Origin of the sequence: Yersinia sp. IP36721, assembly GCF_003634395.1 — a bacterium.
Taxonomy (GTDB): domain Bacteria; phylum Pseudomonadota; class Gammaproteobacteria; order Enterobacterales; family Enterobacteriaceae; genus Yersinia; species Yersinia entomophaga.
Window position 1 is genome coordinate 57,672 of sequence record NZ_QCZL01000001.1, and the last position, 230,686, is coordinate 288,357.

A 230,686-nucleotide genomic window follows, 5' to 3' on the forward strand; every position below is an offset into this window, starting at 1 on the left:
TGATGAGAAACAGGGTGAGGTGGTTTCTATCGGCAAAATCGCCGATATCTACGCACACGTGGGCATCACTCACAAAGTCAAAGCTACCGGTATTGATGCTTTGTTCGACGCTACTTTGGAAGAAATGAAGAAAGCGGGCGATAACACCATCGTCTTTACCAACTTCGTGGATTTCGACTCTTCTTACGGCCACCGCCGCGATGTGGCAGGTTATGCCGCCGCGCTGGAACTGTTCGATCGCCGCTTGCCAGAATTGCTGGAATTGGTGAAAGATGACGACATTATCATCTTCACCGCTGACCACGGTTGCGATCCAACCTGGCCGGGTACCGATCACACCCGTGAGCACATTCCAGTGCTGGTTTACGGTCCCAAAGTGAAACCGGGTTCTCTCGGTCATCGCGATACTTTCGCTGACATCGGTCAGACCGTCGCGAAATATTTTGATTTGTCACCGATGGATTACGGCAAACCAATGTTTTGATTATCTGCGTCGGACCGTTTATGGCGGTCGACCGGTGATTTTATTTAATATTTTTGATTTATAAGGAAAATAATTATGGCTACGCCACATATCAATGCTGAAATGGGTGATTTTGCTGACGTTGTCCTGATGCCAGGGGACCCGCTGCGAGCAAAATTCATCGCAGAAACCTTCCTGCAAGACGTGCGTCAGGTTAACAATGTGCGTGGCATGCTGGGGTTCACCGGTACTTATAAAGGCCGCAAAATCTCGGTAATGGGTCACGGTATGGGTATTCCATCCTGCTCAATCTACGCGAAAGAACTGATCACCGATTTCGGCGTGAAAAAAATCATTCGCGTGGGTTCATGTGGCGCAGTTCGTAACGATGTAAAACTGCGTGACGTTGTGATTGGTATGGGTGCCTGCACCGATTCCAAAGTTAACCGTCTGCGTTTTAAAGATCACGATTATGCGGCTATCGCTGATTTCGATATGGTGCGTAACGCTGTTGACGCCGCTAAAGCCAAAGGCGTTCCAGCACGCGTCGGTAATATTTTCTCCGCTGATTTATTCTATACGCCAGACCCACAAATGTTTGATGTAATGGAAAAATACGGCATTTTGGGCGTGGAAATGGAAGCTGCCGGTATCTACGGCGTAGCGGCAGAATTTGGTGCTAAAGCGCTGACTATCTGTACCGTTTCTGACCATATCCGTACCGGTGAACAAACTACCGCAGAAGAACGCCAAACGACCTTCAACGACATGATTGAAATCGCGTTGGAATCTGTTCTGCTGGGCGATAAAGAGTAATAGCCCGGGCTACAATTTCTTCTGAGCCGCACACTCCGCTGCGGCTCTTTTTTTATCAATACTTTCTGTTTCTCTGTTTCTTTCTATATGCGTCAACAGGTTCCAGATATCACCCCTGAACATTGGCTACAAGCGCAGCGTTTGGTTGAGATATTTTGGCTTCGAGTGGCTGATCATTCAGCTATCTGTTTGGAATTCAGTGCGATAGCATTGCCAAATGCAGGAAAAGTTGGCTCACTCACGCCACGTATCCAACGCATGGCCTGAACCTACTTTTTGACCTGCGATTCCTCGGTTCTTTCCGTAGATTTGCTGGCAGTTGAATCCGCATTGGATGATTCCCCTGATTCGCTGTCTTCTTCTACCGGCGTATTGGCAGTGAGCAGATAAGGCGATTGCTGCCAGCGGCTACGGCGATGCTGCAATAAGGTTCTGGCCAGAATAATACCGACCGCCAGCGCGACCAGAATCATTAAACGCAGTAAGTTGGTGGTGTTATCCACCTGCTTGGATTCGGTTGCCAGTACGTGGGTATCCAACGTCATGCGCAAAAAGCCGCTAGGCCCGTTCTTGCCGGGAATCATCTCCACAATCTGATGATTGAAATAACTGCCGGGGCGTTTGCCGTCCAGCGCCAACCGGTCACGCACTTTGACTTTTTCGCCAGAATCCGCGACCAAAGTGCCGTCAATCAAATACACACTGGCATCCAGTATGCGACTCGCCTGCGTCAACTGTTTCAGGACTTCATCGACCTTCTGGCTATCCACGTCGTCATTGTTGCTATCCATAATCGGAGACAGGCTAAAAGCCACCTGTTTCGCCAGCGTTTTCGCCAGCTCTTCCACCTGTTCGGAGCGTGCCAACTGGTGGCTGAGGCTGAAATAGGATGCGCCCTGCATAAGCAGTACAAGCAAAGCTAGACAAATCAGTACGATAGCAGTGCGATGCAGTCGAAATTTTAATTTAGCCCGGGCCATGCAGGTTCCTTACGCGTTTTGATGACTTTATGTTGCCAGAAGCAAGGACGATAGGATAGCTTGATGCATCGTTTTTACCCTTCATCTTTCTCGCTGCTGCGGTGTTGGCTGCTTTTGCTCACCCCGGTCGCTTAGTGGGCTAAGCTCCTGAGGATTCGCTCAGTCGCTGCTTGGCCGCAACGAGAAATTATTGGGCTTATATCGCAGCTTTGCTGTGATGTGAGGCTATTGGGTATATATTGCCGATTCTGGGTTTCTACAGGAGCTTTTCATGTCAAATAGTCTGACCTATTGCGATCTCCCCGCGGAGATTTATCAGTGGCCCGGTTTGCCGCTTTCTTTGAGTGGTGACGAGGTTATGCCGCTGGATTATCGTGCGGGCCATACGGGTTGGCTGTTGTACGGCAGAAAGCTGGATAAACAACGTATTACCGATTTTCAACGCCGTTTGGGCGCGGCGATGGTGATTGTCTCCGCTTGGTGCGTCGATGACTATCAGGTGATTCGTCTGGCTGGTAGCCTGACACCGCGGATTAAAACGCTGGCGGACGAAAGCGGGCTCGATGTGGCTCCGCTAGGCGCAATTCCTCATTTGCGTACGCCGGGTTTATTGGTTATGGATATGGATTCCACGGCTATTCAGATCGAATGTATTGATGAAATAGCCAAATTAGCCGGCGTGGGCGACGAAGTGGCCGCTGTAACCGAGCGGGCAATGCAAGGGGAACTCGATTTCTCTGCCAGCCTGCGTCAGCGGGTAGGTACGCTGAAAGGAGCCGATGCCAATATTCTGAAACAGGTACGCGATACTTTGCCGCTGATGCCGGGGTTGGTCACGCTCGTGAAGAAATTACAGGCGCTGAACTGGCATGTGGCTATCGCTTCTGGCGGGTTCACTTATTATGCGGAATATCTGCGGGATAAGCTGCATCTGGACGCGGTAGCCGCCAATGAGCTGGAAATCCGTGACGGCAAACTGACCGGTCAGGTGCTGGGCCCGATTGTCGATGCGCAATACAAAGCCGACACACTGATTAAACTGGCGGAAAAACTGTCTATTCCGATTCAGCAAACCATTGCCATCGGCGACGGTGCCAACGATCTGAAAATGATGCAGGCAGCCGGTTTGGGGTTGGCGTTCCATGCTAAGCCTAAGGTTTATGCTAAAGCGAAAGTGGCGATTCGGCACGGTGATTTGATGAGCGTGCTGTGTATTTTAAGCGGCAGTCTGAAGCACGAAGAACGCTAATTCCCTACGTTTCTGGCGTGCTCGCTCAGTTTGCCGTCACGCCAGTAAACCGTAGGAAAATAGGCGGTTACAACGCTAAAACCTATTGAATTTTAAATTTATTGTTAGATCGTAATACAGAGGAAAAGACGTGGCTAAAGCACCAAAACGCGCATTTGTTTGTAATGAGTGCGGCGCAGATTATCCGCGCTGGCAGGGGCAGTGCAGTGCCTGTAACGCCTGGAATACCATTACCGAAGTGCGTCTGGCTGCGGCAACGCCTTCTTCGCGTAACGATCGCCTCGGTGGCTATGCGGGCGAGGCGGGTATCAGTCGGGTACAAAAGCTGTCAGATATCAGTCTGGAAGCGCTGCCGCGTTTCACCACCGGCTTCCTTGAGTTCGATCGGGTGTTAGGCGGCGGCGTGGTACCCGGCAGTGCCATTCTGATTGGTGGCAACCCCGGCGCGGGGAAAAGTACCCTGCTGTTACAGGTATTGTGCAAGCTATCTGAAGGCATGAAAACCCTGTATGTCACCGGTGAGGAATCGCTACAGCAGGTGGCGATGCGAGCGCATCGACTCGGTTTGCCCACCGGTAATCTGAATATGTTATCGGAAACTAGCATCGAGCAGATTTGCCTGATTGCAGAGCAAGAACAGCCTAAGCTGATGGTGATCGACTCCATTCAGGTGATGCATATGGCCGATATTCAGTCCTCTCCCGGCAGCGTGGCGCAGGTGCGTGAAACCGCCGCTTATCTAACACGTTTTGCTAAAACACGCGGCGTAGCGATAGTGATGGTTGGTCACGTGACTAAAGACGGCTCGCTGGCCGGTCCGAAAGTGTTGGAACACTGTATCGACTGTTCAGTGATGTTGGATGGCGACGGCGATTCCCGCTTCCGTACTCTTCGCAGCCATAAAAACCGCTTTGGTGCGGTGAATGAGTTGGGCGTTTTTGCCATGACGGAACAAGGGCTACGTGAAGTCAGTAATCCATCGGCAATTTTCCTCAGCCGGGGTGATGAAGTCACTGCCGGTAGCTCGGTGATGGTGGTGTGGGAAGGGACACGTCCGCTGTTGGTTGAGATTCAGGCGCTGGTGGATCATTCGATGATGTCGAATCCGCGGCGAGTAGCAGTAGGATTGGAACAGAATCGACTGGCTATCTTGCTGGCGGTTTTACACCGTCACGGCGGCCTGCAAATGTCGGATCAGGATGTTTTCGTTAACGTGGTCGGTGGGGTAAAAGTTACGGAAACCAGCGCCGATTTGGCGTTATTAATGTCATTGGTATCCAGCTTGCGGGATCGGCCCTTACCGCAGGATTTAGTGGTATTTGGCGAAGTCGGGCTGGCCGGTGAGATTCGCCCGGTGCCCAGTGGCCAGGAGCGAATTTCCGAGGCGGCGAAGCACGGTTTTAAGCGAGCCATAGTGCCGCACGCCAACATGCCGAAGAAGCCTCTGCCGAATATGCAGGTATTTGGCGTGAAAAAACTGGCCGACGCGCTGGCGGTTCTAGAGGATCTTTAAGCTGCATTTAGTCGTGTTGTTTGAGCAGCATACTGTGTTATTTTTGTTTAGCGTGCTAAACAGGAGGCAGTATGCTGCAGTTCGATTATTTAAAAACGGCAATCAAACAGAAAGGCTGCACGTTACAGCAAGTGGCCGAAGCCAGTGGCATGACCAAAGGATATTTAAGCCAGCTACTTAACGATAAAATCAAAAGCCCCAGTGCGCAAAAACTTGAAGCCCTGCATCGTTTTCTTGGGTTGGAATTCCCTCGCCGCGAGAAAAAGGTCGGCGTAGTGTTTGGTAAATTTTACCCGCTGCATACCGGCCACATCTATTTGATCCAACGAGCCTGTAGCCAGGTAGATGAATTACATATCATTCTGTGCCACGACGAACCTCGGGATCGGGAACTGTTCGAGAACAGCTCCATGTCACAACAGCCAACGGTTAGTGACCGTTTGCGCTGGCTGCTGCAAACGTTCAAATATCAAAAAAATATCCGCATTCACTCATTTGATGAGCACGGCATCGAACCCTATCCGCACGGGTGGGATGTCTGGAGCCGCGGCGTAAAGGCCTTTATGGCAGAAAAAGGCATAGTGCCAAGCTTTATCTATTCCAGCGAAAGTCAGGATGCGCCGCGCTATCGCGAACAGTTTGGTATCGAAACCATCCTGATCGATCCGCAGCGTTCATTTATGAAGATTAGCGGCCGTCAGATCCGCCGTGATCCTTTCCGTTACTGGGATTATATTCCTACCGAAGTCAAACCCTTCTTTGTCCGTACGGTGGCGATCCTCGGCGGGGAGTCCAGTGGAAAATCGACGCTGGTGAATAAATTAGCCAATATATTCAATACCACCAGCGCCTGGGAGTACGGGCGGGATTACGTATTTTCCCATTTGGGTGGCGATGAGATGGCGTTGCAATACTCAGATTACGACAAAATAGCCTTGGGGCAGGCGCAGTACGTGGATTTCGCGGTGAAATACGCCAATAAGGTTGCATTTATCGATACGGACTTCGTCACGACTCAGGCATTTTGTAAGAAATACGAAGGGCGGGAGCATCCTTTCGTGCAGGCATTGATCGATGAGTATCGCTTCGATCTGGTGATTCTGTTGGAGAATAATACTCCGTGGGTGGCCGACGGTTTACGCAGTCTGGGGAGTACTTCCGATCGGAAATCCTTCCAAAGCCTGCTGGAAGATATGCTGAGAGCCAATAACGTTGAATATGTTCACGTGGAATCGGCAGACTACGACGAGCGCTTCCTGCGCTGCGTTGAATTGGTTCAGCAATTGCTGGCCGCCGATCCACTGCGATTATCCCGCTCACCGATCAGCGAGCGGAACAGTCTGCAGAATGATAATTAATAAGCGATAACCAGCTTGCCCTGCATGCGTCCAGTCAGTACTTTTTGGTGCGCCGCGTGCAGGGTGTCAGTCGTCAGGCCGTGTAAAGTATCACTCAGCGTGCCGCGCAGTTCTCCTGCGTCGACATATTGAGCGACCTGTTTCAATATTTCTCCCTGTTGCGCCATATCCGGCGTGTTGAACATGCTGCGGGTAAACATCAATTCCCAGTGCAGAGCGGCACTTTTCAGTTTCAACGCGCTTTGATCGAGGGGATGAGTATTTTCCACGATGGTGCAAATGTGGCCCATCGGTGCGATGAGGTCGCCGATCGTCGCCCAGTGACCGTCGGTGTCATTCAGGCAGAAAATATAATCCACCTTATCGATCCCATTACTGGCCAGTTCTCCTTTTAGATCGCGATAATCGACGGTGAGATCTGCGCCGCGATCCAGACACCAGCTTGCAGAGACTGGGTTCGAGGCTGTGGCGATCACGTTAACCTGACTACGCAGCGCCGCCAGTGAGATGGCTATCGATCCCACGCCGCCGGCACCGCCAATGATCAACAGGGTTTTCCCCGCTGGCGCTTCCTGAATTTTTAGATGCTCAAATAGCCCTTCCCAGGCGGTCAATGCGGTCAACGGCATGGCAGCGGCTTCTGCCCAGTTCAGGCGATTCGGTTTACGCGCCACGATGCGGGCATCGACCAATTGATGCGTGGCGTTGCTGCCAGGACGCGTCAGATCACCGGCATACCAGACTTCATCTCCAACGCTAAAACCCTGTGTCGAGCTACCTACGCCAATGACTACGCCGCTGGCATCCCAGCCGAGCACTCGCGGCTGCTGTAAGCCATTTTTTTGTAGACCGGCGTGGACTTTGGTATCCACCGGATTAACCGATGCGGCTTTCACTTCCACTAAGAGATCGAAAGCACTGGGCGTTGGCTGATCCCACGGGATCTGAATGAAATCGGCGGGTTTCTGCGGATTAACTGCAATAGCGTAATGAGACATAGCCTAGCTCCTTTTTAGGTAGACCTTGAGTTTAGATCCGATTGACTAGAGTGATAAGATGGACAATCAATAACGCAGTGTTCGTCTATGGTGAACAATTATGTTTAAGCAGCTACAGGATATGGCGCTGTTTGCGCGAGTGGCCGAATGCGGCAGTTTTACCAAGGCGGCGGCCATCGCCGGTTTACCTAAATCCAGCGTCAGTCAGCGGATTAGCCTGTTGGAACACCGGTTGGGTATCCGGTTGCTGAATAGAACCACGCGTCAGATCAGCCTGACGTTCGCCGGTGAACGCTATTTGGTTCACTGTCAGGAAATGCTACAGGCGGCGGAGCGAGCCGATTTAACCCTACAGCGCTTGCTGGATAATCCCAGCGGCCGACTGCGAGTTTCCAGTCCGGCAGGGCTGGCCGCCACTTTGCTGGCGCGGATTGCCACGGATTTTCAACGACAATATCCCGATGTTTCTCTCGAGGTATTGGTCTCCGACGTTAAAGTGGATTTGGTGGAAGAAGGCTTCGATGTGGCGTTGCGCACTGGAAAACCGCAGGATTCTTCATTGATTGGACGCCGCTTGGGCTATGCGCCCCGCAATTTACTGGCTTCTCCTGATTATCTGACTCAATTTCCGCCGATTTTACATCCGCGTCAGTTGGAGGAACATCGTTGGATTACCCACCGCGCTTGGCCAGAACTGGTATTAAATCATCAGGATGAATATTTCCGTTGGCAGTTACCTAAGCTACACGTCACCGATAATTTGCTCTACGCCATTGAGTGCACACTATCGGCGGGTGGAATTACCTTGCTGCCCGCTTTTCTTAGTCGCGAAAAGGTCGCGCAGGGAAAATTAGTGGAAGTGTTGCCTGAATGGCTGGCCGAAGGGAATGAACTGTATTTGGTTTATCCCAGCCGGAAATTAAATTCACCGGCATTGAGCTGTTTTATTGATGTGGTTATGGGGCATCCGGTATTTACCCATTATGCCCAAGGATTAACGTAATATTTTTGGTGCGTTGGCTAAGTGAGAGCATTACTTTGCGGCAGAAGTGGGAAGCGCAACAATATCGTTAAAATCGGTCCCAAACCAATAGACGCCATAATCGCTCCAGTGTGGGCCTTCAATAAAATCCATCAGCGAAACCTGTTCGGTGTGAAAAACCTGACCGGCCTGATTTTCAATTTTAATGTAGCCGCTGTAATGAGAGCCGTCGCCGGGCGAGCCAATAGAGGGAATCAATTGGGTAATCTTATAAAAGCGCATAACGTATTGATGATTGGGACTCCATTCTTCCCTGACCAGAGTGCCTTGTTGCCACCAAAAATAGACTGCTCCACCCAGAATAAACAAAAATAGCGTCCATCGGATTTTGCGGATTCTTATTAATTTTTTCAGTGCTTCAGAGATTGAATATAATTTCATTTGCTATCCATGCGTCAGGCTAAAAAAATACTGCCCACCAAGGTGAGCAGTATTTAGCAGTGAATGACGAATTACTTGGTCATTTTCTTGTACTTAATACGGTGCGGTTCTAAGGCATCAGCGCCCAGCGTCCGCTTTTTCCACTCTTCGTATTCAGTAAAGTTACCTTCGAAGAATTCTACTTTCCCTTCATCCTGATAATCGATGATATGGGTAGCAATACGGTCGAGGAACCAACGGTCATGGGAAATAACCATCGCACAGCCCGGGAATTCCAGTAAGGCGTTTTCCAGTGCGCGCAGGGTTTCAATATCCAGGTCGTTGGTGGGTTCATCGAGCAGCAACATATTGCCGCCAACCTGCAACAATTTTGCCAGATGGATACGACCACGCTCACCGCCGGACAGCTCGCCGATGCGTTTGCCCTGATCGACACCTTTGAAGTTAAAGCGACCAACGTAGGCGCGGCTTGGCAATTCAAAGTTACCGATCTTCATGATGTCCTGACCGCCGGAAACTTCTTCCCACACGGTTTTGCTGTTATCCATGCTGTCGCGGAACTGATCGACAGAGGCTAACTGCACGGTTTCACCCAAGGTTATGGTGCCGGAATCAGGCTGTTCCTGACCGGACAACATACGGAACAACGTAGATTTACCCGCGCCGTTCGGCCCGATAATACCGACGATGGCGCCTTTCGGCAGTGCAAAGGTCAGATCGTCAATCAGCAGGCGGTCGCCATAGGATTTGCTCAGGTTCTGAACTTCCAGCACTTTGTCGCCTAAACGTGGACCAGGTGGAATGAACAACTCGCTGGTTTCGTTACGTTTTTGGTATTCAACGCTGTTAAGTTCTTCAAAGCGAGCCAAACGTGCCTTGCCTTTAGCCTGACGGCCTTTCGGATTCTGACGAACCCATTCCAGCTCTTTCTCGATAGATTTACGACGAGCGGCTTCGGAAGAGGCTTCCTGCGCCAGACGAGCGTCTTTCTGCTCCAGCCATGAGGAGTAGTTGCCTTCCCACGGAATACCTTCGCCGCGGTCAAGTTCGAGAATCCAGCCAGCCACGTTATCCAAGAAGTAACGGTCATGGGTAATCGCCACAACGGTGCCTTCATAGTCGTGCAGGAAGCGCTCCAGCCAAGCCACGGATTCGGCATCCAGGTGGTTGGTTGGTTCGTCCAGCAGCAGCATGTCCGGTTTTTCCAGCAGCAGGCGGCAGATCGCCACGCGACGACGCTCACCACCGGACAGATTGGCAATTTTGGCATCCCAAGGCGGCAGACGCAGCGCATCGGCAGCGCGTTCCAACTGATTATCCAGATTATGGCCATCGTGAGACTGGATAATCGCTTCCAGCTCGCCTTGCTCTTTCGCCAGCTTATCGAAGTCGGCGTCTGGATCGGCATACAGCGCGTAGACTTCGTCCAAACGAGTCAGCGCGCGTTTAACTTCGCTAACGGATTCTTCTACCGCTTCGCGTACCGTTTGTTCCAGATTCAGTTGAGGTTCCTGCGGCAGGTAACCGATTTTCAGGCCTGGTTGAGCGCGCGCTTCGCCTTCGATGTCGGTATCTACACCGGCCATAATGCGCAACAGGGTAGATTTACCGGAACCGTTCAGACCCAATACGCCGATTTTGGCGCCGGGGAAGAAGCTCAGGGAGATGTTTTTCAAAATATGACGCTTCGGCGGAACCACTTTGCCAACGCGATGCATGGTATAGACGTATTGAGCCACGTTGCTCTAGCCTCTCTATATCAGTTTTTATTAGGATGTCTGGTGCGGAGTGTAGCCCGTTTCGATAACGGATCCCATACATCCTTGAAGATAACGGAGTATAACCTTTTTGCGGGAGCGGCGGGCTGACCGCCCCCACAGAATGGGCTTATTCAGGTATCAGGGCGCGGTGACGACCATTGCCACGCGACGGTTTTCGGCTCGGCCTTTGGCCGTGCGGTTATCGGCAACCGGATTTAGCTTACCAAGCCCGCGAACTTCGATATTGGCTTTCGGCATACCGATGGAAGTCAGGGTATTTGCGACGGCGCTGGCGCGGCCATAAGACAGTTGGTTATTGTAACTATCTTCACCCATTGAATCGGTGTGTCCGTCCAGACGAATATGGCTGATACCAACGTCCATCAAGGCGTGGCCGATTTTCTCTACGGTTTGCTCTCCCTGAGCATTCAGTTTCCCAACGTTGCTGCTAAATAGCACCTTATCTGACAGGCCAAATTCCCAACCGTTGTCCGTTAGTTTGAATCCCTGTTCCTGTAGAGCCGCTATTTGCTCCGCTGTCAGACCCTGAGGCTTATTCTGACAACCCGCTAGCAGCAATAACCCCAACGCCATCAAGCCAATCCACAGGCTACTCCTCAACTTTTGCATTGTAAGACCTTATTCTTTTACGCTGTGTATGTCAGGCTTTGGGGCAGAATCACCCGGCCGCCTCCATGATAATTGTTCTTCGCCAAATACATGGCCTCATCCGCACGCTGTAACAGTTCTACTGGCGTTTGCGCGTGTTCCGGATAGAACGCAATACCAATACTGATTGATGTTGTGATATCCGTGCCGTCAGGCAGTGTAATTGGGTGAGCCATACAATGAATGATATTGTCCGCGATCGATAATACATCATAGCTATTGCCGATTGACGTCAGTAGCACGGCAAATTCGTCACCGCCCAGACGAGCAACAAAATCAGTTTCACGTAATTGCGAACGGATACGTTCAGCCATGGTGATGAGTACGACGTCACCGGCGGCATGGCCATAATTATCATTAATCTCTTTGAAACTATCGGCATCGAGGAACATCAATGCCACCATATCCTTATCAGCGCATTCATTGAGCGTGCGGTTCAGGCTGACTTCAAAAAAGGCGCGATTGGCAAGCCCGGTCAGGCTGTCATGAGTCGCTCTATGGGTCAGGAAATCATTTTCCTGCGTTAAATGTGCCTGCCAGACTTCCAGCTCTTCCAGCAGCCCATTGAAATCGTTACTTAACTCATTAAGTTCTTTGATATGAGCCGATGGAACTCTTTGGCCAAAGCTACGATGCAGGCTCACATCGTGCGCCACTTCGGTTATACGGTTCAGCGAGCCGACAATTCTGCGGAGCATTCGGCGAGAAAGGAACAGGGCGACTAGCGTGCTGGCAATGATACCGGCTAGCATGGCAATCACCCCGCGCAACAGGAAACTGAGCAGGCTGCCGCCGTGGCCGACAATAATAATGGTACCTATGCGTTCACCGCTGTGCATGATAGGCAGTTCTACCGGGCCACTCAGTGCCCAATGGGCAACGCTTTGCTCCAGCTGGTGGAACGGGCCGTGGGCGGGTAGCGACCAACTGGCTATTAGCTTGCCATTGGCATCAACTATTTTAGCTTCGGCCACTTCTTCGCTGGCTGCAATCAACGCCAACGATTCATTGGCGGCAATATTATCGCCGAAAACTACGGCGGCTTCGGTGGTATAGCTAATTGAGCGGGCGATCAAATGCAGGTTGTGGTCGGCGTAAACACGCAGGGAAAAAATGGCAACCAGAGTAATAAAGATACCAGCCATCCCCACGGCAACCAGAGCCACGGTTAAATGTATGCGTTGAAGTATTTTCCCTAAGCTAGGTAATTTTACACGACGTTTATTTATTCTTTTAATCAGTCTCATAAACCATCAGCCTTCTTACGGGCGAGTTGCAGTACGCTCGGATGAACACGAACTCCTGTACGTGCTAACGCATCCATATTAACCTTAAAAGATGCCTGGTTATCTTCCACTAACAGACAAAAGGCGCTGCCGGTGGCGCATTCAGAATAATCCTCACTGATTGTCAGTATCGGATGACCTTGAGTGCGATTAATTAACTCCAACCGCTGCTCTGCAGTGGCACTTCCCAAATAAATAGCATCGCATTGGCTTGAAATAGCCGGGCTGGCAAACGGGAATCGCTCGACTTTAATTGGATGTTGCGTTGCCATTAACGCCGGGTTAAACAGGCCTTCTGCATAGTTGGTCGGGGCGACAACACATAACCTAATGACCTGCGGAGTCACCGGCCAGCGGGCATAGCTGATAATCCCCAAAACCATTTTGGTTGCGGCATCTGTCCGCGCCTGTATCACGTTCGCATTGGCAGGTTCTTCCGCCGATCTGGCACCGGTAGAAAATACGAACGTAAATACAATCAATAGATACTGACAAATACGCCCAAAATGCCAGGGAGGCATAACGTATTGATCATTCTTACTGACGCCGTTGATTGCGCAAGTCGAGGTGGTCATTTTTGCGCTTCCTGTGGATCGGCCCCGGAAATATAAACAGGCAACATAGTCAGTGAGAAAAAGTCATTTTATTATCGGCGCTTAGATTTACCGTTTTTATTCTCTCTGATTGTATTACAAGATCACATTGTTGCAATGCTCGTCATGGTATCGGCAGGGCAGGGAATTTTCTTAAATATTTTCATTTCAGGGAAAAACCGCCCGGTTTTAACACCGGGCGGAGAAAGAAAGCGGGAAATGGTCAAACAGACTTTATGGAAGGTTTAAAACGCTGGATAACCCATTTCTCTATTTCAACAATAATGAAGATGGCAAGACCCACCAGTAATGTCAGGCCCCAGTAATAGGCTGGCAGAGGTTCGGTTCCAAAGGCTGTGTTCATAAACGGCAGATAGATAATTGCCAGTTGCAGCAAGATTAGAACGCCGGAAACCAGCCACAGACCTTTGTTAACGAACAACTCTTTGTTCAGCGGGAAGCGATCCGCCACGCGGCAGTTAAACATGTAAATCCACTGCGCGGTAACCAGCGTTTGCATGAGCACTGTACGGATAAATTCGGTGCTGTAACCTCGAGGTTCCAGATAAGCTTCCAGAATAAAGGCACTGATAGCAATCAAAGTACCGACAAAGGCGATACGCCAGATAGCGTGGCCGTCCAGTACATGGCGCGAAGGATCTCGCGGATTGCGGTTCATGATGCCTCTTTCTGCCGGTTCAAATGCCAGACCGAAAGAAAGCGTAGTAGAGGTCGCCATATTCATCCACAGAATTTGCAGCGGCGTTAACGGAATGACCGCCCCGGCAAGAATGGCAAAGATGATTAGCAGCCCCTGCGCCAGGTTGGTTGGCAGGATAAACAGGATGGTTTTCTTCAGGTTATCGTAAACCCGACGCCCTTCTTCTACCGCACTGGCGATGGTGGCGAAGTTATCATCAGAGAGCACCATATCGGCAGCTTCTTTAGTCACTTCGGTTCCTTTGATCCCCATCGCGATACCCACATCCGCCTGTTTCAGCGCCGGTGCATCGTTGACGCCATCGCCGGTCATGCCAACGATTTCACCTTTGGTTTGCAACGCTTTTACCAGACGCAGCTTATGCTCCGGGCTGGTTCGGGCGAAGATATCGTAACGAACCGCGGCTTCGGCCAGTTCCTCATCGTCCATATGTTCCAGCTGACTGCCGGTAATGGAATCCGTGCCGTTGCCTATTCCCAGCATCGCGCCAATTGCCATGGCGGTTTCCTGATGGTCGCCGGTGATCATTTTCACGCGAATACCGGCCTGCTGGCAGGTGGCTATCGCATCAATGGCTTCAGGGCGCGGCGGATCCATCATGCCGGCAATACCGACAAACACCATACCCTGTTGAATATCGGCATGATCCAGGTTGCTAATGCCCTCGTCAGTAGGTCGGAACGCCGCAGCCACCATACGCAAGCCCTGCTTGGCGTAGCGAGCCATTTCAGCTTCCCAGTAATCGCGGCGGAACGGAGCGACGCCGTTTGCCGTCAGTTCCTGCTGGCAGAAGGTAAATAGTACGTCCGGCGCGCCGGTCAGGAAGATGCTGTTTTCCGACTGAATCTGATGGCTGGTGGCCATATATTTATAAGCGGAATCAAAAGGAATTTTACCGAGTTGATTAACCTGACCCAGCTCAATGCCGGATTTCGCCGCCAGTACTTTTAGCGCCCCTTCGGTTGGGCCGCCGGTAATCACCCAATGACCCTGATCGTTTTTCTGGATCTGGCTGTCATTACATAAATTCACCGCAGTGATGAATGTTTTCAGCGTTGGGTTTGCAGCTAAATCGGCCTGCTGGTCGCTGCCTTCCTGATAAATATTGCCTACGGGCTCATAGCTTTCACCTTCAACGCGATAGCAATGGTCGGCCAAAATTACCGCTTTCACGGTCATTTCGTTCATTGTCAGGGTGCCGGTTTTATCGGAACACACCACCGTCATTGCACCCAAAGTTTCTACCGTTGGCAGCTTACGGATAATCGCCCGTTTACGCGCCATGGACTGAACGCCCAGCGACAAAATAATTGAGATAATCGCCGGTAAGCCTTCCGGAACCGAGGCCACGGCCAGACTGATCAGCGCCAGCAACAGTTCATCAACCGGCAGGTCGCGTAGGATAAAGGCAAAAACAAACAGTACGGCCATCATCACCAGAATCAGGATGAAGATAGCTTTACCGAGGCGATCCATTTGCTGCAGTAGCGGAGTTCGGGTCGATTCAACGGTAGACATCATCTGGTTGATATGACCCAGCTCGGTGTCACCACCGGTGGCAATAACCACGCCTTTGGCCGTACCGGCGCTAATGGTGGTACCGGAAAACAGCAGATTTTTACGATCGCCAATAACGGATTCGCTTTCTATGACTCCGGTTTGTTTTTCCACCACCGTCGATTCGCCAGTAAGAATAGCTTCTTCGATCTGTAGGTTGTGGCCCTCCAGCAAACGCAGGTCAGCAGGAATTTTGTCACCGGGTTTCAGGGTAACGATATCGCCCGGCACCAGATCTTTTGCATCAATGGTTTGCGTAATGCCATCGCGAATAACCACGGCTTTACTGGAAAGCATGTTCTGAATGCTTTTCAGGGATTTCTCGGCCTTATTTTCCTGAACAAAACCGATCAGGGCGTTAATGACCGCGACGCATAAGATGATTATGGTATCGACGGAATGCCCCATCAGTCCTTTAACCAAGGCTGCGGCGAGCAGGATATAAATCAGAACATCATTAAAATGGGCAAGGAATTGGAGGAGGGGATGCTTGCGTTTCTTTTCTGGCAAGGCATTAGGCCCGTGCTTTTTTAGGCGTTTTGCTGCCTCCTGCTGGCTCAGACCTTCTGTAGTGGTATTGAGCTGCTCTAAGCTCTCATCCGTCGTGAGCTGATACCAGGTTTTGCCCGATGGGGGCGGCGAGGCTGACTTTTGGTTTGGTGTGTTATGCATTGAAGGAACCTTCTCCAAAGAATTAATAAATCTAAAATTAGCCGTCCTTGTGTCCTTTATTTACCGGAAAATAATGCCGGTTTAACGTCAAGCCAAAATACCTTTTGCCTTACGCTGTGAACACCTATAAGTTAATTATTTGATTTTTAAATAAAAATTAAATGCTAATGGGTTGAACAGAAACAGTGAAACAGCATAGTTATAGTGAGGAAGGATAGTAGATAATTATCAGTTTACTGCCTTGATCTGAGATAATAAAAATTAAGTAACAGAATGTTCCTATAGGCGCAGAACCTGAGTTTAGGCGCGATTTTTGCTACTGATATCTCTACAGTTACTTGCGTTATCGCTAAAAAATTTAACACCCAATCTCTCAGCTTCATTGGTAATTTATTTCGTTCAGCGGATAAGATGAATATGAATAGCCACTATTATAAAAAGGTTATTATTCCGTTCGTATTCCTAATTATGTGCTTATCTTCATTAAGCAAAACGTGGATTCTTCATAATAAGAATATCTGCAAAAGTGGGTAAAGACGCTGGAACATAGTGGCATATCGAGCGAAACTCTCAGCCAGCCTGAATTTGAAGCTCTGAACTAATTATGACTATGCTAATCAGAAGATCCGGTGAATATGACGTACAGCCAACAACCAGTGAGGAAACAGTAAGTATGGATAAGTGGCGATACCTGGCGATTGGCGTGTGTCTGGTGACAGCATCAGGAGCGGCGTCAGCAGATTCTCTTGATGCCCAACGGCAGCGCTATCAACAAGTTAAACAGGCGTGGGATAGCAACCAGATGGCAACGGTGGAACAGCTGTTACCAACGCTGCGCGATTATCCTTTGTATCCCTATCTGGAATATCGTCAGTTGACGCAAGATCTCGGCCAGGTCAGCGCGGCACAGATCAGTGATTTCCTTAACCGTAATCCAACGCTGCCGCCAGCGCGTTCGTTATCCTCGCGTTTTGTTAACGAGCTGGCGAACCGTGAAGATTGGCGTGGGTTATTGAGCTTTAGCCCACAGCCACCGAAGCCGGTAGCGGCTCGTTGTAATTATTACTATGCCAAATGGGCGACCGGCGAGCAGCAGGTCGCCTGGGACGGCGCCAGCGAAATCTGGTTGAACGGCCAGTCTTTACCGGGTAGCTGCGACAAGCTGTTTACGGTTTGGCAGCAGGCAGGGCACCAAACACCGCTGGCAACGCTGGCGCGGATGCGTTTGGCGCTCAAGGAAGGGAATGCCAGTCTGGTCAACTTCTTGCTGAAACAATTACCGAGTGATTATCAAACCATGGGGACGGCGCTGGCGAAGTTGCAAAGCGATCCGGCCAGCGTGGAAAGCTTTGCCCGCACCGTAGGACCGACAGATTTTACCCGTTCTGCCACCATTATTGCTTTTACTCGCTTAGCGCGTCAGGACGTGGAAAACGCCCGCGCCATGATTCCCACGCTGACACGACTACAGAAGATGAGCGAGAAAGATAAACTGGAGCTGGAAGAGGCGGTTGCCTGGCGTTTGATGGGCAATGATGCCACTTACGAGCAGGCGAAATGGCGTGATGAAGTCACGTTGCGCAGCCACGCCACGCCGTTGCTTGAACGCCGTATTCGCATGGCGTTAGGCACCGGTGACCGTAAAGGGTTACAGGCATGGCTGGAGCGTTTACCTGCGGATGCAAAAGATAAAGACGAGTGGCGCTACTGGCGTGCAACCTTGCTGATTGAGCAGGGAAATAAAGCCGAAGGCGAGGCGATACTGCGTGAGTTGACCAAAGCTCGCGGTTTCTACCCAATGGTGGCGGCACAAAAGCTGAATATACCTTATCCAATCATGGTTGAAGTGGCGACCAAACCCGATACCTCATTGGCGGACAGCCCGGAAATTGCTCGGGTTCGCGAACTGATGTACTGGAATATGGATAATCTGGCACGTAACGAATGGAGCTATCTGGTCGCCAGCCGTAGTAAACCGCAGCAGGAAGCTCTGGCGCGCTATGCCTTTAACCAAAAGTGGGCCGATCTGAGCGTACAGGCGACGATAGTGGCGAAACTTTGGGATCATCTGGAAGAGCGCTTCCCTCTGGCCTGGCCGCAAGAATTCCGTCGGGCAACGGAAGGCAAAGGCATTACTCCAAGTTATGCGATGGCTATTGCCCGACAGGAAAGTGCATGGAACCCGAAAGCGCAGTCTCCTGTGGGAGCCGCAGGTTTAATGCAGGTGATGCCACGTACCGCAGATCATACGGTAAAACTGAATAATATCAGCGGCTATGTGAACAGCAGCCAATTGCTCGATCCGGTCACAAATATCGAAATTGGCACCAGCTATCTGGAAGAGGTCTATCAGCAGTTTGGCCGCAACCGGATTCTCGCCAGCGCGGCGTATAACGCCGGGCCATCGCGAGTGAATACCTGGCTTGGAAATAGCGCGGGGCAGATCGATGCCGTTGCTTTCATTGAAAGTATTCCTTTCTCTGAAACGCGCGGCTATGTCAAAAACGTCTTGGCTTACGACGCTTTCTATCGTCACTTTATGCACCGTCCGGCAAAGGTGCTGAGTGATGCGGAGTGGCAGAGGCGTTATTGATTTTTGCCAGTTTATGCTATGCTGCTGTACTAGTTAAATAGTATGGCAGCATACCATGACCGAAAATGTCGTAATCGATCCCGCTCTTTCCGCTGAAGATAACCAGAACTGGTTAAGCTTTATTGCGCTGCTGCAACAGGCCGTTGCGCAAGATCTTCACCAACCGTTGTTGCAACTGATGCTGACGCCCGATGAGCGTGCGGCTTTGGGGACGCGCGTGCGTATTATTCAGGAGTTAATGCGTGGTGAATTGAGTCAGCGGGAACTGAAGAACCAACTCGGCGCCGGTATTGCTACCATTACCCGAGGTTCTAATAGCCTGAAAGCCTCGCCACCGCAGCTGAAAAGCTGGTTGGAAGCGCAATTACTCAATAACGAATCGTCGTCGCAATCCTGAAACGATTGAAACGTCAGGTAAAGATTGAGCCTTTGCCTGACGCTCTATTGCCTAATCAGCTTTCCAGATAGACCGAGTTATGGAAAGGAACTAAAGCAAGTACTAACGCTTGATGGTAAACGCTGGTGCGTGACAGTTTACCATCGGTAAAGACTCCAATCGCACCACCCTGACGTTTCACTTCCGCATTACCTGTCAAAAGTGCCATTTCGTCGCCTAGTTCACGACCTTGATTAATTCCTTGTAATATAATTTGCGGTAGCATCAAACTGGCTGAGCGGGATTCTCCCCGCTGCTGCAAGTGTTCAACGACTATCCAGGCAAAGGTCATATTATCTTCGATACCGGCTTCGACCCCGACCCAAAAATCTGCTTCCGGCTTTATCTGACGTGCTGCGGCGACCCGCTGGCGTGCTCCGGTGCGGGTTTCGTCACTGCCAATTGGCTGGAGGGATACGCCGCTATCGACGTTGATACCTTCGATATGGCAGGTGTCTGCGCCAAAAACATCGTTGAAGGCGAGAGTGATAGCCCTGATCTTTGCAGGGTTGGTAGTTGCGGCAACAACATGGTACATAATGAGCTTAAGTATCCTTTAGCTAATTTTACGCAGTATAACGGAAATCAGACATGTTACAGGTATATCTCGTTCGTCATGGCGAAACCGAATGGAACGCGGCCCGCCGTATTCAAGGGCAATCAGACAGCCCGCTGACCGCAATCGGTGAACATCAGGCTCGTCTGGTCGCACGTCGGGTGAGCAGTGAAGGTATCACCCACGTCATCACCAGCGATTTGGGACGTACGCGACGCACGGCAGAAATCATTGCCGATGCCTGTGGCTGTGACGTTATTGTTGAGCCGCGTCTGCGTGAATTGAATATGGGCGTGTTGGAGGAGCGTGGCATCGACGGCTTAAACGCGCAGGAAGAACGGTGGCGCAAGCAGATGGTCGATGGTACTCCTGATGGGCGTATTCCTCAGGGGGAATCCATGGCTGAACTGGCGGCCCGTATGCGTGGGGCTTTGGAAAGCTGCCTTGAGCTACCTCCGGGCAGCAAACCGTTGTTGGTTAGCCACGGTATCGCGTTAGGTTGCCTGCTCAGCACTATTTTGGGGTTGCCGCCCCATGCTGAGCGCCGCTTGCGTTTGCGCAACTGTTCGCTATCCCGCGTGGATTATCAGCAAAGTCCGTGGTTGGCATCAGGTTGGATAGTTGAGACCGCGGGCGATATCACGCATCTGGATATGCCCGCGTTGGACGAATTACAGCGTTAACGTCGGATAGGAATCAGATATTCGCAGTGTAACACCTTCGGAGGCTGGTCTTGTGGCCGGCCCTGAGGGAAGAAACGTTCGATATCATAGCCTTTGCGGCGAGTCATCTCCGACAGCGGCAGGCAGGTACCATACAGTGTCAGAATAAAGTCCTGTAGCCCTTCCGCCGGCCCTTCATAGATAAACTTAACGTATTCACCGCCCTGCAAAATAACCGGCTGGCCTTCAGTTACGTTGGCTGGAGTATGTTGAGGCTCAATGGCCGTGGTGTAGAATATCTCCTGCTCATCATCTTTTTCCTGATTTGGCCGGGAATGATGCAAGCCGTACAGTACCGGCGGCAGCTTATCCGCACCGCCAAGATATTGATGCCAGAAATGAGAGCGCAACTCGGTTCGGAACGTGGAAATTTGTTCCAGCGTGCATGAATAGCTTTGGGTTAAACCAACCAAATGCTGTTCTGGCAAGGTAATAAACTCGGCCTGAGGCAGGGTATAAGACCCCAACCGAATAGGCGGGCAGATGCCTAAGGAATGCCAGTCTTCCGCTCGACGATAGAGCGCAGGCGTTTGCGCAAACTGTTTTTTGAATGCGCGAGTAAAGGTTTGCTGGGAGTCGAAACGGTATTGCAGTGCAATATCCAGAATGGGCCGACTGGTTAGACGCAGCGCAACCGCAGCTTTAGATAGTCTTCTTGCTCGGATATAGGCACCAATAGCGTTACCGGTGACGTCTTTAAACATCCGTTGCAAATGCCATTTAGAGTAGCCTGCCTTGGCGGCGACATTGTCCAGTGATAAAGGCTGGTCTAAATGACTTTCTAGCCAGCTAAGCAGATCACGAATGATACTGGCTTGATCCATAGATCTTCCTCATAAAGCGGCCTGGATTAAAGTAATAGCTTGAGAGCTGAAAATTAGCTCCGCCGCATAGTAGCAATTTTTTTTGTCTCAGACTGCTTAAGATTTTTATTAGCAACTGTGCTAAATAATGTTGTTAAGCTGGCGAAAGCTTATTTCCAATGAATATCTTATTATCAGTACAAAAATTTAACTTTGCGTAATCTATCGGGTGTAATGGAGTAAGTGTATGAAAAAAAATTGGATATTGCTTTGCGGACTACTTTCTTTTGGCGCCATGAGCGTGCATGCGGAAGAGGTTGGCTCGGTGGATACGGTATTTAAGCTGTTTGGCCCTGACCATAAAATCGTCATTGAAGCCTTCGATGATCCTGATGTTAAAAATGTAACTTGTTATATCAGCCGTGCAAAAACCGGTGGAATCAAGGGCGGATTAGGGCTGGCAGAGGATACTGCCGATGCGGCTATCTCCTGTCAGCAGGTCGGACCGATTGAGTTATCAGAGAAAATCAAGAAAGGAAAATCTAAAGGGGAGGTGGTCTTCCAGAAACGCACTTCGCTTATTTTCAAAAAGCTTCAGGTCGTTCGTTTCTACGATGCAAATCGTAACGCTCTGGTGTATCTGACTTATTCTGACAAAGTCGTTGATGGTTCACCGAAGAATGCTATCAGCGCCGTGCCGATTATTCCTTGGACGCACGCCAACCCATAACGAAGAATTATAAGCAAAAAAAAGCCAGCACTTCAGCGCTGGCTTTTTTATAAAGTTGATAACCGGTTGATTACTCTTCCAGATCGCCACAGAAACGATAACCTTCGCCATGGATAGTAGCGATGATTTCTGGCGTATCCGGAGTGGATTCGAAATGTTTACGAATCCGGCGGATGGTAACGTCAACCGTACGGTCATGAGGTTTCAGCTCGCGGCCGGTCATTTTCTTCAGCAATTCGCCACGGGATTGAATTTTCCCTGGGTTTTCGCAGAAGTGCAGCATGGCGCGGAATTCACTGCGTGGCAGTTTATAGTGTTCGCCAGCAGGGCTGATCAGTGAGCGGCTATTGATGTCCAGCTCCCAACCGTTAAATTTATAGCTTTCAACCAGACGACGCTCTTCGCCCACGCTACCCAGATTCATGGTGCGTGACAGCAAGTTACGTGCACGAATAGTTAATTCGCGCGGATTGAAAGGCTTGGTGATGTAGTCATCAGCACCGATTTCCAGACCGAGAATCTTATCCACTTCATTATCGCGGCCAGTCAGGAACATCAGCGCAACGCTTGCCTGTTCACGAAGTTCCCGAGCCAACAATAAACCATTCTTGCCTGGCAGATTGATGTCCATGATAACCAGGTTGATATCATTCTCAGACAGAATGTGATGCATTTCAGCGCCATCATTGGCTTCATGAACTACGTAGCCTTCCGCCTCGAAAATGCTCTTCAGGGTGTTACGAGTGACTATCTCGTCTTCTACGATCAGAATGTGCGGGGTCTGCATGTTTGCTACCTAAAATTGCCAACAAAATAGAAATAGGAAGTACAGAAGTCTTTGTTACATAGGAATTTTTATTGACTTGTAACTCGTCATCCTATTTATCACATGACTAAAGTACGTAAACGCGTTCTTGATGCACTTTCCATCAACGTCAACAACATCGCTAGCTTGGTCGGGGTGTTACTCCCTACAGCCCCAAAGGTGACAAAAGCGGCGCATATCCTAACCCTATTAACAGCAACATAACAGTGTGAGCCGAATCTACCACCCAACAAAACTACGCTTTGTTGACATATATCAAATTCAATTGTAGCACGTTAACACTTTTGTGAAAAACACTTACAAGAATACCAGCTTAAGTGATAGTTGGTTAAAATAACTGATCGTTTCAGTGTATTTAATATTAAAAAAATCGGTTTATGTATAGGTGAATAATTTAATTTGTAATGCATTGATTTTTATTGTTTAAAATCAACATATTCTGAGTATCAGCCGTCAGTCATGATTTTCAACGTTGGGCCTCTCTTTCACTCAATAGATAAGATAAATTACCGTAAATGTTATATAAATGTAAACAACCCGTCCGTTATATTTACATCAGCAGCGTTGCGGTGAAAAACAGCTTATTCACGTCCTATGCTTCCCAGGGAGGTCACCCGTAGCCAAACGTCCTTATTGCCTCGCTTTTTCCCCCTTTGGCTCTATAGGAACGAAAGAAGGAACGAAACACGCTTTCTCATTATTTGACGAAATGTCACCGTCGGCTCGCACAGAAAACAGAAAAAATGCTGCTGTACATACTAGGGATAAAATTCGCCTGCCTGGCTATATATTCCTTAATTTGTGATTTTATCGGTTTTTACTGCTTTTAATTTCTTTTTTATAGAATTTAAATTCTTTGATACCGATGCTTAATTCCGCGAGCCAGTTAACAAAAAAGTTTGACTTGGGTCGACTATTGCTTTAACCAATAGAGGGACAGCTTCAATTATGAAATGAGACAGACAGAAAACATGCGATTCATCAGCCTGACTACAACGATTATTACCACCACCGAAACCACAGGTTACGGGGCGGGCTGACGCGTACAGGAAACACAGAAAAAAGCCCGCATCTAAACAGTGCGGGCTTTTTTTTCGGCATAAATTCAGGAGAGAATCAGAAATGCGAGTGCTGAAATTTGGCGGGACCTCAGTTGCAAATGCGGAAAGATTTTTGCGCGTTGCCGATATTATCGAAAACAATGCGCGTCAGGGACAGGTCGCGACCGTACTGTCTGCGCCAGCTAAAATCACCAATCATTTGGTTGCGATGATTGATAAGACCGTGGCGGGGCAGGACATCTCTCCTACCATGAGCGATGCCGAAGCTATCTTTGCCGATCTGTTACGCGGCCTGTCAGAAGCGCAACCGGGTTTTGCCTATGATCGTTTAAAGGCTCTGGTTTCCCATGAATTTGCGCAACTGAAACAAGTGCTGCACGGAATTTCCCTGTTGGGGCAATGTCCGGACAGCATTAATGCGGCGATTATCTGCCGTGGCGAGAAGCTATCCATCGCGATGATGGAAGCGGTATTTCAGGCCAAAGGTTACCCGGTGACGGTAATCAACCCGGTTGAGAAACTGTTGGCGCAGGGCCACTATCTGGAATCTACCGTTGATATTGCCGAATCTACTCGGCGCATCGCCGCCAGTGCGATTCCAAACGACCATATCATCCTGATGGCCGGTTTCACCGCCGGTAACGATAAAGGGGAACTGGTGGTTTTGGGGCGTAACGGCTCTGATTATTCCGCCGCGGTTCTGGCCGCCTGTTTACGCGCAGACTGTTGCGAGATATGGACTGACGTCGACGGTGTGTACACTTGCGATCCGCGCACCGTGCCCGACGCCAGATTGCTCAAGTCGATGTCTTACCAAGAGGCGATGGAACTGTCCTATTTTGGCGCCAAAGTTCTCCACCCCCGCACCATCGCTCCGATTGCCCAGTTCCAGATTCCCTGTCTGATAAAAAATACCTCTAACCCGCAAGCTCCCGGCACTTTAATCGGTGGCGATAACAGCGATGACGCTTATCCGGTGAAAGGTATTACTAACCTGAATAATATGGCGATGATTAACGTCTCAGGGCCAGGAATGAAAGGCATGGTCGGCATGGCAGCGCGGGTCTTTGCCGTGATGTCACGCAGCGGAATTTCCGTGGTGTTAATCACTCAATCCTCTTCTGAATACAGCATCAGTTTCTGCGTACCTCAGGGCGAGCTGGCGCGTGCTCGCAGGGCGCTGGAGGAGGAGTTTTACCTCGAATTAAAAGATGGTGTACTCGACCCGCTGGACGTTATGGAGCGGCTGGCGATTATCTCCGTTGTCGGCGATGGTATGCGTACTTTGCGCGGTATTTCAGCGCGCTTCTTCTCCGCGCTGGCGCGAGCCAATATCAATATTATCGCTATTGCACAAGGTTCTTCCGAACGATCCATTTCCGTGGTGGTGAATAATGATTCTGTGACCACCGGCGTGCGGGTTTGCCACCAAATGCTGTTTAATACCGATCAGGTTATTGAAGTGTTTGTGATTGGCGCAGGCGGCGTCGGCAGTGCGTTGATCGAGCAGATCCACCGTCAGCAGCCTTGGCTGAAGCAAAAGCATATTGATTTACGCGTCTGCGGGATTGCCAATTCTAAAGCGTTGCTGACCAATGTCCACGGCATTGATTTGGCGAACTGGCAGGAGCAACTGGGCGCGGCTCAGGAGCCTTTCAACCTGAGCCGTTTGATTCGTCTGGTTAAGGAGTATCATTTGCTGAATCCGGTTATTGTGGACTGTACTTCCAGTCAGGCCGTGGCCGATCAGTATGCCGATTTCTTGTCCGATGGTTTCCACATCGTGACGCCGAATAAGAAAGCCAACACCTCATCGATGAATTATTACCGCCAGCTCCGTGCTGCTGCGGCTAAATCCAGCCGTAAATTCCTGTACGACACCAATGTGGGCGCAGGCCTGCCGGTTATCGAGAATCTGCAAAACCTATTGAACGCCGGTGATGAGCTGGTGCATTTCTCCGGCATCCTTTCCGGTTCGCTGTCCTTTATCTTCGGTAAACTGGATGAAGGCATGTCGTTATCAGAAGCTACGCTGCAAGCCAAAGCTTTAGGTTATACCGAGCCCGATCCGCGCGATGATCTCTCCGGGATGGATGTTGCTCGTAAGCTATTGATTTTGGCTCGAGAAGCGGGTTACAAATTAGAACTGGCTGACATTGAAGTTGAATCCGTATTGCCACCATCTTTCGATGCCAGCGGCAATGTGGAAAGCTTCCTGAAACACCTGCCATCGCTAGACGCAGAGTTCGCTCGTCGGGTCGCTGATGCAACCGCGCAGGGCAAAGTGTTGCGCTATGTCGGCGTGATTGAAGACGGCCGCTGTCAGGTTCGTATGGATGCGGTCGATGACAACGATCCGTTGTATAAAGTCAAAAATGGTGAGAATGCGCTAGCCTTCTACACTCGTTACTACCAGCCAATTCCTTTGGTCTTACGTGGTTACGGTGCGGGTAACGATGTTACCGCAGCTGGAGTATTTGCCGATTTGTTACGCACATTATCCTGGAAGCTGGGAGTTTAATTATGGTTAAGGTCTATGCTCCGGCATCGATTGGCAATGTTAGCGTCGGTTTTGACGTGCTGGGTGCGGCGGTTTCACCCGTGGATGGCTCCTTGCTCGGCGATTGCGTTAGCGTAACGGCAGCAGACAGTTTCAGTTTGCAGAATGAAGGGCGCTTCGTCAGTAAGCTGCCTGTCGATCCAAAAGAGAATATCGTTTATCAGTGCTGGCAGCGTTTTTGTCAGGAAATAGGCAAGGAGATCCCGGTCTCAATGCGGTTGGAAAAAAATATGCCGATAGGTTCCGGCTTGGGCTCCAGCGCCTGTTCGGTCGTCGCCGGTTTAATGGCGATGAACGAATTTTGCGGCCAGCCACTGGATAAGGTCACTCTGCTTGGTCTGATGGGCGAGCTGGAAGGGCGGGTGTCCGGCAGCGTGCATTTCGATAACGTAGCGCCTTGCTATCTGGGGGGGCTACAGCTGATTTTGGAGCAAGCGGATTGCATTAGTCAGTCGGTGCCCGGCTTTGACGATTGGCTGTGGGTGATGGCTTATCCGGGAATTAAAGTTTCTACCGCTGAAGCGCGGGCGATTTTGCCTGCACAATATCGTCGGCAGGATTGCATCAGCCACGGGCGTAATCTGGCCGGTTTTATCCACGCCAGCCACACGCAGCAGCCTCTGTTAGCCGCTAAACTGATGAAAGATGTCATTGCGGAACCTTATCGTACGCAACTGCTGCCGGGCTTTGCCGCAGCGCGTCAGGCCGCACAGGATATTGGTGCACTGGCCTGCGGAATTTCCGGTTCCGGCCCAACCCTGTTTGCGGTGTGCAACGAAAGCGCCACCGCGCAACGCATGGCGGATTGGCTGCAAAAAAACTACCTGCAAAACGACGAAGGTTTTGTTCATATTTGCCGTCTGGATACCGCAGGCGCACGACTATTGGGATAACGCATGAAACTCTACAACCTTAAAGATCATAATGAGCAGGTCAGCTTTGCGCAGGCCATCAAGCAAGGCTTGGGTAAGAATCAGGGGCTGTTTTTTCCGCTGGAATTGCCAGAGTTTGAACTGACCGAAATTGATAACTTGCTAGATCAGGATTTTGTGACTCGCAGCAGCCGCATTTTATCCGCTTTTATCGGCGACGAAATAGCTCCTGAAACCCTGACCAAACGCGTTAAAGCCGCTTTTGAATTCCCGGCGCCAGTGGCTCCGGTCGAAAACGATGTCTCGATTCTGGAGCTTTTCCACGGCCCAACTTTGGCATTCAAAGACTTCGGCGCGCGCTTTATGGCGCAGATGCTGGCAGAAGTAGCCGGTGAGCAGCCCGTTACCATTTTGACCGCCACGTCTGGCGACACCGGTGCAGCGGTAGCTCATGCATTCTACGGTTTGAAAAACGTGCGAGTGGTGATTCTGTACCCGCGCGGTAAAATTAGCCCGTTGCAGGAAAAACTGTTCTGCACCTTGGGTGGCAACATTCATACCGTTGCTATCGAGGGTGATTTCGATGCCTGTCAGGCGCTGGTAAAACAGTCCTTTGATGACGAAGAGTTAAAACAAGAACTGCACCTTAACTCTGCTAACTCAATTAATATCAGCCGCTTGCTGGCTCAAATCTGTTACTACTTCGAGGCCGTGGCGCAGCTGCCGCAGGAAGCGCGTAACCAATTGGTGATTTCGGTACCGAGCGGTAACTTCGGCGATTTGACCGCAGGTCTGCTGGCGAAGTCTTTGGGGTTGCCGGTGAAACGCTTTATCGCCGCGACTAACGCTAATGACACTGTACCGCGCTTCCTGGTTAACGGTCAGTGGCAGCCTAAGGCTACCGTAGCAACTTTATCCAACGCGATGGACGTCAGCCAGCCGAATAACTGGCCGCGAGTAGAAGAGCTGTTCCGCCGTAAGATTTGGCAGTTGAAAGAACTGGGTCATGCAGCCATTAGCGATGAAGTGACCAAAGAAACCATGCGGGAACTGGCTGAAATGGGCTATATCTCTGAACCTCACGCCGCCATTGCTTACCGCGCGTTGCGCGATCAGCTGCAAGACGGCGAGTTCGGCCTGTTCCTCGGGACAGCGCATCCGGCGAAGTTTAAAGAGAGCGTAGAAGCGATTCTGGCGCAGGAATTACCGTTGCCGAAAGAGTTGGCTGTCAGAGCATCAATGCCATTGTTATCTCGTGATTTACCGGCAGATTACGATCAACTGCGCGCGTTCCTGATGGCATTACCGAAATAAGCTAGCGCGTTTTGCAAAATACAGCGAACTAACTAAAGCAGGAAAGGGCCGATTGGCCCTTTTCTATATGACTTTTATATATAAATAGTACATCAATCAGCTTAGTGCTGCTCGGGTCGTTTAAAGACCAGCTCGTTTTTCGCCGAGAGTCCCGAATCGAACTGATAGCCTTCCAGATTGAAATCCACCAATTGCTCGGTTTTACTCAACCGGTTCTGAATGATAAAGCGGCTCATCAACCCGCGGGCTTTTTTGGCGTAGAAACTGATAATTTTGTATTTACCGTTTTTCTCATCCAGGAATACCGGTTTGATGAGCGTACCGTTCAGTTTAGCCGGCTTTATTGCTTTAAAGTATTCATCCGAAGCCAGGTTAATCAGTACGTTATCGCCTTGCTGTTCCATCGCCTGATTCAGTTTCTCGGTCAGGGTATTCCCCCAAAAGGCGTATAAGTCCTTACCCTGTGAGTTAGCCAGTTTGGTGCCCATTTCCAGACGGTATGGCTGCATAAGATCCAACGGACGCAACAGGCCGTATAACCCGGAAAGCATACGCAAGTGCTTCTGAGCAAAGGCAAAATCTTCTTCGCTGAAATCCTGCGCCTGCATACCGGTGTAAACATCGCCTTTAAACGCTAGAATCGCCTGACGGGCATTTGCCGGCGTGAATTTCGGCTGCCATTCGCTAAAACGGGCGGCATTTAATCCAGCCAATTTATCGCTGATTTTCATCAGGCTGGCAATCTGGGGCGGAGTCAGTTCACGGCAAATCTCAATCAGAGCCTGAGACTGATCCAACAACTCGGGCTGAGTGTAGGTTTGGGTAGCCAATGGGCTTTGAAAATCGAGAGTTTTAGCCGGAGAGATAATAATAAGCATGACGACATCCTGTTTATCCAGATTGGCACACTGTAGCAAAAAGCGAGCGGTAACCAAACGAAGAATGGTCAATTGCTAAGATAGGAAGCATCGCATGGCTAAATCGTCTCAGCATCATGATAATGAACCAAGTTGTTATTAATCCACGGGGTTCAACGCCTTTTCGCAGGCGAAAACGGTTGCTCGGAGAAGTCGGCGCGACCGGTGTTTTTTTAAACAGTTGAACTGCCTTGCACCGGGGCTTCTGCGTGTTATTATCAAGAAAAGGCTGGGTTGCAGAATGCCAAAAGTTCATGCACAAACGATGAGAAACGACAACATGACCGATAAACTTACTTCCCTACGTCAATTGACTACCGTTGTAGCTGACACCGGGGACATTGCGGCGATGAAACTGTATCAGCCGCAAGATGCCACGACTAACCCCTCTCTGATCCTAAACGCGGCTCAAATTCCTGAATACCGTAAATTGATTGACGACGCTATCGCCTGGGCTCGCGAGCAAAGCAGTGATAAAGCGCAGCAAGTCATCGATGCGGGTGACAAGCTGGCCGTTAACATCGGTCTGGAAATTCTGAAGCTGATCCCAGGCCGTATTTCTACCGAAGTTGATGCGCGTCTGTCTTACGACACCGTTGCCAGCGTAGCAAAAGCCAAACGCCTGATTAAAATGTACGGTGATGCGGGCATCAGCAAAGACCGTATCCTGATCAAGCTGGCTTCTACCTGGCAGGGCATCCGCGCCGCCGAGCAGTTAGAGAAAGAAGGCATCAACTGTAACCTGACTCTGCTGTTCTCCTTCGCTCAGGCGCGTGCTTGTGCTGAAGCGGGCGTATATCTGATTTCTCCGTTTGTTGGTCGTATTCTGGACTGGTACAAAGCGAACGGCGACAAGAAAGAGTTCGCACCAAACGAAGATCCGGGCGTGATTTCCGTTAAAGAAATCTACCAGTATTACAAAAAACACGGCTACAAAACCGTGGTGATGGGCGCAAGCTTCCGTAATATTGGTGAAATCATCGAACTGGCTGGCTGTGACCGTCTGACCATCGCTCCAACTCTGCTGAAAGAGTTGGCGGAAAGCGAAGGCCCACTGGAGCGTAAACTGTCTTACACCGGCAACATTGCCGCTGCGCCAGCGCCGCTGACTGAGGCTGAGTTCTACTGGGAACACAACCAAGACCCAATGGCCGTTGAGAAACTGACTGACGGTATCCGCAAGTTTGCTGTCGATCAGGGCAAACTTGAGAAGATGATTGCCGATCTGCTGTAATTTTATACCGGCAGGCAACATTGAACGAAAAAGGTGGCGTAAGCCGCCTTTTTTACGTCTGAAGCTCGCCTATTTCTGCTCTGTGACGGAACAAAACTATACTTGATTCTGTGAGTTGAGAGGGTTGAGGTAATAGCGTCGCGTAGTATCATCCCGCCCACAGAGAAAGATTTTTTCATTGAGGTCGTTGTATGCATACATTGCGTGTAGGTTTAGTGTCCATTTCCGATCGGGCATCCAATGGGATTTATCAGGATAAAGGCCTGCCAGCGTTGGAAGACTGGTTAAAAAGTGCCTTAACGAGTGAATTTACCCTCGAAACCCGTTTAATCCCCGATGAGCAAACGCTGATAGAGCAAACCCTGTGTGAGCTGGTGGATGAAATGGGCTGCCATTTGGTGTTGACCACCGGCGGAACGGGCCCGGCGCGTCGCGATGTGACGCCGGATGCGACTCTGGCCATCGCCGATCGTCAAATGCCCGGTTTCGGCGAGCAAATGCGCCAAATCAGTCTACACTTTGTTCCCACAGCGATTTTATCCCGCCAGGTTGGCGTGATTCGCAAACAGGCGCTGATACTGAATTTGCCCGGCCAGCCTAAGGCGATAAAAGAAACGCTGGAAGGAGTAAAAGACGCGGAAGGCAACGTGTTGGTTCATGGGATTTTTGCCAGTGTCCCATATTGCATTCAATTGTTGGATGGCCCGTACATTGAAACCAACAGTCAGGTGGTAGCAGCATTCCGTCCTAAAAGTGCCTTACGTGATACAAAAATCTAAATTCATATAGTTTCTGACATAAGATACCATTCTAAGCATGTGAGGATTTTTGTACGGTATAGTAATTTTTACTTTACAAAGAGTTGTAATATTTTTAACTCAATACTCTGGCTTATCACGGTGTCTTATGGATCAACAGCACAATCGCCGATTGAATCGGCAAGATTATAAAACTCTGACGTTAGCCGCTTTGGGCGGAGCTTTAGAGTTTTATGACTTCATTATCTACGTATTTTTTGCCGCGATTATCGGTGAACTCTTCTTCCCTCCCGATATGCCTGAGTGGCTACGTCAGGTGCAGACCTTTGGTATTTTCGCCGCCGGTTATCTGGCGCGACCATTGGGCGGCATTATCATGGCGCACTTCGGCGATTTGGTTGGTCGTAAGAAGATGTTTAGCCTGAGTATTCTGTTAATGGCTTTGCCGACGCTGGCCATTGGTCTGCTACCAACTTATGCCACTATCGGTATTGCCGCACCGTTGTTACTGCTGCTGATGCGCGTATTGCAAGGCGCGGCTATCGGTGGAGAAGTTCCGGGCGCCTGGGTATTTGTGGCCGAGCATGTACCGCGTAAACGCGTTGGTTTTGCCTGCGGCACCTTAACCGCCGGGTTGACGGCGGGCATTCTGCTAGGCTCTCTGGTGGCTGCGGGGATGAAAACCACCATAAGCACCGAGGCAATGATGAACGGCGGCTGGCGTATTCCATTCTTCCTCGGCGGTATTTTCGGCCTGTTCGCTATGTATCTTCGCCGCTGGTTACAGGAAACGCCGATCTTTAAAGAGATGCAGGCGCAGAAAGCGCTGGCAGAGGGTTTGCCCTTGAAATCGGTCGTGGTTAACCATAAAAAAGAAATCGTGGTTTCGATGCTGCTGACCTGGGTGCTGTCCGCTGGAATCGTGGTGGTTATCCTGTTGACGCCAACCTATCTGGAAAAACAGTACGGCGTGATGTCGGCGCTGGCGATGCAGGCGAATAGCGTGGCGATTGTGGCGCTGGTCTGCGGCTGCATACTCTCTGGGCTGGCCATTGATCGCTTTGGCGCGAGTAAAACCTTTATCGTCGGCAGCGTGTTACTGGCGGTAGCGACTTGGTCGTTTTATCAGGCTGATTTAACCGATCCTGTCAAGCTGTTCACTCATTATACCTTTGCTGGATTTAGCGTGGGGATTGTCGGTGCGGTACCTTATGTGATGGTCCGGGCTTTTCCGGCAGAAATCCGGTTTACTGGAATTTCATTTTCCTACAATGTGGCATACGCCATTTTTGGCGGGTTGACACCTATTTTGGTCACGTTATTGATGAAAGTTACGCCTATGGCACCTGCCTATTATATGTTGCTGTTATCAGTGGTCGGGTTCCTGTTGGGGATATATTTACGTAATGATATTAATAGTGATCTGAATGTACAGTTGTCAAAGAGGGTTCTGGCTGAGTAGATAACCGCCAATTAGATGATTATTCTAAATAAATAGCCCATACATCATGGGCTATTTTTAACTCGTATAATTTAAAATTCGTGCTTGAAATTAAAACCAACTTTTTGCTTAACACGAGCTGAGGGTTGCGAAATAACTTCAGAAAATAATGTTCTAGCGCCTTGTTGTTGTAAATATCTTGCCAGCGCTCTAACCGCTGCGGTCCCCGCTCCTCTGACTGTACCGTCGCGATCGGGAAATAGGACATAATCTGGTAGTGTTGCTGATGCAACCAGTTCAACTTCATCTTTGCTGTTAAAACGGTCGGCAAGAACAACCGCGATAATTTTTCCCTGTAGTTTGACTACCACATAGATTTCACCGGGGCGTTGAAGCCTTAATCTACGATGGATAATACCTGTAACGATATGCCCAGCATGGAGGAGTCTACTGAGGGCGCTGTTATTTTCATTTGCGCCGGAATCCGCGCCGAAATCCGCGTTGGAATCTGCACTGGAATCCGCACTGGAACCTTTGATATCTTGTTCGATATGCGTTCCTTGGTACTGCATCCCCCATTGCGCGATAGTTTCACTCAGCTTTTTACGCATGGCTCGAGCATTCTTAACTTCACTATCTGAAAGCTTTTCTTCTTCTTCCGGTGTTAGCGTTGGGATTATCTCTATTTCGAATTCAGTATCATTTTGCACAACGGGCTCACCCTGCGAAATTATTATTGGAGGCGTATCTCTATAGACAAATGTCTCTAGTAATAGCTCGTAAATACCTAAGGGTAATAGCTCTATCTGAGAGGGCGACTCATCAGAAGAAGAAGAGAAACTATAATTTAAGTAATTGAGTTGAGCATAGTCAAATGCTGTTTTAATATGATCAAGCGTATTTTCTGTGTTTTTCTCAGCTATTTTTTCTTTTATAGACTGAACTAATCGATTCCCTGTCTCTTTATTTTCTACTGTAACACCTATATTTCCTGTCCGGATGATGGAATCTAGGATTCTGCCAAAAAATGCGGCATTCCAAGTTTCGGGACTATGACCGAATAATAAGGTGAAGTCAGTCATAATATCCAGCGTCCATTCAATACAGTGAGGTCTTATTTGACGTGTTTGACGAGAATTAAGTAGAGAGTAAAGAGACACTCTACAGGCTTTTGCTACAGCAGGAAGACTCAGTGCCTGACCATGTTGATTGGTGTCGATATAAGTTAATGTCATATAATGATCAAAAATTTCTTGTATTTGTAACGCTGGTGTTCTTGACGGCTTTTTCTTCAGTGGACTACTGCTTCCAGCAATATGTAAAGTTTTACCTTGTGTATTACTGCTAAAATATTTATCTGCACGGAATACAATACCATCCAATTGTTGACATGTATCTTGCATTAGATAGTTATAGATATTTAAAAAAGGAGTAAAGGCGCATAGTATTTTACTGGTTTGTGCCACATCTCTTTTTTCCAAATACTTATCGCCTGTATCTGCGGTGAGTATAGATTTTGCGAGAACTAAAGGATTATCTTTATTGTGGTTGGTTATGATTATTTCTGTATCTGTATCTGTATCTGTATCTGTAAATGATGAAGCATCATTATCCCAACCAAAAGAAATAATGGGAGAAATATCTACTAGATTACTCTCCAACATTTGCATGTATTGAAGTTGTATTGTGTCTTTTTTTATTTGTATAATAAAAGCTAAGTTATCGATATTGTTGTAGTGATCAAAATAAAACTTATTTTTCATTTTTCGATCAGAAAACATAACGCCCCTGTTACTTATGCTAATATTCGGGCCACCAGAAATTTTGATGCTATACTTATCGCCTCCATTCGTACCTTTACTATCAAACTCTAGTAGAACCTGTTTGTTTTGTAAGCGTTCATCAGTCCAGTATTGACCAAATGCTTTAGTGATGTTTATTTTATAGTTATTTATAACAACACATCGTTGATCACAATTAATACCTTCTTTTTCTGATGCTTTAATGCTAGTGATGACATTGCTCATTTCCAGCGCTTGTAAATCGCTGTCATTGACGCTCTCTGTTAACCCGAAAAAAGGAGGATTGTAATTATCATTCTTATATACAGTTGCGAGCATACCAGGCGGAATGCTGATGGATTTTATTCTATCATTAGGAATAGGTAATTCTTTTTGTCCAGATTCAATAATGATTTCTGGATCGCTATATAAATCTATTTTCTGATGTGATGCTAAACAAGTACTTTCACCTTGAAAATCATCCTCTGTATAAAAACAGATTGCAGGTTCTACCTGATATGAGCCTATTTTATTATATAATTCTAATGCTATTAACTCAGGTAGATTAATATCATGTTTCACTCTTGTTTTTGTACCAGAGAAATTAATGCCACTATAAAGGGTGAGCACCATACCTGGTGGGATAGAAATTGATGCTATCTCATTATCAAAGCCATCATTATAAATAGAGCCTGATTCCCTTTCTGCGGAGCAAAATGATTCCCCTTCAAATTTGTCGAGTTCATAAAAACAGACTTTTGTTTCGTCTGAATAGGATGGTTGCGATATTATTAATATGATGCTTGCTAATAGTCTTGTAACTATACGCATAGGCTCTCCCTTTGATGTTATTGATTTTTATGTTTCATATCATCGACAGGGTTTCAATACTATATGATGCGTATTTTCTTTGCTTTATCTATTTTTATTTCTCTATTTTATTATTTAGCAGTGCTAATTTGAGATTTATGTAATTTAGATTTAAATATAAAAAAGTAAAAATAAAAAAACTCCGAATATAAACATTCAGAGTTTTTGGGATATGAATTTTCAAGCAAACTGTAATTAAACTATCGGTTGCTTAGGCAAAGTCTAGCGTGGTTCGCCAATCGGTAACACTGTGCGACCATATTGTTCGTTCAATACTTCAGCCATTGCCAGATAAATCGCGCTGGCACCGCAGATGATGCCTTCAAAACCAGCGAACACCAGCAGCGAGTGATTACCGGTAAAGTTACCGATAGCCAACAGGGCAAACAGCAGTGTCAGGCTGGCAAACACGAATTGAAGCGCGCGGTTGGCTGGCAAGGTGCCGAAGAACATAAACAGGGTAAAGATGCCCCAGATCCCGAGGTAAACGCCAAGGAACTGTGCGTCAGTGGCTTCTGCCATACCCATTTTAGGAAGCATCAGCAAGCCGACCAGACTCAGCCAGAATGCGCCGTAAGAAGTAAATGCAGTCGCGGCAAAGGTATTCCCTTTTTTATATTCCAGCAGACCAGCCAGAATTTGTGCCAAACCGCCGTAAAAAATCCCCATGCTCAGGATAACGGAAGTCAGGGGGAAGAAGCCCGCGTTGTGCAGGTTGAGCAAGACGGTGGTCATCCCAAAGCCCATCAGGCCTAGCGGGCCAGGATTCGCCAACTTGTTGGTGTTCATAAGTCCTCTGCAATAACAGATTGCTAAAAAAATGGATAAATATCCGAATAAGTATAAATCGCCTGAATGAGTAAAAAGTCGTCTATTCCCTCAGTGCGCGCGGCATCATAATGATCTGTTCGACCGGAAACAATGATCTTGAGTGCGATAAAAAGTAATTTTTTTTCATCTCCCCCCTTGATGATGGTTTTCATGGCCCCATCTTATTCCCAACCGCAGTGACTAATCGTGGTTAGCGGAAAATTGTCAGTAAATATTTGGCAGTTGAAAATTAGAAATCCGCCCATATATAGATTAGTAACTTGACCGATTATGACTTTTTTCGTGGAGGCGTTTTAGATGGGTAAAATTATTGGTATCGACTTGGGTACTACCAACTCTTGTGTAGCAATTATGGATGGTACAAAAGCACGCGTGCTGGAAAACAGCGAAGGCGACCGCACAACGCCTTCTATCATCGCGTATACCCAAGATGGTGAAACTCTGGTTGGTCAACCTGCTAAGCGTCAGGCTGTTACTAACCCACAGAACACCCTGTTTGCAATCAAGCGTTTGATTGGTCGTCGTTTCCAGGACGAAGAAGCACAGCGTGATAAAGACATCATGCCGTACAAAATCGTTGCTGCTGATAACGGCGATGCATGGCTGGAAGTGAAAGGCCAGAAAATTGCACCACCGCAGATCTCTGCTGAAGTGCTGAAAAAAATGAAGAAAACGGCTGAAGATTATCTGGGCGAGCCAGTAACTGAAGCGGTTATTACTGTACCTGCATACTTCAACGATGCTCAGCGCCAGGCAACTAAAGATGCTGGCCGTATCGCGGGTCTGGAAGTGAAACGTATCATCAACGAACCAACCGCAGCGGCACTGGCCTACGGTCTGGATAAAGAAGTTGGCAACCGTACTATCGCGGTTTACGACTTGGGTGGTGGTACTTTCGATATCTCCATCATCGAAATTGATGAAGTTGACGGCGAAAAAACCTTCGAAGTTCTGGCAACCAACGGTGATACCCACCTGGGTGGTGAAGACTTTGATAGCCGCCTGATCAACTACCTGGTTGAAGAATTCAAGAAAGACCAAGGTATGGATCTGCGTACCGATCCGTTGGCGATGCAACGTCTGAAAGAAGCAGCAGAAAAAGCGAAAATTGAACTGTCTTCTGCACAACAGACTGATGTTAACTTGCCATACATCACCGCTGATGGCAGTGGTCCAAAACACATGAACATCAAAGTGACTCGTGCAAAACTGGAGTCACTGGTAGAAGACTTGGTTAACCGTTCTATGGAACCGCTGAAAGTGGCTCTGAAAGACGCAGGTCTGTCTGTATCTGACATTCAGGACGTTATCCTGGTCGGTGGTCAGACTCGTATGCCAATGGTTCAGAAGAAAGTTGCTGACTTCTTCGGTAAAGAACCACGTAAAGACGTGAACCCGGATGAAGCCGTTGCTATCGGTGCAGCAGTTCAGGGCGGCGTTCTGTCTGGTGAAGTAAAAGATGTGTTGCTGTTGGACGTTACTCCATTGTCTCTGGGTATCGAAACAATGGGTGGTGTGATGACTCCGCTTATCACTAAAAACACCACCATCCCTACTAAGCACAGCCAGGTGTTCTCTACTGCAGAAGACAATCAGTCTGCGGTAACCATCCATGTGCTGCAGGGTGAGCGTAAACGTGCGCAGGACAACAAGTCTCTGGGGCAGTTTAACCTGGATGGCATTCAGGCCGCGCCTCGCGGTATGGCACAAATCGAAGTTACCTTCGATATCGATGCCGACGGTATCTTGCATGTGTCTGCGAAAGACAAAAATACCGGTCGCGAGCAGAAGATCACCATTAAGGCATCTTCAGGTCTGAACGAGGAAGAAATCCAAAAAATGGTACGCGATGCGGAAGCTAACGCTGAAGCAGACCGTAAGTTTGAAGAGCTGGTTCAGACTCGCAACCAGGCTGACCACCTGATTCATGGCACTCGTAAACAGTTGGAAGAAGCTGGCGACAAACTGCCAGCAGAAGACAAAACTGCCATTGAAGATGCACTGAAAGCGCTGGAAGCAGCGGTTAAAGGCGAAGACAAAGCGGAAATCGAAGCGAAAACTCAGGCACTGGTCCAGGTTTCTGGCAAGTTGCTGGAAATGGCACAGCAGCAGCAGGCGGCAGCCGGCGAAGCGGGCGATGCCAGCGCGAAGAAAGAAGACGACGTTGTTGACGCCGAATTCGAAGAAGTAAAAGACAAAAAATAATAGCCCTTAAGCGGGCACAGCAGTGGTAAGAGATACTGTTGCTGGAAACCAGCACGGGCGTCGAGGAAACTCTACGCCCGTGCACGCATGTTAAGGGTAGGAAAAACAGAATGGCGAAGAGAGACTATTACGAGATTTTAGGCGTCCCCAAGACGGCGGATGAGCGTGAAATCAAAAAGGCCTATAAGCGCCTGGCGATGAAATTCCATCCGGATCGTAATCAGGAACAGGACGCCGAAGGTAAATTCAAAGAAGTTAAAGAAGCCTACGAAATCCTGACCGATGCGCAAAAGCGCGCTGCTTACGATCAATATGGCCATGCGGCTTTTGAACAGGGCGGTATGGGCGGCGGCGGCGGATTTGGCGGCGGCGCTGATTTTAGCGATATCTTTGGCGATGTATTTGGTGACATTTTTGGCGGCGGTCGTCGTCAGCAGCGCGCCAGTCGTGGTTCCGACCTGCGTTACAATATGGATTTGACGTTAGAAGAAGCGGTTCGTGGTGTAACCAAAGAAATCCGCATTCCAACGTTAGACGAGTGTGATGTTTGCCACGGCAGCGGAGCAAAACCAGGCAGTTCTCCGATCACTTGTCCGACTTGCCATGGTGCAGGTCAGGTACAGATGCGTCAAGGCTTCTTCACCGTGCAACAGGCGTGTCCTCATTGCCACGGCCGGGGCCAAATTATCAAAGATCCGTGCAACAAATGTCATGGTCATGGCCGCGTTGAAAAATCCAAAACCCTTTCGGTTAAGATCCCGGCGGGTGTGGATACCGGCGACCGTATCCGTTTAGCGGGCGAAGGTGAAGCTGGTGAACACGGCGCACCATCAGGCGATTTGTACGTTCAGGTTCAGGTGAAAGCTCACCCGATCTTCGAGCGTGAAGGCAATAATCTGTATTGCGAAGTGCCAATTAACTTTGCAATGGCAGCGCTGGGCGGTGAAATTGAAGTACCGACGCTGGATGGCCGGGTTAAACTGAAGGTTCCTGCGGAAACGCAAACCGGTAAATTATTCCGTATGCGCGGTAAAGGCGTTAAATCAGTTCGCGGGGGCAGCCAGGGTGACTTGCTGTGCCGTGTAGTCGTTGAAACGCCGGTAAGTTTGAGCGAGAAACAGAAACAGTTACTGCGTGAACTAGAAGAAAGTTTCGGTGGTGCAGCGGGCGAGAAAAACAGCCCACGCTCTAAAAGCTTCCTCGACGGTGTGAAAAAATTCTTTGATGATTTGACCCGTTAATCATAGAACCTATGATTAGGTAGTGGAAACTAAATCCCTGGTATATACCGGGGATTTTTTTCGCCAATACTTGCAGCTGCAACGTGATGTTAATCATTAATTGCTCGGTTTATCCGAGTGGTTAATGCAATAAAAACGACTATTTTCGAGTTAATAATTAGCCTAGAATTTGTAAATTATTTGCCAATCTCTTTGGTTGGTTTCTCTGTCCGATGTAGGGAGTATTCATTGTGACAAATATTATTCGCCAATTCTTACGACTAGAAGCGGCCGGGGGCATGATTTTGATCGTGGCCGCGGTGGTTGCTTTACTGATGGCTAACAGCCCACTACAGGGTATTTATCAAACGTTCTTAGACATTCCGGTCGCGGTAAAAATTGCGTCATTGGATATCAGTAAACCGCTATTGCTGTGGATTAATGATGGTTTAATGGCCATCTTCTTTTTGGTCGTTGGGCTGGAAGTTAAGCGCGAACTGATGGAAGGTTCTTTGGCTGGCCGTGATAAAGCGGTATTTCCGGCTATCGCGGCATTAGGCGGGATGTTGGCTCCGGCGTTGATTTATCTGTTATTTAACGGTGCAGATGAAGTTACCCGTCAGGGGTGGGCTATTCCAGCGGCAACGGATATTGCCTTTGCGCTCGGTGTGATGGCGCTATTGGGTAACCGCGTTCCAACCAGTTTGAAAGTGTTTTTACTGGCGCTGGCGATTATTGACGATCTGGGCGTCATTATTATCATCGCATTTTTTTATACTCAGGATGTTTCTCTGGCCGCATTGGGCGCGGCAGCCGCAGCGATTGCGCTCTTGGCTTATATGAACTGGCGCGGAGTCGGGAAAACCTCGGTTTATCTACTTGTCGGCCTGATTCTGTGGGTGAGTATTCTGAAATCCGGAGTTCATGCGACGCTGGCCGGTGTGATTGTCGGCTTTATGATTCCGTTGCATACCAAAGATAAGTCTTCACCTTCCGAATCTTTAGAGCACGGGCTGCATCCGTGGGTGGCTTATCTGATTTTACCGCTGTTTGCTTTCGCTAACGCGGGCGTATCTCTTGAAGGCGTTTCGCTTGCGGGACTGACGTCGTTGCTACCTTTGGGGATTGCCAGCGGGCTGTTTATTGGTAAGCCGTTGGGGATTTTCCTCTTCAGTTGGGTCGCGGTGAAGGTTGGCATCGCCAAACTGCCGGAATCCATTAATTTTAAACAGATTTTTGCAGTGTCAGTGCTGTGCGGTATCGGTTTTACTATGTCTATCTTCATTGCTTCACTGGCGTTCGAAGGTGGAAGCGAAGCTTTGAGCACTTACTCTCGCTTAGGTATATTGCTGGGTTCTACAGCCGCAGCGATTGTGGGATACACACTGCTACGCTTGGTTTTACCGAACAAAACGCCGGCCGTTACCGCAAAATAATTGTCGTAAATCATTAGAAGGAATAGGCCGAACTGCCGATGTAGTGCTCTTTTACAACGTCGGCAGTTTTGCTTGATGGGTTCCCGAGATCGCATTATGTTTTGATCTCAGAACAAAGGAAGTTGATCGCTCGGGAAATTGATCACCCTATCGGGCGATACGTTAAGGAGATCACTGCATGCGAATGTCACATATCAATTTTAACCACCTCTACTATTTTTGGCAGGTGTGTAAGGAAGGCTCGGTAGTTGGAGCGGCGGAAGCATTGTTTCTCACGCCACAGACCATTACTGGTCAGATTAAAGCCTTGGAAGAACGCTTGGGCGGGAAACTATTTAAACGCCAAGGGCGCGGGCTGGTACCTTCAGAGTTAGGCCAGTTGGTTTTTCGTTACGCCGATAAAATGTTCATGCTTAGCCATGAAATGCTGGATATCGTTAATTACCGTAAAGAATCTAACCTGCTGTTTGACGTCGGCGTGGCCGATGCGTTATCCAAACGATTGGTTAGCCGAGTATTAGAAACCGCCGTGGTGGATAACGAGCAGATACATTTACGCTGCTTCGAATCTACCCACGAAATGTTGTTAGAGCAGTTAAGTCAGCACAAGCTGGATATGATCTTGTCTGACTGTCCGGTAGATTCCAGCCAACAAGAAGGGCTGTTTTCCGTTAAGCTGGGCGAGTGCAGCGTGAGTTTTTATTGCCGTCAGCCAATACCGGAAGCGCCTTTTCCTGCGTGTTTGCAGGAGCGTCGTTTGTTAATCCCAGGTCGCCGTTCTATGCTTGGGCGCAAGTTACTGAACTGGATAAACAGCAAAGGAATTCAGGTTGAGATTCTGGGCGAGTTTGATGATGCCGCATTGATGAAGGCGTTTGGGGTCTATCACAATGCAATTTTTGTCGCGCCATCTATGTATGCCGATGATATCTTTTCAAATGAACAGGTTGTGGAAATCGGGCGTTTAGATAATGTGCATGAAGAATATTACGTTATCTTTGCAGAACGAATGATTCAGCATCCTGCGGTACAGCGTGTGTGTAATAAAGATTTCACGTCATTATTTAACAGTTGAAAGCTCAGTGGTTAAAGTTTAATCGCTGGGCATTTAATAGCCGAAAGTTTGACTGTTGATGATTTAACCGCTGAAAGTCGGTTTGATAGATAAGAACGTAGTCAGCAAAGAGGATGCTCTATCAGATTATCGGGTAGGATAAACTGGTAGGGCGACCTAAGATTTGAATCTGTGACCAAATTGCAGATATAAAAAAACCGGCCTAGGCCGGTCTTTTTACAAGCAGTCAACTTAATGCATTACTGCATTGCGTTGATTTGCGCTGTCAGGTTTGACTTATGACGCGCTGCTTTGTTTTTGTGGATCAGACCTTTACAGGACTGACGATCCACAATTGGTTGCATTTCATTAAATGCTTTTTGCGCCGCGTCTTTATCGCCAGCTGCAATTGCCGCATATACCTTCTTAATGAAGGTACGCACCATTGAGCGACGGCTAGCGTTATGCTTGCGGCGTTTCTCAGACTGTACGGCGCGTTTCTTAGCTGATTTGATATTAGCCAAGGTCCAACTCCCAAATATATTCTATTGAGGACAATTCAAAGGCCGAGGAATATGCCCTTTTTGCCTTCGTTTGTCAATGGATTTGTGCAAATAAGCGCCGTTTGTACGGGCGGCACTTGCTACGTTGTGATGGAGCGGGATTTTACCAGCTTCGAGCGGTGGAATACAGTCTTTCGAAAGAAAATTCCACCGGCCTCACCTATTAAGCCTTCGGCGATGGTTTTTGCAAAAGTCTTAACGGGGGGTCTGTATCCAACTGCTCGCGCATTCTACAGGATAAACTGGCGTAAAAGTGTTTTAACTGCGTATTATCGGTAAATTGCTATGACTATTGGAGTAAAGGTGCCAATCGCGGGTTAACCTTAACCGCTGTACAAGGTATAATCCGGCGATTTCCACTGTTTTGAGCCAGCTATGGAGCTAATTCGCGGTATACATAATATCCGGGCACGCCACCATGGTTGCGTGCTAACTATCGGTAATTTCGACGGTGTCCATCGTGGGCATCTGGCATTACTGGAGCAACTCAAGCGCGAAGGTCAGCGCTTAGGGCTACCGGTAATGGTGATGATATTTGAGCCGCAGCCTTTGGAACTATTCGCAGCGGAAAAAGCACCGGCCCGGTTAACGCGTTTACGTGATAAAGCCAAATATTTGGCACAGGCCGGCGTTGACTACTTATTGTGCGTTAAATTTGAACCGCGTTTTGCTGCCAATATGGCCCAGACCTTTGTGGCTCAGTTACTGGTAGAAAAGCTCGGCGTTAAGTTTCTGGCGGTTGGGGATGATTTTCGCTTTGGCGCTGGGCGTCAGGGGGATTTCCGACTGTTGCAGCAGGCTGGTGCCGAGTACGGTTTCGATGTTATCAGCACCGACAGTTTCTGTGACGGTGGCTTACGCATTAGCAGCACGGCGATTCGTCAGGCGCTGCATGATGACGATTTGTCACTGGCAGAAACGTTGCTTGGGCACCCTTACAGCATTTCTGGACGGGTTGTTCATGGTGATGAGCTGGGGCGAACCATTGGTTTTCCTACGGCGAATTTACCGTTAAAACGTTTAGTCGCTCCGGTCAAAGGAGTGTACGCGGTTGAAGTGTATGGCTTGGATCCAGAGCCGTTACCCGGCGTTGCCAATATCGGCACGCGGCCGACCGTTGCCGGCATTCGCCAGCAGCTGGAGGTTCATCTGCTTGATGTAACTATGGATCTTTATGGGCGCCACATTGATGTGGTGCTGCGCGCAAAATTGCGTGATGAACAGCGGTTTGCTTCCCTCGATGCTTTGAAGCAGCAAATCGCCAATGATGTGGTGACGGCCCGAAATTTCTTCGGGCTAAAGACACCGGTTTAATATTTCTAGCCGAAAACGGAACCGAGAATCTAATGAGTGACTACAAGAATACCCTGAACTTGCCGGAAACAGGGTTCCCGATGCGCGGCGATCTGGCAAAACGCGAACCTGAGATGCTGAAACGTTGGTATGAGCAGGATTTGTACGGGAAAATTCGTGCGGCCAAGAAAGGTAAAAAGTCCTTTATTTTGCACGATGGCCCTCCGTACGCGAACGGCAATATTCATATTGGTCACTCGGTTAATAAAATTCTCAAAGACATTATTATTAAATCGAAAGGTATGGCCGGCTTTGACTCGCCTTATATTCCAGGCTGGGACTGCCACGGTCTGCCTATCGAATTGAAAGTTGAGCAACTGATTGGTAAACCGGGTGAAAAAGTCACCGCGGCCGAGTTCCGTGCGGCCTGTCGTAAGTACGCGACAGAGCAGGTAGAAGGCCAGAAAAAGGACTTTATCCGTCTGGGCGTGTTGGGTGACTGGGATCATCCTTACCTGACGATGGACTTCAAAACTGAAGCCAACATCATTCGCGCACTGGGTAAAATCATCGATAACGGCCATCTGCACAAAGGTGCTAAGCCGGTGCACTGGTGTACCGACTGTGGTTCATCTTTGGCCGAAGCGGAAGTGGAATATTACGATAAGACTTCTCCGTCTATCGACGTGCGCTTTAACGCCGCTGATGCAGCCACCGTTGCCGCGAAATTTGGCGTTTCTGACGTTACCGGCCCGATTTCTCTGGTGATCTGGACAACCACGCCGTGGACTCTGCCAGCTAACCGCGCGATTTCACTGAATCCAGAATTTGTGTATCAGCTGGTGAAAGTGGGCGACGAGAATTTGATTCTGGCTGCCGATCTGGTGGAAAGCGTGATGAAACGCGCCGGAATCATCGAGTGGACTGTGTTGGGCAACTGCCAGGGCGCGGATCTCGAGCTGCTGCGTTTCCGTCATCCGTTCCTGGATTTCGACGTGCCGGCAATTTTGGGCGATCACGTGACTCTGGATGCCGGTACCGGTGCGGTTCATACCGCTCCTGGCCACGGCCCAGACGACTTTGTAATCGGTCAGAAATACGGTTTGGAAGTGGCGAATCCGGTAGGGCCAAACGGCTGCTACCTCACCGGCACTTACCCAATGCTGGACGGCGTATTTGTTTTCAAAGCTAACGATATGATCGTTGAGCTACTGCGTGAGAAAGGCGCTTTGCTGCACGTAGAGAAAATGTCTCACAGCTATCCGTGCTGCTGGCGTCACAAAACGCCGATTATCTTCCGCGCGACGCCACAATGGTTCATCAGCATGGATCAGAAAGGTCTGCGTAAGCAGTCGTTGGAAGAAATCAAAGACGTGCAGTGGATTCCAGATTGGGGTCAAGCGCGTATTGAGACCATGGTTGCCAACCGTCCTGACTGGTGTATTTCCCGTCAGCGCACCTGGGGCGTGCCGATGTCTCTGTTTGTACACAAAGAAACTGAAGCCCTACATCCGCGCAGCACTGAGCTGATGGAAGAAGTGGCGAAGCGTGTAGAGCAGGATGGCATTCAGGCGTGGTGGGATCTGGATCCCGCGGAAATTCTGGGTGCGGACGCCGACGATTACATGAAAGTACCAGACACGCTGGACGTTTGGTTTGACTCAGGTTCAACCCATTCTTCAGTGGTTGACGTGCGTCCTGAATTTAACGGCTATGCTCCGGATATGTATCTGGAAGGTTCTGACCAGCATCGCGGCTGGTTTATGTCATCACTGATGATTGCAACTGCAATCAAAGGCAAAGCGCCTTACCGCCAGGTGCTGACTCACGGTTTCACCGTTGATGGCCAGGGACGCAAAATGTCCAAATCCATCGGTAATACCGTCAGCCCACAGGATGTGATGAACAAATTGGGTGGCGACATCCTGCGTCTGTGGGTGGCTTCGACGGATTACACCGGCGAAATCGCCGTGTCAGATGAAATTCTGAAGCGCTCTGCCGATTCTTATCGTCGTATCCGTAACACCGCGCGCTTCCTACTGGCTAACCTGAACGGTTTCGATCCGGTTCAGCACATGGTTCAGCCGGAAGATATGGTGGTACTGGATCGCTGGGCGGTAGGTCGCGCGCAGGCGGCGCAGGCTGGCATCATCGAAGCTTACGAAAATTATGATTTCCATCTGGTTGTCCAGCGTCTGATGCAGTTCTGTTCGGTCGAAATGGGCTCGTTCTATCTGGATATCATTAAAGACCGTCAGTACACGGCGAAAGGCGACAGCGTTGCCCGCCGTAGCTGCCAAAGCGCGTTGTTCCACATCGCCGAAGCGCTGGTGCGCTGGATGGCGCCGATCATGTCCTTTACTGCCGACGAGATCTGGAACCAACTGCCGGGCGAGCGTCCAGAGTATGTCTTCACTGAAGAATGGTATCAGGGGCTGTTTGGCCTGACCGGCACTGAAAGCATGAACGACAGCTTCTGGGACGAACTGCTGAAAGTCCGTGGCGAAGTGAATAAGGTTCTGGAACAGGCTCGTAGCGATAAGCGCATCGGTGGCTCTCTGGAAGCGGATGTGACTCTGTTTGCCGAACCTGAACTGGCGGCGCGTCTGAACAGCCTGCAAGATGAACTGCGTTTTGTATTGCTGACTTCCGGCGCTCACGTAGCGGATTACGCTGCAGCAGGGGATGATGCACAGCAAAGTGAACTCATCAGCGGCCTGAAAATCACCTTCAAGAAAGCCGATGGCGAGAAATGCCCGCGTTGCTGGCACTACACGCAGGATATCGGTCTGGTAGCGGAACACGCAGATTTATGTGGTCGCTGTGTTACTAACGTGGCCGGTGACGGCGAAGAGCGTAAGTTTGCCTAATGAGTAAGCCGATTTGTTCGACCGGATTGCGCTGGCTGTGGCTGGCGGTATTGGTGGTGGCATTGGATTTGGGGAGCAAGCAGTGGGTGATGACTCACCTTGCGTTGGGAGAGTCGATCCCTCTGATCCCTTTCTTTAATATGACCTATGCACAAAATCCGGGGGCGGCGTTTAGCTTCCTGGCGGATAAAGATGGCTGGCAGCGCTGGTTCTTTGCGCTGATCGCCGTCGGTATATCGGTGACGCTGGCGGTACTGATGTACCGCTCCAGCGGCAAACAACGTCTGATAAACTGTGCTTATGCGCTGATTATCGGCGGTGCCTTAGGCAATTTATTTGATCGTATGGTACATGGCGTCGTTATCGATTTTATTCATTTCTACGTTAATGACTGGCATTTTCCGATCTTCAATCTGGCCGACACGGCTATTTGTATCGGTGCAGCGCTAGTGGTATTTGAAGGGTTTTTAAGCCCTTCAGAAAAAGCCGCACCAAAGAAAGGTGAGTAATATGTCAGACCGGGTACAGGATAACAGTGCCGTTTTGGTGCATTTTACGCTGAAACTGGAAGATGGCTCTACGGCTGAATCCACGCGCACACACGGTAAGCCTGCGCTATTTCGCTTAGGCGATGGCAGCTTATCCGATCAGTTGGAAGAAGAGCTGCTTGGCCTACAGATTGGTGACAAGCATGCCTTTACTTTGCCACCGGAAGCGGCGTTCGGTCTGGAAAACCCGGATCTGATTCAATACTTTAGTCGACGTGATTTTGCTCAAACCGGCTTGCCGGATGCGGGCACTATCATGCTGTTTACCACCCGAGACGGCAGTGAAATGCCGGGCGTGGTGCGTGAAGTGGCTGAAGAATCCGTCACCGTTGATTTCAATCATCCGTTGGCCGGTCAATCTATCAGCTTTGATATAGAAGTGCTGGAGATTGATCCTCAACAGGAGGAATCTCATGCAAATACTGCTGGCTAATCCACGAGGCTTTTGCGCCGGAGTCGATAGAGCTATCAGCATTGTAGAACGCGCGTTGGAGATGTACGGCGCGCCGATCTATGTTCGTCATGAAGTGGTGCATAATCGCTACGTGGTGGATAGCCTGCGCCAGCGCGGAGCCATCTTTATCGAGGAAATATCGGAAGTGCCAGATGGCTCTATTCTGATATTTTCTGCCCATGGCGTTTCCCAGGCCGTTCGGGCAGAAGCCCGCTCGCGCCAGTTGACGATGCTGTTTGATGCGACCTGTCCGTTAGTGACCAAGGTTCATATGGAAGTGGCTCGTGCCAGCCGTAAGGGCAAAGAGGCGATTCTGATTGGACATGCGGGCCACCCGGAAGTGGAAGGCACCATGGGGCAATACAGTAACCCGGAAGGGGGAATGTATCTGGTGGAATCGCCAGCGGACGTGTGGACGCTGAAAGTAAAAAACGAAGATAATCTGTGCTTTATGACGCAAACCACTTTGTCGGTTGATGATACGTCTGAAGTGATAGATGCGCTGCATAAACGCTTCCCTAAGATTATCGGTCCGCGTAAAGATGATATTTGCTACGCTACCACTAACCGACAGGAAGCGGTGCGCAATCTGGCGGATAAAGCGGACGTGGTTTTGGTCGTCGGCTCGAAAAACTCGTCTAACTCGAACCGTTTAGCCGAACTGGCACAACGGATGGGCAAAGCGGCTTATCTCATTGGCTCTGCTGATGATATACAAGAAATTTGGCTGAACAATGTTTCCTGCATCGGTGTGACTGCTGGAGCCTCAGCGCCGGATATTCTGGTACGGCAAGTCATTGCTCGCCTGCAAGATCTGGGGGCGGGTCACTCGATTGAACTGAGTGGCAGGGAAGAGAATATTGTTTTCGAAGTGCCAAAAGAGCTTAGGGTTAACGTAAAGCAGGTCGACTAAGTTAGCCGAATATAAAAAAGCAGCCTTGGGGCTGCTTTTTTTATGGCAAAAGAAAACCCAAGGTAACGGTTTGGATACAGTAATGTTAAATGAGTTTCTTCTGGCTACTCCTTGATAATGCATGAATATGCGTAAAGATGCAGCGCTGAAAATTTGCCCGTTTTCGGTTTGTTATGCAGAAATTGAGAGAATTCCATCTGATTATCCGATGCGCCGGCGCTTTTTACCTGCAATAGATGAGTAATTAAGTGCTTTCACTGATAAAAATGAGCGGATATCATTTTTTTCTAATACAGCTTAAATAGTCTGGCAGACTCAGTGGCAGACCGCTAATCTGAACCCTGATCAGGGCTGATATAAAACAACAAGAGGATTTATGACTGATTCAGCAATTCGTGTCGCTATTGTCGGTGCCGGTGGCCGTATGGGGCGACAATTGATTCAGGCCGTGCATCAAATTCCTGGAGTAACTCTGGGTGCTGCGCTGGAGCGCAAAGGTTCGTCACTGGTAGGCACTGATGCCGGCGAACTGGCCGGTATAGGGTTGCTAAATATCAAGGTGGCAGATGATGTTGCCGAAGCAATAAACAGCTTTGATATCCTTGTGGACTTTACTCGTCCAGAAGGCTCGTTGGCGCATTTGGCTCTGTGCCGCCAGCACGGAAAAGGTATGGTTATTGGTACGACTGGCTTTGATGAAGCTGGCAAAGCTGCGATTAGCGCCGCGGCGGCAGATATTGCGATTGTTTTTGCGGCCAATTTTAGCGTAGGCGTCAATCTGGTCCTTAAGCTGTTAGAGAAGGCCGCTAAAGTCATGGGTGACTACGCCGATATCGAAATTATTGAAGCTCACCACCGCCATAAAGTCGATGCGCCTTCGGGCACTGCGTTGGCGATGGGAGAAGCGATTGCGGAAACGTTAGGGCGCGATTTAAAAGACTGCGCCGTTTATAGTCGCGAAGGTTATACCGGCGAGCGTAAGGAAGGGACTATCGGTTTTGCTACCGTCCGTGCGGGGGATATTGTGGGTGAGCATACTGCGATGTTTGCAGATATTGGCGAACGGGTTGAGATCACCCATAAAGCGACCAGTCGTATGACTTTTGCTAATGGAGCAATTAAATCCGCAATCTGGCTATCAACTCAGGATAAAGGATTGTTTGATATGCGAGATGTCTTGGGTTTAAACGATTTATAATATGTAATGTACCGCTGTGATGTGGTTATTCCTATCATAACTATCTGATAGTAGAGCGATATTTTTATCGCTCTTTTTTATTTTGTTATTTTAAGTGTTAAGTGGTTATTTTATTATTAGATGGCTGTTTTTGTGTTTTTTAATGTGTTTTTCAGCGTTTTATTGAAATTTTACGACTCCTATCATTGCCAATTTGCCTTTTCTCTCTCCGAATACGTTAAAATTCACTCTATCACCCTCGCAACCGTTTACTATGTTAACTTAGTTTGTATTTTTGCCGCCATAAACCCACTATTTTGGCGAGATGGGCAAAAAACAAAGAAAAAATGGTACTTTGGCTAGACAAGAGCCTAGCTCATCATTAAAATGCGCCCAATTTGCCAAAAATTAGCTTTGAGGGCGGTTTTTGCATTGATTTAGATCGTTAATTCTGAATTAATATGCAGATAATGTGACTGTTTATTCCTTGGAGGGTGTTTTGATTAAGTCAGCGCTATTGGTTCTCGAAGACGGAACCCAATTTCACGGTCGGGCCATCGGGGCAGAAGGTTCGGCAGTGGGGGAAGTGGTCTTCAATACGTCGATGACCGGTTATCAAGAAATCCTCACTGATCCTTCCTATTCCCGCCAGATCGTTACTCTTACTTATCCCCATATCGGCAATGTCGGCACCAACGCCGCCGATGAAGAATCCTCCGCAGTACACGCCCAAGGTCTTGTTATCCGCGACCTGCCACTGATTGCCAGCAACTACCGTAATGAAGAAGGCTTATCCGAATATCTCAAACGCCACAACATCGTTGCGATTGCAGATATCGATACCCGTAAGCTGACTCGTTTACTGCGTGAGAAAGGCGCTCAGAACGGTTGCATCATCGCTGGCGACCTGACGGATGCGGCTGTGGCACTGGAAAAAGCTAAAGCTTTCCCCGGTCTGAAAGGGATGGATTTAGCAAAAGAGGTCACGACCAAAGAAGCTTACACCTGGCTGCAGGGGAGCTGGACGCTGGAAGGCGAACTACCGGCGGCGAAAAAAGCTGAAGAATTACCTTTCCATGTAGTGGCTTACGATTATGGCGTAAAGCGTAATATTCTGCGTATGCTGGTGGATCGTGGCTGCCGTCTGACGGTTGTTCCAGCACAGACTCCGGCGGAAGACGTGCTGAAGCTGAATCCAGACGGGATCTTCCTGTCCAACGGCCCGGGCGATCCGGAACCCTGCGACTACGCCATTACCGCGATTAAACGTTTTCTCGAAACCGATATTCCAGTCTTTGGAATCTGTTTAGGTCACCAACTGCTGGCACTGGCCAGCGGCGCAAAAACGGTAAAAATGAAGTTTGGCCACCACGGCGGCAACCATCCGGTGAAAGATTTGGATGGCAACTGCGTGATGATTACCGCACAAAACCACGGCTTCGCGGTGGATGAAACCTCATTACCTGCCACTTTACGTACAACCCACACTTCGTTATTCGATGGTTCTCTGCAAGGTATCCATCGTACTGATAAAGCAGCGTTCAGCTTCCAGGGGCACCCTGAAGCGAGCCCGGGGCCACATGATGCCGCTCCGCTGTTTGACCACTTTATCGAACTGATTGAAGCCTACCGCGCATCATCATCAGCAAGCACTAATAGCAAGTAATCAGGAGCTAAGACCATGCCAAAACGTACAGATATAAAAAGCATCCTGATTCTCGGCGCTGGCCCGATTGTTATCGGACAGGCCTGTGAGTTCGATTATTCAGGTGCTCAAGCCTGTAAAGCCCTGCGTGAAGAAGGTTATCGGGTTATTTTGGTGAACTCCAACCCGGCAACCATCATGACCGATCCGGAAATGGCCGATGCGACCTACATCGAGCCGATTCACTGGGAAGTGGTTCGCAAAATCATTGAAAAAGAACGTCCAGACGCAGTATTACCAACCATGGGCGGCCAAACCGCGCTGAACTGTGCGTTGGAACTGGAACGTCAGGGCGTGCTGGCCGAGTTTGGCGTGACCATGATTGGTGCCACCGCCGACGCCATTGATAAAGCAGAAGACCGCCGTCGCTTTGATATCGCGATGAAGAAAATCGGTCTGGATACGGCGCGCTCCGGCATCGCTCACAATATGGAAGAAGCGCTGGCCGTTGCGGCTGACGTGGGTTTCCCTTGCATCATTCGTCCGTCCTTCACCATGGGAGGCACCGGCGGCGGTATTGCCTACAACCGTGAAGAGTTCGAAGAAATCTGCGAGCGCGGTCTGGATTTGTCTCCAACTAAAGAACTGTTGATTGACGAATCTCTGATCGGCTGGAAAGAGTACGAGATGGAAGTGGTGCGTGATAAAAACGACAACTGCATCATCGTCTGTTCCATCGAAAACTTCGACGCTATGGGGATCCACACCGGTGACTCCATCACCGTTGCGCCAGCGCAGACTCTGACGGATAAAGAATATCAAATCATGCGTAACGCCTCGATGGCGGTACTGCGTGAAATCGGCGTGGAAACCGGCGGCTCCAACGTTCAGTTCTCGGTTAACCCAAAAACTGGCCGTCTGATTGTTATTGAGATGAACCCGCGCGTATCCCGCTCTTCGGCGCTGGCATCCAAAGCAACTGGTTTCCCGATTGCCAAGATTGCCGCCAAGCTGGCGGTAGGTTACACGCTGGATGAACTGACCAACGATATCACCGGTGGCCGTACTCCGGCGTCATTTGAGCCCTCCATCGATTACGTTGTGACCAAAATCCCTCGCTTTAATTTCGAGAAATTTGCCGGTGCCAACGACCGCCTGACGACCCAAATGAAATCGGTCGGCGAAGTGATGGCGATTGGCCGTACTCAGCAAGAATCCTTGCAGAAAGCCTTACGTGGTCTGGAAGTGGGCGCGACCGGCTTTGATCCAAAAGTCAGCCTGGACGATCCGGAAGCGCTGACCAAGATTCGCCGCGAGCTGAAAGACGCTGGCGCAGAGCGTATCTGGTACATCGCCGATGCGTTCCGCGCCGGTATGTCCGTAGACGGCGTTTTCAACCTGACCAACGTTGACCGCTGGTTCCTGGTGCAGATTGAAGAACTGGTTCGTCTGGAAGAGAAAGTAGCTGAATGCGGTATCAACGGCTTGAATTATGAATTCCTGCGCCAGTTGAAGCGTAAAGGTTTTGCTGATGCGCGTCTGGCTAAACTGGTTGGCGTAGCCGAAAGCGAAGTGCGCAAGCTACGCTACAAATTTGACCTGCATCCGGTTTACAAACGTGTGGATACCTGTGCGGCAGAATTCTCTACTGATACAGCCTATATGTACTCAACCTATGAGGAAGAGTGCGAATCTAACCCAACCAGCGATCGTCCGAAAATCATGGTGTTGGGCGGTGGTCCTAACCGTATCGGTCAGGGGATTGAATTCGATTATTGTTGCGTTCACGCCTCGCTGGCGCTGCGTGAAGACGGTTACGAAACCATCATGGTGAACTGTAACCCTGAAACGGTTTCCACGGATTACGATACCTCTGACCGTCTGTACTTCGAGTCAGTGACGCTGGAAGACGTGCTGGAAATCGTACGTATTGAGAAGCCACAGGGTGTTATCGTACAGTACGGCGGCCAGACTCCGCTGAAACTGGCTCGCGAACTGGAAGCTGCCGGCGTTCCTGTTATCGGTACCAGCCCTGATGCCATTGACCGCGCAGAAGACCGTGAGCGTTTTCAGCAGGCGGTGAATCGTCTGGGTCTCAAGCAACCGGCTAACGCCACCGTTGCCACTATCGAACAAGCGGTAGATAAGGCTAGCGGCTTGGGTTATCCGTTGGTGGTGCGTCCTTCCTATGTACTGGGTGGCCGCGCAATGGAAATCGTCTATGACGAAACCGACCTGCGCCGTTACTTCCAGAATGCGGTGAGCGTGTCTAACGATGCACCAGTATTGCTGGATCGTTTCCTCGATGACGCGGTGGAAGTGGATGTGGACGCGATTTGCGACGGTGAGCGTGTGCTGATCGGCGGAATTATGGAGCATATCGAGCAGGCAGGGGTTCACTCCGGTGACTCAGCTTGTTCATTGCCAGCCTACACGCTAAGCAAAGAAATTCAGGATGTTATGCGTCAGCAGGTTGAGAAGCTGGCGTTTGAACTGTGCGTTCGCGGTTTGATGAACGTCCAGTTCGCGGTGAAGAACAACGAAGTTTATCTGATTGAAGTGAACCCACGCGCTGCTCGTACCGTACCTTTCGTTTCTAAAGCCACCGGTATGCCATTAGCGAAGATTGCCGCTCGAGTTATGGCTGGCAAATCACTGGCAGAGCAAGGGATAACCGAAGAAATCATCCCGCCATATTACTCGGTAAAAGAAGTGGTACTGCCGTTTAATAAGTTCCCTGGCGTTGACCCGATTCTTGGGCCAGAAATGCGTTCAACCGGTGAAGTTATGGGCGTTGGCCGTACCTTCGCAGAAGCATTTTCGAAGGCGATGCTGGGCAGCCAGTCCGGTATGAAGAAAAGTGGTCGTGCGCTGTTGTCGGTGCGCGAAGGGGATAAAGCTCGCGTGGTTGATTTGGCTGCCAAGCTGCTGAAACAAGGCTTCGAACTGGATGCAACCCATGGTACTGCGGTGGTGTTAGGGGAAGCGGGCATAAATCCACGTTTGGTCAACAAGGTACATGAAGGCCGTCCTCACATTCAGGATCGTATTAAGAATGGCGAGTACACCTACATTGTCAATACCACGGCGGGACGTCAGGCTATCGAAGACTCCAAGCTGATTCGTCGCAGTGCCTTACAGTATAAAGTGCACTATGACACCACGTTAAACGGTGGTTTCGCGACGGCAATGGCGCTGAATGCGGATCCAACCGAGCAAGTGATTTCAGTGCAGGAAATGCATGCCAAGATTAAGCAAATGAAAGGTTAATCTGGGTAAGCGCAAAATTGAAAGGCGATGGAAACATCGCCTTTTTTGTGACTGAAACAAAGTGAATCAACTCAGGGCGACTTTAATACCCAGACCAATCAGTAAACCGCCGAGAACCTTATCCACCAGTTTTTGTGCTTTCGCCAGCCCGCGCCGAACCGGAGCGCTTTGGATCAAAATGACCAGTATTGGCCACCAAACTACTGCTAATCCCAATATGATCGAGGCGTACCACAGTTTTTCGCCGATACCGGAGTTAATCTGAAGTATCTGGGTGAATACCGCGAGAAAGAATAGCGTTGCTTTGGGATTTAGCAGGTTGCAAAGGTAGCCCTGCAGAAAGGCATTCTTCATCTTGATAGTTTGTTGTGGCAAATGGCTGATATTCATTTTGCTTTCTCCGCGTGAGAGAAGCGCCTGAATACCTACCCAAATTAGGTAGACAGCACCGGCATATTTCAGGAAATTAAATAACCACGGGGTAGTGGTAATAACCACCGCCAGGCCTGCTACGCAGTAAGACATGTGAGTCGCCACGCCGCAAATAACGCCAAATGCGGTCATCATGGCGGCAGAACGACGATAGCGAGCGGCATTTTTTATGACCAGAAAGAAATCAGGGCCGGGAGAAAGCATCCCCAAAGTAGCGATAGTGGCAACAAATAATGAAGTTTCGAGCATCAGGGAATTCCGCAATGTAGCAGGGTAATAGGTGAATAATAGCGCTGTCCCAGTTCCCTGACATCACCTTAATGGGTAAGAAATTAAAATCAACGTTTCACTCTTTTGACAGGTATCGATACAGAATGATGAGCCAGGAGAATGCAATTTGTCAGGGTATACCCCATCAGCAGCAGCGGGAGATTACCCGGCTATGTATACAATGTGCCCTGTTATTGTTACAGCATGGCGCAGAAAGCATGTTGGTAGAACAACTCTCCGCTCGTCTGGGGATTGCCTTGGGAATGGATAGCGTTGAAAGCTCGATCTCTGCTAACGCGGTGGTATTAACGACTATTAGCCAAGGGAACTGCCTGACCTCGACCCGAAAAAATACCGATCGCGGCATTAATATGCAGGTTGTGACCGAAGTACAGCATATTGTTATTTTAGCTGAACACCGTTTGCTGGATGCTCAGGATGTTGCAAAACGCTTAGATCATATTCGGCCACTACGTTATCCACGTTGGCTGGTGGTAGCGATGGTCGCTTTGTCCTGCGGGTGCTTTAGTATGCTAAACGGCGGCGGTTGGGATGCCTTTTCTATCACTTTTATCGCCAGCGGCGTGTCGATGTTTGTGCGGCAAAGTTTGACAGCTCGTCATATGAATCCTCTGATTAACTTCTGTATTACGGCATTCGTTGCGACTTCGGCATCAGGTTTGCTGATGCGCTTACCTCAGTTTGAACAGGCTTCCAGCGTAGCAATGGCCGCCAGCGTTTTACTGTTGGTTCCCGGATTCCCGCTGATTAATGCGGTCGCGGATATGTTTAAAGGCCATGTGAATACCGGACTGGCTCGTTGGGCAATGGCCAGCCTGTTGACGTTATCGACCTGTATTGGCGTGGTGATCGCCATGGCACTGTGGGGGCTGCGGGGATGGGCATGAGTTTATTATGGGCTTTGCTGCAAGATATGGCGCTGGCGGCCATTCCGGCATTGGGTTTTGCGATGGTGTTTAACGTTCCGATTCGGGCATTACGTTATTGCGCACTGTTGGGCGCTATCGGTCACGGTTCGCGTATGCTGATGATGCATTTTGGTATGAATATCGAATTGGCGTCGCTGGTGGCTTCAATCCTGATAGGCGTGATTGGTATTAGCTGGTCGCGCTGGCTACTCGCGCACCCGAAGGTATTTACGGTCGCTGCGGTTATCCCGATGTTTCCCGGTATTTCTGCCTATACTGCGATGATCTCGGTGGTAGAAATATCCCATTTGGGATACACCGAGGAGTTGATGTCAACGATGGTTACCAATTTCTTAAAAGCTTCATTTATTGTTGGCGCACTATCGATAGGTTTATCCTTGCCAGGATTATGGCTTTATCGTAAGCGCCCGAGTGTATAGGCTTTTTTTCCGAGGTCAGCAGTCCCATCGCTAAGAGCTGTCTTATATGTGCTGTTAGCCTGATTATGACTATCGACGGCTGATAAGGCTTTACGTATAGTGTGAGCAATTTTTCGGGACTGGCTAACTTAGCCTACAGGGTTTAATAATGATTATCAGCCTGATCGCTGCACTTGCGGCAGATCGTGTTATTGGTATGGAAAATGCCATGCCGTGGCACCTACCGGCTGATTTGGCGTGGTTTAAACGTAACACGCTGAACAAACCGGTAATTATGGGTCGCAAAACGTTTGAATCTATTGGTCGTCCACTTCCTGGCCGTCTGAATATCGTTATCAGCAGCCAGTCGGGCACCGACAGCCGCGTCAGCTGGGCAACTTCAATCGACGAAGCGCTGGCTTTAGCCGGTGACGTTGAAGAAGTGATGGTTATGGGCGGAGGGCGGGTATATAGCCAGTTCCTCGATCGCGCACATCGCTTGTACCTGACACACATCGATGCTGAAGTTGGGGGCGATACACATTTCCCTGACTATGAACCTGATGAATGGGAATCTTCATTCAGTGAGTTCCACGATGCAGATGAAGCTAATTCACATAGCTATTGCTTTGCGATATTAGAGCGTCGCTAGTTTTTACCGAACTGGATTAATTCAATAGGAGGCCTATATGGCCTCCTTTTTTTATCAAAAAATGCCTGTCTATTATTATGGTTCTCGTTATTAAATTAGAAAATGCCAGAGTTCAATCTGGTTGATATATTTATTTTTCCTTTCAATGCTAATTCTTACTTTATATAAATGGGAGTGTTAAATGCGAAAAATAAATATGGTAACGATTCTACCTATTATTCTATATAGCCACCTGTTATCAGCCTCTGTCAATCATTGCCCAGAGCCGAGTGAAATTGATGGGGCTAATGGTATGGGGTTATATTTTACGGCAAATAGTCAGTGGCTTGGAGTATCTCAAGGCGCTGAGAATAATGGAAAAGTTTCTCATTTTTTACGGGCTACCTACCATCCTTATAATAGTAACGCTGAGACTATAGGTATTTTAACTAGCTGTAGCTATGCCCTTGAATCTGGAACTATAGATATGCATATGAAAGATTATGAGTCGATAAAAAACGGTGGCTTTTTTGTTTCTCTGAAAGGGCATGAACCTTGGGTGAAGACGTCATCGACGTTAACGGGAGATAAATTCGTTTGTCAGTCTGATGATGTGAAATATTGTACTTTTGACCGGTTGGATTATTACCAAATATGCCAGTTTCAGACGGAAAATAATAGCTAGAGTAATGTAATGAATACTAAGAAAGGCTAACTGTTAATCACTATTATTTTGATCTATCTTTTTTGAGAGTCTCCGAGTGTCATTTATTTGTCATAAGTGAGACTTATTATTTCTATGCATCTGCTTTTATCAATTAAAAATAAGGGAAAATACTTATGGTAAATGAAGTTATGCAATTGAATGAAGATCGATTGATCAATCGTGCAGGACGAGAACTGCGTGCAGATAATATTGATAAAATAGGTTTAGTTGGAATTCTTGGCGGCGGAATCTGGCCTGCCTCAATCGAGAGCGACAGCTTCGACAACATGCTTCAAAGCAGTGCGGTTACGGATAGGAATTTTTGGCAAGAGTAGTTCGGTGCGCAATGTCATTCTGAAAAATGAGAAATGGCACAAATAAATACGTGCCATTTCATCATATTAAACGAGGTTAATTAGCCGCTGCGATGCTGACGTCAGTGCCTTTTTCGCGGAAAGATTGCTGAGTGAAATAGCGCTTATCTTCCCAGCGCAGCATAGTCAGCACGCCTCCCCAGCAACAGCCGGTATCCAGCGCGTAAATACCTTCCGGAGCGCCTTTCCCTTCCAGAGATGCCCAGTGACCAAACGCAATGGAATAATCAGGATCAACCAACCGAGGCAAATCAAACCAGGGTTTTAGCGGTGATGGCGCATTCTCTGGCGTATCTTTGCAGATCATGTCCAACTGACCATTTGGGAAGCAGTACCGCATACGGGTTAGAGCATTAGTGCTAAAACGCAAACGAGCCAGACCAGATAGCTCCTGGCTCCAATTGTTTGGCATATCGCCGTACATGGCATCCAGAAATAGTGGATAGCTGTCGCTACTCAGCACCGCTTCGACTTCGCGGGCACAGGTTTGGGCGGTTTCAATATCCCACTGTGGCGTGATTCCTGCGTGGGCCATCACCAGTTTCAATTCCTCATCGACCTGAAGCACCGGCTGGCGGCGTAACCAGTTAATCAATTCATCGGCGTCTTGGGCTTCCAGCAGCGGGGTGATGCGATCTTTGGGCTTATTGCGGCTAATGCCAGCATAAACTGCTAATAAGTGCAGGTCGTGATTGCCTAGCACCATACGTACGGCCGGGCCTAATGCGCGAACATAGCGCAGAACATCTAAAGATGCGGGGCCACGGGCGACCAAATCACCGGTTAACCAAAGAGTGTCTTGCTGAGTATTAAACTCAACTTGCGCCAATAGGGCGCGTAGTTCATCGATACAGCCGTGAACATCGCCAATCAGGTAGGTAGACATATTTTTCTGGGCCGGATTAGTGGATCAGCGTCGGGATAGCCAAACGGAAGACGGGAATTGCCGTACGGAATGCCTGGCCTAGGTGATCAACCATTTCGTAGTGCCCTTCCATGGTACCCAGCGGCGTTTCTAGTACCGCGCCGCTGGTATATTGGAATTCATTGCCCGGAAGAATCAGCGGTTGCTCACCGATAACGCCTTCACCTTGAACTTCGGTCTGACGACCGTTGCTATTGGTGATCAGCCAGTAACGACCAACCAGCTGAACCGTTGAACGCCCCAGATTGCGAATAGTGACGGTATAGGCGAAGACAAAGCGTTCTTCATCAGGTATCGATTGGGTTTCCACATAGATACTTTGTACCTGCACACACACACGGGGCCGTTCAATCATGGCGAACTCCTGTTATTCCTGCGGTGTCGATTGCGCCGAAAGCCAGTTAGCCAGCTTACAGTATTGCGCCACAGAAATGTTTTCTGCGCGAAGCGTCGGATTGACACCTAATTCGGTTAATTGCTCAGGCGTAAACAAATCCCCTAAGCTATTACGTACGGTTTTCCTGCGCTGGTTAAAAGCTTGCGTAGTAATGCGGCTCAGCATACGCACATCCCCAACCGGGTTAGGCATGTTCACATGAGGAACCAGACGTACCACGGCAGAGTCTACTTTTGGCGCTGGGGTGAAGGCCGTAGGTGGCACTTCAAGAACTGGTATCACGTTACAATAATATTGCGCCATGACGGTTAAGCGGCCATAAGCCTTACTGTTTGGGCCAGCAACCAAGCGGTTTACCACTTCTTTTTGCAACATGAAATGCATGTCGCGAATAGCCTGAGTATAGCTGAACAGGTGGAACATTAACGGGGTAGAAATGTTGTACGGCAGGTTACCAAACACGCGTAATGGCTGACCCGCCTGTTCTGCCAGCTCGGCAAAATCAATCTTCATGGCATCTTGCTGGTGGATCGTCAGCTTATCTTTTAGCTGCGGATGGCTGGCCAAACGTGCGGCAAGATCGCGATCCAGCTCGATAACCGTCATGTGATCCATACGTGCAGCAACTGGTTCGGTTAACGCGCCTAAGCCGGGCCCGATTTCCACTACCGCTTCCCCGGGAACAGGGTGGATCGCAGAAACAATACTATCGATGACAAACTGATCGTTTAAAAAGTTTTGTCCAAAGCGTTTGCGGGCAAAGTGCCCTTGGTGGACTCTATTATTCATTGCTGTTATTTATCATTTTAATGGCTAAATTTAATGCCGTTTTGAAGCTGCCCACGTCGGCAGTGCCGGTAGCAGCAAGTTCCAAAGCGGTTCCGTGGTCCACTGATGTGCGGATAAAAGGCAGACCGAGGGTAATATTTACCGCTCGTCCAAAGCCTTGGTATTTTAACACCGGTAGCCCCTGATCGTGATACATGGCTAATACGGCATCGGCATGTTGCAAATATTTGGGCTGGAACAAGGTATCCGCCGGCAACGGGCCAATCAAGGTCACGCCTTGCTGACGCAGCTCGTCTAGCGCGGGAATAATGATATCCAGCTCTTCACGACCCATATGGCCGCCTTCGCCTGCGTGTGGATTTAACCCACAAACATAAATATGCGGCTGTTGGATGCCAAATTTGGTTTTGAGATCCCGATCGAGAATAGTGATAACTTCGTGCAGGTTATCCCGAGTTATAGCGCGAGAAACCTCTGACAACGGTAAATGCGTTGTAGCCAGAGCGACGCGCAGCTCTTCGGTTGCCAGCATCATAACGACTTTTTGGCACAGGCTACGCTCGGCAAAAAACTCAGTATGACCAGTGAAAGGGACGCCTGCATCATTAATAATGCTTTTTTGTACCGGACCAGTGACCAAAGCCGCGAATTCACCCCGCAAGCATCCATCGCAGGCCTGAGCCAGCGTTTCTACCACGTAGGCGCTGTTACTAACCGAAGGAACACCTGCGGTGACCGGAGCGGCGGCAACGGGCAGGATAGTTAAGGTTCCTGCCCGCTGGGCAAGGCCAGCTTCATCGGGTTGATATTCCCGCAATTGCAGAGGGAGCTTCAATTGCTCCGCCCGTTCAAGTAGCAAGGCCGGATCGGCGCACACGACTAACTCAACAGGCCAGTCCTGTTGAGCCAGAGTGATCACCAGATCCGGCCCAACCCCGGCAGGTTCGCCGGGGGTAATGACAATGCGGTTATTTTTGTGCATCGCTACCATCAAGAATCTTCACATAAGAAGCGGCACGTTGTTCCTGCATCCAGGTTTGCGCTTCTTCAGAGAATTTACGGTTAAACAGCATGCGGTAGGCACGATCTTTCTGCGCCGCATCGGTTCGGTCTACCTGACGGGTATCGACTACCTGAATCAAATGCCAGCCGAAAGATGAATGAACCGGCGCACTGATCTCGCCTTTTTTCAGTTTCATCAAGGCATCACGGAAGGCTGGATCGTAGATGTCGGGAGAAGCCCAACCCAGATCGCCGCCTTGTACCGCAGAGCCTGGATCTTCAGAAAGTCGCTTGGCTTCATCGGCAAAGGTTGCCTTGCCGCTTTTGATATCATTCGCCGCTGCCTGTAATTTTGCGCGTGCCTGATCGTCGGTCATCACAACGGATGGTTTAAGCAAAATATGGCGAGCGTGCACTTCTGTAACCGAAACGGTTTGATTTGTGCCGCGAATATCATTCACTTTCAGAATATGGAAACCGACGCCGGAGCGAATCGGCCCAACAACCTGACCTTTGCTGGCCGTTTGCAGTCTTTCAGCAAATAGCGTTGGCAATTCCTGTAGCTTGCCCCAACCCATTTGGCCGCCTTTCAATGCCTGAGAATCGGCAGAGTTTGCGATAGCCAATTTGCCAAAGTCCGCGCCATTTTTGAGTTCCGCGACCAGATTTTTTGCCAAGTCTTCAGCGGTATCAACCTGCTGTTGGGATGGATTTTCCGGTAACGGAATTAAAATGTGGCTCAGGTTTAATTCAGCGTCATCGCCGGTCTGGGCTGCGATCTGTTTGGCCAGTGATTCGACTTCTTGCGGTAAAATGGTGATGCGACGGCGAACTTCGTTATTTCGCACTTCGGAGGTCAGCATTTCTTTGCGAATCTGGGCGCGGTAAGTGTTGTAATCTAACCCTTCAGCGGCCAGACGGCTGCGCATTTGTGCCGTTGTCATACGGTTTTGCGCCGCAATATCAGCAATGGCTTTATCCAGCGCTTCGTCGGAAACGGTAATCCCCATTTTCTGTGCCATCTGCAATTGGATATTATCCATAATCAGGCGTTCCAGAATCTGGTGGCGCAACGTGCCTTCGTCAGGAATTTGCTGACCAGCCTGTTGCGCATTGAGTTTTACCGACTGTAACAAACCGTCGACGTCACTCTGCAAGACCACACCGTTATTAACCACGGCGGCCACTTTATCAACTTCTTGTGGTGCTGCGAACGCGGTATTGGCACCGATCACCAATCCGAGAATAAGCGTTCTCCAGTTCTTCATACCTTTTCCATTATGTAATCCGCAGTTGCGGGTTTAAATTCACTGAATTCAGTGTGTTACTCAGTATCAGAATGCGCTTTGGTAAGGCAGGATACCAGAGCGTAACATCTGTTGGGTACCCAAACTGTGGTTGCTGCTTAAACCACGTAACTCTATGTTAAACGAGATTTTGTTATCATATTTACTGGTATTGTCCAGCGTGTTCCAGCCGTTGATTTTACGCTCATAGCCCAGATTAATCGCCCAACAGCAGGTATTGTACTGTACCCCAACCAGTTGGCTAGCCGGTTGATTGGCCTTAGTGTCGTAATAGTATGACCCGACGATAGCCCAACGGTCGGCCAACGGTAAACTGGCCACTGCACCCACTTGAGAAATACCTTCCTGATAGCCCTGGCTTCTCACCTTAGGTACCGCCGCCTGAATATATTCAGGGCTGGCGTAGCGGTAGTTCAACTGAAGCACCGTTTCGGCATTGTGGCGATATTCCATCACTGTATTACCCTGAGTCAGACTTCCCAAGCGGGTATCGTACTGCGCTCCGCCTCTAAAGCCCCACTTATCGGTAATTTTCCAATAGGTGTCCCCGGCCCATACCAGGCTACCGGTATCATTGCTGTTGTCGATATTGGCTGAGTTTTTATTATTATCACCGGTTCTGGAAGGGGTGAAATAATAGATTTGACCCAAGGAAACGTTAAAACGTTCAACCAGCCCATCATCATAAATGCGAGAAGTTAAACCGGTAGCGATCTGATTGGCCGATGCGATGCGATCCAACCCGCCATATGTGCGGTCACGGAACAGGCCGGTATAGTCAGTTTGTAGCAGAGTGGTGTCGTAAAGATAGATGTCATCCTGGTTGCGATAAGGCACATACAAATATTGGGCTCGTGGCTCCAAAGTTTGCGTATAGCCTTCTGCCCAATCCATCTGGCGGTCAAATACCACTTTTCCATCGACTTTAAACTGTGGCAGAACGCGATTGACTGAATCTTGCAGACCACCGTTATTCGCCGCATAATTACTTGAAAAACCAGTGGGAATATCTTGCTGATAGTGAGTTGCCATCAGCTTGATTTCGGTATTCAGGCTCGCCCAATCGTTCGCCAGAGGAAGATTGATTGATGGCTCAATATGGAAACGATCCGCCTTCGGATTATTCGGATTCACGCTGGTGAATTTAACTGCTTGCCCATACACCCGCATATCGAACGGGCCTACATCGTTTTTGTAATAATTGAGATCTAACTGCGGCTGGGCGCGGTAGGCATTTGAGTCACCGCCACCATTGGCGAATACTTGGAACTGTTTGGATGACAATGTAGCGTCCCAGTTTTTCTGCGCATAGCCCACGCTAAAAATTTGCGTGGCGTAGCCGTCAGTACTGGAACCATAAAGTGAAGTGAAGTCTCTAAAGTAAGTCGGATCGCTGACTTTGGTATAGTCGATGTTAAAGCGCCATACCTGATCCATGACGCCAGAATGGCCCCAGTAGTAGAGCCAACGAGCTTTATCATTATTGGCTTTGTCTGCGCTGGCATATTCGCGGTCGCTTGATAGCCAGTCGAATGCCATGGTACCAGCACCGGGGGCTAGCAAATAGCGGAATTCGTTCTGGAACTGAGTGCCGCGTTTCTCAATGTAGTGAGGTGTAATGGTGGCATCAAAGTTCGGCGCGATGTTCCAGTAGTACGGCAACATGAATTCGAAGCCGTTATTGGTGCTGTAACGCGCATTCGGGATCAGGAAACCGGAGCGGCGTTTATCGCCAACGGGCAGTTGCATATATGGGCTATAGAAAACCGGTACCGGCCCGATTTTAAAGCGTGCATTCCAGATCTCGGCCACTTGTTCTTCGCGATCATGAATCACTTCGCTACCCACTACGCTCCAGCTGTTATCACCGGGCAGGCACGAGGTAAAAGTACCGTTTTCCAGAATGGTATAGCGATTTTGACCGCGCAGTTTCATCAGATCGGCATCACCGCGACCCTGACGCCCTACCATTTGGTAGTCGCCCTTATCCATATTGGTGTCTTTGGTGTTCAGATTTGACCAGGCTTTTGGCCCTTTCAGAATAATCTGCGGATCGTCGTAATTGACATCACCTATAGCGGTGACGGTTCGCACCGGAATCGGCTGGCCGGGTTCCTGTGTCTGGTGTAACTGAACCTCATTGGCCGTTAGGGTGCTGTTACCCTGCTGGACATTAACGTTACCGGTGAAAACCGCACTGTGGGGATAATTGCCTTCGGTTTTATCCGCTTGGATATGCACCGGAAGCTGGTTGGTATCGCCCGTAACCAGCGGTTTGTCATAGGTAGGAACGCCGAACATGCATTGTTCAGCGAGGTCGGCCAGCGATTGCTGACTATAGAGTGCCGTCCATATCAACGTGGCCAGCAGTGTTGGGAATCTTTTTTTCATACGCGCTTTTGGTGTTCCGTCATCAGGGGCAACGTGCCGGCAAACGGTCTGAGACTATCTCACTCATCAGAGTTGCGCTAGTGTTAAATCCGGCCGTTTACACGTCTCGCCGTTAGGCACAGAGCTAAATGCCGAGTATGATAATGCAAAATTTGACTGACGGCATGATGAATTGAGGAGTATATGCAGTATTGGGGAAAACTGCTCGGTCTGATATTGGGATTGATGTCCGGTATTGGTTTCTGGGGTGTAGTACTGGGGTTGATCGTCGGCCATATGGTAGATAAGGCTCGAACCGCGCGACGCCGCGGCTTTTTCGTCGATCAGCAAACGCGACAATCACTGTTTTTTCGCACCACATTTCAGGTTATGGGGCACCTGACCAAAGCCAAAGGACGCGTAACTGAAGTTGATATTCAGCTTGCCAGTCAGTTGATGGATCGTATGCAATTACATGGAAATGCCCGCACGGCGGCGCAGCAGGCGTTCCGTGAAGGTAAGCAAAGCGACTTCCCATTGCGGGAAAAACTGCGTGAATTGCGCAGCGTTTGCTTCGGTCGTTTCGATCTTATTAGGATGTTTCTGGAAATTCAGTTACAGGCTGCTTTTGCCGATGGTTCGCTCCATCCGAATGAACGGCAGGTACTGTACGTTATTGCCGATGAGCTAGGTATTTCCCGCAGCCAGTTCGATCAGTTTCTTCGCATGATAGAAGGTGGTCGTCAGTTTGGTGGGCAGGGTGGTTACTCTCAAGGGGGCTACCAGCAGGCACCGCAAGGGCCAACTCTGGCTGATGCCTGTAAAGTGCTAGGCGTTAATCCGAGCGATGATGCCGTTGCCATCAAGCGTGCTTATCGCAAATTAATGAGCGAACATCACCCGGATAAATTGGTCGCTAAGGGCCTTCCGCCGGAAATGATGGAAATGGCTAAGCAGAAAGCGCAGGAAATTCAGTCCGCTTATGATTTGATTAAGCGAGAAAAGGGATTTAAATAAGATCGGATTTTTATTGAGATGCTTATCGATAAAATTTGCGGTCGCAACTTTTGTGCCATTTCATTCGATATTAAGGAAGGTAGGACGCCTTCCTTAATAATTCATCAAACACGATACTTACTTTACCGTTACTCATCACTTAAAAATCGGCTTCACTGCGGAAATGCATAGGCGTGCCGAATTCTGGATGAGTGATACATAACTCCTGGGCATGTAGCTGTAAGCGCGGAGCCATCGCCTTGGCCTCTGGAGGGGCGTAGAAGCCGTCGCCGAGGATAGGGTGCCCCATCGCCAGCATATGTACTCGTAGTTGGTGCGAGCGGCCGGTGATGGGCGATAATTTCACCCGAGTACTGCCGTCTGCATCCCGGGACAGCACCAGATACTCAGTTTGTGCAGATTTACCGGTTTCATAACACACTTTTTGCTTCGGTCGATTAGGCCAGTCGCAAATCAGCGGCAAATCAATAACCCCTTCGTCCTGCGCCAGATGTCCCCAAACTCGTGCAATATAAGATTTTTTCGGCTCACGTTCGCGAAATTGACGCTTTAATTCGCGTTCGGCGGCTTTGGTGAGTGCCACGACAATCACGCCGCTGGTCGCCATATCCAGACGATGAACGGATTCCGCAGCCGGAAAATCAGCCTGAATACGCGTCATTACGCTGTCTTTGTTTTCCGGTGCCCGTCCGGGTACCGAAAGCAACCCGCTCGGTTTGTTAACCACCATAATATGCTGATCCTGGTACAAAATATGTAGCCAGGGATCGCGCGGGGGGTTATAGGGTTCCATGTTCAATCCGTTACCACCTTGCTGCAATTCGAGGTTTTTTCGATATGGCATATCAGTCTGGATAAAAGAGCCGGAGGTTGCCGGCTCTTTCTTACACAAAAGTGTTACTGGTGAGTGACCACAACCAAGCGGATTGCGTCAAGACGCCAGCCAGCCTGATTCAGGTTTTCCAGCACCATTTTGCGGTTATGCTCCAGCGCTTCGAGTTCGTCATCACGAATATTCGGGTTAACGGCTTTCAACGCTTCCAAACGTGCCAGTTCGGCACTCAGCTTTTCATCGGCTTCTTGCTTGGCGGTTTCGATCAGCGCTTTCGCCTGTTCTTCTACCAGCGCTTCCGCCTGTTGCAGCATGGCGTGAACCTCTTGCTGAACCGCGTTCACCAGCTTGCTTGAGGTGTGGCGATTGACCGCATTCAACTGGCGGTTAAAGCTTTCAAACTCTACCTGAGCCGCCAGATTGGTGCCTTTGCGATCCATCAGCATACGTACCGGCGTCGGTGGCAGGAAGCGGGTCAGTTGCAGATGCTTAGGTGCCTGAGCTTCTACCACATAAACCAACTCCGCCAGCAGAGTACCTACTGGTAATGCTTTGTTTTTCAACAGAGAAACTGCACAGCTTCCGGTGTCGCCGGACAAAATCAAATCCAGGCCGTTGCGAATAATCGGGTGTTCCCAGGACACAAACTGTGCGTCTTCACGGGATAACGCCTGATCGCGATCGAACGTTACGGTGCAGCCATCCTGCGGCAGACCAGGGAAATCCGGTACCAGCATGTGGTCTGATGGCGTTAATACGATCAGGTTATCGCTGCGGTCTTCCTGATTGATGCCGACAATATCAAACAGGTTCAGCGCAAAGCTTACCAGATTGATGTCGTTATCCTGATTGGCGATAGCCTCGGCCAGTTCCTGACCGTGTTCGCCACCGTTTGAATGCATTTCCAGCAGACGGTCACGACCCTGCTCCAGTTGTTGCTTCAGTTTGTCGTGCTGCTGACGGCAGGTGTGGATAAATTCGTCCAAACCTTCCTGTTCGGCTGGCGTGGCCAGATAGCCGATCAATTCCTGATAGGCGCTGTCATAAATGGTTCGGCCTGTCGGGCAGGTATGTTCGAAGGCATCGAGACCTTCGTGATACCAGCGCACTAAAATCGCCTGTGCAGTATTTTCCAGATAAGGCACCATGATTTGAATTTCACGGTTCTGGCCAATGCGATCCAGACGTCCGATTCGCTGTTCCAGCAGATCTGGGTTAAACGGCAAATCAAACATCACCAACTGGCAGGCAAACTGGAAGTTACGCCCTTCTGAGCCGATTTCTGAACACAACAGCACCTGGGCACCGTCTTCTTCTGAGGCAAAATAAGCCGCTGCGCGATCCCGCTCAATCAGCGATAAACCTTCATGGAACACGGCAGCGCGAATCGCCTCACGTTCACGTAAGACCTGCTCCAGTTGCAGCGCGGTGGCGGCCTGAGCGCAGATAACCAGCACTTTCTCATCGCGGTTGGCGATCAGGTAGTTCAGTAGCCATTCAACGCGAGGATCAAAATTCCACCAGGTGGCATTTTCCCCTTCAAATTCCTGATAAATCTGCTCGGGATAAAGCATATCTTTGGCGCGAGCTTCCAGCGATTTCTTCGCACCCATAATGCCAGAGACTTTGATCGCCGTTTGATACTGGGTTGGCAATGGCAGTTTTATTTCGTGCAGTACGCGGTGCGGGAAACCTTTCACGCCGTTACGGGTGTTACGGAACAGAACTCGGCTGGTACCGTGGCGATCCATCAGCATGTCGACTAGCTGGCGGCGCGCCGCTTCGCTGTCTTCTCCGTCGCTGTTTGCCGCTTTCAGCAGCGGTTCGATATCCTGCTCGGCAATCATTTCACCCAGCATATTCAGCTTGTCGTCCGCCAGACGCTCGCCGCCCAGCAGTAGCGTCACTGCGTCAGCGATAGGACGATATTGCTGTTGTTCGCTGACAAAATCTTCGTAATCGTGGAAGCGATCCGGATCCAGCAGGCGCAAACGGGCAAAGTGGCTCTGTTGGCCCAATTGCTCAGGGGTTGCGGTCAGCAGCAGTACGCCAGGGATATTTTCCGCCAGTTGCTCAATAACCTGATATTCGCGGCTCGGGGCTTCTTCGCTCCAGGCCAGATGGTGGGCTTCATCCACCACTAACAAATCCCAGGATGCGTCGGCCAGTTGCTCTAAACGTTGCTTGTTACGACGTACGAAATCTAATGAGCAGATAACCAACTGTTCGGTTTCAAATGGGTTGCTGCTGTCTTGCATCGCTTCGGAATAACGACTGTCGTCAAACAGTGAGAAGCGTAGGTTAAAGCGGCGCAGCATCTCAACCAGCCACTGGTGTTGCAGGCTTTCCGGCACCACGATCAGCACGCGCTCAGCGCGACCAGCCAATAATTGCTGATGGATAATCATCCCGGCTTCAATGGTTTTACCCAAACCAACTTCATCGGCCAACAGTACGCGTGGAGCGTGACGCTGACCGACTTCGTAAGCGATATGCAACTGATGAGGAATCAGGCTGGCGCGAACGCCGCGCAGACCGCTCCACGGTAAACGGAACTGCTCGCTTTGGTATTTACGAGCGCGGAAACGCAGGGCAAAACGATCCATTCGATCGATCTGACCGGCGAATAGGCGATCTTGCGGCTTGCTAAAAGTGAGTTTGCTATCCAGCAACACTTCACGCATTGCTACGCCGGTTTCCTCGGTATCCAAACGGGTGCCGATATAGGTAATCAATCCGTTTTCGTGGGTGACTTCTTCCACTTTCATTTGCCAGCCTTCGTGGCTGCTGATGGTATCACCGGGGTTGAACATCACGCGGGTGATTGGAGAGTCATTTCTGGCATAGAGGCGGTTTTCACCGGTTGCAGGGAACAGCAAGGTGACCATGCGTACGTCGATGGCTACGACAGTACCCAGTCCAAGTTCGCTTTCTGTATCGCTGATCCAGCGTTGACCAAGTGTAAAAGGCATAAATTATCGGCTCGATTTTGGGTTGGGCAGTTATTTGTTTAACTAGTCTGTGTGTTTGATAAGGTTGGCTTTATTCACTATAAATTTAATTTTATTGTCGACGAATGACGCCAACCCTTATCAACTAACTGGCAATAGTTTACCGTCCGCGCAGGCTGATGGCCTAAGAATCTGCCTGAAAAAACGTGACAACCTGTGTGACGTAGGTGGCAGAGTCCGTTTGCACGGATAAATAACGACATTATGATTGATGCGCGATTTGGCAAGGGCGCTATGGTAATGGAAGGCGCGCCCGTCGTCACCTGTAAAACCACGGAAAAGTGATTAAAAAAGTCCCATTTGACCAGTAATCAACGTTGTAAAATCATCCTGCAGAAAGGGTAGTATAGCCTCGGCTACGGGTTGTAGCTGGCGGGAGAGGTAATGATCGTAATCAATGGGGGAATGACGAATTTCCAGCGGCTCCGGGCCAGACGTGGTCATCACATAGCTGATCCAGCCGCCGTTTTGGTATTGCAAAGGGCGTCCTTGCTGACGATTAAACTCATCGGCCAGACGAGCCGCACGGGCATGAGGTGGCACATTGCGCTGATAATCATCCAGCTTTCTTCGCAGCCGTTTCCGATAAACCAGCAGATGATCCAGCTCGCCGTTCAGGGTTTGCGCCACGTAATCGCGAATGTAGTCCTGATAGGGTTGCTGTTGGAATATACGTTGATAAAGTTCTTGCTGAAAAGTCTGAGCCAGCGGCGTCCAATCGGTGCGCACGGTTTCTAACCCTTTGTACACCATACGATCGCCTTCGGGCGTGGTGACCAATCCAGCATAACGTTTTTTACTGCCTTGCTCTGCGCCGCGGATGGTGGGCATCAAAAAGCGCCGATAGTGAGTTTCAAACTCCAGTTCTAATGCGCAGGACACGCCAAACGTCTCGTGCAAATGTCGTTGCCACCATGCGTTCACGTATTCCACCAATTCTTTGCCAATCTGGCTGGCTTGCTCGTCGCTATGGGCGTGTTTCAGCCAGACAAAGGTGGAGTCGGTGTCGCCGTAAATGACCTGATAACCGCGATCTGCGATTAATTCACGCGTTTGGCGCATGATCTCGTGACCACGCAGTGTGATCGAAGAGGCCAGCCGAGGATCGAAGAAACGGCAGCCGCTGGAGCCCAATACGCCGTAAAACGCATTCATAATGATTTTCAACGCTTGAGATAACGGCTTATTTTTCTGTTGTTTAGCGGCTTCTCGGCCTTGCCAGATTTGTTTAACAATGGCGGGTAGGCAGTGTTTCTCGCGAGAAAACCAGGCGTTGCGAAAACCGGGCACTGAATGCGCAAGCGTTGGCTGATGCATGCCTTCGACTAAGCCAACAGGATCTATCAGGAAAGTTCGAATAATCGACGGGTACAGGCTTTTGTAGTCCAGCACCAGCACCGAGTCGTACAAACCGGGCTGAGAATCCATCACGAAGCCGCCGGGGCTATGTTCTTCCGGTAATTCCCCTAAATTCGGCGCGACATAACCGGCCCGGTGCATGCGCGGCAAATACAGATGAGTAAAGGCCGCGACCGACCCGCCGCTGCGATCGGCGGCCAGACCGGTTACGCTGGCTCTTTCCAGTAAGAAGCTGAGCAATTCGGTTTTGGCAAAAATCCGCGTTACCAACTCGCAGTCTTTCAAGTTATAGCGCGCTAGCGCAGGTTTATCCTCAGCAAAGCGACGATTGATTTCATCCATTCGTTGATAGGGGGAATCGCTATCTTTGCCTTCGCCCAGCAAGGTTTGCGCGACGGATTCCAGACTGAAAGAGGGAAAATTCCAGGTGGCTGATTTGAGCGCTTCAATGCCGTCGATAATCAGCCGCCCAGCGGCTGAGGCAAAAAAGTGCCCCTGTTTAAAACCGTGCTCGCGCCATTCCAGTGGGTTACCGCCACGACCAAAACGCAGTGGAATCTGATAGCGATCCGCATGTTTTTGCAGTACCCGCAGATCAAATTGCACCAGATTCCAGCCGATAATGGCATCGGGATCGTATTGTTCCAGCCATTGATTCAGTTTTTCCAGTAGCTGCGGACGGCTGGCAACGTATTCCAGATTGAAATCCAACGGTTGCTCATCCCCATTTTGCGGCCCCAACATATAAACTTGACGCTGGCCGCAGCCTTCCAGTCCAATACTGTACAACTCACCGTGCTCGCTGGTTTCTATATCCAGAGACAGCAGTTTTATTGGTGGACGATAATCTTCGGCTGGTTTCATTCGGGTGGACAATAACGTGCCGTTTTTATCCGGTAGTCCGCTAAACCACACTGGTGCGGTAATAAAACGTTCCATCAGGTAGCGTTCCGGCGGGCGAATGTCCGCTTCGTAGACATTCACTCCGCCTTCTTTCAGCAGCTTTTCCAGCCGCATCAGCTGACGATGTTGTTGGCAATACAGCCCTAAAACCGGGCGGCGGTGAAAATCCGTCAGGGAAAGCGGCCGTAACTGATAGCGGCGCTCATCCCGCAGGATTTGCTCTGCCAACGGCGCTTGCTCTGCGGGAATAAAGGCCACGGAAGGCTGAGGCGGCAGCCGAACCAACTGTGGCCCATTATCGGTTGCCAACCAGAATTCAACTTCAGTGCCTGCCGCTGTATCCCGCCAATGGCGGGTGAGCAGGAAACCTTGGCGCGCTTGATCCACCGGATTACCTTTAATGAATGCTACCTTTAATTCATGATGCTATGAATGAGTGTTAACTGCCGTGTCTTTTAGTATGGTTTTTTATACAGTCATTGTCTATTTGAATGGTTGCCAGATAGCTTCCGTATGTTTCCAATAGATTTCGTCGCAAACACTCAATCAGTTGAATCACAGTGAATTCAGCAGCAGTACGGAAATAGCCCGGAAAAAATCATTGATTGACGGGACTATGAGGTAGCTGGACAATCCCTCGCGCTTTATACAATGGATAAATTTATGGAAGCCTATTTAGAACACCTTTTGACACAATCACTGGCTTTCACGCTATTTGTCGTCATGTTTGTCACATTTATCGAATCTTTAGCGCTGGTTGGCCTTTTGTTGCCGGGAACGGTGATGATGGCGAGCGTGGGGGCGTTAATTGGAAGCGGTCAGGTTGGATTTTATCCGGCGTGGGCGGCGGGGATTGTCGGTTGCCTGTTAGGAGATTGGATTTCCTACTTTATCGGGCGGGCGTTTAAACAGCCGCTGCACCGTTGGTCATTTCTGAAAAAGCATAAAACTATGCTGGATAAAACCGAGTATGCGCTGCATCAGCACAGCATGGCGACGGTGTTGATCGGCCGCTATATTGGCCCCACTCGGCCATTGGTGCCGATGGTCGCCGGTATGCTGGATCTGCCGCCACTAAAATTCGCTTTGCCAAATATTATTGGTTGCCTGACTTGGCCGGCGGTGTATTTCTTCCCCGGTATTTTGGCTGGAGTGGCGATTGATATCCCGCCCAGCGCCAATAGTTTCATGTTTAAGTGGCTGTTAGTCTTAGTGGCGGTAACCGTTTGGCTGGCGGGATGGTTGGGCTGGCGCTGGGTTCGCTACGGCAAGCGTAAGCCAGATCGTCTGAGTCGTTGGCTGCCGCTGGCGCGTTTACGCGGGTTAACCATATTGATGACGCTGGCGGCAATCGGCAGCTTTATCTGGCTGCACGTACAGCCGATTATGCCGATTTACCGCCATTTGCTGTGGAAAGTGTTAGCCGGTTAAAGTTGAGGTAATGCCCAGTACGCAGGCCTCAGCCACCGAACCTTCCACCAATGCCTGAGTCGGGCCATCGTAATAGATGCGCCCGTCCACTATCAGTAACGTTCGTTCCGCAATCCGCGCGGCATCGTCCAGATTATGGGAAACCATAAGCAAAGTCAGTTGGCGACGGTCGCAAACCTGTTCCAGCAGTTGCAGCATTTCGGTGCGTAATGCCGGATCGAGTGCAGAAAATGGCTCATCCAATAACAGGATCGGCTGGCTGCGAACCAGACACCGCGCCAGCGCCGCTCGTTGCCGCTGGCCACCGGAAAGCTGTGCTGGCAAGCGATCCAGACAGTTCTCCAATCCTACCTGTTGAGCAATTTGCTGCAATAACTGGCGTTGTTGGTTATTCAGCTTTAATCCCGGATTTAGCCCCAGCCCGATGTTTTGCTCAACTGTCAAATGTGAGAATAAATTGTTTTCCTGAAACAGCATGGAAACCGGTCGCTTAGCTGGAGGGCTACCGCTGTGCTCTTGGTTATTCAATAGCATACGACCACTGACTGGCGTAAGGAACCCGGCGATTAGGCTAAGTAAGGTGCTTTTACCTGCTCCGCTGGGGCCAAGAATAGCCACGCGCTCGCCCGGATTAATTTGCACATCAAAGCGCATAGGCAAGTGGTCATATAAATAGGTAATTTTCTCAAGCTTTAGCATGGCGGCCCGGCAATTTCTCAATAAGGGTAAACAGGAGGAAACACAATAACAGTAGCAGTAGGGCGGTTACCGCGCCGTCGTTGCTGCGATAGGCACCAATTTGCTGATAAAGATAGAACGGCAGGGTACGGAAATGCTCGTTGCCAAATAGCGCGACGACGCCAAAATCACCGATAGATATCACGCTGGCGAAGGCGAGTGCCTGAGCTAATGGACGTTTTAAGGCGCTAAATTCCACCCAGCGCAGTCGGTGCCAACCACGGATATCCAGCGACAGGCATAGCGGGCCGTAGCGTTCAGCCAAATCGCGCATCGGGTTATCCAGTACTTTCAGCGCATAAGGCACTGCAATCAGCGCGTTGGTGAGAATCACTAGCGCGTAGGGGGATTGGGGTAAACCTATGGTGTCATTGAGCAACAGGAAGAAACCGGTGGCTAAAACAATGCCCGGCATCGCCAATATCACCATTCCGCTCATTTCCATTGCCTGGCCGAATACCATTTTATCTCGCAACTTTAACTCTCGGCTGCTCCACAGCAACATCATGGTCAGCAGTACGCAGAGCAATCCAGCAGCCACGGCGATAGTCAGCGAGGTCGTTAAAGCCTGCCATAGCGCCGGTTGTTGTAATACGCTAAATAGGGTTTTATTAGTGCCGTCAATGATCACTGCCAGCAGAGGTGGTAACAGCAATAATAGCGTGCCGATGATGAGTACGCTGTCGCTAACCCGTTGCCACAGGCTGTCTTGCGGGTTACGCCAGCTTTGAGCATGAGTGTTTCCCACCGCTAGCGCGCTATTTAGCCGCTGGCTCAGTAGCACCAACCCCAGACAGCAACCGAGCTGAATCAGCGCCAGCAGCGCCGCTCGGCCTAAATCGTAGTCGTAGCTAAGCGCCTGATAAATAGCCAGCTCAATGGTTGTCGCCTGTGGCCCGCCGCCGAGAGACAACACGGTAGCAAAACTGGCGAAGCACAACATAAAGATCAGCGCGGCAGTAGGCAGAAGCTGGCGGCGCAAATAAGGCCATTCCACCCAGCGGAAATGCTGCCAACCGTTCATTCCCAACTGAGCGGCCAATTGGCGCTGTTCCACCGCAATACTTTCCAGTGATTGCAGTAACAGGCGGGTAGCCAGCGGTAGATTGAAAAAGACATGAGCCAGCAGAATGCCTTGCAAACCATAAGGGGAAAAACGGTAATCCAGCCCTAGCCAGCCGAAAAGGTGCGCTAACCAGCCTTGGCGCCCATAGACGCTCAAAATACCAAATAGCGCCACCAATACCGGCAGAACTAAGGTCATGGCGCATAATCGCAGCAACAGTTGACGGCCGGGAAAGCGGCGGCGATACAGAGCGCGAGCCAGCAGAATAGCGGGAGCCACCGAGAACAGGGCCGATAAAAAAGCCTGCCAGAAGGTAAAGCGCACCACGTGCCACAAATAGCTGTCCTGCCATACTCCGATCCAGTCGGCTTCTGGGGCATGACGCCAGATGGCGCTAAATGCCAGCAGCGCCACCCCAACCAGCAGGAATGAAGCAACTAGTCCCGGGCAGAGCCAAGCGGGGATTAGCGGCTGACGGCGGATTGCCATGCCTGAATCCATTTGCTGCGGTTATCGGCTACTTCTTTCGCGCTGAATTCCAACGCTTTTTTGGGCACGGTCAGAGTGTCAAACCCGGCCGGAAGATCCATTTTAATCACGGGATACATCCAGTTTCCGGTAGGAATATGGTTTTGGAAAGCCGGAGAAACCATAAACTGCATGAATTTCTGCGCCAGCTCCGGTTGTTTGCTCGAGGCTACCTGCGCTGCGACTTCCACTTGCAAATAATGGCCTTCACTGAAATCAGCAGCAGCGTATTGAGCTTTCTTTTCTTCAATCAAATGATAAGCCGGAGAAGTGGTATAGCTCATGACAAAATCCGCTTCGCCTTTCAGGAACAGGCCATAGGCTTCACTCCAGCCTTTGGTCACGGTCACGGTTTTTTTCGCCAGTTTTTGCCATGCCAGCGGCGCTTCGTCCCCGTAGACTTTCTGCATCCATAACAGCAGCCCCAGCCCCGGCGTGCTGGTGCGCGGATCTTGATAAATAACCTTCCACGGCGAGTCATTTTCGATCAGTTCATGCAGACTTTTCGGCGGGTTTTTTATTTTTTCCTTGTTATATACGAAGGAGAAATAGCCGTAGTCATACGGAATAAATGTGCTGTTATGCCAGGCTTCGGGGAGCGCCAGCTTGCTGGTATCTATCTGACTTGGCGTAAATAATCCGGTTTTCTCTGCGGATTGCACCAGGTTGTTATCCAACCCTAATACTATGTCCGCCGGACTTTTCTTTCCTTCCATTCGCAGGCGATTTAACAGAGAAACGCCGTCTTCCAGTGCGACGAATTTCAGCTCGCAGTTGCATTCTGCTTCGAAGGATTTTTTGATAGCAGGACCCGGTCCCCAATCAGCGGCAAAGGAATCGTAGGTGTAAACCGTCAGGACAGGTTTGGTGGCTTCAGCCGCGGTGGCGGCGGCTGAAATCAGCAGCAGACAGGGAAGAATTCGTTTAAACACTTTGCACTCCTCAAAAAGAAAGGTGGCAAAGGTATCTGAGGCATTGGTCAATATCCGCAAGTTCATCATATTGCTGAATGACGCTCTCAAATCCCTTCGCCGGTATTAACCGGATCAGGTTCGACGGGTTTACTCTCAGCGAATATTGGCCGCGGTTTGCCGCTAAACAATTTTTCGCACCCCGTTGAGACGGCGCTATTGTAGAGGGATAGCCAGACTAGTGAAAGTCTGTTTATACCTCCGGCGGCGTAAACCAGGCCGATTTGAAATCAAACCAGCCTAGGGTATTCATCCGCACGCCACGCATGCTGTGCTGTCCAAACAATTCTAGCCAGTGATGGAATAACGGGTGAAATTGATGATTGCTGACCAATCGTTGGCTCCATTCCGCCATGGGCAACCGGTTATTGCGCCACTGCGCGACGTCTTGATACAACTCTTCACTCAAACAGTGTTGCAAAAGAGGAAGTTCATATAAGGTGGCAAAAATGGAAAATTCCACCGGCAGATAGAAGTTGGCGCTACCTAGCCAGATATCGCTTTTGGCTTCCCCCCGATACCAGCTGGCGTAATCCAGTTCTTGTACCACCAGTTTCACGCCTTGCGCGGCCAGTACGTCTCTCAGCGTTTGGCTAATGGCGTTGAATTCAGGATGTTCGGTAAAACAGGTTACGGTGAGCTCAGTTAATTCGAGGGGTTTGGCAGAAGGTGGGTTCAGACGATTATGGTGCCAGCGCGGCAAAATACCGTAGGCTGGCGACCAGTAGCGCTGATACAACGCATCGGCATGGCTGAGTAAAGCCACCGGTGTGATCAGTTCACATAGCCAGCGTCTCACGTCCGGTTGGCTGGTGAGCGGGGAGCGTTGATCGAAAAGGAGAAAGTAGCAGCCTTCTTCCAGCCGACTTTCCAATTCGTTGCGGCTGGTATCATCCGCCTGTAAATGAACGCCAGAAGACACTAAATCTTCTGACAATTCAGGTAACACCCAAATATTGACCTCATCAATGAGTGCGCGAAAACCGAAGTAGTTATCGAAAGCCTGAATTTTAAATTGATTTTGTCGGTTGCGAATCACCGAGTAAGGGCCGGTGCCGATAGGATAACGCGAAAAATCAGGTAGTTCAGGCCATTCCTGCGGCAAAATCATGGCGTGAACGCTGCCCAGTAGCCAAGGGAGCCAATAGTCTGGCGTATTAAGTTTTACATCAATGACATAAGGCGTAGGAGAGGTGATTTCCGTGATGTGGGAAAACAGCGGCTGTGTGGTCAAACGCTTTAATGACGTAATCACATCCTGCATTTCTAATTCACGGCCGTGATGGAAGTGAATCGCTGGACGTAAATAAAAGCGCCAATGCAAGGGGGTTAGCGTTTGCCAGTGATGAGATAAATCTGGCTCGACTTCCCCATTTTCCTCATTTATGCGGGTTAAACCATTAAAAATCTGCCGGACAATATGGGTTTCTGAACGGCGCAGAGCGGAACCGGGCAATAGGTTTTGTAGTTGACGGTAGTAAAGCACTCTAAGTATATGTTTACCTTGTCTAAAACTCCTCCCTAGCTGTGAAAGAAGCATCTGGCGAACCGCCTGTTTATCTCCCACCAATTGCACGAGCTGATCGATATGATCCTGCTCCAGCAACTCCTCTGCCCGTTGCTGTTGCAGGGCCAGACCGGTGTACAAAAAGGTGAGCTGCGAGCGTTTTCCTCGACCAGCCTCTGCCTGCCAGCTTAGCCAACCCGCTTGCTGCATATTACCTAGTAACGAACGAACGTGGCGACGCGAGCAATTTAGCACTTCAGCCAATTGTTGCAGGGTGGTTTCCGTCGGTTTACCGCCGTAATGTTGCCACAAACGGATGAACTGGTGTTGCAGGCGAGAAGTAGACATAAAAGAGGAACTCCACGGCAAAATGCATCAATTTATCTTTCCCTATATTACGCAGATAATTATCAGTAATGAAAGGGGAGGAGCATGATGAAAAAGTGCTTAACCAGACAGTTTTATCAGCGCTATTTTAGACACGTCAGACAGCAGCAGGCCGATTGGTTGAGCTGGGTACCGATGGAATGGCGGTTAAGGATGCTGGCAGATGTCACCCAATGGGACATTCAGCACATGCCGGAAAAAGAATACCGCAAACATATTTAGTTCGAACCGGGTTAGTACCGATGGAATTTGGATTTAACTTTCATCGTTCGGCAGGGACGCTGCCTATTATCAAAAATTTCTGAGTAATGGTGCAATTCACCAGCCAGTGGGGCAACCTGCTGGCTTTTTTATTGCCGAGTAATTTTTATCTATAGAGTTATTGTTGCTGTTCACCGCAATGTGCCTTCTGTAGCATATGAATCTAAAGTGGTTTCTGGCGATGGAGCCTGTAATGAAATCTGCTCTGACGTATTCCCGGCGGATTAATCCCGTCTTTATTGCTTTTTTTGTGGTGGCTTTTCTTTCCGGCATCGCCGGTGCGCTGCAGGCTCCAACCCTCAGTTTGTTTTTAACTACAGAGGTCAATGTACGCCCTCTATGGGTTGGGCTTTTTTATACCGTTAACGCTATCGCCGGAATTACGGTGAGCTTTGTGCTGGCGAAACGCTCGGATCTGCGTGGCGATCGCCGCAAGTTAATCATGCTGTGCTACCTGATGGCGGTGGGTAACTGCCTGCTATTTGCCTTTAATCGTGATTATCTGACCCTGATTACCGCTGGCGTGCTATTAGCCTCAGTAGCCAATACGGCCATGCCGCAGATTTTTGCTTTAGCGCGGGAATATGCCGATAACTCGGCGAAAGAAGTGGTGATGTTTAGCTCGATAATGAGAGCACAATTATCATTGGCTTGGGTTATTGGCCCGCCGCTATCGTTTATGCTGGCATTGAACTATGGCTTCACTTTGATGTTCAGTGTTGCCGCCGGAATATTTGTATTAAGCGGTATCCTGGTATGGTTCTTATTGCCATCGGTACCGAAAGCTGAAGTGCCGAAAGACGCGCCGGTAGTGATTAATGCAAAGCTTTTTGCCGATAAAAACGTGCTGTTGCTGTTCATTGCCTCGATGCTGATGTGGACCTGTAACACCATGTATATCATCGATATGCCGTTATACATCACTTCAGATCTCGGTTTGCCGGAACGTTTGGCCGGTTTACTGATGGGAACCGCCGCTGGGCTGGAAATCCCTATTATGCTGCTCGCGGGTTACTCGGTTAAACGCTTTGGTATGCGTAAAATTATGCTGTTTGCCGTGGCCGCAGGCATCGTGTTTTATGTTGGATTGATCCTGTTTAAATTCAAAACTGCGCTGATGTTATTGCAGATTTTCAACGCCGTGTTCATCGGTATTGTCGCCGGTATCGGTATGCTCTATTTTCAGGAATTGATGCCGGGCAGGGCCGGTGCCGCAACGACGCTGTTTACCAATAGCATATCAACCGGCGTAATTTTAGCCGGGATACTACAAGGCGTGCTGACGGAGAATCTGGGGCATTACGCGGTTTATTGGATGGCTGCGTTACTGGCGACAGTGTCATTGGGGATATTTAGCCGAGTCAGGGCTATCTAAATCCTCTGCATCTTTCACTCCACCGCGGTGTTACTGCCTTCAGTCGTCTCGGTCACTTGGTTGCGCGCCAAGTGACCGAGCGTAGCTTGCTGAAAATTAACGTAAAAATTCGGGTTGCTGCTGCTCATAGGCCGAAATATTAGCCTCGTGCTGCAATGTCAAACCGATACTGTCCAGCCCATTCATCATGCAATGACGGCGGAAACCATCGATCTCAAAGGCATAACTTTTGCCTCCGGCGCTGACGGTTTGCTTTTCTAAATCCACGACGAACTCGATACCTTCCTGACTTTCTACCAACTGGAATAAAGTATCAATATCCGCTTCGCTTAACGTCACCGGTAATAATTGGTTATTGAATGAGTTACCGTAAAAGATATCGGCAAAACTTGGGGCGATAACCACCTTAAAACCGTAATCGGTCAGTGCCCAAGGGGCATGCTCGCGAGATGAGCCGCAGCCAAAATTTTCGCGCGCCAGCAAAATAGTCGTCCCCTGATAGCGCGGGTGATTCAGCACAAATTCAGGGTTAGGCACCTGACCGGCATCGTCCAGAAAACGCCAATCGTTAAACAAATGTTGGCCGAAGCCAGTGCGCGTCACTTTTTGCAAAAACTGCTTAGGAATGATGGCGTCGGTATCGACATTCGCTGCATCCAACGGAACGACCAAACCTGTGTGTTGAATAAATTTTGCCACTATGGTGTCTCCGATTAATGTGTGGACGCGGATAAATCGCGCACGTCTGCAAAATGGCCGCTCACCGCCGCCGCTGCCGCCATTGCAGGGCTGACTAAATGGGTGCGCCCGCCTCGGCCCTGGCGACCTTCAAAGTTACGGTTACTGGTAGAAGCGCAGCGCTCGCCCGGTTCCAAACGGTCGTTATTCATCGCCAAACACATGGAACAGCCCGGCAAGCGCCATTCAAAACCAGCGTTGATAAAGATCTGATCCAAACCTTCGGCTTCCGCCTGCGCTTTGACCGGCCCAGAGCCAGGAACCACGATAGCTTGTACGCCCTGAGCTACTTTTCTGCCCTGTGCGATAGCCGCCGCAGCCCGTAAATCTTCAATACGTGAATTGGTACAGGAACCGATAAATACTTTATCGATAGGCACGTCAGTCAACTTAATGCCCGGACGCAAGTCCATATAAGCCAAAGCTTTTTCAGCCGACGCGCGCTCAACCGGATCGCTGAAAGACTCAGGTGCTGGAATAATCTGGTTAACGGCAATGACCTGACCTGGGTTGGTGCCCCATGTGACCTGCGGTGCAATATCCGCTGCGTTCAATGTCACCACGGTGTCAAATTTGGCATCGGCATCGGATTTCAGCGTGCGCCAGTAGATCACGGCGTGCTCCCAATTCGCACCGGTTGGCGCAAACTGGCGGCCTTTCAGGTAGTCAAAAGTGACATCATCCGGCGCGACCAAACCCGCTTTAGCACCCATTTCTATTGCCATATTGCATAAGGTCATTCGACCTTCCATGCTCAAGGCTTCAATCGCGCTGCCGCAGAATTCCACTACGTGCCCAGTTCCGCCTGCGCTACCGGTTTTACCGATGATCGCCAATACGATGTCTTTAGCGGTAATACCTGCGCCAACTTCACCGTTAACTTCAATTTTCATGGTCTTGGCGCGACCCTGCTTCAGCGTTTGCGTCGCTAAAACATGCTCAACTTCCGAAGTACCGATACCGAAAGCCAAAGAGCCAAAGGCACCGTGAGTTGCGGTGTGAGAATCGCCGCATACGATGGTCATTCCCGGCAACGTCATGCCTTGTTCCGGGCCGATAACGTGGACGATACCTTGGTAAGGATGGTTCAAGTCATATAAAGAAACGCCAAATTCGGCACAGTTCTTGATTAATTCCTGCATCTGAATTCGCGCCATTTCACCGCTGGCATTAATGTCTTTGGTTTGGGTAGAAACGTTGTGATCCATGGTAGCAAAAGTCTTACCCGGCTGACGTACCGGACGGCCCATAGCACGCAGGCCGTCGAAAGCCTGTGGTGAGGTGACTTCATGCACCAAATGACGGTCGATATACAGCAATGGCGTTTCGTTCGGGGCTTCACGGACGATATGCGCATCGTACAATTTTTGGTATAAGGTCTTGGCCATGTTAAATCCCCTCAGCGATAAAGGATGCGATGATATCGCCCATTTCATTGGTGCCAATAGCTTCCCCATCACCCGCCAAATCAGCGGTACGATAGCCTTGTTCAAGCGCCAGATTAACTGCGCGCTCAATGGCGTCGGCGGCATCGTCTTCGCCTAAACTGAAGCGTAACAACAGTGATGCCGATAAAATTTGCGCAATCGGGTTGGCGATATTTTTCCCGGCGATATCCGGCGCGGAGCCGCCCGCTGGTTCATACAAACCAAAGCCCTGCTCGTTCAGACTGGCAGAGGGCAACATGCCCATAGAACCAGTAATCATGGCGCACTCATCGGATAAAATATCGCCAAACAGGTTGGAACACAGCAATACGTCGAACTGGGATGGATCTTTAATCAACTGCATGGTGGCGTTGTCGATATACATATGGGACAGCGCGACGTCCGGATAATCTGCGGCAATGGCATTCACCACATCGCGCCACAGAATAGAACTTTGCAATACGTTGGCTTTATCAATCGAAGTGACTTTACTACGACGCTTGCGCGCGGATTCAAAGGCAATACGGGCGATTCGCTCAATTTCAAAACGGTGATAAACCTCGGTATCAAAGGCGCGCTCATACATGCCTTGGCCGTCGCGACCTTTCGGTTGGCCGAAATAGATTCCGCCGGTTAATTCACGTACGCACAGAATATCGAAGCCGCGGGCAGCAATATCGCTGCGCAATGGGCAAAACTCTTCCAGACCCTGATACAAACGGGCAGGGCGCAGGTTGCTGAATAACTTGAAATGTTTACGCAAAGGCAACAAAGCGCCGCGCTCAGGTTGTTCGTCCGGCGGCAAATGTTCCCATTTGGGGCCGCCGACGGAGCCGAATAAAATTGCGTCAGCCTGCTCGCAGCCGTTAATGGTTGTCGTAGGCAAAGGGCAGCCCTGACGATCGATAGCAGCACCGCCGACATCATAAACGCTGGTGGAAATTCGCATGTTAAAGCGCTGGCGGACTGCGTCTAACACTTTGTTTGCCTGTGCCATCACTTCTGGACCAATGCCGTCTCCGGGTAAAACGGCAATATGATAAATTTTCGTCATGTTCACACCATTTCCTGAGTATTTTGTTGCAAGCGCTGTTTTTCTATTTCTACCTGCTGAGCGCGCCAGATGTTATTTAATACGTGAACCAATGCCTTAGCGGAAGATTCAACAATGTCAGTGGCCAATCCGACGCCGTGGAAACGGCGGCCTTGATGTTCCACCACGATATCCACCTGACCCAGCGCATCTTTACCCTGACCTTTGGCAGATAATTGATATTTCACTAATTCAATCGGATATTCGGTAATGCGGTTAATTGCCTGATAAACGGCGTCTACCGGGCCGTTGCCGGTAGCAGCTTCGGATTTTATTTCTTCGCCACACACCAATTTCACTGACGCCGTGGCCATCACGCTGGAGCCAGATTGAACGCTGAAATAGTCCAAACGGTAATATTCCGGTTCTTCCTGTTGTTTATTAATAAAGGCCAGAGCTTCTAAATCGTAATCAAATACCTGGCCTTTTTTATCCGCCAGTTTCAGGAAAGCGTCATATAAGGAATCCAGATCGTAATCCTTATCCTGATAGCCCATTTCTTCCATACGGTGTTTTACTGCGGCGCGGCCAGAGCGGGAGGTCAGGTTTAACTGAACTTCTTTCAAGCCAATGGATTCCGGCGTCATGATTTCGTAATTTTCACGATTTTTCAGGACGCCATCCTGATGAATACCGGAAGAGTGAGCAAAAGCATTGCTACCAACAATGGCTTTATTGCCAGGAATTGGCATATTGCATAATTTACTGACCAACTGGCTGGTGCGGTAGATCTCCTGATGATTGATATTGGTATGCACACCCAGCATTTCGTGGCGCACTTTTATCGCCATAATCACTTCTTCTAATGAACAGTTACCGGCGCGTTCGCCCAAACCGTTAATCGTTCCTTCAACCTGACGCGCACCAGCCTGAACGGCGGTGATGGAGTTCGCGACCGACATACCCAAATCGTCGTGGCAATGAACTGAAATAATGGCTTTATCGATGTTTGGAACACGCTCATACAAATTACTGATTATTCCGCCGAACTGATAAGGCGTGGTGTAACCCACGGTATCAGGGATGTTGATCGTGGTCGCCCCAGCGCCAATCGCGGCCTCGACAATCCGGCACAAGTTATCGATTGGCGTGCGGCCTGCATCTTCACAGGAGAATTCAACGTCATCGGTATAATGACGAGCACGTTTGACCGAGTGAACGGCCATCGCCATAACGTCTTCAAACGTGCGCTTTAATTTGGATTCAATATGTAACGTCGATGTGGCTAAAAATACGTGAATACGGAAAGCCTCGGCGATACGCAAGGCTTCGGCGGCTACATCAATGTCTTTATCGACACAGCGCGCCAAGGCGCAGACTCTGCTGTTTTTGATTTCACGGGCTATGGTATGCACCGATTCGAAATCGCCAGGGGAAGAAACGGGAAAGCCAACTTCCATAACATCGACGCCCATCCTTTCCAGCGCCAGCGCAATCTGTAATTTCTCTTTCACGCTCAGGCTAGCCTGTAACGCCTGTTCGCCGTCACGCAAGGTGGTATCGAAGATAATGACTTGTTGGCTCATCGGGTAATTCCTTATTTTTCTGAGTAACTTTTTTATTTAGCGCGCGACGGGTAAAAAAAAACCCGCGCATTTGCGCGGGTTTCTGAATCTTGATGGCTGAATCAGTTCTGATTTCCGTCCACCAACATACCGCGCAAGTAAGATGCGTTTAGTAGTAGGCCTAGTAGACGGTTGGAGTAGAACATAATTATCAGTTTCTCATCGGTTAATTGTTTCGCTTCCTAATTTGATACGTTATTTCAACAGGAGTGTCAACTTTTGTTTGAAGTGGCGACTTAAACTGGTTTGAGGTTTTTGTGAGTCTTGTTTTTAGCATTAAATACTATATTGATTCATATTTTGGATTTATATTTTGCTTGGTTGTTTTTGGTGTTATTGATTGTTTCACGCGTGTGATTAAAAGTGGGTGATTATGCTTAACATTAATGCTCCGTTCGATTCCTGCCTCTTAGATGAATAGTTAACCTTTGTTTAAGTAAAATTATCCTCTGACAAACTTGATAAGGTGGATAAAAATGACAGATAGCATTAATGTAATAAGGCATCTTACGACGTCCGCTATTAGCGTTACTTAATTACCATAAATATATTTATATATAATGAGAGTTAGCATACACAGCGTTTATATTTGTCAACCTTTAGTTTATTAATTCACACTTAATGTTTATTATGTCAATGTAAAAAACTTAACCATTTAACTGTTGTTAGCTTATTTTAAGAACTAATAAGGTTTAATTTATGAAATTATTATTTAATAATGGCATGATTATGAATCATTGTATCTTATAAGGTGAGTGTTTGTATGTCACTTGGAGGTTAATCATCACATTTCTGGAAATTAGTGATTCCAGTGATAACATGCCACGTTCCACTTTTTATTTATCTATGGAAACTATTCTGACAATAGGATGCGTTAGATGTGATACGTGGTTTCACATTTTATACAAGGACGAGACTCAGTGGTTATCTTTCCTAACGATAACAATTGAGATCATTGGTTATATTAATTGTGAGACATCTAATATATCAGTAATTAACTTACTGCTGTTAAAAGATAGTCATACACCTAATAGAACCATCTGCATAAAGCTTAGTGGAGTTAAGCATGTCTGAACACAACTTGGTAACTGCAAATCCAGTAACTCAAAAAGAATCGTTTGATGTCCATTTGCGTAGCGTTGATCTTAATTTACTCACGGTTTTTGATGCCGTTATGCAAGAGCAGAACGTGACCCGCGCGGCGCAATCTTTGGGGATGTCACAACCGGCGGTCAGCAACGCCGTAGCTCGTTTAAAGCTGATGTTTGATGACGAACTCTTTTTCCGTAGCGGTCGAGGTATTCAGCCGACAGTCCGAGCCAAACAGCTGTTTGGACCGGTTCGCCAGGCATTACAATTGGTCCATAATGAATTGCCCGGCGTTGGGTTTGAGCCAAAAAGTAGCGAACGTTTGTTTAATCTCTCCATTTGTAGTCCGCTTGATGTTCGCCTTACCGCCGAAATAGTGGGGCGAGTAAAACAGTGCGGCCCACACGTACAGTTATCAATTAAGTCATACTTAAATGATGATATTGAACATCAGTTGCGCTATCAGAAAACCGACTTTGTGATCGGTTATACCGAATTTGAACGGCCTGAATTTAAACGCACACTTTTATTTAATGATGAATTGGTATTGGCTGTTTCAAAAGATCATCCGCGAATAAACGAATCTATTACTTCAGATCAACTTTTTGAAGAGCAACACGCCGTGGATTCTTTGGATAAAGTGGGTTCATTTAGCAAGAACTATTATGAGGCTAATGACTTGTCCCATACTATTTCCTATGAAAGCACGGATATGAATAGCGTTCTTAACGTTGTATCTAAAACAAATTACGTGGCTATTGTTCCTCGCTGGTTAATTAATATATGTAGTGAGGAATCTAAGCTAAAACTTATTGAATTACCTTGGGCGAATACTACACGAGCCTGTTATCTAACCTGGCATGAATCTACCGATCGCGATAAAGGTCATCAGTGGATGAAAGCCTTATTAAGCCAATTTAGCCTTTCAATTTAAACTTTATTAACGGCTACTGGCGGTGTTACTACTGGGGTACTATGTACCTCAGTAGTTTTGTTACGTAGCGGCACTCATTAAAATTTTATCTCCGTTATTCTGTGTTTATTCTCGCAATATTTCCCTCAGATGCCAGTCTGCCATTTGGGATAGACCTCACTAATTTCACTGAAATCCGCTGTGAAATCAGTTTATCCTCACATTCTTACGCCGAAATTTGTTTGCCATAGGGCTAAGAGTGAGTAGACTGCGCGAAAAAAGTGAACACCTGTAAGCCGAAACTTTGGTCAAAGGGGAGCTTCATCCTATGCTTTACGTATTCACTACATTTGTTTATTTCAACCCTGGGCAGCATTTCTATGATAGATAAATTGCAGCAATACCACTTGGTGCGTCGATTGCATCAGCAAATTAAACATCGTGCTGATCAGACGGCCTTCCGCCAGTGGTCTCCCGCAGCAGAAACTCAACTTAGCTGGCAGCAAGTAGGCCATCAGGTTCAACGCATTTCTGCTGCGCTGCTGTCTAAAGGTGTAGCGGTGCAGGACAAAGTGGGTATTTTTGCTAATAACAGCATGGCGTGGTCTTTAGTTGATTTGGCTATTTTGCAAATCCGTGCGATCAGCGTTCCACTTTATGCGACCAATACGCCGGCGCAGGCGGCCTTTGTCGTCAATGACGCCGATATCCGCATTCTGTTTGTCGGTGAGCAGTCGCAGTATGATGTGGCGATAACGCTAAAAAACCTGTGTCCGCAGTTGGAAACTATCGTAGCGCTGGATCCGACGGTTGATTTACGTGGCTGCGAGTATGCTCAGCACCTTGCTTCATTCGACATCGCTCCCGATGAAACACTGCAGTTTTTGCTGAATATGCGTATCGATAGCTGTGATTTAGACGATCTGTTTACCCTGATTTATACCTCGGGAACCACCGGCGAACCGAAAGGGGTGATGCTGGACTACCGCAATATGGCGGCGCAGCTGTATTTGCATGATGAGCGCTTAACGCTGACTACCGATGATGTTTCCCTGAGTTTCCTGCCGCTTTCTCACGTTTTTGAGCGCGCGTGGAGTTTCTACGTGATGCATACCGGTGCGCAAAATGTCTACATCAGTAATACTGACTGGGTTCGTCAGGCGATGCAGGCCGTTAGCCCAACCGTCATGTGTGCCGTTCCTCGTTTCTATGAAAAGGTTTTTTCGGCGATTCATGAGAAAGTCGCGCAAGCCAAACCGCATCGCCGGGCGTTGTTCCACTGGGCGGTAAGCTGCGGTGAGAAACAATTCCGCCGTCAGCAGGAAGCACGCAAATCCTCATGGTTTTCCGATCGTTTGTTCGCTTTGGCCGATCGTTTAGTGCTGCAAAAGTTGCGTAATGTGCTCGGTGGTCGCGTGCGATTTTTACCGGCAGCCGGTGCGCGCCTAGATGACAATATCATTTTGTTTTTCCAGTCCATTGGAATCAATATCAAATATGGCTACGGCATGACGGAAACCTGCGCTACGGTTTCCTGCTGGGAAGAAAATGATTTCCGCTTTGGTTCAATCGGCAAGCCGTTGCCGGGTATTGAAGTGCGTCTCGGCGCGGAAAATGAAATTCAGGTTCGTGGGCCAATAGTGATGCGTGGCTACCTGAATAAGCCGGAAGAAACGGCGGCGACCTTTACTGAAGACGGCTGGTTAAAAACCGGCGATGCGGGTGCCATTGATAGCGCAGGTAACCTGTTTATCACCGAACGGTTGAAAGATTTGATGAAAACATCGGGGGGCAAATACATTGCTCCGCAGATGATCGAAGGCACCTTGGGTCAGGATCGTTTTATTGAGCAAATTGCCGTGATCGCCGATACGCGAAAATTCGTCTCTGCATTGATCGTGCCTTGTTTCGAATCATTGGAAGAATATGCCAAATCGATCAATTTAAAATATCACGATCGTCTGGAACTGCTGCGTCATAGCCACATTGTGGAAATGTTTGAACAACGTTTGAAAGATATGCAGAAAGAGTTGTCGAAATTTGAGCAGGTAAAGCGCTTTACGCTGTTGCCAAAGGCTTTCTCAATGGAGTCTGGCGAGTTGACGCCAACGCTTAAACTGCGTCGCAAAATTATTTCTCAACGCTATCAGTTTGAAATTGATTCTATGTATCGTGATTAATATGCTGACCCATTAATCGGATGAGCGATGGTTCTCTACAAGCCCTGCGGGCAGCATCTGGAAACCAGGTGTAGCACGCGGGGCTTGGTGTTTTTTGACGCCAGCTTGCTCTTCCCATCGTTCTTGTAGCGCGAATCACGGTTTTGCTCAATATTCCGGCAAAAGTCATTACCTCATTTAGTTCTGTTATTGATTCACCCTCCGACACAATCCCGACAAAATGTACGGTCTTGCTAGTGTTTTATTTTTGTAAAATTAATGAATACAGCGTGTCACAGATTGAACCTCCTCTTAGCACCTGATTTGCCGTTTGCCTGCTAGAAATTCTGACGTTATGTTAATTAATCCTATTCGAAAAATAACCAGAGTTGGGCCTCGTGCCTTTCCTACAGGACGACGTAGAAATGTTTTTCTGTTGTCCAAAAAAGTAAAACTAAGCCCGGAGGCAAAACCATGGAGATGTTGTCAGGAGCCGAGATGGTGGTCCGATCGTTAATCGATCAGGGCGTAAAACATGTATTCGGTTATCCCGGCGGGGCCGTACTTGATATCTACGATGCCCTGCACACGGTTGGGGGAATCGATCATATTCTGGTTCGTCATGAACAAGGTGCAGTACACATGGCCGATGGCTATGCTCGTGCCACGGGCGAAGTCGGGGTTGTGCTGGTGACTTCCGGCCCCGGTGCGACCAATGCCATAACCGGGATTGCTACAGCCTATATGGATTCTATTCCAATGGTGGTGCTGTCAGGGCAGGTACCTAGCTCGCTCATTGGCTATGATGCTTTTCAGGAATGCGACATGGTCGGTATTTCCCGTCCAGTGGTAAAACACAGTTTTCTGGTTAAGCGCACCGAAGATATTCCTTCCGTGCTGAAAAAAGCCTTTTATCTGGCCTCAAGTGGACGCCCTGGTCCAGTAGTGATTGATTTGCCGAAGGATATTGTCAGCCCGGCGCTGAGACTGCCTTATGCCTATCCAGAGCAGGTTAGCCTGCGTTCATATAATCCAACGGTACAAGGCCATCGCGGGCAGATTAAACGCGCATTGCAAACCATTCTGGCTGCCAGAAAACCCATTATGTACGTGGGCGGTGGGGCGATAAACGCCGCCTGCCACGAAGAATTGCTCACTCTGGCAGAGAAACTGAATCTTCCGGTGACGACGTCGTTAATGGGGTTAGGTGGTTTCCCAGGGACACATCGCCAAAGCGTAGGCATGCTTGGAATGCACGGTACTTTTGAAGCCAATATGGCGATGCACAACGCGGATTTGATCTTTGCCGTAGGGGTACGTTTCGATGATCGTACTACGAATAATTTGGCTAAATATTGTCCGAATGCCACTGTTCTGCATATTGATATCGACCCAACTTCTATTTCGAAAACGGTAAATGCCGATATTCCTATTGTTGGCGACGCCAAACAGGTGCTGAAGCAAATGCTGGAGCTGGCGACACAAATCGACTGTGCGCAGGATTTCGATGCGCTTCGCGATTGGTGGCAGTCTATCGAACAATGGCGCGCTCGTGATTGCCTGGGTTACAACAAAGAAAGCGGCAGTATTAAGCCTCAGGCGGTAATTGAAACTCTGCATCGTTTGACCAAAGGTGATGCTTATGTGACTTCTGATGTCGGGCAGCACCAGATGTTTGCTGCACTGTACTATCCGTTTGATAAACCGCGCCGTTGGATCAACTCTGGCGGTTTGGGAACCATGGGCTTTGGCCTACCGGCGGCGCTGGGCGTCAAGCTGGCGTTACCGGATGAAACCGTGGTTTGCGTAACCGGTGACGGGAGTATCCAAATGAATATTCAGGAGTTATCGACGGCATTGCAGTATAACTTGCCGGTGTTGGTGCTGAACCTGAACAACCGTTATCTGGGCATGGTGAAACAATGGCAGGATATGATTTACTCTGGCCGCCATTCGCAATCCTATATGGAATCTCTGCCTGATTTTGTCAAACTGGCTGAAGCCTACGGACATATCGGGATCGCCATTCGTACCCCAGGCGAGCTGGAGGCAAAACTGGCCGAAGCATTAACGCTGCTTTCCGAAACCAATCGTCTGGTATTTGTGGATGTCACCGTTGATGAAACTGAGCACGTTTACCCGATGCAAATTCGCGGTGGCGGTATGGACGAAATGTGGTTAAGCAAAACGGAGAGGACCTAATGATGCGCCGGATTTTATCAGTATTATTGGAAAACGAATCAGGGGCGTTGTCTCGGGTTGTCGGCCTATTTTCGCAGCGCGGATATAACATTGAAAGCTTGACCGTGGCACCTACAGACGATCCCACTCTGTCCCGTATGACCATCCAAACCGTGGGTGACGAAAAAGTACTGGAGCAGATTGAGAAACAACTGCATAAGCTGGTGGACGTATTGAGAGTCAGCGAACTGGTGCCCGGTGCGCACGTTGAGCGCGAAATCATGTTGGTGAAACTACAGGCTAGCGGTTACGGACGTGAAGAAATCAAACGTTGCACCGAGATTTTCCGCGGCCAGATCGTTGACGTTACCGCGACGCTGTACACCGTTCAATTAGCGGGAACCAGCGACAAACTGGACGCATTTCTTAATGCGGTGCGGGAAGTGGCTGAGATTGTTGAAGTTGCTCGCTCCGGCATTGTTGGCGTTTCTCGCGGTGAAAAAATTATGCGTTAAGCCGAAATCAGGCATATAAACGAGATAAATCTGAGGCTCTGCTTTGAAGCAGAGCTTTTTTTTGCATTTTTAAGCCTGATAGTGACATCCTAAGGTGAAAGCGGTTGCTCAATGGAGTGTTCTGCGGTTAGATCTATCATGGGTTATATCCATAGTTAAATTATGTATATAAAACCCGGCAGACAGATCTGCTTTTCATAACTTTACAGGGTTTATAAGGGGTTAACGTGAAACTGGATGAAATCGCGCGTCTCGCGGGTGTTTCGCGCACAACGGCCAGTTATGTCATTAATGGCAAAGCGAAGCAGTACCGGGTCAGCGATAAAACAGTAGAAAAAGTGATGGCTGTGGTACGTGAACACAATTATCACCCTAATGCCGTAGCGGCAGGTTTGCGCGCGGGCAGAACCCGATCCATTGGTCTGGTGATTCCGGATCTTGAAAATACCAGTTATACACGTATTGCGAATTATCTTGAGCGGCAGGCGCGTCAGCGCGGCTATCAGCTCTTGATCGCCTGTTCTGAAGATCAGCCTGATAACGAGATGCGTTGTATTGAGCATCTGTTACAACGTCAGGTTGATGCGATTATCGTTTCGACGGCGCTGCCGCCAGAACATCCGTTTTATCAACGCTGGGTAGATAAACCCTTACCTATCATTGCGTTAGATAGAGCGTTGGATCGCGAGCACTTTATTAGCGTTGTGGGGGCCGATCAGGACGATGCCTTGATGCTGGCGCGAGAGCTACGCACTTTCCCTGCGGAATCCGTTCTGTATCTCGGTGCTTTACCGGAGCTTTCGGTGAGCTTCCTACGTGAACAGGGTTTCCGCGAGGCCTGGCAGGACGATCCGCGTAAAGTGGATTATCTGTATGCAAATAGCTATGAGCGGGAAGCTTCCGGAGTGAAGTTTGCCGAATGGCTGAAAACTCACCCAATGCCGCAGGCGTTGTTCACCACTTCCTTTCAATTGCTACAGGGCGTGCTGGATGTCACTTTGCAGCAAAGTGGCCGCCTGCCCACCAATCTGGCTATCGCCACCTTTGGTGATAATGAGCTGTTGGATTTTCTGGAATGCCCAGTGTTGGCGGTGGCGCAGCGTCACCGTGACGTGGCGGAAAGAGTATTGGAATTGGTGCTGGCCAGTCTGGATGAACCGCATAAACCGAAACCGGGCTTGACGCGTATTCGTCGTAATCTGTTCCGTCGCGGTAGTTTAAGCCGCAAATAACGCGCTGAATACTTTCGCTAAAATGCAATCGGGCACCTTAATCGGTGCCCGAATCATATTTGTCGCTGTTACTTCGATGCTTGTCTCACACGTACCCGGCTACGCGGAACAGGCGGCGGCAATATTCCAGAAAATAGCCGTAGGCCACGCCCATTACCATAGAAACGACCGCATTACTGGCTACTGCCGTGACGATCTGCTGGAAATCTGCACCGACCGTCCACAGAATAATGGCGTAAACCGGAGACTGAAAACTGACGTAGGCCAGTAGGTCGGCCAGATTTTTCGCCCAAAAATGTTGTCCCGCGCATCGTTGAGCGAAACGGATAAAACTGTCCCGATACATGCCGTAAGGCCAAGCAATCAGGATGTTAACCGGTATGGAAAGCAAGCGTGAAGAAAGCGACTGCTCAAAGGTCATACCTGAAATCAGTATTTCAATCGCCATACCGGTGATAAAGCAATACACCACAAGAGCAAAGGTATCTGCAACGGCGCTACGTAAGCGAGAATCAGTAGAAAACATCGTCATTACCTCCCAGATTGGGGGAAAATCCGTTAATAGGTTAAATATGCACAGCTATTATTGGTGGTATGTTTCTATTTTTTGTTGGTTTATGGGGTATTATTTGGTGTTTTGTTTTTACTGTAGTTTACATGACTGCTTTGTTTAATATAACTAGCTGAAAATTTCTATTTTTAACATTTGTCTGATTTTTATACTTCCAACTGACCTGTAAAGACTTTTTTATGGTGAATTACGCGGAGGGTTGAGTGTTTATTATTTAAAAACAATGAATTAAGTTCGCTGGTGGTTTTAAGCGTCAATGGGGAATTTGATTAGCGCTTAATAGCCATATTGAAAGGCGGGAAAAATACATTGGCGCTGCGCTACTAATTTGGGACTTTTCTTAAGATGCATTCTCTTATTAAAAAGCGGCGGGTAATCAGCGGCTAATAATTTATTTCAAAATAGATTCATATTCCTCTGAGTAATTGAAGTAAAATGCGCCCACGGTGAACGCCTGGTAATTTTAATGGGTATTATTTACGAAGATTATCCGCAGGAATGTTCTGCATTAACATTCCCCGGCGCAGCCAGTCACTGCGGGAGATAGGCCTAATTCCTAATATTTTGCATTGTGCAATTTTTATACTGGAAATGAGACATCCCTTGCAGAAGGAATTAATGTGACAATTAATTGCTAAATTAATCGTTATTTAATCAGTAAAATCATCCGGCGGAAAAATAGCCCGTTTATCATGACGTTAATTTCCACGCTACTTGCTGAAAACGCCCCTTCTACAAGATATATCTCAAAATACACCCATAAATATTGCCAAACCGCATCTGCTCTGGCTTGACAAGGTTTTCATACCATCCGTAAACTCTTTAATGTGGGGATTTGTGGGATAAAGTGGCAAATAAGGCCATGAAGGGGTGACTCAACGATGTTTCGTGGGGCAACGATGGTTAACCTCGACAGCAAAGGGCGGCTTGCCGTACCTACCCGTTATCGGGATTTGCTGAACGAGGAATCGCGAGGACAGATGGTCTGCACTATCGACCTTCACCAACCATGCCTGTTGCTTTATCCTTTGCCCGAATGGGAAATCATTGAACAAAAACTTTCTCGTCTGTCGAGCATGGTTCCTGCCGAGCGCCGTATTCAGCGTTTGCTGTTGGGGCATGCTAGCGAATGCCAGATGGATGGTTCCGGGCGTTTGTTGATTGCAAATACGCTGCGTCAACACGCCGGGCTGAGTAAAGAAGTGATGCTGGTTGGGCAGTTCAACAAGTTTGAACTGTGGGATGAACAGACCTGGTATCAACAAGTCAAGGATGACATAGACGCACAACAGTCGACTCAGGAACCTTTATCTGAGCGGCTACAGGACTTATCGCTATAAGCATGGTAGATAATTATAAGCACACAAGCGTGCTGCTGGATGAGGCAGTTAACGGCCTGAACATTCGCAGTAACGGCATTTATATCGACGGAACTTTTGGTCGTGGTGGCCATTCACGTCTGATTCTGTCTCAACTTGGGCCGGAAGGGCGTTTGATAGCAATTGACCGCGACCCGCAAGCTATTGAAGCAGCGAAATCCATTACCGATCCGCGTTTCTCAATCGTACACGGTCCGTTTTCTGAATTAGCAGATTATGTGCGGGAATTGGACTTAGTCGGGAAGATCGATGGCGTACTGTTGGACCTGGGCGTTTCTTCACCGCAGTTAGACGATCCAGAACGCGGTTTTTCCTTTATGCGTGACGGGCCGCTGGATATGCGCATGGATCCTTCGCGTGGCATTTCTGCCGCCGAGTGGTTGATGAAAGCTGGCGCTGACGACATTGCCTGGGTATTGAAAACCTTTGGTGAAGAGCGCTTTGCCAAACGTCTGGCTCGCGCCATTGTTGAGCGCAACCTGACCCAGCCGATGACTCGCACCACTGAGCTGGCTAATTTGATTGCTAACGCCAGCCCATTCCGCGAAAAGCACAAGCATCCGGCCACCCGCAGTTTCCAGGCGATTCGCATTTATATCAACAGCGAACTGGAAGAAATCGAACGAGCATTGGAAGGTGCGCTGGAAGTATTAGCTCCCGGTGGTCGTCTCTCCGTCATCAGTTTCCATTCCCTTGAAGATCGTATTGTTAAAAACTTTATCCGTAACCAAAGCCGTGGGCCGAAAGTGCCTGCCGGTCTGCCGTTAACGGAGGAGCAGTTACAGAGTCTGGGCGGACGTAATTTGAAATCCGTAGGGAAAATGATGCCTTCCGACGCGGAAGTTGCGGAAAACCCACGGGCGCGTAGCTCCGTACTGCGTTTTGCAGAGAGGATTAACGCGTGATAGGCAACGAACGCCACGGCTTGGTAGGGGTCATTGGCGGAGATTTACTCCGTAATGCCAAGATTCCATTGATTCTGCTGGTTGCGGTGTTGATCTCTGCGGTGTTAGTGGTGACAACCGCTCACCGCACCCGGTTGCTGACCGCCGAACGTGAGCAGCTGGTGCTGGAGCGTGATGCTCTGGACATCGAGTGGCGTAACCTGATTCTGGAAGAGAACGCCTTGGGCGATCACAGCCGGGTCGAGAGTATCGCTACTGATAAGTTAAAAATGCAGCACGTTGATCCAGCACAAGAAAACATTGTGGTTAAACAATGATTAAATTTGCACTCACCATGACTCGGAGTAGCCAAGGTAACGCATGAAAGCAGCGCGCCCCGGTAAGTTGAAACGGCAGGAAGAACAAGCCAGCTTTATAAGCTGGCGTTTTGCATTGCTGTGCGGCTGTATTTTACTGGCTTTGGTTGGGCTGATGCTACGCACTGCCTACCTGCAAGTGATCAATCCAGACAAATTGGTACGGGAAGGCGACATGCGTTCGCTGCGGGTTCAATCCGTACCTACCGCTCGCGGCATGATAAGCGATCGAGCCGGGCGACCTCTGGCGGTGAGTGTTCCGGTGAATGCCATTTGGGCCGATCCGAAAGAACTGCAGGAACGTGGCGGAATTACGCTGGATACGCGCTGGAAAGCCCTGTCCGACGCGCTGGAAATCCCTCTCGATCAGTTGGCTTCCCGCATTAACGCGAATCCGAAAGGTCGCTTTGTTTATCTGGCGCGTCAGGTCAATCCGGCTATTGGTGACTATATCCATAAGTTGAAATTGCCGGGTATCTATCTGCGTCAGGAATCCCGCCGCTACTACCCTGCGGGGCAGGTTATGGCGCATATCATCGGCGTGACCAATATCGATGGTCAGGGAATTGAAGGGGTTGAGAAAAGCTTCGATCGCTGGCTAACCGGTCAACCGGGCGAACGTACGGTGCGTAAAGACCGCTATGGTCGGGTGATCGAAGATATCTCCTCTGTGGATAGTCAGGCGGCACATAATCTGGCGCTGAGCGTCGATGAACGCCTACAAGCGCTGGTTTATCGCGAATTGAACAATGCGGTGGCGTTCAACAAAGCTGAATCAGGAACCGCAGTGCTGGTGGATGTGAACACCGGCGAAGTGCTGGCAATGGCCAACAGCCCTTCTTACAACCCGAACAACCTAACCGGTACGCCGAAAGAAGCCATGCGTAACCGGGCAATTACCGATATTTTCGAGCCGGGCTCTACGGTTAAGCCTATGGTGGTGATGACCGCATTGCAGCACGGCGTTATCAAAGAAAACAGCGTATTGAATACTCTGCCGTACTTTGTTAACGGCCATCAGATCAAAGACGTGGCGCGTTATGCAGAGCTGTCGGTGACAGGGATTCTACAGAAGTCGAGTAACGTCGGTGTTTCTAAGCTGGCGTTAGCGATGCCATCCTCAGCGTTAGTAGATACTTACTCACGTTTTGGGTTTGGGAAAGCGACCAATTTGGGGTTGGTCGGAGAAAGCAGTGGCTTATATCCTAAAAAACAACGGTGGTCTGACATAGAGAGGGCCACCTTCTCTTACGGCTACGGGCTAATGGTAACGCCGTTACAGTTAGCGCGAGTCTATGCAACGATCGGCAGTATGGGTATTTATCGCCCGTTGTCGATTACCAAAGTTGACCCACCGGTTGCCGGTGAGCGCGTCTTCCCTGAGCCCATTGTTCGCACCGTGGTTCATATGATGGAAAGCGTAGCGTTACCGGGCGGCGGGGGCACCAAAGCTGCGATTAAAGGCTATCGTATTGCGATTAAAACCGGTACTGCGAAGAAAGTCGGACCGGACGGCAAATACGTGAACCGATATCTTGCGTATACCGCCGGCGTCGCGCCGGCAAGCAACCCTCGATTTGCTCTGGTTGTGGTCATTGATGACCCGCAGGGCGGGAAATATTACGGCGGTGCGGTTTCTGCTCCGGTATTTGGCGCAATTATGGGCGGCGTTTTGCGTACCATGAACGTTGAACCGGACGCGTTACCGACCAGTGATAAAAGCGAATTAGTAATTAATAAAAAAGAGGGTTCAGGTGGCAGATCGTAATTTGCGCGACTTACTCGCTCCTTGGGGGCTTGACGTCCCGGGGCGTGCGCTACGGGAAATGACATTAGACAGCCGCGTGGCGGCTGCCGGGGATCTGTTTGTCGCCGTTGTCGGCTACCAGACGGACGGGCGGCGCTATATTCCGCAGGCTATTGCTCAGGGCGTTGCCGCCGTGATTGCTGAAGCCGAAGGCGTAGCACCAGATGCCAGCATTACGGAAATGCACGGCGTTCCCGTGATTTATCTGAGCAATCTGAATCAACATTTATCCAAACTGGCAGGCCAGTTTTACCAACAGCCGGGCGCGGCGTTGCGCTTAATTGGCGTCACTGGCACCAACGGTAAAACCACCACTACGCAGCTGTTGGCGCAATGGACTCAGGCGTTGGGGGAGAGCAGTGCAGTGATGGGTACCGTGGGTAACGGGCTGCTGGGACAGGTTGTGCCGACAGAAAATACCACCGGCTCAGCGGTTGATGTGCAACAGATTTTGCATTCTCTGGTTGAACAGGGCGCTAAAGTGGCCGCGATGGAGGTTTCTTCTCACGGACTGGTGCAAAACCGCGTGGCAGCGCTGCCGTTTGCCGCCGCCGTGTTTACCAACCTGAGCCGCGACCATCTGGATTACCACGGCGACATGGCGAGCTATGAAGCGGCTAAATGGCTGCTGTTCTCCACTCATCAGGCCGAACACAAAATTATCAATGCTGACGATGACGTCGGGCAACGCTGGCTGAGCCAGTTGCCTCAGGCGGTTGCCGTCAGCATGGAAGATAAAGTGCTGCAGGGCTGGAACGGTCCTTGGCTGTCTGCCACTCACGTGGATTATCACGATAACGGCGCTACGATTTCTTTTGACTCCAGTTGGGGTAAAGGTCAGTTGGAAAGCCGCCTAATGGGCGCATTTAACGTCAGTAACCTGCTGGTGGCGCTGTCGACCTTGTTAGCGCTGGGTTATCCATTGGCGGAGTTGTTAACTGCTGCACCTAGGCTCCAGCCGGTTTGTGGTCGTATGGAAGTGTTTAACGCTCCAGGTAAACCTACGGTAGTCGTTGATTACGCTCATACACCGGATGCGTTGGAAAAAGCTTTGGCGGCGGCCCGCCTGCACTGCAAAGGTCAACTGTGGTGCGTATTCGGCTGCGGCGGCGATCGTGACAAAGGTAAGCGCCCACTTATGGGAGCCATTGCAGAACAGCTGGCCGATCGCGTTGTCGTGACCGACGATAACCCGCGTAGCGAGGAGCCGCAGGCTATCGTGGCTGATATTCTTCGCGGTTTGATGGATGCGGGCCGTGCGCTGGCAATTCATGGCCGCGCCGAAGCGGTAACCAGCGCGATTATGCAGGCCAAAGAAGAAGATGTGGTTTTGGTGGCCGGTAAAGGTCACGAAGATTACCAACTGGTAGGCAACCGTCGTCTGGATTATTCCGACCGTATTACCGTTGCCCGTTTGCTGGGGGGGGGCGCATGATTCCCGTTTCCCTGCAATACCTCGCGGAGCAGCTTAATGCTGAGCTGGTCGGTAACGACGATATGATTACCGAAGTGACCACCGATACGCGTCAGGTGACGGCAGGTTGCCTGTTTGTGGCACTGAAAGGCGAGCGTTTTGACGCTCATGATTTTGCTGAAGCAGCCGTTGCCGCAGGTGCTGGGGCGTTGTTGGTAAGTCAGCGCTTATTGGTGGATGTTCCGCAGATCGTGGTGAAAGACACCCGTCTGGCTCTGGGGCAGTTTGCCGCTTGGGTTCGTCAGCAAGTGCCTGCCAGAGTCGTCGCGTTGACCGGTTCTTCCGGTAAAACCTCGGTTAAAGAGATGACTGCAGCGATTCTGCGTCAGTGTGGCAACGTGTTGTATACCTCCGGTAACTTTAACAACGATATCGGTGTGCCGCTGACATTACTGCGTTTAACACCAGAACATGATTTTGCGGTGATTGAACTGGGTGCGAACCATATTGGCGAAATCGCCTACACCACGGATTTAAGCCGCCCGGAAGCCGCATTGGTGAACAATCTGGCTGCCGCTCATCTGGAAGGCTTTGGTTCACTGGCGGGCGTTGCGCAGGCGAAAGGTGAAATCTTTGCCGGTTTGCCAGCCAAAGGTATTGCCATTCTTAACGCTGACAGTCATGACTGGCCGCATTGGCAGTCCACGCTGGCTCACAAGCAGGTTTGGCGTTTTTCACCGCAGGCCGGTGAAGACACTGATTTTTATGCCAGCGATGTGCGCATTCATCAGCAAGGTATGGATTTCACTCTGCATTCGCCTTTCGGCAATGTAGCCGTGTCGTTGCCGTTACCGGGTCGCCATAACATCGCCAATGCTTTGGCTGCCGCGGCCCTCGCGATGTCGGTCGGTGCAGATGTCGATGCGGTGCGTCAGGGTTTATCTCAGTTGCAAGCGGTAAAAGGGCGTTTATTCCCGATTTCGCTGGCCGAAGGAAAGCTGCTGCTAGATGACACTTATAACGCCAACGTGGGTTCCATGATCGCCGCGGCGCAGGTTCTGGCCGATATGCCCGGTTACTGCGTAATGGTGGTGGGTGATATGGCCGAATTGGGTGAAACCGCAGAAGATTGTCACCGTCAGGTGGGTGAAGCTGCCCGTCTGGCTGGAGTGGATAAAGTGTTGAGCGTGGGGAAATTAAGTCAGCTCATCAGTCACGCCAGCGGTAACGGCGAGCATTTTCAAGATAAGAGCGCGTTGACGGCTCGTTTGGCGGCCCTGTTGTCCGAACATCAAGTTATCACCGTATTAATTAAAGGTTCACGTAGTGCTGCCATGGAAAGTGTTGTGCAGGCGTTACAGGAGAAAGCATCATGTTAGTGTGGCTGGCTGAATATCTGGTCAAATTCTATTCCGGTTTTAACGTTTTTTCCTATTTGACGTTTCGCGCCATCGTCAGTCTGTTGACCGCTCTGTTTATCTCCTTGTGGATGGGGCCACGCCTGATTGCTTATTTGCAGAAGCTGCAAATCGGTCAGGTTGTACGTAACGATGGCCCGGAGTCACATTTCAGCAAACGCGGCACGCCAACCATGGGCGGGCTGATGATTCTGTTCTCCATTACCATTTCGGTATTAATGTGGGCTTATCCGTCTAACCCTTACGTCTGGTGCGTACTGTTTATTCTGGTGGGCTACGGAATCGTCGGTTTTGTCGATGATTACCGCAAAGTGGTTCGCAAGGATACCAAGGGACTGATCGCCCGCTGGAAGTACTTCTGGCAGTCGGTGATCGCGCTGGCCGCCGCCTTTACCATGTACACCATCGGTAAAGACACCCCGGCAACGCTCTTGGTGGTGCCGTTCTTTAAAGATGTGATGCCCCAGTTGGGGCTGATGTACGTTCTACTGGCGTACTTCGTGATCGTCGGGACCAGTAACGCCGTTAACCTGACCGACGGTTTGGACGGTTTGGCCATTATGCCAACGGTATTTGTTGCTGCGGGCTTCGCGTTGGTGGCCTGGGCGACGGGTAACGTCAACTTTGCCAACTATTTGCACATTCCTTATCTGCGTCATTCCGGTGAATTGGTGATCGTCTGTACCGCCATCGTCGGCGCCGGATTAGGTTTCTTATGGTTCAACACCTATCCGGCACAGGTCTTTATGGGCGATGTCGGCTCACTGGCGCTGGGCGGCGCATTAGGCACCATCGCCGTATTGCTGCGTCAGGAATTCTTGTTGCTGATTATGGGCGGGGTATTCGTGGTGGAAACCCTGTCAGTGATTCTACAGGTTGGCTCCTTTAAGCTTCGTGGTCAGCGGATTTTCCGTATGGCACCGATTCATCATCATTATGAGCTGAAGGGTTGGCCTGAGCCGCGCGTGATTGTGCGCTTCTGGATTATTTCGCTGATGCTGGTCCTGATTGGCCTAGCGACGCTGAAGGTGCGGTAATTATGGTGGATTATCAGGGTAAAAAAGTTGTCATTATTGGGCTGGGGCTAACCGGCCTCTCCTGCGTTGATTTCTTTATGACGCGGGGCGTTTCGCCGCGCGTTATGGATACCCGCATCAATCCACCGGGTCTGGATAAGCTTCCTGCCGGTTTGGAGCGACATTTGGGCGATCTGAATCAGCAATGGCTGTTAGACGCCGATTTAATCGTTGCCAGCCCAGGTATGGCGCTGGCTAATCCGGCGTTGAGTGAGGCGGCGGAAGCTGGCGTTGAAATCGTCGGTGATATTGAACTGTTTTGCCGTGAAAATCAGGCGCAGATCGTTGCGATTACCGGCTCTAACGGTAAAAGCACGGTCACTACGCTGGTGGGTGAGATGGCGAAAGCCGCAGGCTGGCAGGTTGGCGTCGGTGGCAATATCGGCGTTCCGGCTCTGACCTTGCTGAAGCAGGAAAATCAGTTGGTGGTGCTGGAATTATCCAGCTTCCAACTGGAAACCACCTCAAGTCTGCACGCCACCGCCGCGACCGTCTTGAACGTGACGGAAGATCATACCGATCGCTATCCGTTTGGTTTGCAACAATATCGCGCCGCCAAACTGCGTATTTATGAAAATGCCAAAACCTGTGTGGTAAACGCCGATGATGCGCTAACCATGCCGGTACGCGGAGCCGATAGCCGCTGCATTAGCTTTGGCGTTGATGTGGGCGATTACCATCTGAATAAACAGCAGGGCGAAGTCTGGCTGCGGGTTCGCGGCGAGAAAGTGCTGAACACCCGCGAAATGAAGCTGACAGGCCGACATAACTATACCAATGCGTTGGCGGCGCTGGCTTTGGCTGATGTGGCGGGGATCCCTCGTTCATCGAGCTTAAAAGCACTGACCACCTACGCAGGGCTGGCACATCGCTTCCAATTGGTGTTTGAAAACAACGGGGTGCGTTGGATTAACGATTCCAAAGCCACCAACATTGGCAGCACCGAAGCGGCGCTGGACGGGCTATACGTCGATGGCACTCTGCATTTACTGCTGGGTGGCGACGGTAAATCCGCTGATTTTTCCGGTCTGACCCGTTTTCTACAGGGTGACAAAGTCCGAGTCTATTGTTTCGGCCGTGACGGCGAGCAGTTAGCGCAGTTGAGACCGGAAGTCTCTCAGTTGACTGAAACCATGGAACAGGCAATGAAATTGCTGGCACAGACGCTAAAAAGCGGCGATATGGTGCTGTTATCACCTGCCTGCGCCAGTCTGGATCAGTTCCGCAGTTTTGAACAACGGGGCACCGAATTTGCCCGTCTGGCGGAGGAACTGGGCTGATGCGTATGCTGGGGCTAGGGCTGTTTAATAAGTTAAAGCACTGGGTCATGGGATCGCGGGAGAGCGACGCCACCAGTATGGTGCTTTATGACAGAACCTTGCTGTGGCTGACCTTTGGTTTAGCCATCATCGGTTTTGTGATGGTGACTTCGGCATCAATGCCTATCGGTCAGCGTTTGGCGGGCGATCCTTTCCTGTTCGCCAAGCGTGACGCGCTCTACCTCGGTTTGGCCTTTGGTTTGTCGCTGGTCACGCTACGTATTCCGATGGAAATCTGGCAGCGCTACAGCAACATTATGCTGCTGCTGTCCATCGTGATGCTGCTAATTGTATTGGTAGTCGGTAGCTCGGTTAACGGTGCATCCCGCTGGATTTCCATCGGCCCGTTGCGTATTCAGCCGGCGGAATTATCTAAACTCTCGCTGTTTTGCTATCTGGCCAGTTATCTGGTGCGCAAGGTTGAAGAAGTACGGAGTAACTTCTGGGGCTTCTGCAAACCGATGGGCGTGATGGTAATACTGGCAGTGCTACTGCTGGCTCAGCCGGATTTGGGCACCGTGGTGGTACTGTTTATTACTACGCTGGCGATGCTGTTTTTAGCCGGAGCCAAAATGTGGCAGTTCCTGGCGATTATCGGCTCCGGGATTTTTGCAGTTTGCCTGCTAATCATTGCCGAGCCTTACCGTATGCGCCGGGTTACTTCGTTTTGGAACCCGTGGGAAGATCCTTTTGGCAGCGGTTATCAGCTCACTCAGTCTCTGATGGCGTTTGGCCGCGGGGAGTTCTGGGGGCAAGGTTTAGGTAACTCGGTGCAAAAACTCGAGTATTTGCCGGAAGCACATACCGACTTTATTTTCGCGATTTTAGGGGAGGAACTCGGCTATTTCGGTGTGGTTTTAGCCCTGTTAATGGTATTCTTCGTCGCTTTTCGCGCGATGTCCATTGGGCGTCGTGCGTTAGAGATTAATCAGCGGTTTTCCGGCTTTTTGGCCTGTTCAATCGGCGTTTGGTTTAGTTTCCAGGCGTTGGTTAACGTTGGGGCTGCGGCTGGGATGTTACCGACCAAAGGTCTGACACTCCCCCTGATAAGTTACGGTGGTTCCAGTCTGTTGATTATGTCAACAGCCATAGTTTTACTGCTGCGTATTGATTTTGAAACGCGTTTGGCGAAAGCCCAGGCGTTCGTAAGGAGTGCCCGATGAGTGGGAAAACCAAGCGTTTAATGGTGATGGCAGGCGGAACCGGTGGACATGTGTTCCCCGGTTTGGCCGTTGCGCATCATCTGATGGCGCAGGGCTGGCAGGTGCGTTGGTTAGGCACCGCCGATCGCATGGAAGCCGATTTGGTCCCCAAACACGGCATTGAGATCGATTTTATTCAGATTTCCGGTTTGCGTGGCAAAGGGCTGAAAGCTCAACTGACTGCTCCGTTGCGCATCTATCGTGCCATTCGTCAGGCGCGGAAAATCATGCGTGATTACCAGCCAGATGTGGTGCTAGGAATGGGCGGCTATGTTTCTGGCCCCGGCGGTCTGGCGGCGTGGATGAACGGTGTTCCGGTAGTTTTGCATGAGCAAAATGGTATCGCAGGTTTAACCAACCGTTGGCTGTCGCGTATTGCCAAAACAGTATTGCAGGCTTTCCCTGGCGCATTTCCTCACGCAGCAGTGGTTGGCAATCCGGTTCGTACAGACGTATTGGCATTGCCGCTGCCGGCTGAACGTTTAGCCGGTCGTGAAGGGGCAACGCGTGTGCTGGTGATCGGGGGGAGTCAGGGTGCGCGCGTGCTGAATCAAACCATGCCGCAGGTGGCGGCGGATCTGGGCGATAAAATCACCTTATGGCATCAGGTGGGTAAAGGTGCGTTGGCTGAAGTCGAGCAGGCTTACCAACAGGCCGGACAGACGCAGCACAAAATCGTCGAGTTTATCGATGATATGGCTGCGGCCTATAGCTGGGCTGACGTGGTGGTGTGCCGTTCAGGCGCGTTGACGGTCAGCGAAGTGGCTGCAGCCGGTTTACCCGCGATTTTTGTGCCTTTCCAACATAAAGATCGTCAGCAGTACTGGAATGCGTTGCCGCTGGAAAAAGCCGGTGCCGCCAAAATTATCGAGCAGCCGCAGTTTACTGCTTCCGCGGTGAGCAGCCTGCTACAGCAGTGGGATCGACCGACGCTGTTAGCAATGGCGGAACAGGCACGAGCCGTTGCCATTCCGGATGCGACCGAGCGCGTGGCCGCGGAAGTGATCGCTGCTGCGAAGCCTTGATTCAAGGCGGAAATAATGAACAGTTGGCGTTTAACGCGGGCTGTAGAGATGTAACAAACTACATAGTGAAGAAAAACGTGAATACACAACAACTGGCGAAACTACGTACTATCGTGCCCGAGATGCGACGCGTCCGGCACATTCACTTTGTCGGCATCGGTGGTGCTGGCATGGGTGGTATCGCTGAAGTGTTGGCAAATGAAGGCTATCAGATTAGCGGTTCTGACCTGGCGCCAAACCCGGTCACTCAGCAGTTAAGCGCATTGGGCGCGCAGATTTATTTCCATCACCGTCCGGAAAATGTCCGTGATGCGAGCGTGGTGGTGGTTTCAACGGCGATTTCTGCGGATAACCCAGAAATCGTGGCCGCGCGGGAAGCGCGTATTCCAGTCATTCGTCGCGCTGAAATGCTGGCGGAACTGATGCGTTATCGCCACGGCATTGCGGTAGCCGGTACTCACGGTAAAACCACCACGACGGCGATGGTTTCCAGCATTTACGCTGAGGCGGGGTTGGATCCAACCTTCGTCAACGGCGGTTTGGTGAAAGCGGCAGGCGTTCACGCGCGTTTGGGCTCCAGCCGTTACCTGATTGCAGAAGCGGATGAAAGCGATGCTTCCTTCCTGCATTTGCAGCCGATGGTGGCGATTGTGACCAATATCGAAGCCGACCATATGGATACCTATCAGGGTGACTTTGAGAATTTAAAACAGACATTTATTAACTTCCTGCACAACCTGCCGTTCTATGGTCGCGCAGTGATGTGTGTGGACGATCCTGTGGTGCGTGAGTTGCTGCCGCGCGTTGGTCGTCACATTACCACTTACGGTTTCAGCGATGATGCTGACGTACAGATTGCCAGCTATCAGCAAATTGGCCCGCAGGGTCACTTTACCCTGCGTCGTCAGGATAAACCTTTGCTGACGGTGACCCTGAATGCGCCGGGTCGTCATAACGCACTGAACGCCGCCGCCGCGGTTGCGGTAGCAACGGAAGAAGGCATTGACGACGAAGCAATTTTACGTGCGCTGAGCGGTTTCCAGGGCACCGGGCGTCGTTTCGATTTCCTCGGTCATTTCCCGCTGGAAAATGTGAACGGTAAAAGCGGTAGCGTGATGCTGGTGGACGATTACGGCCATCACCCAACGGAAGTGGATGCCACTATTAAAGCGGCTCGTGCGGGTTGGCCGGACAAACGTATCGTGATGGTTTTCCAGCCGCATCGTTATACCCGTACTCGTGATTTGTACGACGACTTTGCCAACGTGTTGGAAGGTGTGGACGTGTTGCTGATGCTGGATGTGTATTCCGCTGGCGAAACGCCAATTCCTGGTGCCGACAGCCGTTCTCTGTGCCGCACCATTCGTAATCGCGGCCAGTTGGATCCAATTTTAGTAACGGATAGCGACGCAGTTCCGTCAGTATTAGCTAAAGTATTGAATGACAACGATCTGATCCTGGTTCAAGGAGCAGGCAATATCGGTAAAATCGCGCGCAATCTGGCAGAGACCAAATTGCAGCCTCAGGTGAAAGAGGAGGAACATCATGGTTGATAAAGTCGCCGTACTGCTGGGTGGAACCTCCGCTGAACGCGAAGTGTCATTGATGTCCGGCGCGGCGGTATTAGCCGGTCTGCTGGAAGGCGGTGTTGATGCCCATCCCATTGATACTATTGATTTTCCTGTGGCTCAGCTCAAAGAGCATGGCTTCGATAAAGTCTTTATCGCTCTGCATGGCCGCGGCGGTGAAGACGGTACGCTGCAAGGGCTATTGGAGTTTCTGCAACTGCCTTATACCGGCAGCGGCGTCATGGCCTCTGCGCTGACGATGGACAAATTACGCAGCAAATTAGTGTGGCAGGCTTTGGGTTTACGGGTTTCACCTTTTGTGGCGCTCTCTCGTCAACAATTTGAAACACTTTCATCTGATGACTTCGCTGAGCGGATCGCTAAGCTTGGCCTGCCTTTAATCGTCAAGCCAAGCCGCGAAGGCTCTAGCGTTGGCATGAGTAAGGTGGATCGCATTGAGAATCTGCCGGTAGCGTTGGAAGAAGCGTTCCGTCACGACAATGATGTACTGATTGAAAAATGGCTCAGTGGCCCGGAATTCACCGTGGCAATGTTGGGTGACGAAGTGTTGCCTTCGATCCGCATCCAGCCCGCCGGTGTGTTTTATGACTATGAAGCCAAGTATTTATCCGATGATACAGAATACTTTTGCCCAAGCGGTTTAAACGCGGAACAAGAGCAACAGCTGGCCGAACTGGCTCGTCAGGCCTATCAGGCTCTGGGTTGCAGCGGCTGGGGTCGGGTGGATGTTATGCAGGATGGCGATGGCAAATTCTATCTGTTAGAGGTGAATACCTCTCCGGGTATGACCAGCCATAGCCTGGTACCGATGGCCGCACGTCAGGCCGGGATGAGTTTCTCCCAGCTGGTTACGCGCATTCTGGCGCTGGCTGACTGATATGTCGCAAGCTGCTCTGAATGCACGGGAACGTGCCGCCGAAACCCGCGCTGCTCGCCGGAGCAACGGAGGCCAGTTAGCGGGGTTGGTTTTCCTGCTGATGGTGCTGGGAACCGTGCTATGGAGCGGCTGGGCCGTTGTAGGTTGGATGAAGGATGCCAGCCGTTTGCCACTGTCAAAACTGGTGGTGACCGGCGAACGCCATTACACCACCAATGACGATATTCGCCAGGCGATTCTGGCTTTGGGCGCACCGGGAACCTTTATGACGCAGGATGTTAACATCATCCAGCAGCAGATTGAACGGTTACCCTGGATTCAGCAGGCTAGCGTGCGTAAGCAGTGGCCGGATGAGCTGAAAATCCATTTGGTGGAGTATGTGCCGGTTGCCCGCTGGAACGATTTACACATGATTGATGCCGCGGGTAAGTCGTTTAGCGTGCCTTCGGAACGCATCGGCGGCCAGAAATTGCCGCTGCTGTATGGGCCTGAAGGCAGTGAACAGGATGTTCTGGAGGGCTACCGGGCGATGAGTAAGGTGTTAGCGGCCAATAAATACACGCTAAAAATGGCGGCAATGAGTGCTCGTCATTCTTGGCAACTGGCCTTAGATAACGATGTTCGGCTGGAGCTGGGGCGGGATGATCGCATGGGACGTTTGCAGCGCTTTATGGAGCTGTACCCCATGCTAGAGCAGCAGCCAGATAAACGGGTTAGCTATATCGACCTCCGTTATGACACCGGCGCTGCGGTGGGTTGGTCCCCGGTATTTATCGACCAGCAGGCTAGCAGCCAGCAGAACAGTAATCCGCAACAGAATCAGGCACAGGCAAAACAACAATGATCAAGTCGACGGACAGAAAACTGGTAGTGGGTCTCGAGATCGGTACGGCAAAGGTCTCCGCATTGGTAGGGGAAGTTCTGCCCGATGGCATGGTCAACATTATTGGGGTTGGCAGTTGCCCATCCCGTGGTATGGATAAGGGTGGCGTTAACGATCTTGAATCGGTAGTGAAATGCGTCCAACGTGCGATCGATCAAGCAGAGTTAATGGCAGATTGCCAGATTTCCTCCGTTTATCTGGCATTATCGGGTAAACATATAAGCTGTCAGAATGAAATCGGGATGGTTCCTATTTCAGAAGAGGAAGTAACTCAGGAAGATGTAGAGAACGTAGTGCATACCGCGAAGTCGGTACGTGTGCGTGATGAACATCGAATCCTGCACGTTATCCCTCAGGAATATGCCATTGATTATCAGGAAGGTATTAAAAATCCGGTTGGCCTTTCCGGTGTGCGGATGCAGGCCAAAGTACACCTGATTACCTGCCATAACGATATGGCGAAGAATATTGTCAAAGCGGTTGAACGCTGCGGTCTAAAAGTTGACCAGCTTATTTTTGCCGGTCTGGCCGCCAGTTATGCGGTATTGACCGAAGACGAACGCGAACTGGGCGTTTGTGTGGTAGATATCGGCGGCGGTACCATGGATATGGCGGTGTACACCGGTGGTGCACTGCGTCACACCAAGGTGATTCCTTACGCTGGTAACGTAGTCACTAGCGATATTGCCTACGCCTTTGGCACTCCGCCGACCGATGCGGAAGCGATTAAAGTTCGACACGGCTGTGCGCTCGGGTCGATTGTCAGCAAGGACGAAAGTGTAGAAGTGCCAAGTGTTGGCGGACGTCCTCCCCGTAGTCTGCAAAGACAGACACTGGCCGAGGTCATTGAACCACGCTATACGGAATTGCTGAACCTGGTTAATGACGAGATTTTACAGTTGCAGGAACAATTACGTCAGCAAGGCGTAAAACACCACTTGGCAGCAGGTATTGTGCTTACAGGTGGTGCGGCACAAATTGATGGCCTGGCCGCATGTGCGCAACGGGTGTTTCATGCCCAGGTACGTATTGGCCAACCGCTCAATATTACCGGGCTGACGGATTATGCGCAGGAACCTTACTACTCCACTGCTGTTGGGTTATTGCACTACGGTAAAGAATCTCATCTCAGTGGTGAGTCAGAAGTAGAAAAACGTGCCTCGGTGGGCAATTGGTTCAAACGTATCAATAGCTGGCTGAGAAAAGAGTTTTAATGTTTCAACAAAGAGATCATGCTGAACATATTTTTTGATCTCGAAGCGACAGGCACAAAACGGAGAGAAACTATGTTTGAACCTATGGAACTGACCAATGACGCGGTGATTAAAGTCATCGGCGTCGGCGGTGGCGGTGGCAACGCCGTTGAACACATGGTGCGTGAGCGCATCGAAGGTGTTGAATTCTTCGCCGTTAATACAGACGCTCAGGCGCTACGTAAAACGGCAGTTGGCCAGACTATCCAGATCGGTAGCGGTATTACCAAAGGTCTGGGTGCTGGTGCGAACCCGGAAGTGGGTCGTAATTCTGCGGAAGAAGATCGCGAAGCGCTGCGTGCAGCACTGGATGGCGCGGATATGGTCTTCATCGCGGCAGGTATGGGTGGCGGTACCGGTACTGGTGCTGCGCCTGTAGTTGCGGAAGTAGCAAAAGAACTGGGTATTCTGACAGTGGCCGTGGTTACCAAGCCTTTCAACTTTGAAGGCAAGAAACGCATGGCGTTCGCTGAGCAGGGTATCGCTGAGTTGTCTAAACACGTTGATTCATTGATCACTATTCCGAACGACAAGTTGTTAAAAGTTCTGGGTCGCGGCATCTCTTTACTGGATGCATTCGGCGCAGCTAACGACGTGTTGAAAGGTGCCGTTCAGGGTATCGCCGAACTGATCACCCGTCCTGGCCTGATGAACGTCGACTTTGCTGACGTGCGCACCGTGATGTCCGAAATGGGTTATGCCATGATGGGTTCCGGCGTCGCTTGTGGTGAAGATCGTGCGGAGGAAGCGGCAGAAATGGCGATTTCCAGCCCGTTGCTGGAAGATATCGACTTATCTGGTGCCCGTGGCGTTCTGGTCAACATCACCGCTGGTTTCGACCTGCGTTTGGATGAGTTTGAAACCGTAGGTAACACCATTCGTGCCTTCGCGTCTGATAATGCTACCGTGGTTATCGGTACCTCATTAGACCCGGAAATGAACGACGAGCTGCGTGTTACTGTGGTTGCGACTGGTATCGGCATGGACAAACGTCCGGAAATCACGCTGGTTACCAACAAGCAAACTCAGCCAGTGATGGATCACCGTTATCAGCAGCACGGTATGTCACCGTTACCGCAGGAAGTGAAGCCTGCGGCGAAAGTGGTGAACGACCAAACTGCTCAAACGAACAAAGAGCCGGATTATTTGGATATTCCAGCGTTCTTGCGCAAGCAAGCTGATTAATTTCCAAAAATTTGGTATCTCCGCTCTTTGTGCTAAACTGTCCCACCGATCTTCCTATATGCTAGATCGGTAGGATGGATAACATTGCGAGATAAAACGATGATCAAACAAAGGACATTAAAACGTATTGTTCAAGCGACTGGTGTTGGTTTACATACCGGCAAGAAAGTCACGTTGACAATGCGCCCCGCGCCGGCCAATACCGGGGTCATCTATCGTCGCACTGACTTGAATCCACCGGTTGATTTCCCGGCAGATGCAAAATCCGTGCGTGATACCATGCTCTGTACTTGTCTGGTCAACGAGCATGACGTGCGTATTTCTACCGTTGAACATCTCAACGCTGCTTTGGCGGGGTTAGGGATTGATAACATTATTATAGAAGTAAATGCACCTGAAGTGCCGATCATGGACGGCAGTGCCAGTCCATTCGTGTACCTGCTGCTGGACGCCGGAATTGAAGAGCTGAATTCAGCGAAGAAATTCCTGCGCCTGAAAGATACCGTTCGGGTTGAAGACGGTGATAAATGGGCTGAACTGTCTCCATTCAATGGATTCCGTTTAGATTTCACCATTGATTTCAATCACCCGGCGATAGATACCAGTACGCAGCGTTACCGCCTGGATTTCTCTGCTGATTCATTTGTGCAGCAAATCAGTCGTGCGCGTACTTTTGGCTTTATGCGTGATATCGAATATCTGCAGTCCCGCGGTTTGTGCCTGGGCGGTAGTTTCGATTGTGCCATCGTGGTAGATGATTACCGCGTTCTGAATGAAGATGGCCTGCGCTTCGAAGATGAGTTTGTTCGTCACAAAATGCTGGACGCTATCGGCGACCTGTTCATGTGCGGCCACAATATTATTGGCGCGTTCACCGCGTATAAATCTGGTCACGCACTGAATAACAAGTTACTGCAAGCCGTATTGGCAAAACAGGAAGCTTGGGAATATGTGACGTTCCAGGACGAAGCCGAAATGCCATTGGCATTCAAAGCTCCGTCTACGGTATTGGCTTACTAAAGCTACTTATCACGTTTGGTTGCGTTGGCACTCTCTCCGGCCAACGCAGCCAGTCGTTCCAAAATAGTCCTCAATTTCTCTGGGCTACGGCTCGCTAGTCCTCGTAATTCCTTTGCACTTTCCAAACTCAAGTGACGTAATGGCGCTGACTCTTCGCTTTTTTGCGCGGCCTGAGCGGTTTCTTGTATTTTGTTCTGCCCTTTCGCCATTAACGCAGGATTAATCCTGATGTCGATTGAAGACAATGATGGTAGAATTTGCGCTCGTAGTGCAGAAAGCAGGTTAGATTGTTCGTAACGTAACCGCATTAGCCAACTGGCGTTGGCGGTTTCTAGCACCAAAATACTCTGTCGATAATTGGCCACACGGCACCAAGGCTGCAACTGTGACGGAAGCAATGCTTTTACCGCACGATTGAGCTTTAACAGTGCGACTGCGCGCTGCTGTACATTGTGCAGTGGGCCTTTCTCCGTTGCGGTCGCATCGTCGAACAGAACATCTAATAATTGTGGGCGGCTTTCACGCATTGACAGGGCTCCGGCGGATTTTAAACTTGTGATCGGTATTCTAAATCGTTGGCGACAATTTGGCAGACGTTATTTCTGGCCGCATCTCCTATTGGGGATGGTCGCGGCGAGTCTTGGCGTGCCGTCAAACTTGTCCAGCGGGCCAGATCAAACCGCACTGCCGAGTACATCTTCCAGCCAAAGCCGCCAAAATCACGGTGCGACCAACTTTAATAGTCTAGCTCTGCTGCAAGAGACGCATCGCCGTCCTTCCTTCAGCGTAGACTATTGGCAGCAGCATGCGCTTCGCACCGTCATTCGTCACCTTTCTTTTGCTCTTGCACCGCAGGTCGCCTATAGCCGCGTGCAGGAAGCCGAGACGCTAGAACAGGTAGAGCCGACGCAAATTCAACAGCTTGCGCTACTGGATACGCTTAATGCGTTGCTAACCCACGAGTCGCGGCCTCCGACCATCATTCGCTATACCAAACGAGCGCCTCAGCCCGTTTTATCCCTTCATCAACCCGGCTTATGGCTTGCGCAGGTACAAGGCATTCGTGCCGGACCGGTTCGTTACAGCTAGTTATTCCTCTGAAGTCTTTTAACTTAATGTAACCTTTGACCGCCGGTTTGGTGGTCTTGTAAGAGATATAAAGAATTATGCTAATCAAATTACTCACTAAAGTTTTTGGCAGCCGTAACGATCGAACCCTGCGTCGTATGCGCAAAGTGGTTGATGTGATCAACCGTATGGAACCGGACATGGAAAAACTGTCCGATGAAGAATTAAGAGCCAAAACGGATGAGTTCCGCGCACGATTGGCGAAAGGCGAAGTGTTGGAAAACCTGATTCCAGAAGCTTTTGCTGTGGTTCGCGAAGCCAGTAAACGCGTATTCGGCATGCGTCACTTCGATGTGCAGCTGTTGGGCGGTATGGTTCTGAACGAGCGTTGTATTGCAGAAATGCGTACCGGCGAAGGTAAAACTTTAACCGCAACGCTGCCAGCTTACCTGAATGCTCTGACTGGCCGCGGCGTACACGTGGTTACCGTCAACGATTATCTGGCTCAGCGCGATGCGGAAAATAACCGTCCACTGTTCGAATTCCTCGGCTTAACTATCGGTATTAACCTGCCGGGTATGACAGCTCCGGCGAAGCGTGAAGCCTATGCCGCTGATATTACTTACGGTACTAACAACGAATACGGTTTTGACTACCTGCGCGACAACATGGCGTTCAGCCCGGAAGAGCGTGTGCAGCGCAAACTGCACTATGCGTTGGTGGATGAGGTTGACTCCATCCTGATCGATGAAGCGCGTACTCCGTTGATTATTTCTGGCCCTGCGGAAGACAGTTCCGAAATGTATATTCGGGTTAACAAACTGATTCCTAAACTGATCCGTCAGGAAAAAGAAGATTCCGATACCTTCCAGGGTGAAGGCCACTTCTCGGTAGATGAAAAGTCCCGTCAGGTGCATTTAACTGAACGTGGCTTGATCATGATCGAGCAGATGTTAGTGGAAGCCGGCATTATGGACGAAGGTGAATCTCTGTACTCACCGGCCAATATTATGCTGATGCACCACGTAACCGCCGCGCTGCGTGCCCACGTACTCTTTACCCGCGACGTTGACTACATCGTTAAAGATGGCGAAGTCATCATCGTTGATGAACACACTGGTCGAACCATGCAAGGCCGCCGCTGGTCTGACGGCCTGCATCAGGCCGTTGAAGCCAAAGAAGGGGTGGAAATCCAGAACGAAAACCAAACGCTGGCTTCCATTACTTTCCAGAACTATTTCCGTATCTACGAAAAACTGGCCGGTATGACCGGTACTGCGGATACCGAAGCCTTTGAATTCAGCTCTATCTATAAGCTGGATACCATTGTGGTTCCAACCAACCGCCCAATGATACGTAAAGATCTGCCGGATCTGGTCTATATGACTGAAATGGAAAAGATTGGCGCCATCATTGAGGATATCCGCGAGCGTACTGCTAACGGCCAGCCAGTGCTGGTTGGTACGATTTCCATCGAGAAATCCGAAGTGGTCTCTGCTGAACTGACCAAAGCCGGCATCGAACATAAAGTTCTGAACGCTAAATTCCACGCCATGGAAGCCGAAATTGTGTCTCAGGCGGGTCAGCCGGGTGCGGTTACCATCGCGACCAACATGGCCGGCCGTGGTACCGATATTGTGTTAGGCGGAAGCTGGCAGAGTGAAATCGCACAGTTGGAAAATCCGACTGAGGAGCAAATTGCCGAAATTAAAGCCGCATGGAAAATTCGTCACGATGCGGTTCTGGCATCCGGCGGTTTACACATCATCGGTACTGAACGTCACGAATCCCGTCGTATTGATAACCAGCTGCGCGGTCGTGCGGGTCGTCAGGGTGATGCCGGTTCTTCACGCTTCTACCTGTCAATGGAAGATGCGTTGATGCGTATTTTTGCCTCTGACCGTGTGTCAGGCATGATGCGTAAACTGGGTATGAAACCGGGCGAAGCCATTGAGCATCCTTGGGTAACCAAAGCGATTGCTAACGCACAGCGTAAAGTCGAAAGTCGTAACTTCGATATTCGTAAACAGCTGCTGGAATACGATGATGTAGCCAACGATCAGCGCCGTGCGATCTACAGCCAGCGTAACGAGTTGCTGGACGTGTCTGACGTTAGCGAAACTATCAACAGTATTCGTGAAGATGTGTTCAAAGTTACGCTGGATAGCTACATTCCGCCGCAATCTTTGGAAGAAATGTGGGATATTGAGGGGCTGGAACAGCGTCTGAAAAACGACTTCGATCTGGATATGCCGATTGCGCAATGGCTGGAAGATGAACCACAGCTGCATGAAGAAACCCTACGTGAGCGTATTCTTCAGCAGGCAATTGACGTCTACAAACGTAAAGAGGAAGTTGTCGGCGTTGAAATGATGCGCAGCTTCGAAAAAGGCGTGATGCTGCAAACGCTGGATTCCCTGTGGAAAGAGCATCTGGCAGCGATGGATTATCTGCGTCAGGGTATCCATTTACGTGGCTATGCGCAGAAAGATCCTAAGCAGGAATATAAGCGCGAATCTTTCGCTATGTTTGCTGCGATGCTGGAATCTCTGAAATATGAAGTGATCAGCGTGCTGAGTAAAGTTCAGGTACGTATGCCGGAAGAGGTCGAAGCGCTGGAAGTTCAACGCCGTGAAGAAGCTGAGCGTTTGGCCAGACAGCAACAGCTGAGCCATGAAAATGACAATAGCGCCCTGATGTCTGAAGAAGAGGTGAAAGTTGCAGCCAGCCTTGAACGTAAAGTGGGCCGTAACGATCCTTGCCCTTGTGGTTCAGGTAAGAAATATAAGCAATGTCATGGCCGTTTGCAGAAATAAAGCTGCGATTAGCCAGCAATAGTTAAAACAGTAAATAGCGGGGCGGCCAAATAGACCGCCCTTCTTTTTGCTTAATATCGCGGAATCAGGATGTGAACGTGAGATAAACGAGGAATATCAGAATGAAACATTTGCAGATCGCCGTGGGTATCATCCGTAATGCGCAACGCGAGATTTTTATTACCCAGCGCGCGGCAGATTCCCATATGGCGGGTTTCTGGGAGTTTCCCGGAGGGAAAATAGAACAGGGTGAAACCTCGGAAATAGCTTTGTATCGTGAGCTATTGGAAGAGGTCGGTATTGTTGCGCAAAATGCGGTGCAGATAACCACTCTGGAACATCGTTTTCCTGACCGAATTGTCACTCTCAGTTTCTATCTGGTAGAACAATGGCAGGGCGAACCTTTTGGTCGGGAGGGCCAGCCGGTGCGCTGGGTTAAGCAAGAGGAGTTACGGGCTGAGGAATTCCCAAAGGCTAATCTATCGATAGTTGAGTTACTGGTTTCTCAGGCATAATCACACTCAGATTGGAGCACACAATGCGTGGCTCCAATCTGTGAGCGCATTAGCGCGGATCTTCCTCACTCCATTCATCGCTATCTGAGAGTTCTCCCTGACTTGGAATACGCTTCTCTTCATCGGCCCACTCGCCAAGGTCGATCAACTGACAGCGTTTGCAGCAAAAAGGACGATACGGGCTTTGCTCGCCCCAAATAACGATTTTCCCGCAGGTTGGGCAATTAACCTGTATTTCAGTTGAATCCATATTCTCTCCTAAAACTTGCTTACTGTATGACAACACAGCCATAAGCATCAATAAGTGCAAAAGTTAACAACAGGCCAACTCAAAGTTTAAGCGTGCGGGTACAGTGCCATTCTCGCTATCCAGCGGTAGGAAACGTATCGCGTAGCGGGTTTTGTGGCCGGAAACCTGCGGATAAAGCTGATGTTCCATGGAAATTCGCAGTCGCAATAAATCAGCGCCGTCGGCATTATCCTGGAAGAATCCATTTAGGCTGATTTGGTTGCGCAACGGGCCAGACTGGCGAATTAAATCCAGAATCATGGTTAATGATTGATTCAGCGGAATTAACGTACCAAGTAATTCATTGATATGCTGATTGCGTTGTTCCTGCGGTAGATGCAGCCAAATATGTAGCGTAGGCAGATCGAAACTACAACAACCGCCTGGAATACTGAGCCGTTGGCGAACCAGACTAATCATGCGATCTTCTTTCAGCGACTGTCCGATACGCGGTGCGGACATCAGCACTGATGCCCGGCTTTTCAGCTGAGCGCGTAATTCATCAATCAACGCCATATCGACACCGGGAACATCAGCCCAGGCCTGAAGTTTTTGCTGCTGACGCTCAAGTTCTTTGAGTAAATCAGTGCGAACTTCCCCCCTTTCAAGCACATCGATCAGATCGGATGCGGTGCGAAAAAACGTTAAGGCGCTGGCGATATTATCCAGATTTCGCTGACTTTCTAACTGTTGCAGCAAAAACTCAATACGAAGCCAGGTGCGCATTTTTTCATTCAGCGGGTGTTCAAAAAGTACAGTTGAGGTGAGATCACTCATCGGTGTAAATCCTGTTGGGTCACCGTCGCCAACCTTAAATACCGGTGATGAAGCGAGGCAACGAGCGGTGGGATCGTGGAAGGATCGCCGCTATTGTCGATAATGTCATCCGCACAGGCCAGACGCTGTTGCCGCGTGGCCTGCGAAGCTAAAATATGTTCTGCCTGCTGACGGCTGATACCGTCTCTTGCCATGGTGCGTCTAAGCTGAATCTCAGGGGTGACATCCACGACCAATACTCGGTTAGCTCTATGGCTCAGGTTATTTTCAACCAGTAAGGGGACAACCCAAAGTACATAAGCCGCTTTTGCAGCTGCGAGCTGACGCTGAGTTTCTTGCTGAATCAGTGGATGCAACAGCGCATTGAGCCAGTTTTTTTCCATCGGGTCGCTAAAAATCTTTTCCCGCAGCTTGGCTCTATTCAGGCTGCCGTCTGCCAGCAGGATAGTATATCCATAACGGGCTTTAATCTCATTTAACGCCGGCATTCCAGGCTCAACAATCTGTCGGGCAATGATATCCGCATCAACCAGCGGTACGCCGAGATCGGCAAAAGCATTAGCAACGGTACTTTTCCCACTACCAATTCCGCCTGTAAGAGCAACAATATAGGTCATTACATTGCCTTGCATACTGCCGTTGAATACCCGAATTGTAACTGAAAGCTGTGTGTAAGACATAGCGCGGATGCATTCGGATTTTGAATCTGTCTTTAATGCCTATTCTCTGGCCGAGGGAGTATTTTTTATATCAATATTGCTGATAGTTACGCTGCTCGGAATAATGTAACCAGACGAACCAGTCAGGAAGGGAAAATGCATGGTTTTCAGGTAATTTGTGGGAGTGTAGCCTAAATAAAGTTAAATTCGCAGTCTTGCCGAAGAATTATTCCTGCGTATGATAGCTTCACTGGAAATGGCGTCTATTACGCCCGATCTCATCATGCGATCCATCGCCAATAACCAGGAAACCAAAGCCATGCGTATTGAAGAAGGTTTGAAATTAGGTTTTAAAGATGTCTTGATTCGACCTAAACGCTCCACGCTGAAAAGTCGCTCCGCAGTTGAGTTAGAGCGTCAGTTTACCTTCAAACATTCAGGCTATAAGTGGGCTGGTGTACCCATTATTGCAGCGAATATGGATACCGTCGGCACCTTCCGCATGGCTGAGGTTCTCTCCTCATTTGATGTTCTTACCGCAGTACATAAACACTATTCCGTTGAACAATGGGCCGATTTTGTTCGACGTGTGCCTGAATCGGTACTGCGCCACGTCATGGTTTCTACCGGTACATCTCAGGCAGATTTTGCCAAAATGAAGCAAATTCTGGCGCTTTCTCCTGCGCTGAAATTTATCTGTATTGATGTAGCCAATGGTTACTCTGAGCACTTTGTTGCTTTCCTGCAACAGGCTCGCGAAGCTTGCCCTGACAAAGTGATTTGCGCAGGTAATGTAGTCACAGGCGAAATGGTTGAAGAACTGATTCTGTCTGGCGCCGATATTGTAAAAGTAGGGATTGGCCCAGGTTCGGTTTGTACAACCCGAGTGAAAACTGGCGTGGGTTATCCGCAGCTTTCTGCCGTGATCGAATGTGCTGATGCTGCTCACGGTTTAGGTGGGCAAATCGTGAGTGACGGTGGTTGTTCCGTTCCTGGCGACGTTGCCAAAGCGTTCGGTGGCGGCGCAGACTTTGTTATGTTGGGCGGTATGTTAGCCGGTCACGACGAATGCGAAGGTAAAGTGGTTGAAGAAAACGGTGAGAAATTCATGCTGTTCTACGGTATGAGCTCTGAGTCAGCGATGAAACGTCACGTTGGCGGCGTAGCAGAATATCGTGCCGCCGAAGGTAAAACCGTGAAGCTGCCATTGCGTGGCTCAGTGGATAATACCGTTCGCGATATCATGGGCGGGCTGCGCTCTGCTTGTACTTATGTCGGTGCTTCTCATTTGAAAGAGCTGACCAAACGCACCACCTTTATCCGCGTTGCTGAGCAAGAAAACCGCGTATTTGGCAGTAACTGAGCTAAATAAACTTAATCGGTTTACGCTGAACGAGTGTTTTATATCGCTGATAGTGTGTGATTAATTGATTATTAAAGAAGGGACGCAAAATGATGCGTCCTTTTTTAATCTACTGCCAAACCCAAACCCAAACCCAAACCCAAACCCAAACCCAAACCTGGAACTTTTGTTAACTAATAATTCCCCCAAGTTGGAAAATGGGGAGGTACATAGCAATAACCAGTGTGCCAATCACTGCGCCGACGAACAGCATCAACATTGGCTCAAGCATTTGTGTCAACTTATCAGCCAGTTCCTCAGTTTGCTGCTGTTGCCAACCAGCAAGCTTTGTCAGCACGTTATCCAGTGAGCCAGATTCTTCCCCAATGCGTACTAACTGTTGGCAAAGTGGAGGGAAAAGAGGTTGGTGTGAAAGGGCATCACTCAGAGGTATTCCTTGATTAATTAGCTGATAAAAATGATTGATAATGGATTTGTAATGCAGATTATCAATGGAAGTAGCGGCTGCTTCCAGCCCATTAGCTAAGGTTAAACCTGCTTTCTGTGTGACAGATAAAGTGCGAAAAATTTGGCTGAGACAGTACCCTTTAACCAGTGGTGCTATCAGCGGGAGATGTAACAGCAAGAATTGCTCTCGTTGTTTCCACCGTGCGCTTACCCTTATTTTAGAGAGGTAAACCAATACAATACCAATGATTGCCACGATAGAGTAAATACCGTAATTACCCAGTATTCCGGATAGATATAGCAGCCCTTGAGTCAGAGCGGGCAGTGGGGCGTCAAAAGTCTGATAGAGCCGCCCGAATTCTGGTAAAACAACAAGTAACATCAGGGCACTGACGGCGAAAGCAACCAGACAAACAAAGGCGGGGTATCTGAGTGTCTTAGCCACTTTTTTTTGCAGGTACTGGCGTTTTTCCTGTTGCTCGGCTAGCTGGAGACAGCATTTATCTATTTCACCTGTTAGTTCGCCTATGGCAATTAATTGCGTGTATATGGGTGGGAAAACGGATGGATAGGCGTTTATAGCCTCAGATAGCGCCTGCCCTTGAGACAGGCTTTCACTTACATCTCTTAGTAAACAGCGCCATATTGGCGTCTCGGCCTCTGCTGCCAACAATTGCAGACTATTTATTAACGGCAGTCCGGCTTGCAGAAGCGTAGCTAATTGGCGTGTGAAATTAAGCAGATGCTTCCCTTGATGTAGCCGAGAGCTTAGGCGTTTTATCATTCTGATACGGATAGGCTGCAGCCCCTGCTGTATTACTCTTTGGTAAATCACCGATTTTTCGCTAGCTAGAGACTCGCCGACGATCACCTTTCCTTCGCTATCTATGCCTTGCCAGATAAATAAACCGAGTGTCATTGCATTCCCCTTAATGGCGTCAGATTTCCGACAACTCGTGAGATTTCGGCGATACTGGTTATTCCCTGTTTAACCAACGCTAAGCCTGCGATGAGTAGTGAATGGGGCTCAGGGGGCGGCTGAGAATTTTTCAGGCCAGGAACAGGGGCTGCACTCATTAAATCCTGCTGATTTGACGGTGTCATTGCCCATGTGTCATAGATACCTATTCGGCCATAGTAACCGCTACTACAATGTTCGCAACCAGTGGCATACCAGTGATGTAAAGGCTTTGGGCACAAAATTGTGGGCAGAATGACTGGCTCGGGTGCTGCGCGTTTACAACGTTGACATAGACGGCGTACCAGGCGTTGGGCTATCACCAGTTTTAGGCAAGATGCGAGCAGATAATGACTGATTCCCATTTGAGTTAATCGGGCTAGCGTTTCATGCGTTGAATTGGTGTGCAAGGTCGAAAGCACTAAATGGCCTGTTAGTGCAGCCCTTACCGCAATATCGGCGGTTTCATTATCTCTGATCTCGCCGATCATAATGACATCCGGGTCCTGCCTGAGTAATGCACGTAACGCCTGAGAAAAGTCTAAATCTATTTTACTGTTGGTCTGGGTTTGATTAATGCCTTCAACGGGAATTTCGATCGGATCTTCGACACTGCATAAATTACGGTACTGCTGATTTAGGTGTTGTAGACAGCTATACAAGGTCACTGTTTTTCCGCTTCCGGTTGGCCCGGTAACCAAAATCAATCCTTGCGGTAAACTTAAGGCCTCAAGGATTGATTCCCGACTTTTTGGGGGAAGATCCAGCTCGTCCAATCGTTGCGGTATATTGGTATTCAGAATGCGTAGTACCACTTTTTCGCCGTATTGAGTTGGTAATGTGGCAATGCGCAGTGAGTAGTAATGATTATCAAGGCTAAGGCTAAACTGTCCATCTTGAGGTAAGCGCCGTTCCGCACTATTCAGCTTAGCCATTACTTTGAGACAGGCATTGATTCTATTAACCAAATTAGCCGGTGGGGATAGCGTTTGGTGCAAAATGCCATCAATACGTAACCGAATACGGTAATAGCGGCGATAAGGCTCGAAGTGAACATCAGACGCACGTTTTTGAATCGCCATGCGTAGCGTTTGATGAATGATGTTGATAATGGGCGCATCACTTTCATCATTAAGTGAAGTCACTTCCTTATTATCAAAAGCTTGAGTACGTGATTTGTCCGTATCAGGGAGGTATTTTATGGCCGCTTCTTCCGCGTGTTTTTTACTCTCGATATCTGGCTTAATCGAGCCGTTTAACTGCTGGATTAAATCAGGACTCAAATGATGAAGGTGGTGCTCAATTTTTGCCGCAGGCCATAGAGTCACTTCCACATTTAAACCGCAGGCAAAGCGTAATGCATTTATCTCCTCACTGGTTGGGTACTGCAACATGGCAAGAGTTAATGTATTTGGGCTGATTTCCAACGGTATCGCTCGATACTGCTGGCAAAGCCGGGATAACGCATCCCCGGCTCCTTTGTTATTGATTGAGCGGTTGCTATTCATCGTCGCTAGACGTCTCTTTAAGAGCAAATACCGACTTGCAGAGTTTACTTAGTTCGTCATGATTTCCTGTACATGCGCGTGTCCAGGCCAGGTTACCGGCGGCGCTTTTAGTTGGGGTTAATACAACGCTTAATCCATCCAGAGTCTCCTGCCCGGTCATAGAGATGACCCCTTTTGCAATGTTAATGGCTTTGACATAACGAGTAGGTTGGCCAGAGGGAATACCCTGACTACCAGCATTGCAGCCTAATAATGCCGAGTGTTCCATCGAGCAAACCTCTACGGCCATGCGGTAAGGAGCACTGGTTTGCAACATATCGGTTAGGGCCGCTTTCTGTATATAGCTTTGATAAGCAGGAATACCGATGCCGCCGAGAATGGCAATGATGACGATAGAAACCATGAGTTCAATGAGGGTAAAACCCTGTGAGTAATACATTTTCACACTCCTTGTGATGAAAGACGAGGTAAGGGTGCGGTTTTTTTTATCGCAGGGAAAGTGGGTTTGAATAGGACTGCGAAACGGATTGTGAGAATTTTTTAGTGTTGCAGTAATCAGCGGTTTTTTTTCGGCAGAGGCCGCAAAAAAGAGCTCATTGTTACCTGAGCTCTTTTCCTGGCTGAAACAAATCTGTTAGCGTTATTGAAAACGCATCGAGAGGTCTAAGGCGGTAACGTGTTTAGTCAGTGCGCCGACAGAAATAAAATCGATTCCTGTTTCGGCATAGCTACGAAGTGTCTCGAGTGTGACATTACCTGAGACCTCCAACTGAGCGCGACCTGCGTTGAGGGATACGGCATCACGCATCATAGGAATGGTGAAGTTATCAAGCATCACGATATCGGCTCCGGCATCCAGAGCCTGCTTTAATTCATCTAAAGATTCCACTTCGACTTCAATTGGGACATCGGGGTGGATCCAAAATGCTTTACTCACGGCTTCTTTAATCGAACCGGCGGCAATAATGTGGTTTTCTTTAATTAAAAAGGCATCAGTCAACCCAAGACGATGATTGCTGCCACCTCCGCATAACACTGCGTATTTTAATGCGGTTCGTAAGCCAGGTAGTGTTTTACGAGTATCCAGGAGTTGGGTATGCAACCCTTGGAGTAAAGCAACATAGCGGCTGACTTCGGTGGCTACGCCGGATAGCGTCTGTACAAAATTTAATGCGGTACGTTCGCCAGTGAGCAAGATGCGAGCAGGGCCGGAAAGGTGGCACAACGTTTGGTTGGCGGTGAGCGCGTCACCGTCTGCCACCAGCCACTCGACTTCAACTTTACCGCCGAGCTGGATAAAGACTTCGTTCAGCCAGCGTTGCCCGCAGAAAACGCCGGCTTCGCGAGTGATAATAGTCGCGGAGGCTTGTTTATCTGCGGGGAGCAGTTGGGCCGTCAGGTCGCGATCGGCATTGACCTCACCGCCTAGATCTTCACTCAGTGCCAAGGCAACTGAAAAGGGAATATCGCTTTGAATTCGCTCTAATAACGCGGTGCGGCGACTGTCGGCACTGTAGCTACGTGTCGGCATAGAAAACTCCGAAATGGCGGATAGATAATAGTTCAAACATGCTACTCTGTTGCTGGCGTCAGTGCTACTACAGAGCCGTTTTAGAATGAGGGTTGAGGTGACAAATGCAGTTAGAGAATGGCTGGATTGTTGGGGTTAAGCGGGTGGTTTCTCCTCATTTTGATCTCAGACCTGAAGATGAGGCTCCCTCTCTTTTGGTCATTCATAATATCAGTTTGCCGCCGGGTGAATTTGGTGGACCTTATATCGACCATCTGTTTACCGGAACTTTGAATGCGGATGAACATCCTTATTTTGCTGATATTGTGCACTTGCGAGTATCGGCGCATTGCCTGATTCGTCGCGATGGTGAAATTATCCAATACGTGCCTTTTGATAAGCGAGCCTGGCATGCCGGTGTATCTCAATTTGACGGGCGTGAGCGGTGTAACGATTTTTCCATTGGTATCGAGTTGGAGGGAACGGATGTGCTACCGTTTACCGATGCGCAATATCAAAGTCTGAAAAAAATCAGTGCGTTGTTGCTATCCCATTATCCCATTACCCTAGAGCGGATAACCGGGCATAGTGATATAGCTCCCGGCCGAAAAACCGATCCGGGGCCAGCATTTGACTGGGCGCTTTATCGACAAAGTTTGACTCCATTATTGGAGTGATTTTGCAGCAATAGAGGTCATGATAGCGGAGGCGAGGATTCCGTCATTTTTACCTTTTTTGTGATAACCGCTGCCGGGAGGCATGGTGCCTGAAGGTTCGGGCTGGTGGAATGTAGAGGGAGACAGGGAATCAATGACGCTTTTTACGCTATTGCTGGTACTGGCCTGGGAACGTTTGTTCAAATTAGGCGAACATTGGCAGCTGGACCACCGGTTGGACACTATTTTTAGTCGGTTGCATCGATACTCGTTGCTGCAAACGCTCGGTCTGGCCATTTTGTGTATGGCCATTGTCGGTTTGATGTTGCAGTTGGTTCAGGACTATCTGTTCGGCTTGCCGCGGCTGTTACTGTGGATTGTTATCTGCCTGTTGTGCATCGGCGCTGGTGGTATAAGAAAACACTATCGTGCTTATCTGAAGGCCGCTCGACAAGGGGATGCCAATGCCAGTCTGCAAATGGCGGAAGAGCTGGCATTAATCCATGGATTGCCTGCGGACTGTGGCGAAAAGGACCGACTACAAGAGTTACAGAATGCGTTGTTATGGATTAATTTCCGCTACTATCTGGCTCCCTTGTTCTGGCTGGTGGTTTGTGGTTTTTATGGCCCGGTAGCTATTACGGGCTACGCGATGTTACGCGGATACCAAACCTGGCTGGCGCGTCACCGAAACCCTTTGCAGCGCTCTCAGTCAGGCATTGACCGTGTTTTACACTGGATTGACTGGGTTCCCGTCCGGTTGGTTGGCGTGGCCTACGCACTGCTTGGTCACGGCGAGCGTGCTTTGCCAGCGTGGTTTGCCTCTTTGGGGGACTTGCATTCCCCGCAGTATCAGGTGCTCACCCGTTTAGCTCAGTATTCTCTGGCTAGAGAACCGCATCTTGACCCAGTACAAACGCCACGCGCGGCGGTATCTTTGGCGCGGAAAGTCACGTTGACGATTATAATTGTCGTAGCTTTGCTCACGATCTATGGTGCACTGGTATAGCGGGCATTAGAGGCATTCTCGATAAAAATGACTGCTATCTGACAAGGTAGCTTTGTAAATAAAATATCGGATTGGCAGCAAGAGCCCATCAAAATAAGTGTATGTCGGCTTCGTTGGTTTTGTAACAGGAAACAATGAAATACTGAGAATTCAACGAGTTTATTACGGAGTTTAGAGTGTATTAGCGCTAGCTTTCAGTTATTAATGGGGAGTATTAAGTGAACAAGGCAAGCGAAATACAGGCAGGGAATTGTCGGATTGAGGCGCTTGAGCCTGATGGTTTTTTGCTCCTGATTTCCCCTACACATTAGTTCGCTTTCGGCTTGGGTAATACCAGACACTCATGGCCGTGGAATGGGTAAAGATGTCACCGCAGCGGGAGTTTTAAGCTCCTTTATAATACGGTGATTTCCGCGGTAATTGGCTGGTTTTCTCTGGTGTTGCGAGAGAGGTTAGGCGTAATTTCTCATGTGAAAACAATCGTTAATCGTTAATCGCTAATCGTTAATCGCTAATCGCTAATCGCTAATCACTAATCACTAATCACTAATCACTAATCACTAATCACTAAGCAAATGACTTTCGATGAAGCTCAGTAAGCGGCTTTATTGCTCTATGAGCAATTAAAAAAACAGACCCACAGTATGAATGCGGGCCTGAAGGTTGGTGCTTATCGCTATAAATCAGATGCCGCACAGCGACGAGCGATTAAGATTTATTCTGCTTAACTCGGTTTTTCAGCATATAACCAACCGCTAGCACGACGACCCAGACGGGGATAAGCAAGACAGAAATCTGAATGCCCGGTGTCAGGTACATGATAACCAAAATGCCCGCCAGGAAAGTTAGGCATAGGTAGTTGCTGAAGGGATACCAGAAGGCTTTAAACTTAGGCTCAATTCCTTGGCGGTTTTTCGCTGCACGGAATTTTAAATGAGCAAGGCTAATCATTGCCCAGTTGATCACCAGCGCTGAAACCACTAACGCCATCAGTAATTCAAATGCCCGTCCGGGAATCAGATAGTTAATCAATACGCAGAATGCAGTCGCAAAGGCTGAAACAGCAATAGCAATGACCGGTACGCCGCGACCATCTACTTTTAATAAAGCTTTCGGACCGTTCCCTTGCTTGGCTAGACCAAACAGCATACGGCTGTTGCAGTAAACGCAGCTGTTGTACACCGACAACGCGGCGGTAAGCACCACGATATTCAGCACGGTAGCGACAATATTACTGTCCAAAGCATGGAAAATTAGTACGAAGGGACTGCCGCCCTCAACCACTTTTCCCCAAGGATAAAGTGAGAGCAATACTGCAAGTGAACCGATATAAAACAGCAAGATACGATAGATAACCTGATTGGTTGCCTTAGGGATGCTGCGCGCGGGATCTTCTGCTTCTGCCGCAGTGATGCCGACCAGTTCAAGGCCGCCGAAGGAGAACATAATCACCGCCATAGCCATGACTAACCCAATGAAACCATTAGGGAAGAAGCCACCCTGAGCCCACAGGTTGGTGACCGTCGCTTCTGGGCCACCCTGTCCGCTCAACAACAAATAGCCACCGAATACAATCATCCCGATGATAGCTACCACTTTAATGATGGCAAACCAGAATTCCATTTCGCCATACACTTTAACGTTAGCCAAATTGATAGCGTTGATAGCGAGGAAGAATACTGCTGCGGAAACCCAGGTCGGGATTTCCGGCCACCAGTATTGGACGTAAATCCCCACGGCGGTCAGTTCGGCCATCGCGACCAAAACGTAAAGTACCCAATAATTCCAGCCAGAGGCGAAACCGGCGAAGTTGCCCCAATATTTATAGGCAAAATGGCTAAATGAACCTGCGACCGGTTCTTCAACGACCATTTCACCCAGTTGGCGCATGATCAGAAAAGCGATAAAGCCGCCGATGGCGTATCCCAGCAGCACTGAAGGGCCTGCCATTTTTATGGTTTGTGCAATACCGAGAAAAAGCCCTGTGCCAATTGCGCCGCCCAAGGCGATTAGCTGGATATGGCGGTTTTTTAGACCCCGCTTTAGCTCCGCGCCTTCTTGTTGAACACTCATCGTTGCATCCTCTGTCTTTGTGGCTAATGCCTAAATCGCTATTTGTGGTGTTGTGTAATCTTGAAATGCCGTTGTCTGTATTGTTTTATTTACGGGTGTTCATTTTGATAATAGTGCCAATGACTACCCATTACGTGAGAATAGTGGTATGCGAGAATTATTGCATCTGCTTTTTCAATGGATCACTCGTATTTTATGCATTTAAGAAATGCTAAGGCCGGTGACTATTCAGGGGGCTTCAGAAATGGCGAGGGAGAAACGGCGGTTTTATAGACATTCTTCGGTGAAATGAGAATTTATAAAATGGTCAAACCAGTTTTCAGGGGCTCATATTCTCGGTAATAAAATAAAGAGTGTTATCGGCGAATTTAAATTCATTTTTATTGATTTAATAATCACAAATGCCTCAACTATAACGCTTCAGCTTGCCTAATTATCCTTTTCATAATCGTTACAATTTTTCGGGGGTGAGTAATGGTATTACCACCTATAGGTTACCACTTTGCGGCATAACATTAGTGAAGTTGTTAAAATGTGCTGGCTTTCATGATTTCGGTCAATGTCCGTATGGACAGCTAGTGAATACTTTGTTACTTTATCGTCACGTTTTTGAAATTGGTATTACCAATTGACTCAGCGCCATTCGCAGAGACGAATTCACTCAATACGGCTTACAGCGCGACTCACATAAATTATGGCCTACAACAAAATACGCCAACCCAAATTATCAGATGTTATCGAGCAGCAGCTTGAGTACCTGATCTTGGAAGGGACACTACGTCCGGGCGAGAAATTACCGCCTGAGCGCGAGCTGGCGAAGCAATTTGATGTTTCCCGACCTTCCTTGAGAGAAGCCATTCAGCGACTCGAGGCCAAAGGCCTTCTGCTGCGTCGCCAGGGAGGCGGTACTTTCGTCCAGACGAACCTGTGGCAAAGCTTTAGTGACCCGCTGGCAGAATTGCTGGCCGACCATCCTGAATCACAATTCGATTTGCTGGAAACACGTCATGCCCTCGAAGGTATTGCCGCGTATTACGCGGCTTTACGCGGTACAGATGAAGATCTGCAATGTATTCGTGAATGTCATACTGCGATTCAACAGGCGCAAGACAGCGGTGATTTAGACGCTGAAGCTGATGCGGTTATGCAGTATCAGGTGGCTGTTACAGAAGCGGCTCATAATGTGGTGTTGTTACATTTACTGCGTTGCATGGGCCCGATGTTAGAACAGAATGTTAAACAGAACTTCGAATTGCTTTACTCGCGCCGCGAAATGTTGGCAACGGTAAGCAGTCACCGCGCCGGGATATTCGAGGCGATTGTGGCCCGCGAGCCGGAAAAAGCGCGCGAAGCCTCACACCGCCACTTGGCGTTTATTGAGGAAATCTTGCTGGATCTTAGTCGTGAGAACAGTCGCCGTGAGCGATCGCTCCGACGCCTCCAGCAACGCAAGGATTAAGGGCTTCTCCCAGTCGGGATGGGTTCTAAGTGCTTATTTTGAGCACTAAAAGCGGCAACTAAACTGATGAGCCTATCTTCCGGTGCTTTCACCAGGGCGCGTGTTTTAACCTGGTTTAATCACTCTGGTTAAAACACAGGAAGATAGGCTCCAAATAAACCATTAGAGACAGATAAGGAATACCACCATGTCAGAACGTTTAATTAATGACGTGGATCCGATCGAAACCCGTGACTGGCTACAGGCGATTGAATCGGTTATCCGTGAAGAAGGTGTTGAGCGCGCTCAGTATCTGATTGATCAGGTTTTGGGCGAAGCCCGTAAAGGCGGCGTAAGCGTGGCTGCTGGTTCTGAGAACCGCAACTATGTTAACTCCATCGCAGTAGAAGACGAACCAGCCTACCCTGGCAACCTGGATCTGGAGCGTCGTATTCGCTCTGCAATCCGTTGGAACGCCGTGATGACCGTGCTGCGCGCGTCTAAAAAAGATCTGGATCTGGGCGGCCACATGGCTTCCTTCCAGTCTTCTGCAACCTTCTACGAAGTTTGCTTCAACCACTTCTTCCGTGCGCGTAACCAAAAAGACGGCGGCGATCTGGTTTACTTCCAGGGGCATATCTCCCCAGGCGTTTACGCTCGTGCCTTCCTGGAAGGTCGACTGACCCAAGAACAGATGGACAACTTCCGTCAAGAAGTTCACGGCAAAGGTCTGTCTTCTTACCCGCATCCTAAACTGATGCCTGAATTCTGGCAGTTCCCGACCGTTTCTATGGGTCTGGGTCCAATTAGCGCCATTTATCAAGCTAAGTTCCTGAAATACCTGTCTCACCGTGGTTTGAAAGATACCTCAGCACAAACCGTTTACGCCTTCTTGGGTGATGGCGAGATGGATGAGCCGGAATCCAAAGGTGCGATCACCATCGCTACCCGTGAGAAACTGGACAACCTGGTCTTCGTTATCAACTGTAACTTGCAGCGCCTTGATGGCCCAGTTACCGGTAACGGCAAAATCATCAACGAACTGGAAGGCATCTTTAGCGGTGCTGGCTGGCAGGTACTGAAAGTTATCTGGGGCGGTCGTTGGGATGAGCTGCTGCGTAAAGATACCAGCGGTAAACTGATTCAGCTGATGAACGAAACGCTGGATGGCGACTACCAGACCTTCAAATCCAAAGACGGCGCTTATGTCCGTGAACACTTCTTCGGTCGTTTCCCAGAAACTGCTGCATTAGTGAAAGACATGACCGATGACGAAATCTGGGCGCTGAACCGTGGCGGCCACGATCCGAAGAAAGTCTTTGCAGCACTGAAAAAAGCGCAAGATACCAAAGGCAAACCAACTGTAATCCTGGCTCATACCATTAAGGGTTACGGCATGGGTGAAACGGCTGAAGGCAAGAACATCGCTCACCAGGTGAAGAAAATGAACATGGACGGTGTTCGTCACTTCCGTGATCGTTTCAATGTGCCAGTTGCTGATTCAGAAATCGAAAAACTGCCATACATCACCTTCGAGAAAGATTCCGAAGAGTACAAGTATCTGCACGAACGTCGTCAGGCGCTGGAAGGCTACGTGCCAAGCCGTCTGCCTAACTTCACCCAGAAACTGGAAATGCCAGCTCTGGAAGATTTCAGCTCCTTGCTGGAAGAGCAGAACAAAGAAATCTCTACCACTATCGCTTTCGTTCGTGCCTTGAACGTGATGCTGAAGAACAAATCGATCAAAGATCGTATCGTTCCTATCATCGCTGATGAAGCGCGTACATTCGGTATGGAAGGTCTGTTCCGTCAGATCGGTATTTACAGCCCTAACGGTCAGCAGTACACCCCGCAAGACCGCGAGCAGGTTGCATACTACAAAGAAGACGAGAAAGGTCAGATCCTGCAAGAAGGTATCAACGAACTGGGCGCCGCTTCTTCATGGTTGGCCGCAGCGACTTCTTACAGCACCAACGATCTGCCAATGATTCCGTTCTACATCTACTACTCCATGTTCGGTTTCCAACGTATTGGCGATCTGTGCTGGGCAGCGGGTGACCAACAGGCGCGTGGCTTCCTGATCGGCGGTACTTCAGGTCGTACGACTCTGAACGGTGAAGGTTTACAGCACGAAGATGGCCACAGCCATATTCAGTCACTGACTATCCCTAACTGTATTTCTTACGATCCGGCTTATGCTTATGAAGTAGCCGTTATCATGCATGACGGCCTGGTACGTATGTACGGCGACGCTCAGGAAAATGTTTACTACTACCTGACTACGCTGAACGAAAACTACCATATGCCAGCTATGCCACAGGGCGCAGAAGAAGGTATCCGTAAAGGTATCTACAAACTGGAAACTCTGGCCGGCGAGAAAGGCAAGGTTCAGTTGATGGGTTCAGGCGCTATCCTGCGTCACGTTCGCGAAGCTGCACAGATTCTGTCTGAACAGTATGGCGTTGGTTCTGATGTGTACAGCGTTACTTCCTTCACCGAACTGGCTCGTGATGGTCAGGACTGTGAGCGTTGGAACATGCTGCACCCAACCGAAACTCCACGCGTACCTTACGTAGCTCAGGTAATGAACGAAGCGCCAGCGGTTGCTTCTACTGACTACATGAAGCTGTTCGCTGAACAGATTCGTAACTTTATTCCTGCCAGCGAGTTCCGCGTACTGGGTACAGATGGTTTCGGCCGTTCTGACAGCCGCGAGAACCTGCGTCACCACTTCGAAGTTGATTCTTCTTATGTTGTGGTTGCAGCACTGGGTGAATTGGCTAAACGCGGTGACATCGACACCAGCGTAGTTGCAGAAGCAATTACTAAGTTTGGTATCGACGCCGATAAAGTTAACCCGCGTCTGGCATAAGAGGTAAAGAACAAATGTCTATCGAAATCAATGTACCAGACATCGGTGCAGATGAAGTTGAAGTCACCGAAATTATGGTGAAAGTCGGCGATACCGTTGAAGTTGAACAGTCGCTGATTGCTGTAGAAGGTGATAAAGCCTCTATGGAAGTTCCCTCACCTCAAGCGGGTGTGGTGAAAGAAATCAAAGTTGCGGTTGGCGATAAAGTCGAAACTGGCAAACTGATCATGGTCTTCGAATCCGCTACAGGTGCCTCAGCGGCACCTGCCAAGGCAGAAGAGCAAGCGGCTGCTCCAGCCCCAGCTGCTGCACCTGCGGCTAGCGCAGCGAAAGACGTTGCGGTACCGGATATCGGTTCTGACGAAGTTGAAGTCACCGAGATCATGGTTAAGGTTGGCGACAGCGTTGAAGCTGAACAGTCTCTGATTACCGTAGAAGGCGACAAAGCCTCGATGGAAGTTCCGGCTCCGTTCGCTGGCATCGTGAAAGAAATCAAAATCAACACCGGCGATAAAGTGAGCACCGGTTCTATGATTATGGTCTTCGAAGTTGCAGGTGCTGCGGCACCGGCAGCAGCGGCGCCTGCTCCTGCAGCCGCTCCGGCTGCGCCAGCGGCTTCAGCGGCGAAAAACGTTGAAGTGCCTGACATCGGCGGTGACGAAGTTGAAGTGACCGAAGTGATGGTGAAAGTGGGCGATAAAGTTGCCGCTGAACAATCCTTGATCACCGTTGAAGGCGACAAAGCTTCCATGGAAGTTCCAGCTCCATTTGCTGGCACCGTGAAAGAAATCAAAATCAGCACCGGCGATAAAGTGAGCACCGGTTCTATGATTATGGTCTTCGAAGTTGAAGGCGCAGCTCCTGCGGCAGCTCCGGCTCCACAAGCAGCGGCACCTGCGGCAGCGGCTCCGGCCAAAGCGGCAGCGCCAGCAGCCAAAGCGGAAAGCAAAGGTGAATTCGCGGAGAATGCAGCTTACGTTCACGCTACTCCGGTCGTGCGTCGTTTGGCTCGTGAATTCGGCGTTAACCTGGCGAAAGTGAAAGGAACTGGCCGTAAAGGTCGTATCCTGCGCGAAGACGTTCAGGCATACGTGAAAGATGCAGTGAAACGTGCTGAAGCTGCTCCGGCAGCAGCGGCTGGCGGCGGTCTACCAGGCATGCTGCCTTGGCCGAAAGTTGACTTCAGCAAGTTCGGTGAAATCGAAGAAGTGGAATTAGGTCGTATCCAGAAAATCTCTGGTGCTAACCTGAGCCGCAACTGGGTCATGATTCCTCATGTTACTCAGTTCGACGAAGCGGATATCACTGACGTTGAAGCATTCCGTAAGCAACAAAACGTTGAAGCTGAGAAGAAGAAACAGGATCTGAAGATCACCCCGCTGGTGTTCCTGATGAAAGCCGCTGCTAAAGCATTGGAAGAGTTCCCACGCTTTAACAGCTCTATTTCTGAAGACGGTCAGAAACTGACGCTGAAGAAATACATCAACATTGGTGTGGCTGTTGATACGCCAAACGGTCTGGTTGTTCCGGTCTTCCGTGATGTTAACAAGAAGGGCATCGTTGAGTTGTCTCGCGAGCTGTCTGTTATCTCTAAGAAAGCACGTGACGGCAAACTGACCGCATCCGATATGCAGGGCGGCTGCTTCACCATCTCCAGCCTGGGCGGCATCGGCGGTACGGCGTTTACGCCTATCGTCAACGCACCAGAAGTGGCTATCCTGGGTGTGTCTAAATCATCCATGAAACCTGTTTGGAATGGTAAAGAGTTCGCACCGCGTCTGATGTTGCCTCTGTCTCTCTCCTTCGATCACCGCGTGATTGATGGGGCGGCAGGTGCTCGCTTCGCAGCTTACATTGCCACCATTATGGCTGATATTCGCCGTCTGGTTATGTAATAGCTTAGGCCGGCCTAGCGCCGGCCTTATTATTACTTAGCTTATGGTTATATCACTGATAGTTATGAACCGACCTTGTTTCGCTCGTTACATTAGTAGACAAGGTTGTTGAGACACTCGTCACGCGATGCGGCTTTTCAGTCTATTAACAATTCTGTAAACTGCTCGCAGTGTAAGCGTCCCGGTGGATGAAGGGCGTTATGAACTTTATTAGCCTAATAAATGACGTCTGACCCGCCGGACAAACAATTAAGAGGTCATGATGAGTACTGAAATTAAAACTCAGGTCGTGGTACTTGGGGCGGGCCCAGCAGGATATTCTGCTGCTTTTCGTTGTGCGGACTTAGGTCTGGAAACCATTCTGGTTGAGCGTTACTCCACTCTGGGTGGTGTTTGCTTGAACGTGGGTTGTATCCCGTCAAAAGCATTGCTGCATGTTGCAAAAGTGATCGAAGAAGCCAAGGCGCTGGCTGAGCACGGCATTGTTTTTGGCGAGCCTAAGACTGACATTGATAAAGTTCGTGTCTGGAAAGATAAAGTTATCAATCAGTTGACCGGTGGTTTGGCAGGTATGGCTAAAGGCCGTAAAGTCAAAGTAGTTAACGGTTTCGGTAAATTTACCGGTGCGAATACTTTGGTCGTTGAAGGTGAAAATGGTCCAACCACCATCACCTTTGATAATGCCATTATCGCTGCGGGTTCTCGTCCGATCCAACTGCCATTCATTCCTCATGAAGATCCACGCGTGTGGGATTCAACGGATGCACTGGCACTGAAATCTGTCCCAGAACGTCTGTTGGTCATGGGCGGTGGCATCATCGGTCTGGAAATGGGTACCGTTTACCATGCTCTGGGTTCGAAAATTGATGTGGTAGAAATGTTCGATCAGGTGATTCCAGCGGCTGATAAAGACGTAGTGAAAGTATTCACAAAGCGTATCAGCAAGCAGTTCAACCTGATGCTGGAAACTAAAGTTACAGCAGTAGAAGCCAAAGAAGACGGTATCTATGTAACGATGGAAGGCAAAAAAGCGCCAGCAGAACCACAGCGTTACGATGCAGTTCTGGTTGCGATTGGCCGTGTACCTAACGGTAAACTGTTGGATGCGGGTCAGGCTGGTGTAGAAGTTGACGAGCGTGGTTTCATCAACGTTGACAAACAGCTACGTACGAATGTACCGCACATCTTTGCAATCGGTGACATCGTGGGTCAGCCAATGCTGGCACATAAAGGTGTTCACGAAGGCCACGTTGCCGCTGAAGTTATCGCCGGTATGAAGCACTACTTCGATCCGAAAGTGATTCCATCCATTGCGTACACTGAACCAGAAGTCGCATGGGTTGGTTTGACCGAGAAAGAAGCGAAAGAGAAAGGCATCAGCTACGAAACCTCCACCTTCCCGTGGGCGGCATCTGGCCGTGCTATCGCTTCAGATTGCGCAGACGGTATGACCAAACTGATCTTCGACAAAGAAACTCACCGTATCATCGGTGGTGCTATTGTCGGTACCAACGGTGGGGAACTGTTGGGGGAAATCGGTCTGGCAATTGAGATGGGTTGTGATGCAGAAGATCTGGCATTGACTATCCATGCTCACCCGACGTTGCACGAATCCGTTGGTTTGGCTGCTGAGATTTACGAAGGTAGCATTACCGACCTGCCTAATCCTAAAGCGAAAAAGAAATAATTTCTGATTGCTAATGTGTTAGTTAAAGCGGCTCCTGATTCAGGGGCCGTTTTTTATTGGGAAAAATGTGTCAATGAACGGAATCAGTTAACCTGCGGTACTGGCGGCAATGGTTCATCGGTAAGAGCCAGCATGTCGACCTTGAAGCTTGAGCCATCTGCTGATTCTTCTATATTTGTGACAAGGAAACGGCTTTTAGGCAAGAAGATACGCTCCTCTCCAGGCTCGTCGAGTAATTCGCTGATATCAGTGCTGTTGGTGCGTTCAAGAAAATATTTTATGGTATATCTGACGTTGATTTTTCCCTCTTCCAGCTCTTGACTATTGAATTGGTCGATAAGTTCTTCATCCGCGGTAGTGCTTAAGAATGTATCTATTTGAATGGTTTCTTCAGGTATAACTTTAGATAAGAACTCTGCGCGATCTCTGACTTCCCCTCGGTAAACTTCGCTAACGCTGCTCTCTTCTTCGGAAATAATATAGCCGCTCTCACGTAATGAGACATTAATATCAGAATGGTTATCTAATGCTGTGTAGACTTCCGTTATTTCTGTTTCTAAACCATCATTAGTGGTTCCATTTCTCAGAGCATTATTTATGGCCACAAATCTATCTTCCTGAAAGTTTCTAATGGCAAAGTATTCTCGGAAGTTTATTTTTTCATGTGAAAAGTTTGAATTATAGCGTTGTATTTCATCGTCAATATTTAGGTTGCATTCATCTAATTTCGTTTTTCCATATATAACTTCAAGTTCCTCTTTTATTGTTGAAGTATCATTAGGTGTTATCGGTGCCATTTGGTCAATTCTATTCTTGTCCATCATAAGATTCCCTTCAACATCATAGGCATCTACCGAAGTAGAAGAGTCGTAAGAGGATGAAGAAGCCGAGTCGGTTGATGAAGAGTTGCTGTTATCCGGCGGTTTTATTCTGGGGATTTTAGGGGGAGGTTCATCACTTAAAGTGGGGGGATGGGTATCACCGAACAGGAAACCGACCTTGCCATTTACTCTCTGTAGTCGATCCGAAATTTTGGGTTTAGGCTTCGATGCGGCGGGTAATAGCGGGGTTCGCTCTGGATTGACTCCGATTTGTGAGCCTGGCCTAGCGATACTGACTCTGGGTTTTGCTGCCGTAGTCGCTCCGGGCTTGGCACCAAAGGTGACTTTAAACCCTCTGGGCTGCGGGGTTGGGCCCATACTTAATACGCCGAGACTGATTTCAAACGCGATTTCTTCGTCGGTTTTGGGCGGTGCTTTCCCCTGATCTTTCGGGACGGTTTTACAAGGAACTCCGCGTTCCCATTTACAATGGCGTGACTGAAAATTGGACCAGCTTTCTTTATTTGATTGCCATCTAGGTTGAGCTTCTCGTCCATGGGAAATATTCAATGCTAATGTTGTAAATAATAAAGTTGAAAATGTTATAGTTAATTTCATATTCACTCCTTATTTGATGAGAACGCTTTTATAATATAAATAATGTTATAAGCACGGCCTAGGGTTTCAAAATTAGCATTGAATTGTAAATTTGAATTTATAAGGTAAGTGGATTTGATTTTATATAATGACTATTACGTATGACGATTAATTAACTGTATTATATTAATTAAGGATAAAAACCTTCACGAATTTGCCTCGGAGTGATATTAAACGTGCGACGCAGTGCGGTCGCAAAATTTGCGGAGCTGGTATATCCGGCAATGGCAGCGGCTTGATCGATACTGACTCCTTCTTTTTTTAAGGCCAGCATGGCGCGCTTCAATCGGCAATGGCGCAAATACTCAAATACCGTCACGTTATAATTCTCTCGGAAACGGCGTTGCAGCGTGCTGGGACTCATATTAATTGACTGAGCCAGTTCTTGCAGTGAAAGTTGGTCGGCTTCGCCGCTTTCCAGCCAGTCACGTAACTGTTGAATCCGATTCAAGCCACGCAGAGATATTTTGTTTTGCTGTTGGCTTGATTGTTCCAGTGAGCTGAATGCCTCGATAATCAGACCGATACACTGGCTTTCACATCGTAACCGCTCCAGTGGCGTGCGGTAGGGGGGCGCACTTGCTATTTGCTGGGCGATGGAAATCGCCTGGACAGATGGTTGCCATAAATGAATTGCCAGATGTTGCTGAGTGAAGTCGTACAGTTTCTCCCATCCTCCTTCCTGCGGCAGCAAATCCCCATATAGCCATTCGCGGTCAAAGGTCAGCGTTAAAGTGCGTTCATGACCATTTTTCTTTCCATGCCGGGTAAATAAGGTGTTCTCAACGAGAGAAATCAGAGAGGAAGGCCCTTTCTCATGTAGCTCTAATGGTTTGCCACCAAAGGATATATTCGCGCTGCCGCTCACCACGATAGCCAGTTTGAGTGAGGGCGCCAGACAGTTCTGCGTTTTGATGTCGTAAAGATTAGTGACATTCGCCGTATGCAGAATTAAATGGGGGTTGAGGCGCAGTACCTGGAAATCACCAAATAGCACCGGGTCAGTGACAGAGGATTTCCCTCCGCTTAGACGATAGTCGCTGGCGACCAAATTGGATTGTTGCACAATTTGCTCGGGATAGATGGGTTTAGAAGAAGCCGAAACCTTGCGCATACTATTTTTTTTCATCGCAGACAAGATGAGCCCCCCTTGAGCATTGTCTCCATACTTTTTACCCGATGACATTGACGCTGCGGCAAAGAGCTTTGCCGTTTTCACAAACCTTTTTCCTGTAGCGCAATGTAACAATTAGCGCGCCGAATGGGTAATGAAAATAATTATCAATCTTGTTTGTTTTTGTTGGCTCGTTAATCAGTCGTCGGGGACTCTCTCCGCCGCGATGTGTTGCGGGCGCCAGCACTAGGGAAATTTTTATAATGATGAATGTCAAATGGCAGCGGCGCTACCTGGCGGCCATGATCGGCCTGTGTCTCTCCACACCGTTGTGGGCGCAAGCTCAAAATAATATCAAAACCGGTACGGATACCACGTCAACCGAACAACCGGAAGCCACTGCTACATCTACATCGAAAAAAACCAATGCGCTAGCCAGTGGCGACACTTTGGTGGTAACTGCAGAGCAGCAGGTACGACAGGCGCTAGGCGCTTCGGTTATCACCGCGGAAGATATACGCAAACGGCCGCCGGCCAATGATTTATCCGAAATCATCCGAACTATGCCGGGAGTGAATCTTTCTGGCAATTCCGCCAGTGGTCAGCGCGGCAATAACCGTCAGATCGATATTCGCGGTATGGGGCCGGAAAACACCCTGATTATGATCGACGGCATCCCTGTTTCCAGTCGCAATGCGGTACGTTACGGCTGGCGCGGCGAGCGTGATACTCGCGGTGATACCAATTGGGTTCCCGCCAATATGGTAGAAAAAATCGAGGTGTTGCGTGGTCCTGCGGCGGCTCGCTATGGCAATGGTGCCGCCGGTGGCGTGGTGAATATCATCACTAAGCAGCCGAACAAGCAGCTACAAGGTAGCTGGAATGCTTATATGAATGTGCCGCAGCACAGTAAGGAAGGGGCGACCCGTCGCACTGACTTTAGCCTGATGGGGCCACTAAGCGATACGCTCAGCTTCCGTTTATACGGCAGATACAATAAAACCGATGCGGATGAGTGGGATATCAACGCCGGTCATGAGTCATTGCGCACGGGTAATCAGGTCGGGACTTTACCTGCCGGACGTGAAGGCGTACGTAATAAAGATATCAATGGCTTATTGCGCTGGGATTTCAGTCCCGGTCAGTCTCTGGAATTCCAGGCAGGCTATAGCCGTCAGGGAAATATTTACGCTGGTGATACGCAAAATACCAACAGTAACGCCATTGTGCGCAGCCTGTACGGTGCTGAAACTAACCGCATGTATCGTGAGAATGTCTCGGCAACCCACCGCGGATTCTGGGATAGCGGAGTTAGCACTACGTCTTATCTTCAATATGAAGAAACCCGAAATTCGCGGATCAGTGAAGGTTTGGCCGGCGGTACCGAAGGTATTTTCTCAAACCGCGGTTTTAATACCATCACCCTGGATAATTACGTTGCGCACAGCGAAGTTAATCTGCCGTTCGAGTGGGGCGTAAATCAGGTCGTGACCATTGGGGCGGAGTGGAACGATCAGAAAATGCATGATCCAGCCTCCAATACTCAAACCACGACCGAAGGCGGTAGCGTAGGCGGTTTGAAGGATTCCGGGCGCAATACGCGCACATCGGCGCACATTGCTTCTCTGTTTGTGGAAGATAATATCGAACTGACGGAAACGACCATGTTGACGCCGGCTGTGCGCTACGATCATCACAGCAAAGCAGGGAGCAACTGGAGCCCGGGGGTGAACCTTTCTCAGGCGTTGGGCGATAATTTTACGCTGAAAATGGGTATTGCCCGCGCTTACAAAGCGCCAAATCTGTATCAGACCAACCCGGACTATCTGCTATATAGCCGTGGGCAAGGCTGTTACGGTGGCGGCGGGAGTTGCTATTTAATGGGGAACGAGTCTCTGTCGGCGGAAACCAGCGTAAATAAAGAGATCGGTCTGGAATTCCATCAGGATGGGCTGATTGCTGGTGTCACTTACTTCCGTAACGATTACCGTAATAAGATTGAGCCGGGTTTGATATCAATAGGTAATGCCAGCGGTGGGACAGGCGCCTACGTGGATTCAGATATTTTCCAATGGGAAAACGTGCCTAAAGCCCTGGTGGAAGGTCTGGAAGGCAGCCTGACGGTTCCGGTTACTGATGATGTGCAGTGGAGCAGTAACCTGACCTACATGCTGAAATCGGAGAACAAAACCACCGGGGATTATCTTTCCATCACGCCAGAGTTCACCTTGAATAGCTCTCTGAGCTGGCAGGCGACAGACGATTTATCGTTAATGACCAATGTGGTGTGGTACGGTCGCCAAAAACCGAAGAAATTCGACTATCAGGGAAATCTGGTCACAGGTACTGCGACCAGAGAAGTCAGTCCTTACGCGGTATTTGGTCTGAGCGGCAGCTATACGCTGACTAAGAATGTCAGTGTCACTACTGGGATTGAAAATCTGTTTGATAAACGCCAGTTCCGTGCGGGTAACGCGCAGAGCGTGGCGGGTATTGAAGGTGCCGGAGCCGCGACCTATAACGAACCGGGACGCACTTTCTTCCTTAGCCTGAATACGCAGTTCTAATCGTTAATTTTATTGAATAAAATCGATAGCCCGTAGCGATACGGGCAGTTTTTGATAACAAATATCCGCGCAATCAATCATCTGTTAACCCCCAGTGACAGGCTAGAAATAAAGCTACTTCACGAGTGAAACAGCAAATGGTTTTGGGCTATCAAACTCCCACCGCCTGATTTCTTAACCATAAAAATTGACCGTTATCGGATTGACCTTATTTTCTGCTCCCTATGCTAACCCTTACTCCTATCAGCCTGATCCGCAATACATAACCTGCACGGAGAGATAGTATCCATTGCAAAAATATGGTTATTATGTTGCGGAGTATTTATCACCGAAACCACTTGGTTAGCCACGAATTGATATTCCAAACAAATTTTTCAGGTGATTACACTGTGCTCAACGATTCAGCAAAAATTTAATGTTGCTTTTATGTGAACGAATTAACAACCAGTTCAGATCCTGATATGCTGGCTGCGCAGAACCGGGCACTTACCCTACAACTTTAGGCATCGATTTCGGTGACCGGAGAGAACGGTTAGCCAGGCAAAATAAATGATAATGAAAGCGAGGAGAATGTCGTGCTAGAAGAATACCGTAAGCACGTAGCCGAGCGTGCCGCTGAGGGGATCGCCCCGAAGCCATTGGATGCATCTCAAATGGCCGCGCTGGTTGAAGCATTAAAGAATCCGCCTGTGGGCGAGCAAGAATTCCTGTTAGACCTGCTGATTAACCGCGTTCCACCCGGCGTTGATGAAGCAGCCTACGTAAAGGCCGGTTTCCTGGCCGCCATCGCCAAAGGCGACGCAACCTCTCCACTGATTACTCCTGAAAAAGCCGTCGAGTTGCTCGGTACTATGCAGGGCGGATATAACATCCATCCTCTGATTGATGCACTGGATAACGAAAAGCTGGCACCTATCGCCGCTAAAGCCTTATCTCACACGTTGCTGATGTTCGATAACTTCTATGACGTGGAAGAAAAAGCCAAATCCGGCAACCCGCATGCCAAACAAATCATGCAGTCCTGGGCCGATGCGGAATGGTATCTGTCTCGCCCGGCGCTGGCGGATAAAATCACCGTGACGGTGTTTAAAGTGACCGGTGAAACCAACACCGATGATTTGTCTCCGGCACCTGATGCCTGGTCGCGCCCGGATATTCCGTTGCACGCACTGGCTATGCTGAAAAATGCTCGCGAAGGCATTTATCCCGATCAGCCGGGCAGCGTTGGCCCGATTAAACAAATCGAAGAACTGAATAAGAAAGGTTTTCCGCTGGCTTACGTCGGTGACGTTGTGGGTACCGGTTCTTCCCGTAAATCTGCCACGAACTCAGTGCTGTGGTTTATGGGGGACGACATTCCTTATGTGCCGAATAAGCGCGGTGGCGGTGTGGTTTTGGGCAGCAAAATTGCGCCTATCTTCTTTAACACGATGGAAGATGCCGGGGCATTACCGATTGAAGTTGACGTTGCCAAGCTGAATATGGGCGATGTGATTGATATCTTCCCGTATTTGGGTGAGGTACGTCGGCACGATACCGGTGAAGTGCTGGCGACATTTGAACTGAAAACCGATGTTTTGCTGGATGAAGTTCGCGCCGGTGGTCGTATTCCGCTGATCGTCGGCCGAGGTTTGACCACTAAGGCTCGCGAAGCCTTAGGTTTGCCACCGAGCGAAATTTTCCGTCAGGCCAAGCCGGTTGCCAAAAGCAATAAAGGCTTTTCTCTGGCTCAGAAAATGGTCGGTCGCGCCTGTGGCGTTGATGGTGTGCGCCCGGGTGAATACTGCGAACCTAAAATGACCTCCGTGGGATCTCAGGATACCACTGGGCCTATGACGCGTGATGAGCTGAAAGATCTGGCGTGTCTGGGTTTCTCCGCTGATTTGGTGATGCAGTCATTCTGTCATACCGCCGCTTATCCTAAGCCGGTTGATGTGACCACTCACCATACGTTGCCTGATTTCATCATGAACCGCGGTGGGGTTTCCCTGCGTCCCGGTGACGGTATCATTCACTCATGGCTGAACCGTATGCTGTTGCCGGATACCGTCGGCACCGGCGGTGACTCCCATACTCGTTTCCCTATCGGGATTTCCTTCCCGGCAGGTTCGGGTCTGGTGGCGTTTGCTGCTGCGACTGGCGTTATGCCGCTGGATATGCCGGAATCGGTTCTGGTGCGCTTTAAAGGCAAAATGCAGCCGGGTATCACTCTGCGTGATTTGGTACATGCCATTCCTTATTACGCCATTCAGGAAGGCTTGCTGACCGTTGAGAAGAAAGGAAAGAAAAACATCTTCTCTGGCCGCATTCTGGAAATCGAAGGCTTGCCTGAGCTGAAAGTGGAGCAGGCATTTGAACTGGCCGATGCTTCAGCCGAACGTTCTGCCGCCGGTTGTACCATTAAGCTGGATAAAGCGCCGATCGAAGAATATTTGAAATCTAACGTGGTATTGCTGAAGTGGATGATTGCCGAAGGCTATGGCGATCGCCGTACTTTGGAGCGCCGCATTACTGGCATGGAAAACTGGCTGGCTAACCCGAGCCTGTTAGAAGGGGATGCCGACGCAGAATATGCCGCAGTGATCGAAATCGATCTGGCCGAGATCACTCAACCTATTCTGTGTGCACCAAACGATCCGGACGATGCTCGCCTGTTGTCTGACGTAGCAAACAGCAAAATCGACGAAGTCTTTATCGGTTCATGCATGACCAACATCGGGCACTTCCGCGCCGCCGGTAAGCTGTTGGATCAACATAAAGGTCAGCTGCCTACTCGCCTGTGGGTCGCGCCACCAACCAAAATGGACGCCGCTCAGCTAACGGAAGAAGGCTATTACAGCATCTTTGGTAAGAGTGGGGCGCGCGTTGAAATTCCGGGCTGTTCACTGTGCATGGGTAACCAAGCGCGCGTGGCCGATGGGGCAACGGTAGTTTCTACCTCGACCCGTAACTTCCCGAACCGTTTGGGTACCGGTGCCGATGTGTATCTGGCTTCAGCTGAACTGGCGGCTATTGCTGCTTTGTTAGGCCGTCTACCTACGCCGGATGAATACCAGACTTATATGGCTCAGGTTGATAAGACTGCGGTTGATACTTATCGTTATCTTAATTTCGATAAGTTAAGTGAATATACAGAGAAAGCTGACGGCGTCATTTTCCAGACTGCGCTGTAAGCTATTTTTTGTATTAATCATTAATTTTACTAATAAATTGAAGGGGGCCGATGGCCTCCTTTTTATTGCCTTGTATTCCGTGCTACGGGCGATTTCCTCCGTGATTTCTGAGTATTACTCGCGATAGATCACTCTAGGTTTCGTTTCTGACAGAGTGAGTGAGCGGCATTTGATTCTCTATTTATCACCTGTTCTCCCCGTTGAATGCCTTGTCGAAACATTAGATTATCTTTGTTATCCACTGCAATAGACTACGCTTTCAAAGCAGCCAGCGGCTGTAAGCGTGCGTTAATCCTTTCTTTTTCACAGCGGAAATTACCTAATGACGACACAGACCTCCGATTCATATTCGATAAAAAATCATAATAGGATGGCAGGTAAGCGTGTACTTATTACTGGTGGTACATCGGGTATCGGTTTGGCAGCGGCAAAGCTAATGTTGCAGCAGGGCGCTCAGGTTGCGATTACGGGGATCACACCGGAAAGCCTGGAGAATGCCTGTAAAACTCTGCCCGCAGCCAGAATTTATGCCAGTGATTCCGGCAGTATTCAGCAACAGAGGAGATTGGCTGAAAAAGTTAAACAGGATTTTGGTCAGTTAGATGCCTTGGTACTGAATGCGGGAATGGGGATTTGGCATTCACTGGAAGATTGGACCGAAGCTGATTTTGATCGGCAGATGTCAGTGAATTTCAAAGGGCCGTTCTTCTTACTACAAGCCTTAAGACCCTTGCTGAGCAACCCGGCCTCCGTAGTGATAACCACTTCCATTGCCGCTCATCGTGGCTTGCTTGGTGCGCCGATTTACGGTGCTTCCAAGGCGGCGCTGCTGGCGGTAATGCGTGGTTTAACCACGGAGTTGGCCGGCGATGGCATCAGAATCAACGCGATTTCACCCGGCCCGGTGAATACGCCAATATTGTATAAACAGGGAATGGATGGGGATAAATTCCACGAGCAGTTTACGCCGCTGCTTCCAGTGCAACGTTTCGCTGAAGCCACAGAAATTGCTCAGGCTATCCTGTTCCTGGCGTCTGATGAATCCAGCTACTTGTACGGAAGTGACATCGTGGTCGACGGCGGCCTGATGGCAACATTCCCCGGCTAATGCAGATAAGTAGGATGCAAACCTTTCAAACTGCGGTTTAAGCCGCTATATTTCGCATCTAAATACGCGGGGGGCCAAGGGTCTCCCGTTTTTATTGGGTGTAATCGCAAGATGTTGCATAACTTTGCGAGCTTGGACTTAGTTAGCCCGCCAATAATGTTTAAACTAATAGTAAGAGCAATAGGAGGGCGTGCTATGGACTATGAATTTTTGCGTGATCTAACGGGGCAGGTAATCGTCAGATTCTCCATGGGGCATGAAGTGATCGGCCACTGGCTCAATGAAGAAATTAAAGGTGACCTGACTAAACTCGATGAGATCGAGACCGCCGCGGCTCAGGTCGCCGGTAGTGAACGCCAATGGCAGCAGGTGGGTCATGAATACACTTTGTGGCTGGACGGTGAAGAGGTGATGGTTCGGGCTAACCAACTTGATTTTGAAGGCGATGAAATCGAAGAAGGTATGAACTATTACGATGAAGAGAGCCTCTGCATGTGCGGATTAGAGGATTTCCTCGCCGTGTTAAAAGGCTACCGAGCCTTTATTCTGAAATATTGATTTTTATTTTTCTCTTGGTGAGGCTGGCGATCGGCTGGCAGACCAACACAGCAGCGAACCGGCTACCACCATTCCGACGCCCGGGAGAAATGCGGCTGACGGCGGCGTACTGAGCCATAAACTGGCGATCAGTACTGACAGCAAAGGCGTAAAATATGAAAGGGCAGCGACCAACGTGGCGTTGCCCTTTTTCATGGCGCTATCCCAGCATTGGTAGGCCAGCGCAGTACTACAGCCCATCATCAACAGCTCCATGACTGCCCGCGGTGTAAAATGAAGTGGCCCCGGTGTCAGGGTAAAAAACAGTAGCCACAGGCACAGCGCACAGGCCAGAAGAAACAGCGGCAGTACACCTCGGCCACGACTATAAACACGCACCAGATTGGAGTAAATAGCCCAGGCAAAGGCAGCGAGCAGCGCTAAGCTATAAGCTAGCGGGTTATGGTTGATATTCGTGGCCAAGATACTGATATCCAGACCATTTCCACCGCTGACAACCCAAATAACGCCGAATAAGGCAATGGCTGCCCCTAACCATAGCCACCAGCGGGTGCGTAACCGCAGTAGTACGACGGCGAAAAGCAGAGTGAGGCTGGGCCACAGATAGTTGATTAGGCCAATTTCCAGCGTCTGTTGGCGATCGCTCGCCATTCCGATGGCAATAGCAAAGGCAACCATATAAATAACGAATAACGCACCGCATCCCCATAAATATGCTGGATGCTGCCCGCGAATCTGCGGTTTACCGCCCACCAGCCAGACCAGTATTCCGCTGACGCTATAGATCGCCGCTCCTGCACCAAAGGGGCCTAAGGTTTCGGCTAACCCACGCGTGAGTGCGACACTCATGCTCCAAAGTAAAATAGCAACTATGCCCAATAATGTAGCGGTACGTTCCATGTCGGCAGGCTCAGCGTCGGCGATGAAATATCAGCCAGCCAGAGTACGACATTCGAGCAGGAAAAAATGGGATGATGGGTTGATTTATCGTTGTTTTATCGGAAAGAAAGCGTGGCGAGGATAAAAAACACAGGCAGGAAAACCTGCCTGTGAGCCATTTCGCGTCGATCATACTTCCGGAACGTTGCGCCCGTAGTAGATTTCCTGCATTTCTTTGTACAGCAAACGAGTGATGGTTTCTCTTTCTTCATCGCTCAGTTGTTCTGGCTTGGCGTTAAACAGATAGTGCTTCAGATCGAAGTCTTTCAGCATCATCTTGGTATGGAACATGTTTTCCTGGTAAACGTTCACATCCATCATGTGGTACAGCGACTTCATATCATCTGACATAAAGTTCTGGATCGAATTGATCTCATGATCGATGAAGTGCTTCACACCTTTAACGTCACGGGTAAAGCCGCGTACTCGATAATCCATAGTCACGATATCGGATTCTAGCTGGTGGATCAGATAGTTCAGCGCTTTCAGCGGTGAAATAACGCCACAGGTAGAAACTTCGATGTCGGCACGGAAAGTACATAGCCCGCCTTCAGGATGGCTTTCAGGATAGGTATGCACACAAATGTGGCTCTTATCCAAATGAGCAACCACGGAGTTAGGCAGCGGGCCGGGATGTTCTGATGTATCGACATCACGAGGATCGATGGGCTCTTCGCTGACTAAGATAGTGACACTGGCACCCTGAGGATCGTAATCCTGACGAGCGATATTCAAAATATTCGCGCCGATGATCGAGCAGGTTTCGCTCAAGATCTCGGTCAAGCGGTTGGCATTGTATTGTTCGTCAATGTAGGCGATATAGCCATCGCGGTCATCTGCGGTCTTGGCATAACAAATATCGTAAATACAAAAACTCAGGCTCTTGGTCAGATTGTTGAAGCCGTGCAGTTTAAGCTTGTGCAATTTAGTTCACCTCCTTACGGATTAATACTCAACGTTTTGTGGAAAGTGCATTCAGCAGATACTGTGGCAGGGCAAAGCTACCGACATGAATTGCTGGATTATAGTAACGACAGGTCAGGCCTGCGTGTTCAAACCGGGCTTGCAGTGTAGCGAGATCTAACTGACGCAGCGCCGGGTTTTGCGTAGCCCAGGCAAAGGTCATGATACCGCCGTAATATGTCGGAATGGCTGCCTGATAGAAACTGACATCGCCGAAATAGTTGCTGAGTTTTTTGTGGCTATCGACGGCTTCATCCTGCTGGAGGAAACACACGCCATTTTGCGCGACGAAAATACCGCCTTCGTTCAGACTACGGGCGCAACCTTCGTAGAATGCCGAGGTGAACAGGCTTTCGCCCGGGCCGATTGGATCGGTGCAGTCAGAGATAATGACATCAAACTTTTCGTTGGTCTGATTAACGAAGTTAACGCCGTCGTCGATTACCAGTTTGAAGCGCGGATCGTCATAGGCTCCGGCATTGTGGTTCGGCAGATACTGGCGGCAGAATTCTACGACGCCGGCGTCGATTTCCACCATGGTGATTTGTTCAACGGTGCTGTGGCGGCTGACTTCACGCAGCATGGCACCGTCGCCGCCGCCGATGATCAACACTTTCTTCGCCTGACCGTGAGCCAGCAGCGGAACGTGGGTCATCATTTCGTGATAGATAAACTCATCGCGCTCGGTAGTTTGCACTACGCCGTCCAGCGCCATGACGCGGCCTAAAACCGGGTTCTCGAAGATCACCAGATCCTGGTGCTCGGTTTTCTCGCGGTACAGAATATTCTCTACAGAGAAATACTGGCCGAAATTGGCATGGAGCGTTTCATACCAAAGCTCTTTCTGGGACATGTTAGGGCTCTCCTCCGCGGTAACAGCCATGAAAAATGGGCGCAACATCATAGCCAACTCTGCCCGAGGTTGCACGGTTGAATTTCAGACAGAGGCTATTAGGGCGAATTATTAGTTGGCGTAGGCCAATAAACTCAGTGAATCGCGTGCCAGGAATTTGCATTTGGTGGGAACCGGAATGGCGATGCCGCGCAAATCGCGATAGCTCTCTTCACCCAGGTCTTTCATATTGAAGCTATTATAGTTACGTAAATCCCAACGGTTCTGCTGGGCAAAATACACAATCGCCCGCTTAATTTCCGTATTAGGTAGTTCGTTGTAGCCGCAATCATTCTTCAGATAAACGAAAACCGCAGTGAGATCGGCAAGATCTTCTGCTTCGGATTCGGTTAAAGCTTGGCTGGCAGATGAAAATCCACACAGAGCGAGCAGCAGCACGACTAACTTTGTTCTTTTCATGGCGGAAATTTGCTTATTTAATTGTCAATAAACGTTAACACATTTGGACAGTCCCACACTAAATTTTCTTATAGAACCTTGGTGTGAACGCACAGACTGGGTTATTGCCTCTTGACCTTACCGCAAGGGGAGGGTTTAGGCTCTTCACTAATTATGTACTGTGCTGCATTTTCTGCACTGATTAAACATTTTGAGGAGACGACCATGCTTCGCCGTGATTTCATCAAATTGACGGCGGCTCTTGGAGCCGCCACTTCTCTGCCTCTCTGGAGCCGAGCGGCTTTTGCCGCTGAGCGCCCTAGCCTGCCGATTCCTCCGTTGCTACAACCTGATGCCAGCGGCAAAATCCAATTACAACTGCAAACCGGTAGCATGGTGTGGGTTCCCGGTAAAACGACTCAAACCTGGGGAGTTAACGGCGGATTTCTCGGCCCGGCGATTCGCTTACAGCGTGGTAAACCTGTCACTGTAACGGTGAAAAATACCTTGCCGGAAGCGACCACGGTACACTGGCACGGATTGGAAATACCCGGTGAAGTAGACGGCGGGCCGCAGGCTCTGATTGAGACGGGCGCGACGCGAGAAGTGACCTTTACCGTCGATCAACCGGCGGCGACCTGTTGGTTCCATCCTCATACCCACAATAAAACCGGCTATCAGGTGGCGATGGGATTGGGCGGTCTGGTACTGATCGACGATGACGAAAGCAGCAAATTACCATTGCCCAAGCAGTGGGGCGTCGATGATATTCCGGTTATTTTACAGGACAAATTGCTGGATAAAGACGGACAGATTGATTACCAGCTAGACGTGATGACCGCAGCCGTAGGCTGGTTTGGCGATCAAATGCTAACTAACGGCGCGCGTTTCCCGCAGCAGATTACGCCGCGCGGTTGGGTGCGCTTGAGGGTACTGAACGGCTGTAACGCGCGATCTCTCAATCTGGCGTTGAGCGATGGGCGGCCAATGTATGTGATTGCCAGCGACGGTGGCTTCCTGTCGGAACCGGTAGCGGTTAAAGAACTGCCGATTTTGATGGGAGAACGCTTCGAAATTCTGGTTGATACCGCCGATGGCAAGAGTGTGGATTTAGTCACTCTACCGGTTAAGCAAATGGGTATGACATTGGCGCCGTTTGATCAACCGCTGCCGGTATTACGTTTACAACCGTCACTGGCCGCCGGTAGCAAAGTACTGCCGGATCAACTGGTAGTGTTGCCTGCGCTGGCTTCGCTTGATGGATTGAAGGAACGCTGGCTACAGCTGATGATGAATCCTCAGCTAGATATGCTCGGAATGCAGGCATTGATGACGCGCTACGGGCATCAGGCAATGGCTGGTATGCGCATGGATCAGCACGGCGGCATGGCGATGATGGCCGAAAGTGGTAAGAACAGCGGCGGCTCAATGGGCGGCATGGATCACGGTGCTATGGGGCATGGCAACATGGCCGGAATGGGGCACGGGGCGCAAAAGGCCGAGAGCTTCGATTTCAGCCACGCCAACATGATTAATGGTAAGGCGTTCTCCATGACCGAAGCGGCGTTTGATGCCAAACAGGGGCAATACGAGAAATGGACCATCTCAGGTGAAGGGGACATGATGCTGCATCCGTTCCATATTCACGGCACCCAATTCCGTATCTTAACGGAAAATGGTCAGCCACCGGCGGCACATCGTCGCGGTTGGAAAGATACGGTTCGGGTTGAAGGTGCTCGCAGCGAAGTTTTGGTGCGCTTTAACCATTTAGCGACCGCCAGCCAGCCTTATATGGCCCACTGCCATCTGTTGGAACACGAAGATACCGGGATGATGCTGGGCTTTACCGTCAGCGCTTAACCCGATTCCCCGGACCACACGCGTCCGGGGCTATTTACCTTCATAATCAACTATCTGCCATTTCCTTCACCTGCCCTTATTGCGCACGCGTCGCAACTACTTTCCCGCTATGCTAAACTCAGCGGCTTTCTTCAGGTAACCGACGTTAAAAACTTATGAAACACACCGTAGAAGTAATGATTTCCGAGCAGGAAGTAAAAGCCCGTATCGCCGAATTAGGCAGTCAAATCACCGAGCATTACCGCGACAGCGGCAGCGAAATGGTTCTGGTCGGCTTGCTGCGTGGTTCTTTCATGTTTATGGCGGATTTGTGCCGCACTATCAATGTTTCTCATGAAGTCGATTTCATGACGGCCTCCAGCTACGGCAGCGGTATGACCTCAACCCGCGATGTAAAAATCCTCAAAGATCTGGATGAAGATATTCGCGGCAAAGACGTGCTGATCGTCGAAGACATCATCGATTCCGGTAATACTCTGAGTAAAGTGCGTGAAATTCTGCAACTGCGCGGCCCAAAATCTCTGGCAATCTGCACCTTGCTAGATAAACCAGAGCGCCGCGAAGTTGAAGTTCCGGTTGAGTGGGTTGGTTTCAAGATTCCAGACGAGTTTGTTGTTGGCTACGGTATTGATTACGCGCAGCGTTATCGTCATTTGCCGTATGTAGGCAAGGTGGTCATGCTCGACGAGTAATGGTGGTCGGTACTGCGCGTTCGCACTTTAAGGTTGGGAAGTGCTCGCTATCCTCATAGACAGAAAGTCCACTCCGGTAGCTGCGCGCCAGGCTAGAGTCTGTAGAAATAACCAAGGGCACAATGTGCCCTTGACGTGTTACATCGCTTTGCCTTGTAATAATGTCGCCATCGCTTTTCGGTAGACCATTTCCAGACTGCTTAGGCTGGTGGCCGAAACCTCTAAATCGCGCAGCAAACCATCTTCAATGCCGTAAACCCAACCGTGAATCATCGCTTTCTGCCCGCGTTTCCAAGCGGAGCGCACGATAGTGGAGTGACCAAGGTTGTAAACTTGCTCTACGACGTTGATTTGGCATAACACGTTGCTGCGTTCTTCCTGCGGTAGCTCGCCCAGCAAAGAGCTATGTTTGTACCACAGGTCGCGGATGTGCAGCAGCCAGTTGTCGATCAGCCCCATTTCCTCGCCTTTGATTGCCGCTTCAACGCCGCCGCAGCCGAGGTGACCACAGATAATGATATGTTCGACCTGCAATACATCAATGGCGTATTGCACCACGGACAGACAGTTTAAATCGGTATGGATAACCAGATTGGCCACATTGCGGTGAACAAATAATTCCCCGGACTTCAGTCCGGTTAACTGCTCCGCAGGAACCCGGCTATCCGAACAACCGATCCACAGGAAGCGCGGTTTTTGCGCTTGGGCCAGATGCTCAAAAAAATCAGGATCTTGTTTGCTGATGGAGTTTGACCAGCTGCGATTGTTCGCGATGAGCTTTTGGATTTCTTCCATCGATGTTAATAACCTGTAATAAACGAATTGCGATAGGATAATATACGGCAAGCATTATGATTTAGAAATCGGAACAGTTGTTTCGGGTGAGATACAATGTTGTCCGCGTCACGTCTTCCTGGCATTTATCGGGTTTCCCTCTGCTCCCTGTGACTTGTCTCTCGTCAAATCAGCAGGCTAACCCATTGATATTTAGTCCCGAAAGACATTCATTGAATAAGGTTCATGTTTACTTATGACATATGCACTGGAATTAACGCAGTTGACCAAAACCTACGCTGGTGGCGTTCAGGCACTGCGCGGTATTGATCTATGTGTTGAGGCAGGGGATTTCTATGCCTTGCTCGGGCCCAACGGTGCCGGTAAATCGACCACTATCGGTATTATTAGCTCGCTGGTGAATAAAACCTCGGGGCAGGTACAGGTATTTGGTTACGATATTGATAAGGATATCGTCAATGCCAAGCGTCAGCTCGGTCTGGTGCCGCAGGAATTCAACTTTAATCCGTTTGAAACCGTGCTGCAGATCGTTATTACTCAGGCAGGTTATTACGGCGTTACCCGCCGTGAAGCGCTGGATCGCGCAGAAAAATACCTCAGTCAGCTTGATTTGTGGGGCAAACGCAACGAGCGTGCCATTCGCTTGTCCGGCGGGATGAAACGTCGCTTGATGATCGCCCGTGCGCTGATGCATCAGCCAAAACTATTGATTCTGGATGAACCTACCGCTGGTGTAGATATAGAGCTACGTCGTTCGATGTGGGGCTTCCTGAAAGAGCTGAATGCGCAGGGCACCACCATTATTTTGACTACGCATTATCTGGAAGAAGCGGAAATGCTGTGTCGTAACATCGGTATTATTCAAAACGGTGAACTGGTGGAAAACACCACCATGAAACAGCTATTGAGCAAGCTAGAATCAGAGACTTTTATCTTCGACCTGGGGGCGAAAAGCGCCTTGCCGCAGTTGGAAGGCTACCAATATCGGCTGATAGATACTTCCACGCTGGAAGTGGATGTGAAGCGCGATCAGGGTTTGAACGGTTTATTCAGCCAAATGAGTGCGCAGGGTATTCAGGTATTGAGTATGCGAAACAAAGCCAACCGTCTGGAAGAGCTGTTTGTTAATTTGGTCAATGGCAACGGGGGAGAAAAAGCATGACCCGCCTGTATTGGATCGCTCTGCAAAGTATCTGGATCAAAGAAGTGACTCGATTTGGTCGTATTTGGATTCAGACATTGGTACCGCCAGTCATCACTATGTCTCTGTATTTTGTAATATTCGGTAATCTAATCGGCTCCCGTATCGGTGATATGGGCGGGGTGGATTACATGCAGTTTATCGTTCCCGGCCTGATTATGATGGCGGTTATTACCAACTCTTACGCCAACGTGGCGGCCTCGTTCTTTGGCGCCAAGTTCCAGCGCAGTATCGAAGAATTACTGGTAGCGCCGGTTCCAACTCACATAGTGATCGTCGGTTATGTGGGCGGCGGCGTGGCGCGTGGGATTTGCGTCGGTATTTTGGTGACAATTATTTCTCTATTCTTTGTACCTTTGCAGGTACATTCCTGGTCAATGATCGCTTTAACCGTGCTGTTAACCGCGATTCTATTTTCTCTGGGGGGCTTACTTAACGCGGTATTTGCCAAAACCTTCGATGATATCAGCCTGATTCCGACCTTTGTACTTACGCCCTTGACCTATCTGGGTGGCGTCTTCTACTCCTTGACGCTGTTGCCTCCTTTCTGGCAGGCGGTGTCTAAGCTGAATCCAATTGTCTATATGATTAGCGGATTCCGCTATGGCTTCCTCGGTATTACCGACGTGCCATTGGTATTTACCATTGGGGTTTTGGTGCTGTTTATCGTCGTGTTTTATGGCTCAGCCTGGTACCTGATTGAGCGTGGCCGTGGGTTACGCACTTAATTTCAACCTTCAGGTATTATCGTTAAAAGGACAGCACTGAGCTGTCCTTTTTGCTATTTGCATCGTTAAACATAAAATTCTGAAACTAAATTAATCGTAATAATTAATGATCTTAGTGAATATGGTCTTTCTCACGCTTTAGCATCTCATGCTATGCTGGCTTACCAGAACTCTCTCTTTCATTCAGCGCAGTTACGCGCATAAGTAGAACGATAATGTGGCATAAAAACAGAATAGCGATTGGGATGCTACTCGTTATTGTCATGTCGGTAATCATTCCGGCAGCCCATGCAGACCTCCTGCAAGAAGAAACGGCAGTGCCTTCTAGGTACATGGTCGCCGATCGTAACAGTGAAATTTATGCGCTGATTGGTGAGCATGTGATTCCCGTTGGCGAGGTTAAAAAAGGGCAGCTATTACAGGTTTTCCCGGCCGCGGCGGAATATTATGAATTCAAGTTTGGCCACGGCATCGGTTTTATTGATAAAGACGATCTGCGTGAGATTAATAAAGCCCAAAAAATGAATGACAGATTAGGCGATCTGAATAAACCAACGCCTAATCAAAATATTCTGACCAAGCGTGCGACCAAAATTTATCTTGAGCCGGATACCGCTAGCGAAGAACTTGGCGTATTGGAAGAGAATCTGCGTTACCCGATTATTGGCAAATTGAAAGATCGCCTGAATAACAGTTGGTATCAGATCAACATTGGCGATCGCTTAGGCTATGTTAGCGGCAATGAAACTGAAATTGATAATGGCATTCCGGTGCTGACTTATCATCATATGCTGAAAAATGAAGAGAATAAGCGCTTTAGGAATACCTCGACCACCACGTCTGACGTGGCGTTCAGTAATCAGATGGCGTATCTGAAACAAGCTGGTTATGACACTATTTCGATGTATCAGCTTGAGGCTTACTTGAATAATCAAATCAATCTGCCGGCGAAAGTGGTCGTGCTAACATTTGACGATGGTTTAAAATCGGTCAGCCGTTACGCTTATCCAATTTTGAAAGAACAGGGTTTCCGCGCTACTGCATTTATTATTTCTTCGCGCATCAAACGCCATCCGCAGAAATGGAACCCTGATTCGCTACAGTTTATGAGTATTTCGGAACTGAAACAGATTCAGGATGTATTTGACGTTCAGTCTCACACTCATTTCCTGCATCGGACCGATAACGCACGTCATCCAATCTTATTGAGCCGCTCTTACCATAATGTCATTTTTGATTTTGAGCGATCCCGACGGGCATTATCGCAATTTAATCCCCACGTGATTTATTTGTCTTATCCGTTTGGCGGGTTTAATCAGAATGCGATTGAGGCGGCAAAGAATTCAGGTTTCCATCTGGCGGTGACGACCATACAAGGGAAAGTCAAACCGGGGGATAATCCGTTTACCTTAAAACGGCTATACATCTTACGCACCGATTCTATCCCTACCATGGCTGAGCGCATCGCCAACCAGCCGGGAGCCGTTGTAGCCAAGACTATACCAGCGGTGATTGAGGCTGAGTAGGTTTGCGAAACCAGTCTCGTCGATCAAAGAGAAAGGAGCCTAAAATGGCTCCTTTTTTACGTATTGAGTAAGACGATTATATCGGCTAACGAAAGGGCGTATTGCCGTGCCTAAATCGCTAGGCAACCTGCACCGGAACCGCTTTGGCTTTGCGCTGTAGTTGGTTGTCGCCTTCGAAATAGGCCACTTTAGGATGGTGCAAACGGGCGTCCACGTCTGACATCTGAACGTAAGAACAGATAATCAGTTTGTCGCCAACGCAAGCGCAGCGCGCTGCCGCCCCGTTGACAGAAATAATGCGTGAGCCACGCTCAGCCGCGATGGCGTAAGTAGAAAAACGCTGACCGTTATCAACGTTATAAATATCAATTGCTTCGTATTCCAGAATCCCAGCGGCTTCCAGAAAATCCTGATCGATGGCGCAGGAACCTTCATAGTGCAAATCAGCCTGAGTCACTTTAACCCGATGAAGTTTGCCTTGCAGCATAGTACGTATCATAGCCTTACCCTTAACCCTAATGTAAACCAGCGAATCTCTGCCAGGCGGAGTTCTCTGGATGAATAACGCTGATGGCGTCAATACTGAGGCAGCCTGCGTTCAGTATATCGACTCAGTTTTGCCGATTTTATAGGTGCTGTCTATATATTGGCGAAGCCTACCGTAAGATAAATTATGACGAAGAATATTTCTGTTGGAAGACTAATGGCATGGGGAATAATCAAGTCGGATACGAACTGAGCACAGAGTATTTTGCTTCAGGCCGTATCCGGTTTATCGGATAAATGCGAGGTTAGTTGATTAAATCAACCTGCTGATTATCGATCAAACGGGCTTTTCCTAACCAGGCGGCCATAAGAATCACCGCGCGCTGGCTTTCAACGGTCAGCGGTTGTAGTGTTTCAGCATCACGGATAAACAGCTCATCCGGAGTGAAGCCCGCTGCGCGAAGCTGTTCCGCCGTGGTTGCCAGCAATTCATCAATCTGACGCTCGCCCAAGGTGAGTTTTTCAGCCAGATCGTTCATGATTTTCGCCAACTGAGGCGCAATCTTGCGTTCTTCTGCAGTCAAATAGCCGTTACGAGAGCTGAGTGCCAAACCGTCTTTGGCGCGCTTGATCGGCACACCGATAATCTCGATGTCATAGCCCATATCGGCTACCATTTTGCGAATCAACGCCAATTGCTGGTAATCCTTCTCGCCGAAACAGGCGATATCCGGTTGGACCAGATTGAACAGTTTGCTGACGATGGTGGAAACGCCACGGAAATGACCGGGGCGGCTGGCTCCTTCTAAAATGGTCGATAAAGCGGGGACATCCACGTAAGTCTGCTCTTCTAAACCTGCTGGATAGACTTCGCTGGCTGCGGGAGCGAACACCAGATCTACGCCTTGGCGAGTCAGCTTCTCACAGTCTTCCTGCAGGGTTCGCGGGTAGTTGGCTAAGTCATCCGGGCGTTCAAACTGCATGGGATTGACAAAGATACTTACCACCACTACATCGGCACGGGCTTTGGCTTCTTCCACCAGAGCAAGGTGTCCATCATGCAGATTGCCCATGGTTGGAACCAACGCAATTCGTTTGCCATCCTGACGCCAACGGCGGATTTCCTGACGTAAAAACGGCAGGGTTTCGATAATCAGCATTCCCTTTCTCCTGAGTTATTGGAAGCAGTGCTCTTCAGCCGGGTAGATTCCCTGCTCAACTTCCTGAATATATTGTTGGATCGCCAAACGGATATCGCCAGCCTGAGCCAAAAAGTTTTTGCTGAACTTTGGTGTATGGCCACTAGTGATACCGAGAGCATCATGCATAACCAAAATTTGTCCGTCAGTAACATTTCCGGCGCCAATACCGATAACCGGAATGGCCAGCTCTTCAGTGACTCGGCTCGCCAGTTCTACCGGCACGCATTCCAACACCAAGAGCTGAGCGCCCGCCTGCTCGAGCGCAATGGCGTCTTTGAGTAATTGGTTGGCTGCAACTTCTTCCCGACCTTGTACTTTATAACCGCCAAATATATTAACCGACTGCGGCGTAAGCCCCAGATGGCCGCAAACCGGCACTGCGCGCTCCGCCAGCATGCGAACGGTATCGCACAGCCAGCTTCCACCTTCCAGCTTCACCATATTGGCTCCGGCGCGCATTAGCTCGGCCGCGTGGGTAAAAGTTTGTTCCGGCGTGGCATAACTCATAAAGGGCATATCGGAGAGCAGGAGGCAGTTAGGCGCGCCGCGACGGACTGCGCGGGTGTGGTAAGCCACATCGGCGACGGTGACTGGGAGAGTGGAGTCAAAGCCCTGTAGCGTCATCCCAAGAGAGTCACCCACCAGCATGACCTGAATACCTTGCTCATAGAATAGTTGAGCAAAGCTGGCGTCATAGGCGGTGAGAGTCGCAAACTTACGCTTTTCCTGTTTCCATTGGCGCAAGTGGGTCAGAGTAGTCGCTTTCATTATTCGTTCTCCAGAAAATAACCCGACAGACCCGAATAACGGAGCGTTATCACACTTGCGGCCTGCAATCAGTTAACGCCAGTCTACCGCTGATTAGTGCATGTAGATAAGGCAGTTACATTATAAATATAGTGGTCTGAATGCTAGCAAACTCTCGGCAGGAATGCACAGAAGGGATAAAAGGTAGGAAGGGGAACGCGAGAGAGCTCGCAACTTAATTTGCAATTACCAAGGGATAAGGCCGTTCTTTGGCACCAATTTAAGGCGATCTACCAGGGATTCTCCGTCGGGGAAAATCAAGTCTGGCGCGATGTCTGCTAGCGGATACAGCATAAACTCGCGCTGTTTCAGACCGTAATGCGGCACCGTCAGACGTTCGGTATTAATCACTCGATCGCCGTACAGCATAATATCCAGATCCAGCGTGCGGGGTCCCCAGCGCTCATCTTTACGCACACGTCCCTGATTACGTTCGATTTCCTGGGTATGATCGAGCAATTGTTCTGGAGGTAACGCCGTGTCGAGAGCGACCACGGCGTTAAGAAAATCAGGCTGATCCTGTGGTCCAAGGGGTTTAGTGCGATAAAGCTGCGAACAGGCGACCAAACGGGTGCGCGGAAGGTGTTCCAGCGCCTCCAAAGCGGTTTTAACCTGTTGCAGCGGTTGTGCAAGGTTGCTGCCCAACGCGATATAAACCCGGATCATAGACCTGTTATGCCCCTTCTTTACGTTGGGTTGGCTTGCGCGGACGGCGTGAGCGAGAACGGCGCGGCGCAGGGTCGGCACCCAAAGTATTCAACATCGCTTTTTGATGCGGCGGCGTAGCTTCCTGGAATTCACCCCACCACTGAGTTAAACGCTGTAGTTCATGGTTGTTTTCCACTTCTGCACGCAGAGCCAGCAAATCGTAGGCCGCGCGGAATTTCGGATGCTCCATCAGTTTGTGCGCCCGTTTGCCCTGACGGCGAGACAGACGTAACTGCAACAGCCAAATATCCCGTACCAGCGCAGTAATGCGTTTTGGAATGGCCAGTGAACGGCATTCTTCATCCAAAATATCATTCATCGCCAGCGCGAAGGCATCGTAATAAGCCAGACCGCTTTCCTGCGCCAGTTTTTGCGCATGTTCGATCAATGGATACCAAAGCATAGCTGCAAACAGAAACGCCGGGTTGACCCGCTTATCATTTTGCAGACGGTCATCGGTATTTTTTAATACCTGAACCAGAATTCGCTCCATTGGCGAATCATTATGCTCAGTAAAATTACGGGCAATCAGCGGGAATAACGGCTGGAAAAGCTGATATTCACACAGTTTAAGATAAGTTTTGTAACCGTAGCCGGATTGCAGCAGTTTGAGCGATTCTTCGAACAGACGCGCTGGCGGAATCTCACGCAGCAGCGAAGCTAAGCGCGGGATCGGCTCGGCGGTTTCCGGGCTGATGGTCATATCCAGCTTGGCGGCAAAACGCACGGCGCGCAGCATTCGTACCGGATCTTCACGATAGCGAACTTCCGGATCGCCGATCAGGCGAATAATCCCTTGCTTCAGATCGCGCAGGCCGCCGGTGTAATCCCGCAGGGCAAAATCGGAAATTCCGTAATACAGGCTGTTGATGGTGAAGTCACGGCGCTGTGCATCTTCCTCGATGGATCCAAAGATGTTGTCGCGCAGCAACATACCGTTCTGAGCTTGCTGAGAAGAATTTTTATCATTGCCCTCAGGTTGTTGCTGTTCGTGATGACCGCGGAAGGTGGCCACTTCGATAATTTCCGGCCCGAACATCACGTGAGCCAAACGGAAACGGCGGCCAACCAAACGGCAGTTACGGAACAGTTTACGAACCTGCTCGGGCGTCGCGCTGGTGGTGATATCAAAATCTTTTGGTTTTTTGCCAAGCAGTAAGTCGCGGACACCGCCGCCGACCAGATAGGCTTCATAGCCTGATTTATTCAGACGATAGAGTACCTTCAGCGCATTATCGCTGATTTCTCTGCGGGAAATATTGTGTTGATCCCGTGGGATTACCGTCATTTGACGTTTTTCCTCAGGCTGCACCGCTTGTTTGACGCGGCCGGTATCAGTTCTAGCGGGCCTTTTTTCTTTGCGGGCCACTTTATCTTCACCGGTAACTTTATCTTCACGGACAGTTTTGTCTTCGCGGATCAGTACTTTACGGCAGAAATTGGCTACTCGGGTAAAAATGGTACACCTCGATAGTGACTAATAATAAACAGAACTACGGAAAAACAGCGGCTAATCATAGCTCACCGAGGTTCCTTTGAGAATGCCGTTATGTTTTCTGGCTGAGTTATTGCACCCTGATGGGGAAGTAAATCCAGGCTCCAGTGTTCAACTGCCCAGCGTAATAATAACGATAGATCAAGATCTTGCCAGCTTTCTGCCACCGGTTGACGCAGAAATTTCAGTGCGGCGACTAAAATTGGGCGCGGATCGCCATCAGGTAGCGGAGGCGCGTGATTCTGCTTAGATAGCTTATTACCGTCATGATTCAACGCCAATGGCAGATGAATATAACTCGGCACCGGCGCCTGCAACTGGTGATACAGCGCAATCTGACGCACCGTAGGCTCGATCAAATCGGCTCCGCGCACGATTTCTGTCACGCCCTGAAACGCATCGTCTACCACTACCGCCAGATTGTAGGCGAACAGCCCATCACGACGGCGAATGATAAAATCCTCTTCAGCCAACGCGGGATCGGCATGGAGCGATCCCAGCAGTCGATCTTGAAAAACGTAAACCGGATGGGTTTGGCGCAGACGGATAGCGGCGTTATCGGGCGGTAAATGCAGGTTGCGGCAATGACCGTCGTAGAAACCGCCAATTTGCTGAATGCGGCGACGGGTACAGGTGCAGTAATAGCTTAATCCTTGTTGGCGCAGCCAATCAAGGGCGGCGCGGTATGCATCGAGGCGTTGGGATTGATAGATAACCTGACCGTCCCAGTGGAGGCCATAATGGTCTAAAGTGGTGAGGATGCGACCAGCAGCGCCCGGAATTTCCCGAGGCGGATCAATATCTTCAATACGAACTAACCAACTTCCGCCTTGAGCACGGGCTTGCAGGTAACTTCCGAGGGCCGCAATCAGCGAGCCAAAGTGTAAATCTCCGGAAGGAGAGGGAGCAAAGCGCCCCACATAGCGATGATTTTCTGACATAAATAGAGGGAGGTTGCTCCCGTTGTGTTATGCGGTGCCAGGGAAAGCCCGGCACCGTGTTACACGTTCTTGCTGAATTAGCCAGCCATCTGCTTTTCGCGGATTTCAGCCAAAGTTTTACAGTCAATGCATAAATCCGCAGTTGGCCGTGCTTCCAAACGGCGAATACCGATTTCTACACCACAAGATTCGCAGAAACCGAAATCGTCATCTTCTACTTTTTTCAGCGTTTTCTCGATCTTCTTAATAAGCTTGCGCTCACGATCGCGGTTACGGAGTTCAAGACTGAATTCCTCTTCTTGAGCAGCGCGGTCAACCGGGTCAGGGAAGTTAGCAGCTTCGTCTTGCATATGAGATACAGTACGATCTACTTCATCCCTGAGCTGATTGCGCCATGCTTCAAGAATCAGCTTGAAATGCGAAAGCTGGGCGGCATTCATATACTCTTCGCCTGGCTTCTCTTGGTACGGCTCCACCCCAGCGATGGCGAGAATGCTCAAGGACGAGGTTTTACGTTTTTGCCCTTCTTGCATGATGCTTCTCCTACATTCATACGCACTATCGAACGATTCCCCAAAGTACGGGGGAAAAATCAGGCCGCTATAAATAACAGATGGAAGGTAGGTTGGCAATTATTCCTGTCGCCTGCTTGACAATGCTGTGAAGGAAGGCGTATTTGGCGAGACCCTATGCGGCAATCGGCTTTTTATTCAGCAGTTGGCCACTAGTGACTAAACCGTTAATAACGGTATACGAGCAGCAAGCTCAATACCGCCAGGCGATAGTTGAAAACCGTAACAGATAACTTCCACCCCAGACGCTTGAGCCTGCGCCAGCAAATCGGCATAACGCGGGTCAATATGTCGGGACGCTGCAACCTGGGTAATACCCGAATGCAATACGGCAAAGAACAATACTGCCCGGTGCCCATCGGCAACCTCGTTTTTTAGCTCCCGCAGATGCTTCTGACCCCGTAGCGTCACCGCGTCGGGGAAATATCCGCACTGTTGTTGCAATAAGGTTACAGACTTCACTTCAATATAGCAGTTGGATCTATTTTCTGCCTGTAATAACAAGTCGATACGGCTATTTTCCGCGCCGTACTTTACCTCAGGGTAGACAGCACTGTAACCGGATAATTCTGGTATTGCATCCAGTGTTATTGCTTCGTAGACTAACTCATTGGCACGCATAGTATTAACGCAGATCCAATCCCCGGTTTGGGTATGGGTGAGCTCCCAGGTATGGGGATATTTACGCTTAAGATTGTCCGAAGTGGAATACCAAACTGTGTCACCCGGTGTTGCACATCCGGTCATGGCTCCGGTATTGGCGCAGTGAATAGTGAGGGTTTCACCTTCGGGCGTCATCACATCCGCTAGAAAACGCTTATAACGCTGAATCAGAGTGGCGTGTTGCAGCGGGGTCTTAAATCGCATCTTGTTTCCTTTTTTTCTCACCCAATGGCCAGCTTTGTATCACTTTATAGCGAGTACGCCCACGGCTATAGACGGATTCATAAAGCGAGAACTGGCTCGGCGTAAATTGGCCGGCGTCTACTTTGGGCGGCAGGTTGACCGGGCGTGTGGCATGGCGAAACAGCGTGACATGGGGGTGAAACGGCATCGGGTTTTGGTAGCAACCGCTGCGTGCCGCCTGAGATCGCAGCAATTCTGCTAGCTGTAGCAATCCTCTGGGGGCTTGTTTACAGCCGAGCCATACCACGCCGGAACCGGGCCAGTGGCCGAGATCGTCCAGAGTCACGGTAAAGGCCGGCTGCTCGATACGGCCAGCCAGTTGCCGAAGCGCCTGCGATTTCTGCTCGCTCACTTCTCCCAGAAAGGCCAGCGTCAAATGCAGATTGGCGGCGGCGATCGGGCGGCCGGTTTCTTCGGGGAAATGATCGGCTCGCCACTGAATAATGTGCTGTTGGCGCGATCGCGGCAGTGCCAAAGCGAAAAACAGGCGGCGGCTCGGATTATTTGCTAAATCTGTCATTAATAAGGTTTCGCATCGTTAAAGCCTGGCTAAATACGGCGTAAGGGCTAGATGCTACAATGCCTGACTGTGAAAGTTAACCTTCGTGGAGTGTGCTGTGTCTTCTTTGCCCGTCAGTGCTGTTGTTGACGATCTATTATCTGCGTTGCAATCTTCGCCGCAAGTCTTGCTTCATGCCCCAACTGGCGCAGGGAAGTCCACTTGGCTGCCGCTGCAAATTCTGCAACGGGGCGGGTTGGCAGGACGCATTATCATGCTGGAACCTCGTCGGCTGGCGGCAAAAAACGTAGCTTATCGTTTGGCGCAGCAACTGGGGGAGGAACCGGGGCAAACCGTGGGTTATCGCATGCGTGCCGAAAGTAAAACCGGCCCGAATACCCGGCTGGAAGTGGTTACCGAAGGTATTTTGACCCGGATGTTACAACAGGACGCTGAGTTGCAAGGCGTGTCGCTGGTGATTCTGGATGAATTCCATGAGCGTAGCCTACAGGCGGATCTGGCACTGGCGCTGCTGTTAGACGTACAGCAAGCACTGCGGGAAGATTTGAAGCTGTTAATTATGTCAGCAACGCTGGATAACCAACGGCTTTCTGCGTTATTGCCTGATGCTCCAGCGATCGTTTCTGCCGGGCGCAGTTTCCTGGTAGAACGCAGCTATCAGCCACTATCCAGCCATGAGCGATTAGAGGATGGCGTTGCCAACCGGGTGAAACGCTTACTGAACCAAGAATCTGGTTCTCTGCTGCTGTTTTTACCCGGAGTGACGGAAATTCATCGGGTTATGGAACGTTTGAGCGGTGAAGTGGCCGCAGATACCGATCTTTGTCCGTTGTACGGCGCACTGCCGCTGGGCGAGCAGCAAAAGGCCATTCAGCCAGCGGCTACGGGTCGCCGCAAAGTGGTGTTAGCCACCAATATTGCTGAGACCAGTTTAACCATCGAAGGCATTCGGCTGGTGGTGGATAGCGGGTTGGAGCGGGTTGCGCGTTTTGATCCTAAAAATGGTCTAACGAGATTATTAACTCATCGTATTAGTCAGGCGTCAATGATTCAGCGGGCTGGGCGAGCCGGTCGATTAGAATCCGGGATTTGCTGGCATCTGTTTGCCAAAGAGCAGGCGGAGCGAGCGCCGGAATACGCCGAGCCGGAAGTGCTCAGCAGCGACTTATGCAGTTTCTGGCTGGAACTGCTGCATTGGGGGTGTCAGGACGTTTCCCAGCTAAACTGGCTGGATTGTCCGCCCGCGCCTGCTTTATCGGCGGCACAGGATCTACTGCGGCGTTTGGGAGCCATTGATGACAACGGCCAGTTGACGATGATGGGGCGATCTATGGCGGCGTTGGGCTGTGAGCCGCGTTTAGCGGCGATGCTGTGTGCGGCGGCGAAGCATGGCGAGGACGCACTGGCGACAGCCGCGCTGCTGGCAGCAATTATTGAAGAACCCCCACGCGGCGGCCAGATCGATTTACATGATTGGCTCAGTCGCCCTCAGGCTCATTGGCAGCGACGCGCCAGACAATTACAGCAACGTTTGCCGCAGCGGGCAGGCAGCGTCAATAGCGATTTGGCCGGTTGGCTATTGGCACTGGCCTATCCGGACCGTATTGCGCAGCAGCGTGGCCAGGATGGGCGTTATCTGCTGGCTAACGGTATGGGCGCGGCAATGGCGCAGGATGAAGCTTTGTCGCGTGCTCCGTGGCTGGTGGCGATGAGTTTGTTACAAAATGCCAGCGGGCCGGACGCACGCATCTTGCTGGCGCTGCCGGTTGATATCGATCAATTGGTTAAACAGTCTCCCCACTGCGTGACGGAACAAACGGCGGTGGAATGGGATGAAGAAAAAGGGACTTTGCGCGCCTGGCACCGCTGGCAGATTGGCCGCTTAACTCTAAAAGCCCAGCCGTTGAGCAAACCCAGCGATGAGGCGCTACAGCAGGCATTGCTGAACTGGGTGCGTGAGCAAGGGCTAAATGTATTGAATTGGGATGAGAATGCCCGCCAGCTTCGCACTCGCCTACATTGTGCCGCGCGCTGGCTGCCGGAGGCCGAATGGCCTGCGGTGGACGATCAGAGTTTGCTGGACAATCTGGCGCTGTGGCTACAACCCTCTCTACAGGGTGTTCGCGATTTGCGCGGTCTGCGGCAGGTTAATATTGCTGAAGCTTTAACCCGTTTATTAAGCTGGCAACAACGTCAGCGGCTGGATAGTGCGCTGCCAAGTCATTACACTGTGCCCACGGGTAGCCGCCTATCTATTCGTTATTATGATGATAAACCGCCGATATTAGCGGTGCGGCTACAGGAAGTTTTTGGTGAACAAAGCAGCCCGCGCCTTGCAGAAGGGCGGGTTGCCGTGGTGCTGGAGCTGTTATCTCCCGCTCACCGCCCTTTACAGATTACCGGTGATTTGGCCGCGTTCTGGCAGGGAGCCTATCGGGAAGTACAAAAAGAGATGAAAGGGCGTTATCCCAAGCATGTCTGGCCGGACGATCCGGCGAATACCTTACCGACTCGGCGCACCAAGAAGTATCAGCGCTGATTATTTCAGATGTTTCCTCTTCCCCCGCTCTGAGGTGGAGGGGACATTAAGCGGCTATGCCGGCCAATACGCGTGGAAGTAGTGGAGAAAATGCATGTCAGATGACCGCGAGCCTACGGGGCGCAAAGGTAAAAAACCTGCGGCCAAATCCGCGTTGAAACGGCCCTTGGGTCGCCGACGTAATGAAGATGATTATGAAGAAGACTATCTGGATGATGATGATCGCGACGATGATGACTATGACGACGAGGATAAACCCGTGCCAAGAAAGGTAAAATCCCGTCCTGCGCGCAAAAAGCGCCGTTGGCTCGGCCTATTGATCAAACTGTTTATCGTGGCGGTGGTATTGCTGGCGGTTTACGGCGTATATCTTAACTCGCAAATCCGCAGCCGTATTGATGGCAAAGTTTGGCAACTGCCAGCAGCGGTTTATGGCCGCATGGTTAACCTTGAGCCGGGCATGGCTTACAGCAAAAAAGAAATGGTTAATTTGCTGGAAGGAATGCAATACCGCCAGGTGAGCCGCATGACCCGACCGGGCGAGTTTACGGTGCAAAACGACAGTATTGAAATGCTGCGTCGACCGTTTGATTTCCCGGATGGTAAAGAAGGGCAGATCCGCGCTCGTCTGGTATTCAAAAACGATCGTCTGGCGCAGATTGTCAATCTGGATAATCAGCGAGATTTCGGTTTCTTCCGTCTCGATCCTAAATTGATCACTATGCTGCAATCGCCAAACGGCGAGCAGCGCCTGTTTGTACCACGCGCTGGTTTCCCGGATCTGCTGGTAGATACCTTGCTGGCAACGGAAGATCGTCATTTCTACGAGCACGACGGTATCAGCCCTTATTCCATCGGGCGTGCGGTAGTGGCTAACCTGACCGCGGGGAAAGCGGTACAGGGCGGTAGTACCTTGACTCAGCAGTTGGTAAAAAACCTGTTCCTGACCAACGAGCGATCTTTGCTGCGTAAAGCCAACGAAGCCTACATGGCGCTGTTGGTGGACTATCGCTATAGCAAAGATCGTATTCTGGAGCTGTATCTGAACGAAGTGTATCTCGGTCAGAGCGGCAGCGATCAGATTCGCGGTTTCCCGCTGGCTAGCCTGTATTACTTTGGTCGTCCGGTGGACGAACTGAGTCTGGATCAACAGGCCATGCTGGTAGGGATGGTGAAAGGGGCGTCGCTGTACAACCCGTGGCGTAACCCGAAACTGGCGCTGGAACGACGCAATCTGGTGCTGAAACTGCTGCAAAATCAGGGGATCATCGATGTTGAGCTGTATAACATGCTCAGCGCCCGTCCTCTGGGCGTACAGCCGAAAGGCGGCGTCATTACGCCACAGCCTGCCTTTATGCAGATGGTTCGTCAGGAGCTACAGGAAAAACTCGGCGACAAGGTAAACGATCTGTCCGGCGTGAAGATCTTTACTACTCTCGATCCGGTATCACAGGACGCCGCTGAGAAATCCGTGGAAGACGGCGTTCCGGCGCTGAAAGCGGCACGCAATATCAAAGATCTGGAAGCGGCGGTAGTGGTGGTCGATCGCTTTACCGGCGAAATCCGGGCAATGGTCGGCGGCGCGCAGCCACAGTTTGCCGGTTTCAACCGGGCTATGCAGGCGCGGCGTTTGATTGGTTCTCTGGCGAAACCGGCGACTTACCTCACCGCCCTGAGTCAGCCGGACAAATATCGCTTGAATACTTGGCTGGCGGATCAACCGGTGTCTATCAAATTGCCGAACGGCACCAGCTGGCAGCCGAAGAACTATGATCGCCAGTTCCGTGGGCAAGTGATGCTAATGGATGCTTTGGTAAACTCGCTGAACGTACCGACGGTGAATCTGGGGATGGCGGTTGGCTTGGATCAAATCAGCGCCACGCTACAACGCTTGGGCATTCCTAAATCGGTCATTAACCCAGTTCCGGCTATGCTGCTCGGGGCTATCGATCTGACGCCAATAGAAGTGGCGCAGGAGTATCAGACTATTGCCAGCGGCGGTAACCGAGCTATGTTGTCGGCGGTGCGCTCGGTGATTGCGGAAGACGGTACCGTGCTGTATCAGAGCTTCCCGCAGGCGGAGCGTATGGTTCCGGCACAGGCGGCTTACCTGACGTTGTACACCATGCAGCAAGGGGTACAGCGCGGGACTTCTCGATCTCTGTCAGCCAAGTTTGGGAAATACAATCTGGCGGCGAAAACCGGTACTACCAACGATTTGCGCGATAGCTGGTTTGCCGGTATCGATGGCAAAGAGGTAGCCATTGTTTGGGTTGGGCGCGATAACAATGGTCCCGCCAAGCTGACCGGGGCGAACGGGGCGTTAACGCTGTATCGTCGCTATCTGGAAAACCAAACTCCGCTGCCGTTGATGCTACAACCGCCGGAAGGGATTAGTCAGATGAGTATTGATTCTGCCGGCAACTTTATTTGTGACGGTGGCAGCTGGCGCACCATACCAGTGTGGACCGAAAACCCGCAGGGCTTGTGTCAGGCAGCGGCTGAACCGCAGCCACAGACCGAAGGTGACGGTGTAGCCGGTTGGATCAAAGATATGTTCGGGCAGTAACTTCCCGCTAAACTGGCGCGGCTTCGGTCGCGCCAGTCCTTTCCTGATTTTCCCTCGTATTATCCCTGACGTCCGCTCTTTTGATCTGGCTCAGAGTTATCCCGCCGCTATCCGTGGATGATGCTGGCCCCTCTGAGAGTGCTCAGCGGTGGCAGGCAATGCTGTTTTTCCGTTAATATCATCGCTGATTATCGTCCGCCCGCAGATCTTGCAGTGGGTTGGTTATTACGCATAAACTGATTGCTTTGATAATTATTATCGTTTTTATTCATTTTCTCATCGTGCCGTTATAACAGGGCGCTATGCTAGGTAATATGCAGGATAGACAGGCTAGGCAATCCAGTAACTTCACTCTTCGGGAACTGAGCTTTTCCGTTCCCGGCCGAACGCTATTACAGCCGTTGTCGCTGAGTTTTCCGCAGGGAAAAGTATGCGGATTGATTGGCCATAACGGTTCGGGCAAATCCACCTTGCTAAAAATGCTGGGTCGCCACCAGTTGCCATCCGCCGGTGAAGTGCTGCTAAACGATATTCCGTTGAGTCAGTGGGATAACAAAGATTTCGCTCGCGAAGTGGCCTATCTGCCGCAGCAATTGCCCGCTGCAGAAGGGATGACGGTGCGTGAGCTGGTCGCTATTGGCCGCTATCCGTGGCATGGAGCATTGGGGCGTTTTCGGCAAGAAGATCGCCAACAGGTGGAGGACGCTATCGCGCTGGTGGATCTCAAGCCTTTGGCTAATCGATTGGTGGACAGCTTATCCGGCGGCGAACGTCAGCGCGCCTGGTTGGCGATGATGGTCGCGCAAAACAGTCGCTGTCTTTTGCTGGATGAACCCACTTCCGCGCTGGATATTGCTCATCAGGTTGAAGTACTGAGTTTGATCCAAGGTTTGAGCCACGAGCGCGGTCTGACGGTGATTGCAGTACTGCATGATATTAATATGGCCGCTCGTTACTGTGATTATCTGGTGGCGCTACGCGGCGGTGAAATGATCGCGCAAGGAGAATCTGAATCCCTGATGCAGGGCTCAGTCTTGGAGCAAATTTACGGCATCCCGATGGGAATTCTGCCACATCCAGCCGGCGGTGCGCCGGTAAGTTTTGTCTATTAATGAATCGATTTTCCTCTGCTGTACCCGATAGAGAACGTCGCCGTTTGCTGATAGCCCTGGCGGTTTCGCCATTGCTTTTTGCCCTGCCGGGCCGAGCTGCATCTTATCCTGATAGCGACAAGATCGTAGCGTTGGAGTGGCTGCCCACCGAGCTGCTAATGGCTCTTGGCGCTACGCCGCTGGGCGTGGCTGATATTCATAATTATCGCCAATGGGTGGAAGAACCTAAGCTACCCGCCAGCGTGATTGACGTGGGTCAGCGTACCGAACCGAATCTGGAGTTGTTGCAGCAACTGGCTCCCTCACTGATTTTACTCTCTGAAGGCTATGGCCCTACGCCGCAGAAACTGGCACCTATCGCACCGAGTATGAGTTTTGCTTTTAACACGCCGGGTGGCTCGCCGTTTGCATCGGGCAGAAAATCCGTGCGTGCCTTGGGGCAACGTTTAGGAATGGAGAAAGCGGCAGAGCGTCATCTGGCCGAACTTGACGCTTTTATCCTCGCCGCCCGTGGGCGATTGCAGGGCTATAACTCAGGTTCGTTACTGATGTTTTCTTTGCTGGATAGCCGCCATGCGCTGGTGATAGGGCAAAATAGCCTGTTTCAAGGGGTTCTTGACGAGCTCAACATCAAAAATGCCTGGCAGGGGGAAACCAATCTGTGGGGCAGCACCATCGTTGGTATCGAGCGTTTGGCACAGATTAATCCGGGGAAAGCTATCTGTTTTAACCACAGTAACGACCAGTTGCTAAAACAGGTTTCCAGTACGCCGCTATGGCAATCAATGTCCTTTGTGCGCCAGCAACGGTTGCGGGTACTGCCGCCGGTATGGTTCTACGGCGCAACCTTATCGGCGATGCGTTTTGTTCGTTTACTGGAACAAGCGTTGGAGCAACCTTCATGAGTGCCGCTTTCCTGCGTTCTCAACGGTTAATACCTATAGGGCTGATTTCTCTGCTGTTGGCTTTCGGTGCGGCGTTAACGTTGTATAACCTCAATCAATTGCTCCCGTTTACCGACTGGTCTCAGGCGCTATGGTCGCCCAATATCGACGATGTGCGACAAATGCTGTTTTATCACAGCCAGTTGCCTCGGGTGGCTGTAGCGTTACTGGCCGGTGCCGGTTTAGGTCTGGTGGGGGTATTGTTCCAACAAGTATTACGCAACCCGTTAGCTGAACCTGCCACTTTGGGGGTGTCTGCCGGTGCTCAGTTAGGGTTGACGGTGGCAACGCTATGGATGCTGCCCGGCGGTGATTTCACGCGTCAACTGGCGGCGATGGCCGGTGGTGTGATCGTCGGCTTACTGGTATTTGGCGTGGCTTGGGGCAAACGAATGTCCCCGATAACGCTGATTCTAGCCGGTTTGGTTCTGGGGCTGTATTGCAGCGCGTTGAGTAACTTACTGGCGTTGTTTAATTACGATCAACTACAGGGACTTTTCCTGTGGAGCAGTGGGACGCTGAATCAGCAGGATTGGAGCGCGGTGCAGTTTATTCTGCCTCGCCTGTTACTTGCCGGGCTGTTGGCGGCTCTGCTGATACGTCCGCTGACTTTACTGGGGCTGGATGATGGCGTGGCTCGTAATCTGGGGCTAGGCCTGTCGCTGGCTCGCCTTGGTGCGTTGGGGCTGGCGATCATTTTCAGCGCGATGCTGGTCAATGCCGTTGGGGTTATCGGTTTTATTGGCCTGTTTGCTCCGTTGCTGGCGAAAATGCTCGGCGCGCGGCGCTTGTCGCAGCGGCTGCTGTTGGCTCCTTTCATCGGTGCGTTATTACTGTGGGTGACCGACCAGATTATGGTTTGGCTCACACCGGTGTGGCGTGAAATTCCCACCGGTGCCGCGACGGCGTTAATCGGCGCGCCGCTGTTGCTATGGCTGTTGCCACGTTTACACAGTGTCACGCCGCCGGCGATGAATATTGGCGATAAAGTGCCGGAAGAGCGCCAAGGTTTACTGAGATGGGCTAGCGCCGGCTTATTACTGTTACTGGCGGGATTGGCGGTGGCTCTGTTGTTTGGCCGCGACGGTCATGGTTGGCAGTGGATTGGCGGCGATCATCTTTCGGCGCTGTTGCAATGGCGCTGGCCGCGGGTTCTGGCTGCTCTGGCTGCCGGAATGATGCTGGCGGTAGCCGGTGCGTTGATACAAAAACTGACCGGCAACCCAATGGCTAGCCCGGAAGTGTTAGGTATTAGCTCTGGCGCGGCTTTTGGCGTGGTAATTATGCTCTTTATTGTGCCGGGCAATGCCTTGGTATGGTTGTTACCCGCAGGTAGTTTGGGTGCGGCGGTGACCTTATTCCTGATTTCGTTTGTCGCCGGGCGCGGCGGTTTTTCTCCCGGCAGAATGCTGCTGGCGGGGATCGCGGTCAGTACTGCGTTTACCACGGTAATCACCATGCTGCTGGCCAGTGGCGATCCGCGAATGCGTGGTGTGCTGGCGTGGATTTCCGGCTCTACTTATAACGTCACCGGTTCACAGGCATTATCTACCGCCATTATCGCGCTGGTGCTGATGGCTTTGGCTCCGCTATGCCGTCGCTGGCTGATGATTTTGCCACTGGGCGGTGTAACGGCGCGAGCGGTAGGAATGGCACTGGCTCCTAGCCGCCTGGCGATATTGCTGCTGGCCGCCAGCCTGACCGCCGCCGCCACCCTAACCGTGGGGCCGTTGAGCTTCGTCGGCCTGATGGCGCCGCATATGGCGCGGATGCTGGGCTTCCGTCGTGCTATTCCACAGTTAATCATTGCGGCCATCATCGGCGGCCTGCTGATGGTGTTTGCCGATTGGTTCGGGCGTATGCTGCTGTTTCCTTACCAGATTCCGGCGGGTCTGCTGGCAACCTTTATTGGCGCGCCTTACTTCGTCTATTTGTTACGTAAACAGAGCAATTAAGCCTTTTATCAGGCGCAGAGAAGACTCGTGCTCTGCGCCAAGTCCTGCCATTTTATAGGGGTATTATACCCTCAGGAAATTATTCTAACCTGACGTAAATTCACCGTTGAAAACTCGGCTAACTCACCGTATTTATTCGTGATTTTCTGTCGCGATCGCATTTTGAAAAGCCTGTTAATAATTTATTTGTGAATGGAAATTATTTGTATTAGTGTTTACGCGTTTTTACACTCCGTCATAACTTCCTTCGCGGTACGCTAATGAAAAATAATCGTCAGAAGTTGTTCACAGAAACTGTTGTTATCGCCACGGCACTGCTGAGTGGCAGTGCTTATGCCGCCGCTGAGACTAACGCCGATACTATGGTGATCTCCGCCAGTCGCACTAATAAAACCGTGGCGAATATTGCCCAGACCACCTGGATTATCGATAACCAGCAGATCTCCGAGCAGGCCGGCGGCGGAAAAGATATCAAAGAAATTCTGGCGCAATTGGTACCGGGTATGGACGTCAGCAGTCAAGGGCGTACTAACTTCGGCATGAATATGCGTGGCCGCGAAATGATGGTGCTCATCGACGGAGTGAGGATGAATACCTCCCGTGCCGGTAGTCGTCAGTTGGATTCTATCGATCCCTTCAATATAGAACGCGTAGAAGTGCTTTCCGGCGCCAGCGCGCTGTACGGCGGCGGCAGTATTGGCGGTTTGGTCAATATCATTACCAAAAAAGGTAAGCCGGGTTCCGAGTTTGAATTCGCAACCGGCGCTAAAAGCGGTTTCAATAATAGCGATGATATGGATAACAACTTTGGCGCGGCGTGGAGCGGCGGCAATGAACATATTGACGGACGCCTTTCTGCTTCTTATCGTCGGTTTGGCGGCGGGTACGATGGCAAAGGCGATCCTATCACCATGGACATCACCCAGACCGGTTTACAGTATTCCGACCGTCTGGATCTGATGGCCAATGGCGGTATTAATCTGGATACTAATCGCCGTATCGAAGTGCTGGCGCAGTATTACAAAAGCGCCGGTGATGGCGATCACGCGCTGTATTTAGGGAAGGATTTCTCCGTTGTGACCGGCAAAGGCGGAAACGCAGAAAACCGCAGCGGTATGTATTCGGACCGCATTCCTGGCACGCAGCGTAACTTGCTGAATTTCACTTATACCGATAAAGATTTCTTCGGTCAGGAATTGTTGGCTCAAACTTATTATCGTAACGAAAAGCTGGATTTCCATCCCTTCCCGCGGCTGAGCGCCAATAAAACCCAAGTCGATAATTATTCCACTTCGCAGCAAAATACCCGTCAATACGGTGCAACGGTAGCCATGACCAGTCAATTGACCGACAGGTGGAATCTGACTTACGGCGCGGATATTGATCGGGAGGAGTTTGATGCTAATCAGATGAGCTTCGATATGGCGAAAGCCAATGCCAGTGGCGGCATGAATATGAGCAGCATTTATCAGATTGGCCGCTATCCGGGCTACAGCGTGACTAATAGCGCACTGTTTATGCAAACGGACTATGCGTTAACGGAAATGTTCACGCTGAACGGCGGTGTGCGCTATCAATATGCGAAAAACACCATCAACGACTTTGTGGGAACCACTCAGCAGGAAGCCGTTGCCTCTGGTCAGGCTAAAAGCGCCGATGCTATTCCCGGCGGCACAACCAGCTACGATAATCTGTTATTCAACGCTGGCGTATTGGCACATTTGACTGAAAATCAGCAAATGTGGCTGAACTTCTCTCAGGCGTTCCAATTGCCAGACATCGGTAAATATTACGGTCAGGGCAACTACGTCAAAGTGGGCGACCACTATCAGCTAAAAGACAGCATTAACGTAGCGGATTCTCGCCTGCAAGGGATTAAAACCAACTCCTATGAGTTAGGCTGGCGCTACCTGGGCGATAACGTCACGACCCAATTGGCGGCCTATTACACGCAGTCGGATAAATCGATTAACTACAATAAATCCACGTTAAATATTGATGTGGTGGATAGCAAACGTCGTATTTACGGGATTGAAGGGCAAGTTGATTACAGTCTGCCAATGCCAGAATGGACTACCGGTGCCTCTTTCAACCTGATTCGCTCTGAAAACCAGACAAAAACGGGCTGGAGCAAAGTGACTATCACTGAAGCCAGCCCGTCAAAACTGACCGCTTATGTAGGCTGGACGCCGGGAGACTGGAATTTGCGAGTACAAACTCAGCAGGCGTTCGACGTGACCGACGGCGCGGGAATGAAACTGGATGGCTACAATACTGTGGATATGTTGGGTTCTTACAGTCTGCCGGTGGGCAAGGTTTCTTTCTCTATCGAAAATCTGCTGGATACGGAATACACCACGATTTGGGGCCAACGGGCGCAGGTCTTCTACAGCCCGCTTTATGGGCCGGCCTCGCTGTATGATTTCAAAGGGCGCGGACGAACCTTTAATCTCGGTTATTCTGTGACTTTCTGATAGCCCGCAGGGAATAAAAAAACCCGCTTAAAAGGCGGGTTTTTTTACGTTTAACGTCAGGTGAACATTACAGCTTGGCGAAACAGCGGCGAGCGGCATCCACGGTTTTCTGAATGTCTTCTGCGCTGTGCGCTACGGACATAAAGCCAGCCTCAAAGGCGGACGGCGCCAGATAAACCCCTTCTTCCAGCATCAGATGGAAGAAGCGTTTGAAACGTTCCACGTCGCAAGCCATGACGTCCTGATAGCAAGTCACTGATTTAGCGTCGGTAAAGAAAAAGCCGAACATGCCGCCAACGTGGTTAACCACCAGCGGGATATTCTCCTCTTTTGCCGCATGCAGCAGGCCCGCGGCCAGAGTGTCGGTCAGCTCGGTCAGAGTTTCATGTACGCCAACCTGCGATACTTCCGTCAGACAGGCATAACCGGCGGCCATGGCAATCGGGTTACCGGACAAAGTCCCCGCCTGATAAACCGGGCCGGTCGGCGCCAGCGCTTCCATGATTTCCTGACGGCCACCAAAGGCACCCACCGGCATACCGCCACCAATGATTTTACCCAGACAGGTCAGATCCGGCTCTACATTGTAATAGCTTTGCGCACCTGCCAATGCCACGCGGAAACCGGTCATGACTTCATCGATAATCAGCAGTGCGCCGAACTCGTCACACAGCGCGCGCAGGCCTGGCATGAATTCTGGCAGCGGCGGTACGCAGTTCATATTGCCGGCAACCGGCTCGACGATGATGCAGGCAATGTCCTGCGGATATTGTTCGAAAGCGGCGCGAACGGAGGCCAAATCGTTGTAAGTACAGGTCAGGGTGTGCTTGGCGAAATCAGCCGGAACGCCCGGAGAGTTAGGCTGCCCAAGGGTCAGAGCGCCGGAACCGGCTTTAACCAGAAGGCAATCGGCGTGACCGTGATAACACCCTTCAAACTTGATGATTTTGTCGCGATGAGTATAGCCGCGCGCCAGACGGATGGCACTCATGGTAGCCTCAGTACCGGAGTTAACCATCCGCACCATATCCATGGTTGGCACCAGATTGGTGACCAACTCAGCCATTTTCACTTCCATCTCTGTTGGAGCGCCGAAGCTCAGGCCGCGCTCAACTGCTTCAATCACCGCATTGCGCACCGCCGGATGATTATGGCCGAGCACCATTGGCCCCCAAGAACCAACATAATCGATATAGGCTTTGCCATCGACGTCGAAAAGGTAAGCGCCATCAGCCCGATGGATAAAGAGTGGTACGCCACCGACACCGGTAAATGCACGCACCGGAGAGTTAACCCCACCGGGGATCAACTGTTGCGCTTGGGCATACAAACTTTCGGACTTATTCATTAACTGGCTCCTGAATTGGGCTTGGCAAGGAATTAATCCGTTCATTCTAAAGTACTGACGGCGGTTATCAAATAATTGGGCATCTTTCGTGTAGGAATGCGGGCTATAAACTGCTTTCTCATTAAGGAAGAGAGATCGCCAATTAGCGGCATCCTGCGCCAGATCATGCGTCTTCGGATTTTATGCAGGCGAATAGATCGGTTGTGCGCTAAAATCTGCACACCGTCTATTTGTATTACTTATTGGTTCAACTGATAAATAACTTCACTATGACTGATTCAATGCAACAAACACCTAACGTTGGCGCCTTACGGATTAGACGTGGCCATTTCATTCGAACCCTGATTAATCGCGATAAAACGCCGATTGTTATTTTGGTCATGGCGGGCGTGGTTGGTGTCATTACCGGTTTGCTCGGCGTCGCTTTCGATCGTGGCGTCGATTGGGTCCAACAGCAACGCTTTGCGGCGATAGGGCAGGTTGCAGATTACGCCATTTTGGTGTGGCCGCTGGCTTTCATCCTATCTGCAGTGTTGGCAATGGTCGGTTACTTTTTGGTTCGCCGCTTTGCCCCAGAAGCCGGTGGCTCTGGCATTCCTGAAATCGAAGGCGCGCTGGAGGAAATGCGCCCGGTTCGCTGGTGGCGGGTGATTCCGGTAAAATTTATCGGTGGTCTGGGTACTTTGGGCGCTGGCATGGTGCTGGGGCGTGAAGGGCCAATGGTGCAGATGGGGGGCAACACCGGGCGAATGGTGGTGGATATTTTCCGACTCCGTAGCCCGGAAGCGAGACATTCTTTATTGGCAACCGGCGCCGCAGCCGGGTTATCCGCCGCGTTTAATGCACCGCTGGCGGGGATTCTGTTTGTTATCGAAGAGATGCGCTCTCAGTTCCGCTACAGCCTGGTTTCGATTAAGGCGGTATTTGTCGGCGTGATTATGTCGACCATTGTTTACCGCTATTTTAACGGTGAAAAGGCGCTGATAGACGTTGGCCGTCTCGGCGATGCGCCGTTGAATACCCTTTGGCTGTATCTGACACTGGGGGTTTTGTTTGGTGCGGTGGGTGTAGCGTTCAATGCTTTGGTATTCCGTACTCAGGATATGTTTATGCGTTTCCACGGCGGAGACTGGCGTAAACTGCTGATGATTGGCGGGCTACTGGGCGGTATGTGCGGGCTGCTGGGGGTCATTCAAGCTGAAACCGTCGGCGGCGGCTTCTCGCTAATTCCTATCGCGGCAGCGGGAAATTACACCATCGGTATGCTGCTGTTTATCTTTATCGCTCGAACGATCACCACTTTGTTGTGTTTCGGCTCTGGTGCGCCGGGCGGCATTTTCGCACCGATGCTAGCATTGGGCACCATGTTAGGTACCGCCTTTGGTCTATCTTGCGGCCACTTTTTCCCAGAATATAATATTGAAGCAGGGACTTTTGCTATCGCTGGAATGGGGGCATTATTTGCCGCATCCGTCCGTGCGCCCCTGACCGGCATCGTTTTGGTGTTGGAAATGACCGATAACTACCAACTTATTTTACCGATGATAGTGACCTGTCTGGGGGCGACGCTAATTGCCCAATTTATGGGCGGTAAGCCATTGTATTCTGCCATTTTAGCCCGTACCTTACAGCGTCAGGAACAGGCGGCAGAAGCGGCAAAAGCCAGTGAAACGGCGGTTGAAACAGGTAAATAAAATATATCATTTACCGTGAATACTTGAACCCATTACTCAGGTATTAGATAATTGCCACATAGATCAGGCTGCCATTGTAGTGACCTGCAACTCGAACACCGGTTGGGAGTACAGAGTATGAGCGACGAAACAGTATTGCCCCTGCAGTTTACCGAGGCAGCGGCAAAAAAAGTAAAACTGCTGATTTCAGATGAAGAAAATCCGAATATGAAACTGCGGGTCTACATTACCGGCGGTGGTTGTAGCGGATTCCAGTACGGTTTTACGTTCGACGACCAGATCAATGACGGCGATATGACCATTGAAAAAGAAGGGGTTGAGCTGGTGGTTGACCCAATGAGCCTGCAATATCTGGTGGGGGGCGCGGTGGATTACACCGAAGGTCTGGAAGGCTCACGTTTTATCGTGACTAACCCGAATGCCAAATCAACCTGCGGCTGCGGTTCTTCCTTTAGTATCTGATAGTTATCGCATCGATTTATTAATAGCGAAAAAAACCGCCTGCCTTTCGGTAAGCGGTTTTTTTATGTCCGACGTTCATCACTTTCGATTAGCGCTCTCTCGATCACCACTCTAACGTAATCAATTGAACAGGAATCTGCACATCGTTTGTGACCTCAGCATTCCGCAGTGTTACAGCGTCAGAACGCGTAATTTTGGGGGCATAACTGGCGTCTTTTGGGCAATTGACCTGCGGGTTTGGCCCGTCAGGGGTATGATTGGTCTCTGGTGAAATCTGGCATGCTGCGTACAGCTTCAGGCTGACAAAGATACTGCCATTCTGACTTTTTGCCAGTCCGGGCATAGCGAATAGCGCTAGCCAGGAAGTAAAAAAAAGTCGTTTCATAAAAAATTTATAGTTCGTTGGCCATCTTTTCGTTCAGACGGAAAGCACATTGAGTATCAGGTATCGGTCTGCTGCGAAGAAACTTGGTGGCTGAAATCTGAATATAACTTAATCAGTGCTATGGGTCGTGATAATAAAAGCAGGTTAGGCAAAATCGTCGTAATGAAAAAGTAATATGTCATCACAGTATATGTTTAATTATCATGGTGTAAAAACCTGAAAAAACAAAGTGATAAATTAACCTAAAACGCTACGCAGAATACTATTTTTTATGACATGCCTGCATTTATCAGCCAAAGATTATAGCGCAATCGTAATATTAAAGCCCTATATAAATAAGCGTTGTAATGTAACTTTATCTCAAGTGATAGGAGGATATTATGAACATAGCTTTAACTATTGGTACACGTTCGGTTTTAGTTAGTGAAAGTCGCCTTGAACGAATGATTTCACAAGATAAAGACCATGCAACGCAGCTGGGATTATGGGATAAAATCATGGATTATTTCCGCCCAGAAAAAAAACAGGATGCAATGAATGAACTTTACAGGTTAACCCATGCTCATGGCACATCTGCCAGCATAACTCTACGAGATAGGGTAGAGATTTTTAATAAAATAAAATTGATGTCTGAGCCAGTATATAGAGATTTATTTAGAGTAGAGGACCACCCGAATAAAGATAATATTACTTTTTTTATTGGCGAGCAGGATATATATAGTCAAGACCGTCACTCTCTACTACTAGAAGAGCAACAGTTTCTTTCATATTTTAATATGAATAAAATCAATGCCGACCAGGATTTGAAAATAGATTTCATTGCAGCAATAAAAAGATATATTTCTGGTGATTTAAGAGTGCAGTGGAATAATGGTGGAGCTAAACAGATTTTTAAAGATATATGCAGAGGAACATATAATGTAGACGGGTTTAGAATGTCCGTTACTGATACCATTAGCTCAGAAGTAAAAGAAGCTCATCTGAAAAAATTTATTAATAAATTAACGGAAAAACAGGAAGAGGTTTTCAATATCGTGGGATCGCAAATTGGGCAAATTGCGCTGATTGATACCTTATTATCCTCTAAAAAACAGTTTTTTTTTCTTGGGAATCCGGACAAGCAAGCTGAGTTTCGCTTTGATGCAGAGAGTGGTGAGATTGAAGTCAGCCATCTTATTCAGCAGAATGTAAGTCATGAACATTTTATGGTGTTACGTGAACATTACTTTCAAGAAAACGCGCATTGGTATGATGGACTTAGTCTTAAAGCCACTTTTACTATTGCGGGGGATGGATCTGTCGATTGCACTAACTTCCATTTTTACAGTAAAGAATATGATGGAAACACTGATAGTCATCGTTCTGAGTAATCGGTCGAATATGCGTTTAAAAGCCACTGTATTTATGTGAGTTGATATGGTCAAAGTGGGAAGAGTATTTTCTGCCCTTTATGAGCCGGGGCAGGGGTAGATATTCGGAACTTTAAGACCGTTACTGCAAATGGAAGTCGTCCAGCATCAACGGGAGTTTTCGCGTGTTCTCGTTAATGCTGGGCTGAATGGATATTAATCTATTCAATCTCAAAGGTGGGCAACTTCAAGCGCCAGCGAATGGCAGCTAGCCGGATAGCCAGCGTGATCGCCATACCTAGCATCATAGCCTGTTGCAGCGGCATACCAAAAGTATGGTAGGCCGTGGCATGCGCAATGCCGCCAATAATACAGGCGGTGGCGTAGATTTCGGTGCGTAGAATCATCGGTATTTCCCGCGCCAATACATCGCGAATGATTCCTCCGCCCACGCCGGTAATCACGCCCATACAAATCGCCACCAGCGGACTGGCTCCGGCGGCAAAGGCTTTATTCACGCCGATGCCCACAAACACCGCCAATCCAATGGCATCCAGCACTGGTAGAATCCACTTTGGGGTCCGGCGCGGTTGGCGCACCAGCAAAATAGTCGCCAGACAGGTGATCATCGCTACCACCAGATCGGTGGGATCTTTTACCCAAAAAACCGGGCCATTAGCCAGCGCCATATCGCGAATGGTTCCGCCTCCGACAGCGGTCACCACGCCCAAGACCAATACGCCAAAAGGGTCCATCCGTAGTTTGCCCGCCAAGAGTACGCCGGATATGGCAAATACCGCCGTACCTAAAATATCCAGCCAGTAGACCAGCATTTGAGATTACTCCGCGACAGGGGATGAAATGCTGGCCAGTTGCTGGCACAGCTGTTGAGCGGCGAGCAGGATACGCGGGCTGGCGCGATTAAACCAGTCTTCATTGACGGCAATAACCGGGATATCGAGCTGCGGCTGCCAGAAGGCGCGAACCGACTTGATTTGCTCATCGCCACCGGCGATAACGATAGCCTTTGGCTGGCGGTTAAGTACCTGTTCACGGCTGATTTGCGGCCAGGGTACGCGGCTATCGGCAAAAATATTTTCGCCGCCGCACAACGCGACGACTTCACTTTGTAAGGTATGGCCGGACGTGGTGAACAGCGGCTGGGTGCCAAATTGCAGCAATACCTTCAGAGGCTGATTTTTTCCATAATGTTTTGCCAGCTCTGCTCTGCGTAGCCGAATTTGCTGCGCTGCCTGATGGGCTTTTTGCGGTTCAGGGCTGTATCCCGCCAGTTTATCCAGATCGTCGGCGATCTGCTCAATAGTGGTGGGATCGGAATAAAAAATGGGAATCCCGAATGATGCCAACTGGTCGAGCGGACGTTGGGCATTACCGCCGCGCCAGGCCAGAATCAGATCTGGCTTAAGCGCCAGTATTTTTTCAACATTAATCCCTTGCCAGGAAGCCACGTGCTCCAACTTTTTGGCCGCTTCAGGATAGTCGGAGTAATCGCTGACGGCGACCAGCTTATCTCCCAAACCGGCGGCGTAGGCCAGTTCGGTTGTGCTAGGAGCCAGACTGATGATCCGTTCGGCTCCCAAGGCGGGTATCGTCATTCCCAGGATCAAAAAGCCGCAGAATATGGCTCTGCGGCAGAATGTCGGTATTGAGCCTGATTTCATACTTACGCGCGCTGGGACAGCATTTTGAGCATAGCTTCAATCATCAGCGTCGATTGCTGAGCGGCTACCACCAAGAACTCATCGAAGCTCAGATGAGATTCTTTATCGGCAACGTCAGAAATCGCGCGCACCACTACAAATGGGATATTGAAGGCGTGACAAACGTGGCCGATAGCGGCGGCTTCCATTTCTACGGCAGCTACGCTCGGGAAGGTTTTACGGATACGAGCCAAAGGCTCTGCGCCATTGATAAAGGCATCGCCGCTGCAAATCAGACCGCGTACAGCATTAAGATTCAATTGCCTGATGCAGGTTTCAGCCAGTTCGATTAGGGCGTTATCTGCGGTAAAGGCCGCGGGGCAACCGGCCATTTGGCCAGCTTCATAGCCAAAGGCGGTGACGTCCGCGTCGTGGTAACGCACTTCTTCGGAAACCACAATGTCACCCACGTTCAGCGAGGCCGCCAGACCGCCAGCAGAGCCGGTATTAATGATGACGTCAGGCTGGCAATGTTCCAGCAATAATGTGGTGCCCATTGCCGCAGAGACTTTACCGATGCCGGATTTCAGCAGGGCAACCTCTACTCCATACAACTGGCCGGTGTAGATCTCACAGCCTGCGCGTGACAATGTCTGGCGGTTTTCGATCTTGTCGCGTAGCAGAGTAACCTCTTGTTCCATCGCGCCAATAATTCCTACTTTCATTTTGAATACTCGCTAATTTTTAAAAGGGGATAACCATGTTTTTCTCTGTCAGTAGGTTATCATTGTAGTGAGCTACAGGTAATGTGCAATGGCGTTGCGTCGCAGGTGAATGAAGGGTGCTACCGAAGGTGCAACCGTCAGGGGGAATGATGTCCGGGATCGACTTTAAGCAGAAAATCAGTTTTCAGCGTCCGTTTAGTCAAACGATTACCGCTGAAGATGAATATGACATTGTGCGCCAGTTTGAGAGCGATCGCGGGCGCATCGTCAATTCGGCAGCTATTCGGCGTTTACAGCAAAAGACCCAGGTTTTTCCGTTAGAACGTAATGCGGCGGTTCGCAGTCGCTTAACCCACTCGCTAGAGGTTCAGCAGGTTGGGCGGCACATTGCTAAAGAAATACTGAATCGCTTTAAACAAGATAAACGGATCGACGAATTAGGTCTGGATAAGCTACTCGATCCTTTTGAAAGTATTGTAGAAATGGCCTGCCTGATGCATGACATCGGCAACCCACCCTTTGGACATTTTGGCGAATCTGCAATCAATAATTGGTTTTCCCGCCGTATGGATCCCGCTAGCTGCGGATCAGAGCCGCAAACGCAGGATCGCTGCGAGGTTAGTTTTCTGCGATTGTCAGAAGGACAGCAGGAATTGAACTGGCTGCGCAGCCGTATTCGACAGGATCTCAGCCATTTTGAAGGTAATGCCCAAGCTATACGTTTGGTTTATACCTTGCTGAAGCTCAATCTGACTTACGCGCAGGTTGGCTGTATTTTGAAATATACCCGCCCGGCCTATTGGTCTGCGCCCTTGCCTCCCAGCCACAGCTATTTGATGAAAAAGCCCGGTTTCTATCTGGCGGAAGAAGACTATGTTGAGCGGCTGAGGCGAGAATTGAATATGGGAGAATTCGATCGCTTCCCGCTGACTTATATTATGGAAGCTGCCGATGATATTTCTTACTGTATTGCCGATCTGGAAGATGCGGTAGAAAAGAGCATCTTTACCGTGGAGCAGCTATTTGAACATTTGAAGAACGAATGGGGTGAGGTCGTACCCGGTGATTTGTTTGATAAAATAATAGGGAATGCGGCTCGTAAGATTGAACGAGTTCAAGGGCGAAGAAGTTCAGAAGATCAATTCTTTATGTATTTACGGGTATATACCGTCGGTAAATTGGTTCCTCACGCCGCTCAACGATTTATTGATAACTTATCTAGCGTATTTAATGGAACCTTTAATCAGGCGTTATTAGAGGATTCAAGTCCAGCCTGCAAATTATTACAGATTTTCAAATCTGTAGCGGCAAAACATGTATTTAATCATCCGGAAGTTGAGCAACTGGAGCTACAAGGCTACCGGGTTATCAGTGGTTTACTGGATATCTACAGCCCGTTACTCTCTATGCCGCAGGCGGCTTTCGCGCAGTTGGTCGCGGAGGACAGTCATCGCGACTATCCAATTGAAACCCGCCTGTACCATAAACTTTCGATCAAGCACCGTTTAGCCTATGTTGAGGCGATAGAAGGTGTGAGTCATTTATCCGCCGAGCTGCGAGAGATTAGGGAATATTATTATCGGGCTAGATTGCTTCAGGATTACATCAGCGGTATGACCGATCTTTATGCCTATGATGAATATCGTCGTTTGATGGCGGCAGAATAAGTTTCTGCTGCCGTTCTATTATTTAATCTTTATTAGGTCGAGTTTTGTAAAGACGGTAAACAATTTTTACTATTACAGATTCAGTATTAATGAACTTAGGCTCTGACGACTACTCTTACTTTGCATGACTCGATTAGTTAGTCAAAACTATTAATTAACTTGTTATTTGTATATAGAGAGAAAGAGAACCGACCCATGAAAAAAACTACGTTAGTGTTAAGCGCATTGGCATTAAGCATTGGTTTCGCCATGGGGCCGGTCTCTGCCATTGCTGCAGAAACCGCCTCATCCAGCACCCAGCAGCTCCCTAGTCTGGCACCGATGCTAGAAAAGGTCATGCCATCGGTGGTCAGCATCAACGTGGAAGGCAGTGCTACGGTAAAAAGTGCCGGGATGCCAGACCAGTTCCAACAGTTCTTCGGCGGAAACTCGCCGTTATGTCAGGATGGTTCGCCTTTCCAGGGTTCACCGCTGTGTCAGGGCGGGCTGGGCGGTGGCGATGGTCAGCCAACTCAGAAAGAATTCCGAGGATTAGGCGCTGGCGTAGTGATTGATGCTGCGAAAGGCTATGTGGTGACCAATAACCACGTAGTAGAAAACGCGAATAAAATTCAGGTGCAGTTGAGCGATGGGCGTAAATTCGACGCCAAAGTGATCGGTAAAGATCCACGCACCGATATTGCCTTGATCCAGTTGAAAGACTTTAAAAATCTAACGGCGATCAAAATGGCCGATTCCGATCAACTGCGGGTGGGCGACTATACCGTGGCGATCGGTAACCCTTATGGATTAGGGGAAACGGCGACGTCCGGTATCGTTTCGGCGTTAGGGCGCAGTGGCCTGAACGTTGAAAACTACGAAAACTTTATCCAGACCGATGCTGCAATTAATCGTGGTAACTCCGGCGGCGCTCTGGTGAACCTGAATGGTGAACTGATCGGGATTAACACTGCTATTCTGGCTCCGGACGGTGGCAATATCGGTATTGGTTTTGCTATCCCAAGTAATATGGTGAAAAACCTGACGTCGCAAATGGTGGAGTTTGGCCAGGTGAAACGCGGCGAACTGGGGATTATGGGAACCGAACTGAACTCCGAATTGGCTAAAGCCATGAACGTGGACGCGCAGAAAGGTGCCTTTATCAGTCAGGTATTGCCGAAGTCTTCAGCGGCAAAAGCCGGTATTAAAGCCGGTGATGTGATTGTGACCATGAACGGAAAAGCCATCTCCAGCTTCGCCGCCTTCCGCGCTGAGATTGGCACACTGCCGGTGGGGAGCAAAATAGTGCTGGGCCTGCTGCGGGAAGGTAAACCGATTACTGTCGATGTCACGTTGGAGCAGGGTTCTCAGGCGCAGATCGCGTCTGGCAACATTTACACAGGGATTGAAGGCGCTGAACTGAGCAACTTTGATGCCGCAGGTAAGAAAGGCGTGAAGGTAGATAGCGTGAAAGAAGGTTCTGCCGCCGCGCGTATCGGCCTGAAAAAAGGCGATATTATTACCGGTGTAAACCAGAAACCGACGCTAAATCTCGGTGAGTTACGTAAAATTCTCGAGGCTAAGCCTTCAGTGCTGGCTTTGAGTATTCATCGTGGTGATACCGATATTTATCTGTTAGCACAGTAATTATCCGCGATTCGGGGCCAGAATATTTCGGCCCCGAATTTTACCTATCCCCGCTTAATTTTCCTTTGATTCAGGCGACGGCGGTTGGCCTATATGGTTTTTCGCAGCCTGAATGACATTCTCTATTTCATCGAGTAATTCCAGCCATTCTGGCAATAAATCCTGATTGTCAGCCTTCTGCCGTAGCTGTTGCTCAATATAGGAACACAGCCGTTTTAGTCTCGGGACGCCGCTGCACGCGCAGCTACCGTGCAATTTATGAATCAGATTCACGATATCCTCGTCGTCTGCGCCTTCCACAATGGCGTTGACCCTCTGTGTGACCTGTGGGAGAAACGCTAATAGCATGACCAACAGCTCCTGCGCCAAATCTTCTTTATTGGCGGCCTGACGAATAGCTAGCGGCCAGTTAATCGAATCTTCCCAGCCTGCAGGCCGCGGGGTCATTACCGTAGCAGATTTCTGAACGGTCGTTTGTTCATGCTGGTAAAAACGCGCCAGCGCCTGCGTCAGCCGGGTTTCATCAATAGGTTTAGCCAGATAATCAGCCATACCAAGCTTGAGAAACTGCTCCTGTTGGCCACTAATGGCGTGGGCGGTAACGGCAATTATTGGCGTATTAACATGATTAGGTAATTGATGAATTAACTCACTGGCGCGAATACCGTCCACTTCCGGCATCTGAATATCCATCAAAATCACGTCCAGAGCATGTTCGCGGGCGACGGCAATGGCTTTTTCAGCGCTTTCACACAGAATGGTTTCTTCAACCTGTTCTTCCAGCAGTGTGCCTATCAGTTTTAGATTCGCAGGATTGTCATCCACCGCCATTACACGCAGCGGCAGGCGCGGCTTTTTCGGTTCGTTTTCGTTTGGCGCGGGCAATGCTCGCGGATCTTCTTTCAACAACAGTGGCATCAGGCGATTGCTGGAAATCGGTTTCACCAGACAGGCTTTGGCACCTAACTGTTTTAACTGCTCTGCATCAACCTGAGACTGGCTTGGCAACGCCAGAATCACATGATCGGCAATTTTTAGCGCCGCCAACAGCTTATCCTGATGACCTGCCATATTCGTGCGGAAAGGAATCGGAACGCCGACTAGCAGGAAATCGTAGTATTTATCCGGGAGTTGGGCCAGCGTCGGGCTGTGAGTCACCCGCAGAGGCGTAATGCTCAACATATCCAACGTGGCCTGCGCTGCCGCCGGATTCCGTTCGATATAGGCTAAATGCTTGCCGGCGAGCTGTTCCATGGTTGGCTGGCGATAGACCATGCCTTCGTTGAGATCTAAAGTGATATGGAAACGGAAAGTTGAGCCACGATTTAACTCGCTACGGAAGCTAATATCGCCGTCCATTTCTTTGACCAGACGCTCGGTTATTACCAAGCCAAGCCCGGTACCACCGTGGCGGCGGGAAATGCTGGCATCGGCCTGGCGGAAAGCTTGAAACAGCTGAGACTGCTGCTGTTCGGAAATACCGATGCCGGTGTCCTGAATCTCCACCGCCAGCTTAATTTGTCGGGCGGTTTGCGATAGCAGACTTACGTGGATATCTACGTTACCATTTTCGGTAAACTTGATGGCATTGCCCAGCAGGTTGGTCATGACCTGCTGCAAGCGCATAGAGTCGCCTACCACCTGTTCTGGCACATCATTATTGACGTGCAGCGTCAGTTCCAGCCCTTTCTCATGTGCGGTGTGAGCCAGCAAAATAACGACTTCATCCAAGGTTTCACGCAGCGGGAATGGAATATGCTCCAACACCAGCTTTTCGGCCTCTAGCTTGGAGAAATCCAGTACGTCATTGATGATACACAGCAGATTATTGGCCGAGCGCTGGATGGTTTGCAGGTAATCTGTTTGAGTTGGCGTCAGGGAGGTTTTCAGCGTCTGGCGGGTGAACCCGATTACGCCATTAAGCGGCGTGCGTAATTCGTGGGACATATTGGCCAGAAACTCGGATTTAATTCGCGCCGCTTCCTGCGCCCGTTTCTTCGCCAGACCCAGTTCCACGTTCTGGATTTCCATCTGTTCCAGCGTTTCCCGCAGATCTGAAGTGGCCTGATCGATATTCTGCTGCATTTCCTCGTGGTAGGCCGCCAGCGACATCGCCATCGAGTTAATGCCGTTTTTCAGGATATTCAATTCTCCCAGCATGTGTCCTTCTACCCGACTATCCAACTGGCCGCGCCGAATCCGGTCTACGGTATTCACCATATTACGGATAGGGCCGGTCACATCGCGCATCAGACGATAGGCAAACAAAATGGCAATACACAGGCAGAACAACAGCAATAAAGTAGAGATAAACACTTCTTTATATTGCTGAAGTCGTACGGATTGTAAATCTAGATCGATGGCAATATAACCCAGCGGACGGTTGCTAATATTGGCTTCTGGTGGCCGGTCACTGGAGATATTATATTCCGAGACAATGGGCATTCTTAAGATTAACGAATCCCCTCGGTAGGTCAGCATCAAAGAACTGGGGATCGGAATATTATTCGTCAACCTTAATTGTGACGAGTTGTAATTATAGTTAGAAGTGACAAAAAGATTATTATCTGCGTCAAAAACGGTAATTGAACGCACAATATTTGAATGGCGGCGATGTAACAGATTAATTAACTGTCTGACGGTATCTCGATTACGGAACGTCATTCCATATTCACTGGCAACCGCCAGCGGTTCGATAATACTGGTTCCTGCGTTAACTACTTGGTTTTGCAGTTCATTATATCGATGCACCATAAAAGATGTACTGAGTAATAGCCCAAGCAGAAGCGTGGGAGCTAAGATTAGTATCATCATGCGCGCGCGAAGACTGTATTTGGTCATGGTATTCCAATGTGGGAGAATTAGCAGCTTACGAAAACCAACGCATACTCATCAATAATTATGGCGCAATTCTACTCTCCAAACCGCCGTGTTACGACCCGGCAAATGATAACCGTGACTGCTGACGACCTGGATCCTTTAGGGCAGGGCGTTGCACATTATCAAGGTAAGGCCATTTTTGTCCCCGGTATGCTACCCGGAGAGCAGGCCGAGATACAGTTAACTGAAGAAAAACGTCAGTTTTCCCGCGGAAAGCTTCAGCGTTTACTGAAGCCCTGCGCCGAGAGAGTCGCCCCCCTTTGCCCACATTTTGGGACCTGCGGCGGCTGCCAGCAGCAACATGCCGATACCCACTTACAGCAGAACAGCAAGGCGGCTCACCTGCAACGCCTAATTGCGCGAGAAACAGGCGTAACCGTAGAGCCAGAGTCTGTCATCTGCGGGACTGAATACGGTTATCGACGGCGAGCGCGTTTAGGGTTGTACTACCAACCTAAACAGCAGCGTTTGGTCATGGGTTTTCGCAAGGTCGCTTCCCACGATTTGGTGGCGATAAAAACCTGCCCGGTACTGCGACCAGAGCTCGAGCGCCTGTTAGCGCCGCTTTATCGCTGTTTGTCAGAATTGCGTGCCGTTAAACGCCTGGGACACGTAGAATTGGTGCTGGCCGATAATGGGCCGTTGCTGACGCTACGTCATCTTGATAGCTTGAGTACCGCCGATCGCGCCGCGTTACTGGCTTTTTCTCAGCGTGAGCAGGTCGCGATTTATCTGGCTCCCGACAGCGATCATATTGAGCGTTTAAGCGGCGAGGAGCCTTACTATCAGATAGAAGGTCTACGCTTAGCGTTTAATCCGCGCGATTTTATTCAGGTCAATGCCACGGTAAATGAGAAAATGGTGGCGCAGGCGCTGGAATGGTTGGATGTGCAACCGAATGAGCGCGTTTTGGATTTATTCTGCGGTATGGGTAATTTTACTTTGCCGTTAGCGCGTCATGCCCTACAAGTTGTGGGTATAGAAGGAGTTGCGACACTGGTGGCTAATGGGCAATATAATGCGCAGATTAATGGTTTAGCTAATGTTTCGTTCTTTCATGAGAATTTAGAGGACGAGATCGATAAACAGCCTTGGGCGAGCCAAGGTTTTGATAAAATATTGCTGGACCCGGCGCGGGCAGGTGCGGCCGGGGTCATGTTACATATAGTGAAGCTGGCGCCGAAACGGGTGGTATACGTGTCTTGTAATCCCACCACCTTGGCACGAGATAGCCACGTGCTGATCGACGCCGGTTACCGTCTTGCACGTGTGCGAATGTTAGATATGTTTCCGCACACGGGGCATCTTGAGTCAATGGCGCTGTTTATACAGCAGGAGCCACTGGCCGCTGAGTAGGGAGAAGTTATGGTTGCGGTAAGAAGTGCACATTTGAATCCAGCGGGCGAGTTTGCTCTCGACGATTGGATCGCCAGCTTGGGTCTTCCCAACCCGCAGTCATGTGAGCGATTAGCCGAAACCTGGCGTTATTGTGAACAACATACACAAGGTCATCCCGATGCCTCGCTACTGCTGTGGCGCGGCCTTGAAATGGTTGAAATCCTTTCCACCCTGAGTATGGATAACGACAGTATGCGCGCGGCGCTGCTGTTCCCATTGGTTGATGCCAATGTGGTTAACGAAGAAACCCTGACCGAACAGTTTGGCAAAGGCATTACCTATCTGGTGCACGGCGTGCGGGATATGGATGCCATTCGCCAGCTAAAGGCCACCACTAATGATTCGATGAGTTCAGAGCAGGTGGATAATGTCCGCCGTATGTTACTGGCAATGGTGGAAGATTTCCGCTGTGTGGTCATTAAACTGGCGGAACGTATCGCTCATCTACGGGAAGTTAAAGACGCACCGGAAGATGAACGCGTGCTGGCGGCCAAGGAATGTTCCAATATCTATGCGCCTTTGGCTAACCGCTTGGGTATTGGCCAGATTAAATGGGAGCTGGAAGATTTCTGTTTCCGTTATCTGCATCCTGATGAATACAAACAGATCGCCAAGTTGCTTCACGAGCGCCGCATCGATCGCGAACAGTTTATCGACGATTTTGTCGCTTCTTTACGTCAGGCCATGGCCGATGAAGGAATCAAAGCGGATATTTATGGCCGCCCTAAACATATCTACAGTATCTGGCGCAAAATGCAGAAGAAGTCGCTGGCGTTCGATGAGCTGTTTGACGTTCGCGCGGTGCGGGTGGTGGTTGAGCGTTTGCAGGATTGCTATGCCGCATTAGGTATTGTGCATACTCATTTCCGTCATTTGCCAGATGAATTCGACGACTACGTAGCCAACCCTAAGCCTAATGGTTATCAGTCGATCCACACCGTGGTGCTTGGCCCGCGTGGAAAAACGCTGGAGATTCAGATTCGAACCCGCCAGATGCATGAAGATGCGGAACTGGGTGTCGCCGCTCACTGGAAATACAAAGAAGGGGCGGTTGCGGCAGGGCGCTCAGGCTACGAAGGGCGTATTGCCTGGCTGCGCAAACTGATCGCGTGGCAGGAAGAAATGGCCGATTCTGGCGAGATGTTGGATGAAGTTCGTAGCCAAGTGTTCGACGATCGGGTGTATGTGTTTACGCCAAAAGGCGATGTAATTGATTTGCCAGCCGGCTCTACGCCGCTGGATTTTGCCTATCATATCCACAGCGACGTGGGTCACCGTTGTATCGGAGCCAAGATCGGCGGGCGCATTGTGCCCTTTACCTATCAGCTGCAAATGGGCGATCAGATCGAAATTATCACCCAGAAGCAGCCGAATCCAAGCCGTGACTGGTTGAACCCGAACCTCGGTTATGTCACCACCAGCCGCGGTCGTTCCAAAATTCATAACTGGTTCCGGAAACAGGATCGCGATAAAAATATCCTGGCTGGCCGTCAGATGCTGGACGACGAACTGGAACATATGGATATCAGCCTGAAAGAGGCCGAAAAGCTGCTGGTTCCACGCTATAACATGAATTCGCTGGATGAAGTGTTAGCGGCCATTGGTGGCGGTGATATTCGTCTCAATCAGATGGTGAACTTCCTGCAAGGGAAGCTTAACAAACCTACGGCGGAAGAAGCCGATCTGGAGGCGTTACGCCATCTGACCAACAAAACCCAGCAGCCGTCCCGCAATAGCAGTAAAGACAGCGGTCGCATCGTGGTGGAAGGCGTCGGTAATCTGATGCATCACATCGCACGTTGCTGTCAGCCGATTCCGGGTGATGAAATCGTTGGTTTTATTACTCAAGGACGGGGGATTTCCATTCACCGCGCCGATTGTGAACAACTGCTGGATCTGCAATCTCACGCGCCGGAACGCATTGTTGATGCGGTGTGGGGAGAAAGCTATTCCAGCGGGTATTCGCTGGTGGTTCGGGTCACAGCCAACGATCGCAGCGGCTTATTACGGGACATCACCACGATTTTGGCTAACGAAAAAGTCAACGTATTGGGCGTCGCCAGCCGTAGTGATACCAAAAAGATGCTGGCTACCATCGATATGGATATTGAAATCTATAACTTACAGGTATTAGGTCGGGTGTTAGCTAAGCTCAATCAGTTGCCGGATGTGATCGATGCCCGCCGCTTGCACGGCAATTAAATTAACGAGGATATCCGCGAGTGGGCGATCTGGGCTAGGCTTTGCCCTTTTAGCTCTGACCAGTGTTCGACTTTTGAGCCGAGCGCTGGTTAACATCAATTCTACTGCGCACATTACATCTTGATTATCATAAATAAAAGTGAAAAAACCGCTATGACGCCTACTGAAACCGCCGCTGATTCCACCGCTTCGGCCTTACAACGTCTGTTGGATATCATGCGCGCGTTGCGTGACCCGGAAAACGGCTGCCCGTGGGACCGTAAGCAGACTTTCGATACCATCGCGCCTTACACGCTGGAAGAAACCTACGAGGTGCTTGACGCGATTCAGCGGCAGGATTATCCCGACCTGCGTGATGAACTGGGCGATTTGCTGTTCCAGGTGGTTTTTTATGCCCAAATGGGGCAAGAACAGGGGTTATTTGCCTTCGATGATATTTGCAACGCCATCAGCGACAAACTGGTGCGCCGCCATCCTCACGTTTTCCCTGTTTCGGGTCAATCGGCCGAGGTGATGGATAGCGCAGAAATTATTGCCGGTTGGGAGCAACGCAAAGCCGGGGAACGGGCTGATAAGGCGCTGTACTCGGCGTTGGATGATATTCCAGACGCTTTACCGGCGTTGATGAAGGCGCATAAAATCCAGAAACGCTGTGCCGCCGTTGGTTTTGATTGGGATACGCTTGGCCCGGTGCTGGACAAAGTATACGAAGAAATCGACGAAGTGATGTTTGAAGCGAAACAGGCGGTGGTGGACGAGGAGAAACTGGGAGAGGAAATCGGCGATTTGCTATTTGCGACGGTGAATCTGTCCCGCCATTTGGGCCATAAAGCCGAAAATGCTTTGCAGGCGGCAAACCGTAAATTCGAGCGACGCTTTCGTCAGGTAGAACAGATAGTTACCGCCTCTGGCCGCAAGATGGAAGATGCCTCTTTAGCCGAAATGGAAGCCGCATGGCAGCAGGTTAAAAAGCAAGAAACTGAAATCTAACGTGTTTTAATTCATTTGATGGATGGTTGTTGAATTTCAATTACGTTAATATATTGAATTATAACGGATAGGAAGACGGTGTTCAGCGCGCTTTTCATGAGTAAAACTCTGCGAGGCGTTGAGATCATTTGTAGCGAAACCAAGGTTCGAGTATACTACTTTCCCGTCTTGGTTCTTCCATCGTCTTTAAACCTAAACTCTCAGGTTCAGCATGACAACTAATTATATTTTTGTGACCGGCGGGGTCGTATCCTCTCTGGGTAAAGGCATTGCCGCAGCCTCCTTGGCGGCTATTCTTGAAGCCCGTGGCCTCAACGTTACCATCATGAAACTGGACCCGTATATCAACGTGGATCCGGGCACCATGAGCCCGACACAACACGGGGAAGTTTTCGTCACCGAAGATGGTGCTGAAACCGATCTGGATTTAGGGCACTACGAGCGCTTCATTCGCACCAAAATGACCCGCCGCAATAACTTCACCACTGGCCGCATTTACTCAGAAGTGCTGCGTAAAGAGCGTCGTGGCGATTATCTGGGTGCAACTATCCAGGTTATTCCTCATATTACCAACGCTATCAAAGAACGTATCATCGAAGGCGGCGAAGGCCACGACGTGGTATTGGTCGAAATTGGTGGCACCGTAGGTGATATTGAATCTCTGCCGTTCTTGGAAGCGATTCGTCAGATGGCGGTAGATGTTGGCCGCGAGCATACTTTGTATATGCACCTGACGCTGGTTCCTTACCTGGCTGCGGCTGGCGAAGTGAAAACTAAGCCAACACAACATTCGGTTAAAGAGCTGCTTTCCATCGGTATTCAGCCTGATGTGCTGATTTGTCGTTCCGATCGCGCAGTTCCTGCTAACGAACGGGCGAAAATCGCTCTGTTCTGTAACGTGCCAGAAAAAGCTGTTATCTCTCTTAAAGACGTTGATTCCATTTATAAAATCCCAGGCCTCTTGAAATCACAGGGCCTTGACGATTATATTTGTAAACGATTCAGCTTAACTTGTCCTGAAGCAAATCTTGCCGAGTGGGAACAGGTAATATATGAAGAGTCCAATCCGGGTGGCGAAGTGACCATCGGGATGATCGGCAAATACGTTGAGCTGCCGGATGCCTACAAATCCGTGATCGAAGCCTTGAAACACGGCGGGTTGAAAAACCGTCTGACCGTTAACATCAAGCTGATCGATTCACAGGACGTAGAAACCCGCGGCGAAGAAATGCTGAAAGGGCTGGATGCTATTCTAATCCCAGGTGGCTTCGGCTATCGCGGTGTAGAAGGCAAGGTGACTGCGGCGCGTTATGCCCGTGAACACAATATTCCTTACCTGGGCATTTGCCTGGGTATGCAAGTTGCACTGATGGAGTTTGCCCGTAATGTCGCGGGTATGCAGAACGCCAACTCCACGGAATTTGTGCCAGACTGTAAGTACCCGGTGGTTGCATTGATCACCGAATGGCGTGATGAAGACGGCAACGTTGAAGTACGTACGGAAGAAAGCGATTTGGGCGGTACCATGCGTGTGGGTGGGCAGCAATGCAACCTTACCGATGGTAGCCTGGTACGTCAGATGTATGGCGAACCCACCATCGTTGAACGCCATCGTCATCGCTATGAAGTAAACAACATGTTGTTGAAGCAGATTGAAGCTGCCGGTCTACGCGTAGCCGGGCGCTCTGCTGATAACAAGCTGGTGGAAATCATCGAGTTGCCTAACCATCCTTGGTTTGTCGCTTGTCAGTTCCATCCAGAATTTACTTCGACGCCACGTGATGGTCACCCGTTGTTCGCCGGCTTTGTGAAAGCGGCTGGTGAGTATCAGAAGCGCCAGGTGAAATAAAATATTTGGTAGGTGGGGCGGCTTGAATGTCGCCCCATCTGTCTGGAGTTTTAGTTTAACTTGTACTGAGGAAAATCTAATGTCCAAAATCGTTAAAGTCATCGGTCGCGAAATCATCGACTCCCGTGGTAACCCAACTGTAGAAGCTGAAGTCCATCTGGAAGGCGGTTTCGTTGGTTTGGCTGCTGCACCATCAGGTGCTTCTACCGGTTCCCGTGAAGCACTGGAACTGCGTGACGGTGACAAGTCCCGTTTCCTGGGCAAAGGCGTTCTGAAAGCTGTTGCCGCTGTTAATGGCCCGATTGCTCAGGCTGTTATCGGTAAAGATGCCAAAGACCAGGCTAACATCGATAAAATCATGATCGATCTGGACGGTACCGAAAACAAATCTAAATTCGGTGCAAACGCAATTCTGGCTGTTTCTCTGGCTGCTGCCAAAGCGGCTGCTGCGTCTAAAGGCATGCCTTTGTACGAGCACATCGCTGAACTGAACGGCACCCCAGGCCAATTCTCTATGCCACTGCCTATGATGAATATCATCAACGGCGGCGAGCACGCAGACAACAACGTTGATATTCAAGAGTTTATGATTCAGCCTGTTGGCGCTAAAACTCTGAAAGAAGCGGTTCGTATCGGTTCTGAAGTGTTCCACAACCTGGCTAAAGTTCTGAAAGCTAAAGGTCTGAACACTGCTGTTGGTGACGAAGGTGGCTACGCGCCAAACCTGGAATCCAACGCTGCTGCACTGGCTGCAATCAAAGAAGCCGTAGAACAAGCGGGTTACGTGCTGGGTAAAGACATTACTCTGGCTATGGACTGTGCAGCTTCTGAGTTCTACAACAAAGAAACCGGTATGTATGAGCTGAAAGGCGAAGGCAAAACCTTCACTTCTCAAGAGTTCACTCATTACCTGGAAGGTCTGGCTAAACAATATCCAATCGTTTCTATCGAAGACGGTCTGGACGAGTCTGACTGGGATGGTTTCAAATACCAGACCGAAGTGCTGGGCGACAAACTGCAACTGGTTGGTGATGACCTGTTCGTAACCAACACCAAGATCCTGAAAGAAGGTATCGAAAAAGGTGTTGCTAACTCTATCCTGATCAAATTCAACCAGATCGGTTCTCTGACCGAAACTCTGGCTGCAATCAAGATGGCGAAAGACGCAGGCTACACCGCGGTGATCTCTCACCGTTCTGGTGAAACCGAAGATGCAACCATCGCAGATCTGGCTGTTGGTACCGCTGCCGGTCAAATCAAAACGGGTTCTATGAGCCGTTCTGACCGCGTTGCTAAATACAACCAACTGATCCGTATCGAAGAAGCGCTGGGCGACCGCGCAGTATTCAACGGTCTGAAAGAAGTTAAAGGTCAGTAATTTCTGCCCTGATACTTACCAGAAAAAACCCGCTTCGGCGGGTTTTTTTATATCTAAAGTTAATGAAATAGAAACTATTATTTTTTATTTATATGGTTATACAGGGAATAAATGAGATCTATCGGTGATTAATTGAATTGAAACCTGTTATTCAATTCAAAATTAACATTTCAACAAGTCATATCAATTTATATCTTAATTAAGGTTGTTTTTTTATATAAAAACAAAATAAGCTGGTTCATAATCTGCTTTGAATACTACACTGAAGTATAAATATAGTAATAATATTATTACTATTTGGTTTGACTAGCCGGATCGCTAAATATTTAACTGCTGATTACGCTTTTTCTAAAAGCCATTATTACCTGTTTGAGGTTCTGTATCCATGAAATATAGAGTTGTTATCGTCGGTGGTGGTACCGGGGAGACAATCCTTGCGATTTTGTTGGCAGGTAAACTGCAAAGGGATATTGTTTCAAAGAAAGTCGAACTTATCTTACTGTCTGATTCTCTCATGCATTATTATAAACCTGCGTTTATGTATGTAGCATTTAATTTATTTCTTAAACAGGAATTAGAGAGACCACAAAAAATCCTATTGAGACCAGAAATAGTATTTATTATAGATAGGTCCGAAGGGTTTGATTTAAATAAATTATCTTTACCCGCAAAGGTGAAAAATACGGTTATGATTTTTTAGTTTTTGCGTCCGGCTGCGTACCTCGACTTGAATGAATAGAGGGGTTGGTAGAAAGTGGCGATCATTTTTATCCGTATGAAGCGTCCGGCCTGTTAGCTAAAAAGCTAGCCAAAATAGAAAAGGGCGAATTTTTATCATCGTCTCTTTCCCAGAGACATCTAACGTTCACCACCCGTGCGGAGTTGCTCCACTAGAAATGACGTTAATGCCAGATGACTATTTACGACAGCGGGGAGCGGGTAGTGCGATAGAAATTATTTATACCTATCCGAGGGTAGCGCAGCTATTGCGTAACTGTCTCTTTTTACAGCGTCCTAGCGGAGATATTTTACCTAACGTCTTTGCTGCCAGAGATATTAAATATCAGAGAGGCTTCACACTGAGCAAAGTCGATCCGAATAAAAAATTGCCTATTCCGCAGAAGGCGAGGCTCAACCCTTCGATATTTTGATGGCGACTCCACCTATTAGCGCTGTTGATGCGGTGCGAAATTCGGGGCTGAGTGAATGGGATAACAAAGGAGGCGGGTTGCCAACCGACCCACAAACGCTCCAGGTTTATGGGCAGCAGGGCGTTTATGTTATCGGTTGTACCGTTTCTCCCTATCCGTAAAGCGGGTGGTGCCTGCCATAACCAGGCTCCTATAGTTGCAGATAATAGTTGCAGATAATATTTTTTCCGAAATGATATTGGGTTATCCCGCGCGTGACTACGATAGGAAAGTACAGGCTATCGCCCAAATGGGGCTGAATGCCGGAATGCCGCTTTGTTATGGCTATCGGAATGATCTCTTGCCCAGGCTACCGACAAAGGTAGGCGTTTGCTACGCAGCGGCTTTAACCGCGGTCTTTATTGGGCAATGGTGCGTGGCTTAATATAAATATTAGGAGAAATACTCGCGCCAAAGCGCGAAACCTTGAGATATATGCTCTGTGAAGGCAAAGTTATCAATGATAAATTCGGGCTCTCATGAGGGTGGGTTTTTATAATGATGAGCTGATATAGCGATGAATTCTATAATAAAGGATTTTACAACAAAGAGTTTTTATAACAAAAAGTCGTTGGGTTCTAGCATATTGATTCCGTTTATCTCTCATGGTGATATTTTCTATGAACTCTTGCCTGCCAGTAAATGGCGTTGCTTAAGAGTTTGGCTAATCAGAATCAATAAGTATTTAATCACTATCAATCAATATTAAGGAAAAGAAAGATATGAAGCTAAGCACCTTCTTGTTACCCCTTATATTTTGCTCTGGCGCAGCTTTGGCAGCGGATTTGACCGTGACTATGAATGAATCATTACCGCAGGGAAATGGCCGGGCGCTTGGCAAGATAGTCGTAACGGAAACGCCCTATGGACTGCTATTTAGCCCTCAGTTAGCTGGATTGACACCGGGCATTCATGGTTTCCACCTGCATGAAAATGCCAGTTGCGCGTCCGCAGAAAAGGACGGAAAAATGGTACCCGCGTTAGCGGCGGGCGGGCATTTCGATCCGAAAAAAACTTCAGCGCATCTGGGGCCTTATAGTGATAAAGGACATTTGGGGGATTTGCCTGGATTGGTCGTTAACGCCGATGGTTCAGCCAACTATCAAGTCTTGGCTCCACGCCTAAAATCCTTATCGGAACTTAAACATCACGCCCTAATGATTCATGCCGGCGGCGATAACTATGCCGATCATCCTATGCCGTTGGGCGGTGGCGGAGCGAGAATGGCCTGCGGTGTGATTGAGTAACCCCCTGATACAAAGAAAGCTGGCCGCCAGCAGGCGGTCGGTTTGGTGACAGCGTCAGAATCTGCGATAATCCCCCATTACCCGCTTTCATATAGAGATACTGATGCTGTACCCGATTAATGAGATGTTCCAGACTTTGCAAGGTGAGGGCTTTTTCACCGGCGTACCGGCGATATTTGTCCGTTTACAAGGCTGCCCGGTAGGGTGCAGCTGGTGTGACACCAAACATACCTGGGAGAAAAACGTCGATCGGGAAGTCGATGTGCAGCGTATTTTGGTGAAAACCGAGGAAAGCGACGCTTGGGGCAACGCCAGCGAACAACAGTTATTAACCCTTCTTCGCCAACAAGGCTATACGGCGCGCCACGTGGTAATTACCGGCGGTGAACCTTGTATTTACGATTTATTGCCGCTAACCACTCTGCTAGAGCAGGAAGGCTTTAGCTGTCAGATCGAAACCAGTGGCACTTATGAAGTCCAATGCTCGGAAAAAACCTGGGTTACCGTTTCACCTAAAGTGAATATGCGCGGCGGGTTAAAAGTATTAGAACAGGCTTTAACTCGGGCAGATGAAGTGAAGCACCCGGTTGGGCGAATGAGAGATATTGAAGCGTTGGAGGCATTATTGGCTACGTTGCACGATAATAAACAACGAATTATCGCGCTACAGCCGATCAGTCAGAAAGAAGAGGCCACGCGACTTTGTATTGAAACCTGTATCGCCCGCAATTGGCGCTTATCTATGCAGACCCACAAATATTTAAATATTGCCTGATAGTGAGAGGCGCAGGGCTGAGGGATGCTCTCCAGCCCTGACCTAGCCAGATTAACCGCGGTAGACGCAGCCTGCGGAGCAGGTTTCTTTTACCATGACTGCGCTCAGCTCCGGTAATTGCGGTTTCAACTGCTGCCAAATCCAAGCCGCTAAAACTTCACTGGTTGGGTTCTCCAAACCGGGGATATCGTTTAGATAATGATGATCCAAACGCTCCCAAATAGGCTGAAAAGCTGCTTTCAGCTCGGCGAAATCCATAACCCAACCGCTATGAGCATCAACTTCCCCGGTCACTTCCAGGCGAACCATAAATGAATGGCCGTGCAAACGACCACATTTGTGGCCTTCTGCCACGTTAGGTAACCGGTGTGCGGCTTCAAACTGAAAATCTTTAAATAATGTGGTGCTCATCATCCTGGCCTTATTGACTCAAAAACCGCCGCATAGTACCGGAAACTGGGCGCGCAAGCTACGTTTGCCGGTCTTGGTGCGCCATCCGATTTACTATAATAACTATAATTTAGCAGCCTATGCTTTTGATTTAAAACCTTCCGCTTGGTCGATTATTGGATTTTCGGATCACAGAAATTTTTCCTAATAAGTTGAACACTTTGACTCGTATGTCATAGCGAAAAAACCGCTTAGTTGTTTTAGTTATTAATTATTTCTATCACTTCTTTAATTGTTATTATCCGGATGGTTAACCTTACAAACCTAAAGATTTATTTGCCGACAAGATATCGGACTGACACTGGCTAAAGCACAAGGGAATTCGTACCGCGATGACGACTCAGGCTCCTCCAACTTCATTACTCCCGCTTTCGCCGGAGCAACTGGCCCGCTTACAGGCGGCGGTCGGCGAGTTTTCGCCAACGCAAATGGCGTGGCTGTCCGGGTATTTTTGGGGCAGGGTCAATCAACAGCCGAACGTGCCTGCTCATGGGGTTGCAGAGCCGGAAACGCCGTGTATTACTCTGATTTCTGCGTCTCAAACCGGTAATGCGCGTCGTTTGGCCGAACAGTTGCGTGACGATCTGTTGGCAGCAAAACTAAAGGTTAATCTGGTTAATGCGGGCGACTACAAGTTTAAACAGATTGCTCAGGAGCGCCTGTTAGTCATTGTCGCCTCGACTCAAGGAGAAGGTGAGCCCGCGGAAGAAGCGGTAGCGCTGCACAAATTTCTGCTATCCAAAAAGGCGCCTAAACTGACGGAAACCGCGTTTGCGGTCTTTGGATTGGGCGATACCTCTTACGAGTATTTCTGCAAGGCGGGTAAGGATTTTGATACGTGTCTGGCCGAATTAGGCGCAGAACGTTTGTTGGAACGTGTGGATGCCGATGTGGAATATCAGGCGCAGGCTGAACAGTGGCGGCAGCAGGTGGTGACTGTTTTACAAGCTCGCGCTCCGGCACAATCTGCCAGCGCAGCGGCGCAGACGCTAAGCGGTGCTGTGGATGAAATGACCAGCAGCCCGTACAGCAAAACTACGCCACTTACCGCACAGTTGGCGATGAACCAGAAAATCACCGGGCGAGATTCGGAAAAAGACGTACGCCATATAGAAATAGATTTAGGTGAATCCGGTTTGCGCTACCAGCCGGGGGACGCACTGGGCGTGTGGTATGAAAACGATCCGGCGTTGGTGGACGAGTTAGTCGAGTTACTGTGGCTAAAAGGCGATGAGCCGGTCACGGTGGAGGGGCAAACTTTGCCACTGGCGCAGGCGCTGCGCTTGCACTTTGAACTGACGCAAAATACCACGGTGATTGTTGATAAATATGCCGCGCTTTCTCGCGATGAGAAACTGATTGCTCTGTTGGCGGATAAAAGCAAGTTACAGCATTACGCTCATAGCACGCCGATCGTCGATATGGTGCGTCAGGCACCGGCGGATCTGAACGCCGATCAGCTGATTGCTTTGTTACGTCCACTCACCCCACGTTTGTATTCCATAGCTTCATCTCAGGCGGAAAATGAAACCGAAGTGCATATCACCGTTGGAGTCGTGCGCTATGACATCGATGGTCGTCCACGCAGCGGCGGTGCGTCTGGCTTCCTGGCCGATCGCTTGGAAATCGATGGCGATATTCGGGTCTTTATCGAACATAACGATAATTTCCGTTTGCCCGCTAACCCAGAAACGCCAGTCATTATGATTGGGCCGGGCACCGGTATCGCGCCTTTCCGCGCATTTATGCAACAGCGCGATGCCGAAGGTGCCAGTGGGAAAAACTGGTTGTTCTTTGGCAATCCACACTTTACCGATGATTTTCTCTATCAGGTCGAGTGGCAGCGTTATGTCAAAGAAGGTTTGCTTACCCATATCGATCTGGCCTGGTCGCGGGATCAATCGGAAAAAATATACGTACAAGACAAACTGCGCGAAAAAGGTGCAGAACTGTGGCGCTGGATACAACAAGGTGCTCATATTTACGTCTGCGGCGATGCCAATCGCATGGCTAAAGACGTCGAGAAAACTTTACTGGACGTGGTGGCTGAGCACGGTGCGATGGATGCCGAGCAAGCTGACGAATTTTTAAGTGAGCTGCGCTTTGCGCGCCGTTATCAGCGAGATGTGTACTGATGAATGATAAACACCCTGGACCATTGGTTGTGACTGGTCAATTGTCTGACGGCGAGCGGATGAAATCCCAGAGCAATTACCTGCGTGGCACTATTGCCGAGGATTTACATAACGGTCTGACCGGTGGTTTTTCCGGCGATAACTTCCTGTTAATTCGTTTTCATGGAATGTATCAGCAGGATGATCGTGATATTCGCGCTGAGCGAGCGGAGCAAAAATTGGAACCTCGCCATGCCATGATGCTACGTTGCCGCCTGCCGGGGGGGATTATCACGCCACAGCAATGGCTGGGCATTGATAAATTCGCGACGGACAACACGCTGTACGGCAGCATTCGTATTACCAACCGTCAGACTTTTCAGTTTCACGGTATTCTGAAAGGAAACGTTAAACCGGCTCATCAGCTATTGAATCAGTTAGGTTTAGATGCATTGGCGACGGCCAACGATGTAAACCGCAACGTACTCTGTACCTCTAATCCGGTAGAGTCTGAACTGCATCAGGAGGCCTACGAGTGGGCGAAAAGGATTTCCGAGCATTTATTGCCACGTACTCGAGCCTACGCCGAGATTTGGCTGGATGCGGAGAAAGTGGCAACCACCGATGAAGAGCCGATTCTGGGTGCAACTTATTTGCCGAGAAAATTTAAAACCACGGTAGTTATTCCTCCGCAAAATGATGTTGATTTGCATGCTAACGATTTGAACTTCGTTGCGGTGGCGGATAAAGGTAAATTAATCGGTTTTAACGTGTTGGTTGGTGGCGGACTGTCCATTGCGCACGGTGATAAAAATACTTACCCACGTAAAGCCAGCGATTTTGGTTTTATCCCGTTGGCGCACACGCTGGCGGTAGCTGAAGCCGTGGTAACCACCCAGCGGGATTGGGGGAATCGTACCGATCGTAAAAATGCGAAAACCAGATATACGCTAGAGCGCGTCGGCGTGGATGTGTTTAAGGCAGAAGTGGAAAAACGCGCTGGAATTAGCTTTGCACCGACCAAACCCTATGAATTTACGGGTCGGGGCGATCGCATCGGCTGGGTGAAAGGCATTGATAAAAAGTGGCATTTGACGCTGTTTATTGAGAATGGTCGCCTGCTGGATTATCCAGATCGTAGCCTGAAAACCGGCGTGGCTGAGATCGCTAAAATTCATCAGGGAGATTTTCGCTTAACCGCTAATCAAAACCTGATTGTAGCGGGCGTACCGGAGAAAGAAAAAGATCGCATTGAGGCGCTGGCACGTCAGCATGGGCTGATGGATAGCAACGTTAGCCGCCAACGAGAAAACTCGATGGCCTGCGTTTCATTCCCTACCTGTCCGTTGGCGATGGCGGAAGCAGAACGTTTCATGCCGGAGTTTGTCACGAAAATTGAAGGCATTCTGCACAAACATCATTTATCTGATGAATATATTGTGATGCGCGTCACCGGCTGCCCAAATGGTTGCGGTCGCGCTCTACTGGCAGAAATCGGATTAGTGGGTAAAGCGGTAGGCCGCTATAACCTGCATTTGGGCGGCAATCGTGAAGGTACGCGTATTCCGCGCATGTATCGTGAAAACATTACCGCCGATGAGATTCTGGCAATTACCGATGAATTAGTTGGCCGTTGGGCCAAAGAGCGTGATACCAACGAAGGCTTCGGGGATTTTATTATTCGCGCTGGTGTAATAAAGCCGGTTATTGATTCAGCCCGTGACTTTTACGAATGGCAGGGGGCGGTGTGAGCCAGTTTAATCTCAATGAATTAAATGCCTTACCCAAGGCCGAGCAGGCAGCGGCACTCGCGCTGGTTAACGGTCAGTTGGAAGTGCTTTCCGCACAGGACCGCGTGAGTTGGGCATTGGAGAATTTACCGGGTGAATACGTTTTGTCATCCAGTTTTGGTATTCAAGCGGCGGTATGCCTGCATTTGGTGACGCGCCAGCGGCCAGATATTCCGGTTATTCTGACGGACACAGGCTACCTGTTTCCCGAAACCTATCGGTTTATTGACGAATTAGCCGAGAAACTGCAGCTCAATCTGCAGGTATTTCGTGCTGAACACAGCCCAGCGTGGCAGGAAGCGCGCTATGGCAAACTGTGGGAGCAGGGCGTAGAAGGTATTGAGCGTTACAATGAGTTGAATAAAGTGGAGCCGATGAATCGCGCGTTGGAAACGCTGGGAGCGCAAACCTGGTTTGCAGGCCTACGGCGCGAGCAGTCAGGCAGTCGGGCCAAATTACCGGTATTGGCCTTACAGCGTGGAGTATTCAAGCTACTGCCGATTATCGACTGGGATAATCGCCGTATTTATCAATATCTGACCGAGCATGGCCTGAATTACCACCCGTTATGGGAACAGGGCTATTTATCCGTTGGAGATACTCATACAACCCGTAAATGGGAACCCGGCATGAGTGAAGAAGAAACGCGCTTTTTCGGTTTGAAACGGGAATGCGGGCTTCACGAAAGCTAGAACCAGCTTTTTCCTCTGCAATCGCATTGGGAGCCTTGGTGCTCCCAATGTCTTGGTGGCTAACCAGTTAAATGCAATGGTTAGCAGCGTAGCCTATTAAAATATAACGTCATTTTTTCATTAACATTTTCGTCGACGTTCGTTACAGACGATTATTCACTCTGCTTATCTAATTAACCGCTGATTTTCTCTCTGGCTAACGCTGCCAGAAAGTGGCTGCGATTTTTATAGTTATGGCTGATTTAATAAATCTATCGATTGTCGTCAGCAAATTTTGCGGCATGGTCAAATTGAACTATACCGCTTTGCTTTCGTATTGTGTCGGCTCGATTTCGATGAAACCTAATACGTCGCCGCTCTAGGTTAAACGCGAATCTTTAATATAGCGCTGCGGATTTTTGGGGGGTGTAGGTAAGGGAAAGCCATCATCCATCAAGGCTTCAACTTGAATTGCAGAGGTTTTTTCCGCGTTGGCGGTTGTCATACCCCTAAACAGCCTTTCCTTAGATGGTATACAAAGAACGAATTTATACGCGGGGAATACAAAAAGGGCGCTCATAATGAGCACCCCGTTGGTACTTATCGGACTTTTTAATCAGATTGCGAATGACTTCCCACTAAAATGATTATTTATTTGCTCCGGCTAGCTCTTTTACCAGCGGCAGCAGGATTTTGACGCTATCCCGCGAACGTTTGGCAATCCTGCCGGGCAAGTGATGATCGAGATAATTCAGATTATCCCACTGACTCTGGTGGCGGGTTTCCCCCAATGGAAAATGGGGGCTGATAGCACGTTGTTGGCAACCGTCTTTTTTGCCTAACTTATAGTTGGTGGCTTCGACGGAAAGCACTGAAATGCCCGATTTATCAAAGGCATTCTGATCGGCGCGACAGTGAGGCTCTGGCGTGTTTTCCGGGCGACTCGCCGCTGGGATTCCGGCATTGCGCGCTAACGTCAGGGCGCGATCGCGGCTTTTCGCTGCGAAGCCTTTAGCATCATGCTGGCCGGGGTTGAAATACAAGCGATCGCCGGTAATCAAACTGTCTAAGGTGATGACCAGCAAGGTGTTTTCTTTTTCCTCTGCGCTCATGCGTTTCAGATAGTTTGCTGCACCCTGAGCGCCGACTTCTTCAGCGCTTAAAGTGACAAAACGCAAGCTATAACGGGTCGGAATGTCTTTCAACCGCTCCGCCAGTTCAAGCATCACACCGACGCCAGAGGCATTGTCATCCACGCCTTGCAGCGTCAGGCCGCCTAGGTTTTTATCCAAATCCTGATCGCTATGAGGCGTGTAAGTATCAAAGTGGGCCATGATCACCACTTGCTGCGGCTCGCGACCACCGTGGGCGGCAATGACCGAAGTGGCACTGAGGTTGCGCCAACTCTGCTTGCCGTTTTTACTGGTGTAAAGATAGCGGGTATTGAAAACCCGCAAATTGGTCTGGTAACCCATGGTTTCAAATTGCTGGTTAAGATAATCGGCGGCGAGCAATTCGGCAGGGCTACCGGCCATACGTCCAGGGAAGTAGGTGGCAATATGGCGAGTTTGTTGCTCGGCTATTTTCCCTAACGGCTCACTTTTAGCCGCTGCGGCCGCCGCATTCAGTGGGAATACAGTGCTAAAACAAAGCGTAACAATCGCCAGTTTCAGGTGAAGGCGGGAAAACATACCTAAATATCCTTTTATAGAGTCGTAATCGCGCAGTTTGGCATGGATAACGCTGCGCTATGCGGGGCTTAGTATGAGACTGTCCGCGCGATTAGACAATTTGTATGGTTCCTAATTATCAGAATTTTTTATGTCTAAATCAGGAATGTCATTCGACGCTATAAGTGAGCTTGCCTCTGCAAGGCCGATTGCATCGGCTTTATATCATTACGGAACTTGTAATTACTTTTCGTCATTTCATAAGGTCATACCCCGCCCCTATAGTCACCTTACGCTTTATCATGTAATCGAAGGCCGCTGTGGATTATCTACCAATATTTGCCGACTTGAAACAACGCCCGGTTCTGGTCGTTGGCGGCGGCGAAATCGCTGCGCGAAAAATAGATTTGCTTCATCGCGCGGGCGCTCAGATCCGGGTAGTGGCGCAGGCGCTTTCTTCCGAACTTCAGCAACAGCATGACGCGGGAAAAATTTGCTGGGTGGCAGATATTTTTGCGCCAGAACAGCTGGACGAGGTTTTTCTGGTGATTGCCGCCACTAATGACAACGCTTTGAATGCGGCGGTATTCGCTGCTGCGGATCAGCGGCGGATTCTGGCTAATGTGGTGGACGATCAGCCGCGTTGTTCGTTTATTTTTCCTTCTATTGTCGATCGTTCTCCGTTGGTGGTGGCTATTTCATCCAGCGGTCAGGCGCCGGTTCTGGCACGAATACTACGCGAACAGCTGGAAGCCCTGCTGCCCGCGAGTCTGGGTGACATGGCTGCCGTGGCGGGTCGCTGGCGTGCGAGAGTTAAACAGCGGCTCGCGTCGATGAGCGCTCGTCGTCGTTTTTGGGAAAAGGCTTTTACCGGTCGGTTTGCCAGCCTGATGGCCAGTGGACAATCGACGCTGGCAGAAAGTGAGCTGGAGCTCTCCCTGATAGAGCCGCAAAGGGAAAGCGGCGAAGTGGCGTTGGTTGGCGCAGGCCCCGGTGATGCGGGTTTACTCACCTTACGTGGTCTGCAGGTTATTCAGCAGGCGGATGTCGTGCTATATGACCATTTAGTCAGCCCCGAAGTGCTGGACTTAGTTCGGCGCGATGCGGATCGCATTTGCGTGGGTAAACGGGCGGGCGCTCACTCCGTAGCGCAGGAGGAAACCAATCGCTTGCTGGTGGAACTCGCTCAGCAGGGCAAACGGGTTGTGCGTTTGAAAGGCGGCGATCCCTTTATTTTTGGCCGCGGGGGCGAAGAACTTCAGGTAGTCGCCGCCGCCGGTATTCCGTTTCAGGTTGTACCGGGAGTAACGGCCGCCGCCGGAGCAACGGCTTACGCGGGGATTCCGTTAACCCATAGGGATCACGCCCAAAGTGTCACTTTTATTACCGGTCATTGTCGGGTAGACGGTGACGGGCTGGATTGGTCAACGCTGGCGCGTGGGCGTCAGACTTTGGCTATTTATATGGGAACGGTCAAAGCAGCTGAAATCAGTCAGCAATTGATCGCACACGGTCGGTCGGCGCAGACGCCGGTAGCGGTTATTGGCCGTGGAACCCGCGCTGACCAACAGGTATTGATTGGCACGTTGGATCAACTGGACACATTAGCGCATCAGGCTCCGGCGCCAGCATTGTTGGTGATTGGAGAAGTGGTGGATTTACACCACCAGATAGCCTGGTTTGGGCAACAACCGCAGACTGAACGGCCGCTTAGGTCGTCAATCGTGAATTTGGCATAAAGGATCTGTTATGGACGAAAAACGACTCACTCACTTGCGGCAATTGGAGGCGGAGAGCATCCATATCATCCGTGAAGTGGCCGCCGAATTCGGGAATCCGGTGATGCTTTATTCCATCGGTAAAGATTCCTCGGTGATGTTGCATCTGGCGCGCAAAGCCTTCTTCCCCGGTAATTTGCCTTTCCCACTGCTACATGTCGATACCGGCTGGAAATTCCGCGAGATGTATGAATTTCGCGATCGCACCGCCAAAGATTTTGGCTGCGAGTTGTTGGTGCATAAAAACCCGGAAGGGGTGGCGATGGGGATAAATCCCTTTGTTCACGGCAGTGCCAAGCACACCGACATGATGAAAACCGAAGGGTTAAAGCAGGCTCTTAACCAATATGGCTTTGATGCCGCTTTCGGCGGGGCGCGCCGTGACGAGGAGAAATCCCGAGCTAAAGAGCGTATTTATTCGTTCCGCGACCGTTTCCATCGCTGGGACCCTAAAAACCAGCGCCCTGAGCTGTGGCATAACTATAACGGCCAGATTAATAAGGGTGAAAGCATTCGCGTTTTCCCACTATCCAACTGGACTGAACTGGATATCTGGCAGTATATCTTTTTGGAAAACATCGACATTGTGCCACTGTATCTGGCGAAGCCTCGCCCGGTTATCGAGCGGGATGGCATGTTGCTGATGGTGGATGACGATCGTATCGATCTGCAACCGGGTGAAATGATCGCGCAGAAAATGGTGCGCTTCCGCACGTTGGGCTGCTGGCCGTTGACCGGTGCGGTGGAATCGCAGGCGGAAACATTGCCGGCGATTATTGAAGAAATGTTGATATCAACTACCAGCGAACGTCAGGGTCGAATGATCGACCGCGATCAATCCGGCTCCATGGAGCTTAAAAAGCGTCAGGGATATTTCTAAGGAGCGGCCCGATGAGCAACATGATTCTACAAAATACGGCGATGGCACAACAAATTGCCGATGAAGGCGGCGTAGAGGCCTATTTGCACGCGCAGCAGCATAAAACTCTACTGCGTTTCCTGACCTGCGGCAGCGTGGACGACGGGAAAAGTACCCTGATAGGTCGTTTGCTACACGATACTCGTCAGATTTATGAAGACCAATTAACGACGCTGCATACCGATAGCAAGCGCATTGGTACGCAGGGTGAAAAACTGGATCTGGCGCTGCTGGTTGATGGTTTACAGGCCGAACGGGAGCAGGGCATTACTATTGATGTGGCTTACCGCTATTTCTCGACGGAAAAACGGAAGTTTATTATCGCGGATACGCCGGGGCATGAGCAGTACACCCGTAATATGGCGACCGGCGCATCAACCTGCAATCTGGCGATTTTGCTGATCGATGCTCGTAAAGGCGTATTGGATCAAACTCGTCGTCACAGTTTTATCGCCACTCTGTTGGGGATCCGTCATTTGGTGGTGGCGGTGAATAAAATGGATTTGGTGGATTATCAGCAGTCGGTTTTCGAGCAATTCAAAAACGATTACCTGAGTTTTGCCGAACAATTGCCGACGGATCTGAATATCAAATTTGTTCCGCTGTCAGCATTGGACGGCGATAACGTAGCGACGCCAAGTGAGAAAATGGCCTGGTACACCGGCCCCACGCTGCTGGACGTATTAGAAACCGTGGATGTGGTGAACGCCAGTCGCCAGCAGCCTATGCGTTTTCCGGTGCAGTATGTGAATCGCCCTAATCTGGATTTTCGCGGTTATTCCGGCACCTTGTCCGCCGGTGTGGTGCGCGTGGGTCAGAAAATCAAAGTGTTGCCGTCTGGAGTTGAATCCACAGTAGCCAGAATTGTGACTTTCGATGGCGATTTGCAGCAGGGCATTCCCGGCGAAGCTATCACACTGGTTTTGGCTGACGAAGTGGATATTAGCCGTGGCGATTTACTGGTGGATGCCGATGAAACGCTAAAACCGGCGCAGAATGCGCTGGTAGACGTGGTCTGGATGGCGGAGCAGCCTCTGGTGGTCGGGCAAAGTTACGACATCAAAGTGGCGGGAAAAAAAACGCGTGCTCGGGTGGAGAATATTCAGTATCAGGTGGAAATTAACAGCCTGACTCAGCGAGTGGTAGAAAGTCTGCCTCTAAACGGGATAGGGCTGGTTGAACTGGCCTTTGACGAACCGTTGGTGTTGGATAGCTATCAGCGCAACCGCGATACCGGGGGAATGATATTTATCGATCGGTTGAGTAACGTCACGGTTGGCGCAGGGCTGATTCGGGAAACGCTGGAGTCGGTTTATCAGGAAACCAGTCAGTTTAGCGCTTTTGAGCTGGAATTAAATGCTCTGGTACGTCGCCACTACCCTCACTGGGGTGCGCGCGATCTATTGGGAGGAAAGTAGTTTGCCTGCTCATTCTTTGCATTCTGATAACCAGCACACTTTGCCTGCGGATGTGCCAGCGGATGAGAATGTCGTCTGGCATTCCCATGCGGTAACCCGGCAGGATCGCGAAAGGAAAAATGGTCACCGAGGCGCGGTGCTGTGGTTTACCGGTTTATCCGGTTCGGGTAAATCGACGTTGGCTGGTGCGCTGGAACAGGAGTTGTTCCGGCGTGGGATCCGCACCTATTTATTGGACGGCGATAATGTTCGTCATGGGTTATGTCGGGATTTAGGTTTTTCCGATACCGATCGACGGGAAAACATTCGGCGTGTTGGTGAAGTGGCAAAGCTGATGGTTGACGCTGGGCTGGTGGTCTTGTCCGCCTTTATTTCGCCTCATCGCGCAGAACGGCAAATGGTGCAGGAAATGTTAGACAACGGCCAGTTCATCGAGGTTTTTGTCGATACGCCTCTTGCCATTTGTGAGGCTCGCGATCCAAAAGGGTTATACAAAAAGGCTCGCGCCGGTGAGCTGAAAAACTTTACCGGAATAGATTCAGTTTATGAATCTCCAATGGCACCTGATATTCATCTGAAAGGAGATCGGCCTTTGGCGCAGTTAGTTGAGCAATTACTGGAACAACTTTCGGTAAAAGCCATTATCAGCTAAGCAACGAAGGTTTATTGGCAGGAAAGGGGCGACTTTGCAGGCCCCTTTTATCAATCTTTTTATCGCCTGTTACCCCCGGATTAGGCAGAAACGCTAAGCAGCTCGCTTTTCATCATGGCATTCAGGTGACGCAGGATTTCATCCTCGGAGAAATGAAGCTCCGGAAATTGTGTCATTCCATCCAAACCGCACACCAGACCTATTAATCGCCAGGCAATATTGCCGCTGTCATCACCCGAACGAAACTCACCGCTCTCTCGGCCGCTATTAATGACGGCTACCGTGGCTTGATGCCAATTGGACATCGATTGGGTATAGGCGAGCCGGATGGCATCGTCGCGCTCGGCCAGCAGACTCACCTCATTCCACAGCCGGGTTTCTCTTTTTCCCGCGTCATCTTGCGGATAACCCAGCACCAGCAGCAAGCGCTCAACCGCCGGATGATTTTGGCAGGCTATAGCAAAGGTGGCGAGTGATTGCTGAACCAGCAGCAGGAAAGCATCGGCTCGCAGTTGAGAGACAGACGCAAAATGGTGGTGAACCTGACCTACCGCCACCTCGGCTTCATTTGCTACGCGGCGCACCGTGGTAGCGGCCATTCCTTCTGCCATGGCCACCCGCACGGCAGCATTCAAAATACTGCTATGCCGCTCTTCGCGATTCAAATATGCCAAGGATGCTCCTTTGCTCTCATTCTGAGATGAATTAACAGTTTGGTATGTAGGGGAATTATGCAGAGAATTGGACTGATGTTCAACATTTCGCTACAATCGCATATTGAACGCGTGTTCAACATTAAATTCTGCCTTATTTGAGTCTCTCATTATGTCTAAGAAATGGACTATTTTTTGCGTTATCATTTTGATGTACCTCCCGATTTCTATTGATGCCACCGTCTTGCATGTGGCTGCGCCTCGCCTTGGATTGGCTTTGTCGGCAACGGGGAGTGAATTGCTGTGGATTATCGATATCTATTCTTTGGTGATGGCTTGTTTGCTGTTACCTATGGGGGCTTTGGGCGACCGCATCGGTTTTAAACGGCTGGCTCTGATTGGCTCCGTGCTATTTGGACTATCGTCGCTGGCCGCTGCCTTGGCCGATTCGGTGGGAACGCTGATCGCTGCTCGCGCCTCTTTGGCTATTGGGGCCGCCATGATTCTGCCCGCCACTTTATCTGCGGTTCGGCATATTTTCACCGATGAGCGCGAGCGAGCGCTGGCATTGGGAATCTGGGTGGCGGTAGGTACCGCTGGTGCCGCTATGGGACCATTAGTGGGCGGAGTGCTGCTGGAATACTTCTATTGGGGCTCGGTCTTTATGATTAACGTGCCGATAGTCGCGGTGGTGGTATTGGCGACCTGTTTCCTGATCCCAGACCAGCCTGGTCGCAGAACGCAAAGCTGGACGTTGGCACCGGCCTTGGTATTGACCACGGCAATATTATTACTGGTTTATGCGGCTAAAAGCGGGCTGCGCGGCAATGGCGATTTACTCGGCACCTCGCTAACCGCAGCGATTGGTGGCGTTATCCTGTACGGTTTTATCCGGCATCAGCTTTCATCACCTTCGCCGATGATTGATTTTCGACTGATTGGCCAGAGGGTGATTGCCGTCGGTATGATTATGGCGCTGACCGCGATGATCACCTTGGTTGGTTTCGAATTGTTACTGACGCAGGAACTGCAATTTGTATTAGGGAAAACGCCGCTCGAAGCCGGTCTTTTCCTGTTGCCGCTGATGATTGCAAGTGGCCTAAGCGGCCCTCTGGCCGGTTGGCTGGTGGCAACGTTAGGTTTGCGTTTAGTCGCCACTCTGGGCATAGCCTTAAGTGCCGTTAGCTTCTTTGGATTGGCAATGACGGATTTCTCCTACCAAATCTATCAGGCGTGGGGCTGGATGGCGTTGCTCGGTTGCAGTATTGAAATCTCGTTGCTGGCTTCTACTGCCGCTATCATGAGCGCTGCGCCGCCGGAAAAAGCCGGTGCCGCCGGAGCGGTTGAAGGCATGGCATATGAGCTGGGCGCGGGTTTAGGCGTCGCGCTATTTGGTCTTTTGTTATCGCGGTTGTATATGGCTTCGGTGGTATTGCCGGAAGATTTGCCTGCGAATCTGGCAGAGCAGGCCAGCGCTTCTATTAGCGAAGCGATGCAGGTTATCAGCGAACTGGGTGGGGAGCAGGGCGAGCGAATGTTTGCCAGCGCCAGTCAGGCATTTTCGACCTCGCATAGTCTGGTATTAAGCATCGCTAGCGGCATCTTGATTTTACTCACCGCAGTGGTCTGGTACAGCATGCCGAGAAAAGAATCCGAGGCTAAATTGATAAATATATCAAAACACTAATGATAGAAAGAGGCGAAGATATCGCCTCTTTTTTTGCCCGTAGGCTACTGATGTCTTCGTTGTTCCCCGCGCTCCAACACTGCTATTGACTATTCGCTTGAATGACGAACAATTAGTAACATATTTGATTGAACAATTGTTAGACGTACTGCGTGAGAGAGCTATTATCAAATCCTGAATGTACCCTCGGCCAAGCGCCTACAGAGCGCGCCGTTAAAGAATACCCTTAGGGATTTTTATGCAGAATGTCACCCAAATTATTGTGAGCAAACAGCGAGAAAGGGAGGAACCGTCGCACTCCTTTCTCGGCGGAACCGCCGGTTTTACCTTTTACTGGCTAGCTTTCGCCATTCCATTTCTAGTCTACGGGCCAAACACCGTTTTCTTCCTGCTTTATACTTGGCCGTTTTTTCTGGCGTTAATGCCGGTTTCGGTATTAATCGGCATCGCCTTAAGTATGTTGCTGCGCGGTAATGTGCTATTTACCCTCGGTGGGACGGGCATTGCGGTGATATGCCTGTTTTGGATGCTGTTCTCTTTCCTCACCGGATGGTAAAACGACTGGCGGGTGCTCGCGGCGAAAATTATCGCCAGAATGCCCCTATGACCTTTTTAATCCTAAGCTTCCATTGTGTTTTTCCTCTTGCTTTCCTCGCTTATTACCCGTTATTTTTACGCACTTTTTCCCTTTTCCCTCGAGGAAAAGTAGGTGTAAAGGTAAGGCAAAATGAAAAGTAAAAGCCGATTTAGCAGTTTTTCCGGCTAAGAAACTCACGGAGGAAAGGGAATCTATGACGACTGTCGCTAGTGTAGCGTCCCAATAATTGCCGTTGTTTTGCAGATTTGCGTGGTATTTTTGCCAGAAATCGTCCTTAATCTTAAACTCTGGGGCATTTTCCCACTCAGAGTGGAGTCCGACGAAAAGTTGTGGGATGATTAGTCAGTTTTTCAGGGGGCGGAGATGGGAAAACTTACGCTACTATTGTTGGTTTTGCTTGGCTGGTTACAGTATTCGCTGTGGCTGGGTAAGAATGGTGTTCATGATTTTGTCCGCGTGCAAAATGACGTTGCGGCCCAAGAGGGTAACAACGGCAAACTAAAGGCGCGGAACGATCAGCTATTTGCTGAAATTGATGATTTAAACGGTGGTCAAGAGGCGATCGAAGAACGCGCACGTAACGAGTTGGGCATGATTAAGCCCGGTGAAAGTTTCTATCGTTTGGTTCCTGACCAATCCAGACGTAATGCGGGTATCCCTTCGACACAAAATAACGCGCAACAATAAATAATGAGTAACTTCGCAGGTTCCCTTCCTGAAGTCATTGCTGTATTGCCGGCTGCTGGAATAGGCAGTCGTATGCAAGCCGATTGCCCTAAGCAATATTTAACCGTGGGCGGCAAAACAATACTAGAACACGCTATTGATGCCTTGCTGCGCCATCCGCTAATTCAGCGGATTATTGTAGTAATAAGCCCAAATGATGGACAGTTCGATCGGTTGCCGATTGCCAATGACTCTCGCGTTAGCCGGGTTTATGGCGGCGCGCAGCGTGCCGATTCGGTTCTGGCTGGCCTGATGAGCGCCGGAACGCCTGACTGGGTGCTGGTTCACGATGCTGCCCGCCCTTGCCTGCATCAGGACGATTTAAGCAATCTTTTGGCAATTATTGGTCACACTAAAATCGGTGGATTGCTGGCGACCCCGGTGCGAGACACCATGAAGCGCGGTGAATGCGGGATTGACGCAGTGGCACATACGGTCGATCGTCAGGATCTCTGGCACGCGCTAACGCCGCAGCTGTTTCCATTCGAATTGCTGAAAACCTGCCTGAGCCATGCGTTACGTGAAGGTGCAACGGTAACTGATGAAGCCTCCGCTCTGGAGCACTGTGGCTATCACCCGTTACTGGTGAGTGGCCGTTCAGATAATATTAAAGTCACGCGCCCGGAAGATCTGGCGCTGGCCGAGTTTTACATTACCCGGCTCTATAATAAGGAATGCACATAATGCGAATTGGTCATGGTTTTGATGTACATAAATTCGGCGGTGAAGGCCCGATAATCATCGGTGGCGTGCGCATTCCTTATCCGCAGGGCCTGCTGGCTCATTCCGATGGTGATGTCGCTCTCCATGCTGCAACTGATGCACTGTTAGGCGCTGCCGCATTGGGTGATATCGGCAAACTCTTTCCTGATACCGATCCCGCCTTTAAAGGTGCTGACAGCCGAGCTCTGTTGCGTGAAGCTTACCGCCGCATCCTTGAAAAAGGCTATCAGCTTGGCAATCTGGATATCACCATTATTGCCCAGTCCCCGAAAATGGCTCCCCATATTCCGCAAATGCGCGTGAATTTGGCGGAAGATCTGCAATGCCATATGGATGACGTTAATGTGAAAGCCACCACCACGGAAAAACTGGGTTTCACCGGTCGCGGTGAGGGAATTGCCTGTGAAGCCGTGGCGCTGTTGGTAAAGAGAGAAAAGCAGTAATGGACATGGAAAATCTAACATGGCTGCACGGCCAACCTAAAGCCTGCGGCGTGTTGAAAGCAAATCCTGAAGATTTCGTGGTGGTAGAGGATTTAGGGTTCGAACCCGACGGTGAAGGTGAGCATCTGTTGGTGCGTATTCGTAAAAACGGCTGTAATACCCAATTTGTTGCCGATTATTTATCCCGTTTCGCCGGTATTCATCCGCGTTTAGTGAGCTATGCTGGCTTAAAAGACCGTCATGCGGTGACCGAGCAATGGTTCTGCCTGCACTTGCCAGGTAAAGAAACGCCGAATATGCAGGATTTTCAGCTGGAAGGCTGCGAAGTGTTGGAAGCGGTGCGTCAAAAGCGAAAATTGCGCATCGGTTCTCTCAAAGGTAACGCTTTCACTCTGGTGTTACGCGATATCAGCGACCAGCAGGACGTTGAGGCTCGCTTAAATCTGATTGCTGCTCAGGGCGTTCCCAATTACTTTGGTAGTCAACGCTTTGGCCGCGGTGGCAATAATCTGGTGCAGGCTCGCCGTTGGTCGAATAATGAAATTCGGGTAAAAGAACGCAGTAAGCGTAGCTTTTATCTGTCTGCTAGTCGCAGTGCCATGTTTAATCTGATTGCCAGCACGCGTTTGGCTCAAAACAGCGCCATGCAGGTGCTGGAGGGGGATGCATTGCAGCTGAGCGGCCGTGGTAGCTGGTTTGTCGCACAGGCGGAGGAGCTGGAGTCTTTGCAGCAGCGTTTGGATGCCGGAGAGCTAAATGTCACTGCGCCGCTGCCGGGAGACGGCGATTTAGGCACTCAAGGCGCAGCTTTGGCCTTTGAGCAAAACTGTTTGGCGGATCAAACCGAACTGCTTTCGCTGTTGAAACGTGAACGTGTGGAAGGTGCGCGCCGCGCCATCTTGCTGCGTCCACAGGAAATGAGTTGGGACTGGTGGGATGAGGTTACCCTTGAGCTGCGCTTCTGGCTGCCTGCCGGTAGTTTTGCTACCAGCGTAGTCAGAGAAATCATGAATCTGGATAACGGCGATGCTGCGGATCTTACTGAGTAACGACGATGGCATTGCTGCTCCGGGGATTCAAACGCTGGCTGCGGCATTGCGTGAGTTTGCTCAAGTGCAGATTGTTGCACCGGATCGCAATCGCAGCGGTGCCTCTAACTCGCTGACGCTGGATTCCGCGTTGCGAACGACCACATTGTCAAACGGCGATATTGCTGTACAACACGGTACGCCGACGGATTGTGTTTATCTTGGCGTGAATGCACTGATGCGACCGCGTCCGGATATCGTAGTTTCAGGTATCAATGCTGGCCCGAATTTAGGGGATGACGTGATTTATTCCGGAACCGTTGCGGCGGCGATGGAAGGACGGCATTTGGGTTTTCCTGCGTTGGCAGTTTCGCTAAACGGCCATCAGCATTATGATACAGCGGCGGCGGTAACCTGCCGCTTGCTGCGCGCTTTACAGAGCGCTCCACTGCGTACCGGCAAAATTCTTAATGTGAATGTGCCTGATTTACCGTTAAATGAAATTAAAGGTATCAAGGTCACTCGCTGCGGCAGTCGGCACCCAGCCGAAACAGTCATTTGCCAGCAAGACCCAAGAGGGCAAGATATTTATTGGATTGGGCCGCCGGGTGACAAATGTGATGCAGGGCCGGATACTGATTTTAGCGCTGTGGAACAGGGATATGTTTCAGTGACGCCGCTTCAGGTTGATTTAACCGCCTATGCGGCTCAAGACGTAGTCAAAACCTGGTTAGCCAGGACTGAGGTTGACGGGGAATGGTAAATAAATCCATGCAAACCTTACTGCTACAGTTACAACAGCAAGGTATTCGTGATGAGCGCCTGTTACAGGCGATTGAAGCTGTACCACGGGAGCGCTTTGTGGACGAAGCGCTCGCGCATAAGGCCTATGAGAATACCGCTCTGCCAATTGGTTCAGGGCAAACCATTTCTCAACCTTATATGGTGGCGCGGATGACAGAATTGCTGCAACTGACGCCAACATCGAAAGTATTAGAGATTGGTACCGGTTCGGGTTATCAAACTGCAATTCTAGCGCATTTGGTTGAACACGTGTGCTCAGTTGAACGAATCAAAGGGCTACAATGGCAGGCTAAGCGCCGCCTAAAGTTGTTGGATCTGCACAATGTTTCTACCCGCCACGGCGACGGTTGGCAGGGATGGGCATCGCGCGGGCCATTTGATGCGATCATTGTGACGGCGGCACCGCCAGAGATTCCAGAAGCATTATTGCAGCAGCTTGAAAACGGTGGGAGATTAGTTCTGCCCGTCGGTGAACAGGCGCAAACGTTAAAATATGTGCAGCGTAGGGATCACGAGTTCTTTATTGAAACGGTGGAGGCAGTTCGTTTTGTTCCGTTGGTGAAAGGGGAACTGGCCTGACAATTTTTTAAATCGCGTATTTAATCCCAGCCTATTTATTCCGGCCGGGAACCCATTGGGTTAGCGCGATATGTAAATTATACGAGATTACGGTAGGGCAGAGGTGGTGCAATTTGTACCCAAGGTGCTGCATCTTATTTCTTCTGCGTTTGACCTTATTATTCAAGGCGCGCAGAGGAACCTTTCATCATTAGAAAAATGAGTGAAACATTGACACTCAGCTAGGATGTAAAGGGTATTTGGAAATATCGCTTAATATTGCTGTCATGGGGGAAGCATGAGCACGGGAAGCCCAATGATTACTTTACGCCGGATTGCGGCGTGTACGGTTGTGAGTTTGTGGTTGGCTGGTTGTACTAATGATGCATCAACGTCTGCGCCAATATCGACCGTGGGTGGTAAAACATCCGGTTCGATGATGAGTGGAAGTAATGCATCAGGCGATCGTATTGTTTATAACCGTAGTTACAATTCTATCCCTAAAGGGAGTTACAACGGCAGCACCTATACGGTTAAACGGGGGGATACCCTGTTTTATATTGCCTGGATTACTGGCAATGATTTCCGTGATTTAGCGAATAAAAACGCCATTCCCGAGCCTTATAGCCTGAACGTGGGCCAGACAATCCAGCTGGGTAACGGTTCCGGCGGCGGTATGATGGCGGCAACTGACGCTACCTCTAATGGGGTATCAAAACCGCCTTCAAACATCCAAAACACAGCTTCAGCGGTTGATTCTCAATCAACTAACGCGTATTCTGGTAACTCGGGTAAACAGAATGTTGGTAAAATGTTGCCAGCATCAGGAGCCGTTGCATCAACAACAGCACCTGTTACCGCACCGGGCACTCCCGTTGGCATCCCTACCAGTAATGGTGGTCCAGTTAGTAGCTGGAAATGGCCAACCGACGGGAAAACCATTGATAGCTTCTCTGCTTCCGAAGGGGGCAATAAAGGGATTGATATCGCTGGTTCGCGTGGGCAGCCTATCTTCGCCACTGCTAATGGGCGGGTAGTGTATGCCGGTAACGCGCTGCGTGGTTACGGTAATCTGATAATCATCAAACATAATGATGACTACCTGAGCGCCTATGCTCATAACGATACAATGCTGGTCCGGGAACAACAAGAAGTGAAGGCGGGACAAAAAATAGCGACTATGGGTAGCACCGGAACCAGTTCAGTTAGATTGCATTTTGAAATTCGTTACAAGGGGAAATCCGTAAACCCGCTGCGTTATCTTCCGCAGCGATAGATTGGGCAGAATACGCTGTATTCTGCTCGCGGTATCACGGGTAGGAGCAGCTTATGAGCCAAAATACGCTGAAAGTTAACGAGTTAAACGAAGATGCAGATTTCGACGAAAACAGTACGGAAACTGAAATTTTTGATGAAAAAGCATTAGTAGAAGATGAACCTTCTGAAAGTGAATTAGCAGAGGATGAGCTGCTGGCCCAGGGCGTTACCCAACGCGTGCTGGATGCTACGCAGCTCTATCTTGGTGAGATTGGCTATTCACCGCTGCTGACCGCAGAGGAAGAGGTTTATTTTGCCCGACGTGCACTGCGCGGGGATGTGCCGTCACGTCGACGTATGATTGAAAGCAACTTACGGCTGGTGGTGAAGATCGCTCGTCGTTACAGTAACCGCGGTTTGGCGCTGTTAGATTTGATCGAGGAAGGCAATCTTGGTCTGATTCGCGCAGTGGAAAAATTTGATCCAGAACGCGGTTTTCGTTTCTCTACTTACGCAACATGGTGGATTCGTCAGACGATTGAACGGGCGATTATGAACCAAACCCGTACCATCCGTTTGCCAATCCATATTGTCAAAGAGCTGAATGTCTATTTGCGCACCGCGCGCGAGCTTTCTCATAAATTAGATCACGAACCGAGTGCGGAAGAGATTGCCGAGCAACTCGACAAGCCGGTCGATGACGTGAGCCGTATGTTACGCCTGAATGAACGTATCACTTCTGTTGATACACCGTTAGGCGGCGACTCAGAGAAGGCATTGCTGGATATTCTTTCCGACGAAAATGAAAACGGGCCGGAAGACACCACGCAAGATGATGATATGAAACAAAGTATCGTCAAATGGCTGTTCGAATTGAACGCTAAACAGCGTGAGGTATTGGCTCGTCGTTTTGGTCTGTTAGGCTACGAAGCTGCAACCCTTGAGGATGTAGGTCGGGAAATCGGCTTAACCCGTGAACGTGTTCGTCAAATTCAGGTTGAGGGCTTACGCCGTCTGCGTGAAATTTTGCAAACACAAGGTTTGAGTATTGAAGCTCTGTTTCGCGAGTAAAAAGCTTATCGGCAGCCTGAATTAAGGCAATAGATAAGAGAGCGAAAACAGATTCAGTATTCGCTAAATCGAAGCAGTGTTACTTCACGATTTATTGATGATAGAAGTAAATTCTGTTGCTGGGTTAAATAAAAACGGTGGACATCTCGTCCACCGTTTTTTTTCGACTGAAACCGGCCCTTTAAGAAGATGGTTTCTTATTATCAAGCAATTTGGCCTAAGGCACTGACTGATTCAGCGCCAAAAGAGCCGGCTAGAAAAATAGCTTTAATCGCAAAAATCCTAACCGATAACTCCATATTACCTTACACCATACTTTTCAGGCGATAGAGCCATTCCAAGGCCTGACGAGGGCTAAGCGTATCGGGATCTAAGGTTTCCAGTGCTTCCACTGCAGGAGAAACTTCTTCATTCAGCAGAGTAAGCTGGGAGCCATCAATATTGCTACCCGCTGCATTGTTGGAGAGTGACTCAAGCTCCCGTAGCTTTTGTCTCGCTCGTTTGATGACGTCACGGGGTACACCGGCTAACGCGGCCACGGCCAAACCATAACTTTTACTGGCCGCCCCGTCCTGTACGGTATGCATAAAGGCGATAGTATCCCCATGCTCCATGGCATCCAGATGCACGTTAACCACGCCTTCCATTTTTTCCGGCAAGGTGGTTAATTCGAAATAATGGGTAGCAAATAGCGTCATTGCTTTGATGCGGCTGGCCAGATTTTCAGCGCAGGCCCAGGCCAGAGATAAACCATCGTAGGTTGATGTACCACGACCAATTTCATCCATTAAGACCAGGCTTTGTTCTGTTGCATTGTGCAGAATATTGGCCGTCTCGGTCATTTCCACCATAAAGGTAGAGCGGCCAGAGGCAAGATCGTCCGCGGCTCCTACACGGGTGAAAATACGGTCGACTGGCCCGATAGTCGCCTGTTCGGCAGGAACAAAACTTCCCATATGAGCCAGCAACACGATTAAGGCCGTCTGACGCATATAGGTACTTTTACCGCCCATATTCGGGCCAGTGATGATAAGCATCCGGCGCTGTGGTGAAAGTGATAACGGGTTCGCAATAAAAGGATCTCGTAGCACCTGTTCCACCACGGGATGACGACCTGCAACAATCTTAATGCCCGGTTTGTCGCTGAGCGTGGGGCGCGTGTAGTTTAACGTTTCTGCCCGTTCGGCCAGATTGGTTAATACATCAAGCTCAGCTAGCGCGTTCGCACTCAGCTGTAGGTCGGATAGATGGGGTAATAATAGATCGAAAATTTCTTCATAAAGGCCTTTTTCAATCGCTAGCGCCTTACCTTTGGAGGTCAGAACTTTATCTTCATATTCTTTAAGTTCTGGAATGATATAGCGTTCCGCATTTTTCAGCGTTTGGCGACGTACATAGTGAATTGGCACCAAATGGCTTTGGCCACGGCTCACCTGAATGAAATAGCCGTGGACACCGTTAAATCCAACTTTGAGCGTATCCAGCCCCAGTTTTTCCCGCTCGCGAATTTCCAGTCGGTCGAGGTAATCGGTAGCTCCATCGGCAAGGCTACGCCATTCATCTAACTCAGCATTGTAGCCTGAGGCAATAACGCCGCCATCTCGTACTAATACAGGAGGAGATTCAACGATAGCGCGTTCTAGCAGATCCAAGAGTTCTTGAAATTTACCTACCTGCGATAGCAGGTTCTGAACGTGGGGAGCCTCAACGGAACTAAGCAATTGGTGAATTTCAGGCAATTGCTGAAATGCATGGCGCATCCGGGCCAAATCGCGCGGTCGAGCGGTGCGCAAAGCCAATCGTGCCAAAATACGTTCTAAATCACCAACCTGCCGCAGTGGCTGCTGCAGTTCCGCAGTGATATTTTGCAAACCACTGATTGCCTGCTGACGATGATTGAGCACATTAATGTCGCGAATAGGCATATGTAACCAGCGTTTTAACATCCGACTGCCCATCGGTGTTACACACTGATCTAAAATTGCCGCGAGAGTATTATCACTTCCTCCGGATAAACTTTGAGTCAATTCAAGATTTCGACGCGTAGCAGCATCCATAATAATGCCGTCTTGTTGCCGTTCCATCGTTAACCCGCGAATATGTGGCAATGAGGTACGTTGAGTATCTTTAACATATTGCAGTAAACAGCCGGCGGCACGCAGGGCTTGATGGGCTTGTTCTACGCCAAAACCGATAAGATCGCGGGTGCCAAACTGTAAGTTTAATTGCTGGCGGGCGGTATCCAGCTCAAACTCCCACAAAGGTCGACGGCGCAGCCCGTGTCGCTGTTCAATCAACGACATCTGTTCGAAGGTTTCTGGATACAATAATTCAGCTGGATTGGTCCGCTGTAATTCGGCCGCCATAGTTTCTGTATCAGCGGGTTCGGAAACGCGAAAGCGGCCAGAGCTGATATCTAGAGTGGCATAACCAAACCCACGGGCGTCCTGCCAGATTGCGGCTAGTAGGTTATCCTGGCGCTCATTTAACAAGGCTTCATCACTCACTGTGCCAGGTGTCACAATGCGAACCACTTTCCGTTCTACCGGCCCTTTACTGGTTGCCGGGTCGCCTATTTGCTCACAAATTGCGGCAGACTCCCCCATTTGGACGAGCTTAGCCAGATAGTTTTCAATCGCATGATGAGGAACACCGGCCATTGGAATTGGCTCACCGGCAGAAGCACCACGTTTGGTTAGCGAGATATCAAGCAATTGCGATGCACGTTTGGCATCATCATAGAACAGCTCGTAAAAATCGCCCATACGATAAAACAGCAGAATTTCCGGATGCTGGGCTTTTAATCGTAGATACTGCTGCATCATCGGGGTGTGAGCGTCGATTTTGTCGGTATTAATCATGCGTATATATTTCTAATCCATTGAAATTAAAGTTAATTGTGATTTTAATTGTTATCGTTAATTATCACGGTAATTCAGCATAGGTAAATACTACGTGAATGTGGCCTAAGAGCACAGCAGCTCTGATCACGCAGGGGGCGGTAACCTCGCATCGGCTCTTGGGACATATTATCCCAGCAACTAGCAAACTGACACGGGTAAAAGCTGGAGGCATCTCGCAAAGTTATCCTGCAGTGATAGGACAACAAGCGTAGTCGTGCAGTACGCACTAGGTTGCCGCTATCTCTGATCTGTCTGTGGTAAAGAAATTTTACAGATAATTATTTTCTGCAACTCATTCGCAGTGCAGATCAATTTTAATCATAAAATACCGATCTGTGCTCAACAATAATCTTATAACTTTTTTGCCGCAGCTATATATGTTGTGCAGCGGGCCATGGAATCTTTGTAATATTCATTAGATAGATGAAAAAATAAAAAAATAATAACTTATAAATAACATTAGAATGTTTTGGCGAAAAAATTTTCACGGCATGAAATAATGTAGTCGTCAAATATCTTTAATTATTCGTTCAACTAAAGTTAAGATTGTGTCACGGTTAGTAATAGTCCAGTTATTTTCCTTCCTTCCAACATGTGTTTATCGATCTGTATAACTACGATTTTATCACTCATCATAATTGACTCATCATCATATTCTACTCTGACACTAAACTGGATGTGTTTTTCATTTGTTAGAAGGTTTTCAGCTATTTTCATACGAAAGGGATGATTTCTTTTCATTTTTTTTGTTAGGAACGTAAATTCCTGAATTACTCTGTCTTTAGTTGTTTCTGGATTCATGTTGCTTACAGTGATTATTATCCGTGAGTTTTCCGGTATTTCCTGTATTGATGAAGAAACGTTCCCTTCAATAGAAAACGAGGAGTGAAAATAATGGGTGCTCATACTACAACCAGTTAGACTAATCCATATGGCTACAAATAGTGGAATAAATAAACGATAATTTTTAAAAATAAAAAACATATATAGCTCATTAAATGCTAATAAAAGCGTAGGAGAATAAAATTGCGGCAATAATAAAAAAAGAAGATGCTATTTTTAATTTAATATCTTTAATTATGTTAAGAATCTTTGTTTTTGATGGTGTTGTAGGAATGAATTCTTCTTGTGTGCCGACGAATCTAACGCCAATGCGTGGAAGAGTCATTATTGGATCTTCATTTTCACCTATCATTACAAATGATTGGCGAAGTTGCTTGATAAGTTTGTAGTAGCTACTGTCCGTAACAATGACACCACGCGATTCCCAAATGGTATATAGTATTTCTCTTTTCTCACAGGTTTTTTCTAAGAGCATTTGCAAAAGACGTGACTCATTCTCAGATAATCTTATTTTTTTTTCATCATTAACCAAGCTTCGTTGTAATGTATCAAACACGATGCTGCCATTCAGTCGTATGGTTTTCCCTTTGTGCATATAATCGTTTCCTTATATCAATTCATTTACACAGACTATTCTGATGTTCGTGAATCATTAAACGATATAAATTAGGATAAGTCTAATATTCTTGGTTCACTAAATGGTTGTTATAACTTATTACAAGATGGTTATTGATAATAAATATGAATAAACAAAACTCGAAACATATGAATTAAGTTGTAAAGGTAATTAAATTACAGATGGATATAAGATATTTAAACTATTTTTAATGATAAGATGGTTTGTGAGTTGTAACACATATTAATTTACTATAACTATATTTAAGGTGTGTTAGCTAACACTTGAGATTTTGTCTCTGACAAATCGGCATCTGAATATACTTTTTCCATTATGAGTTTGGCATATTTATCCCTAAATCTGGGGGTTTCAGAGTGATAGGCTCCTACAGCTTTCCAGCTATAACCATATTTTTTAAACTTGAGACTAAGCAAATAAGCCCCAGCCTGAATGTTAATACATGGAGATTTCAACATATTTGCGTTATCAATAATACCAGCCGATTGCAGTAATGAGATATTAATTGAATTTATCTGCATCAAGCCAATGTCATGACTGCCATTCTCGTTTTTATTCTTCGCATTGATTTTCCAGGATGACTCCTGAGAAATAATAGATTCAAGAATAACAGAGGGTACATTCCATTTTTCGGCGGCAGAGTTTAGACATGTCGAATGGGCTGATCCAACAGAGAAAAGCAAATAATATATAATCGGTGTTAAATTAGAAAATGTCTTCCTCATCATCACTCTCAATGTAACTAAGTTGATTGTTTAATATACTGCTAGTGAACTCTTTAAGGGTTTTATTAATGATGGATTCGTTTATTAAAAATGGAATGATAATGTTGGACGAAAGCTCTTTATCTTCTTTACTTTCGCTTGACTGTAGTAAAGTATTAGCATGAACAATAATACTAGATTTTGTATTATTATCATTGCCATTAAGCTTTTCTGAAATCACTTTATAGGCCTCTTTCAGGTTTTTTAATTGGTTGATTTTTATATTATTAACAAGTTCATAAGCCAATTCCTCAGAAGCATCATTTTTTAATGAGTGAATGTTAATTTTGTTCATTTCTATTCTCTTGGCATTTCCGGTATTAGCTATAACTTTATTCAGGTTGCTCGTTATTTTCATTTTCTTCTCGCTGGTTGCATGTGGTCAATCTTATTATTTCTCTGGTTTTTTTTAAGTTAACAATTCCGTTAATGTTCAATATGTGTTTTTTTATTGGTGGAAATATTTCTTGCAAGAATTCAGGACGGTCTTTATTTGGATCAAATACTATGATTTCATCACCTACCTTGAGAATTATATTTTCCTGATTACTTTCTATGACATAAGATTCATTCTTCAGGTTTTCTATTATTTTAGCGTAATGAATTTTGGGAATGTGTAGTTCAATATTTGGTGATGATATTGAAAAGCCATGAAAATGCTCAGAAACCAATTCGATAAATCTCGTATCTCCAAATATTTCCTGTAATTTATTTTTAAGTCTCACCTCAATATTGGCAATATTTTTGTTGCATATTTCTTGATAGAGGCTTATTGCTGAAATGACAGTGTCAATAAATAAAAAAATCCCGCTCTTGAAGCCAAAATTATGTGCTTGATCAGTTATATGTTTGATTTCAACTTCAGCTTTAGACAACCTTTTTTTTGCTTCTTTCTTTGCGTATTCGATTATGCGTACTTGATAAGCATTAGAACTAATACAGCACCTCTTGATAAGTACTTTTTCATTTGATATTTCATGCAAGGGTGTTTTTTTTACTTTTAACATGATAACAAACCATTTCTATCAAATTGAAGGGTAGTCTCGCACATTGCAATGTGCGCATGATGTTCATCACACGTTGGCTAAATACGCGTTCAGCTCTGCTTTTCAATGTTGTATCGAAAAAAATAATCGTTTCAACAAGTTGTAGTGCGCCAAAAGCCATTATATAATTTGGGGTAACATATTTTTCTTTATACTTTTGTAATATGTATTTGAACTTAGGTAGCATATTGTTTCTTAACTCTATATCATCATCGGTTAATAAATATGGATGATGTTTTGTATCAACTCCAAGTATTCCTAATCTCCAGGCTATATCTGGTAAGTTACCCCACGATTCCTTAATCACCTTAGGAATGCAGAGTGACAGCTTGCGTGGAATAGGTAGTTGATATTTAGCAATTAAATAATTATTTTGGAAAGCCTGAAGATAAATTGGTGAGTTATTATGCTCCATTATTCTGTGATCAGAATGAAAGTAGCTTCCAGGTGATAGCAATATTTTTAAATGATCCATTAAATTCTCCTATTGGGTATTGATCTTTTTGGATGAACCACTTCTTTTTTCCATAAAACGTGCGGAATTACGAAAATAGAAGAGCATGAAAATAATTAAGTTAGTGATTAGGATGATTATCAAAATATAATATGGATTAAAAGTATTATATTTACTATCTAGTGATACACTACGTTGAATAATCGGACGTTCAACAATAACTACAGAGACATTGTCATATGAACTGTCTGAAAAACTATTTTTTAAAAAAAGTTTTATTTTAGTCATCAATTGGTTTGGATCTTCACTACCAGCATAAGTCACTAAACAGGATATATTTTGCTGCTGAGTAGTCCTGCTATTATTTAATAGAGGATAACTCACATGCACTCTGGCATTGACAACTCCTGGTATGGTCAAAACAGATTGTTCAAGCCGCTGTTCAATCAGTGAAAGTAATCTGGCTCGTTCTGCATGAGGTGAGGCAACTAAAGAATCACTGGGAAATGTCTGAATAATTTCTACGGATTCTTTAGAAGGCAAGTTATATTGCTTGAGTAAATCTACCGCCGCAATAAAATCATTTTTAGAAACATGAATGGAGTAACCCAACTTGCCATTTGCCTTTTTTTTACCCTGAATACCGTATTGTTGTAAGGTCGCCAAGACTTCATTGCTTTGACGCTGATCTAGCTCGGTTAGTAAATCTTGGCTATCGCAGCCAGTCAAAAATAGGGCAATGGCTGCACATAATATAAACCGGCTTATTCGCATCATTATTGAGATTTTATCGTAGTTTCTACAGCTGAAATAGCTTTACGAACCAATGTATTCGCCAGTGATACAACTTCAGCATGTTTTCCCAATCGTATCTGACCGACTCTGATTAATTCTGCGGAATCAGTTATATTTCCATGCTCGATTAAATTAACTATTGCAGCTTTCTCCTGACTGGTTGCTGCAGCTTGCTGGCTGAACAATTTTTTTATTATCCCTTCGAGCTGGCCTGCTCCGTCGAAAACGGATTCACCAATATCAGGGAGCTGATTTTTAAATGAAATTAAACTGGTTAAATGACTCATGTGCAATGCTCTAATTTATATTATATAGTTCTAAATATTACGAATAATCCCGGATGTAAGGTCGAGGAGTTTCTTTGCAACGTTAGATTGTGCTTGCCTAAGTGCAGAATATTGACCTAGATACAATGTATAATCTATTAACTTAATTGGGTTAGAGATATCTTCTATAGCACTTTTTTGCGCCGCCTCGATTTTATTCATTAGGTCTTTTGTGGGCTCAGTGAATTTCCCAGCAATATCATAAGCAAAGTTTGCTGTTTGCCCGGATAGTGGTGTCGTGTTTTCAAAGTTCTTAACGGTATAGTTTGGCGTGGATAATGTTGTCGTTGGCATGATAAATTTCTCTTTATTTTCTTAGTAAGAATGTTGTTTAAAATCCCAATGATTGTTATTGATTTTTATATTTTCATTTATATCATTAATAAACACTCCTTCATATAATTCATTATCACTAAGTGAAATAGAGAATTGAATGTAATTACTCCCCCATTCACTAATGAATTTTTTGACAAAATTCATGGTTGATATCAGTTGATTGTCACTAAGATTTGAGCTTACAACCACAATAGGTTTTTTTTCATCTTCTATAATTCTGAATGGCACATTACTTGCTTTTATTCCTCTTATTGCATCATCAAAAATTGCTTTTTTATGATAAAACTTAACGTCTATCTCGTTAGCACAGCTAACTCTAGATTTTATCGTTTCATTTATTTTTTCTACTTCTGATAAGTAATTCGAGCTTTTCAATAACTTAACAATAGGTGAGCAAGGATAACTCATATCAATATTTAAAACTGACGATGAAAAGGGGGTGATTAAGGACATTAGCTCTTTCTCTAACTCGCTAACTAAAATAATGTCAACTAAGCCAGCATAGTTTGACGTGAGCAATTGCTGAGATACCCAGTCTGCATCGCGGCGGCTATTTACAATGACTTGATCTTTCCCTCTTCCTTCTGCTTGCAGAATAATGGTGAAATGAATTGATGATTCACCTAAAAGTTTAGATATGTTGCTTGTAATGATTTTATCTACTTGCACATTAGAATTATGATTGTTAGTCATGACTGTTAATAAAATCAAGCCAACAGTTAACATTGAAATAAATATAATAATTAAATGCTTAGATGTTCCTCTCTTTATCAAGCTTCCATTTTTCTGTGGTAGAGAAGAGTCCATTGTATCTTTTTGTCCTAGCTCATCGAAGGATTCATAATTC

193 protein-coding genes, 3 pseudogenes, 1 riboswitch and 1 other annotated feature (2 of these 198 only partly in view) are annotated in these 230,686 nt (G+C 49.4%); of the genes and pseudogenes, 116 read left to right on the plus strand and 80 right to left on the minus strand.

What is annotated here, in order from left to right; translation table 11 throughout:
• Positions 1-484, plus strand: the end of a protein-coding gene (gene deoB, locus DBA33_RS00225; RefSeq protein ID WP_120805396.1) for a phosphopentomutase. It extends 740 nt beyond the left edge of the window; the window shows 484 of its 1,224 coding nt (coding positions 741-1,224); its start codon lies beyond the left edge, outside the window; its stop codon occupies positions 482-484.
• Positions 485-559: 75 nt separating this feature from the next.
• The gene (deoD, locus tag DBA33_RS00230; RefSeq protein ID WP_049599015.1) at positions 560-1,279 is read left to right on the plus strand and encodes a purine-nucleoside phosphorylase; all 720 of its coding nucleotides are present in this window, start codon (positions 560-562) and stop codon (positions 1,277-1,279) included.
• 269 nt (positions 1,280-1,548) lie between these two features.
• On the opposite strand, the gene DBA33_RS00235 is transcribed toward deoD, so the two are convergent.
• Entirely contained in the window at positions 1,549-2,259 is a 711-nt protein-coding gene (locus DBA33_RS00235; RefSeq protein ID WP_064516292.1) for a YtjB family periplasmic protein, read from the minus strand.
• 271 nt (positions 2,260-2,530) lie between these two features.
• Between DBA33_RS00235 and serB the strand changes: the two genes are divergently transcribed.
• From serB to nadR, 3 genes are all read left to right on the plus strand, one after another.
• Positions 2,531-3,508 (plus strand): phosphoserine phosphatase, encoded by a 978-nt coding sequence (gene serB, locus DBA33_RS00240; RefSeq protein WP_049599009.1) that lies wholly within the window; start codon positions 2,531-2,533, stop codon positions 3,506-3,508.
• 130 nt (positions 3,509-3,638) lie between these two features.
• On the plus strand, positions 3,639-5,021 hold the full coding sequence (gene radA, locus DBA33_RS00245; RefSeq protein WP_049599006.1) for a DNA repair protein RadA: 1,383 nt from the start codon (positions 3,639-3,641) through the stop codon (positions 5,019-5,021).
• A 71-nt stretch (positions 5,022-5,092) separates the two neighbouring features.
• Positions 5,093-6,379: a multifunctional transcriptional regulator/nicotinamide-nucleotide adenylyltransferase/ribosylnicotinamide kinase NadR gene (gene nadR, locus DBA33_RS00250; RefSeq protein WP_064516294.1), complete on the plus strand. Its 1,287-nt coding sequence runs from the start codon at positions 5,093-5,095 to the stop codon at positions 6,377-6,379.
• Here the strand turns inward: nadR and DBA33_RS00255 are convergent.
• The gene (locus DBA33_RS00255; protein WP_064516296.1) at positions 6,376-7,377 is read right to left on the minus strand and encodes a zinc-binding alcohol dehydrogenase family protein; all 1,002 of its coding nucleotides are present in this window, start codon (positions 7,375-7,377) and stop codon (positions 6,376-6,378) included. The genes nadR and DBA33_RS00255 overlap by 4 nt on opposite strands.
• A gap of 100 nt (positions 7,378-7,477) precedes the next feature.
• Here DBA33_RS00255 and DBA33_RS00260 point away from each other — a divergent pair, with 100 nt between their 5' ends.
• On the plus strand, positions 7,478-8,380 hold the full coding sequence (locus tag DBA33_RS00260) for a LysR family transcriptional regulator (protein WP_064516298.1): 903 nt from the start codon (positions 7,478-7,480) through the stop codon (positions 8,378-8,380).
• Between the two features lie 30 nt (positions 8,381-8,410).
• Here the strand turns inward: DBA33_RS00260 and DBA33_RS00265 are convergent, their stop codons facing one another.
• The 6 genes from DBA33_RS00265 to DBA33_RS00290 all read right to left on the minus strand — a co-directional run bounded on the left by DBA33_RS00265 (position 8,411) and on the right by DBA33_RS00290 (position 16,058).
• Positions 8,411-8,800, minus strand: a complete 390-nt coding sequence (locus DBA33_RS00265) for a hypothetical protein (RefSeq protein WP_064516300.1) — start codon at positions 8,798-8,800, stop codon at positions 8,411-8,413.
• Between the two features lie 71 nt (positions 8,801-8,871).
• Positions 8,872-10,539 carry an energy-dependent translational throttle protein EttA gene (ettA, locus tag DBA33_RS00270; RefSeq protein ID WP_049598991.1) on the minus strand — a complete coding sequence of 556 codons (1,668 nt, stop codon included), beginning with the start codon at positions 10,537-10,539 and terminating at the stop codon, positions 8,872-8,874.
• Between the two features lie 159 nt (positions 10,540-10,698).
• Positions 10,699-11,190 (minus strand): OmpA family protein, encoded by a 492-nt coding sequence (locus tag DBA33_RS00275; protein ID WP_064516301.1) that lies wholly within the window; start codon positions 11,188-11,190, stop codon positions 10,699-10,701.
• 17 nt (positions 11,191-11,207) lie between these two features.
• Complete coding sequence (locus tag DBA33_RS00280) at positions 11,208-12,476, minus strand: diguanylate cyclase (protein ID WP_064516303.1); 1,269 nt, start codon at positions 12,474-12,476, stop codon at positions 11,208-11,210.
• Positions 12,473-13,090, minus strand: coding sequence for a YfiR family protein (locus DBA33_RS00285; protein ID WP_064516305.1), 618 nt, complete (start codon positions 13,088-13,090; stop codon positions 12,473-12,475). The genes DBA33_RS00280 and DBA33_RS00285 overlap by 4 nt, the downstream gene beginning before the upstream one ends.
• 241 nt (positions 13,091-13,331) lie before the next feature.
• On the minus strand, positions 13,332-16,058 hold the full coding sequence (locus DBA33_RS00290; protein WP_120805182.1) for a cation-transporting P-type ATPase: 2,727 nt from the start codon (positions 16,056-16,058) through the stop codon (positions 13,332-13,334).
• 673 nt (positions 16,059-16,731) lie between these two features.
• On the opposite strand from DBA33_RS00290, the gene sltY reads away from it, so the two are divergent.
• Complete coding sequence (sltY, locus tag DBA33_RS00295) at positions 16,732-18,651, plus strand: murein transglycosylase (protein WP_120805184.1); 1,920 nt, start codon at positions 16,732-16,734, stop codon at positions 18,649-18,651.
• A gap of 55 nt (positions 18,652-18,706) precedes the next feature.
• On the plus strand, positions 18,707-19,048 hold the full coding sequence (trpR, locus tag DBA33_RS00300) for a trp operon repressor (protein ID WP_064516310.1): 342 nt from the start codon (positions 18,707-18,709) through the stop codon (positions 19,046-19,048).
• 55 nt (positions 19,049-19,103) lie between these two features.
• Here the strand turns inward: trpR and yjjX are convergent, their stop codons facing one another.
• Complete coding sequence (gene yjjX, locus DBA33_RS00305) at positions 19,104-19,625, minus strand: inosine/xanthosine triphosphatase (protein ID WP_120805186.1); 522 nt, start codon at positions 19,623-19,625, stop codon at positions 19,104-19,106.
• 53 nt (positions 19,626-19,678) lie between these two features.
• Between yjjX and gpmB the strand changes: the two genes are divergently transcribed.
• Positions 19,679-20,326, plus strand: a complete 648-nt coding sequence (gene gpmB / locus DBA33_RS00310) for a 2,3-diphosphoglycerate-dependent phosphoglycerate mutase GpmB (RefSeq protein WP_064516313.1) — start codon at positions 19,679-19,681, stop codon at positions 20,324-20,326.
• On the opposite strand, the gene robA is transcribed toward gpmB, so the two are convergent.
• Positions 20,323-21,189: an MDR efflux pump AcrAB transcriptional activator RobA gene (gene robA, locus DBA33_RS00315; RefSeq protein ID WP_064516315.1), complete on the minus strand. Its 867-nt coding sequence runs from the start codon at positions 21,187-21,189 to the stop codon at positions 20,323-20,325. The genes gpmB and robA overlap by 4 nt on opposite strands.
• 226 nt (positions 21,190-21,415) lie before the next feature.
• Between robA and creA the strand changes: the two genes are divergently transcribed.
• Entirely contained in the window at positions 21,416-21,898 is a 483-nt protein-coding gene (creA, locus tag DBA33_RS00320; protein WP_064516317.1) for a protein CreA, read from the plus strand.
• Between the two features lie 70 nt (positions 21,899-21,968).
• On the opposite strand, the gene arcA is transcribed toward creA, so the two are convergent.
• Positions 21,969-22,685: a two-component system response regulator ArcA gene (arcA, locus tag DBA33_RS00325; RefSeq protein WP_004706052.1), complete on the minus strand. Its 717-nt coding sequence runs from the start codon at positions 22,683-22,685 to the stop codon at positions 21,969-21,971.
• 102 nt (positions 22,686-22,787) lie between these two features.
• Between arcA and DBA33_RS20860 the strand changes: the two genes are divergently transcribed.
• From DBA33_RS20860 to thrC, 5 genes are all read left to right on the plus strand, one after another.
• Complete coding sequence (locus DBA33_RS20860) at positions 22,788-22,928, plus strand: hypothetical protein (protein ID WP_235600971.1); 141 nt, start codon at positions 22,788-22,790, stop codon at positions 22,926-22,928.
• A gap of 767 nt (positions 22,929-23,695) precedes the next feature.
• A complete protein-coding gene (gene thrL / locus DBA33_RS00330) occupies positions 23,696-23,764 on the plus strand; it encodes a thr operon leader peptide (protein ID WP_120805398.1) in 69 nt (22 codons plus the stop codon).
• Positions 23,703-23,820: a sequence feature (Thr leader region), on the plus strand. (Overlaps the previous gene by 62 nt.)
• A 26-nt stretch (positions 23,821-23,846) precedes the next feature.
• Positions 23,847-26,306, plus strand: coding sequence for a bifunctional aspartate kinase/homoserine dehydrogenase I (gene thrA / locus DBA33_RS00335; RefSeq protein ID WP_064516319.1), 2,460 nt, complete (start codon positions 23,847-23,849; stop codon positions 26,304-26,306).
• Positions 26,307-26,308: 2 nt separating this feature from the next.
• Complete coding sequence (gene thrB / locus DBA33_RS00340; RefSeq protein ID WP_120805188.1) at positions 26,309-27,238, plus strand: homoserine kinase; 930 nt, start codon at positions 26,309-26,311, stop codon at positions 27,236-27,238.
• Between the two features lie 3 nt (positions 27,239-27,241).
• Positions 27,242-28,531: a threonine synthase gene (thrC, locus tag DBA33_RS00345; protein WP_064516323.1), complete on the plus strand. Its 1,290-nt coding sequence runs from the start codon at positions 27,242-27,244 to the stop codon at positions 28,529-28,531.
• Positions 28,532-28,632: 101 nt separating this feature from the next.
• On the opposite strand, the gene yaaA is transcribed toward thrC, so the two are convergent.
• A complete protein-coding gene (yaaA, locus tag DBA33_RS00350; RefSeq protein ID WP_064516325.1) occupies positions 28,633-29,409 on the minus strand; it encodes a peroxide stress protein YaaA in 777 nt (258 codons plus the stop codon).
• 319 nt (positions 29,410-29,728) lie between these two features.
• Here yaaA and tal point away from each other — a divergent pair, with 319 nt between their 5' ends.
• From tal to DBA33_RS00365, 3 genes are all read left to right on the plus strand, one after another.
• A complete protein-coding gene (gene tal, locus DBA33_RS00355) occupies positions 29,729-30,682 on the plus strand; it encodes a transaldolase (RefSeq protein WP_064516327.1) in 954 nt (317 codons plus the stop codon).
• A gap of 191 nt (positions 30,683-30,873) precedes the next feature.
• Positions 30,874-31,461, plus strand: a complete 588-nt coding sequence (mog, locus tag DBA33_RS00360; protein ID WP_064516329.1) for a molybdopterin adenylyltransferase — start codon at positions 30,874-30,876, stop codon at positions 31,459-31,461.
• A 127-nt stretch (positions 31,462-31,588) separates the two neighbouring features.
• The gene (locus DBA33_RS00365; protein WP_064516331.1) at positions 31,589-32,902 is read left to right on the plus strand and encodes an MFS transporter; all 1,314 of its coding nucleotides are present in this window, start codon (positions 31,589-31,591) and stop codon (positions 32,900-32,902) included.
• A 71-nt stretch (positions 32,903-32,973) separates the two neighbouring features.
• Here the strand turns inward: DBA33_RS00365 and DBA33_RS00370 are convergent, their stop codons facing one another.
• The 3 genes from DBA33_RS00370 to DBA33_RS20580 all read right to left on the minus strand — a co-directional run bounded on the left by DBA33_RS00370 (position 32,974) and on the right by DBA33_RS20580 (position 36,515).
• Positions 32,974-35,493, minus strand: a complete 2,520-nt coding sequence (locus DBA33_RS00370) for a GNAT family N-acetyltransferase (RefSeq protein ID WP_120805190.1) — start codon at positions 35,491-35,493, stop codon at positions 32,974-32,976.
• A gap of 261 nt (positions 35,494-35,754) precedes the next feature.
• Positions 35,755-36,321: an acetate uptake transporter gene (gene satP / locus DBA33_RS00375; protein WP_004721110.1), complete on the minus strand. Its 567-nt coding sequence runs from the start codon at positions 36,319-36,321 to the stop codon at positions 35,755-35,757.
• A 23-nt stretch (positions 36,322-36,344) separates the two neighbouring features.
• Complete coding sequence (locus DBA33_RS20580) at positions 36,345-36,515, minus strand: hypothetical protein (protein ID WP_158513766.1); 171 nt, start codon at positions 36,513-36,515, stop codon at positions 36,345-36,347.
• 145 nt (positions 36,516-36,660) lie between these two features.
• On the opposite strand from DBA33_RS20580, the gene dnaK reads away from it, so the two are divergent.
• The 4 genes from dnaK (at position 36,661) to nhaR (ending at position 42,299) form a co-directional block, all read left to right on the plus strand.
• The gene (gene dnaK / locus DBA33_RS00380) at positions 36,661-38,568 is read left to right on the plus strand and encodes a molecular chaperone DnaK (RefSeq protein WP_120805192.1); all 1,908 of its coding nucleotides are present in this window, start codon (positions 36,661-36,663) and stop codon (positions 38,566-38,568) included.
• 110 nt (positions 38,569-38,678) lie between these two features.
• Entirely contained in the window at positions 38,679-39,809 is a 1,131-nt protein-coding gene (gene dnaJ, locus DBA33_RS00385; RefSeq protein ID WP_064516337.1) for a molecular chaperone DnaJ, read from the plus strand.
• 230 nt (positions 39,810-40,039) lie between these two features.
• Positions 40,040-41,224 carry a Na+/H+ antiporter NhaA gene (nhaA, locus tag DBA33_RS00390; RefSeq protein ID WP_064516339.1) on the plus strand — a complete coding sequence of 395 codons (1,185 nt, stop codon included), beginning with the start codon at positions 40,040-40,042 and terminating at the stop codon, positions 41,222-41,224.
• A 178-nt stretch (positions 41,225-41,402) separates the two neighbouring features.
• Complete coding sequence (gene nhaR / locus DBA33_RS00395) at positions 41,403-42,299, plus strand: transcriptional activator NhaR (protein WP_049598937.1); 897 nt, start codon at positions 41,403-41,405, stop codon at positions 42,297-42,299.
• Positions 42,300-42,538: 239 nt separating this feature from the next.
• Here the strand turns inward: nhaR and rpsT are convergent, their stop codons facing one another.
• On the minus strand, positions 42,539-42,802 hold the full coding sequence (gene rpsT / locus DBA33_RS00400) for a 30S ribosomal protein S20 (protein ID WP_049598935.1): 264 nt from the start codon (positions 42,800-42,802) through the stop codon (positions 42,539-42,541).
• 414 nt (positions 42,803-43,216) lie between these two features.
• Here rpsT and ribF point away from each other — a divergent pair, with 414 nt between their 5' ends.
• The 8 genes from ribF (at position 43,217) to carB (ending at position 55,011) form a co-directional block, all read left to right on the plus strand.
• A complete protein-coding gene (gene ribF / locus DBA33_RS00415; protein ID WP_064516341.1) occupies positions 43,217-44,155 on the plus strand; it encodes a bifunctional riboflavin kinase/FAD synthetase in 939 nt (312 codons plus the stop codon).
• Between the two features lie 32 nt (positions 44,156-44,187).
• Positions 44,188-47,004 (plus strand): isoleucine--tRNA ligase, encoded by a 2,817-nt coding sequence (gene ileS / locus DBA33_RS00420; RefSeq protein ID WP_064516343.1) that lies wholly within the window; start codon positions 44,188-44,190, stop codon positions 47,002-47,004.
• On the plus strand, positions 47,004-47,513 hold the full coding sequence (lspA, locus tag DBA33_RS00425) for a signal peptidase II (RefSeq protein ID WP_064516345.1): 510 nt from the start codon (positions 47,004-47,006) through the stop codon (positions 47,511-47,513). Before ileS ends, lspA begins: the two co-directional genes overlap by 1 nt.
• Before the next feature lies 1 nt (position 47,514).
• Complete coding sequence (gene fkpB, locus DBA33_RS00430) at positions 47,515-47,985, plus strand: FKBP-type peptidyl-prolyl cis-trans isomerase (protein WP_064516347.1); 471 nt, start codon at positions 47,515-47,517, stop codon at positions 47,983-47,985.
• A complete protein-coding gene (gene ispH, locus DBA33_RS00435; protein ID WP_120805196.1) occupies positions 47,966-48,919 on the plus strand; it encodes a 4-hydroxy-3-methylbut-2-enyl diphosphate reductase in 954 nt (317 codons plus the stop codon). The genes fkpB and ispH overlap by 20 nt, the downstream gene beginning before the upstream one ends.
• Before the next feature lie 376 nt (positions 48,920-49,295).
• Positions 49,296-50,117 (plus strand): 4-hydroxy-tetrahydrodipicolinate reductase, encoded by an 822-nt coding sequence (dapB, locus tag DBA33_RS00440; RefSeq protein ID WP_064516350.1) that lies wholly within the window; start codon positions 49,296-49,298, stop codon positions 50,115-50,117.
• A 478-nt stretch (positions 50,118-50,595) separates the two neighbouring features.
• Positions 50,596-51,762: a glutamine-hydrolyzing carbamoyl-phosphate synthase small subunit gene (gene carA, locus DBA33_RS00445; protein ID WP_120805198.1), complete on the plus strand. Its 1,167-nt coding sequence runs from the start codon at positions 50,596-50,598 to the stop codon at positions 51,760-51,762.
• Between the two features lie 15 nt (positions 51,763-51,777).
• A complete protein-coding gene (gene carB / locus DBA33_RS00450) occupies positions 51,778-55,011 on the plus strand; it encodes a carbamoyl-phosphate synthase large subunit (protein ID WP_120805200.1) in 3,234 nt (1,077 codons plus the stop codon).
• A 66-nt stretch (positions 55,012-55,077) separates the two neighbouring features.
• Here the strand turns inward: carB and DBA33_RS00455 are convergent, their stop codons facing one another.
• On the minus strand, positions 55,078-55,692 hold the full coding sequence (locus tag DBA33_RS00455) for a LysE family translocator (RefSeq protein ID WP_064516356.1): 615 nt from the start codon (positions 55,690-55,692) through the stop codon (positions 55,078-55,080).
• 128 nt (positions 55,693-55,820) lie between these two features.
• Between DBA33_RS00455 and DBA33_RS00460 the strand changes: the two genes are divergently transcribed.
• The 5 genes from DBA33_RS00460 (at position 55,821) to DBA33_RS00480 (ending at position 58,733) form a co-directional block, all read left to right on the plus strand.
• Positions 55,821-56,621 (plus strand): threonine/serine exporter ThrE family protein, encoded by an 801-nt coding sequence (locus DBA33_RS00460; protein ID WP_064518439.1) that lies wholly within the window; start codon positions 55,821-55,823, stop codon positions 56,619-56,621.
• On the plus strand, positions 56,618-57,082 hold the full coding sequence (locus DBA33_RS00465; protein WP_064516358.1) for a threonine/serine exporter: 465 nt from the start codon (positions 56,618-56,620) through the stop codon (positions 57,080-57,082). The genes DBA33_RS00460 and DBA33_RS00465 overlap by 4 nt, the downstream gene beginning before the upstream one ends.
• 148 nt (positions 57,083-57,230) lie before the next feature.
• Positions 57,231-57,713 carry a type 3 dihydrofolate reductase gene (gene folA, locus DBA33_RS00470; protein ID WP_120805205.1) on the plus strand — a complete coding sequence of 161 codons (483 nt, stop codon included), beginning with the start codon at positions 57,231-57,233 and terminating at the stop codon, positions 57,711-57,713.
• 181 nt (positions 57,714-57,894) lie between these two features.
• Complete coding sequence (locus DBA33_RS00475) at positions 57,895-58,377, plus strand: DUF3757 domain-containing protein (RefSeq protein WP_064516362.1); 483 nt, start codon at positions 57,895-57,897, stop codon at positions 58,375-58,377.
• A 155-nt stretch (positions 58,378-58,532) separates the two neighbouring features.
• The gene (locus tag DBA33_RS00480) at positions 58,533-58,733 is read left to right on the plus strand and encodes a hypothetical protein (protein WP_064516363.1); all 201 of its coding nucleotides are present in this window, start codon (positions 58,533-58,535) and stop codon (positions 58,731-58,733) included.
• 76 nt (positions 58,734-58,809) lie between these two features.
• Here DBA33_RS00480 and apaH read toward each other — a convergent pair whose 3' ends face one another.
• The 6 genes from apaH to lptD all read right to left on the minus strand — a co-directional run bounded on the left by apaH (position 58,810) and on the right by lptD (position 65,583).
• The gene (gene apaH / locus DBA33_RS00485; protein WP_064516365.1) at positions 58,810-59,658 is read right to left on the minus strand and encodes a bis(5'-nucleosyl)-tetraphosphatase (symmetrical) ApaH; all 849 of its coding nucleotides are present in this window, start codon (positions 59,656-59,658) and stop codon (positions 58,810-58,812) included.
• A gap of 16 nt (positions 59,659-59,674) precedes the next feature.
• Positions 59,675-60,052, minus strand: coding sequence for a Co2+/Mg2+ efflux protein ApaG (gene apaG / locus DBA33_RS00490; protein WP_049598893.1), 378 nt, complete (start codon positions 60,050-60,052; stop codon positions 59,675-59,677).
• Positions 60,053-60,064: 12 nt separating this feature from the next.
• Entirely contained in the window at positions 60,065-60,883 is an 819-nt protein-coding gene (gene rsmA / locus DBA33_RS00495; RefSeq protein WP_049598890.1) for a 16S rRNA (adenine(1518)-N(6)/adenine(1519)-N(6))-dimethyltransferase RsmA, read from the minus strand.
• Positions 60,876-61,865 carry a 4-hydroxythreonine-4-phosphate dehydrogenase PdxA gene (gene pdxA, locus DBA33_RS00500; RefSeq protein ID WP_064518441.1) on the minus strand — a complete coding sequence of 330 codons (990 nt, stop codon included), beginning with the start codon at positions 61,863-61,865 and terminating at the stop codon, positions 60,876-60,878. Before pdxA ends, rsmA begins: the two co-directional genes overlap by 8 nt.
• A complete protein-coding gene (gene surA / locus DBA33_RS00505; protein WP_064516367.1) occupies positions 61,852-63,153 on the minus strand; it encodes a peptidylprolyl isomerase SurA in 1,302 nt (433 codons plus the stop codon). The genes pdxA and surA overlap by 14 nt, the downstream gene beginning before the upstream one ends.
• A gap of 66 nt (positions 63,154-63,219) precedes the next feature.
• Complete coding sequence (gene lptD / locus DBA33_RS00510; protein WP_120805207.1) at positions 63,220-65,583, minus strand: LPS assembly protein LptD; 2,364 nt, start codon at positions 65,581-65,583, stop codon at positions 63,220-63,222.
• A gap of 183 nt (positions 65,584-65,766) precedes the next feature.
• Here lptD and djlA point away from each other — a divergent pair, with 183 nt between their 5' ends.
• Entirely contained in the window at positions 65,767-66,579 is an 813-nt protein-coding gene (gene djlA / locus DBA33_RS00515; RefSeq protein ID WP_064516371.1) for a co-chaperone DjlA, read from the plus strand.
• A 139-nt stretch (positions 66,580-66,718) separates the two neighbouring features.
• Here the strand turns inward: djlA and rluA are convergent, their stop codons facing one another.
• The 3 genes from rluA to DBA33_RS00530 form a co-directional block, all read right to left on the minus strand.
• Positions 66,719-67,372: a bifunctional tRNA pseudouridine(32) synthase/23S rRNA pseudouridine(746) synthase RluA gene (rluA, locus tag DBA33_RS00520; protein WP_064518443.1), complete on the minus strand. Its 654-nt coding sequence runs from the start codon at positions 67,370-67,372 to the stop codon at positions 66,719-66,721.
• 104 nt (positions 67,373-67,476) lie between these two features.
• On the minus strand, positions 67,477-70,383 hold the full coding sequence (rapA, locus tag DBA33_RS00525; protein ID WP_064516373.1) for an RNA polymerase-associated protein RapA: 2,907 nt from the start codon (positions 70,381-70,383) through the stop codon (positions 67,477-67,479).
• A 324-nt stretch (positions 70,384-70,707) separates the two neighbouring features.
• Positions 70,708-73,071 (minus strand): DNA polymerase II, encoded by a 2,364-nt coding sequence (locus tag DBA33_RS00530; protein WP_120805209.1) that lies wholly within the window; start codon positions 73,069-73,071, stop codon positions 70,708-70,710.
• Between the two features lie 276 nt (positions 73,072-73,347).
• Here DBA33_RS00530 and DBA33_RS00535 point away from each other — a divergent pair, with 276 nt between their 5' ends.
• Positions 73,348-74,115 (plus strand): DedA family protein, encoded by a 768-nt coding sequence (locus tag DBA33_RS00535; protein WP_064516377.1) that lies wholly within the window; start codon positions 73,348-73,350, stop codon positions 74,113-74,115.
• Here DBA33_RS00535 and thiQ read toward each other — a convergent pair.
• The 4 genes from thiQ to sgrR all read right to left on the minus strand — a co-directional run bounded on the left by thiQ (position 74,104) and on the right by sgrR (position 79,273).
• The gene (gene thiQ / locus DBA33_RS00540) at positions 74,104-74,814 is read right to left on the minus strand and encodes a thiamine ABC transporter ATP-binding protein ThiQ (RefSeq protein WP_064516379.1); all 711 of its coding nucleotides are present in this window, start codon (positions 74,812-74,814) and stop codon (positions 74,104-74,106) included. The genes DBA33_RS00535 and thiQ overlap by 12 nt on opposite strands.
• On the minus strand, positions 74,801-76,408 hold the full coding sequence (gene thiP / locus DBA33_RS00545; RefSeq protein ID WP_120805211.1) for a thiamine/thiamine pyrophosphate ABC transporter permease ThiP: 1,608 nt from the start codon (positions 76,406-76,408) through the stop codon (positions 74,801-74,803). Before thiP ends, thiQ begins: the two co-directional genes overlap by 14 nt.
• Positions 76,384-77,379, minus strand: coding sequence for a thiamine ABC transporter substrate binding subunit (thiB, locus tag DBA33_RS00550; RefSeq protein ID WP_162975138.1), 996 nt, complete (start codon positions 77,377-77,379; stop codon positions 76,384-76,386). The genes thiP and thiB overlap by 25 nt, the downstream gene beginning before the upstream one ends.
• Positions 77,380-77,452: 73 nt before the next feature.
• Positions 77,453-77,573: riboswitch (TPP riboswitch) on the minus strand.
• Positions 77,574-77,611: 38 nt separating this feature from the next.
• Positions 77,612-79,273 carry an HTH-type transcriptional regulator SgrR gene (sgrR, locus tag DBA33_RS00555; RefSeq protein ID WP_120805213.1) on the minus strand — a complete coding sequence of 554 codons (1,662 nt, stop codon included), beginning with the start codon at positions 79,271-79,273 and terminating at the stop codon, positions 77,612-77,614.
• 84 nt (positions 79,274-79,357) lie between these two features.
• On the opposite strand from sgrR, the gene sgrT reads away from it, so the two are divergent.
• Both sgrT and DBA33_RS00565 read left to right on the plus strand, forming a co-directional pair.
• A complete protein-coding gene (sgrT, locus tag DBA33_RS00560) occupies positions 79,358-79,534 on the plus strand; it encodes a glucose uptake inhibitor SgrT (protein WP_084414337.1) in 177 nt (58 codons plus the stop codon).
• 232 nt (positions 79,535-79,766) lie between these two features.
• A complete protein-coding gene (locus tag DBA33_RS00565) occupies positions 79,767-80,948 on the plus strand; it encodes an MFS transporter (protein WP_064516387.1) in 1,182 nt (393 codons plus the stop codon).
• Between the two features lie 96 nt (positions 80,949-81,044).
• On the opposite strand, the gene leuD is transcribed toward DBA33_RS00565, so the two are convergent.
• The 4 genes from leuD to leuA are packed head-to-tail and all read right to left on the minus strand — an operon-like array spanning position 81,045 to position 85,732.
• Positions 81,045-81,647: a 3-isopropylmalate dehydratase small subunit gene (gene leuD / locus DBA33_RS00570; RefSeq protein WP_120805215.1), complete on the minus strand. Its 603-nt coding sequence runs from the start codon at positions 81,645-81,647 to the stop codon at positions 81,045-81,047.
• A 14-nt stretch (positions 81,648-81,661) separates the two neighbouring features.
• Positions 81,662-83,074 (minus strand): 3-isopropylmalate dehydratase large subunit, encoded by a 1,413-nt coding sequence (leuC, locus tag DBA33_RS00575; protein ID WP_064516391.1) that lies wholly within the window; start codon positions 83,072-83,074, stop codon positions 81,662-81,664.
• A gap of 1 nt (position 83,075) precedes the next feature.
• The gene (leuB, locus tag DBA33_RS00580) at positions 83,076-84,167 is read right to left on the minus strand and encodes a 3-isopropylmalate dehydrogenase (RefSeq protein WP_120805217.1); all 1,092 of its coding nucleotides are present in this window, start codon (positions 84,165-84,167) and stop codon (positions 83,076-83,078) included.
• Positions 84,168-84,169: 2 nt separating this feature from the next.
• Positions 84,170-85,732 carry a 2-isopropylmalate synthase gene (gene leuA, locus DBA33_RS00585; protein ID WP_120805219.1) on the minus strand — a complete coding sequence of 521 codons (1,563 nt, stop codon included), beginning with the start codon at positions 85,730-85,732 and terminating at the stop codon, positions 84,170-84,172.
• 1,105 nt (positions 85,733-86,837) lie between these two features.
• Here leuA and leuO point away from each other — a divergent pair.
• The 5 genes from leuO to cra all read left to right on the plus strand — a co-directional run bounded on the left by leuO (position 86,838) and on the right by cra (position 93,860).
• On the plus strand, positions 86,838-87,794 hold the full coding sequence (leuO, locus tag DBA33_RS00595; RefSeq protein WP_120805223.1) for a transcriptional regulator LeuO: 957 nt from the start codon (positions 86,838-86,840) through the stop codon (positions 87,792-87,794).
• Between the two features lie 359 nt (positions 87,795-88,153).
• Positions 88,154-89,953, plus strand: a complete 1,800-nt coding sequence (locus DBA33_RS00600; RefSeq protein ID WP_120805402.1) for a long-chain fatty acid--CoA ligase — start codon at positions 88,154-88,156, stop codon at positions 89,951-89,953.
• Positions 89,954-90,406: 453 nt separating this feature from the next.
• The gene (gene ilvI / locus DBA33_RS00605) at positions 90,407-92,134 is read left to right on the plus strand and encodes an acetolactate synthase 3 large subunit (RefSeq protein ID WP_064516400.1); all 1,728 of its coding nucleotides are present in this window, start codon (positions 90,407-90,409) and stop codon (positions 92,132-92,134) included.
• A 2-nt stretch (positions 92,135-92,136) separates the two neighbouring features.
• A complete protein-coding gene (gene ilvN, locus DBA33_RS00610) occupies positions 92,137-92,628 on the plus strand; it encodes an acetolactate synthase small subunit (RefSeq protein ID WP_049599104.1) in 492 nt (163 codons plus the stop codon).
• Positions 92,629-92,855: 227 nt separating this feature from the next.
• Positions 92,856-93,860, plus strand: coding sequence for a catabolite repressor/activator (gene cra / locus DBA33_RS00615; RefSeq protein WP_064516402.1), 1,005 nt, complete (start codon positions 92,856-92,858; stop codon positions 93,858-93,860).
• Positions 93,861-93,945: 85 nt separating this feature from the next.
• Here cra and DBA33_RS00620 read toward each other — a convergent pair whose 3' ends face one another.
• Positions 93,946-94,386, minus strand: coding sequence for an L-alanine exporter AlaE (locus DBA33_RS00620; RefSeq protein WP_064516406.1), 441 nt, complete (start codon positions 94,384-94,386; stop codon positions 93,946-93,948).
• 926 nt (positions 94,387-95,312) lie between these two features.
• Between DBA33_RS00620 and mraZ the strand changes: the two genes are divergently transcribed.
• The 16 genes from mraZ to lpxC all read left to right on the plus strand — a co-directional run bounded on the left by mraZ (position 95,313) and on the right by lpxC (position 113,139).
• Entirely contained in the window at positions 95,313-95,771 is a 459-nt protein-coding gene (gene mraZ / locus DBA33_RS00625) for a division/cell wall cluster transcriptional repressor MraZ (protein ID WP_064516409.1), read from the plus strand.
• Between the two features lie 2 nt (positions 95,772-95,773).
• A complete protein-coding gene (rsmH, locus tag DBA33_RS00630) occupies positions 95,774-96,715 on the plus strand; it encodes a 16S rRNA (cytosine(1402)-N(4))-methyltransferase RsmH (RefSeq protein WP_064516413.1) in 942 nt (313 codons plus the stop codon).
• On the plus strand, positions 96,712-97,032 hold the full coding sequence (gene ftsL, locus DBA33_RS00635) for a cell division protein FtsL (RefSeq protein WP_064516415.1): 321 nt from the start codon (positions 96,712-96,714) through the stop codon (positions 97,030-97,032). The genes rsmH and ftsL overlap by 4 nt, the downstream gene beginning before the upstream one ends.
• A gap of 43 nt (positions 97,033-97,075) precedes the next feature.
• Positions 97,076-98,839 carry a peptidoglycan glycosyltransferase FtsI gene (locus tag DBA33_RS00640; RefSeq protein WP_064516417.1) on the plus strand — a complete coding sequence of 588 codons (1,764 nt, stop codon included), beginning with the start codon at positions 97,076-97,078 and terminating at the stop codon, positions 98,837-98,839.
• Entirely contained in the window at positions 98,826-100,313 is a 1,488-nt protein-coding gene (gene murE, locus DBA33_RS00645) for a UDP-N-acetylmuramoyl-L-alanyl-D-glutamate--2,6-diaminopimelate ligase (RefSeq protein ID WP_162975139.1), read from the plus strand. The genes DBA33_RS00640 and murE overlap by 14 nt, the downstream gene beginning before the upstream one ends.
• A complete protein-coding gene (gene murF / locus DBA33_RS00650; RefSeq protein ID WP_064516420.1) occupies positions 100,310-101,671 on the plus strand; it encodes a UDP-N-acetylmuramoyl-tripeptide--D-alanyl-D-alanine ligase in 1,362 nt (453 codons plus the stop codon). The genes murE and murF overlap by 4 nt, the downstream gene beginning before the upstream one ends.
• Positions 101,665-102,747: a phospho-N-acetylmuramoyl-pentapeptide-transferase gene (gene mraY / locus DBA33_RS00655; RefSeq protein WP_049598817.1), complete on the plus strand. Its 1,083-nt coding sequence runs from the start codon at positions 101,665-101,667 to the stop codon at positions 102,745-102,747. Before murF ends, mraY begins: the two co-directional genes overlap by 7 nt.
• A 2-nt stretch (positions 102,748-102,749) precedes the next feature.
• The gene (murD, locus tag DBA33_RS00660) at positions 102,750-104,066 is read left to right on the plus strand and encodes a UDP-N-acetylmuramoyl-L-alanine--D-glutamate ligase (protein ID WP_120805230.1); all 1,317 of its coding nucleotides are present in this window, start codon (positions 102,750-102,752) and stop codon (positions 104,064-104,066) included.
• The gene (gene ftsW / locus DBA33_RS00665; RefSeq protein ID WP_049598811.1) at positions 104,066-105,268 is read left to right on the plus strand and encodes a cell division protein FtsW; all 1,203 of its coding nucleotides are present in this window, start codon (positions 104,066-104,068) and stop codon (positions 105,266-105,268) included. The genes murD and ftsW overlap by 1 nt, the downstream gene beginning before the upstream one ends.
• Complete coding sequence (gene murG / locus DBA33_RS00670) at positions 105,265-106,332, plus strand: undecaprenyldiphospho-muramoylpentapeptide beta-N-acetylglucosaminyltransferase (RefSeq protein WP_064516422.1); 1,068 nt, start codon at positions 105,265-105,267, stop codon at positions 106,330-106,332. Before ftsW ends, murG begins: the two co-directional genes overlap by 4 nt.
• 77 nt (positions 106,333-106,409) lie before the next feature.
• The gene (gene murC, locus DBA33_RS00675; protein WP_064518446.1) at positions 106,410-107,885 is read left to right on the plus strand and encodes a UDP-N-acetylmuramate--L-alanine ligase; all 1,476 of its coding nucleotides are present in this window, start codon (positions 106,410-106,412) and stop codon (positions 107,883-107,885) included.
• Positions 107,878-108,798, plus strand: a complete 921-nt coding sequence (locus DBA33_RS00680) for a D-alanine--D-alanine ligase (RefSeq protein ID WP_064516424.1) — start codon at positions 107,878-107,880, stop codon at positions 108,796-108,798. The genes murC and DBA33_RS00680 overlap by 8 nt, the downstream gene beginning before the upstream one ends.
• Before the next feature lies 1 nt (position 108,799).
• The gene (gene ftsQ / locus DBA33_RS00685; RefSeq protein ID WP_049598796.1) at positions 108,800-109,642 is read left to right on the plus strand and encodes a cell division protein FtsQ; all 843 of its coding nucleotides are present in this window, start codon (positions 108,800-108,802) and stop codon (positions 109,640-109,642) included.
• Positions 109,639-110,895 (plus strand): cell division protein FtsA, encoded by a 1,257-nt coding sequence (gene ftsA, locus DBA33_RS00690; protein WP_049598793.1) that lies wholly within the window; start codon positions 109,639-109,641, stop codon positions 110,893-110,895. The genes ftsQ and ftsA overlap by 4 nt, the downstream gene beginning before the upstream one ends.
• 72 nt (positions 110,896-110,967) lie before the next feature.
• Complete coding sequence (ftsZ, locus tag DBA33_RS00695; RefSeq protein ID WP_064516425.1) at positions 110,968-112,119, plus strand: cell division protein FtsZ; 1,152 nt, start codon at positions 110,968-110,970, stop codon at positions 112,117-112,119.
• A gap of 99 nt (positions 112,120-112,218) precedes the next feature.
• Positions 112,219-113,139, plus strand: coding sequence for a UDP-3-O-acyl-N-acetylglucosamine deacetylase (gene lpxC, locus DBA33_RS00700; RefSeq protein WP_049598790.1), 921 nt, complete (start codon positions 112,219-112,221; stop codon positions 113,137-113,139).
• A gap of 2 nt (positions 113,140-113,141) precedes the next feature.
• Here the strand turns inward: lpxC and DBA33_RS00705 are convergent, their stop codons facing one another.
• Positions 113,142-113,666, minus strand: a complete 525-nt coding sequence (locus tag DBA33_RS00705) for a DUF721 domain-containing protein (RefSeq protein WP_064516428.1) — start codon at positions 113,664-113,666, stop codon at positions 113,142-113,144.
• A gap of 28 nt (positions 113,667-113,694) precedes the next feature.
• On the opposite strand from DBA33_RS00705, the gene secM reads away from it, so the two are divergent.
• The 3 genes from secM (at position 113,695) to mutT (ending at position 117,538) form a co-directional block, all read left to right on the plus strand.
• A complete protein-coding gene (gene secM / locus DBA33_RS00710; RefSeq protein WP_064516430.1) occupies positions 113,695-114,228 on the plus strand; it encodes a secA translation cis-regulator SecM in 534 nt (177 codons plus the stop codon).
• A gap of 77 nt (positions 114,229-114,305) precedes the next feature.
• Positions 114,306-117,023: a preprotein translocase subunit SecA gene (secA, locus tag DBA33_RS00715; RefSeq protein ID WP_120805234.1), complete on the plus strand. Its 2,718-nt coding sequence runs from the start codon at positions 114,306-114,308 to the stop codon at positions 117,021-117,023.
• Positions 117,024-117,145: 122 nt separating this feature from the next.
• Positions 117,146-117,538 carry an 8-oxo-dGTP diphosphatase MutT gene (gene mutT / locus DBA33_RS00720; RefSeq protein ID WP_064516433.1) on the plus strand — a complete coding sequence of 131 codons (393 nt, stop codon included), beginning with the start codon at positions 117,146-117,148 and terminating at the stop codon, positions 117,536-117,538.
• A 49-nt stretch (positions 117,539-117,587) separates the two neighbouring features.
• Here mutT and yacG read toward each other — a convergent pair whose 3' ends face one another.
• The 3 genes from yacG to coaE form a co-directional block, all read right to left on the minus strand.
• The gene (yacG, locus tag DBA33_RS00725; protein WP_064516434.1) at positions 117,588-117,788 is read right to left on the minus strand and encodes a DNA gyrase inhibitor YacG; all 201 of its coding nucleotides are present in this window, start codon (positions 117,786-117,788) and stop codon (positions 117,588-117,590) included.
• Positions 117,789-117,851: 63 nt separating this feature from the next.
• Positions 117,852-118,604 carry a cell division protein ZapD gene (gene zapD / locus DBA33_RS00730; RefSeq protein ID WP_120805236.1) on the minus strand — a complete coding sequence of 251 codons (753 nt, stop codon included), beginning with the start codon at positions 118,602-118,604 and terminating at the stop codon, positions 117,852-117,854.
• Positions 118,601-119,221 carry a dephospho-CoA kinase gene (coaE, locus tag DBA33_RS00735; RefSeq protein ID WP_120805238.1) on the minus strand — a complete coding sequence of 207 codons (621 nt, stop codon included), beginning with the start codon at positions 119,219-119,221 and terminating at the stop codon, positions 118,601-118,603. The genes zapD and coaE overlap by 4 nt, the downstream gene beginning before the upstream one ends.
• A 361-nt stretch (positions 119,222-119,582) precedes the next feature.
• On the opposite strand from coaE, the gene DBA33_RS00740 reads away from it, so the two are divergent.
• Positions 119,583-120,626, plus strand: a complete 1,044-nt coding sequence (locus tag DBA33_RS00740; protein ID WP_064518448.1) for a GMP reductase — start codon at positions 119,583-119,585, stop codon at positions 120,624-120,626.
• A 169-nt stretch (positions 120,627-120,795) separates the two neighbouring features.
• Here the strand turns inward: DBA33_RS00740 and hofC are convergent, their stop codons facing one another.
• The 4 genes from hofC to nadC all read right to left on the minus strand — a co-directional run bounded on the left by hofC (position 120,796) and on the right by nadC (position 125,070).
• Positions 120,796-121,992: a protein transport protein HofC gene (gene hofC, locus DBA33_RS00745; protein ID WP_120805240.1), complete on the minus strand. Its 1,197-nt coding sequence runs from the start codon at positions 121,990-121,992 to the stop codon at positions 120,796-120,798.
• Complete coding sequence (gene gspE, locus DBA33_RS00750; protein WP_064516440.1) at positions 121,989-123,539, minus strand: type II secretion system protein GspE; 1,551 nt, start codon at positions 123,537-123,539, stop codon at positions 121,989-121,991. The genes hofC and gspE overlap by 4 nt, the downstream gene beginning before the upstream one ends.
• Positions 123,532-123,978, minus strand: coding sequence for a prepilin peptidase-dependent pilin (ppdD, locus tag DBA33_RS00755; RefSeq protein WP_064516442.1), 447 nt, complete (start codon positions 123,976-123,978; stop codon positions 123,532-123,534). The genes gspE and ppdD overlap by 8 nt, the downstream gene beginning before the upstream one ends.
• A gap of 201 nt (positions 123,979-124,179) precedes the next feature.
• Positions 124,180-125,070, minus strand: a complete 891-nt coding sequence (nadC, locus tag DBA33_RS00760; protein ID WP_064516444.1) for a carboxylating nicotinate-nucleotide diphosphorylase — start codon at positions 125,068-125,070, stop codon at positions 124,180-124,182.
• Between the two features lie 104 nt (positions 125,071-125,174).
• Between nadC and ampD the strand changes: the two genes are divergently transcribed.
• Together ampD and ampE are read left to right on the plus strand one after the other, a co-directional pair.
• On the plus strand, positions 125,175-125,726 hold the full coding sequence (gene ampD / locus DBA33_RS00765) for a 1,6-anhydro-N-acetylmuramyl-L-alanine amidase AmpD (RefSeq protein ID WP_064516446.1): 552 nt from the start codon (positions 125,175-125,177) through the stop codon (positions 125,724-125,726).
• Positions 125,727-125,859: 133 nt separating this feature from the next.
• Positions 125,860-126,714, plus strand: coding sequence for a beta-lactamase regulator AmpE (ampE, locus tag DBA33_RS00770; RefSeq protein WP_064516448.1), 855 nt, complete (start codon positions 125,860-125,862; stop codon positions 126,712-126,714).
• Positions 126,715-127,422: 708 nt separating this feature from the next.
• Here the strand turns inward: ampE and DBA33_RS00775 are convergent.
• Complete coding sequence (locus tag DBA33_RS00775) at positions 127,423-128,787, minus strand: amino acid permease (protein ID WP_064516450.1); 1,365 nt, start codon at positions 128,785-128,787, stop codon at positions 127,423-127,425.
• Between the two features lie 694 nt (positions 128,788-129,481).
• Here DBA33_RS00775 and pdhR point away from each other — a divergent pair.
• The 4 genes from pdhR to lpdA all read left to right on the plus strand — a co-directional run bounded on the left by pdhR (position 129,482) and on the right by lpdA (position 136,679).
• Positions 129,482-130,246, plus strand: coding sequence for a pyruvate dehydrogenase complex transcriptional repressor PdhR (pdhR, locus tag DBA33_RS00785; protein WP_049598752.1), 765 nt, complete (start codon positions 129,482-129,484; stop codon positions 130,244-130,246).
• Positions 130,247-130,433: 187 nt separating this feature from the next.
• Positions 130,434-133,097 carry a pyruvate dehydrogenase (acetyl-transferring), homodimeric type gene (gene aceE / locus DBA33_RS00790; protein ID WP_064516451.1) on the plus strand — a complete coding sequence of 888 codons (2,664 nt, stop codon included), beginning with the start codon at positions 130,434-130,436 and terminating at the stop codon, positions 133,095-133,097.
• Positions 133,098-133,111: 14 nt separating this feature from the next.
• Entirely contained in the window at positions 133,112-134,992 is a 1,881-nt protein-coding gene (gene aceF / locus DBA33_RS00795; protein ID WP_120805242.1) for a pyruvate dehydrogenase complex dihydrolipoyllysine-residue acetyltransferase, read from the plus strand.
• A gap of 262 nt (positions 134,993-135,254) precedes the next feature.
• Complete coding sequence (gene lpdA / locus DBA33_RS00800; protein WP_064516455.1) at positions 135,255-136,679, plus strand: dihydrolipoyl dehydrogenase; 1,425 nt, start codon at positions 135,255-135,257, stop codon at positions 136,677-136,679.
• An 83-nt stretch (positions 136,680-136,762) separates the two neighbouring features.
• Here the strand turns inward: lpdA and DBA33_RS00805 are convergent, their stop codons facing one another.
• The gene (locus DBA33_RS00805) at positions 136,763-138,118 is read right to left on the minus strand and encodes a hypothetical protein (RefSeq protein ID WP_064516457.1); all 1,356 of its coding nucleotides are present in this window, start codon (positions 138,116-138,118) and stop codon (positions 136,763-136,765) included.
• A 169-nt stretch (positions 138,119-138,287) separates the two neighbouring features.
• Positions 138,288-139,295 (minus strand): AraC family transcriptional regulator, encoded by a 1,008-nt coding sequence (locus DBA33_RS00810; RefSeq protein ID WP_064518450.1) that lies wholly within the window; start codon positions 139,293-139,295, stop codon positions 138,288-138,290.
• A gap of 242 nt (positions 139,296-139,537) precedes the next feature.
• Between DBA33_RS00810 and DBA33_RS00815 the strand changes: the two genes are divergently transcribed.
• The 4 genes from DBA33_RS00815 to yacL all read left to right on the plus strand — a co-directional run bounded on the left by DBA33_RS00815 (position 139,538) and on the right by yacL (position 146,677).
• Positions 139,538-141,838: a TonB-dependent siderophore receptor gene (locus tag DBA33_RS00815; RefSeq protein WP_064518453.1), complete on the plus strand. Its 2,301-nt coding sequence runs from the start codon at positions 139,538-139,540 to the stop codon at positions 141,836-141,838.
• 575 nt (positions 141,839-142,413) lie between these two features.
• Positions 142,414-145,011 (plus strand): bifunctional aconitate hydratase 2/2-methylisocitrate dehydratase, encoded by a 2,598-nt coding sequence (gene acnB, locus DBA33_RS00820; protein ID WP_120805244.1) that lies wholly within the window; start codon positions 142,414-142,416, stop codon positions 145,009-145,011.
• A gap of 370 nt (positions 145,012-145,381) precedes the next feature.
• Positions 145,382-146,119: an SDR family oxidoreductase gene (locus DBA33_RS00825; RefSeq protein WP_235600972.1), complete on the plus strand. Its 738-nt coding sequence runs from the start codon at positions 145,382-145,384 to the stop codon at positions 146,117-146,119.
• Positions 146,120-146,314: 195 nt separating this feature from the next.
• The gene (gene yacL, locus DBA33_RS00830; RefSeq protein WP_049598736.1) at positions 146,315-146,677 is read left to right on the plus strand and encodes a protein YacL; all 363 of its coding nucleotides are present in this window, start codon (positions 146,315-146,317) and stop codon (positions 146,675-146,677) included.
• 3 nt (positions 146,678-146,680) lie between these two features.
• On the opposite strand, the gene yddG is transcribed toward yacL, so the two are convergent.
• The 4 genes from yddG to DBA33_RS00850 all read right to left on the minus strand — a co-directional run bounded on the left by yddG (position 146,681) and on the right by DBA33_RS00850 (position 149,891).
• Positions 146,681-147,577, minus strand: a complete 897-nt coding sequence (yddG, locus tag DBA33_RS00835; protein WP_064516462.1) for an aromatic amino acid DMT transporter YddG — start codon at positions 147,575-147,577, stop codon at positions 146,681-146,683.
• 168 nt (positions 147,578-147,745) lie between these two features.
• Complete coding sequence (speD, locus tag DBA33_RS00840) at positions 147,746-148,540, minus strand: adenosylmethionine decarboxylase (RefSeq protein ID WP_049598732.1); 795 nt, start codon at positions 148,538-148,540, stop codon at positions 147,746-147,748.
• Between the two features lie 28 nt (positions 148,541-148,568).
• A complete protein-coding gene (gene speE / locus DBA33_RS00845) occupies positions 148,569-149,432 on the minus strand; it encodes a polyamine aminopropyltransferase (protein WP_064516463.1) in 864 nt (287 codons plus the stop codon).
• A gap of 111 nt (positions 149,433-149,543) precedes the next feature.
• Complete coding sequence (locus DBA33_RS00850) at positions 149,544-149,891, minus strand: YacC family pilotin-like protein (protein WP_064516465.1); 348 nt, start codon at positions 149,889-149,891, stop codon at positions 149,544-149,546.
• A 204-nt stretch (positions 149,892-150,095) separates the two neighbouring features.
• Here DBA33_RS00850 and cueO point away from each other — a divergent pair, with 204 nt between their 5' ends.
• Both cueO and hpt read left to right on the plus strand, forming a co-directional pair.
• On the plus strand, positions 150,096-151,730 hold the full coding sequence (cueO, locus tag DBA33_RS00855; protein WP_120805246.1) for a multicopper oxidase CueO: 1,635 nt from the start codon (positions 150,096-150,098) through the stop codon (positions 151,728-151,730).
• A 155-nt stretch (positions 151,731-151,885) separates the two neighbouring features.
• The gene (hpt, locus tag DBA33_RS00860; protein WP_049598727.1) at positions 151,886-152,422 is read left to right on the plus strand and encodes a hypoxanthine phosphoribosyltransferase; all 537 of its coding nucleotides are present in this window, start codon (positions 151,886-151,888) and stop codon (positions 152,420-152,422) included.
• Positions 152,423-152,560: 138 nt separating this feature from the next.
• Here the strand turns inward: hpt and can are convergent, their stop codons facing one another.
• A complete protein-coding gene (gene can / locus DBA33_RS00865; protein WP_049601342.1) occupies positions 152,561-153,217 on the minus strand; it encodes a carbonate dehydratase in 657 nt (218 codons plus the stop codon).
• 235 nt (positions 153,218-153,452) lie between these two features.
• Between can and DBA33_RS00870 the strand changes: the two genes are divergently transcribed.
• From DBA33_RS00870 to DBA33_RS00880, 3 genes are all read left to right on the plus strand, one after another.
• A complete protein-coding gene (locus DBA33_RS00870) occupies positions 153,453-154,379 on the plus strand; it encodes an ABC transporter ATP-binding protein (protein WP_064516469.1) in 927 nt (308 codons plus the stop codon).
• A complete protein-coding gene (locus DBA33_RS00875; RefSeq protein WP_064516471.1) occupies positions 154,376-155,146 on the plus strand; it encodes an ABC transporter permease in 771 nt (256 codons plus the stop codon). The genes DBA33_RS00870 and DBA33_RS00875 overlap by 4 nt, the downstream gene beginning before the upstream one ends.
• Positions 155,147-155,361: 215 nt before the next feature.
• The gene (locus DBA33_RS00880) at positions 155,362-156,672 is read left to right on the plus strand and encodes a polysaccharide deacetylase family protein (RefSeq protein WP_064516474.1); all 1,311 of its coding nucleotides are present in this window, start codon (positions 155,362-155,364) and stop codon (positions 156,670-156,672) included.
• 118 nt (positions 156,673-156,790) lie between these two features.
• Here the strand turns inward: DBA33_RS00880 and panD are convergent, their stop codons facing one another.
• The 9 genes from panD to thpR all read right to left on the minus strand — a co-directional run bounded on the left by panD (position 156,791) and on the right by thpR (position 164,309).
• Positions 156,791-157,171 (minus strand): aspartate 1-decarboxylase, encoded by a 381-nt coding sequence (gene panD, locus DBA33_RS00885; protein WP_049601330.1) that lies wholly within the window; start codon positions 157,169-157,171, stop codon positions 156,791-156,793.
• A 292-nt stretch (positions 157,172-157,463) separates the two neighbouring features.
• On the minus strand, positions 157,464-158,318 hold the full coding sequence (gene panC, locus DBA33_RS00890) for a pantoate--beta-alanine ligase (RefSeq protein WP_064516476.1): 855 nt from the start codon (positions 158,316-158,318) through the stop codon (positions 157,464-157,466).
• 15 nt (positions 158,319-158,333) lie between these two features.
• Positions 158,334-159,128, minus strand: coding sequence for a 3-methyl-2-oxobutanoate hydroxymethyltransferase (gene panB / locus DBA33_RS00895; protein WP_064516478.1), 795 nt, complete (start codon positions 159,126-159,128; stop codon positions 158,334-158,336).
• Between the two features lie 225 nt (positions 159,129-159,353).
• Positions 159,354-159,833, minus strand: a complete 480-nt coding sequence (gene folK / locus DBA33_RS00900) for a 2-amino-4-hydroxy-6-hydroxymethyldihydropteridine diphosphokinase (RefSeq protein WP_064516480.1) — start codon at positions 159,831-159,833, stop codon at positions 159,354-159,356.
• Between the two features lie 7 nt (positions 159,834-159,840).
• Complete coding sequence (pcnB, locus tag DBA33_RS00905) at positions 159,841-161,163, minus strand: polynucleotide adenylyltransferase PcnB (RefSeq protein WP_235600973.1); 1,323 nt, start codon at positions 161,161-161,163, stop codon at positions 159,841-159,843.
• A 233-nt stretch (positions 161,164-161,396) separates the two neighbouring features.
• Positions 161,397-162,311 carry a tRNA glutamyl-Q(34) synthetase GluQRS gene (gene gluQRS / locus DBA33_RS00910; RefSeq protein WP_064516483.1) on the minus strand — a complete coding sequence of 305 codons (915 nt, stop codon included), beginning with the start codon at positions 162,309-162,311 and terminating at the stop codon, positions 161,397-161,399.
• Between the two features lie 77 nt (positions 162,312-162,388).
• Complete coding sequence (gene dksA / locus DBA33_RS00915; RefSeq protein WP_002209354.1) at positions 162,389-162,844, minus strand: RNA polymerase-binding protein DksA; 456 nt, start codon at positions 162,842-162,844, stop codon at positions 162,389-162,391.
• Between the two features lie 198 nt (positions 162,845-163,042).
• The gene (gene sfsA / locus DBA33_RS00925; RefSeq protein ID WP_064516485.1) at positions 163,043-163,750 is read right to left on the minus strand and encodes a DNA/RNA nuclease SfsA; all 708 of its coding nucleotides are present in this window, start codon (positions 163,748-163,750) and stop codon (positions 163,043-163,045) included.
• Positions 163,740-164,309 carry an RNA 2',3'-cyclic phosphodiesterase gene (gene thpR, locus DBA33_RS00930; protein WP_064516487.1) on the minus strand — a complete coding sequence of 190 codons (570 nt, stop codon included), beginning with the start codon at positions 164,307-164,309 and terminating at the stop codon, positions 163,740-163,742. The genes sfsA and thpR overlap by 11 nt, the downstream gene beginning before the upstream one ends.
• Positions 164,310-164,394: 85 nt before the next feature.
• Between thpR and hrpB the strand changes: the two genes are divergently transcribed.
• The 6 genes from hrpB (at position 164,395) to DBA33_RS00960 (ending at position 175,902) form a co-directional block, all read left to right on the plus strand.
• Positions 164,395-166,848, plus strand: coding sequence for an ATP-dependent helicase HrpB (gene hrpB, locus DBA33_RS00935; protein WP_120805252.1), 2,454 nt, complete (start codon positions 164,395-164,397; stop codon positions 166,846-166,848).
• Positions 166,849-166,942: 94 nt separating this feature from the next.
• Positions 166,943-169,417 carry a bifunctional glycosyl transferase/transpeptidase gene (gene mrcB / locus DBA33_RS00940; RefSeq protein ID WP_064516491.1) on the plus strand — a complete coding sequence of 825 codons (2,475 nt, stop codon included), beginning with the start codon at positions 166,943-166,945 and terminating at the stop codon, positions 169,415-169,417.
• Positions 169,418-169,731: 314 nt separating this feature from the next.
• Positions 169,732-170,529 carry a Fe3+-hydroxamate ABC transporter ATP-binding protein FhuC gene (fhuC, locus tag DBA33_RS00945; RefSeq protein WP_120805408.1) on the plus strand — a complete coding sequence of 266 codons (798 nt, stop codon included), beginning with the start codon at positions 169,732-169,734 and terminating at the stop codon, positions 170,527-170,529.
• 50 nt (positions 170,530-170,579) lie between these two features.
• On the plus strand, positions 170,580-171,434 hold the full coding sequence (fhuD, locus tag DBA33_RS00950; protein WP_235601040.1) for a Fe(3+)-hydroxamate ABC transporter substrate-binding protein FhuD: 855 nt from the start codon (positions 170,580-170,582) through the stop codon (positions 171,432-171,434).
• Positions 171,431-173,428, plus strand: a complete 1,998-nt coding sequence (gene fhuB, locus DBA33_RS00955; RefSeq protein ID WP_120805254.1) for a Fe(3+)-hydroxamate ABC transporter permease FhuB — start codon at positions 171,431-171,433, stop codon at positions 173,426-173,428. The genes fhuD and fhuB overlap by 4 nt, the downstream gene beginning before the upstream one ends.
• 260 nt (positions 173,429-173,688) lie before the next feature.
• Positions 173,689-175,902 (plus strand): TonB-dependent siderophore receptor, encoded by a 2,214-nt coding sequence (locus DBA33_RS00960; RefSeq protein WP_120805256.1) that lies wholly within the window; start codon positions 173,689-173,691, stop codon positions 175,900-175,902.
• A gap of 67 nt (positions 175,903-175,969) precedes the next feature.
• Here DBA33_RS00960 and hemL read toward each other — a convergent pair whose 3' ends face one another.
• The gene (gene hemL, locus DBA33_RS00965; protein WP_064516498.1) at positions 175,970-177,250 is read right to left on the minus strand and encodes a glutamate-1-semialdehyde 2,1-aminomutase; all 1,281 of its coding nucleotides are present in this window, start codon (positions 177,248-177,250) and stop codon (positions 175,970-175,972) included.
• Between the two features lie 269 nt (positions 177,251-177,519).
• On the opposite strand from hemL, the gene clcA reads away from it, so the two are divergent.
• Positions 177,520-178,944: a H(+)/Cl(-) exchange transporter ClcA gene (gene clcA / locus DBA33_RS00970; RefSeq protein WP_064516500.1), complete on the plus strand. Its 1,425-nt coding sequence runs from the start codon at positions 177,520-177,522 to the stop codon at positions 178,942-178,944.
• A gap of 117 nt (positions 178,945-179,061) precedes the next feature.
• Positions 179,062-179,406: an iron-sulfur cluster insertion protein ErpA gene (erpA, locus tag DBA33_RS00975; protein ID WP_049601291.1), complete on the plus strand. Its 345-nt coding sequence runs from the start codon at positions 179,062-179,064 to the stop codon at positions 179,404-179,406.
• A 103-nt stretch (positions 179,407-179,509) separates the two neighbouring features.
• Here the strand turns inward: erpA and DBA33_RS00980 are convergent, their stop codons facing one another.
• Positions 179,510-179,791 carry a hypothetical protein gene (locus DBA33_RS00980; RefSeq protein WP_064516502.1) on the minus strand — a complete coding sequence of 94 codons (282 nt, stop codon included), beginning with the start codon at positions 179,789-179,791 and terminating at the stop codon, positions 179,510-179,512.
• A 380-nt stretch (positions 179,792-180,171) separates the two neighbouring features.
• On the opposite strand from DBA33_RS00980, the gene DBA33_RS00985 reads away from it, so the two are divergent.
• Positions 180,172-181,161 carry a hypothetical protein gene (locus tag DBA33_RS00985; protein WP_120805258.1) on the plus strand — a complete coding sequence of 330 codons (990 nt, stop codon included), beginning with the start codon at positions 180,172-180,174 and terminating at the stop codon, positions 181,159-181,161.
• Positions 181,162-181,361: 200 nt separating this feature from the next.
• On the opposite strand, the gene DBA33_RS00990 is transcribed toward DBA33_RS00985, so the two are convergent.
• The 3 genes from DBA33_RS00990 to mtnN form a co-directional block, all read right to left on the minus strand.
• The gene (locus DBA33_RS00990) at positions 181,362-181,973 is read right to left on the minus strand and encodes a TRIC cation channel family protein (RefSeq protein WP_064516506.1); all 612 of its coding nucleotides are present in this window, start codon (positions 181,971-181,973) and stop codon (positions 181,362-181,364) included.
• A 6-nt stretch (positions 181,974-181,979) separates the two neighbouring features.
• Positions 181,980-182,756: a vitamin B12 ABC transporter substrate-binding protein BtuF gene (gene btuF / locus DBA33_RS00995; protein WP_120805260.1), complete on the minus strand. Its 777-nt coding sequence runs from the start codon at positions 182,754-182,756 to the stop codon at positions 181,980-181,982.
• A gap of 68 nt (positions 182,757-182,824) precedes the next feature.
• Positions 182,825-183,526 (minus strand): 5'-methylthioadenosine/S-adenosylhomocysteine nucleosidase, encoded by a 702-nt coding sequence (gene mtnN, locus DBA33_RS01000; RefSeq protein ID WP_064516510.1) that lies wholly within the window; start codon positions 183,524-183,526, stop codon positions 182,825-182,827.
• Between the two features lie 149 nt (positions 183,527-183,675).
• Between mtnN and dgt the strand changes: the two genes are divergently transcribed.
• Positions 183,676-185,193, plus strand: coding sequence for a dGTPase (gene dgt / locus DBA33_RS01005; protein ID WP_120805262.1), 1,518 nt, complete (start codon positions 183,676-183,678; stop codon positions 185,191-185,193).
• A gap of 195 nt (positions 185,194-185,388) precedes the next feature.
• Positions 185,389-186,819 carry a serine endoprotease DegP gene (degP, locus tag DBA33_RS01010; protein WP_064516514.1) on the plus strand — a complete coding sequence of 477 codons (1,431 nt, stop codon included), beginning with the start codon at positions 185,389-185,391 and terminating at the stop codon, positions 186,817-186,819.
• A gap of 54 nt (positions 186,820-186,873) precedes the next feature.
• Here the strand turns inward: degP and barA are convergent, their stop codons facing one another.
• A complete protein-coding gene (gene barA / locus DBA33_RS01015) occupies positions 186,874-189,660 on the minus strand; it encodes a two-component sensor histidine kinase BarA (protein WP_120805264.1) in 2,787 nt (928 codons plus the stop codon).
• A gap of 60 nt (positions 189,661-189,720) precedes the next feature.
• Between barA and rlmD the strand changes: the two genes are divergently transcribed.
• The 8 genes and pseudogenes from rlmD (at position 189,721) to queE (ending at position 200,728) form a co-directional block, all read left to right on the plus strand.
• Positions 189,721-191,055, plus strand: coding sequence for a 23S rRNA (uracil(1939)-C(5))-methyltransferase RlmD (gene rlmD / locus DBA33_RS01020; RefSeq protein WP_064516518.1), 1,335 nt, complete (start codon positions 189,721-189,723; stop codon positions 191,053-191,055).
• A 9-nt stretch (positions 191,056-191,064) separates the two neighbouring features.
• Positions 191,065-193,299 carry a GTP diphosphokinase gene (gene relA, locus DBA33_RS01025; RefSeq protein ID WP_049601266.1) on the plus strand — a complete coding sequence of 745 codons (2,235 nt, stop codon included), beginning with the start codon at positions 191,065-191,067 and terminating at the stop codon, positions 193,297-193,299.
• A gap of 153 nt (positions 193,300-193,452) precedes the next feature.
• Positions 193,453-194,289 (plus strand): nucleoside triphosphate pyrophosphohydrolase, encoded by an 837-nt coding sequence (mazG, locus tag DBA33_RS01030; RefSeq protein ID WP_064516520.1) that lies wholly within the window; start codon positions 193,453-193,455, stop codon positions 194,287-194,289.
• 211 nt (positions 194,290-194,500) lie between these two features.
• Positions 194,501-196,138 carry a CTP synthase (glutamine hydrolyzing) gene (pyrG, locus tag DBA33_RS01035; protein WP_064516522.1) on the plus strand — a complete coding sequence of 546 codons (1,638 nt, stop codon included), beginning with the start codon at positions 194,501-194,503 and terminating at the stop codon, positions 196,136-196,138.
• 79 nt (positions 196,139-196,217) lie between these two features.
• Positions 196,218-197,516, plus strand: coding sequence for a phosphopyruvate hydratase (eno, locus tag DBA33_RS01040; RefSeq protein WP_064516524.1), 1,299 nt, complete (start codon positions 196,218-196,220; stop codon positions 197,514-197,516).
• A gap of 385 nt (positions 197,517-197,901) precedes the next feature.
• Positions 197,902-199,096, plus strand: a pseudogene (locus tag DBA33_RS01045) (FAD/NAD(P)-binding oxidoreductase).
• A 332-nt stretch (positions 199,097-199,428) separates the two neighbouring features.
• Complete coding sequence (sodC, locus tag DBA33_RS01050) at positions 199,429-199,953, plus strand: superoxide dismutase family protein (protein ID WP_064516526.1); 525 nt, start codon at positions 199,429-199,431, stop codon at positions 199,951-199,953.
• A 103-nt stretch (positions 199,954-200,056) separates the two neighbouring features.
• A complete protein-coding gene (gene queE, locus DBA33_RS01055; RefSeq protein WP_064516528.1) occupies positions 200,057-200,728 on the plus strand; it encodes a 7-carboxy-7-deazaguanine synthase QueE in 672 nt (223 codons plus the stop codon).
• A gap of 51 nt (positions 200,729-200,779) precedes the next feature.
• Here the strand turns inward: queE and queD are convergent, their stop codons facing one another.
• Positions 200,780-201,139 (minus strand): 6-carboxytetrahydropterin synthase QueD, encoded by a 360-nt coding sequence (gene queD / locus DBA33_RS01060; protein ID WP_049601247.1) that lies wholly within the window; start codon positions 201,137-201,139, stop codon positions 200,780-200,782.
• A gap of 371 nt (positions 201,140-201,510) precedes the next feature.
• Here queD and cysJ point away from each other — a divergent pair, with 371 nt between their 5' ends.
• Genes cysJ through DBA33_RS01080 form a run of 3 tightly spaced genes read left to right on the plus strand, consistent with a single transcriptional unit; the run spans position 201,511 to position 205,774 of the window.
• The gene (gene cysJ / locus DBA33_RS01070) at positions 201,511-203,313 is read left to right on the plus strand and encodes an NADPH-dependent assimilatory sulfite reductase flavoprotein subunit (protein WP_120805267.1); all 1,803 of its coding nucleotides are present in this window, start codon (positions 201,511-201,513) and stop codon (positions 203,311-203,313) included.
• Entirely contained in the window at positions 203,313-205,043 is a 1,731-nt protein-coding gene (cysI, locus tag DBA33_RS01075) for an assimilatory sulfite reductase (NADPH) hemoprotein subunit (protein WP_120805269.1), read from the plus strand. The genes cysJ and cysI overlap by 1 nt, the downstream gene beginning before the upstream one ends.
• A complete protein-coding gene (locus DBA33_RS01080) occupies positions 205,040-205,774 on the plus strand; it encodes a phosphoadenylyl-sulfate reductase (RefSeq protein ID WP_064516536.1) in 735 nt (244 codons plus the stop codon). The genes cysI and DBA33_RS01080 overlap by 4 nt, the downstream gene beginning before the upstream one ends.
• Positions 205,775-205,947: 173 nt before the next feature.
• Here the strand turns inward: DBA33_RS01080 and DBA33_RS20865 are convergent.
• A pseudogene (locus tag DBA33_RS20865) lies at positions 205,948-206,246 on the minus strand (type II toxin-antitoxin system HicB family antitoxin); the annotation flags it as partial.
• Positions 206,247-206,400: 154 nt separating this feature from the next.
• A complete protein-coding gene (locus tag DBA33_RS01085; RefSeq protein WP_120805271.1) occupies positions 206,401-207,444 on the minus strand; it encodes an aminopeptidase in 1,044 nt (347 codons plus the stop codon).
• Positions 207,445-207,743: 299 nt separating this feature from the next.
• Here DBA33_RS01085 and cysG point away from each other — a divergent pair, with 299 nt between their 5' ends.
• From cysG to cysC, 4 genes are read left to right on the plus strand one after another with little or no spacing between them, the layout of a single operon-like run.
• Positions 207,744-209,162, plus strand: a complete 1,419-nt coding sequence (gene cysG / locus DBA33_RS01090) for a siroheme synthase CysG (protein WP_120805273.1) — start codon at positions 207,744-207,746, stop codon at positions 209,160-209,162.
• A 10-nt stretch (positions 209,163-209,172) separates the two neighbouring features.
• Positions 209,173-210,081, plus strand: coding sequence for a sulfate adenylyltransferase subunit CysD (gene cysD / locus DBA33_RS01095; RefSeq protein WP_064516542.1), 909 nt, complete (start codon positions 209,173-209,175; stop codon positions 210,079-210,081).
• A gap of 11 nt (positions 210,082-210,092) precedes the next feature.
• Positions 210,093-211,538 carry a sulfate adenylyltransferase subunit CysN gene (gene cysN / locus DBA33_RS01100; RefSeq protein ID WP_162975141.1) on the plus strand — a complete coding sequence of 482 codons (1,446 nt, stop codon included), beginning with the start codon at positions 210,093-210,095 and terminating at the stop codon, positions 211,536-211,538.
• Positions 211,477-212,190: an adenylyl-sulfate kinase gene (gene cysC / locus DBA33_RS01105; RefSeq protein ID WP_084414338.1), complete on the plus strand. Its 714-nt coding sequence runs from the start codon at positions 211,477-211,479 to the stop codon at positions 212,188-212,190. The genes cysN and cysC overlap by 62 nt, the downstream gene beginning before the upstream one ends.
• Positions 212,191-212,270: 80 nt before the next feature.
• On the opposite strand, the gene DBA33_RS01110 is transcribed toward cysC, so the two are convergent.
• Complete coding sequence (locus tag DBA33_RS01110; RefSeq protein ID WP_064516548.1) at positions 212,271-212,864, minus strand: TetR family transcriptional regulator; 594 nt, start codon at positions 212,862-212,864, stop codon at positions 212,271-212,273.
• Between the two features lie 151 nt (positions 212,865-213,015).
• Here DBA33_RS01110 and DBA33_RS01115 point away from each other — a divergent pair, with 151 nt between their 5' ends.
• The 11 genes and pseudogenes from DBA33_RS01115 (at position 213,016) to rpoS (ending at position 221,738) form a co-directional block, all read left to right on the plus strand.
• Positions 213,016-214,530, plus strand: coding sequence for an MFS transporter (locus DBA33_RS01115; RefSeq protein WP_064516550.1), 1,515 nt, complete (start codon positions 213,016-213,018; stop codon positions 214,528-214,530).
• Positions 214,531-214,636: 106 nt separating this feature from the next.
• A pseudogene (locus tag DBA33_RS01120) lies at positions 214,637-214,708 on the plus strand (adenylyl-sulfate kinase); the annotation flags it as partial.
• A 60-nt stretch (positions 214,709-214,768) separates the two neighbouring features.
• Complete coding sequence (locus tag DBA33_RS01125) at positions 214,769-215,086, plus strand: DUF3561 family protein (RefSeq protein WP_120805275.1); 318 nt, start codon at positions 214,769-214,771, stop codon at positions 215,084-215,086.
• A 405-nt stretch (positions 215,087-215,491) separates the two neighbouring features.
• Positions 215,492-215,815 (plus strand): cell division protein FtsB, encoded by a 324-nt coding sequence (gene ftsB / locus DBA33_RS01130; RefSeq protein WP_049601218.1) that lies wholly within the window; start codon positions 215,492-215,494, stop codon positions 215,813-215,815.
• Positions 215,816-215,818: 3 nt separating this feature from the next.
• On the plus strand, positions 215,819-216,538 hold the full coding sequence (gene ispD, locus DBA33_RS01135) for a 2-C-methyl-D-erythritol 4-phosphate cytidylyltransferase (protein WP_120805277.1): 720 nt from the start codon (positions 215,819-215,821) through the stop codon (positions 216,536-216,538).
• A complete protein-coding gene (ispF, locus tag DBA33_RS01140) occupies positions 216,538-217,020 on the plus strand; it encodes a 2-C-methyl-D-erythritol 2,4-cyclodiphosphate synthase (protein ID WP_049601213.1) in 483 nt (160 codons plus the stop codon). Before ispD ends, ispF begins: the two co-directional genes overlap by 1 nt.
• Entirely contained in the window at positions 217,020-218,069 is a 1,050-nt protein-coding gene (gene truD / locus DBA33_RS01145; protein WP_064516558.1) for a tRNA pseudouridine(13) synthase TruD, read from the plus strand. Before ispF ends, truD begins: the two co-directional genes overlap by 1 nt.
• Positions 218,047-218,811 (plus strand): 5'/3'-nucleotidase SurE, encoded by a 765-nt coding sequence (surE, locus tag DBA33_RS01150; RefSeq protein WP_064516560.1) that lies wholly within the window; start codon positions 218,047-218,049, stop codon positions 218,809-218,811. Before truD ends, surE begins: the two co-directional genes overlap by 23 nt.
• Complete coding sequence (locus tag DBA33_RS01155) at positions 218,805-219,431, plus strand: protein-L-isoaspartate(D-aspartate) O-methyltransferase (protein ID WP_064516562.1); 627 nt, start codon at positions 218,805-218,807, stop codon at positions 219,429-219,431. Before surE ends, DBA33_RS01155 begins: the two co-directional genes overlap by 7 nt.
• Before the next feature lie 295 nt (positions 219,432-219,726).
• Positions 219,727-220,686, plus strand: coding sequence for a murein hydrolase activator NlpD (nlpD, locus tag DBA33_RS01160; RefSeq protein ID WP_064516564.1), 960 nt, complete (start codon positions 219,727-219,729; stop codon positions 220,684-220,686).
• Positions 220,687-220,739: 53 nt separating this feature from the next.
• Positions 220,740-221,738 (plus strand): RNA polymerase sigma factor RpoS, encoded by a 999-nt coding sequence (gene rpoS / locus DBA33_RS01165; protein ID WP_004719154.1) that lies wholly within the window; start codon positions 220,740-220,742, stop codon positions 221,736-221,738.
• A gap of 305 nt (positions 221,739-222,043) precedes the next feature.
• On the opposite strand, the gene mutS is transcribed toward rpoS, so the two are convergent.
• From mutS to DBA33_RS01220, 10 genes are all read right to left on the minus strand, one after another.
• Positions 222,044-224,599: a DNA mismatch repair protein MutS gene (gene mutS / locus DBA33_RS01170; RefSeq protein ID WP_120805279.1), complete on the minus strand. Its 2,556-nt coding sequence runs from the start codon at positions 224,597-224,599 to the stop codon at positions 222,044-222,046.
• 1,036 nt (positions 224,600-225,635) lie between these two features.
• Entirely contained in the window at positions 225,636-226,079 is a 444-nt protein-coding gene (locus DBA33_RS01180) for a hypothetical protein (RefSeq protein WP_064516569.1), read from the minus strand.
• Between the two features lie 284 nt (positions 226,080-226,363).
• Positions 226,364-226,846 carry a lytic transglycosylase domain-containing protein gene (locus DBA33_RS01185; RefSeq protein WP_240442675.1) on the minus strand — a complete coding sequence of 161 codons (483 nt, stop codon included), beginning with the start codon at positions 226,844-226,846 and terminating at the stop codon, positions 226,364-226,366.
• Positions 226,824-227,240, minus strand: a complete 417-nt coding sequence (locus DBA33_RS01190) for a hypothetical protein (RefSeq protein ID WP_162975143.1) — start codon at positions 227,238-227,240, stop codon at positions 226,824-226,826. Before DBA33_RS01190 ends, DBA33_RS01185 begins: the two co-directional genes overlap by 23 nt.
• A complete protein-coding gene (locus DBA33_RS01195; protein ID WP_120805287.1) occupies positions 227,215-227,889 on the minus strand; it encodes a hypothetical protein in 675 nt (224 codons plus the stop codon). The genes DBA33_RS01190 and DBA33_RS01195 overlap by 26 nt, the downstream gene beginning before the upstream one ends.
• Positions 227,858-228,403, minus strand: a complete 546-nt coding sequence (locus DBA33_RS01200) for a hypothetical protein (protein ID WP_064516575.1) — start codon at positions 228,401-228,403, stop codon at positions 227,858-227,860. Before DBA33_RS01200 ends, DBA33_RS01195 begins: the two co-directional genes overlap by 32 nt.
• 9 nt (positions 228,404-228,412) lie before the next feature.
• The gene (gene sctJ, locus DBA33_RS01205) at positions 228,413-229,159 is read right to left on the minus strand and encodes a type III secretion inner membrane ring lipoprotein SctJ (protein ID WP_120805289.1); all 747 of its coding nucleotides are present in this window, start codon (positions 229,157-229,159) and stop codon (positions 228,413-228,415) included.
• On the minus strand, positions 229,159-229,464 hold the full coding sequence (sctI, locus tag DBA33_RS01210) for a type III secretion system inner rod subunit SctI (protein ID WP_120805291.1): 306 nt from the start codon (positions 229,462-229,464) through the stop codon (positions 229,159-229,161). The genes sctJ and sctI overlap by 1 nt, the downstream gene beginning before the upstream one ends.
• Positions 229,465-229,494: 30 nt before the next feature.
• Positions 229,495-229,797: an EscF/YscF/HrpA family type III secretion system needle major subunit gene (locus tag DBA33_RS01215; protein WP_064516581.1), complete on the minus strand. Its 303-nt coding sequence runs from the start codon at positions 229,795-229,797 to the stop codon at positions 229,495-229,497.
• A gap of 21 nt (positions 229,798-229,818) precedes the next feature.
• Positions 229,819-230,686, minus strand: the 3' portion of a protein-coding gene (locus DBA33_RS01220; RefSeq protein WP_162975144.1) for a PrgH/EprH family type III secretion apparatus protein. 365 nt of this gene lie beyond the right edge of the window; only the last 868 of its 1,233 coding nucleotides appear in the window; its start codon lies off the right edge, out of view; the stop codon is at positions 229,819-229,821.

Bases quoted from the DNA above. Each gene is read 5' to 3' on its own strand.
- sgrR (WP_120805213.1), bottom strand. From the start codon at position 79,273: ATGTCTACTTCTCGCCTGCAACACCAGTTCATCCGTTTGTGGCAACAT.
- DBA33_RS00680 (WP_064516424.1), top strand. From the start codon at position 107,878: ATGGTTGATAAAGTCGCCGTACTGCTGGGTGGAACCTCCGCTGAACGC.
- DBA33_RS00465 (WP_064516358.1), top strand. From the start codon at position 56,618: ATGAGTTTATTATGGGCTTTGCTGCAAGATATGGCGCTGGCGGCCATT.
- DBA33_RS00640 (WP_064516417.1), top strand. From the start codon at position 97,076: ATGAAAGCAGCGCGCCCCGGTAAGTTGAAACGGCAGGAAGAACAAGCC.
- btuF (WP_120805260.1), bottom strand. From the start codon at position 182,756: ATGACGATACCCGCCTTGGGAGCCGAACGGATCATCAGTCTGGCTCCT.
- DBA33_RS01085 (WP_120805271.1), bottom strand. From the start codon at position 207,444: ATGTTTTCCCGCCTTCACCTGAAACTGGCGATTGTTACGCTTTGTTTT.
- murD (WP_120805230.1), top strand. From the start codon at position 102,750: ATGGTGGATTATCAGGGTAAAAAAGTTGTCATTATTGGGCTGGGGCTA.
- thrC (WP_064516323.1), top strand. From the start codon at position 27,242: ATGAAACTCTACAACCTTAAAGATCATAATGAGCAGGTCAGCTTTGCG.
- arcA (WP_004706052.1), bottom strand. From the start codon at position 22,685: ATGCAGACCCCGCACATTCTGATCGTAGAAGACGAGATAGTCACTCGT.
- yacG (WP_064516434.1), bottom strand. From the start codon at position 117,788: ATGGATTCAACTGAAATACAGGTTAATTGCCCAACCTGCGGGAAAATC.
- DBA33_RS01195 (WP_120805287.1), bottom strand. From the start codon at position 227,889: ATGTTAAAAGTAAAAAAAACACCCTTGCATGAAATATCAAATGAAAAA.
- DBA33_RS00980 (WP_064516502.1), bottom strand. From the start codon at position 179,791: ATGAAACGACTTTTTTTTACTTCCTGGCTAGCGCTATTCGCTATGCCC.
- ribF (WP_064516341.1), top strand. From the start codon at position 43,217: ATGGAGCTAATTCGCGGTATACATAATATCCGGGCACGCCACCATGGT.
- sodC (WP_064516526.1), top strand. From the start codon at position 199,429: ATGAAGCTAAGCACCTTCTTGTTACCCCTTATATTTTGCTCTGGCGCA.
- cysJ (WP_120805267.1), top strand. From the start codon at position 201,511: ATGACGACTCAGGCTCCTCCAACTTCATTACTCCCGCTTTCGCCGGAG.
- cysI (WP_120805269.1), top strand. From the start codon at position 203,313: ATGAATGATAAACACCCTGGACCATTGGTTGTGACTGGTCAATTGTCT.
- ftsB (WP_049601218.1), top strand. From the start codon at position 215,492: ATGGGAAAACTTACGCTACTATTGTTGGTTTTGCTTGGCTGGTTACAG.
- DBA33_RS01190 (WP_162975143.1), bottom strand. From the start codon at position 227,240: ATGAAAATAACGAGCAACCTGAATAAAGTTATAGCTAATACCGGAAAT.
- hofC (WP_120805240.1), bottom strand. From the start codon at position 121,992: ATGACACTCGGTTTATTTATCTGGCAAGGCATAGATAGCGAAGGAAAG.
- sctJ (WP_120805289.1), bottom strand. From the start codon at position 229,159: ATGATGCGAATAAGCCGGTTTATATTATGTGCAGCCATTGCCCTATTT.
- clcA (WP_064516500.1), top strand. From the start codon at position 177,520: ATGACTGATTCAATGCAACAAACACCTAACGTTGGCGCCTTACGGATT.
- deoD (WP_049599015.1), top strand. From the start codon at position 560: ATGGCTACGCCACATATCAATGCTGAAATGGGTGATTTTGCTGACGTT.
- DBA33_RS00285 (WP_064516305.1), bottom strand. From the start codon at position 13,090: ATGACCACCTCGACTTGCGCAATCAACGGCGTCAGTAAGAATGATCAA.
- DBA33_RS00875 (WP_064516471.1), top strand. From the start codon at position 154,376: ATGACCCGCCTGTATTGGATCGCTCTGCAAAGTATCTGGATCAAAGAA.
- lptD (WP_120805207.1), bottom strand. From the start codon at position 65,583: ATGAAAAAAAGATTCCCAACACTGCTGGCCACGTTGATATGGACGGCA.
- cysC (WP_084414338.1), top strand. From the start codon at position 211,477: ATGCTCTGGTACGTCGCCACTACCCTCACTGGGGTGCGCGCGATCTAT.
- apaG (WP_049598893.1), bottom strand. From the start codon at position 60,052: ATGATTGAACGGCCCCGTGTGTGTGTGCAGGTACAAAGTATCTATGTG.
- ampD (WP_064516446.1), top strand. From the start codon at position 125,175: ATGCAGTTAGAGAATGGCTGGATTGTTGGGGTTAAGCGGGTGGTTTCT.
- thrA (WP_064516319.1), top strand. From the start codon at position 23,847: ATGCGAGTGCTGAAATTTGGCGGGACCTCAGTTGCAAATGCGGAAAGA.
- DBA33_RS01115 (WP_064516550.1), top strand. From the start codon at position 213,016: ATGTCTAAGAAATGGACTATTTTTTGCGTTATCATTTTGATGTACCTC.
- yacL (WP_049598736.1), top strand. From the start codon at position 146,315: ATGGACTATGAATTTTTGCGTGATCTAACGGGGCAGGTAATCGTCAGA.
- DBA33_RS00825 (WP_235600972.1), top strand. From the start codon at position 145,382: ATGGCAGGTAAGCGTGTACTTATTACTGGTGGTACATCGGGTATCGGT.
- ftsA (WP_049598793.1), top strand. From the start codon at position 109,639: ATGATCAAGTCGACGGACAGAAAACTGGTAGTGGGTCTCGAGATCGGT.
- nhaR (WP_049598937.1), top strand. From the start codon at position 41,403: ATGCGAATGTCACATATCAATTTTAACCACCTCTACTATTTTTGGCAG.
- fhuC (WP_120805408.1), top strand. From the start codon at position 169,732: ATGCAGGATAGACAGGCTAGGCAATCCAGTAACTTCACTCTTCGGGAA.
- gspE (WP_064516440.1), bottom strand. From the start codon at position 123,539: ATGAATAGCAACCGCTCAATCAATAACAAAGGAGCCGGGGATGCGTTA.
- panC (WP_064516476.1), bottom strand. From the start codon at position 158,318: ATGCTGATTATCGAAACCCTGCCGTTTTTACGTCAGGAAATCCGCCGT.
- eno (WP_064516524.1), top strand. From the start codon at position 196,218: ATGTCCAAAATCGTTAAAGTCATCGGTCGCGAAATCATCGACTCCCGT.
- pyrG (WP_064516522.1), top strand. From the start codon at position 194,501: ATGACAACTAATTATATTTTTGTGACCGGCGGGGTCGTATCCTCTCTG.
- thiP (WP_120805211.1), bottom strand. From the start codon at position 76,408: ATGGCAATCCGCCGTCAGCCGCTAATCCCCGCTTGGCTCTGCCCGGGA.
- degP (WP_064516514.1), top strand. From the start codon at position 185,389: ATGAAAAAAACTACGTTAGTGTTAAGCGCATTGGCATTAAGCATTGGT.
- truD (WP_064516558.1), top strand. From the start codon at position 217,020: ATGGACATGGAAAATCTAACATGGCTGCACGGCCAACCTAAAGCCTGC.
- leuO (WP_120805223.1), top strand. From the start codon at position 86,838: ATGTCTGAACACAACTTGGTAACTGCAAATCCAGTAACTCAAAAAGAA.
- DBA33_RS00235 (WP_064516292.1), bottom strand. From the start codon at position 2,259: ATGGCCCGGGCTAAATTAAAATTTCGACTGCATCGCACTGCTATCGTA.
- apaH (WP_064516365.1), bottom strand. From the start codon at position 59,658: ATGTCTACCTACCTGATTGGCGATGTTCACGGCTGTATCGATGAACTA.
- DBA33_RS00815 (WP_064518453.1), top strand. From the start codon at position 139,538: ATGAATGTCAAATGGCAGCGGCGCTACCTGGCGGCCATGATCGGCCTG.
- DBA33_RS01155 (WP_064516562.1), top strand. From the start codon at position 218,805: ATGGTAAATAAATCCATGCAAACCTTACTGCTACAGTTACAACAGCAA.
- serB (WP_049599009.1), top strand. From the start codon at position 2,531: ATGTCAAATAGTCTGACCTATTGCGATCTCCCCGCGGAGATTTATCAG.
- DBA33_RS01125 (WP_120805275.1), top strand. From the start codon at position 214,769: ATGCAGAATGTCACCCAAATTATTGTGAGCAAACAGCGAGAAAGGGAG.
- thpR (WP_064516487.1), bottom strand. From the start codon at position 164,309: ATGACAGATTTAGCAAATAATCCGAGCCGCCGCCTGTTTTTCGCTTTG.
- DBA33_RS00460 (WP_064518439.1), top strand. From the start codon at position 55,821: ATGAGCCAGGAGAATGCAATTTGTCAGGGTATACCCCATCAGCAGCAG.
- ampE (WP_064516448.1), top strand. From the start codon at position 125,860: ATGACGCTTTTTACGCTATTGCTGGTACTGGCCTGGGAACGTTTGTTC.
- ftsW (WP_049598811.1), top strand. From the start codon at position 104,066: ATGCGTATGCTGGGGCTAGGGCTGTTTAATAAGTTAAAGCACTGGGTC.
- DBA33_RS00990 (WP_064516506.1), bottom strand. From the start codon at position 181,973: ATGCTGGTCTACTGGCTGGATATTTTAGGTACGGCGGTATTTGCCATA.
- rsmA (WP_049598890.1), bottom strand. From the start codon at position 60,883: ATGAATAATAGAGTCCACCAAGGGCACTTTGCCCGCAAACGCTTTGGA.
- coaE (WP_120805238.1), bottom strand. From the start codon at position 119,221: ATGACCTATATTGTTGCTCTTACAGGCGGAATTGGTAGTGGGAAAAGT.
- secA (WP_120805234.1), top strand. From the start codon at position 114,306: ATGCTAATCAAATTACTCACTAAAGTTTTTGGCAGCCGTAACGATCGA.
- DBA33_RS00475 (WP_064516362.1), top strand. From the start codon at position 57,895: ATGCGAAAAATAAATATGGTAACGATTCTACCTATTATTCTATATAGC.
- folK (WP_064516480.1), bottom strand. From the start codon at position 159,833: ATGATCCGGGTTTATATCGCGTTGGGCAGCAACCTTGCACAACCGCTG.
- DBA33_RS00535 (WP_064516377.1), top strand. From the start codon at position 73,348: ATGGAAGCCTATTTAGAACACCTTTTGACACAATCACTGGCTTTCACG.
- nadR (WP_064516294.1), top strand. From the start codon at position 5,093: ATGCTGCAGTTCGATTATTTAAAAACGGCAATCAAACAGAAAGGCTGC.
- sgrT (WP_084414337.1), top strand. From the start codon at position 79,358: ATGATGAAAAAGTGCTTAACCAGACAGTTTTATCAGCGCTATTTTAGA.
- DBA33_RS00480 (WP_064516363.1), top strand. From the start codon at position 58,533: ATGGTAAATGAAGTTATGCAATTGAATGAAGATCGATTGATCAATCGT.
- lspA (WP_064516345.1), top strand. From the start codon at position 47,004: ATGAGTAAGCCGATTTGTTCGACCGGATTGCGCTGGCTGTGGCTGGCG.
- gpmB (WP_064516313.1), top strand. From the start codon at position 19,679: ATGTTACAGGTATATCTCGTTCGTCATGGCGAAACCGAATGGAACGCG.
- mraZ (WP_064516409.1), top strand. From the start codon at position 95,313: ATGTTTCGTGGGGCAACGATGGTTAACCTCGACAGCAAAGGGCGGCTT.
- thrB (WP_120805188.1), top strand. From the start codon at position 26,309: ATGGTTAAGGTCTATGCTCCGGCATCGATTGGCAATGTTAGCGTCGGT.
- DBA33_RS01200 (WP_064516575.1), bottom strand. From the start codon at position 228,403: ATGGATCATTTAAAAATATTGCTATCACCTGGAAGCTACTTTCATTCT.
- leuB (WP_120805217.1), bottom strand. From the start codon at position 84,167: ATGACGAAAATTTATCATATTGCCGTTTTACCCGGAGACGGCATTGGT.
- ppdD (WP_064516442.1), bottom strand. From the start codon at position 123,978: ATGTATTACTCACAGGGTTTTACCCTCATTGAACTCATGGTTTCTATC.
- rlmD (WP_064516518.1), top strand. From the start codon at position 189,721: ATGGCGCAATTCTACTCTCCAAACCGCCGTGTTACGACCCGGCAAATG.
- ileS (WP_064516343.1), top strand. From the start codon at position 44,188: ATGAGTGACTACAAGAATACCCTGAACTTGCCGGAAACAGGGTTCCCG.
- thiQ (WP_064516379.1), bottom strand. From the start codon at position 74,814: ATGCTAAAGCTTGAGAAAATTACCTATTTATATGACCACTTGCCTATG.
- hpt (WP_049598727.1), top strand. From the start codon at position 151,886: ATGAAACACACCGTAGAAGTAATGATTTCCGAGCAGGAAGTAAAAGCC.
- tal (WP_064516327.1), top strand. From the start codon at position 29,729: ATGACCGATAAACTTACTTCCCTACGTCAATTGACTACCGTTGTAGCT.
- ftsZ (WP_064516425.1), top strand. From the start codon at position 110,968: ATGTTTGAACCTATGGAACTGACCAATGACGCGGTGATTAAAGTCATC.
- dksA (WP_002209354.1), bottom strand. From the start codon at position 162,844: ATGCAAGAAGGGCAAAAACGTAAAACCTCGTCCTTGAGCATTCTCGCC.
- yjjX (WP_120805186.1), bottom strand. From the start codon at position 19,625: ATGTACCATGTTGTTGCCGCAACTACCAACCCTGCAAAGATCAGGGCT.
- mutT (WP_064516433.1), top strand. From the start codon at position 117,146: ATGAAACATTTGCAGATCGCCGTGGGTATCATCCGTAATGCGCAACGC.
- fkpB (WP_064516347.1), top strand. From the start codon at position 47,515: ATGTCAGACCGGGTACAGGATAACAGTGCCGTTTTGGTGCATTTTACG.
- djlA (WP_064516371.1), top strand. From the start codon at position 65,767: ATGCAGTATTGGGGAAAACTGCTCGGTCTGATATTGGGATTGATGTCC.
- yaaA (WP_064516325.1), bottom strand. From the start codon at position 29,409: ATGCTTATTATTATCTCTCCGGCTAAAACTCTCGATTTTCAAAGCCCA.
- dgt (WP_120805262.1), top strand. From the start codon at position 183,676: ATGTCCGGGATCGACTTTAAGCAGAAAATCAGTTTTCAGCGTCCGTTT.
- DBA33_RS00805 (WP_064516457.1), bottom strand. From the start codon at position 138,118: ATGAAATTAACTATAACATTTTCAACTTTATTATTTACAACATTAGCA.
- DBA33_RS00455 (WP_064516356.1), bottom strand. From the start codon at position 55,692: ATGCTCGAAACTTCATTATTTGTTGCCACTATCGCTACTTTGGGGATG.
- leuA (WP_120805219.1), bottom strand. From the start codon at position 85,732: ATGAGCCAACAAGTCATTATCTTCGATACCACCTTGCGTGACGGCGAA.
- ilvN (WP_049599104.1), top strand. From the start codon at position 92,137: ATGCGCCGGATTTTATCAGTATTATTGGAAAACGAATCAGGGGCGTTG.
- lpdA (WP_064516455.1), top strand. From the start codon at position 135,255: ATGAGTACTGAAATTAAAACTCAGGTCGTGGTACTTGGGGCGGGCCCA.
- DBA33_RS00280 (WP_064516303.1), bottom strand. From the start codon at position 12,476: ATGAGACTGATTAAAAGAATAAATAAACGTCGTGTAAAATTACCTAGC.
- gluQRS (WP_064516483.1), bottom strand. From the start codon at position 162,311: ATGTCAGAAAATCATCGCTATGTGGGGCGCTTTGCTCCCTCTCCTTCC.
- yddG (WP_064516462.1), bottom strand. From the start codon at position 147,577: ATGGAACGTACCGCTACATTATTGGGCATAGTTGCTATTTTACTTTGG.
- DBA33_RS00985 (WP_120805258.1), top strand. From the start codon at position 180,172: ATGAACATAGCTTTAACTATTGGTACACGTTCGGTTTTAGTTAGTGAA.
- mrcB (WP_064516491.1), top strand. From the start codon at position 166,943: ATGTCAGATGACCGCGAGCCTACGGGGCGCAAAGGTAAAAAACCTGCG.
- hemL (WP_064516498.1), bottom strand. From the start codon at position 177,250: ATGAATAAGTCCGAAAGTTTGTATGCCCAAGCGCAACAGTTGATCCCC.
- DBA33_RS20580 (WP_158513766.1), bottom strand. From the start codon at position 36,515: ATGAAAACCATCATCAAGGGGGGAGATGAAAAAAAATTACTTTTTATC.
- ispF (WP_049601213.1), top strand. From the start codon at position 216,538: ATGCGAATTGGTCATGGTTTTGATGTACATAAATTCGGCGGTGAAGGC.
- queD (WP_049601247.1), bottom strand. From the start codon at position 201,139: ATGAGCACCACATTATTTAAAGATTTTCAGTTTGAAGCCGCACACCGG.
- cysN (WP_162975141.1), top strand. From the start codon at position 210,093: ATGAGCAACATGATTCTACAAAATACGGCGATGGCACAACAAATTGCC.
- DBA33_RS00565 (WP_064516387.1), top strand. From the start codon at position 79,767: ATGAAATCTGCTCTGACGTATTCCCGGCGGATTAATCCCGTCTTTATT.
- DBA33_RS01180 (WP_064516569.1), bottom strand. From the start codon at position 226,079: ATGCACAAAGGGAAAACCATACGACTGAATGGCAGCATCGTGTTTGAT.
- pdhR (WP_049598752.1), top strand. From the start codon at position 129,482: ATGGCCTACAACAAAATACGCCAACCCAAATTATCAGATGTTATCGAG.
- DBA33_RS00290 (WP_120805182.1), bottom strand. From the start codon at position 16,058: ATGCATAACACACCAAACCAAAAGTCAGCCTCGCCGCCCCCATCGGGC.
- aceF (WP_120805242.1), top strand. From the start codon at position 133,112: ATGTCTATCGAAATCAATGTACCAGACATCGGTGCAGATGAAGTTGAA.
- mutS (WP_120805279.1), bottom strand. From the start codon at position 224,599: ATGATTAATACCGACAAAATCGACGCTCACACCCCGATGATGCAGCAG.
- folA (WP_120805205.1), top strand. From the start codon at position 57,231: ATGATTATCAGCCTGATCGCTGCACTTGCGGCAGATCGTGTTATTGGT.
- DBA33_RS01185 (WP_240442675.1), bottom strand. From the start codon at position 226,846: ATGATGAGGAAGACATTTTCTAATTTAACACCGATTATATATTATTTG.
- dapB (WP_064516350.1), top strand. From the start codon at position 49,296: ATGACTGATTCAGCAATTCGTGTCGCTATTGTCGGTGCCGGTGGCCGT.
- DBA33_RS00365 (WP_064516331.1), top strand. From the start codon at position 31,589: ATGGATCAACAGCACAATCGCCGATTGAATCGGCAAGATTATAAAACT.
- carB (WP_120805200.1), top strand. From the start codon at position 51,778: ATGCCAAAACGTACAGATATAAAAAGCATCCTGATTCTCGGCGCTGGC.
- sfsA (WP_064516485.1), bottom strand. From the start codon at position 163,750: ATGCGATTTAAGACCCCGCTGCAACACGCCACTCTGATTCAGCGTTAT.
- sctI (WP_120805291.1), bottom strand. From the start codon at position 229,464: ATGAGTCATTTAACCAGTTTAATTTCATTTAAAAATCAGCTCCCTGAT.
- mtnN (WP_064516510.1), bottom strand. From the start codon at position 183,526: ATGAAAGTAGGAATTATTGGCGCGATGGAACAAGAGGTTACTCTGCTA.
- erpA (WP_049601291.1), top strand. From the start codon at position 179,062: ATGAGCGACGAAACAGTATTGCCCCTGCAGTTTACCGAGGCAGCGGCA.
- zapD (WP_120805236.1), bottom strand. From the start codon at position 118,604: ATGAGTGATCTCACCTCAACTGTACTTTTTGAACACCCGCTGAATGAA.
- surA (WP_064516367.1), bottom strand. From the start codon at position 63,153: ATGAAGAACTGGAGAACGCTTATTCTCGGATTGGTGATCGGTGCCAAT.
- cueO (WP_120805246.1), top strand. From the start codon at position 150,096: ATGCTTCGCCGTGATTTCATCAAATTGACGGCGGCTCTTGGAGCCGCC.
- DBA33_RS20860 (WP_235600971.1), top strand. From the start codon at position 22,788: ATGACTAAAGTACGTAAACGCGTTCTTGATGCACTTTCCATCAACGTC.
- DBA33_RS00870 (WP_064516469.1), top strand. From the start codon at position 153,453: ATGACATATGCACTGGAATTAACGCAGTTGACCAAAACCTACGCTGGT.
- DBA33_RS00880 (WP_064516474.1), top strand. From the start codon at position 155,362: ATGTGGCATAAAAACAGAATAGCGATTGGGATGCTACTCGTTATTGTC.
- pdxA (WP_064518441.1), bottom strand. From the start codon at position 61,865: ATGCACAAAAATAACCGCATTGTCATTACCCCCGGCGAACCTGCCGGG.
- nlpD (WP_064516564.1), top strand. From the start codon at position 219,727: ATGATTACTTTACGCCGGATTGCGGCGTGTACGGTTGTGAGTTTGTGG.
- pcnB (WP_235600973.1), bottom strand. From the start codon at position 161,163: ATGACGGTAATCCCACGGGATCAACACAATATTTCCCGCAGAGAAATC.
- fhuB (WP_120805254.1), top strand. From the start codon at position 171,431: ATGAGTGCCGCTTTCCTGCGTTCTCAACGGTTAATACCTATAGGGCTG.
- DBA33_RS00850 (WP_064516465.1), bottom strand. From the start codon at position 149,891: ATGAAAAGAACAAAGTTAGTCGTGCTGCTGCTCGCTCTGTGTGGATTT.
- leuC (WP_064516391.1), bottom strand. From the start codon at position 83,074: ATGGCCAAGACCTTATACCAAAAATTGTACGATGCGCATATCGTCCGT.
- rluA (WP_064518443.1), bottom strand. From the start codon at position 67,372: ATGGAACCCTATAACCCCCCGCGCGATCCCTGGCTACATATTTTGTAC.
- DBA33_RS00740 (WP_064518448.1), top strand. From the start codon at position 119,583: ATGCGTATTGAAGAAGGTTTGAAATTAGGTTTTAAAGATGTCTTGATT.
- trpR (WP_064516310.1), top strand. From the start codon at position 18,707: ATGACCGAAAATGTCGTAATCGATCCCGCTCTTTCCGCTGAAGATAAC.
- dnaK (WP_120805192.1), top strand. From the start codon at position 36,661: ATGGGTAAAATTATTGGTATCGACTTGGGTACTACCAACTCTTGTGTA.
- DBA33_RS00370 (WP_120805190.1), bottom strand. From the start codon at position 35,493: ATGCGTATAGTTACAAGACTATTAGCAAGCATCATATTAATAATATCG.
- mraY (WP_049598817.1), top strand. From the start codon at position 101,665: ATGTTAGTGTGGCTGGCTGAATATCTGGTCAAATTCTATTCCGGTTTT.
- ispH (WP_120805196.1), top strand. From the start codon at position 47,966: ATGCAAATACTGCTGGCTAATCCACGAGGCTTTTGCGCCGGAGTCGAT.
- aceE (WP_064516451.1), top strand. From the start codon at position 130,434: ATGTCAGAACGTTTAATTAATGACGTGGATCCGATCGAAACCCGTGAC.
- surE (WP_064516560.1), top strand. From the start codon at position 218,047: ATGCTGCGGATCTTACTGAGTAACGACGATGGCATTGCTGCTCCGGGG.
- panD (WP_049601330.1), bottom strand. From the start codon at position 157,171: ATGATACGTACTATGCTGCAAGGCAAACTTCATCGGGTTAAAGTGACT.
- DBA33_RS00775 (WP_064516450.1), bottom strand. From the start codon at position 128,787: ATGAGTGTTCAACAAGAAGGCGCGGAGCTAAAGCGGGGTCTAAAAAAC.
- DBA33_RS00255 (WP_064516296.1), bottom strand. From the start codon at position 7,377: ATGTCTCATTACGCTATTGCAGTTAATCCGCAGAAACCCGCCGATTTC.
- creA (WP_064516317.1), top strand. From the start codon at position 21,416: ATGAAAAAAAATTGGATATTGCTTTGCGGACTACTTTCTTTTGGCGCC.
- murG (WP_064516422.1), top strand. From the start codon at position 105,265: ATGAGTGGGAAAACCAAGCGTTTAATGGTGATGGCAGGCGGAACCGGT.
- satP (WP_004721110.1), bottom strand. From the start codon at position 36,321: ATGAACACCAACAAGTTGGCGAATCCTGGCCCGCTAGGCCTGATGGGC.
- DBA33_RS00260 (WP_064516298.1), top strand. From the start codon at position 7,478: ATGTTTAAGCAGCTACAGGATATGGCGCTGTTTGCGCGAGTGGCCGAA.
- dnaJ (WP_064516337.1), top strand. From the start codon at position 38,679: ATGGCGAAGAGAGACTATTACGAGATTTTAGGCGTCCCCAAGACGGCG.
- DBA33_RS00620 (WP_064516406.1), bottom strand. From the start codon at position 94,386: ATGTTTTCTACTGATTCTCGCTTACGTAGCGCCGTTGCAGATACCTTT.
- ftsQ (WP_049598796.1), top strand. From the start codon at position 108,800: ATGTCGCAAGCTGCTCTGAATGCACGGGAACGTGCCGCCGAAACCCGC.
- nadC (WP_064516444.1), bottom strand. From the start codon at position 125,070: ATGCCGACACGTAGCTACAGTGCCGACAGTCGCCGCACCGCGTTATTA.
- mazG (WP_064516520.1), top strand. From the start codon at position 193,453: ATGACGCCTACTGAAACCGCCGCTGATTCCACCGCTTCGGCCTTACAA.
- lpxC (WP_049598790.1), top strand. From the start codon at position 112,219: ATGATCAAACAAAGGACATTAAAACGTATTGTTCAAGCGACTGGTGTT.
- DBA33_RS00705 (WP_064516428.1), bottom strand. From the start codon at position 113,666: ATGCGTGAAAGCCGCCCACAATTATTAGATGTTCTGTTCGACGATGCG.
- mog (WP_064516329.1), top strand. From the start codon at position 30,874: ATGCATACATTGCGTGTAGGTTTAGTGTCCATTTCCGATCGGGCATCC.
- cysD (WP_064516542.1), top strand. From the start codon at position 209,173: ATGGACGAAAAACGACTCACTCACTTGCGGCAATTGGAGGCGGAGAGC.
- DBA33_RS00600 (WP_120805402.1), top strand. From the start codon at position 88,154: ATGATAGATAAATTGCAGCAATACCACTTGGTGCGTCGATTGCATCAG.
- DBA33_RS00275 (WP_064516301.1), bottom strand. From the start codon at position 11,190: ATGCAAAAGTTGAGGAGTAGCCTGTGGATTGGCTTGATGGCGTTGGGG.
- ispD (WP_120805277.1), top strand. From the start codon at position 215,819: ATGAGTAACTTCGCAGGTTCCCTTCCTGAAGTCATTGCTGTATTGCCG.
- panB (WP_064516478.1), bottom strand. From the start codon at position 159,128: ATGAAAGCGACTACTCTGACCCACTTGCGCCAATGGAAACAGGAAAAG.
- rpoS (WP_004719154.1), top strand. From the start codon at position 220,740: ATGAGCCAAAATACGCTGAAAGTTAACGAGTTAAACGAAGATGCAGAT.
- DBA33_RS01215 (WP_064516581.1), bottom strand. From the start codon at position 229,797: ATGCCAACGACAACATTATCCACGCCAAACTATACCGTTAAGAACTTT.
- ilvI (WP_064516400.1), top strand. From the start codon at position 90,407: ATGGAGATGTTGTCAGGAGCCGAGATGGTGGTCCGATCGTTAATCGAT.
- sltY (WP_120805184.1), top strand. From the start codon at position 16,732: ATGGATAAGTGGCGATACCTGGCGATTGGCGTGTGTCTGGTGACAGCA.
- DBA33_RS00265 (WP_064516300.1), bottom strand. From the start codon at position 8,800: ATGAAATTATATTCAATCTCTGAAGCACTGAAAAAATTAATAAGAATC.
- barA (WP_120805264.1), bottom strand. From the start codon at position 189,660: ATGACCAAATACAGTCTTCGCGCGCGCATGATGATACTAATCTTAGCT.
- rapA (WP_064516373.1), bottom strand. From the start codon at position 70,383: ATGCCTTTTACACTTGGTCAACGCTGGATCAGCGATACAGAAAGCGAA.
- queE (WP_064516528.1), top strand. From the start codon at position 200,057: ATGCTGTACCCGATTAATGAGATGTTCCAGACTTTGCAAGGTGAGGGC.
- speE (WP_064516463.1), bottom strand. From the start codon at position 149,432: ATGTCCCAGAAAGAGCTTTGGTATGAAACGCTCCATGCCAATTTCGGC.
- can (WP_049601342.1), bottom strand. From the start codon at position 153,217: ATGGAAGAAATCCAAAAGCTCATCGCGAACAATCGCAGCTGGTCAAAC.
- robA (WP_064516315.1), bottom strand. From the start codon at position 21,189: ATGGATCAAGCCAGTATCATTCGTGATCTGCTTAGCTGGCTAGAAAGT.
- relA (WP_049601266.1), top strand. From the start codon at position 191,065: ATGGTTGCGGTAAGAAGTGCACATTTGAATCCAGCGGGCGAGTTTGCT.
- DBA33_RS00960 (WP_120805256.1), top strand. From the start codon at position 173,689: ATGAAAAATAATCGTCAGAAGTTGTTCACAGAAACTGTTGTTATCGCC.
- murF (WP_064516420.1), top strand. From the start codon at position 100,310: ATGATTCCCGTTTCCCTGCAATACCTCGCGGAGCAGCTTAATGCTGAG.
- rsmH (WP_064516413.1), top strand. From the start codon at position 95,774: ATGGTAGATAATTATAAGCACACAAGCGTGCTGCTGGATGAGGCAGTT.